Annotated in this window: 163 protein-coding genes, 1 tRNA gene and 2 pseudogenes (1 of these 166 running past the window's edge); 78 read left to right on the top strand and 88 right to left on the bottom strand. The window is 61.2% G+C overall.

The window, feature by feature from the left end:
* Positions 1 to 23 precede the first annotated feature (23 nt).
* From AC2LD7_RS02350 to AC2LD7_RS02325, 6 genes and pseudogenes are all read right to left on the bottom strand, one after another.
* Positions 24 to 1796, bottom strand: coding sequence for a tyrosine-type recombinase/integrase (locus tag AC2LD7_RS02350; protein ID WP_484596244.1), 1773 nt, complete (start codon positions 1794 to 1796; stop codon positions 24 to 26).
* Complete coding sequence (locus AC2LD7_RS02345) at positions 1793 to 4144, bottom strand: site-specific integrase (protein ID WP_484596243.1); 2352 nt, start codon at positions 4142 to 4144, stop codon at positions 1793 to 1795. The genes AC2LD7_RS02350 and AC2LD7_RS02345 overlap by 4 nt, the downstream gene beginning before the upstream one ends.
* Positions 4141 to 5199, bottom strand: a complete 1059-nt coding sequence (locus AC2LD7_RS02340; RefSeq protein WP_484596242.1) for a tyrosine-type recombinase/integrase — start codon at positions 5197 to 5199, stop codon at positions 4141 to 4143. The genes AC2LD7_RS02345 and AC2LD7_RS02340 overlap by 4 nt, the downstream gene beginning before the upstream one ends.
* Before the next feature lie 314 nt (positions 5200 to 5513).
* Positions 5514 to 6038, bottom strand: a pseudogene (locus AC2LD7_RS02335) (thymidylate synthase); the annotation flags it as partial.
* A 108-nt stretch (positions 6039 to 6146) separates the two neighbouring features.
* Positions 6147 to 6947 carry a prolipoprotein diacylglyceryl transferase gene (lgt, locus tag AC2LD7_RS02330; protein WP_484596241.1) on the bottom strand — a complete coding sequence of 267 codons (801 nt, stop codon included), beginning with the start codon at positions 6945 to 6947 and terminating at the stop codon, positions 6147 to 6149.
* Positions 6948 to 6957: 10 nt separating this feature from the next.
* Positions 6958 to 7740 (bottom strand): sulfite exporter TauE/SafE family protein, encoded by a 783-nt coding sequence (locus AC2LD7_RS02325; protein WP_484596240.1) that lies wholly within the window; start codon positions 7738 to 7740, stop codon positions 6958 to 6960.
* Positions 7741 to 7909: 169 nt separating this feature from the next.
* Here AC2LD7_RS02325 and AC2LD7_RS02320 point away from each other — a divergent pair, with 169 nt between their 5' ends.
* Positions 7910 to 8689, top strand: a complete 780-nt coding sequence (locus AC2LD7_RS02320) for an NRDE family protein (RefSeq protein WP_484596239.1) — start codon at positions 7910 to 7912, stop codon at positions 8687 to 8689.
* On the opposite strand, the gene ptsP is transcribed toward AC2LD7_RS02320, so the two are convergent.
* On the bottom strand, positions 8686 to 10959 hold the full coding sequence (ptsP, locus tag AC2LD7_RS02315) for a phosphoenolpyruvate--protein phosphotransferase (protein ID WP_484596238.1): 2274 nt from the start codon (positions 10957 to 10959) through the stop codon (positions 8686 to 8688). The genes AC2LD7_RS02320 and ptsP overlap by 4 nt on opposite strands.
* 19 nt (positions 10960 to 10978) lie before the next feature.
* Positions 10979 to 11458 (bottom strand): RNA pyrophosphohydrolase, encoded by a 480-nt coding sequence (locus AC2LD7_RS02310; protein ID WP_045432287.1) that lies wholly within the window; start codon positions 11456 to 11458, stop codon positions 10979 to 10981.
* Between the two features lie 178 nt (positions 11459 to 11636).
* On the opposite strand from AC2LD7_RS02310, the gene AC2LD7_RS02305 reads away from it, so the two are divergent.
* Positions 11637 to 12290 carry a histidinol-phosphatase gene (locus tag AC2LD7_RS02305; RefSeq protein ID WP_484596237.1) on the top strand — a complete coding sequence of 218 codons (654 nt, stop codon included), beginning with the start codon at positions 11637 to 11639 and terminating at the stop codon, positions 12288 to 12290.
* A gap of 19 nt (positions 12291 to 12309) precedes the next feature.
* Here AC2LD7_RS02305 and AC2LD7_RS02300 read toward each other — a convergent pair whose 3' ends face one another.
* Positions 12310 to 12750 carry a DUF2269 family protein gene (locus AC2LD7_RS02300; RefSeq protein ID WP_484596236.1) on the bottom strand — a complete coding sequence of 147 codons (441 nt, stop codon included), beginning with the start codon at positions 12748 to 12750 and terminating at the stop codon, positions 12310 to 12312.
* 20 nt (positions 12751 to 12770) lie between these two features.
* Positions 12771 to 14306 carry a threonine ammonia-lyase, biosynthetic gene (gene ilvA, locus AC2LD7_RS02295; protein ID WP_484596256.1) on the bottom strand — a complete coding sequence of 512 codons (1536 nt, stop codon included), beginning with the start codon at positions 14304 to 14306 and terminating at the stop codon, positions 12771 to 12773.
* 371 nt (positions 14307 to 14677) lie between these two features.
* Here ilvA and rpiA point away from each other — a divergent pair, with 371 nt between their 5' ends.
* On the top strand, positions 14678 to 15349 hold the full coding sequence (gene rpiA / locus AC2LD7_RS02290; protein WP_484596235.1) for a ribose-5-phosphate isomerase RpiA: 672 nt from the start codon (positions 14678 to 14680) through the stop codon (positions 15347 to 15349).
* 373 nt (positions 15350 to 15722) lie between these two features.
* Here rpiA and AC2LD7_RS02285 read toward each other — a convergent pair whose 3' ends face one another.
* From AC2LD7_RS02285 to AC2LD7_RS02275, 3 genes are all read right to left on the bottom strand, one after another.
* Complete coding sequence (locus tag AC2LD7_RS02285; protein ID WP_484596255.1) at positions 15723 to 16628, bottom strand: SdiA-regulated domain-containing protein; 906 nt, start codon at positions 16626 to 16628, stop codon at positions 15723 to 15725.
* Between the two features lie 103 nt (positions 16629 to 16731).
* Positions 16732 to 17397, bottom strand: coding sequence for a fumarylacetoacetate hydrolase family protein (locus tag AC2LD7_RS02280; RefSeq protein WP_484596234.1), 666 nt, complete (start codon positions 17395 to 17397; stop codon positions 16732 to 16734).
* 67 nt (positions 17398 to 17464) lie between these two features.
* Positions 17465 to 18871: an FAD-binding oxidoreductase gene (locus AC2LD7_RS02275; RefSeq protein ID WP_484596233.1), complete on the bottom strand. Its 1407-nt coding sequence runs from the start codon at positions 18869 to 18871 to the stop codon at positions 17465 to 17467.
* Between the two features lie 199 nt (positions 18872 to 19070).
* Here AC2LD7_RS02275 and serA point away from each other — a divergent pair, with 199 nt between their 5' ends.
* Positions 19071 to 20300, top strand: coding sequence for a phosphoglycerate dehydrogenase (serA, locus tag AC2LD7_RS02270; protein WP_484596232.1), 1230 nt, complete (start codon positions 19071 to 19073; stop codon positions 20298 to 20300).
* 69 nt (positions 20301 to 20369) lie between these two features.
* Here serA and AC2LD7_RS02265 read toward each other — a convergent pair whose 3' ends face one another.
* The 4 genes from AC2LD7_RS02265 to AC2LD7_RS02250 all read right to left on the bottom strand — a co-directional run bounded on the left by AC2LD7_RS02265 (position 20370) and on the right by AC2LD7_RS02250 (position 23339).
* Positions 20370 to 20663, bottom strand: coding sequence for a hypothetical protein (locus tag AC2LD7_RS02265; protein WP_484596231.1), 294 nt, complete (start codon positions 20661 to 20663; stop codon positions 20370 to 20372).
* Between the two features lie 234 nt (positions 20664 to 20897).
* Positions 20898 to 21242: a hypothetical protein gene (locus tag AC2LD7_RS02260; RefSeq protein WP_484596230.1), complete on the bottom strand. Its 345-nt coding sequence runs from the start codon at positions 21240 to 21242 to the stop codon at positions 20898 to 20900.
* 126 nt (positions 21243 to 21368) lie between these two features.
* Positions 21369 to 21572: a hypothetical protein gene (locus AC2LD7_RS02255; RefSeq protein WP_484596229.1), complete on the bottom strand. Its 204-nt coding sequence runs from the start codon at positions 21570 to 21572 to the stop codon at positions 21369 to 21371.
* Positions 21573 to 21638: 66 nt separating this feature from the next.
* Positions 21639 to 23339 carry an OPT family oligopeptide transporter gene (locus tag AC2LD7_RS02250; protein ID WP_484596228.1) on the bottom strand — a complete coding sequence of 567 codons (1701 nt, stop codon included), beginning with the start codon at positions 23337 to 23339 and terminating at the stop codon, positions 21639 to 21641.
* Positions 23340 to 23618: 279 nt separating this feature from the next.
* On the opposite strand from AC2LD7_RS02250, the gene AC2LD7_RS02245 reads away from it, so the two are divergent.
* The 5 genes from AC2LD7_RS02245 to csgH all read left to right on the top strand — a co-directional run bounded on the left by AC2LD7_RS02245 (position 23619) and on the right by csgH (position 26631).
* On the top strand, positions 23619 to 24203 hold the full coding sequence (locus AC2LD7_RS02245) for a helix-turn-helix transcriptional regulator (protein ID WP_484596254.1): 585 nt from the start codon (positions 23619 to 23621) through the stop codon (positions 24201 to 24203).
* Positions 24191 to 24592: a CsgE family curli-type amyloid fiber assembly protein gene (locus AC2LD7_RS02240; protein WP_484596227.1), complete on the top strand. Its 402-nt coding sequence runs from the start codon at positions 24191 to 24193 to the stop codon at positions 24590 to 24592. Before AC2LD7_RS02245 ends, AC2LD7_RS02240 begins: the two co-directional genes overlap by 13 nt.
* A gap of 117 nt (positions 24593 to 24709) precedes the next feature.
* The gene (locus AC2LD7_RS02235; protein ID WP_484596226.1) at positions 24710 to 25198 is read left to right on the top strand and encodes a curli production assembly protein CsgB; all 489 of its coding nucleotides are present in this window, start codon (positions 24710 to 24712) and stop codon (positions 25196 to 25198) included.
* Between the two features lie 22 nt (positions 25199 to 25220).
* The gene (locus tag AC2LD7_RS02230; protein ID WP_484596225.1) at positions 25221 to 26153 is read left to right on the top strand and encodes a hypothetical protein; all 933 of its coding nucleotides are present in this window, start codon (positions 25221 to 25223) and stop codon (positions 26151 to 26153) included.
* Between the two features lie 46 nt (positions 26154 to 26199).
* Positions 26200 to 26631: a curli-like amyloid fiber formation chaperone CsgH gene (csgH, locus tag AC2LD7_RS02225; RefSeq protein ID WP_484596224.1), complete on the top strand. Its 432-nt coding sequence runs from the start codon at positions 26200 to 26202 to the stop codon at positions 26629 to 26631.
* A gap of 13 nt (positions 26632 to 26644) precedes the next feature.
* Here csgH and AC2LD7_RS02220 read toward each other — a convergent pair whose 3' ends face one another.
* Positions 26645 to 27796: an acyltransferase family protein gene (locus AC2LD7_RS02220; protein ID WP_484596223.1), complete on the bottom strand. Its 1152-nt coding sequence runs from the start codon at positions 27794 to 27796 to the stop codon at positions 26645 to 26647.
* Between the two features lie 275 nt (positions 27797 to 28071).
* Here AC2LD7_RS02220 and AC2LD7_RS02215 point away from each other — a divergent pair, with 275 nt between their 5' ends.
* Positions 28072 to 29082: an SDR family oxidoreductase gene (locus AC2LD7_RS02215; RefSeq protein ID WP_484596222.1), complete on the top strand. Its 1011-nt coding sequence runs from the start codon at positions 28072 to 28074 to the stop codon at positions 29080 to 29082.
* 156 nt (positions 29083 to 29238) lie between these two features.
* The gene (locus AC2LD7_RS02210) at positions 29239 to 29682 is read left to right on the top strand and encodes an ester cyclase (RefSeq protein ID WP_484596221.1); all 444 of its coding nucleotides are present in this window, start codon (positions 29239 to 29241) and stop codon (positions 29680 to 29682) included.
* A gap of 104 nt (positions 29683 to 29786) precedes the next feature.
* Here the strand turns inward: AC2LD7_RS02210 and AC2LD7_RS02205 are convergent, their stop codons facing one another.
* The 10 genes from AC2LD7_RS02205 to AC2LD7_RS02160 form a co-directional block, all read right to left on the bottom strand.
* Entirely contained in the window at positions 29787 to 31442 is a 1656-nt protein-coding gene (locus AC2LD7_RS02205; RefSeq protein WP_484596220.1) for a proton-conducting transporter transmembrane domain-containing protein, read from the bottom strand.
* Positions 31439 to 32935: a complex I subunit 5 family protein gene (locus AC2LD7_RS02200; RefSeq protein WP_484596219.1), complete on the bottom strand. Its 1497-nt coding sequence runs from the start codon at positions 32933 to 32935 to the stop codon at positions 31439 to 31441. Before AC2LD7_RS02200 ends, AC2LD7_RS02205 begins: the two co-directional genes overlap by 4 nt.
* The gene (locus AC2LD7_RS02195) at positions 32932 to 34356 is read right to left on the bottom strand and encodes a complex I subunit 5 family protein (RefSeq protein WP_484596218.1); all 1425 of its coding nucleotides are present in this window, start codon (positions 34354 to 34356) and stop codon (positions 32932 to 32934) included. The genes AC2LD7_RS02200 and AC2LD7_RS02195 overlap by 4 nt, the downstream gene beginning before the upstream one ends.
* A complete protein-coding gene (locus tag AC2LD7_RS02190; protein ID WP_484596217.1) occupies positions 34353 to 34625 on the bottom strand; it encodes an NADH-quinone oxidoreductase subunit K in 273 nt (90 codons plus the stop codon). Before AC2LD7_RS02190 ends, AC2LD7_RS02195 begins: the two co-directional genes overlap by 4 nt.
* Positions 34622 to 35527 (bottom strand): hydrogenase subunit MbhD domain-containing protein, encoded by a 906-nt coding sequence (locus AC2LD7_RS02185; RefSeq protein ID WP_484596216.1) that lies wholly within the window; start codon positions 35525 to 35527, stop codon positions 34622 to 34624. Before AC2LD7_RS02185 ends, AC2LD7_RS02190 begins: the two co-directional genes overlap by 4 nt.
* Positions 35520 to 35816 carry a cation:proton antiporter gene (locus AC2LD7_RS02180; RefSeq protein ID WP_484596215.1) on the bottom strand — a complete coding sequence of 99 codons (297 nt, stop codon included), beginning with the start codon at positions 35814 to 35816 and terminating at the stop codon, positions 35520 to 35522. The genes AC2LD7_RS02185 and AC2LD7_RS02180 overlap by 8 nt, the downstream gene beginning before the upstream one ends.
* Complete coding sequence (locus AC2LD7_RS02175; RefSeq protein ID WP_484596214.1) at positions 35809 to 36060, bottom strand: MrpF/PhaF family protein; 252 nt, start codon at positions 36058 to 36060, stop codon at positions 35809 to 35811. Before AC2LD7_RS02175 ends, AC2LD7_RS02180 begins: the two co-directional genes overlap by 8 nt.
* The gene (locus AC2LD7_RS02170) at positions 36060 to 36551 is read right to left on the bottom strand and encodes a Na+/H+ antiporter subunit E (RefSeq protein ID WP_484596213.1); all 492 of its coding nucleotides are present in this window, start codon (positions 36549 to 36551) and stop codon (positions 36060 to 36062) included. The genes AC2LD7_RS02175 and AC2LD7_RS02170 overlap by 1 nt, the downstream gene beginning before the upstream one ends.
* 127 nt (positions 36552 to 36678) lie before the next feature.
* Positions 36679 to 39078, bottom strand: coding sequence for a glycoside hydrolase family 65 protein (locus AC2LD7_RS02165; protein WP_484596212.1), 2400 nt, complete (start codon positions 39076 to 39078; stop codon positions 36679 to 36681).
* Complete coding sequence (locus AC2LD7_RS02160) at positions 39071 to 40030, bottom strand: PfkB family carbohydrate kinase (protein WP_484596211.1); 960 nt, start codon at positions 40028 to 40030, stop codon at positions 39071 to 39073. The genes AC2LD7_RS02165 and AC2LD7_RS02160 overlap by 8 nt, the downstream gene beginning before the upstream one ends.
* Positions 40031 to 40504: 474 nt before the next feature.
* Here AC2LD7_RS02160 and AC2LD7_RS02155 point away from each other — a divergent pair, with 474 nt between their 5' ends.
* Together AC2LD7_RS02155 and AC2LD7_RS02150 are read left to right on the top strand one after the other, a co-directional pair.
* Positions 40505 to 41080 (top strand): antibiotic biosynthesis monooxygenase, encoded by a 576-nt coding sequence (locus tag AC2LD7_RS02155; RefSeq protein ID WP_484596210.1) that lies wholly within the window; start codon positions 40505 to 40507, stop codon positions 41078 to 41080.
* 347 nt (positions 41081 to 41427) lie between these two features.
* Positions 41428 to 43800 carry a putative bifunctional diguanylate cyclase/phosphodiesterase gene (locus AC2LD7_RS02150; RefSeq protein WP_484596209.1) on the top strand — a complete coding sequence of 791 codons (2373 nt, stop codon included), beginning with the start codon at positions 41428 to 41430 and terminating at the stop codon, positions 43798 to 43800.
* 18 nt (positions 43801 to 43818) lie between these two features.
* Here the strand turns inward: AC2LD7_RS02150 and AC2LD7_RS02145 are convergent, their stop codons facing one another.
* Entirely contained in the window at positions 43819 to 45225 is a 1407-nt protein-coding gene (locus AC2LD7_RS02145; RefSeq protein ID WP_484596208.1) for a sigma-54-dependent transcriptional regulator, read from the bottom strand.
* A complete protein-coding gene (locus AC2LD7_RS02140; protein WP_484596207.1) occupies positions 45212 to 46699 on the bottom strand; it encodes an ATP-binding protein in 1488 nt (495 codons plus the stop codon). Before AC2LD7_RS02140 ends, AC2LD7_RS02145 begins: the two co-directional genes overlap by 14 nt.
* A gap of 149 nt (positions 46700 to 46848) precedes the next feature.
* On the opposite strand from AC2LD7_RS02140, the gene AC2LD7_RS02135 reads away from it, so the two are divergent.
* Positions 46849 to 47241 (top strand): DUF4168 domain-containing protein, encoded by a 393-nt coding sequence (locus AC2LD7_RS02135; protein ID WP_484596206.1) that lies wholly within the window; start codon positions 46849 to 46851, stop codon positions 47239 to 47241.
* A 302-nt stretch (positions 47242 to 47543) separates the two neighbouring features.
* Here AC2LD7_RS02135 and AC2LD7_RS02130 read toward each other — a convergent pair whose 3' ends face one another.
* From AC2LD7_RS02130 to AC2LD7_RS02120, 3 genes are all read right to left on the bottom strand, one after another.
* Positions 47544 to 48002 carry a YehS family protein gene (locus tag AC2LD7_RS02130; protein ID WP_484596205.1) on the bottom strand — a complete coding sequence of 153 codons (459 nt, stop codon included), beginning with the start codon at positions 48000 to 48002 and terminating at the stop codon, positions 47544 to 47546.
* 197 nt (positions 48003 to 48199) lie between these two features.
* Complete coding sequence (locus AC2LD7_RS02125; protein WP_484596253.1) at positions 48200 to 48484, bottom strand: c-type cytochrome; 285 nt, start codon at positions 48482 to 48484, stop codon at positions 48200 to 48202.
* Between the two features lie 141 nt (positions 48485 to 48625).
* Entirely contained in the window at positions 48626 to 49894 is a 1269-nt protein-coding gene (locus tag AC2LD7_RS02120) for a PQQ-dependent sugar dehydrogenase (RefSeq protein WP_484596204.1), read from the bottom strand.
* 346 nt (positions 49895 to 50240) lie between these two features.
* Between AC2LD7_RS02120 and AC2LD7_RS02115 the strand changes: the two genes are divergently transcribed.
* Together AC2LD7_RS02115 and AC2LD7_RS02110 are read left to right on the top strand one after the other, a co-directional pair.
* On the top strand, positions 50241 to 50972 hold the full coding sequence (locus tag AC2LD7_RS02115; RefSeq protein WP_484596203.1) for a carbonic anhydrase: 732 nt from the start codon (positions 50241 to 50243) through the stop codon (positions 50970 to 50972).
* 208 nt (positions 50973 to 51180) lie between these two features.
* Positions 51181 to 52800, top strand: coding sequence for an NAD(P)/FAD-dependent oxidoreductase (locus AC2LD7_RS02110; protein WP_484596202.1), 1620 nt, complete (start codon positions 51181 to 51183; stop codon positions 52798 to 52800).
* 72 nt (positions 52801 to 52872) lie between these two features.
* Here the strand turns inward: AC2LD7_RS02110 and AC2LD7_RS02105 are convergent, their stop codons facing one another.
* A complete protein-coding gene (locus AC2LD7_RS02105) occupies positions 52873 to 53331 on the bottom strand; it encodes a DUF3859 domain-containing protein (protein WP_484596201.1) in 459 nt (152 codons plus the stop codon).
* A gap of 190 nt (positions 53332 to 53521) precedes the next feature.
* Here AC2LD7_RS02105 and AC2LD7_RS02100 point away from each other — a divergent pair, with 190 nt between their 5' ends.
* Together AC2LD7_RS02100 and AC2LD7_RS02095 are read left to right on the top strand one after the other, a co-directional pair.
* Positions 53522 to 53968 (top strand): DUF2147 domain-containing protein, encoded by a 447-nt coding sequence (locus tag AC2LD7_RS02100; protein ID WP_484596200.1) that lies wholly within the window; start codon positions 53522 to 53524, stop codon positions 53966 to 53968.
* A gap of 178 nt (positions 53969 to 54146) precedes the next feature.
* Positions 54147 to 55133, top strand: coding sequence for a serine hydrolase domain-containing protein (locus tag AC2LD7_RS02095; protein ID WP_484596252.1), 987 nt, complete (start codon positions 54147 to 54149; stop codon positions 55131 to 55133).
* 101 nt (positions 55134 to 55234) lie between these two features.
* On the opposite strand, the gene AC2LD7_RS02090 is transcribed toward AC2LD7_RS02095, so the two are convergent.
* The 5 genes from AC2LD7_RS02090 to thiI form a co-directional block, all read right to left on the bottom strand.
* A complete protein-coding gene (locus AC2LD7_RS02090) occupies positions 55235 to 55591 on the bottom strand; it encodes a hypothetical protein (protein WP_484596199.1) in 357 nt (118 codons plus the stop codon).
* Between the two features lie 89 nt (positions 55592 to 55680).
* Positions 55681 to 65763, bottom strand: coding sequence for a hemagglutinin repeat-containing protein (locus AC2LD7_RS02085; RefSeq protein WP_484596198.1), 10083 nt, complete (start codon positions 65761 to 65763; stop codon positions 55681 to 55683).
* 88 nt (positions 65764 to 65851) lie between these two features.
* Complete coding sequence (locus AC2LD7_RS02080) at positions 65852 to 67558, bottom strand: ShlB/FhaC/HecB family hemolysin secretion/activation protein (protein ID WP_484596197.1); 1707 nt, start codon at positions 67556 to 67558, stop codon at positions 65852 to 65854.
* A 226-nt stretch (positions 67559 to 67784) separates the two neighbouring features.
* Positions 67785 to 69605, bottom strand: coding sequence for a translational GTPase TypA (gene typA, locus AC2LD7_RS02075; protein ID WP_484596196.1), 1821 nt, complete (start codon positions 69603 to 69605; stop codon positions 67785 to 67787).
* Positions 69606 to 69763: 158 nt separating this feature from the next.
* The gene (gene thiI / locus AC2LD7_RS02070; RefSeq protein WP_484596195.1) at positions 69764 to 71218 is read right to left on the bottom strand and encodes a tRNA uracil 4-sulfurtransferase ThiI; all 1455 of its coding nucleotides are present in this window, start codon (positions 71216 to 71218) and stop codon (positions 69764 to 69766) included.
* A 340-nt stretch (positions 71219 to 71558) separates the two neighbouring features.
* On the opposite strand from thiI, the gene glnA reads away from it, so the two are divergent.
* The 5 genes from glnA to ntrC all read left to right on the top strand — a co-directional run bounded on the left by glnA (position 71559) and on the right by ntrC (position 77032).
* Positions 71559 to 72965, top strand: a complete 1407-nt coding sequence (gene glnA / locus AC2LD7_RS02065) for a glutamate--ammonia ligase (protein WP_484596194.1) — start codon at positions 71559 to 71561, stop codon at positions 72963 to 72965.
* Positions 72966 to 73192: 227 nt separating this feature from the next.
* Positions 73193 to 73720: a DUF4124 domain-containing protein gene (locus AC2LD7_RS02060; RefSeq protein ID WP_484596193.1), complete on the top strand. Its 528-nt coding sequence runs from the start codon at positions 73193 to 73195 to the stop codon at positions 73718 to 73720.
* On the top strand, positions 73720 to 74349 hold the full coding sequence (locus AC2LD7_RS02055; RefSeq protein WP_484596251.1) for a DUF4124 domain-containing protein: 630 nt from the start codon (positions 73720 to 73722) through the stop codon (positions 74347 to 74349). Before AC2LD7_RS02060 ends, AC2LD7_RS02055 begins: the two co-directional genes overlap by 1 nt.
* Before the next feature lie 167 nt (positions 74350 to 74516).
* Positions 74517 to 75599, top strand: a complete 1083-nt coding sequence (glnL, locus tag AC2LD7_RS02050; RefSeq protein WP_484596192.1) for a nitrogen regulation protein NR(II) — start codon at positions 74517 to 74519, stop codon at positions 75597 to 75599.
* The gene (gene ntrC / locus AC2LD7_RS02045; RefSeq protein WP_484596191.1) at positions 75596 to 77032 is read left to right on the top strand and encodes a nitrogen regulation protein NR(I); all 1437 of its coding nucleotides are present in this window, start codon (positions 75596 to 75598) and stop codon (positions 77030 to 77032) included. Before glnL ends, ntrC begins: the two co-directional genes overlap by 4 nt.
* Positions 77033 to 77142: 110 nt before the next feature.
* Here ntrC and AC2LD7_RS02040 read toward each other — a convergent pair whose 3' ends face one another.
* A complete protein-coding gene (locus AC2LD7_RS02040; RefSeq protein WP_484596190.1) occupies positions 77143 to 77586 on the bottom strand; it encodes a hypothetical protein in 444 nt (147 codons plus the stop codon).
* On the opposite strand from AC2LD7_RS02040, the gene trmL reads away from it, so the two are divergent.
* The 14 genes from trmL (at position 77585) to AC2LD7_RS01970 (ending at position 87332) form a co-directional block, all read left to right on the top strand.
* On the top strand, positions 77585 to 78046 hold the full coding sequence (gene trmL, locus AC2LD7_RS02035) for a tRNA (uridine(34)/cytosine(34)/5-carboxymethylaminomethyluridine(34)-2'-O)-methyltransferase TrmL (RefSeq protein WP_484596189.1): 462 nt from the start codon (positions 77585 to 77587) through the stop codon (positions 78044 to 78046). The two genes, AC2LD7_RS02040 and trmL, sit on opposite strands and share 2 nt — an antisense overlap.
* Before the next feature lie 147 nt (positions 78047 to 78193).
* A complete protein-coding gene (hslV, locus tag AC2LD7_RS02030) occupies positions 78194 to 78730 on the top strand; it encodes an ATP-dependent protease subunit HslV (protein ID WP_484596250.1) in 537 nt (178 codons plus the stop codon).
* Between the two features lie 28 nt (positions 78731 to 78758).
* Positions 78759 to 80102, top strand: a complete 1344-nt coding sequence (gene hslU / locus AC2LD7_RS02025; RefSeq protein WP_484596188.1) for an ATP-dependent protease ATPase subunit HslU — start codon at positions 78759 to 78761, stop codon at positions 80100 to 80102.
* Between the two features lie 88 nt (positions 80103 to 80190).
* On the top strand, positions 80191 to 80565 hold the full coding sequence (locus tag AC2LD7_RS02020; RefSeq protein ID WP_484596187.1) for a gamma-butyrobetaine hydroxylase family protein: 375 nt from the start codon (positions 80191 to 80193) through the stop codon (positions 80563 to 80565).
* A gap of 203 nt (positions 80566 to 80768) precedes the next feature.
* Positions 80769 to 81539, top strand: coding sequence for a bifunctional demethylmenaquinone methyltransferase/2-methoxy-6-polyprenyl-1,4-benzoquinol methylase UbiE (gene ubiE / locus AC2LD7_RS02015; protein ID WP_484596186.1), 771 nt, complete (start codon positions 80769 to 80771; stop codon positions 81537 to 81539).
* Positions 81539 to 82162, top strand: a complete 624-nt coding sequence (locus tag AC2LD7_RS02010; protein ID WP_484596185.1) for a ubiquinone biosynthesis accessory factor UbiJ — start codon at positions 81539 to 81541, stop codon at positions 82160 to 82162. Before ubiE ends, AC2LD7_RS02010 begins: the two co-directional genes overlap by 1 nt.
* Positions 82159 to 83769, top strand: a complete 1611-nt coding sequence (gene ubiB / locus AC2LD7_RS02005) for a ubiquinone biosynthesis regulatory protein kinase UbiB (RefSeq protein WP_484596184.1) — start codon at positions 82159 to 82161, stop codon at positions 83767 to 83769. Before AC2LD7_RS02010 ends, ubiB begins: the two co-directional genes overlap by 4 nt.
* 49 nt (positions 83770 to 83818) lie before the next feature.
* A complete protein-coding gene (hisI, locus tag AC2LD7_RS02000) occupies positions 83819 to 84214 on the top strand; it encodes a phosphoribosyl-AMP cyclohydrolase (protein WP_484596183.1) in 396 nt (131 codons plus the stop codon).
* Positions 84207 to 84539 carry a phosphoribosyl-ATP diphosphatase gene (locus tag AC2LD7_RS01995; RefSeq protein WP_255979669.1) on the top strand — a complete coding sequence of 111 codons (333 nt, stop codon included), beginning with the start codon at positions 84207 to 84209 and terminating at the stop codon, positions 84537 to 84539. Before hisI ends, AC2LD7_RS01995 begins: the two co-directional genes overlap by 8 nt.
* Before the next feature lie 24 nt (positions 84540 to 84563).
* Positions 84564 to 84794, top strand: a complete 231-nt coding sequence (gene tatA, locus AC2LD7_RS01990) for a twin-arginine translocase TatA/TatE family subunit (RefSeq protein ID WP_484596182.1) — start codon at positions 84564 to 84566, stop codon at positions 84792 to 84794.
* 6 nt (positions 84795 to 84800) lie between these two features.
* Positions 84801 to 85190, top strand: coding sequence for a Sec-independent protein translocase protein TatB (gene tatB, locus AC2LD7_RS01985; protein ID WP_484596181.1), 390 nt, complete (start codon positions 84801 to 84803; stop codon positions 85188 to 85190).
* The gene (tatC, locus tag AC2LD7_RS01980) at positions 85187 to 85990 is read left to right on the top strand and encodes a twin-arginine translocase subunit TatC (RefSeq protein ID WP_484596180.1); all 804 of its coding nucleotides are present in this window, start codon (positions 85187 to 85189) and stop codon (positions 85988 to 85990) included. Before tatB ends, tatC begins: the two co-directional genes overlap by 4 nt.
* Positions 85987 to 86694, top strand: a complete 708-nt coding sequence (locus AC2LD7_RS01975; RefSeq protein ID WP_484596179.1) for a 16S rRNA (uracil(1498)-N(3))-methyltransferase — start codon at positions 85987 to 85989, stop codon at positions 86692 to 86694. The genes tatC and AC2LD7_RS01975 overlap by 4 nt, the downstream gene beginning before the upstream one ends.
* Positions 86695 to 86912: 218 nt before the next feature.
* On the top strand, positions 86913 to 87332 hold the full coding sequence (locus AC2LD7_RS01970; protein ID WP_484596178.1) for a UPF0158 family protein: 420 nt from the start codon (positions 86913 to 86915) through the stop codon (positions 87330 to 87332).
* A 22-nt stretch (positions 87333 to 87354) separates the two neighbouring features.
* Here the strand turns inward: AC2LD7_RS01970 and dtd are convergent, their stop codons facing one another.
* Together dtd and pip are read right to left on the bottom strand one after the other, a co-directional pair.
* Positions 87355 to 87792, bottom strand: a complete 438-nt coding sequence (gene dtd, locus AC2LD7_RS01965) for a D-aminoacyl-tRNA deacylase (RefSeq protein WP_484596177.1) — start codon at positions 87790 to 87792, stop codon at positions 87355 to 87357.
* Positions 87792 to 88763 carry a prolyl aminopeptidase gene (gene pip, locus AC2LD7_RS01960; RefSeq protein ID WP_484596176.1) on the bottom strand — a complete coding sequence of 324 codons (972 nt, stop codon included), beginning with the start codon at positions 88761 to 88763 and terminating at the stop codon, positions 87792 to 87794. The genes dtd and pip overlap by 1 nt, the downstream gene beginning before the upstream one ends.
* 81 nt (positions 88764 to 88844) lie before the next feature.
* On the opposite strand from pip, the gene AC2LD7_RS01955 reads away from it, so the two are divergent.
* A complete protein-coding gene (locus tag AC2LD7_RS01955; protein ID WP_484596175.1) occupies positions 88845 to 89276 on the top strand; it encodes a hypothetical protein in 432 nt (143 codons plus the stop codon).
* 123 nt (positions 89277 to 89399) lie between these two features.
* Here AC2LD7_RS01955 and AC2LD7_RS01950 read toward each other — a convergent pair whose 3' ends face one another.
* From AC2LD7_RS01950 to AC2LD7_RS01930, 5 genes are all read right to left on the bottom strand, one after another.
* A complete protein-coding gene (locus tag AC2LD7_RS01950; RefSeq protein ID WP_484596174.1) occupies positions 89400 to 89942 on the bottom strand; it encodes a lipocalin family protein in 543 nt (180 codons plus the stop codon).
* Between the two features lie 9 nt (positions 89943 to 89951).
* Positions 89952 to 90206: a hypothetical protein gene (locus AC2LD7_RS01945; RefSeq protein WP_484596173.1), complete on the bottom strand. Its 255-nt coding sequence runs from the start codon at positions 90204 to 90206 to the stop codon at positions 89952 to 89954.
* Between the two features lie 98 nt (positions 90207 to 90304).
* Entirely contained in the window at positions 90305 to 90907 is a 603-nt protein-coding gene (locus AC2LD7_RS01940; protein WP_484596172.1) for a DUF924 family protein, read from the bottom strand.
* 3 nt (positions 90908 to 90910) lie between these two features.
* Complete coding sequence (locus AC2LD7_RS01935; RefSeq protein ID WP_484596171.1) at positions 90911 to 91921, bottom strand: class 1 fructose-bisphosphatase; 1011 nt, start codon at positions 91919 to 91921, stop codon at positions 90911 to 90913.
* 214 nt (positions 91922 to 92135) lie between these two features.
* Positions 92136 to 94595: a glycogen/starch/alpha-glucan phosphorylase gene (locus tag AC2LD7_RS01930; protein ID WP_484596170.1), complete on the bottom strand. Its 2460-nt coding sequence runs from the start codon at positions 94593 to 94595 to the stop codon at positions 92136 to 92138.
* Between the two features lie 202 nt (positions 94596 to 94797).
* Between AC2LD7_RS01930 and AC2LD7_RS01925 the strand changes: the two genes are divergently transcribed.
* The 3 genes from AC2LD7_RS01925 (at position 94798) to AC2LD7_RS01915 (ending at position 96829) form a co-directional block, all read left to right on the top strand.
* Complete coding sequence (locus tag AC2LD7_RS01925; protein ID WP_484596169.1) at positions 94798 to 95202, top strand: YkgJ family cysteine cluster protein; 405 nt, start codon at positions 94798 to 94800, stop codon at positions 95200 to 95202.
* Between the two features lie 131 nt (positions 95203 to 95333).
* On the top strand, positions 95334 to 95786 hold the full coding sequence (locus AC2LD7_RS01920; RefSeq protein WP_484596168.1) for a thioesterase domain-containing protein: 453 nt from the start codon (positions 95334 to 95336) through the stop codon (positions 95784 to 95786).
* Positions 95787 to 96040: 254 nt separating this feature from the next.
* The gene (locus AC2LD7_RS01915; protein WP_484596167.1) at positions 96041 to 96829 is read left to right on the top strand and encodes a substrate-binding periplasmic protein; all 789 of its coding nucleotides are present in this window, start codon (positions 96041 to 96043) and stop codon (positions 96827 to 96829) included.
* 22 nt (positions 96830 to 96851) lie between these two features.
* Here the strand turns inward: AC2LD7_RS01915 and AC2LD7_RS01910 are convergent, their stop codons facing one another.
* The 3 genes from AC2LD7_RS01910 to AC2LD7_RS01900 all read right to left on the bottom strand — a co-directional run bounded on the left by AC2LD7_RS01910 (position 96852) and on the right by AC2LD7_RS01900 (position 101098).
* A complete protein-coding gene (locus tag AC2LD7_RS01910) occupies positions 96852 to 97547 on the bottom strand; it encodes a carbonic anhydrase (protein WP_484596166.1) in 696 nt (231 codons plus the stop codon).
* Between the two features lie 235 nt (positions 97548 to 97782).
* On the bottom strand, positions 97783 to 99594 hold the full coding sequence (oadA, locus tag AC2LD7_RS01905) for a sodium-extruding oxaloacetate decarboxylase subunit alpha (protein ID WP_484596165.1): 1812 nt from the start codon (positions 99592 to 99594) through the stop codon (positions 97783 to 97785).
* 88 nt (positions 99595 to 99682) lie between these two features.
* Positions 99683 to 101098 carry an acetyl-CoA carboxylase biotin carboxylase subunit gene (locus AC2LD7_RS01900; protein ID WP_484596164.1) on the bottom strand — a complete coding sequence of 472 codons (1416 nt, stop codon included), beginning with the start codon at positions 101096 to 101098 and terminating at the stop codon, positions 99683 to 99685.
* A 175-nt stretch (positions 101099 to 101273) separates the two neighbouring features.
* On the opposite strand from AC2LD7_RS01900, the gene AC2LD7_RS01895 reads away from it, so the two are divergent.
* The gene (locus tag AC2LD7_RS01895; protein WP_484596163.1) at positions 101274 to 102221 is read left to right on the top strand and encodes a LysR family transcriptional regulator; all 948 of its coding nucleotides are present in this window, start codon (positions 101274 to 101276) and stop codon (positions 102219 to 102221) included.
* A gap of 147 nt (positions 102222 to 102368) precedes the next feature.
* Here AC2LD7_RS01895 and AC2LD7_RS01890 read toward each other — a convergent pair whose 3' ends face one another.
* Positions 102369 to 102563 carry a PA3496 family putative envelope integrity protein gene (locus tag AC2LD7_RS01890; RefSeq protein ID WP_484596162.1) on the bottom strand — a complete coding sequence of 65 codons (195 nt, stop codon included), beginning with the start codon at positions 102561 to 102563 and terminating at the stop codon, positions 102369 to 102371.
* A gap of 117 nt (positions 102564 to 102680) precedes the next feature.
* A complete protein-coding gene (gene hexR, locus AC2LD7_RS01885) occupies positions 102681 to 103547 on the bottom strand; it encodes a transcriptional regulator HexR (RefSeq protein WP_484596161.1) in 867 nt (288 codons plus the stop codon).
* Positions 103548 to 103708: 161 nt separating this feature from the next.
* Here hexR and zwf point away from each other — a divergent pair, with 161 nt between their 5' ends.
* From zwf to AC2LD7_RS01850, 7 genes are all read left to right on the top strand, one after another.
* Positions 103709 to 105151, top strand: coding sequence for a glucose-6-phosphate dehydrogenase (zwf, locus tag AC2LD7_RS01880; protein ID WP_484596160.1), 1443 nt, complete (start codon positions 103709 to 103711; stop codon positions 105149 to 105151).
* Positions 105152 to 105220: 69 nt separating this feature from the next.
* Positions 105221 to 105433: a hypothetical protein gene (locus tag AC2LD7_RS01875; RefSeq protein WP_484596159.1), complete on the top strand. Its 213-nt coding sequence runs from the start codon at positions 105221 to 105223 to the stop codon at positions 105431 to 105433.
* Positions 105434 to 105796: 363 nt separating this feature from the next.
* Positions 105797 to 106330, top strand: coding sequence for a diaminobutyrate acetyltransferase (ectA, locus tag AC2LD7_RS01870; RefSeq protein ID WP_484596158.1), 534 nt, complete (start codon positions 105797 to 105799; stop codon positions 106328 to 106330).
* On the top strand, positions 106327 to 107601 hold the full coding sequence (ectB, locus tag AC2LD7_RS01865; RefSeq protein WP_484596157.1) for a diaminobutyrate--2-oxoglutarate transaminase: 1275 nt from the start codon (positions 106327 to 106329) through the stop codon (positions 107599 to 107601). Before ectA ends, ectB begins: the two co-directional genes overlap by 4 nt.
* Positions 107602 to 107612: 11 nt before the next feature.
* Positions 107613 to 108011 carry an ectoine synthase gene (locus tag AC2LD7_RS01860; protein WP_484596156.1) on the top strand — a complete coding sequence of 133 codons (399 nt, stop codon included), beginning with the start codon at positions 107613 to 107615 and terminating at the stop codon, positions 108009 to 108011.
* Between the two features lie 255 nt (positions 108012 to 108266).
* Positions 108267 to 109175 carry an ectoine hydroxylase gene (gene thpD / locus AC2LD7_RS01855; protein ID WP_484596249.1) on the top strand — a complete coding sequence of 303 codons (909 nt, stop codon included), beginning with the start codon at positions 108267 to 108269 and terminating at the stop codon, positions 109173 to 109175.
* 250 nt (positions 109176 to 109425) lie between these two features.
* A complete protein-coding gene (locus tag AC2LD7_RS01850; RefSeq protein ID WP_484596155.1) occupies positions 109426 to 110856 on the top strand; it encodes an aspartate kinase in 1431 nt (476 codons plus the stop codon).
* Positions 110857 to 110973: 117 nt separating this feature from the next.
* Here the strand turns inward: AC2LD7_RS01850 and AC2LD7_RS01845 are convergent, their stop codons facing one another.
* Positions 110974 to 113814, bottom strand: coding sequence for a putative bifunctional diguanylate cyclase/phosphodiesterase (locus AC2LD7_RS01845; protein ID WP_484596154.1), 2841 nt, complete (start codon positions 113812 to 113814; stop codon positions 110974 to 110976).
* A gap of 279 nt (positions 113815 to 114093) precedes the next feature.
* Between AC2LD7_RS01845 and uvrD the strand changes: the two genes are divergently transcribed.
* The 7 genes from uvrD to AC2LD7_RS01810 all read left to right on the top strand — a co-directional run bounded on the left by uvrD (position 114094) and on the right by AC2LD7_RS01810 (position 122468).
* A complete protein-coding gene (gene uvrD / locus AC2LD7_RS01840; RefSeq protein ID WP_484596153.1) occupies positions 114094 to 116286 on the top strand; it encodes a DNA helicase II in 2193 nt (730 codons plus the stop codon).
* A gap of 56 nt (positions 116287 to 116342) precedes the next feature.
* Positions 116343 to 117452: a TRAP transporter substrate-binding protein gene (locus AC2LD7_RS01835; RefSeq protein ID WP_484596152.1), complete on the top strand. Its 1110-nt coding sequence runs from the start codon at positions 116343 to 116345 to the stop codon at positions 117450 to 117452.
* Between the two features lie 141 nt (positions 117453 to 117593).
* Entirely contained in the window at positions 117594 to 118430 is an 837-nt protein-coding gene (locus tag AC2LD7_RS01830) for a Tim44 domain-containing protein (RefSeq protein WP_484596151.1), read from the top strand.
* 259 nt (positions 118431 to 118689) lie between these two features.
* On the top strand, positions 118690 to 120096 hold the full coding sequence (gene selA / locus AC2LD7_RS01825) for an L-seryl-tRNA(Sec) selenium transferase (protein WP_484596150.1): 1407 nt from the start codon (positions 118690 to 118692) through the stop codon (positions 120094 to 120096).
* Positions 120093 to 122009, top strand: coding sequence for a selenocysteine-specific translation elongation factor (selB, locus tag AC2LD7_RS01820; protein ID WP_484596149.1), 1917 nt, complete (start codon positions 120093 to 120095; stop codon positions 122007 to 122009). The genes selA and selB overlap by 4 nt, the downstream gene beginning before the upstream one ends.
* 53 nt (positions 122010 to 122062) lie before the next feature.
* Positions 122063 to 122158, top strand: a tRNA-Sec gene (locus tag AC2LD7_RS01815).
* A gap of 175 nt (positions 122159 to 122333) precedes the next feature.
* Positions 122334 to 122468, top strand: a complete 135-nt coding sequence (locus tag AC2LD7_RS01810; protein ID WP_102851770.1) for a YHYH domain-containing protein — start codon at positions 122334 to 122336, stop codon at positions 122466 to 122468.
* A 31-nt stretch (positions 122469 to 122499) separates the two neighbouring features.
* Here AC2LD7_RS01810 and AC2LD7_RS01805 read toward each other — a convergent pair whose 3' ends face one another.
* From AC2LD7_RS01805 to AC2LD7_RS01790, 4 genes and pseudogenes are all read right to left on the bottom strand, one after another.
* Positions 122500 to 122703, bottom strand: coding sequence for a tyrosine-type recombinase/integrase (locus tag AC2LD7_RS01805; RefSeq protein WP_484596148.1), 204 nt, complete (start codon positions 122701 to 122703; stop codon positions 122500 to 122502).
* Positions 122670 to 122993, bottom strand: coding sequence for a hypothetical protein (locus AC2LD7_RS01800; protein WP_484596147.1), 324 nt, complete (start codon positions 122991 to 122993; stop codon positions 122670 to 122672). Before AC2LD7_RS01800 ends, AC2LD7_RS01805 begins: the two co-directional genes overlap by 34 nt.
* A 124-nt stretch (positions 122994 to 123117) precedes the next feature.
* A pseudogene (locus AC2LD7_RS01795) lies at positions 123118 to 123506 on the bottom strand (hypothetical protein).
* Entirely contained in the window at positions 123499 to 123687 is a 189-nt protein-coding gene (locus AC2LD7_RS01790; protein ID WP_484596146.1) for a hypothetical protein, read from the bottom strand. Before AC2LD7_RS01790 ends, AC2LD7_RS01795 begins: the two are co-directional and overlap by 8 nt.
* Here AC2LD7_RS01790 and AC2LD7_RS01785 point away from each other — a divergent pair.
* Positions 123680 to 123916: a DNA-binding protein gene (locus AC2LD7_RS01785; RefSeq protein ID WP_484596145.1), complete on the top strand. Its 237-nt coding sequence runs from the start codon at positions 123680 to 123682 to the stop codon at positions 123914 to 123916. The genes AC2LD7_RS01790 and AC2LD7_RS01785 overlap by 8 nt on opposite strands.
* A 132-nt stretch (positions 123917 to 124048) precedes the next feature.
* Here AC2LD7_RS01785 and AC2LD7_RS01780 read toward each other — a convergent pair whose 3' ends face one another.
* A complete protein-coding gene (locus AC2LD7_RS01780; protein WP_484596144.1) occupies positions 124049 to 124615 on the bottom strand; it encodes a DUF4145 domain-containing protein in 567 nt (188 codons plus the stop codon).
* Between the two features lie 488 nt (positions 124616 to 125103).
* Entirely contained in the window at positions 125104 to 125658 is a 555-nt protein-coding gene (locus AC2LD7_RS01775; RefSeq protein ID WP_484596143.1) for a Panacea domain-containing protein, read from the bottom strand.
* 533 nt (positions 125659 to 126191) lie between these two features.
* Here AC2LD7_RS01775 and cfaB point away from each other — a divergent pair.
* Positions 126192 to 127373, top strand: a complete 1182-nt coding sequence (gene cfaB / locus AC2LD7_RS01770; RefSeq protein ID WP_484596142.1) for a C17 cyclopropane fatty acid synthase CfaB — start codon at positions 126192 to 126194, stop codon at positions 127371 to 127373.
* Positions 127374 to 127422: 49 nt separating this feature from the next.
* On the opposite strand, the gene AC2LD7_RS01765 is transcribed toward cfaB, so the two are convergent.
* Both AC2LD7_RS01765 and AC2LD7_RS01760 read right to left on the bottom strand, forming a co-directional pair.
* Entirely contained in the window at positions 127423 to 128274 is an 852-nt protein-coding gene (locus AC2LD7_RS01765; RefSeq protein ID WP_484596141.1) for a universal stress protein, read from the bottom strand.
* Positions 128275 to 128288: 14 nt separating this feature from the next.
* On the bottom strand, positions 128289 to 129776 hold the full coding sequence (locus tag AC2LD7_RS01760; protein WP_484596140.1) for a SulP family inorganic anion transporter: 1488 nt from the start codon (positions 129774 to 129776) through the stop codon (positions 128289 to 128291).
* Between the two features lie 361 nt (positions 129777 to 130137).
* Between AC2LD7_RS01760 and AC2LD7_RS01755 the strand changes: the two genes are divergently transcribed.
* Both AC2LD7_RS01755 and AC2LD7_RS01750 read left to right on the top strand, forming a co-directional pair.
* Positions 130138 to 131886, top strand: a complete 1749-nt coding sequence (locus AC2LD7_RS01755) for a sensor histidine kinase (protein ID WP_484596139.1) — start codon at positions 130138 to 130140, stop codon at positions 131884 to 131886.
* Between the two features lie 27 nt (positions 131887 to 131913).
* The gene (locus tag AC2LD7_RS01750; RefSeq protein WP_484596138.1) at positions 131914 to 133272 is read left to right on the top strand and encodes a sigma-54-dependent transcriptional regulator; all 1359 of its coding nucleotides are present in this window, start codon (positions 131914 to 131916) and stop codon (positions 133270 to 133272) included.
* Positions 133273 to 133606: 334 nt separating this feature from the next.
* On the opposite strand, the gene AC2LD7_RS01745 is transcribed toward AC2LD7_RS01750, so the two are convergent.
* From AC2LD7_RS01745 to AC2LD7_RS01730, 4 genes are all read right to left on the bottom strand, one after another.
* Entirely contained in the window at positions 133607 to 134857 is a 1251-nt protein-coding gene (locus tag AC2LD7_RS01745; RefSeq protein ID WP_484596248.1) for an RNA polymerase sigma factor, read from the bottom strand.
* Between the two features lie 26 nt (positions 134858 to 134883).
* Positions 134884 to 135240 carry a YciI family protein gene (locus AC2LD7_RS01740; protein WP_484596137.1) on the bottom strand — a complete coding sequence of 119 codons (357 nt, stop codon included), beginning with the start codon at positions 135238 to 135240 and terminating at the stop codon, positions 134884 to 134886.
* Positions 135241 to 135346: 106 nt separating this feature from the next.
* A complete protein-coding gene (locus AC2LD7_RS01735; RefSeq protein ID WP_484596136.1) occupies positions 135347 to 135793 on the bottom strand; it encodes a YybH family protein in 447 nt (148 codons plus the stop codon).
* 61 nt (positions 135794 to 135854) lie between these two features.
* Positions 135855 to 136211 (bottom strand): YciI family protein, encoded by a 357-nt coding sequence (locus tag AC2LD7_RS01730; protein WP_484596135.1) that lies wholly within the window; start codon positions 136209 to 136211, stop codon positions 135855 to 135857.
* Positions 136212 to 136359: 148 nt separating this feature from the next.
* Between AC2LD7_RS01730 and AC2LD7_RS01725 the strand changes: the two genes are divergently transcribed.
* A complete protein-coding gene (locus tag AC2LD7_RS01725) occupies positions 136360 to 137565 on the top strand; it encodes a lactonase family protein (RefSeq protein ID WP_484596134.1) in 1206 nt (401 codons plus the stop codon).
* Positions 137566 to 137578: 13 nt separating this feature from the next.
* Here the strand turns inward: AC2LD7_RS01725 and AC2LD7_RS01720 are convergent, their stop codons facing one another.
* A complete protein-coding gene (locus AC2LD7_RS01720) occupies positions 137579 to 138274 on the bottom strand; it encodes a dienelactone hydrolase family protein (protein ID WP_484596133.1) in 696 nt (231 codons plus the stop codon).
* A 237-nt stretch (positions 138275 to 138511) separates the two neighbouring features.
* Positions 138512 to 138739 (bottom strand): hypothetical protein, encoded by a 228-nt coding sequence (locus AC2LD7_RS01715; protein WP_484596132.1) that lies wholly within the window; start codon positions 138737 to 138739, stop codon positions 138512 to 138514.
* Between the two features lie 190 nt (positions 138740 to 138929).
* On the opposite strand from AC2LD7_RS01715, the gene AC2LD7_RS01710 reads away from it, so the two are divergent.
* On the top strand, positions 138930 to 140378 hold the full coding sequence (locus AC2LD7_RS01710; protein ID WP_484596131.1) for an iron-containing redox enzyme family protein: 1449 nt from the start codon (positions 138930 to 138932) through the stop codon (positions 140376 to 140378).
* A 26-nt stretch (positions 140379 to 140404) separates the two neighbouring features.
* Positions 140405 to 141352: a methyltransferase gene (locus AC2LD7_RS01705; RefSeq protein ID WP_484596130.1), complete on the top strand. Its 948-nt coding sequence runs from the start codon at positions 140405 to 140407 to the stop codon at positions 141350 to 141352.
* Between the two features lie 56 nt (positions 141353 to 141408).
* On the opposite strand, the gene AC2LD7_RS01700 is transcribed toward AC2LD7_RS01705, so the two are convergent.
* From AC2LD7_RS01700 to AC2LD7_RS01685, 4 genes are all read right to left on the bottom strand, one after another.
* Positions 141409 to 142341, bottom strand: a complete 933-nt coding sequence (locus tag AC2LD7_RS01700; RefSeq protein ID WP_484596129.1) for an AEC family transporter — start codon at positions 142339 to 142341, stop codon at positions 141409 to 141411.
* A 1037-nt stretch (positions 142342 to 143378) separates the two neighbouring features.
* Positions 143379 to 143903, bottom strand: a complete 525-nt coding sequence (locus AC2LD7_RS01695) for a transcriptional regulator (protein WP_484596128.1) — start codon at positions 143901 to 143903, stop codon at positions 143379 to 143381.
* A gap of 68 nt (positions 143904 to 143971) precedes the next feature.
* The gene (locus AC2LD7_RS01690) at positions 143972 to 145144 is read right to left on the bottom strand and encodes a zinc-dependent alcohol dehydrogenase (RefSeq protein WP_484596127.1); all 1173 of its coding nucleotides are present in this window, start codon (positions 145142 to 145144) and stop codon (positions 143972 to 143974) included.
* Positions 145145 to 145612: 468 nt separating this feature from the next.
* Positions 145613 to 146473 carry a Rossmann-fold NAD(P)-binding domain-containing protein gene (locus AC2LD7_RS01685; protein ID WP_484596126.1) on the bottom strand — a complete coding sequence of 287 codons (861 nt, stop codon included), beginning with the start codon at positions 146471 to 146473 and terminating at the stop codon, positions 145613 to 145615.
* 167 nt (positions 146474 to 146640) lie between these two features.
* On the opposite strand from AC2LD7_RS01685, the gene AC2LD7_RS01680 reads away from it, so the two are divergent.
* From AC2LD7_RS01680 to AC2LD7_RS01670, 3 genes are all read left to right on the top strand, one after another.
* Complete coding sequence (locus AC2LD7_RS01680) at positions 146641 to 147552, top strand: LysR substrate-binding domain-containing protein (protein ID WP_484596125.1); 912 nt, start codon at positions 146641 to 146643, stop codon at positions 147550 to 147552.
* A 4-nt stretch (positions 147553 to 147556) separates the two neighbouring features.
* The gene (gene recG / locus AC2LD7_RS01675; protein ID WP_484596124.1) at positions 147557 to 149632 is read left to right on the top strand and encodes an ATP-dependent DNA helicase RecG; all 2076 of its coding nucleotides are present in this window, start codon (positions 147557 to 147559) and stop codon (positions 149630 to 149632) included.
* A gap of 74 nt (positions 149633 to 149706) precedes the next feature.
* Positions 149707 to 151110, top strand: coding sequence for an HDOD domain-containing protein (locus AC2LD7_RS01670; protein WP_484596123.1), 1404 nt, complete (start codon positions 149707 to 149709; stop codon positions 151108 to 151110).
* A gap of 77 nt (positions 151111 to 151187) precedes the next feature.
* Here the strand turns inward: AC2LD7_RS01670 and AC2LD7_RS01665 are convergent, their stop codons facing one another.
* From AC2LD7_RS01665 to gspE, 9 genes are all read right to left on the bottom strand, one after another.
* Positions 151188 to 151700 carry a type II secretion system protein M gene (locus AC2LD7_RS01665; RefSeq protein WP_484596122.1) on the bottom strand — a complete coding sequence of 171 codons (513 nt, stop codon included), beginning with the start codon at positions 151698 to 151700 and terminating at the stop codon, positions 151188 to 151190.
* Positions 151697 to 152839: a type II secretion system protein GspL gene (gspL, locus tag AC2LD7_RS01660; RefSeq protein WP_484596121.1), complete on the bottom strand. Its 1143-nt coding sequence runs from the start codon at positions 152837 to 152839 to the stop codon at positions 151697 to 151699. The genes AC2LD7_RS01665 and gspL overlap by 4 nt, the downstream gene beginning before the upstream one ends.
* Before the next feature lie 3 nt (positions 152840 to 152842).
* Positions 152843 to 153826 (bottom strand): type II secretion system minor pseudopilin GspK, encoded by a 984-nt coding sequence (gene gspK, locus AC2LD7_RS01655; protein WP_484596120.1) that lies wholly within the window; start codon positions 153824 to 153826, stop codon positions 152843 to 152845.
* Complete coding sequence (gene gspJ, locus AC2LD7_RS01650; RefSeq protein WP_484596247.1) at positions 153823 to 154527, bottom strand: type II secretion system minor pseudopilin GspJ; 705 nt, start codon at positions 154525 to 154527, stop codon at positions 153823 to 153825. Before gspJ ends, gspK begins: the two co-directional genes overlap by 4 nt.
* Complete coding sequence (gene gspI / locus AC2LD7_RS01645) at positions 154527 to 154928, bottom strand: type II secretion system minor pseudopilin GspI (protein WP_484596119.1); 402 nt, start codon at positions 154926 to 154928, stop codon at positions 154527 to 154529. The genes gspJ and gspI overlap by 1 nt, the downstream gene beginning before the upstream one ends.
* Positions 154925 to 155500: a type II secretion system minor pseudopilin GspH gene (gene gspH, locus AC2LD7_RS01640; RefSeq protein WP_484596118.1), complete on the bottom strand. Its 576-nt coding sequence runs from the start codon at positions 155498 to 155500 to the stop codon at positions 154925 to 154927. Before gspH ends, gspI begins: the two co-directional genes overlap by 4 nt.
* A gap of 3 nt (positions 155501 to 155503) precedes the next feature.
* Positions 155504 to 155938, bottom strand: a complete 435-nt coding sequence (gspG, locus tag AC2LD7_RS01635; RefSeq protein ID WP_484596117.1) for a type II secretion system major pseudopilin GspG — start codon at positions 155936 to 155938, stop codon at positions 155504 to 155506.
* Between the two features lie 5 nt (positions 155939 to 155943).
* Complete coding sequence (gene xcpS / locus AC2LD7_RS01630; protein ID WP_484596116.1) at positions 155944 to 157158, bottom strand: GspF family T2SS innner membrane protein variant XcpS; 1215 nt, start codon at positions 157156 to 157158, stop codon at positions 155944 to 155946.
* Between the two features lie 258 nt (positions 157159 to 157416).
* On the bottom strand, positions 157417 to 158931 hold the full coding sequence (gspE, locus tag AC2LD7_RS01625; protein ID WP_484596115.1) for a type II secretion system ATPase GspE: 1515 nt from the start codon (positions 158929 to 158931) through the stop codon (positions 157417 to 157419).
* A 532-nt stretch (positions 158932 to 159463) separates the two neighbouring features.
* Between gspE and AC2LD7_RS01620 the strand changes: the two genes are divergently transcribed.
* From AC2LD7_RS01620 to AC2LD7_RS01610, 3 genes are read left to right on the top strand one after another with little or no spacing between them, the layout of a single operon-like run.
* On the top strand, positions 159464 to 160585 hold the full coding sequence (locus AC2LD7_RS01620) for a Re/Si-specific NAD(P)(+) transhydrogenase subunit alpha (RefSeq protein ID WP_484596114.1): 1122 nt from the start codon (positions 159464 to 159466) through the stop codon (positions 160583 to 160585).
* Between the two features lie 14 nt (positions 160586 to 160599).
* Positions 160600 to 160932, top strand: a complete 333-nt coding sequence (locus AC2LD7_RS01615) for an NAD(P) transhydrogenase subunit alpha part 2 (RefSeq protein ID WP_025239882.1) — start codon at positions 160600 to 160602, stop codon at positions 160930 to 160932.
* Positions 160929 to 162380, top strand: a complete 1452-nt coding sequence (locus AC2LD7_RS01610; protein ID WP_484596113.1) for an NAD(P)(+) transhydrogenase (Re/Si-specific) subunit beta — start codon at positions 160929 to 160931, stop codon at positions 162378 to 162380. The genes AC2LD7_RS01615 and AC2LD7_RS01610 overlap by 4 nt, the downstream gene beginning before the upstream one ends.
* Before the next feature lie 74 nt (positions 162381 to 162454).
* Here AC2LD7_RS01610 and mdaB read toward each other — a convergent pair whose 3' ends face one another.
* Positions 162455 to 163039: an NADPH:quinone oxidoreductase MdaB gene (gene mdaB / locus AC2LD7_RS01605; protein ID WP_484596112.1), complete on the bottom strand. Its 585-nt coding sequence runs from the start codon at positions 163037 to 163039 to the stop codon at positions 162455 to 162457.
* A 163-nt stretch (positions 163040 to 163202) separates the two neighbouring features.
* Here mdaB and AC2LD7_RS01600 point away from each other — a divergent pair, with 163 nt between their 5' ends.
* The 6 genes from AC2LD7_RS01600 (at position 163203) to AC2LD7_RS01575 (ending at position 166999) form a co-directional block, all read left to right on the top strand.
* Complete coding sequence (locus AC2LD7_RS01600) at positions 163203 to 163517, top strand: putative quinol monooxygenase (RefSeq protein WP_484596111.1); 315 nt, start codon at positions 163203 to 163205, stop codon at positions 163515 to 163517.
* Positions 163518 to 163688: 171 nt separating this feature from the next.
* Positions 163689 to 163889, top strand: coding sequence for a DUF1127 domain-containing protein (locus tag AC2LD7_RS01595; protein WP_484596110.1), 201 nt, complete (start codon positions 163689 to 163691; stop codon positions 163887 to 163889).
* A gap of 106 nt (positions 163890 to 163995) precedes the next feature.
* On the top strand, positions 163996 to 164313 hold the full coding sequence (locus tag AC2LD7_RS01590; protein ID WP_484596109.1) for a DUF2388 domain-containing protein: 318 nt from the start codon (positions 163996 to 163998) through the stop codon (positions 164311 to 164313).
* 90 nt (positions 164314 to 164403) lie between these two features.
* The gene (locus AC2LD7_RS01585; RefSeq protein WP_484596108.1) at positions 164404 to 164697 is read left to right on the top strand and encodes a DUF2388 domain-containing protein; all 294 of its coding nucleotides are present in this window, start codon (positions 164404 to 164406) and stop codon (positions 164695 to 164697) included.
* A gap of 26 nt (positions 164698 to 164723) precedes the next feature.
* Entirely contained in the window at positions 164724 to 165044 is a 321-nt protein-coding gene (locus AC2LD7_RS01580; RefSeq protein ID WP_484596107.1) for a DUF2388 domain-containing protein, read from the top strand.
* Positions 165041 to 166999 carry a DUF7844 domain-containing protein gene (locus AC2LD7_RS01575; RefSeq protein WP_484596106.1) on the top strand — a complete coding sequence of 653 codons (1959 nt, stop codon included), beginning with the start codon at positions 165041 to 165043 and terminating at the stop codon, positions 166997 to 166999. The genes AC2LD7_RS01580 and AC2LD7_RS01575 overlap by 4 nt, the downstream gene beginning before the upstream one ends.
* A gap of 449 nt (positions 167000 to 167448) precedes the next feature.
* On the opposite strand, the gene polA is transcribed toward AC2LD7_RS01575, so the two are convergent.
* Positions 167449 to 170193, bottom strand: a complete 2745-nt coding sequence (gene polA, locus AC2LD7_RS01570) for a DNA polymerase I (protein WP_484596105.1) — start codon at positions 170191 to 170193, stop codon at positions 167449 to 167451.
* 76 nt (positions 170194 to 170269) lie between these two features.
* On the opposite strand from polA, the gene AC2LD7_RS01565 reads away from it, so the two are divergent.
* From AC2LD7_RS01565 to ppnN, 3 genes are all read left to right on the top strand, one after another.
* Positions 170270 to 170551 carry a DUF2782 domain-containing protein gene (locus AC2LD7_RS01565; RefSeq protein ID WP_484596104.1) on the top strand — a complete coding sequence of 94 codons (282 nt, stop codon included), beginning with the start codon at positions 170270 to 170272 and terminating at the stop codon, positions 170549 to 170551.
* A 30-nt stretch (positions 170552 to 170581) separates the two neighbouring features.
* Positions 170582 to 171532: a homoserine kinase gene (locus tag AC2LD7_RS01560; protein WP_484596103.1), complete on the top strand. Its 951-nt coding sequence runs from the start codon at positions 170582 to 170584 to the stop codon at positions 171530 to 171532.
* Between the two features lie 420 nt (positions 171533 to 171952).
* On the top strand, positions 171953 to 173326 hold the full coding sequence (ppnN, locus tag AC2LD7_RS01555; protein ID WP_484596102.1) for a nucleotide 5'-monophosphate nucleosidase PpnN: 1374 nt from the start codon (positions 171953 to 171955) through the stop codon (positions 173324 to 173326).
* Positions 173327 to 173740: 414 nt separating this feature from the next.
* Here the strand turns inward: ppnN and AC2LD7_RS01550 are convergent, their stop codons facing one another.
* From AC2LD7_RS01550 to AC2LD7_RS01525, 6 genes are all read right to left on the bottom strand, one after another.
* Positions 173741 to 174139, bottom strand: a complete 399-nt coding sequence (locus tag AC2LD7_RS01550; protein WP_484596101.1) for a hypothetical protein — start codon at positions 174137 to 174139, stop codon at positions 173741 to 173743.
* Positions 174136 to 175065 (bottom strand): zinc dependent phospholipase C family protein, encoded by a 930-nt coding sequence (locus tag AC2LD7_RS01545; protein ID WP_484596100.1) that lies wholly within the window; start codon positions 175063 to 175065, stop codon positions 174136 to 174138. The genes AC2LD7_RS01550 and AC2LD7_RS01545 overlap by 4 nt, the downstream gene beginning before the upstream one ends.
* A 258-nt stretch (positions 175066 to 175323) precedes the next feature.
* Positions 175324 to 176010 (bottom strand): TSCPD domain-containing protein, encoded by a 687-nt coding sequence (locus tag AC2LD7_RS01540; RefSeq protein WP_484596099.1) that lies wholly within the window; start codon positions 176008 to 176010, stop codon positions 175324 to 175326.
* 76 nt (positions 176011 to 176086) lie between these two features.
* The gene (locus AC2LD7_RS01535) at positions 176087 to 178237 is read right to left on the bottom strand and encodes an adenosylcobalamin-dependent ribonucleoside-diphosphate reductase (protein ID WP_484596098.1); all 2151 of its coding nucleotides are present in this window, start codon (positions 178235 to 178237) and stop codon (positions 176087 to 176089) included.
* Between the two features lie 117 nt (positions 178238 to 178354).
* Entirely contained in the window at positions 178355 to 181297 is a 2943-nt protein-coding gene (locus AC2LD7_RS01530) for a DEAD/DEAH box helicase (protein WP_484596097.1), read from the bottom strand.
* On the bottom strand, positions 181294 to 181543 hold the 3' portion of the coding sequence (locus AC2LD7_RS01525) for a site-specific DNA-methyltransferase (protein ID WP_484596096.1). Its footprint extends 1892 nt past the window's final position; only the last 250 of its 2142 coding nucleotides appear in the window; its start codon lies beyond the right edge, outside the window; it ends in the stop codon at positions 181294 to 181296. The genes AC2LD7_RS01530 and AC2LD7_RS01525 overlap by 4 nt, the downstream gene beginning before the upstream one ends.

The raw sequence follows: 181543 nt of genomic DNA, 5'->3' as shown, positions 1-181543 counted from the left end.
GTTTTCAGTCGGCAGAACAGCCTCTACTGGGTCAGTTTTCGGTCAGCGGCAACAATGTAGCCTTCAAACACCTTCTTGAGTCGGGCCTTGTGCTCCCTCGCACTAGGCCCTGCGTAGCTCCCGTCTGGGTCGCAAAAATTCTCAACGTACTCACGCTCTGCCAGTCCACGAGGGGACACCCCTCCTGATCGACCACCTTTGGAGAGAATGTCACAGATCGCACCGTACCCGAGGGTGGCCTCACTAAAGGCCTTGTTCTGGCCAAATCCGCCGACCAGATCCCCGAAATGCTTGAGCTGATGGGAGATGAACGGCAGGCCCACCTCGGCCCTCGCCATCTGGTATGCAAGCGTGTGACGAAGCGAGTATGCCGAGAAGTCCAAGGACTCGTACTCTTCGCTCGACAGAATCTCTTGGAAGAACGAGTCGAATTGCGCTGCAATTCTGGTCGAGGTCGAGGAGTCAGGCTTCGCTCCTGGCGCCACAGTGTGCGAGCTGCAAAATAGATAAGGGTTCTGTTTCACCTTGGCAATAAATTGAGCGACTCGAATAGCATCTCGCACAATCGGGATAGCGACCCATTTGTCGTCAAACAGCTTTGCGAGGTTTTGGCGATGCTTGGTGACATTGCTGACGATAAGCCAATACCCATTTTCTTCTTCAAGGCAAGTATCGACCAAGATTTCTGATAGCTCAGACGGACGCATCCCAGTATATTGAGCAACAAGATAACAAGCAGAATATGAAACGTAATTAACGTACTCGTGGAAGCTAGCGTCAATATCCGAAACACTAAGACCTATTAGATATTTCTCAGATTTGAAACGATCCTCAAACTTATCTGAGTAAAACTCAGGCCAGACATCATCAAGCTGTGTTTCTAACTGCTTAGTGTCATAACCTTTTCGGCGCAAACGCAAAGCCACGTACAGATTGTATTTGTATCGCGTGAGCCCGTTGACCGCACCCAAAGCGTATTCTCTTGTATTGCGACGAGCCAAGGCATCCAAATCTCGAACGGGCTCGCCTATAGAGTCCAGAAAGTCAACAACCGCAAACGATGCTTCTCGCGATGCCTTCTCGAAAACTTGGTTTGGCAAAATCCGATAGTTCTTTTCAGAGCCACTGTTATTCTTCGCCCTTTTTGCCCAGCTCAGGGAGTCTAGCTCTACATATGGCAGAGGCTCATCGAAAATCTGTTCCACTAGAAACGGCGATCTCAGGGCATTAAAAAACCTTTGCGTATCTGAAGTAAAAACATAGGGGTGCGCGGAAGCAGCCGCACGATAAATTTCAGCATCAAAATAAGTCAAGCCATGGTAGCCATTTTCGAAGAATTCGTCTGTTAATAGCTTACGCGCCTCAACTGACATAGTATTAATAAACCTTAAGCCGGACTTAAAGTAATCAATTACCGTGATAGGTTTAAGGAACTTCCCCTTAGACGAAAAAATTTTTAGGGCTGATGGAAACTTTAGGTAGCAATACATCGCCACTTTTACTTCGAGAATTGCCAGCTGATTGAGCTTGGGGAACTCCCCAAAATCAATGCGTAGCTTGGCCCCTCGAACGTTGCGAGATGCATTTGGCTCATCGGCATTAAAATCCCAGACTTGATCTCCAAGAGCTGACATCTTACTCACCGGCAAAGCCAGCAAACCGTTATACCAGGCAAGCATCTTAAGAGGGTCAGCGCCGTCTGGAATGACTCCCTCAGTAACTCCACCCAGATGGCGGTGAATAGCATAGCGCCATTGCTTGAACTCCTTGACCTGGAGAAAAATACTCTCAGTCATAGGACTACCCCCTCAACCAAAATGCTCGTATTAACGTTCTCTGATAGCCGCTCGGCTTGTGACAATTCTTCTGCCGAAAAATCGGAGGTTTCCTCATTCAGAATGGAGTTAAGGACATCCAAATTATCCAGAATCACTTCTCCGTATGGGGTGTCCAGCACCCGACTCACCTCAATCATGTGCTGATAATCCCTGCGCATTGCAAAAAGCTCAGGCAAATGAGAGACCGTTATGATGCTATTGCTGCATGACAAGCACTTATTCAAAAGCGTGCAGGGCTTACTAGGATCATAATTCTTCATGCCCTTGATAAAGTCGGGCGGATCAAATGCATTCACGCAAGTGACGAGACCAGTTCTAACTGGAATGGCGTCTCTCGGAGTCTCAATCGTTTTAGTCGGTATGATAACCGGCTGTTCATGCAAGGTTTCCTGATGCAGCTCATGCAGAAACTTGTTAAGCAATTTCCGGGCAGTAAAATTAAAATCCATGCGATCCAAATAGGCCAGCGTGGTCTGTAAGTATTTATGGCCCAGTAATACTTGAATCTCACGAATGGAAACACCCTTCTCAATGAGCTCACTGATAAAGCTTGGCCTGAACCGAGAGGATGACAAACTAATAGGCTTTCCGTCTTCGTCTACTAATTTATGGTCAGAAGCGAATTCGGCAAACATCTTATTTATCAAGCTTCGGCCCGACGCATCGACTGAGTCGACAACGCCAAACTTCCTGGGCGAGCTGGACTGATAGATAAATAACTTATTCCTTTCACTTTCTGGCGCTAAATCTCGAATGTTTCTTGTCAAAAATCTAACATCATCAAAGACTTTTTTGACTGCACGACCTTGTGAGCTTGTCAGCCAAGAAATCTCCGCATGAAACAGATCAAGATGGTACATCTTCCCGCCGGTCGACCTTTCCTTCCAATAAAGTAAGCAGGGCCTGCCGGTGAGATCGTGGCGTTCGACAAAGTCATCCAACTCAAGTGTGTTAAGCGAGTCGGCATTCAGACCTGTAACTTGGGCCAGTCGCGCCACATACGGTGCCAATACTCTCGCATCAATGCGGTAAAGGACGCCCCAGCTTTTATATACGTCTTCTAGTGGCTTACCAACCGCATAAATGATACGGAAAAACACTTTATGGTATTTATTATTTGTGCCGATCTCTTTAGTGTTAATTGGCACGCCACCCAGCTTATTCTCAAATATCCAACGAGCATGATCCAGGGTCGAACAACCACGGCGTGCATTTCCATATTCATCCAATGGATCCTCACCAACTCCACTACGCACATACATCCGCGCGCAGTTATTGGTTTCCTCGATCTCGCGCAAAACTACTTCCGAAATCTTGTTACGTACCGCAATGGGATACGGCCTGTAGAGATCGGTTTCGCGCTCAGTATCGAAGCCCTCAGCGGCCATGTAGTTTTCCAGACCGAAGCCATCAATCTGGAGCACCCGCTTCATCATTGAGCGAGTAACACTCATAAGCGTACTCGCGTGGCTGGTTGATACCGCTCGCTCAACAATCTGCTCTTGAAGAAAGCTCCTGAACCGAGGCAGCGTATATGTGGTAATAAATTCCCGGATGTCCTCGGTGCCCACGAACCCCGCCGACTGCAAGCAATTGCTCATATACCTGAATGCATCTGAGAAATTAGACTGTCCGGACTTACTACTACTTTTCATAGAAGACGCGCTGTAGACGTGCAGCAACGACCTGAACGGCTCATCCGCAGTGGCAACTGCAATGTCTTCAAGCTTATTGATGGGGATCTTCCTTAGCCCCCTGAACTTATCGAATAGCGACTCTGTTTTTTCTGCTGGAAACTTTAAGGCTGCGCGTTGCTTTGAGGTCTTGTACTCAAGATCAAGCACCCCACGCGCCCTTAAGTCGCCAAGGATCTGAACGAAGGTTTCACGGACGAGTTCGTATTGATTTCGAGCAGCATTTAACCCAGAAAGACCTTCAATATCGCTGAGGTAGTCACGAAACTTAATAGTGTTGGCACGAACAGGGATTTGCATTTTTTCCTGGTCGCTTAACCCTTCGTACCAAGCAAGTAGCCGACGCCTCCACTCGCAGGCAGCAGAGCAGTGTCCGGGAACAATAATTCCCTGCTCACGCATAGCATCCAAGACAGGGTCAAACTCGCGGATTCGCCAATTTATCGACGCGGCAGATAGGCTGAGCTCATCCATCAGAGGAGACCATGAGAGAGCGGCCTCGTTACCTTTCCCCAGTCGTACTTTCAGTAGAGATTCTCGATTGGCTGTTGCTCGCGCCACCCATGCTTCGATAGCAGAATCAATTTCTGTGGCCTTTTCCTTGCTAATCATTTCATTGCCCCCGCATCGATTTTCAGGCGGGTTTGGTTGACCAGCTCCTCCATCTCTCCCGCTTTGGTCTTTGTTTCCGAGCCAGGACTAAGCAGCCTCTGATAAAGGTCGTACGGGATTTGGGTGTAAATCTCAGATGTCGAAAGCTTCGAATGACCTAACGTTTTCTGAACAGCAACCAGGCGATCCAGATGGTCTTTGCCAATATCTGGACTACGAAGCAGGGAGTAGGCGTTTCCATGACGCAGTTTGTGCGGAGAGATTTTCTTGGCGATCCGCCGCTTTGCCAGAGCACGTGTGGAAACTCGATCCAGAAGCTTCGTGATGGAGTTAGGCGTGTACGAAGTACCTTCAGCATTCAGAAATGCAGGCGTCTCCAACGCCGTACCGAACTGGCTCTTGTACATCCGGTAGAGCGGAGAGGCGTGATACTTCTTCACTCGCTGCAAGGTGGCTCGGCTTACCAGCGTCATTCGGGGTTTGGCTTGGTCAGCGAGCCCCTTGCTCCCGCTGATCAAGAGAGGGCAGTAGTCCGCGTTCGTGGCCGCCTCTACATCCACTGAAATGAAGAGTGTGCTCTGGAATTTCATAGCGTCCTCAATGGCTGCCAGCGTCACACGCGGCAGCTCAGAACGCCTTACCCCTGTGTCGTAAATGAACTGGAGCACGCAGCGTTCGCGCTCGCTTTCGGTCGCCAGCAGCAGTTGCTTCAGGTCTGCCAGGGTGCACGACTGAACGAGCGCTCTGTTCGGGCTTCGCGAAAGCAGGCCAGTGGCATAGGGATTGGAGGCTTGGCGGGGAGCGGGGGCGTCATCAATCCCACGGCAGAGGTACTTATTGAAGAACGCCATCAGAGACGAATCCCGGTTGCGTACCGTCTTGGTGGATAGCTCCTCTTCTTCGCGCAGATGAGCAAAGTACTCCTCAATGACATGCGTACGAACTTCCAAATAGGCCGAGTCCCGCTCACAGTCGGCAAACTCCCGGCGCCCCATCTGGTATTGGTGGAAGTACCCTAGGTTCTTCCCATACGTCAGCGCGGACTGATAGGACATATGGCCGTTCGCGAGCCCGTGCGATAGGAAGCCAGACACCAGGGGGAGTAAACGCTCATCGTCGTCGAAGACAGCTGCCCCCGTTAGCACCTGACTCCTCGCATCCAAGGACTCACCAGCCCAACCCTCCTCAAGGGTCGGAGACTCATTGAGATCGATACGCTTCGACCGTACTGCTAGAACCTTCATGTTCACTTCCCCTAAGCTTGCGCGGCTGCACTATACAGAATGTGCATTTATTGAGTAGCACAATAACCAACCAGAGAAAGGAAATTTTTTTAAGCAACCATCACGTACTGTGCGTTTTTTCTGAGGGGGCGTAAAAGGAAAATATCGGCGGAGCGCTGGTACAGCTGGCAACTGAGCTTGCCGTCGGCGACGTAAAACTGGAACAGGGCATGACAGGGCGGCAGCGCCATCTGGTCGACCAGCGCCGGGTTCCAGGCCGATACGATCAGGCGGCGCGAATCCGGATTCTTCTTAATCATTTCCACCAGCTTGCTGATCTGGTCCACCGACTCGCCGTTGGGTGCCGGCCAGTTGCGCCACTGATAGCCGTAGACCGGCCCCAGCTCGCCATTTTCGTCGGCCCACTCGTCCCAAATACGTACGCCGTTTTCCTGCAGGTACTTGATATTGGTATCGCCCTGGAGGAACCACAGCAGCTCGTGAATGATGGATTTCAAGTGGCACTTCTTGGTCGTCACCAACGGGAACCCGTCAGCCAGGTCGAAGCGCATCTGATGGCCGAACACACTGTAGGTGCCGGTGCCGGTGCGATCGCTCTTGAAGGTGCCGTTCTCGCGCACGTGGCGCATCAGGTCGAGGTACTGTTTCATCGATGAACTCGAAGCGGGCGCGAAGGCGCAGTAAAAGGAAACTCTGGGAATAGTAAGAGTCACCGCCCGGAATGTCTCGCTGGAAGCGACAAGCCGGACGGTTTCAACTCAAGCCGAGGCCTTGGCCGGTTCGTGACGATAGCCCCAGGCGATCATGCCGAGGCCGATCAATACCATGGGTACGCAGAGCACCTGCCCCATGGTCAACCAGCCGAAGGCCAGGTAGCCGAGCTGGGCATCCGGCACCCGCACGAATTCGACAATGAAACGGAAGATGCCGTAGCACACGGCGAATAGGCCGGACACCGCCATGGTCGGCCTAGGCTTGCTGGAATAAACCCAGAGAATGATGAACAGCGCCACGCCCTCCAGAGCAAATTGATAGAGCTGCGAAGGATGCCGCGCCAACTGCTGCGGGTCGGTGGGGAACACCATCGCCCAAGGCACATCGCTCGCCTTGCCCCAGAGTTCGGCATTGATGAAATTGCCGATGCGGCCGGCGCCCAGGCCGATGGGTACGAAGGGTGCAATGAAGTCCATCAGCTCGAAAAATTTCTTGTCGTTGCGTCGAGCGAAAATCCAAGTACACAGCAGCACGCCGATCAGGCCGCCATGGAAGGACATACCGCCCTTCCATACCTGGAAAATCAGCGTCGGATCGTTGAGGTAGGACGCGAGATCGTAGAACAGCACGTAGCCCAGCCGTCCGCCGACGATCACGCCCATCGCTACCCAGAACACCAGATCGGAGAGCTTGTCCTTGTCCCAGCTCGGGTCGAAGCGGTGCAACCTGCGTGAGGCGAGCAGCCAGGCACCGCCGATCCCAATCAGATACATCAGGCCGTACCAGTGAATTTGCAGCGGGCCTAGCGAGACGGCCACAGGGTCTATCTGCGGGTAAGGCAGCATCCAGGTTTCCTCAGATCAAGAAGTTGATTCCAACGCCCAGCAGCAGCAACGCGAACAGGCGCCTGAGCAACAGCGCTGACAGGCGATGCGCCAGATTGGCACCGATACGGGCAAAGAACATGCTGGTAACGGCAATGCCGACCAGCGCCGGCAAATAAACGTAGCCCAGACTCCATTCCGGCAAATGCGCATCCTGCCAGCCGACCATGGCGAAACTCAGCGCGCCTACGATAGCGATAGGCAGACCACAGGCCGCGGACGTAGCGACCGCCTGCTGAATAGGCACGCTGCGCCAGCTGAGAAAGGGCACCGTCAGCGAGCCACCGCCGATGCCGAAGATCGCCGAAGCCCAGCCGACCACCACGCCCGCCAACGTGAGCCCAGGCTTGCCAGGTACGCCACCACTGGCCTTGGGCTGCAGCGAAAAAGCCATCTGAATCGACATAGCGATAGCGAACACCCCGATGATTTGCTGCAGCGCCGGCCCTTGGATCCTGGCCGCTGTGAGACTACCCAGCGCGGCACCAAGCAGGATGCCGACGGTCATCCACAGCACCACGGGCCATTGCACCGCACGTCTGCGATGGTGAGCCCGGATCGAATTGAGCGAGGTAAAGACGATAGTCGCCAGCGACGTGCCGACAGCCAGGTGGGTCAGCACAAGCGGGTCGAAACCCTGCGCAGTGAAGCTGAATACCAGTACCGGGACGATGATCATTCCACCGCCAACACCGAACAGTCCGGCCAGCACTCCAGCGAATCCGCCAAGAAGCAGATAAAGCGCGAACTCCATCGGACCATCCTGAAAAACAAAAGCGGCATGGTAGCTGAAAAACGGGCTTGAGGCTGGAGGCTGCAGGCTTTGCGAGAAAGCATTCCGAGCCCCTCCGCCATTTCTTGGGCTGGCATATCTGCTGCTTTTTCGTCTAGCCTCCAGCCTTCTGCGTCTTTTCTGGTTTCCTATGTGCCTGATCGTATTCGCCTGGCGCCCGACTCATGCGCTACCGCTCATAGTCGCCGCTAACCGCGACGAGTTCCATGCTCGCCCCAGCTTGCCATTGGGTCCTTGGAAGGATGCGCCACAGATCATTGCGGGACGAGACCTGCAAGCCGGCGGCACTTGGCTGGGAGTGGGGCCTGATGGTCGCTTCGCCGCGCTGACCAACATCCGTGACCCCGGCGCACCGACCGGAGCGCTCTCGCGCGGCGAATTGCCGGAGCGCTTCCTGCGTGGCCAGCTGCCTCCAGAGGCTTATCTGACCGAGCTGACGGGCCATCTTGAGCACTATTCGGGTTTCAATCTGCTGGTCGGCGATAAACGCGAGCTGTGGTACCTCAACTCGCACACCGGCATACCGGAACAGCTTTCGCCTGGCGTTTACGGGTTGTCCAACGCAGCGCTGAACACACCATGGCCAAAACTCCTGCGAGCGCGGGCAGCGTTGCATGAATGCCTCGACGCACCAGAAGCAGAAACCCTGCTGCAGCTGTTGAGCGACCCGCAACCGGCCGCCAATGCAGAGCTGCCCAGCACAGGCGTCTCGCATGAAGTGGAAAAGATGCTGTCGAGCGTGTTCATCGCCAGTCCCGATTACGGCACCCGAGCCAGCACCGTGCTGATCCGCCTTGCGGATGGCTCAACGAGCATCACCGAGCGCTGCTTCGGGCCGGACGGCCCGTTGGGCGAGAATTGCATCAGCAAGGCGCTGTTCATCCAGGCCAGCGAGTCGGGATCGGACTAGAGAGCCGCTGACGGATTGACCATCCGATCCAGGCCGAGATTGCGCAGGGTCAGCTGTACGGTGGCGTGAATCACCTGCGGGCTGTCCATGACCATTATCTTGGCCAACAACTCGCGCGCGGTGACCGAGCTGATCTGACGCAGCATCCATTTCACCTTCGGCAGGTTTGTGGCGTTCATCGACAGGCTGTCGAAACCCATCGCCAATAGCAGGATGGCAGCACCAGGGTCGCCGGCCATCTCGCCACAGATACTCACCGGTTTGCCTTCTTCATGGGCTTCACGCACGACTCGCTGCAATGCCTCGAGTACAGCCGGGTGCAGGTAGTCGTAAAGATCGGCGACACGCGGATTGTTGCGATCGACCGCCAGCAGATATTGGGTCAGATCGTTGGAACCCACCGAAATGAAATCCACCTGACGCGCCAGTTCACGGGTCAGATAGACCGCCGCTGGCACCTCGATCATCACGCCGACGGGCGGCATTTCCACATCGGTGCCCTCGTCGCGAACCTCACCCCAAGCGCGGTGAATGAGGTGGAGCGCTTCTTCTAGCTCGCGCGTGCCGGAGATCATTGGCAGCAGAATGCGCAGATTATTCAGGCCGGCGCTGGCCTTGAGCATGGCGCGTGCCTGCAGCAGAAAGATTTCCGGATGATCCAGCGTGACGCGGATACCACGCCAGCCGAGGAAGGGGTTCTCTTCCTTGATCGGAAAGTACGGCAGGCTCTTGTCGCCGCCGATGTCGAGGCTGCGCATGGTCACCGGCAACGGATGGAAGGCCTGGAGCTGCTCGCGATAGATCGCCATCTGCTCCTTTTCGCTGGGGAAGCGCTCCTTCATCATGAAGGGTACTTCGGTGCGATACAGGCCGACCCCTTCGGCGCCGCGCTCCTGCGCGCGCACCACATCGGCGAGCAGGCCGGTGTTTACCCACAGCGGAATACGCACGCCGTCGGTGGTCTCGCAGGGCAATTCGCGTAGAACATCCAGCCCCTCGGAAAGCTGCCGTTCCTGCTCGGCCAGGACCAGATATTGATCGCGCAGTACTTTCGCCGGGTTGGTGATGATCTCGCCACGCGTGCCGTCGATGATCATTTCGATGCCATCGACCTTGGAATACGGCAGATCGACCGCGCCCATCACCGTCGGGATACCCATGGCGCGGGCCAGGATCGCCACGTGCGAGTTGCTCGAACCGAGCACCGAGACCATGCCCACCAGTTTGCCTACGGGCACCTCGCCGAGCATCGCCGGAGATAATTCCTCGCTGACCAGAATGGTCTTGTCCGGGTAGGTGAGGGTTTGCTGCCGCGCCTGCTGCAAGTAACCGAGCAGGCGTCGGCCGATGTCTTTGACGTCCGAGGCGCGCTCACGCAGATAGGCATCGTCCATCATCTCGAAACGGGCTACATGATCGCTGACCACCTGGCGCAACGCGCCTTGTGCCCATTGTCCGGTGCGGATGACCTTGGACACTTCGCCGCCGAGTGCGGAGTCGTCGAGCATCATCAGGTAGACGTCGAACAGCGCGCGCTCTTCCTTGCGCATTTGCGTGGCGAGCTTCTCGGACAGCGCGCGCATATCGGCACGCACGGCCTCCAGAGCGGTCTCGAACAGCATCAGCTCGGCGGCAATGTCGCTGATCGTCTTATCCGGCACTACATCGAGATCGGCAGGCGGCAGTACCACCAAAGCCGTCCCGACCGCCGCACCGGGCGCACCGGGAATGCCGATGAAGCGCGTTTCCTGAATGCCCTTGCCCTGCCGACCGAGGCCGCGGATCGAACCGGTCGCCTCGGCATGGGCAATAACGCCGGCGAGCTGCGCGCTCATGGTGACGAGGAAGGCTTCTTCACCCTCGTCGAACAAGCGCTGCTCTTTCTGCTGGATGACCAGCACGCCCATCACCCGCCGGTGGTGGATGATCGGCGCGCCAAGGAAGGAGGCATAACGTTCTTCACCAGTTTCGGCGAAGTAGCGATAGCGCGGATGTTCGGAGGCGTGCTCGAGGTTGAGCGGTTCCTCGCGGGTACCGACCAGGCCGACCAGACCCTCATTGGGAGCCATGCTGACCTTGCCGATGGCTTTCTTATTCAAGCCCTCGGTAGCCATCAGGACGAAGCGACCGGATTCGGGATCGAGCAGGTAGACCGAACAGACCTGGCTGGCCATGGCCTCCCGGACTCTCAGCACGATAATGCCCAAGGCCGCCTTGAGGTCCTTGGCGGCATTCACTTCCTGGACGATCTTGCGCAGCGTGCCGAGCATGCTCAGGGGCTTTCTCCCGTCAATCCCGCGCCAGAAGGCGCGGGGCGAGTTCTTTTAAGGCGCGACGGTAAACCTCGCGCTTGAAGGTGACCACCTGGCCCAACGGGTACCAGTAGCTGACCCAGCGCCAGCCATCGAATTCGGGCTTGCCGGTAAGGTCCATGCGCACCCGATCCTCCGCGCCGGTTAGTCGCAAGAGAAACCACTTTTGTTTCTGACCAATACACAGCGGCTGGCTATGGGTACGCACCAACCGCTGAGGCAGGCGATAACGCAACCAGCCACGGGTACAGGCGAGAATTTTCACGTCCTGCTGTTCGAGACCGACCTCTTCGTTGAGCTCGCGATAAAGCGCCTCTTCCGGCGTCTCGCGCGGATTGATACCGCCTTGTGGGAATTGCCAGGCGTCCTGATTAATCCGTCGGGCCCACAGCACCTGCCCGACATCATTGGTCAGGATGATGCCGACATTAGGGCGAAAACCATCGGAGTCGATCACGGCTACAACCTCGCAAACGCATGTCGCGGCATTGTTCCACAAAAAGACGCGAAGCAGAAAGCACGCTGAGCGGCCAGTGATCGAGAGGCTCGCGGCCTTGGACCGACGCCTTTCGGCTGCCACCCGAAGGGCAATACCGCTATGCTTCGCCTCCACTCATCCATTGCGAGGAAGCAGCGTGCGCCTGGCTCTATTCGATCTCGACAATACCCTGTTGGCCGGTGACAGCGATCACGCCTGGGGCGAATTTCTCTGCCAGCGTGGACTGGTCGACGCCGCGGCATATCGAGCCCGCAACGACGCCTTTTACCAGGACTACCTGGCTGGCGAGTTGGACGTGCTGGAATATCAGAACTTCTGCCAGGAGCTGCTCGGCCGCAGCGAGATGGCGCAGCTACAGCAATGGCATGGCGAATTCATGCGTGAGCACATCGAACCCATCGTGCTGGCCAAGGGCGAGGCGCTGGTACGTCAGCATCATGAGGCAGGCGACCGAGTGGTGATCATCACGGCCACCAACCGCTTCATTACCGGCCCGATCGCCGCGCGGCTGGGCGTCGACACGCTGCTGGCCACCGAGTGCGAAATGCTCGACGGTCGCTATACCGGCCGCCTCACCGATGTTCCTTGCTTCCAAGAAGGCAAGGTCACGCGTATCGAGCGCTGGCTGAAAGAGACCGGGCAAAGCCTGGACGACAGCTATTTCTATAGCGACTCACGCAACGACTTGCCGTTGCTGGAGCGCGTCAGCCATCCGGTGGCGGTAGACCCCGATCCGACCCTGCGCGAAATCGCCCAACAACGCGGATGGGACATCATCAGCCTGCGCTGAGACCAAGGTGCCGTGGACGTCAGACCGGTTTGGCGCCCATCAGCCCCATGATGGCGATCAAAATCAGCAGGATCAGTCCCGCATAAACCAGCGCCAAACGCGGCAGACTCGCCGGCGCCGGTGTTTCGCCCAACCCCTGCCAGGCGCGCAGACGGCCGCCGAGCAACAGCCCAAGCGGTACCAGAATCAGGAACAGTATCGAACTCGCCAGAAGCCACAGCTGACCGAGCGGAAAGCCCGCCAGATGCGCCAGCCACCAGCCACTGAGCGGCAGCAGTAACGCCAGCACGGCGAGCAATGGCAGCGACATCAACCGAGTGCGGCGCAACTTCTGCTGCAATACAGCGGCATCGGCGCGGCGCCAGGCCTTCCACAGCATGACGATGTGGGCGATCAGCCCGAGCGTGAGCAGAATCGCCAGCGCGGCATGGACGATGTTCAGCAATTGATAATGTTCCATTGATCCTCGCGGTACGGCTGTCAGCCGAGAAACAGTTGATAGGCAGGGTTATCCGTTTCGTCCCAGTAGCGATAGCCAATCTTGTTCAGTGCCGCCGGTAGCAGATGGCGCTCCTCGGCTGGAACCTGCAAGCCGGCAACCACCCGGCCATCCGCCGCCCCATGGTTGCGGTAATGGAACATCGAGATATTCCAGCGCCCGCCTAGGTTGTTGAGGAAGTTGAACAGCGCACCGGGACGCTCCGGGAATTCGAAGCGGAACACCACCTCATCGCTCACGCCGGAAGCATGCCCGCCGACCATGTGACGGGTGTGCAGCTTGGCCAGCTCATTGTCAGTGAGATCGAGCACCGGAAAACCTTTGGCTTGCAGCCCTTCGACCAGCGCCGCGCGCGGATCGTTTTCGGGATGGGTCTGCACGCCGACAAAGATGTGTGCCTCGCGGTCCTGGTGATAGCGGTAGTTGAACTCGGTAATCTGGCGCTTGCCGATGGCCTCGCAGAACGCCTTGAAACTGCCCGGCTGCTCAGGGATGGTCACGGCGATGATCGCCTCGCGCTTCTCGCCCAGCTCGGCACGCTCGGCGACATGGCGCAGACGGTCGAAGTTGACATTGGCGCCCGAGTCGATGCCCACCAGCACTTGCCCGGACACGCCATCACGCTCGACATATTTCTTGATACCGGCCACTGCCAGCGCACCGGCTGGTTCGGTGATCGAGCGGGTGTCGTCGTAGATGTCCTTGATCGCCGCACAGATTTCGTCGGTGCTGACCGTGATTACTTCATCCACGTAATGCTTGCAGATATCGAAGGTGTGCTGGCCGATCTGCGCCACCGCCACGCCATCGGCGAACAGCCCCACCTGTGACAGCACCACGCGCTCGCCTGCGGCCATAGCCTGCTGCAGGCAGTTGGAATCATCCGGCTCGACACCAATGACTTTGGTTTCTGGCCGCAAGTACTTGATGTAGGCCGCCACGCCGGCGATCAGCCCACCGCCGCCCACCGGTACAAATACGGCATCCAGCGGACCTTGGTGCTGGCGCAGGATCTCCATCGCCACGGTGCCCTGCCCGGCGATCACATGCGGATCATCGTAAGGGTGGATATAGGCGTAGCCCTTTTCCTCAACCAACTTCAGCGAATAGGCCAGCGCCTCGGGAAAGGCATCGCCGTGCAGCACCACCTTGCCACCACGGGCACGCACGCCCTGCACCTTCAGCTCCGGCGTGGTACGCGGCATTACGATGGTCGCCTTGATCCCCAACTCACGCGCGGCCAGTGCCAAGCCCTGAGCATGGTTGCCGGCGGATGCAGTGACCACGCCACGCGCCAGCTCCTCGGCGGACAGCTGCGCCAACTTGTTATAGGCGCCGCGAATCTTGAAGGAAAACACCGGCTGCAGATCCTCGCGTTTGAGCAGAATCTGATTGCCGAGCCGCTCGGAGAGCTGACGTGCAGGCTGTAGTGGAGTTTCCACGGCGACGTCATAGACGCGCGAGGTGAGGATGTTTTTGACGTATTGTTCGAGCATCGTGGCTATCTTGGCGGGAATTGCGGGGTCAACGAGTCTACTCCGCGAAAAACCCCTCGACCACCGACAATCGGCGACCGAAAACGCCGGTTCAGTCCGGAGCAATCACGCTATGGCGCAACGGCCATTCGATAAAAGCGTTTGAGTCCCGAAGGCTGGCCGAAAAAATCCGGGAGACGTCGCGCAGCGACGGCCCGAAGGCCAGTCGCCAAGGATGGCAGATTACAAATGCCAGTTTCGCCCAGGCTCGGACCGCTTGTCGTCCAGCCTCCAGCCTTCCAGCGTCTTTTTCGGCTCTTTTAGCGCCTAGCGCGATTGCCCGGCAGACAAGACCCGCCGGAGACGGAGGGCTATAATCGGCAACTCGTCTTTCTCCCCGCCCGGACCCTTTCATGACCCAGGACCAACTCAAGCAGGCCGTCGCCCAGGCCGCCGTCGACCTTATCGTCCCGCAGCTCAACGATCGCAGCATCGTCGGTGTCGGCACCGGCTCCACTGCCAACTTTTTCATCGATCTGCTGGCCAAGCACAAGGGGGTCTTCGATGGCGCGGTGGCCAGCTCCGATGCCACGGCCGAGCGCCTGAAGGGCCACGGCATCCCGGTCTACGACCTGAATTCTGTATCCGAGCTGGAGTTCTACGTCGATGGTGCCGACGAAGCCAACAGCCACCTGGAACTGATCAAGGGCGGCGGCGCAGCCCTGACCCGCGAAAAAATCGTCGCCTCGGTGGCGAAGACTTTCATCTGCATCGCCGACGGCAGCAAGCTGGTCGAGCGACTCGGTGCCTTCCCGCTACCGGTCGAAGTCATACCCATGGCCCGCAGCCATGTTGCGCGGGAGCTGGTCAAGCTGGGCAGCGATCCGGTCTATCGTGACGGCGTGGTGACCGACAACGGCAACGTCATTCTCGACGTACACAACCTAATGATCGGCTTCGCGCCGGATGTCGAAGCGCAGATCAATAACATCGTCGGTGTCGTCACCAACGGCCTGTTCGCGGCTCGCCCGGCCGATGTTTTGCTACTGGGCACCAAAGACGGAGTGCAGACGCTCAAGCGCTGAAGCAAGCCGCAGCCACAAGCAGATGATGGCCTCTACGCTCCAAAGGATGCTCCGCGTCCGTGCGACGCAGCTTCGTACAGCAAAAAGCGCGACGCGTTCCACCAAGGTCGTGGCAAAGCGGTGGTGTAGAAGCGACACCCATCTACGACGCCGCACAGACAATAGGATGGGTTAGCAGCGCAAACAATTGTGGCAACGAACCATACAACCAGCCGCTGCGTAACCCATCATCGGAGTGAGCCGATACATCGCTTGGTGGTTTACGCGACGCACCGGCTTCGTGAGGTAATTTGCTTCGAGGCGCATGCGTCGCTAACCCACCCTACGCCTACTCGCTCGTCCAGCCTTCCAGCCTCCAGCGCCTTATCGGCTTCTACCGCCTTTTCCGCTTGAACACATAAAATCGATTCGGCTCGCCAACCACGTAGATATTGCCCTGACCATCCATTGCCACGCCTTCGGCCTGATCGATTCCCTGCACCAAACCGTTGAGCCCGCCAAACAGGCTGATGAAGCTGCATGGGCGGCCCTGCAAATCGAGTTCCACCAGCAATCTCGACTCATCGGAAAGCATCAGGGTATGGCCGGTTCTCGGATCGATGGCCACCGAGGAAATGTCGCGCACCAGCAGCGGCTGACTGGGCAATGCTTCCAGCAACCCGGCGCTGCCGTCCTCGCCGGGAAATGGCAACTCGAACAACCCCTGCGGGTCGCGCTCCTTGGCCAGCAGCATCCGCTGTGTGCGCGGATTCCAGGCTAGCCCCTCGAAACCCTTGTTGCCCGCTTCGGCGAATCCCAGGTCGTAACGGGCCATCTCATCGAGATCGAGGCTTTGCACAGTGGGTTCCAAGCGAAAAACCGCGACCAGCCGGCGGCGCTCATCGACGATGGCCAGTCGCCCGTCACTCAGCGCCTCGACCGCTTCGGGATCGGAAAAGCCGGTCAGCCTGATGCGTCGCAACACCAATCCACCGGGCGTGAATTCGATGAGCTGTGGATTTTGCCCGGTCACGGTGAACAGTGTGCCGGTGAGTGGATTCCAGGTCAGACCGGAGGTTTCGTCATCCTCCAGCCCAACCAGCGTCGTCTGCAATGACAGTTGGTAATCGGGCAGCCAGATGCTATCGATGCGCTGCTGAGCGTCGACGGATTGCTCCTGCCAATACAGCTTGAGTTGGTCGTCCCAATGCAGCAACGCGCCGGCAATGATCGCCGCGGAAACGGCAAACACCAGCAGGGCGTAGAAAAAAAGACGCAGGCGGGAAGTACGAGTAACGATGGCTGGCATGGCGGACGGACCCAGGGCGGGGCCCGGATTACAGCATGATCAGCGGCGACGAGAAACAGCGGCCGGATGCGCACCAGCATCCGGCCATATCCAATCAGAGCACGCGGCTCTCGAAGCGGGACAACCCGACCAGCTCCAGCACCATCTGATCGCCCTGATTCAGCGGGCCGACGCCGGCCGGCGTACCGGTCAGCACCACGTCGCCTGGTTGCAGGTTGAAATGACCGGCAATGTGTTGCAGCAGCGGCAGGATGGCGTTGAGCATCTGGCTGCTATTGCCGTCCTGGCGAACTTCGCCGTTGATGGTCAGGCGAATGCCGATATCGGTAAGGTCCTGCACTGCGTCACCCGGCACGAAGGGCGCCAGCACGCAGGCACCATCGAAGCTCTTGGCGGTTTCCCAAGGATGGCCCTTTTCCTTCAGCCTAGCCTGCACGTCGCGCAAGGTCAGGTCGAGCGCTGGGGCAAAGCCGGAAATGGCGTCGCGAACCTCTTCTTCGTTCGGCTTTCGCGACAGCGGCTTGCCGATCAACACGGCGATCTCCGCTTCGTAATGCACCGCGCCACGGTCGGTCGGAATATTGAAGCCACCGTCCAGCGGTACCGTGCAGCTGCCCGCCTTGATGAACAGCAGCGGTTCGGTCGGCACCGGATTGTTCAGTTCCTTGGCATGCTCGGCATAGTTGCGGCCGATGCACACGACCTTGCCCAGCGGGTAATGAATCGGCGTGCCATCGGTGTATTGGTGCTTGTAGTTCATTGCAAAATCCTCAGAGAGAGCAGCAAGCTGGAAGCAAAGGCTATGCGCAGGCTTCAGGCTTCAGGCTTCAGGCTTCAGGCTTCAGGCTGAAAATTTTGCCCGGATTCATGATGCCATTGGGGTCGAACGCAGCCTTGATCGCCTTCATATAGGCGATCTCCGCCTCCGAGCGGCTGTAGGTCAGGTAGTCGCACTTGGTCATGCCGACGCCGTGCTCGGCGGAGATCGAACCGTTGTATTTCTCGACCGTCTCGAACACCCACTTGTTGACCGCGGCGCACTTGTCGAAGAATTCGTCCTTGGACAATGCCTCCGGCTTGAGAATGTTCAGGTGCAGGTTGCCGTCGCCGATGTGGCCGTACCAGAGCACTTCGAAGTCCGGGTAGTTCTGGCTGACGATGGCGTCGATGTCGGCCAGGAAAGCCGGCACTTTGGAAACGGTGACCGAGATGTCGTTCTTGTATGGTGTCCAGTGCGAGATGGTTTCGGAAATGTACTCGCGCAGCTTCCACAAGTTTTGCAGCTGCTGATCACTCTGACTCATGACGCCATCGATCACCCAGCCCTCGTTCACGCAATGTTCGAAGGTGGCCAGCGCCTGTTCGGCACGCTCTTCGGTCGTTGCCTCGAACTCGAGCAGCGCATAGAAAGGCGCACGGGTTTCGAAGGGGGCCGGAATGTCGCCGCGACCGAGGAGCTTGTCCAGGCACTTGTCGGAGAAGAACTCGAAGGCGGTCAGGTCCAGCTTGTCCTGGAAGGCATGCAGCACCGGCATGATCGAGTCGAAGTCCGGCGTACCCAACACCATCGCGGTAAGGTTAGTCGGCTGACGCTCCAGGCGCATCGTGGCCTCGACGACGAAGCCCAGGGTGCCCTCGGCACCGATGAACAGCTGGCGCAGATCGTAGCCGGTGGCGTTCTTGATCAGGTCCTTGTTCAGTTCGAGCAGATCGCCCTTGCCGGTCACGACCTTCAGACCCGCCACCCAGTTTCGGGTCATGCCGTAGCGGATCACCTTGATGCCGCCAGCGTTGGTGCCGATGTTGCCGCCGATCTGGCTGGAACCGGCAGAGGCGAAGTCCACCGGGTAATACAGGTTCTTGTCCTCGGCGAACTGCTGCAGCTGCGCGGTGACCACACCGGGCTGGCAAACCACGGTGCGGTCCATCTCGTTGAAATCGAGGATCTGATTCATGTAGTCGAAGGAAACGACGACCTCGCCATTTGCCGCCACCGCGGCGGCAGACAAGCCGGTGCGACCACCGGAAGGCACCAGCGCAACCTTGCGCTCATTGGCCCAACGAACAATGGCTTGTACTTGCTCGATGTTCTTGGGAAATACGATGGCCGAGGGTGCCGGGGCAAAATGCTTGGTCCAATCCTTGCCATAGGTTTCCAGGGAACTGGCGTCGGTGAGCACTTTGCCGGGCTCGACCAGGGTCTTCAGCTCATCGATCAAGGCGGAGTCGGTCATGGCGGGAACTCTCATACGATTCATAGTCACCCTGAGTACGCTTCAGCTCAGGGATGGGTGCTTCGAGGGGCTCGTATGCTAGCATACGAGCCCCTTTGAAACGTGCCTCGGCAGACTTCCCGACACCGCTTTTACCCGGTTCGGCCAGCCCTCGCTGGACACTTCAGCCCTACCCTTCGGCCTTAAGGTTTAAACGCAGATGAGCCAGACCTCTCTCGACAAGAGCAAGATCAAGTTCCTTCTTCTCGAAGGCGTGCATCAGAACGCCGTCGACACTCTCAAGGCGGCCGGCTACTCCAACATCGAGTACCTCAAAACCGCGCTGACCGAGGACGATTTGAAGGAAAAGATCGCCGACGCCCATTTCATCGGCATCCGCTCACGCACCCAGCTCACCGAAGAGGTTTTCGACTGCGCCAAGAAGCTGATCGCGGTCGGCTGCTTCTGCATCGGCACCAATCAGGTCAACCTCAATGCCGCCCGCGAGCGCGGCATCGCGGTGTTCAACGCGCCCTACTCGAACACCCGCTCGGTGGCTGAGCTGGTGCTGGCCGAAGCCATCCTGCTACTGCGCGGCATTCCCGAAAAGAACGCCTCCTGCCAACGCGGTGGCTGGATCAAGTCGGCGGCCAACTCCTTCGAGATACGCGGCAAGAAGCTCGGCATCATTGGTTACGGCTCCATCGGCACCCAACTGTCGGTTCTGGCCGAAGCGCTGGGCATGCAGGTGTTCTTCTATGACGTGGTGACCAAGCTGCCGCTGGGCAACGCCACTCAGATCGGCTCGCTGTATGAACTGCTGGGCATGTGCGACATCGTCTCGCTGCATGTGCCGGAGCTGCCATCCACACAGTGGATGATCGGCGAGAAGGAAATACGGGCGATGAAGAAGGGCAGCATTCTGATCAACGCCGCGCGCGGCACTGTGGTCGAGCTGGATCACTTGGCCGCGGCCATCAAGGACGAGCACCTGATCGGTGCCGCCATCGACGTTTTCCCGGTCGAGCCCAAGTCCAACGACGAAGAGTTCGAGAGCCCGCTACGGGGCCTGGATCGCGTGATCCTCACGCCCCATATCGGTGGCTCGACTGCCGAAGCCCAGGCCAATATCGGCCTGGAAGTGGCCGAGAAGCTGGTCAAATACAGCGACAACGGCACTTCGGTTTCCTCGGTCAACTTCCCTGAAGTGGCGTTGCCATCGCATCCAGGCAAGCACCGCCTGCTGCACATCCACCAGAACATCCCTGGCGTGATGAGCGAGATCAACCGTGTGTTCGCCGAGAACGGCATCAATATTGCCGGTCAGTTCCTGCAAACCAACGAGAAGGTCGGTTATGTGGTGATCGACGTCGACGCGGAATACTCCGATTTGGCCCTGGAGAAGCTCCAGCACGTCAACGGCACCATCCGCAGCCGCGTCTTGTTCTAAAGCAGAACGCAAGTGTACGAAAGGGAGGCCTCGGCCTCCCTTTTTCGTTACTGCCGGTTAACCGAGCGTTCAACTGGCCGGAGCGCGATTACCGCTGGCGTCGGTACCGCGACGCTCGGGTAACTCCGGCTGCGAAGGACGCTCACTCGGTTCGACCGGCGGCACCTCGGGCGGCGCCTCCAGCGTGGGTGGTCGGGGCTGGCGCTGGGTATCGTTCTGCTGGTCGATGACATCCTGTCGAGGTTCGCGGTTATCCAGCGGATGCTCGCGGCTTTTCTCCGGCAACGTCGGGCCAGTACCCGTCGCCAGCGCAGCGGAGGCGGCTGCGCACGTTGCAGCGAAGATCAGGAGGCGCAGATTCATGGCTCACTCCAGGAAGTGGTAACAGCTCGGCAACTTCAAGCAAAAACCGTTTAGCAGACGTTCCCGCTGCTTGAAACCCAACCAGCCAGGCCGTGCAAAAACGCAACACCAGCAGAATCTGCAAGGCGAAACAGGCAGAAAGTGAACTAACACTTGAGTCTGTTTAAACGCCGCATAAGCGCAGGTTTTCACACAGCCTGCTGTACCTCCGGGCCTCGCTACCGGCTGACCGGATCAGTTACCTGCACCGCCGGAGCCGCCTGCACCAGCGCCGCTTCCAGCTCCGCCACTGTCTCCACCGCCCGCACCAGGTGCGCTATTACCGCTGCCAGTGGTATTGCCGACACCAGTTCCAGTGCCCGTGGTGGTACCAACTCCCGAGCCTGTTTCAGTTCCCATGTCTGTGCCCATGCCCGAGCTACGATCGGTAGACATGCCCGAACGGTCAGTGTCATCGGTGGTTTTGCCATCCATCGAATCGTGCATGGTGTCGCTGTCCATGTCAGTCGTACCTGCGGCGAAGACCCCCGCGGACATCAGACCGGCCAGCGCCAAGGCAGCTAATTTTTTGGTTTGCATGTGGGCTCTCCTGTTTTTCAAGGGTTACCTTTATTCCGGCAGCAGGCAGGCGCAGGGGTTGCATCAGGCGCATTACAAATTCTTTCCCGGTCGCCGCGAGGTGCCAAGACAGCACCGGCGAGGGGTCTACCGTTCGTCGTCATATGCCAGTCGTGACCGTTCGTCCTCAATCAGCACGCCGAAAAGAATCGCTGCGAATAGCAGCAGGAGGAAATCGAACGCCAGCCAGCCGATCAGCCCCAGCAACACCACTGCCGCGAGCACGCTGACCCTGACCATGGTGCGGCGCGCCACGCCTTTGCTAGCGCCTGCTTCAGCGTCGTCTGTCATTCGTTCCTCGTGGTCAACGCATTCAAGCTTACGACCGGAGGGGTATGAGAAATTCATGGCGGCGACTCAGCGCAGCAGCTGCCAGAGGGAAATGCCGATCCCGGCCATGCTCTCACCGGCCACCAGCCCGGCAGCGGCGACAATGACGAAGCGCTCAGCGAGGCTGCCCCAACGCGCGGAGAACAGCCAGGCCAGCAGCGCGCCGAAAGTCATCATCAGCGAGATCGAGGCCGGGATGATGAAAGCCAGACCGAGCGCCGCGGAACTCGGCAGCCAGCGCAGACGATGTGCCGGCAGCAGCCCCTCGAGCGTACCCAGCAGCACGCCGCTCAGCGCCCCGGCGAGCATGGCCCAGCGGATATCGCTACCGATCGAACCCAGGCCTGCCGTCAATGCCTCGGCTACCGCCTTCCAGGTAGCCACTGCCGGTGCCGGCCATTCGGCGGTAATCAGCATCGTCTGCGGATCGGGAATCAGCAGTTGATAGACCAGCACCCCGACCATGCTGCCTACCAGAATACCCAGGCACTGCGCGACCACCTGCCGGGACGGCGCAGCACCGATGGCATGCCCCACCTTGAAGTCATTGAGCAGATCCGTGCATTGCCCCGCCGCACCACCGGCAGTGTTGGCGCTCATCAGGTTGATCGCCACCTGGCCGGGTGCGACGACGCCGAAGCTCAGTTGCGACAGCTGCCCGATGGCGCCGATCGGCGGGATGCCGGTGGCACCGACAACCCGCGCCGCCACCATTGCCAGCAGCAACGCCAGGGGAATCGACAGCGCTGCCATCAGCGGATGGATACCGAACAGCACAATCTGCAGGATGATCACCAGCACCGCCGCCAGTGCCAGCCCGAGCGCCGGTAGCACAGCCGGTCGCCGCAGTTGCAGGCGGCGCTTCGAGTCGTCCCGGCGCGCACGCAGAACGCGCAAGCCCAGCGAGGTGAGGGTGGCGCAGACCATCAGGCTTACGCCCGGCCACAGCAGCCACTCGATCAGCAGCGCGAATTGCGGTCCGCTGGCGTCTGCCGGCAGCCTCACCAGCCCCTCGGTAACCAACCAGGGCGCCAACAGCCCCCAGGCGAGGACCGCGCCGAGCAACAGCGACAGACCGACACGCAGGCCGATGATCCCGCCGAACCCGACCAGCAGCAACGAAGGCTCGAGGCTGAACGTGAGCCGCTCCAGCTGAGCACTCGGCGCCCAGCGCGGCAACGCCCAGAGCAGGCTGTCGATCAGCTTGCTCGCCGCGGCCAACAACGCCGCCGACCCCAGCACCAGCAGTCGCCGGGTCGCCTCCGCGCCATGGCTGTAAATCTGCTGCATGGTTGCCAACGTGGCCATGCCCTCGGGAAAGCGCAGCTGCGCCTCGACGATCAGCGACGGGCGTAAATACCAGGCCACCCAGATACCGAGAAAGCTCACCGAGAACACCCAGGCCATCAGCGGCAGGGTGTCCAGCTGCTGTCCGGTGATCAGCGTATAGGCAGGGATTGGCGCCACCAGGCCGCTGGAAATGATCGAGGCGGCGGACGAGGCAGCGGTCTGGTTGATATTGCTTTCGTGCAGCGACCAGGCCGGTCGATGAAAAACCCGAGCCAAGCTCTGCCAGAAGGCGAAGCCGACCAGCAGCGCGATGATCGACATATTGAAGGACCAGCCGATCTTCAAACCGGAATAGATATTCGAAGGTGTCAGCACGGCGCCCAGCAGCAAGCCAGTGATCAATGCGCGCAGCGTGAGTTCGCGTGAGGGTCCGCTCATGCCGGCTCCATCCTATGGGTGATTGACTCACCTTAGCCCAATAAGGCCACCCGGCCGTTTCCTCAACCGTCCGTCGGTTTGTCACCACCCGGGCGCAGATGCCGTCTCAATCGCTACCTGAACGCTGAACTTAGTCATTTAGCGCCGGTCGTTTAGTAACTTTTCTACGCGACATAACGGTACCCAAACCAAGGATCGAACATGGACGAAGCGGATCTTACCCACCGGGAACGTAACCACCCTACCGTGACGCTGCTCACCGGCAATGAACTCCTGGGATTGTTCTTCAGACATTTTCTCGGTGAACAGGCCCAACTGGACGTATGTCTGACCCGGCTCGACGAGGTCTCCAGAGACGCCGCCGATCTCTATCTGGTCGACGCCGGCAACAGCCAGACCGAACAGCTTTCCACACTGCTCGATCGCCTCGACGAGCAAACGCCCGTGGCGCTGGTCAATATCGCGCCAGAGCAAGCTGAACGGTTGGTGGACAAGCACCCCGGCATTCGCGGCGTGTTCTACAGCCACGCGACCCGCGAGCATCTGCTCGAAGGCATCCAGGTATTGCTCGATGGCGGCGACTGGCTGCCGCGAGTACTGACCGAGCGGCTGCTCAGCCAATGGCGCCGCATGCGCCAGCTCGCCGGCAGCAAGCCGTCGCTGACCCTGCGCGAACGCGAGATTCTCAGCCTGGCCGGCAAGGGGCTGTCCAACGCCGAGATCGCCGAGCAGCTGTGCCTGAGCCCGCATACGATCAAGAGCCACATCCATAATCTGTTGCGCAAAATCGGCGCCTCCAACCGTGCCGAGGCGGCGTTCCTGCTGCGCGGCCGGCTGGACTGGTCCGAGCCGTGTCACGCCTGACGCTCGGTCTGCTCCTGCTGCTTCTGTTCAGCCCGCTACAGGCGCAGGAGCAGGCGCAGAGCGAAGCGGAACTGAGCGGGCTGATCATCGACAACACCATCACCCGCTTCGGCCACGATTTTCACCGCTATCTGAGCTTCAACCTGCAGGACGCCAGCGACCTCGAAGGCGATCTGGTGGTCCGGGAACGTCCTTCGGCGCGCTGGGGCAGTCTGGTCTGGGTGGAATATGGTCAGCGCACTGTGTACCGCCGGTTCCTGCAACCCAACGTGGCGGAGATCGAGGCAATCGCTGACGAAGCCGCACGGCTGATTCTCGATGAAATCAGCCGCAGCAAGCTGCAGAACCTGCTCCAGGACACCTTCGACATGGATCGCGGTGAGCTCTAACAAGCCGCCAGGATTAAGCCGTTCCATTTGTCGGTAAACGTGTGTTTTGCACCGTTCGATGGATGTTCATCGCAGCGTTGCCAATCAAGAATCCGAGCACTATTTCGAGGTGCCTGCATGGATCGTCTAGCGCTGTTTCGCCGCGGCTTGTTCGCCGCCCTTCTACTGCTCGCCAACGTTCCGCTCCAAGCCGCTGACTTGCTGGACAACGCCGACCTCGTCGGCAGCTCGTTCAGCCTCGGTGACACGGCAGCGCTCGCCACTCAGATACCCGACGGCCAAACGGCGCAGGTGCTGCAACAAGGCAGCGACAACCTGTCCGACCTCAGCCAGATCGGCGAGAACCAGCTGGCCAGCATCATTCAGCAGGGCAGCGATCAGCAGGCCTTCATCCTCCAGCAGGGCGAAAATCAGCTCGCCAGCATTCTTCAAATCGGTCAGGGCAACCTGGCGGATATCACTCAGATGGGCAGCGACAACCAAGCGGCTATCGCCCAGATCGGCGCCAATAACAACGCCAGCATTGAACAGCTCGGCAGCGGCATGAGCAGCAGCGTCATCCAATACGGAAGCGGCCAGCGCATTCAGATCGTCCAACATCAATAGAACTATAAAAAAGGAATTTGCCATGCGCAGCTGCCTACCACTCGCCGCCTTCGCCGTTCTGCTGGCCGCCGCCAGCGATCTCCATGCCGACAACAGCTCACTTATCAATCAGGCCGGTGACGACAACAATGCCACCGTCGACCAGACCGGCCTGCTCAACGAGGCTGTGATCAGGCAGAACGGCACCGGCAACGAGGGCTCGATCTTTCAGGGCGCAATTGCCGAGTCGAATGCGGCCAATATCGTTCAAGTCGGCAGCGACAACGATGCTTCCGTCTATCAGGGGCCTGAAAGCTACTTTTCCACCGCGAGCGTCTACCAGCAAGGCACCGGTAACCGCGCCGAGGTCGAGCAGAGCTGGTATGCCAATGAGCTGCAGATCAGCAGCATCGGTGACGGCAACCTCATTTCCGCCACGCAGCAGGGTTTAGCCCAAGCCGAGGCGTATCAGATCGGTAACGACAATTCGGTGACCCTCACCCAGGACGGCATCTACCACGGTACGCGGATGGCCGTTTACCAGGTCGGTGACGAGAACCTGGCCACCATCGATCAGGGCGACGCCGGTCAGATAACGCTCGCGCAGAACGGCAACCTGAACAGCGCGCAGATTATGCAGAACACGCTGTTCGGTGAGGTCACGTTCAATCAGGTTGGCGATAGCAACCTGCTCACGGTCGAGCAGAGCGGGCGGAGCAACGTTTTCAGCGGCTCATCGGCTGGGAATGACAACAGCGTCGAACTGGTGCAATGGTTCGATGGCAACCAGGCCAGCGTCGTTCAGAATGGCGACGGCAACCTGGCCGACATTCGCCAACTGGCTGAATACAACGAAGCCCGCGTCAGCCAGATGGGTTCGGCCAACCAGGCCTTCATCCTGCAGAGCGCCGCTGGGATGAACGCGGTAATCCAACAATCCGGCACGGGCAACACGGCGACGGTCAACCAGCAGTAAATCAAGGAAGATCGGCCTCGCAACACAACCTACATAGGCATTCGAGATGCTTACGGTCACGCTGGCGTCATGGCTTTTGGCAGCCGCACCGACTCCGGTCGAGGCGCAGCTCGAACTCAGCCCCGAGAGTGATGGTCGGCTGGCGTTGCGGCTCTGTTTCAGCAGCCAACAGCCGCACCAGTTGACGTATCGGCTGGAAGTGAAATCCACCGGTGCCGCCGGCACCAACCGTACGCGCCAGTCCGGCGAACTGGTCAGCAGCAGCGCTAGCCAATGTCCGATCAATAACCGCCTCGGGCTGTCGGCCGACGGTCGCGTCGAGGCGACACTGGACTGGTCGATCGATGGCCAGACGCAGCCAACCCTAAATCAAAGCTATCCAGCCACGCAGCCGGCCAGCCCGGCGCCGCAACCACCGCCGTCCCCCGGCGAGCAGCTACATGAAGGCGAAGGGCTGGTCGCGCAAGTGCGTCAATAGCCGTTCGAGCAACTCAGATCTGCGATAGCCGCAGCGGCTCGCTTCGCGTCAGTCGGCGCCCCAGCTCGATACCCTTCAGCTCGACGTAGTGATACGTCAGGCTGGACACCGCCAGCACCATGCCCAACTCCAGCAGGGTCAGCAGGTCATCCACCAGCACGCTGCCGGTGCTGATGTAGCGCATGATCTGCACGCTGCCAGGGTGCTGAAGAATCATCGTGTATTCGCTGCCCGTGAGCTTGGATACCACCACCGCGGCGCTGGTGAAGGCGAAGATCACCGCCGCGTGGGTCAGGTAGATCGAGAACGATAATTCACCCAGGCGGGCGAAGCCCCGTCGCTGCAGCAACTGCGACACGGCACCGCGTTCGCTCGCGAATACCAGCACCACGACGCAGAACAGCAGGCTGGCGATGATGCCCTGGTGCGGCGTCTCGTGCGTCAACGTCCGGTACACCAGCAACAGACACAGCAGCTCGAGCGCGCTGAAAAACAGCCGGTCGTCCATACGTTTGATCGCGGGCTCAAGCGATTGGTAAAGCCGATAGGTCAACGCTCCGGCGAAAAAGCATGAGGCACCGCGCCAGATAAACGGTTTGATCACATCCAGATCGACATACAGGGCGACGAAGGAAATCAGCGTCATCAGCGCCAGGATGCGCCCGCAGTAACCTGGGGCGACCAGCAACACCAACCCCAGCAGCATGTACAGGTAGTACTCGATGCTGATGCTCCAAGCCGGCGTGTTGAACGACAGGCTGTTGAAATCGCCGATCCAGCTCTGCAGTAGCAACGCATTGGGCAGTATCTCGCTAGGCGCCGTCTTGCCGGTAAATGCCGGATCGTTGAATGAGAACCCGTGATGTTCGGCCCACAACTTGCCGAACTCCAGGCCAATGAACACCAGCAGCATCACCAGATGCAGCGGGTATAGGCGAAAGGTTCGGCTGATGATGAAGCGCTTCAGGACCTGCAGGCCAAACTGGCGCGTACCGTAGGCGTGAAACATGACGAAGCCACTGAGCACGAAAAAGAATTCGACGAAGAGGTCGGCATGCCGAAAGAAGCTGAGTTCGGAAAAGCTCAGCAGAATCTGGGTATGAAACAACACCACCGCAACCGCACAAATACCGCGAAAACTATCCAGCACGACAAAGCGTTTCATTCATGCACCTTGCTCGACATCCAAGTACGCCCGCCGCATCGATTGATCGAGCAGCGCTCCTAGCCAAAGGGTGATCCGCGGGACAACCTCTCGGGCGATATTGAGAGCAATCTGCCATCAAAGAGTTCCGGTATTTATTTCAAACTATTTCAGAGCGGTCAGACGCAAATAGCGACCGACAGCCATCCATCGCCTCTCCGGAACCGCAAGCGGGCCTGTGGCTTCTACCGAGCCAATCCACCATGCCGGCGCGGCCGGTGGCAACAGGAGGTCCGATGCGAATTTCCCTTAAACCCCTGCATGAACAGGTCATCGTCATCACCGGCGCTTCGAGCGGCATCGGCCTGGCCACCGCTCGCCTAGCCGTCGAACGAGGCGCCCGCGTGGTACTGGTTGCACGCAATGACTTGGCCTTGGCCGATATCGAACGCGACCTGAACGCTGGCGAACGGGTCCTGCATGTGATGGCCGACGTCGGTGAGCGCGAGCAGCTCGAACGCGTCGCCAGCCAGACCATCGAGCGCTTCGGCGGCTTCGATACCTGGATCAACAATGCAGGTAACTCGGTCTGGGGCCGCTTCGACGAGGTCAGCGACGAAGATCACTACCAGGTCATGCAGACCAACTTCTGGGGCACCCACTACGGCTCCTCGATCGCGGTGAAGCATCTGCGCGATAAGGGCGGTGCGCTGATCAACATCGGCAGCGTGGAGTCGACCAACGCTCTGCCCTTTCATGCCAGCTACAGCGCCAGCAAGCATGCGATCAAAGCGATGACCGACGTGCTGCGGGTCGAGCTGCAGAAATCCGGCACACCGATATCGGTAACGCTGGTGCGACCGTCCTCTACCGATACCCTGTTCATGGACCATTCGAAGAATTACCTGCCCAGCGCGCCGGTGTTTCCGCCGCCGGTCTACGCACCGGAAGTCGTCGCACAGGCGATTCTCCATGCCGCTGAACATCCACAGCGCGACGTCTATATCGGCAATGCCAAGCTGCTGTCGCGGCTGGCCCAGAACGCCCCGCGGCTGGCCGACTGGGTCAACCGCACCTTCGTTTACGATGCCATCCAGAGCGGCCGCCAGGACCGCCACCGCGACGGCGCGTTGTATAGCCGGGACGTTGGCCAAGCCGGTGATGGCGAGGCCTCCGGCAATTATCCCGGCATGGTGCTGACGCGCAGTCTCTATACGCGTGCATCGCAGCATCCGGTAGCGGCCACGGCAGCCGTGGCAATGGGTGCGGTGGCTGTTTTTGCACTGCTCGGGCGGCGTCGCCGCTGAAGTCCGCTCGACACACAGCGGCAGCGACGAAGCAGCCCTGCGGCTGGTGTCGATGCATTCCAAACGCGCCGACGAACAGGCAGCTCGGAAGCTGCGCTCGAAACTGTCTGCTGCTACAGTTCTGCATCGCGCCATCCCACAACCGGAAGATCACTCATGTCATCGGACGACGGCAAGAAACTGGTCCGCAAACACATCGACCTGACCTGGAACCGCGGCCACATGGCGCTGGCCGATCAGCTGCACAGCAAGGACTTCCTTTATAAAAGCTCCTTCGTCGGTCACCCGCTTGGCAGCGCCGAGTTTCTGGCAATGGTCGGTCAGATCCGCACCGCCATGCCGGATCTGGAAGTGGTGATCGAGGAATGCATTGCCGAAGGCGACAAGGTCGTCACTTGGAGCACGCTCATCGGCACCATCGAGAACGCTGCACTCGGTTATCCGCCCAGCGACAAGGTGCTGAGCATTTCGGCGATGGCCTTCTGGACGATTACCCCGAGCGGGCACGTCCGCGAAATCTGCACCATGTTCGACATGGAAAGTTTTCGCGCCCAACTGGGCCTGCAAATCCGTACCTACGCGGAAAAAGCGCTGCCCTGATCCATCGGCCCGCATGCTCGGACCACCTGGTTGCTGGAGGTACAGCGGCATCGCTTATAACCAGCATCGATTCGTTAGTTGTTAACGTCGCACCAGCAGCTAAATCACCATAACCAACCCAGCCACAACATAGCCGCCAGCAGCCAAGCACTCATTGCAAGCGCGCCGGTATTCCAGAAGCGGTTCCAGCGTCGCTCTCGCTGTCGCCAGCGCGGCTGGTCCGGTTCGGCGTTCGGCACGGCCAGCGGCGGTCGCTGCACCAGACGCTTGAGCCGCAGCGATAGCCAAAGCGCCGGGTTAGGCAACGCAGCCAGCCGTGCCGGCACTTTCCAACGAGATTTCAGCGCCACCCCGGCCAGGGCAAGTGCCAGCAGCGGTGGCCACAGCGCGGCCCAAATGCCGCCCGGGTACAGGCCATGCAGCATGGGCGTGCGCAAGGCGGGCCAGAGCCAGGGCAACAGTAGCGCCAGGCTGCTGAGCAACGCCCAGGGCAAAAGCTGAAGAAACGGAGGCCGTGTTGCCGGCGCATCCCTGGCATCGCGAAGCAGCAGCCACAGTGCACGGATCAGCAGCAAAGTGGTGGTCAGGCTGCTGAGGCTCAGCCAAACCAGCCAGGCCTCGAATTCCCCGCTGTGCCAGACGTCCTTCAACGCTGTCTTGACCGCTCCTCCACTGCTGAGCGGCAGTCCCATGATCGCCAGCGCCGGCATGGACAACAGCAGCCAACCGATGCGCGGCAGACGACCGGCATGGATCAGCCCCGCGGCGAGAAACAACGCACCCTTGGCCAGCCCGTGATGAACACCGTAGAGCATCAGCACGACGGTCATCGCTTGATATTGCTGCGGATGGCGCCAGACCAGCGCCAACAGCATCACCAGATAACCCATCTGGCTGACCGAAGAATAGGCCAATGCCGCCTTGGCCTTGTCGCTGCACAGCCCCAGCAAAGCCGGGTAGATGGCACCGAAGATGCCAATGACGAGCAGCACATCGGCCCAGCTCGACAGCAGCGGATCGCTCTCCGGCAGGCAACGCCAGATACCCAGGAGACCCGCCTTGAGCATCGCTCCGGACAGCACCGCACTGGCCGGCGCCGGAGCTGCCGGGTGCGCCAGCGGCAACCAGACGTGCAGCGGCCAGAAGCCGGCCTTCAGCCCCAGGCCGATCAGCAGCAACAGCAGGGTCAGGCCATCCATCGGCACGGTCTGCCAGGCTGCGAACGTAAAATCGCCGCCGGCGGCATGGCTGCGCAGCATCAGCGCGGCCAGCAGAGACATCTCGCCGAGGATCGCCAGCTGCAGATAGAGCCGCCCGGCACGCCGCGGGCCGGGACCGCTCTGATGCACGATCAGCCCATAGGCGGCCAGGCTCATCACACTGAAGCCGAAATAGAAGCTCAGCGCCTCAGTGGCGATGATCAACAGCAGGTTGCCGGCCAACGCCAGCAGCCAGAATGTCCAGAAACGCATCCGTCGGGAGTCGTCAGCCTGGCTGCTGCTGGCGGATATTCCGGCACAGCCCCAGAGCAAGGCGGTAAAGCCCAGCCATGCGCGGCTCAGATCATCATTCGCGCCCCAGCGGATGCCATCCCAGAGCATTGGCAGATCCAGCGCCGGCATCGGCCAGATAACCAACCCCAGTGCCGGTACGCAGGCCAGCCACAGCCAGCCGATTGCCCTTTCGCGCCAGACCGCCAGCGATGCGCCGGCCAGCAACGGCGCAAGGGGCACCAGCAACCAGAACCAGGCGCCGCTCATATTTCGAATTCCCGGTCGACGATCAGCTGGGCCCAGCCCAGCGGACTCAGCGCGGTGCCGGCGAACAACCCGACCAGCACTGCCAGCGCCGCGGTGAACAGCGCCGGGAGCAGCAGCATCCAGTGGGTTTCCCAGCGTTCCTCGCGCCAGTTGTCTTCAGGCCAGTCGGCCGGTTGCGCAAACCAGCCGCGCCAGAGCAATGGCAGGAAGTAGCCGGCGTTGAGCACGGCCGAGGCCATCAGCACCAGCAGCACCCAATCCTGGCCGACCTCCAGCGCGCCCATGCCCAGCGCCCATTTGCTGACGAAACCAGCAATCGGGGGAATGCCGATCATGCCCAGCGCGCCGATGCTGAACGCGGTCATGGTCAGCGGCATGCGCCGGCCCACGCCGTCCATTTCGCGGATGCGATGGATGCCCAGGGTTTCGGCGAAGTTGCCGGCGCAATAGAACAGCGTCACCTTCATCAGCCCTTGGTGCACCAGATGCACCAGGCCGCCGACCGCCGCGATCGGCCCAAGCATCACCACCCCGAGCGTCACGTAGGAAACCTGGCTGATGGTCGAATAGGCCAGACGCTTCTTCAGTTCCTGCTGCTGCAGCGCTCGCAGCGAGCCATAGAGAATGGTCGCCGCGGCCAGCCAGAGCAGTGGCGTGGCCATGTCCAGCCGATTCAGCGCCTCGGCCCCGAACACGTCGTAGACCACGCGGATGATGCCGAACGCGCCGGCCTTGACCACCGCCACCGCATGCAGCAACGCGCTGACCGGCGCTGGCGCCACCATCGCCTGTGGCAGCCAGCCATGCAGCGGAATCAGCGCCGCCTTGACGCCAAGCCCGGCCACCAGCAGGACGAACGCTACCCGCAACGCCAGGTCGTGCTCGCCCACCGCTTGCAATAAGTAGCCACCGGGCTGGAAATCCTGCCCGCCGGCCAGGCCGTGCAGCAGCGCCACGCCCATCAATACCAGCGCACCGCCGCTTACCGTATAGGCCAGATAGACCCGCCCGGCACGCAGCGCTTCGGGCGTGCCGCGATGCACCACCAGCGGAAAGGTCGCCAGCGTCAGCATCTCGTAGAACAGCAGAAAGCTGACCAGATTCCCCGCCAACGCCAAGCCTACGGTAGCGCTGACGCAGAGGCTGAAATAACCGAAGAAGCGCGAACGCAGCGGCGAGTGTTCCAGATAGCCAATGGCGTAGACGGTGGTGGCCATCCACAGCACCGAGGACAGCGCGACGAACAGCAGCGACAAGGCATCGGCCTGCAGCACCAGCGGTGCGCCGGGCAGGAACGGCAAACTGAAACGAAACTCCAGGCCGCGGCTGACGCCGTAGATCATCGCCGCCACCAGTAGCAGCTTGATCGTCACGCCACAGAGATTGAGCGCGACCCGCAGCCGTTGCTGATCCTCGCGCAGGGTGAAGATGATCAGCCCCGGCAGCAGCGAGCTGAGCACGATCGCCAGGGGCAGCCAACTGGTCCAACTCATCGTGCCACCCCACCAATCCAAAGCAGCAGGGGCTCGCTGATCAGCGCCAGGCTCAACACCAGCAGTGCTGGCAGCATCGCCAGCCATTGTGCGAGGCGGTCCGGCACCACGCTGGGCGGGTTGGGACTGGCTCGGTCGAAGCCCAGCGCCACGACGCGGAAGACATAAGCAGCGGACATCAGCGTGCCGAGCAGCACGCCGAATGCCCAAGGCCAGTGCTGTGGTTGCTCGAACAACGGCTGCAGCAGCAACCACTTGGCAAGAAAGCCGCCGCTGGGTGGCAACCCAATCAGACTGGCGCCAGCCACAGCGAAGGTCGCCATCGCCACCGGCATGGTCTGGCTGGCACCCTTCAGCGCACGCACTCGACGCGTGCCGAGCACTCGTTGCAGCTCACCGGCGGCGAGAAACATCGACACTTTCGCCAGGCCGTGGGCAAGGATAAACAGCCACAGCGCCGCCTCCATCCGCGGTTTCTGCCAATGCAGCAACAACCCCAGCGCCAATAGCGCATAGCCCAGCTGAGCAACCGTCGAGTAGGCCACCAGCATCTTCAGCCGCGGCGCGCGCAACGCCGACCAGCCGCCAGACAGCAACGCGAGGATGCCAGCGGCAGCAAACAACACGCCGGCCTGACGCCCCAGTTCGGGCGGGGCGATCTGGCTCCAGATCAGCCAGAGAATGTAGATCGGGCCTTTCACAACCAACGCCGAAAGCAGCGCGCTGACCGCCGTGGGCGCGCCGGAATGTGCCGGCGGCAACCACAGGTGCAGCGGCCACAGTGCCGCCTTGAGCATCAAGCCAACGGTCATCAGCAGCAGCGCCAGCCGCGTGCTGGCATCCGCCTCGGCCAGTTCCGCCAGCAGCAATACGTCGAGCACGCCGTAGCGGCCATAGAACAGCGCGACGCCGAACAGGTAAGCGAGCGAACCGGCCAGCGATAACATCAGATAGTTGAAGGCGGGCCGGTAGGCCTTGCGCCCGGCCAACGCGACCAGCGCCACAGCACACAGGCTCAGCAGTTCGAGTGTGACGTAAAGGTTGAACAGATCCGCCGACAGCCAAAGCGCCACCAGCGCCGCATGCAGCAGGCAGGACAGCGGCCAGTAGTCCTCGCTGCCGGTGGCATGCGGACTGCGCGCGGCATACAAGGCGACCAGCAGATGCAGCCCGGCGGTGAACACCAGCAACAGTGCCGTCAGCGGGGTCAGCTGGAAGCGGATCGCTAGCGGCGTCTCCCAGCCGCCAATGTTCAGCCATTGGGGGCCCAGCTGAATCGTCTGCTGCAAAGCCACAGAGGCGCTCAGCAAGCTGCCGATACTGATGGCGATCACCCACAGCCCGCTGCGGCGTGGCTGCAGTAGCACCAGCAGCAAACCGCCAACGAGCGGCAGGCACAGGCTCAGCAGCGCCGCGTTCATCGGCGCGGTTCCTGCGCGGCCCCGGCAAGCCGCAGCGCCAGCGCCGTGGCACTGACTGCCACCACCAGCCCGGTGACCACCAACGCGACCAGCAGCGGATCGCTCGGTTGGCTGCGCGTGGCCAGGGCGATCATCACCAGAAACACACCGCTGCCCATCAGATTGAAGGCGATGATCCGCCGTAACGCCTGACGCAACGTCAGCAGACCGTGCAATCCGAGCAACCAGAGCGCGGCACCGACGCCCATCCAAAACAGGCTGCCGGTCATGTGGATTCGCCTTCGCCGACGACCAGCAGGCTCAGGCTGGCAGCGATCGACAAAGTCGCCACGGCTTCGATCAGCACGATAAGCAACTTGGCCGCCTCATTCGGGTAAGTCAGCCAGCCGTCTCCCAGCCAGGCGGTGGTAATCGCGACGCCGACAAAAACCAGCAAACCGCCCAATACCAGCAGCCGCAACGGCGCAAACGACCAGCGCAACACCGGCAGCAGGCCGGACAGGCGCAGCAGCACGACGCCGGCCGCCAGCAGCGAACCCGCCTGAAAGGCCCCACCCGGTGCACTGGCGCCGCGCCAGAGAACGTAGCCAGCGGCCAACACCAGCAGCGGCGTCAGCACCCGCGCCCAGGCCCGCAGCAGCGGCCAGGGTTCGGCCAGATCCAGTCGTCGCGGCCCGAGTTGCCGTGCGCCGAGCAGGGCCAGCAGCAGCACGGCCAGTTCCAGCAGCGTGTCCCAGGCGCGGAAGTTCAGCAGCACGGCGGTCACCGGATGGCTAACGCCGGTTTCCGACAGGTTCCGGGCTATCGTGGCGGGCAGCTGCGACTGGCCCTCGCTCAGCGGCGCCAGCCCTTGCAACAGCAGAATCAGCAACGGCAAAACCACCGCGGCCGCCGCCAGGCGCTGGCGGAACCCGGATATTTCGGGCAGGTCGGCGCGGTCCGGCTGGCGGGCCAGTGCGGCAAACAGCAACACCCCGGTCAGACCGGCACCGATGGCCGCTTCGGCCAATGCCAGGTCCGCTGCGCCCAGACGTGCCCAGATCAGTGCCAATGCCAGCCCGAAGGCGATGAACAGCAACACGCTGGCATAGAGGTTGCGACCGTGCAGCGCGCCGAAGGCCAGCCCCAGCAACAGCAGGCCGAGCACGCCGTCGAACAACCACTCAGTCATCTCCAGGCTCCTCGCCAGCCTGCCGCGCCAGTAACTGACAGGCCGTGGCGCTGGAGGCCAGCAGCAACAGCCAGATCAGCAGCATCTGGCCGACCTCCCACAAACTGCCGGCGCGAATCGACAAACCGGCCACGACCAGCCCGAGGCCCAGGGTGTCGGCCTTGGTCAGGGCATGCAAACGGCTGACGGTGTCGGGAAAACGCAGCAGCCCGATGCTGCCGGCAGCGAAGAACAGCAACCCACCGATCAGCAGCAACCAGCTCAGGCCGGTCAGCAGCAATTCAGTCATGCCGCCCCCGCCGCAACAGCTGTACCAGGGCGGCACTGACAACCGCTGCCAACAATCCCAGCACCAGCGCTACATCGCGCAGCGCCGGTTGCGCCTGCCATTGCGCCATGACTAGCAGCAGCGCGGTGCCGGTCGTGCCGAACAGCTGGATTGCCAACAGCCGATCCACCCGCCCCGGACCGAGAACCACACGCCCGAGGCCGACGACGATGGTCAGCAGTAAAAGCACCACGTACAGCGCCATTAGCGCGCAATCTCAGTGTCGAGCAGTTTGGCCAGTCGCTGCTCCAATTCGACCACGGTAGGCTCCCAGGCTTGGCGTTCGTCGAGCACATGCACCCGCATCCGGTCGCCCTCGACCCGTGACGACAGCGAGCCCGGCAGCAGTCCCACCAGTGCCGAGAGCAACAGCCGCACCCGTGGCGACTCGCTGCGCAGCGGATAATCGAGCCAGGCCGGCTGCAGCGGCAACCGCGGATGCAGCGCACGCACCGCCACGTCCCAGCCACCGGCAATCATCCGTCCGAGAAAGAACCCGATAAATCCAGGTAGCGCCCGCAGAGACGGCTGCCAAGGCCGGACGCCCAGCCACACTGACAGCACGACCGCCAGCAGGATGCTCGGCACGCCCAGCGACCAACCGCCACCCTCGGCGAACAACGCCCAGAGCGCGCTGTAAAGCAGCATCCAGCCCAGCCCGTCGGCCCAGCGGCAACGCACACCGGTCTCTTCCATCACGGGTTCTCCTTGCTGGCAAGTCAAGGTATTGGACTGGACTCAGCCACGGCGTTCCGCCGCATGCGGCGATGGGCTTGTATCGGCGCATTGCGAGCGCGGCCGCGAACGGTCTGGATTCGGTAAGTCACTCAGGCGCCCGGCAAGGCACGTTCAGCGACTGGCCCGGTTCGAGCAGCATTTGACCGCCAGCGTAATGCACCGGAACTGATCGATCGTTGCCGTTGCTGGCCGTCACCTGTAACCAATCCTGCTGCAATCGCAATTGAAGACGCGCCTGGCGATAAACCAGCGACAGCGACACAGCTGGCAGCTGCGCCGGTGGAGCGGGGAAGATGTGTAGACCGTCGAGCTCGGGCCGCACGCCGAGGTAGTGGCGCTGCAGAACGTCGAGCGAACCGGACATGGCGCCCAGGTGTACGCCTTCCTGCGTGCCGTCGTTGCTCGGGTCATGCAAATCGGTATCCAGCACTTGCCCGAAGTAAACCCAGGAAGCCTCGCGATCCACTTCGGCCAGTGCGCCAGCGCAGACCACTTTCGACAGGCTCGACTCATGGGTGATGCGCGCCAGATGGTAGGCCAGGGTTCGGCGGAGGCTTTTCTCGTCGTGCTGATAGCCGAGCCGCTGAAGCAGCTGCTGCAAGCTCTGCCGCGACAGCAGATGGTGCGCCATCAGCACATCGGCCTGCTTGCTCAGCTGATAGCGATCACAGCTGTCGTGCCGCGCTTCGAGCATCCAGTCCAGCCGCGGCCGGTCGCCGTGCAGCCATTCCTGCGGCGGCGGATCGAGTTGGTCGAAACCGTCGAACTGGCTGAGCACATCGTCGTCGGTGAACGGCAAATACATGCGCCGGCTGATGTGGTCCCAGTTTTCCGCTTCGCCCGGCTCGAGCTGCAATCTGTCACGCAGCTCGGTCGCCTTGCCCTCGGGCAGCAACTCGAAGACCTGCAACGCACGACACAAGGTCCAAACCGCCATGAGGTTGGTATAGGCGTTGTTGTTCAAGCCGGGTTCCGGCGCGCCGGGGTAGCCATTGTGATACTCGTCCGGGCCGATCACGCCGCAGATGAGATAGCGCTGCCGGGACTCGTCGAAGCGTGCGAGGCTGGCCCAGAAGCGTGCTACTTCGATGATCAGCTCGCCGACCGGCCCGGCTAGCAGCGCCTCGTCCGCCGTCGCCAGATAAAGTTGCCAGGCATCGAATGCCACAGCCGAGCCGATATGGCGCTGCAGGCGGGTGTGGTCGGGTATCCAGCGACCCGACATCGGGTTGTATTGCCACGGTGGGGTTTCCTCCTCGCCGCTGCCGGCGCTGCGCCAGGGGAACATGGCGCCCCGCAGGCCGGCTCGGCGTGCACGTTCACGCGCCTTGTCCAGACGCCGATACCGGTAGTCGACCAGGCTTCGTGCCAGTTCGGGGAAGTGCGTGGCGAGGAACGGGAAGGCGAACACCTCGTCCCAGAACACTTGCCCGTAATAGCCCTCCATCCAGCCGCGCGGCGGGAAGCCAATATCCTGGCCAACGCTGTGCGCAGACACCGTCTGCAATAGATGAAACGCATGGAAGCGCAGGGCCAGATGCAGCTGCGGATCATCCGACTCGATCGGCGTGCGCCGCCAGAGCTGAGCCCAGCCATGCCTGTGGGCCTGCTGCAAGCGGGCGAAGTCCTCGGTCGGCAATTGCTTGAGCAACTGGTCCAGAGCCTCGCCATCCTCGGCCGGCCGCTCGTCGTCGACCTGTACCAACACCCGCTTTTCGATGATCAACCGACCGCCTGCCGGAACGGCGCATTCAGTCTGCTGAATCAGCCTTTGCTCGACTTGCTGGCCGTGCCATTGCAGGCGCAGCCCAGGCGTACGGACCTGCACCGCCATAGCCAACCGGCGGCGATCGTCATCCAAGACCGCGCTGACCGCAGCCCTGCCCACGTCATCATGTTGGAAAGCCACCGCGTCGAGACGCCGCCCTTCGTACGCACCATTGCGCCGAATCGCGGCATTGGTCACGCCGCCATCGAGGGTCGCGCGTAAGTGAAGCCGAGCGACTTGTGGCGGTACTTGCAGCTCCCAGCGCAGCACCGCGAGATGCGGCGTGGCCATGCTGACGAAGCGGGTTTCGCGCAGCTGCAGCGCATGACCAGCCATGAAGAAGTCCAGCTGACGCTCGAGAAGCCCGCTATCGAGCGTCAGACACTGGCGGTAGCGGCCCAGCTCGACGCCATCGAGGCCGTACCAGTCGCCGTCATCCAGAGCGAAGCTCAGGCCGAAGGGATCGGGCAAGTTGACCAGCGCGGCCATCCGCACCGAGCTGCCATTCACCTCGCGGGGTGCGTCGTCGTACCAGCCGGCACGGTAGAAACCAGCGTAGTGGTTGCCGCCATCAGCGGCATGCAGCGCAGCCGCCTCCGGTGCGCAGGCACGGCAGGACAGCACGCCGTTGCCCATCGCCAGAAGCGCTTCGCGCCGGCGCTCGTCGGCCGGATCGTAATGTTCGAAAACCAGTCTGCATGGGGCCTGATCAGCCATTGACGGGCCTCGCCTTGGCCAGCAGATCACCCGCCATCTGCGTCACTTGTTCACGCGTCGGGTAGCTCGGCTGCGAGCCATAACCCGTTACCGCCAGGTTGGCCGCAGCCACGCCCCAGGCCGCGGCCTCGCGGGGCGCGCGTCCTTCCAGCAGTGCGATGGCGAAGACGCCGGTGAAGGCATCGCCAGCGCCCGTGGTATCGACCGGCTCCACCTCGCCCGGCGGAATGTGCAGGGTTTCCTCAGCGCTGGCCAGGACACAGCCACCATCACTCAGCTTGATGCAGATAATCGGTGTACCGGCCCGCTGCAGCTGATGCGCAGCACGCCCGGCCGCTGCGATGGAATCGACCGGATGACCAACCAACGCCTCGGCCTCGGACGCGTTTGGCGTGATCGCCTGCAACAGAGGCAGCAGATCCCGCTCCAGACGATCAGGAAACGAAGGGTCGAGCACGATGCTAAATCGCTTGCGTGCGGCGGTTTCTATTGCAAGGCGCACCACCCTGGCGGGAATTTCGTAATCGAGCACCAGGCAGGCGGGCGTTTCACACGCCTCGATGGCCACGACCAAGGCGTGCTCGGCCACCTCGTCCCAACAGTCGTTGGCGTTGGTCGCCAGTACGATGTGCTTCTTCGCATCCGGCGGCACCATGATCATCGAAACGCCGGTGGACTGGCCCGCGGCACGCCCGACCCCATCGACCTCCACCCCCGCCTGACGCAACGGGGCGAGCGCCTGCTCGGCCAACTCATCGTCCCCCACGCGCCCGAGCAGGCGACTGCAATGGCCGAAGCGCGCGGCGAGGTAAGCGGTATTGCTCGCCTTGCCGCCGGACAGGCGGCTCAAATCATGGGCCAGCAGCGTTTCGCGATTGCCGAGCGGGTCATCGACCCGCACCTGAAAATCGGCATTGATGCTGCCCAGCGACAACAGGGTGAGGCGCTGCATGCAGATGCTCCGGTGGTTCAGACTCGTTCTTCAACGGACCTGAACTGCCGGCGAGGGTTCGCGTTTCGCTGTTGGGGTCGGTGCCCTTCGCAGAAATCGAGGCGATTGGGCCATCCAGTAGCCGCTTGCAACTCGGCCTTATCCAGGCCCGACGGGTGGTAGCCCGAACCCATCCAAGTGCGAACCACGACACTAGCACCGTGCCATCCTTGTTTATAGACTCCGCGCCGTCTCGGCTGCGGCAAACGCGCCGCAGCCGTCTGCACCCTATTCAGGTGCCGACGCCCCTTCCAAGTGCGACGAATCTCCGTATAGTGCGCCGTCGTCCTGCGCCTGTATCGACCTCACCCGGTCTGACGCGGCCTGACGACCAGGGCATGATCCTTGCCTGACCTCTTTCGCAGCCCACCATCCCGGCGCTGCGTTTTGCCGAATGCCCTATCCGGGTGGCCGGCGTGAAGCTGGAGATACACGATGTCTACCGAACCCGTCACTTTGATGGTGGCCCGCCGCGTGCGCGATGGCCGCTACCACGAGCTTCTCGCCTGGCTGCACGAGGGCGAACAACTGGCTGCGGACTTTCCCGGCTATCTCGGTTCAGGCGTCCTGGCGCCTCCGCCCGGTGACGACGAATTTCAGATCATCTTCCGCTTCGCCGATGAGCAGACCCTCGACACCTGGGAGCATTCGGCATCGCGTCGTGCCTGGTTGCAACGCGGCGGCGAACTGTTCGGCCAGCCCTATGAGCATCGCGCGCGCGGCATCGATACCTGGTTCGGCAGCAACGAAAACGCTCCACCGCCGCGCTGGAAGCAGAGCGTGGCGATCTGGTTGGCGTTCTTTCCCGTGTCGCTACTGTTTAACGTCCTGTTCGGCGGTGCCCTCAGCGAATTGAGCCTGGTCGCGCGTATCTTGCTCAGCACCCTGGCGCTAACGCCGCTGATGACCTATTTGTTCATTCCGCTCTCTACGCGCCTGCTGGCGCCCTGGCTGCATATCCCGCCTCGCCCTGGCGCCCGTCACGGCAAACAACCGGCGCCTGCCCGCTGACCGGAACGGGCGCGGTCGGATAAAAACATTGCCGCCATTCGTCCGGCGCCATTAAAGTGCCACCCCTGCGTGCCGATAGCCTCAATTCCATTGAACGCGCCTCGGCGCGCGTAGCCGACCTGATCGCCTCAAGGCAACGCAGCCAAACATCGATATCGAGGCGACTCCAGTACCGCGTGAAGTGCGCAGCCGGTCGCTGCGATGACCGAACCGATGAATGTAGCAGCGGATGAATACCCGATGACCAGCAAGAAAACACCTGCATCGTCCCGACGTAGCTACAACGTCCTGTTGGCGGCGGTCAGCCTGCTGTTTCCGTCGGCGACCCGCGGCCGAAGCCGATGCCCATGACGCTCGGTAAACGCACGCTGCTGGTGATCTTCCCGGTCATCCTGATCATCCAGCTGCTTGCCGCCACGACCGCCTACCTGACCCAGCGAAATTCGCTGGTGGGCCTCGAACAGGCGCGCCTGGCGCAGCAGTTATCCGCACTAAAGTCCGCCTTCATGGACTACGAGGCATTCAATCGCAGCGTGTTCTACTCGATCGTCGATAGCGAGGCGCTGCGGCTGTTCCTACACGAGTCGGATACCGCCTATCGCAACGAGACGCTGGGGCGGCGCGTTCAGCAGAGCATTCGTTCGCTATCCACCACCTCGCTATCGTTCGCCTCCTTCGCCATCGTCGAGCCCAACGGTAAGGTCGCCTACTATTTCGAGAGCAGCCCGTCGCCTGTCGCCAGCATGAACGCCACCCAGCAGCGGATCGTCCACGAGGCCAGGCAGGCGTCAGAAACCGGCGAAATGACCTATGTGGAAAACGCCGAAGGCGGACCGCTGCTGCTGGACACCGATTTCATTTTGCAGGCTTCGACCAGCCGGCCATTGCCGACTCAGCGGCCGGAGGCGTTCGCCTTGCAACTGGCCGTGCGACCGGAGCGATTCATCGCACTGAAAAACAGCCTGGAGCGGGAATACGGCGCCGCAGTACAGATCGCCCCGGTGCTGCCGCCAGCCGCGCAGGGCCTGTCGGCCGACATTCAGCTGTCGCGCTCGCTGCATGCGCGATTGGCGCCTGCACCCGACTACATCACCGAGCGCCTGCAGAGGCTGAGATTGGCCTTTCTCATCGGCGGTTCGCTGATCTGCCTGATTTCCATTGGCCTGTTGTTGCTGCTAATCCGCCGCTATGTCACTGATCCCATCAGCCAGCTCGACAGCCAGCTCACCGACCTGTTGCTGTGCAAGCGCGCCGCCCTCGATGAGCCCAGCGATGGCGGCGAGATCGGCCGCCTGACCCTCAACATGAAGACGCTGCACGAGCGCAACACCGCCGCCCTGCAACGCATTCAGGAGATATCCTGGACCGACAGCCTGACCCACATCAGCAACCGCGCCCATTTCAGCGTGCTGGCCAGCGCCATGTATGACCAGTGCGCACAGAGCGGCAGACAGTTGGCGCTGTTGTTTCTCGATCTGGACAACTTCAAGCTGGTCAACGATCAGCATGGCCACAATGCCGGCGATGCGCTGCTGCGGATCTTCGCCCAGCGCGTGCAGGGTGCGCTCGAGCGGCACCAGCGGGAGCATCCGCACACCGAAACGGCGTTTGCGCGACTGTCCGGCGACGAGTTCGCGATTTTGCTGATGGCAGATGCCGACAACGACACCCTGGCGGCGCTCACCGAAGCCTTGCTCGGCCTGTGCCGAAGCGGCTTCCGTCTGGAGCATCGCATCAACCCGGTCAGCGTCAGCATCGGCACCGCCCGCTATCCCGCCGACGCGGACTCCGTCACCCAACTGCTGATCCGCGCCGATACCGCCATGTATCAGGCCAAGGCCGAGGGCAAGAACGCCGCGGTGGCCTTCTCGGCGCAGCTCGAGCAGCGCAACCAGCACATCCGCGTAATCGAGGAAGAGTTACGCGCCCTCAATGGCGACGACCAGTTTCGCCTGGTCTATATGCCGGCAGTGGATCGCGAGGGTGCGGTGGTCAGCTGCGAGGTACTGCTGCGCTGGCATTCGCCGGTACTGGGCACGGTCTCGCCAGGCGAGTTCATCCCTATTGCCGAGCGCGCCGGCCTGTTTCCGAAGATCGATAGCTGGGTCATCGACCACGCATTGGCCGGCTATCAGGAGCTGGTCAGGCTGTTCGGCGAGGGCGTGATACTCGCGATCAACGTGTCGTCGGCGCAGCTGGCCGATGACCGCATTTGCAGCTGCCTGATCGAGCGCGCCGCGCACTACGGCATCGCGCCGAGCAGCATCGAAATCGAGCTCACCGAGACCTTCGCTGCCGAACTGAGCAGTAACACCATGGAAGTGGTGCGCGCGATTCGCCAGGCCGGTTTCCGCGTCGCCATCGATGATTTCGGTGTCGGTTACACCTCGATTCAGCAGTTGCTAGAATATCCGGCCGATACCATCAAGCTGGACATGGCCATCATTCAGCGCCTGACCCAGCCGGAAATGCAGCAGAGCCTGACGGCGCTCATTGCCTTCTGCCAAGCGCAGGGCAAGCGGGTCAATGCCGAAGGCGTCGACACCCTGGAAAAGCAGTCGGCATTGCTCGAAGCCGGCTGCGATCTGTTTCAGGGCTACTTGATTTCACCGCCGCGTTCGGTGGCGGCGTTGGGTGATTGGGTGGAGGTACGCAACCGCAACCAGGCCAATCCGGGCCTGGAACATCTACCAGGCCGGGTCGTTCCACTGGAGGGTTGAGGCGCGCCGCAACGTGGTTCAGACCTCATCCGGTTCTTGCTCCTTCTCGCCCAATCGTCGATACAGGGTGCGCCGGCCAATGTCGAGCAGTGCCGCGGCGCGACGCTTGTTGCCGTCGACCCGTTCCAGCACGTGGCGGATATAGCGCGTTTCCAGCTCGTCCAGGGTCGGTAGCAGCGGGCCGTCGATCATCAGCCCGAGCAATTCATCCGCGCCGCCGTCGGGCGTGCTGTCCTGATAGCTGGCGATCCGCGCCGGCAGGTGCTCCAGCTCGATGTTGCGGCCATGGCAGAAGGTCACGGCACGCTCCATGGCGTTCTGCAGTTCACGCACGTTGCCGGGGAAGGGATAGCGCCGCAATTGCTCCAGCGCCGCGCGCGACAGCCCGCGCACCGGTCGTCCGTCACGCGCGGCGAAATGCGCGACGAAGCCGGCGGCGAGCAGCTCCCGGTCTTCCTCACGGTCGCGCAACGGCGGCACCTGCAGAATGAAAGTCTCCAGGCGGAAGAACAGGTCCTCGCGAAAGGATTCGCGCCCAGCCGCCGTTTCCAGCGGGCGGTTGCTGGCGGCGATAATGCGCACATCAACGTTCAATTCGCGCTCACCGCCCACCGGGCGGATAGTGCCCTCCTGCAGCACGCGCAGCAGTTTGGCTTGCAGCGGCATGGGCATTTCGCCGATTTCGTCGAGAAACAGAGTGCCGCCATCGGCTTGCTGGAACAGGCCCTTATGAGCGCGATGGGCGCCGGTGAAGGCGCCCGCGGCATGGCCGAAAAATTCGCTTTCCAACAGTTCGGCCGGCAACCCGGCGCAGTTGATCGCCAGGAACGGCCGCTGCGCACGTTCGCTCTCGGCGTGCACCGCGCGGGCGACCAGCTCTTTGCCGGTGCCGCTTTCGCCGATCACCAGCACCGGGCCGGCCGCGCGGGCCAATTGCCGGATCTGGTCGAACAATCCGCGCATCACGCGGCTGCGCCCAAGCATGCCGTGGAAGCGGTCATCGCTCAGCAGTTGCTGGAAGCGCCGCACCTCGTCGCGCAAATGGCGGGTTTCCAATGCCCGTGAAACGGCGAGGCCGAGATGATCGAGGTCCAGCGGTTTGGTGAGAAATTCGTCGGCGCCCTCTTTCAGCGCGGCCACCGCCTGCTGAATGCTGCCGAACGCCGTAATGACCAAGAAAGCCGGTGCCGCCTGCATTGCCTTGACCCGGCGCAGCAGCGCCATGCCGTCGGCACCCGGCAGGCGCAGGTCGCTGACGACCAGGTCCGGCTCCCAGCTTTCCAGCAAGGGCACCGCGTCCTCGGCGCTGGCTTCGGCACGCACGTGCAGCGCGCGGTCTTCCAGTTCCTCGACCAGCAATTGCCGCAGACTGTCGTCGTCCTCCACCACCAGCACTCGCTGTGGGGCGGTGTCATCCTTTTGCATCAAAGTTGTCCTCGTCGGCCAATGCCAGGGAAATACGAAACGCCGCGCCACCCAGCGGGCTTTCCACCAGATCGATACGGCCGCCGCATTCGGCCACTACGCCATGCGCCACGGCGAGCCCGAGCCCGCTGCCCTTGCCCACCGGTTTGGTGGTGAAGAAGGGCTCGAACAGCGCCGCCCGATGTTGCTCGGCCACGCCGGGCCCATCGTCCTCGACCTGGAACAGCAGGCAATCCGCCTCTTGCCACCAGCGCAGCACCACGCGCCCGCCGAGGCTGGCCTGGGCAGCATTGCGCAACAGATTGGTCAGCGCCTGTTCGAAACGTGGCGGGTCGACCTCGCAGTGCAGCGTGGCGGGCGGCGCTTCAAGTTGCAGATGGACGTTCAACGTGGCCAGTTCGTCAGCCACCGCGGCCGCGGCCGAGTGCGCCAGCACATCGGCCGGCATGCGTCGCGCCGGGCGTCCGGCGGCGCGACCGAACTCCAGCAGCTGACGGACGATTTCGCTCAGGCGCTGCACCTGGCTGCGGATCTGCAGCAAGCCCTTGCGCTGCGTGTCCTCCAAGCTGTCGCTGCGCAAAACACGCTGGGCCTTGCCATCGATGACGCTGAGCGGGCTGCCCAGTTCATGGGCGACCCCGGCTGCCAAACGTCCGACCGCAGCCAGTTGCTGTGTGCGGCGCAGGCGGGCTTCCAGTTCCGCTTCACGGGTTTTCTGTTCGGCCATCTGTTGTTCGGCATCGGCGATGCTGTCGAGCATCTGGTTCAGCGCTCGACCGAGCACAGCGATCTCCTGCGGGCCGCTGCGCGGCGCACGATGCTGACGGTCGCCCGCAGCCACACGCGCCATGCTCTGGGTCAGTTGCTGCAAATGTTTGCCGATCGCCGACCAGTGGCCGAGCAGGACGATGCATACCGCGGCCAATGCCAGCAGACCGGCAGAAACGCCGGCAATCAGCCGCAACCGTCGGGTGTCACGTTCGAAATCGTTCCAGCGCCGGGTAACCTGCAGCAACCCGTTGATGCGCCCGCCGCTCTGTTCCAGCGGCAGAAAATACGAATACACCTCGCGACCGCGAATCCGTTGGTAGCCACCTCGACGTTTGCCGTCGGCGGTAAGCTCCTGAATCGAGGTCTGGTCCTGGTCCGGCTCGATGGCGCCGGCGAAAGCCACTAGCTCGCCTTGGTCGTCATAGAGGTAAGCGCCATAGACCCGGCCGACGCCAAGCACGGACTCCAGCACCTGTTGCATGGTGCGATCGTGCTTGCGTTCGAGGCTATCGCTGAGCGGCAGCCGGACCGCCCGCGCGACCAGTTCGACCTCCTCCTGTAAACGTCGCTCGCTGTTGCGCTCGACCGTCCACAGCAGCAAGTAACTGAAGCCGAGCATGATCGCCACCAGCGGAATCACCACCTTCAAAACCAGCGCGCCGCGCAGGCTCGATATACGTTGCCAAACTGCTACATGTGCCATTTTGGCACGATACAGTTCAGCGTTGTCGGCGTCGAGGCAAGTGGGACCGACGGTAAAACCTCTTTAAAATCAGCGTATTGATATTAACGCCTGGTTTGGCATGGCTGATGCAAAGTCACTGACGTATTCCAAAGCACAGGATCTTAAGCATGACCAAGCTAACCACTCGCCTCGCTTCCGCCAGCCTCGTCGCCTTGTTCATGGCGGCCGGCGCCTCGCAAGTTTCTGCCCAACAGGCCACTCAGGCACCGGCCACCCAGCCAGCTCCGGCGATGCAAGCAGCGGACATCAGCGACCAGAAGTTGGAAAAGTTTGCCGACTCGCTGGGCGAGATCATGGAGATCCGTGAAGACTTCACCGCCAAGCTGGAGAAAACCGGCGATCCGGCCGAGGCCCAGCAGCTGCAGCAGCAGGCCAACGAGAAAATGATGAATACCGTTGCCGAAAATGACCTCAGCATTGCTGAGTACAACGCCATTAACCAGGCGGTGCAGAACGACCCGAAACTGCGTGATCGCGTCGTCGCGATGGTGCAGAACTAAGACTAGCGATTCAACGAGCCCCGCCCTGGCGGGGCTTTTTCATGCCAGCTACGTGCCGATGCCGACCGATTCAGTGACGTAGGGTGGGCCGGGTGGCGTCCCGCTTTAGCCCACCAGAAACACCGTCACTCCATTGTGGTGGGCTAAAGCCCACCCTACCAGGCCGCAAAGAGTGCTCCGGGAGTTCGCGTGCCACGCAGCACCAGGGGGGCCGGCGGCGCTCCGCTTCAGCGTAGGGTGGGCTTCAGCCCACCGTTACCCAGACTGACGGGCTGAAGCGGAACAACGAGCACCTCGCTTGGTCACCGGCCGCGTAGCGCCAGGCCCTTCAGAAAATTGCGTAGTAGCTGATCACCACAGGCGCGGTAGTTGCTGTGCCCGGCTTTGCGGAACAGCGCGCTGAGTTCCGGCTTGGATACCGGGAAATCCGCCGCTTTGAGGATTGCGTGTATGTCGTCTTCCTTCAGCTCGAACGCCACGCGCAGCTTTTTCAGCACCATGTTGTTGGTAATCGGCAGTTCGATGGGCGGCGTCGGGCGGCTTTCGTCCTTGCCACGCTTGTAGATCACCAGGCCATCGAGGAAATGCGCCATGATCCGGTCGCCGCAAGGTTTGAAGCCGGCCTCGTCATCCTTCTTCAGATAGGCCTCGGCCTCCGCATCGGGGATGTCGCAGCCCGTGAGCCGGGTGATCTCAGCGATTTTCGCGTCGCTTACGTTGAGGATGTAACGCAGGCTGCGCAACACATCGTTATTGACCATGGGCAATCCTTACTTCGTTTGTATGAGCGAGCGCGGCGATACGTGATTGCGCTGAATCCGGTGATCCAGGCAATGACAGTGGTGGCTCGGATGGGCGCGGAGTATAGGGGATAGCGCAAATTTTCAGGAAAGCACCGCTCGAACGGCACTTGGCAGGGCGACAAGCCGACAGCTGCATCGCCCGTCCGTTGTCACCGCTATTGCGGTAACTCCACGCTGACCTTGATCGCCGAATACCAGGCCGTCAGATCGGCAATATCGGCGTCGCTCAAACTTGCGGCAATCACGCTCATCTGCGGATGTTTGCGCGCACCACTGCGGAACGCTTTCAGCTGGCCAGCCAGATAGAGTTCACCATTGCCGGCCAGATTGGGCGCGTCCGCCGCTTTGCTCAGCCCATCGAGGCCGTGGCAGGCCGCGCACATCTTTGCCTTGGCTTTGCCGGCTGCAATATCGCCTGCTGCTTCCACCGTAATCGTCATCGCGCACAGCGCCGCGAGAAGGACGAGCCGGTGAATCAGCCATCCGTTGCAATTACCTGATGCCATGGGTTTTCCTTGATGCATGTGGCTGACCGCGCCGCCAAACAGCGCGACGCGGTCAGCCCTGATGGCCTGGGTAGATCAGTTCTTGCCGCCGTCGTAAGAGATGCGGTAGATGGCGCCGGCGGTGTCATCGCTGACCAGCAGGGAGCCATCCTTCAACTGGGCCACGTCGACGATACGGCCGAAGTATTCGCCGGTTTCCTCGTTCAGCCAGCCTTCGGCGAAAGGCACCGTATCGCCGGACGGCGCGCTGCCGTCAGCGGCGAAAGGCGTGAACATCACCCGCGCGCCGGCCGGCACGGTGCGGTTCCAGCTGCCGCGCTGCGCACTGAACAGGCCACCGCGATACTTCTCGGGAAACATCTTGCCGGTATAGAACGTCAGCCCCATATCCGCGGCATGGGCCACGGTTTCCACGACTGGAAAGGTCAGGCCCTCCGGTGGCGTCTCCTCGGCGTACTCGTTGGTGCGCACCTGACCGCCGCCATACCAGGGCATGCCGAACCGCATGCCGGCTTTCGGCGCGTGGTTGATTTCGCCGGGCGGGGTGTCGTCGCCCATGCCATCTACCTGATTGTCGGTAAACCACAGCTCCTGGGTGGTCGGGTTGTAGGTGATACCGACCGAGTTGCGCACGCCAGTGGCATAAACCTCGCGTTTGCTGCCATCGCGCTCCATGCGCACGATGCCGCCAATACCATGCTTGGTGTACAGGTCGAGCTTGTCCTTGGGCGGCACGTTGTGGGGCTGGCCGAGGGAAACGGTCAGCTTGTTGTCAGGCCCCACAGCGCAGACCCTGGCGCCGTGGTTGTAACTCTCCTCATCGGCCGGAATCAGCTCGCCCGTCGGCACGACGATGTCTGCCGCCACATCCGGACCTTCGTAGAAAAACTCGGCGGCGGGAAACACCAGCACGCGGTTGTGCTCGGCGACGAACAAAAAGCCATCGGGACTGAAGCACGGGCCCGGCTGGGTAAAGGAGATGGCCGGCGCGAAGCGTTTGACTTCATCGGCGGTGCGATTCTTGGTCCGGTCGGTAACCGCCCATAGATCGGTCTTGCGGGTGCCGACGAACACCACGCCGCTGGACGGCCCAACCGCCATGTGCCGCGCATCCGGTACCACCGCGTAGAGGTCGATCTTGAAGCCGTCCGGCAGTTTGATGCGTTTGAGGTTGTCCCGAATCGCATCGGCGATCTCGCCGTCCTGCGGCACGGTTTTCATATCGAGGGACTGGCCGGTGGTCTTCATCGAACGCATGCGTTCCAGCGCCTCGTCACTGGTCGGTGCGGCCAGCACCAGCCCGGACATGCAAATCAGCAAGGCACTCAGGGGAGCGTATTTCATAGGGCACCAACCTCATCGAAGGGTCGTCTCGCTGGACGATCATTGTTGTTGTGCGCAGCGCCTCCCCATGCCGCAGCAGTGACCATGTGCAACCACTTCAGAGATATGAAATCGGGAGCTCTGTCACAGAGTAGCGCCAAACGAAACGTTTGCCAGACAGCCGGCTACAAGCGATCTCAGCTCAGGCGGTACCTTTTTGCGCCAGTTCCGATGGCCAGCCTCGCCCCATCATCGGCTTGACCGCCAATCTAGAGCGCCCGAGCAACCTGTTGATTCGCTTGTCAGAGTCAGGGCGTGGCGGAACGGATCGCTCCGGGCCCGCTTAACAATCAAATTGGAGATCCGCATGAAAAGAGCTGCATTAAGCCTTGGTGTATGGCTGGCTTGCGCTAATGCGTGGGCCGTTACGCCAGGGACACACTGGGATTATTTCGGCGACGCGGGGCCGGAAAATTGGGCAAAGCTAACGCCGGAATTCGGCGCATGCGCGGGCAAGAACCAGGCGCCGGTCGACCTCAACGGATTCGTCGAGGCCGACCTGGCACCGCTACAAATCAGCTACACGGCAGGCGCCAGCAAGGCCGTCAACAACGGCCACACGGTACAGGCCATCTACGAGCCCGGCAGCCACCTCACGCTCGACGGCAAGCAGTACGACTTGCTGCAGTTCCACTTTCATATGCCCAGCGAGAACCAGATAAAAGGCCAGTCCTACCCGCTCGAAGGGCACCTAGTGCATGCGGACAAGAATGGCAATCTTGCGGTCATCGCACTGATGTTCAAGGACGGTGAGGAGAACGCCGCACTGGCGCGTTTGTGGAGCGCGCCGCCGACAGAAGGTCAAACTCAGCAGATCACGCCCGTGGCGAATGTCACCGAACTGCTGCCCGCCAACCTCGATTACTACCGCTTCAACGGCTCGCTCACTACGCCACCCTGCACCGAAGGCGTGCGCTGGTTGGTGCTGAAGCAGCCGGTCGTCGCCTCGCACGAGCAGATCGAAGCGCTGAAAAAGGCCGTGGGGCATACCAATAACCGGCCGCTGCAACCGCTCAATGCCAGGATCGTCCTTCAGTAGAGACGTGGCGACATGGACGTTCCCACGAGGCGGGATCATCGCAATGATGTTCCGCCTCAGATGCCCGCACTCCGGCCCGCATGACAGCCTCAACCCGCGAAGCTACACTGCGCGCCTTCTCGTCTATCCTTCGATTCGCCTGCCCGCCATGGCCCGCGAATTGATTTGCTGTCTCCACCTCTGCCGGGGCCACCGGCCAGGACTCCTCATGATTCGCATCAACGAACTGCAACTGCCGCTCGATCATCCCGCCGACGCTCTGCGCCAGGCTATCGTCGCGCGCCTGAAGATCGCCGATACCGAGCTGCTCGACTTCAATGTCTTCAAGCGCAGCTACGACGCGCGCAAGAAGAACAGCGAAATCACCTTCGTCTACATCATCGATGCCGACGTGGCGAACGAGGACCAGGTGCTGCAGCGTCTGGCTGACGACCGCAATATCCGCCCGGCCCCGGACACCGGCTATTACCCGGTCGGCCAGGCGCCCGAGGGGCTGAGCGAGCGTCCGCTGGTAATCGGTTTCGGCCCGTGCGGCCTGTTCGCCGCGCTGACGCTGGCGCAGATGGGCTTCCGACCGATCGTGCTGGAACGTGGGCGCGATGTGCGCAGCCGCACCAAAGACACCTGGGCGCTGTGGCGCAAAAAGGTGCTGAGCCCGGAATCCAATGTGCAGTTCGGCGAGGGCGGCGCGGGGCTGTTCTCCGACGGCAAGCTTTACAGCCAGATCAAGGACCCGAAATTCTACGGCCGCAAGGTGATGCACGAGTTCGTTCGCGCCGGCGCGCCGGACGAGATCATGTTCGTCAGCAAGCCGCACATCGGCACCTTCCGCCTGACCGGTGTGGTCTCGACCATGCGTGAAGAGATCAAGGCGCTGGGCGGTGAGGTGCGTTTCGATAGCCGTGTGGTCGATTTCATCATCGAGGACGGCCGCATCCAGGGCGTGCGCCTGGCCGATGGCGAGGAACTGCGCAGCCGCTACGTGGTGCTCGCCCTGGGCCACAGTTCGCGCGACACCTTCCGCATGCTGCACGAGCGCGGCGTGTATATCGAGGCCAAACCCTTCGCCGTGGGCTTTCGCATCGAGCATCCGCAATCGCTGATCGACAACGCGCGCCTGGGCAAGTACGCCGGCCATCCCGAGCTGGGCGCGGCCGACTACAAGCTGGTCTATCACGCCAAGAATGGCCGGGCGGTCTACAGCTTCTGCATGTGCCCGGGCGGCACCGTGGTGGCGGCGACCTCCGAGCCCAACCGCGTGGTCACCAACGGCATGAGCCAGTATTCGCGCAACGAGCGCAACGCCAATGCCGGCATCGTCGTTGGGATAAACCCGGACGAGGATTTCCCCGGCGGCCCACTGGCCGGCGTCGAGCTGCAGGAACAGCTGGAATCGCGCGCCTTCGAACTGGGCGGCAGCGATTACTGCGCACCGGGGCAGCTGGTCGGCGACTTCGTCCGTGGCAAAGCCTCGAGCGCGTTCGGCGAAGTCGAGCCTTCCTACAAGCCGGGCGTGCGTCTGGGCGATCTGGCGCCATCGCTGCCGGATTATGTGATCGAGGCGATCCGCGAAGCGCTGCCCGCGTTCGGCAAGCAGATCCGTGGCTTCGACCGCACCGACGCCATCCTCACCGGCATCGAGACGCGCACTTCGTCACCGGTGCGGATCAAGCGCGACAATGATTCTCTTCAAAGCATCAACACACGCGGGCTGTATCCAGCCGGTGAAGGCGCCGGTTACGCCGGCGGCATCCTTTCCGCAGGAGTCGACGGTATTAAGGTTGCAGAGGCGGTAGCGACGGCGATGTTGGCTGACCTGCAGAGCTGATCGGTTCGGCTGAGCCGCGCCGTTGCCGGTGTGGCGCGCTCGGCTTCACAGCACGCCTCTCGACAGTGAAACTCAACGCACTTCGAAGTGCTGTTCAGCCAACTTGCGGTCGCCCTGGAACACCAGGAAATGCCACTCACCTGGCACCAACTCATGTGTTTCGGTGAACTCGAAAGCCATCACGTCCAGCGGCGCATCGGGCACAAGCTTCTGTATGACCTCGTAGCGATCGTGTCGCTGTCCGCTCGGGTCGATTACACCGGGCGTCAGGTACAGCAAGGTAAGAGGCGTATCGTCGGCCCGTTTGCCTTCCAGCCGGTAACGCAGGCCGAACTTGGTGCCGATCTTCAATGGCACGTGATCGGCCTCCAGGATGCGCTGATCGCTACGGACCAGAACGCGCTCGCCGGGCTGTTGGTCCTGGTAGCGGTTTTCAAACACACCGGCCTCGATCGGCCCGGCAACGCGCACATCAGCGCAAGCAAAACCGGGCAACAACAAGGTGAATAGCAGCGGACGAAGGCTAGGCATAGTGGGCTCCCTGGCAGAAAAGCAGCGAGCCTATGACATTGGCGTGACAACCTCGTGACGCTGCGCCTTGCATACCCTGACGGGCCGTTGGCCGCTCAGTTCGACCTGCGCCACAGCAAATTTCAAAAAAAGCTACAGGCCGAGGACAGTGATAGAGTCGCAGCTGTCATTTACCGCCGCAGGAGAGACCATGCGCTCACCGTTCACCGCCCTATTGCTGGCATTGCCCCTTATTACCACTTCGCTGGCCTTCGCCGCGGAATCACCTGCGGGCCGCTGGCAAACCATCGACGATGAAACCGGCAAGCCCACGTCCATCATTGAAATACAGGAAGCCGCTGACGGCACGCTGAGTGGCAAGGTGGCAGAAATCCTGCGATCGAACCATGGCCCAAACCCGGTGTGCAGCGCTTGCGAGGGCGAGCGCAAAAACCAGCCGATCACCGGTATGACCATCCTCTGGGGCCTCAAGCCCGACGGCGAACGCGTCTGGAATGGCGGCAACATCCTCGACCCCGGCAAGGGCAAGACCTACCGCGCCAAGGTGACCATACTCGAAGGCGGCGAAAAACTGGAAATGCGTGGCTATATCGGCGTCGAAGCGCTCGGCCGCACCCAGACCTGGGTTCGCCAATAATCCGGGCGGCACCCTCGAGACCAAGCCGGGTCACACCCGGCCTCGATGCGCCCGTCCCCAGGCTCGCCAAGTGACCGCACGGCGCGAGGGACGCAGGGTCAAACCTTATATGCGTTCAGTCCTTTACGGCGCTCATGCGCAAACCAGGCTGTTGTCATACCGCGGATTCTGCGCGGTGATGCTGCTCGTCGTGGCCCCGCTGGCATCAGCCAACACCGAGCTGAACGCGGTCATTGACGAGGCTGAGCGGCTCGATCAGCTGGAAACCCTCATGGTCGCGCAAGATGGCGAGGTAATTGCCGAGCGCGGCTACCATGGCCATCGCACGAGCGCGCCGACCAATATCAAATCCGCATCCAAGACGGTGATCTCTGCGCTGGTCGGCATCGCCATCGACAGGGGCGTTCTTGAAGGTCCCGACCAGCGCATCGCCAATCTGCTCGAAGCTGATCTTCCCGCTAGCCCTGACCCTAGATTGCGTCAGGTGACGGTGGGTCACCTGCTCACGATGCAAGCCGGGCTCGGCTCGACTTCGGGACGCAACTACGGCGCCTGGGTGGCGAGCCGCAATTGGGTCCGAACCGCGCTGGCACGACCGTTCGAGACTGAACCGGGCGGGCCGATGATTTACTCCACCGGGTCGAGTCACCTGCTCTCGGCGATCCTCACCCGTCGCGCCGGCAAATCCACCCTGCAGCTGGCACGCCAATGGCTCGCACCGCTAGATGGCTTCGCCATCACCGCCTGGACGCGCGACCCGCAAGGCATCTACCTGGGCGGCAACGAAATGGCGATGACGCCCCGCTCGCTGTTGGCGTTCGGCGAGCTCTACCGGCGAGGCGGGGTCACGGAGTCCGGAAAACGATTGCTACCCGAGGATTGGATCGAGGCGTCCTGGACGCCGCGGACCCGCTCGCGCTACACCGGTCATGGCTACGGCTACGGTTGGTTCATCACCCAGCTTGGCGGCGAAGCCGTGCGGTATGGCTGGGGTTACGGCGGCCAGATGGTCTACGTGGTGCCTGGGCTCGACATGACGGTGGTGATGACTTCAAACACGCAGCAGCCGTCCGGCGGCGCCCTGGGCCACCGCGATGCGCTGCATCGATTGCTCGGTCAAATCATCGACGCGGTTCGCGAGACGGTGCCGCCTTCGGCGGGGTGACGGGAGTTGCCGCGGCGATCGGCCGGAGCTAGGTGCAGATCACGATTTTCCACTGAAAATCGATCAGGAGGTGTAAACCTTATTCAGGACTAGACAACCATCTAAATCTCTAGCCTAGATAAAGCTACGTCATCTGAAGTTCTAACCACGCCATCAATAATGGACAGATTATCCTCAGACTCCAAAACGCTAAAGCCACAATCCCCAAAATCAAAATACACGCCAACACAACCATCTTCCACATCCGAAATAACATACTGGTAAACAGCAAGCAGGTCCTGGCCAAGATATCTATTCAACTCATCGGAGCTCTGGATCGGGTACGCGAAATCATCGGACATCTCATCCAGCCCCAACAGCTCTGGCTCAGAGCCAACGGACAAAATTCTTAACACACCCTCCCCGATATCTAACGAAATCCACCCCGACCTAGAAAACTTAAAAAACAGAACCAGCATTTTACAAACCAAAGACCCCGACATAAAAAAAGACCGGAATCTAAAGTCACAAAGTCTCTCACCGATGATCATAGAGCTATGTCTCATGATTAAAATTTTGAAGATTTCTCTGGAATCAAAGTATCAAATTCATACTTACCACCGGGCAACACTCTCAGGCTCACAGTGCTATTGGTCTTGGAGCTGTAGACATGAATAAGATCATGGCTTCCTCGGACAGCAGACTTAGGGATTAAGCCACTGATAGCTGTAGCGTTTTCCAAAGTTTCTTTAACTGCCAGTTTGGCCTGTTCAACACCAGCGCGACTAGCCTCGTAAGGCAACCTACCTTCTCCAATTTTTGCACCCAATTTTTTGTTTAGGTTTGCTGCTTGAGAACCAAGAAACGCATCAACTTCACCTAGCTCAGGAAGTTTTTGAATTCCTTTTAGACCCTCGCCCACCTTAACCGGATGCTCATATGGTAGCCCAGCCTCCGCATCTGTTTGCCCACTATGCGGATTATGGTTCGTTGCCGGCGAATTGTTCTCCTTAACCTTGATGACTTTGCTACCCGCACCACCAACCGCCGAGCCTACCAGCAAGGTAGCAATTAGTGCGCCACCACCAAGAAGGTAAGCATCATTGTCATATTCGACGTCCAGTTCCTCGCGTTCGACGCCTTCCGCAATGGCTTTACCCAGCACCCCCTCTAAATGAGCTTGATATAGAGCGACTTTCTCACCGAACGAGGTCTCTGAAAGCGCTTTTTCTGCCGCCCACATCATCAAGCCTTTCGGCCCTTGGGCAGCTGCCAGCACAAAGCCAACAGCTTCACCTTGATCCGGGTGAGCCTCTATATAAGCGTTTATCTCAGAGACTCTTCCCAGAATCACTTGCTCTGGGCGGAGACGTCCCGGAGTAACCGTCTCCGCTGGTAAGACCGCAACATCAGCCAATGACAGAATGTTGGCCTTAGCTAACCCTTGCTTCACCTGCTTAATGAGCTCCGGCTGCGTAGAGAATACCTCGGTGATTCCTCGAAGCTCGACCAGCACTTGGTTTTGGAACGCCCGATCAGCCAACAGTGCCTTGGCCTGTGTCAGGCTCATGCCCGACATAACCAGACCGTATAGCGCCTGCTCAGCGATTTCGGCACCACCCGCTTTTACCGCGCCTTCCTCCAGTGTCCTGCCCGTCAGTTTCTCCAATTCGTTCAGGCTGGCATTGGCTAGGACGCCAAGCTGTTCGAGGTTGGATTTTGCTTGCTCATCGTAGTTGACCAGCGCCTCGCCCCAGGCTTGGAGCGTCTCGAGCGGATTCGCCACTGCCTCCACCGATGACTTACTCACATAAAGATCAGTCCGCTCCTCCTCGTCCTTCGTGACCTCGTATGCCTTGCTGACATCACGATTCAGCCCAGCAGTCGAATCCTTACCGGACTCCGTATCGCTCCTGACAACAATCTCGCCCGCACCCACAGTCGCACTGACGATCTGCTCGCGTTCTTTGTCGTACTCGTAACCCTCGACACTCCAACCGTTTTCACCCTCTTTGCCCTTGCCTACCTGGCTCGCGTCCTGCTGAGTGCTGCCTCCCGTGCTGTAGCTGCCACCCGCATTGAGGTAATAACTGTGCTCCTTGTCCTCTCCTTGGATGTCGCGGAAGGCAAGGGTATCGGTGTCAAGCTTGAGACTGCCGGTGTCAGAGGCGATGAGAGCCCCGTCGATCTGGGTGTGACCTTCGGTGCGAAGGTCAAGCCGGTCACGGGCGACGACTGACGTCTGGTTGCCGACCCAGTTCGTCTCACCCGTGGTCTGTCCATAACCAACCGAGCCACTGACGCTAACGCCATATCCCACTGTAACGGTCGCGCTGGCATCGAACTCCTTGCCGCTCACCTTCCCAGTGTCAGGCACCGAGCTCACGGTCAGGTTACGTCCCACGTCGCCGGTGACGTTTTCACCTTCAATCTGCGCACCCGTGATGGCGGTATCGCGGCCGCTCTTCATGTCAACGTTGCGCCCTGCGTACAGGTAGGCCTCCTGCTGTTGCCCACCGTCGCGATCAAGCTCACCGCGACCAATATTCACGCTGGCGTAGACGCCGATGCCGCTTTGGCCGAAGGTCAGGCCCACTTCGCCGCCACCGCTGCGGCGTCGTTCTTCGGCGCTTTGCGCGTTTTCGGCTGCGGTGATCAGGAGGTCATTACCGGCATTGAGCTTGATGTCGCGCTCAGCTAACGCCTGGGTGCCGATAAGGCTCAGGTCATTTCGGGCATCCAGCACGATATCGCGCCCGGCCTGCAGCCCGGTGCCGCTGGCCGTGCCCTGGCTGCCCTCCTGCGTGGCGGTGCCTTGGCTTCCACCTATACCTACTTTGAAGCCACCGGTAGTTCCGCCGACGAAGCCACCTTTCGCCTGGGTTTGCTCCTGCTCATAGCGCTGCTCGCCACGCGCAACGTCGAAAACAATGTCCTGTGCAGCGACGTTGATATCCCGACCCGACTGCAGTTGCCCGCCTTTGACCACGACGCTGTCACCAGCCGTCAGGGTGACGTCGTTACCGGCATCCAGTGTTGAGACTCGGCTGGCCGTACCGCTTTGGCTGACGGTCTGGCTTTGACTGGTGCTGCCGATATGAGCGTCATAGGTTGGGCCAGACATGAACTGGCTAACGCCATCAATCGCTTTCAGCACGCCGGACGCCTGGCTGACCGTGTTCTCACCTTCGCCCGCGCCGTTGATGCCATCGACCATGTTGCCGAAGTTGTGGTTGACGGTCGTGGTGGTGCCAGTGCGCGTCTGGCTGGTTTCCCGCTCAAACACCAACTGCTCGGTAGCCGCGTCGACGAGGATGTTGCGACCTGCCTGAACACTCAGGTCGTAGGCGGCAGACATGTCCGAGCCCTGCTGCACCACATCGCGCCCTGCCCTGACGTCCAGGTCCAGCCCTGACTGTATCTGGCTGGCTGCCGCGGTTTGCTGGGCGCCGAGCTGCTTGTCCTTGAGGGCCTCCTTCCCTATGAAGGTGGTATAGCCGTTGCGATCGAAGTCCTGCTGCATGCCGAACGTCTTGGTGTTTTCCCACGACATGGTTTGCGACCGCTCTGTACCAGCGACCACATTCACATCACGGCCGGCATCGAGCAGCACGTTTCGGCCAGCACTCACACCGCTGCCAACGATATTGATGTCTCGCTCGGCTGCCAGGGTGGCGTCCCGATCGGCGATCACTTGGCTGCCGACGTTGGTCGAGCTGATGGCTTCCTTACCGGCTTTCTTGGCAGAGGCCAGGGTAATGTCACCGCCAAAGCCAGGCGTGCCGACGGCAAGGCCCACTGCGTCGGAGAACGACAGGCCTACCTTTTTCTTGTATTCCTCGCTCCGGCTGTAGGACTCGTCGTTGGCGGCCACCAGATTGATGTCTCCGGTGTCGGTCACCAGACCCGCCCTGAGCTCGACGTCATTGCCGGCACTGGTCTTGCTGGCACGCAAGCGAACATCGTTACCAGCGGCAATCACGACGTCATTGCCCGCCTCCAGTTCGCTCGCCACCTGGCTGGCTGTGGTCTTGAGTTGGCTCTTACCGCTCTTGGACAGGCCGAGGAAACCGGACTTGGTCTTCTTGCTATAGGAACCGTGCTCCTCAACGCCGGAAAGTACCGCGACATCTCCAGTACCGCCGACCAACAGATCATCGCCTGCAGACAGCTGGCTGCCGATCACGGTTACGTCGCGGCCGCCGTTCAGGCTAAGGCTGCCGTCGACCGCCTTTTTCGTATTGATCGTCAGGTCATTGCCGGCCTCAATGACCGAGGCAACATTAGTGCTGTCATAGTTCTCCTTCTGCGTGCTCTTGCTTCGCCCGAAGGAGCCCTTGCTCTTCTTGTAATAGAAGGAAGCGCTTTCATCCTTGCCGGAGAGGATGTTCACGTCCTGACCGGCTTCAAGCGCGACGTCTTTGGCCGCCTGGATGTTGCTGGCGACCATCGCAACGTCCTGGCCCGCGAGTATGGCGACATCGCCACCGCTTTCCAGGCTGCTCGACTGCTGACGCACGCTGTCCGTGCTACGGGTGACGCGCTTGGTCTTGGATAAGAAGTGATCTTCGTTGGCAGCAGAAAGGAGATTTACGTTTTCGCCTGCCCGAAGATCAATGTCACCCGATGCCTTAACCTGACTACCAATGGCACTGATATCAGAACCAGCTTCAATCTTTATCGCACCACCAGCGATCGTTTCGCTAGCGTGCTGGCGAGTGTGCTCGTTCAGATAACGTTTCCCACCCGCGCGGGATTCGAGTGACGTTTCCTCGACTGTGCTAAGCGTAACGTCGCCGCCCGCCAGTAGCGCCATTGCGCCTCCGCTGCGTAACACGCCTCCAGTGTTGGCAATGTCACGTTCTGCCTGTAGGCGCATATTTCCTGTCGATTCGATACTTGCTGCCTGGTCAACGTAGTCGGTGATGCTTCTACGACCGCCGTAGCTCACATCGTTCCGGGTCGCTGTACGCTCGTTAACGATGTCAGTACCTGCTATCGCACTCACATCCCGCCCGGCGATCAAGCCTCCCTGCGCGTTGCGAATACTTCCCGTAGCCAGCAGTTGCAGGCGCTCGTCCGCCTCCATCGCACCGCCAAGGTTGAGGATGTTGCTAGCAGTGACGCCGAGGTTTTGGCTAGCGCGCAACGTGCCGCGGTTGGTCAGGTCGCTGCCGGAAATGAGCGCCACGTCCTGGCCTTGGATCAGTGCGCCATTGGGCGCCAGGCGGCCTTCGGCCTGGGCCAGGTAAAGCACTGGGACGAGGACCTTCTCGCCCATCACTTCCTGCTCTTCCATCCAGACGATGTCGTGAGTCAGCGCGGCGACCTGTTCGGCGGTGAGCGACACGCCAAGGCTGAGGTTGAGCGCTTCCTTGCTGGCGATGGCGTTGTCCATCAGGTAGCGGTACATGGCTTCGTCGCTGGTCAGTCCGGCCAGGTAACGCTGACCGGTGCGGGCGACGATGGCTTCACGGATCAGGCGCTGTTCGTAGAGCCCGTCGCCGAGACGCTTCTGCGCGTCGTCCGGCTCGTAGCCGAGGTTGCCAAGCAGGTAATCCGAACCCATGAATTGCTTGAGGTCGGTGAGTGCAGGGTTAGTTTCGATTAGGTTGCGGTGCCTCTCGGCCGGGCGAGACAGACCGGTGTTAGTGGCATTCTGCGGCATGGGCTGATCGATCAGCGGAGCGGTGCCCGCGTCGGTCGTTGCAACGCTTGAAGCCGCCTCGCCATTGAGGCGGAACAAGCCGTTCTCGCCTTGCGGCAGGGCGAAGCCCGGCAACGTGAGCGGATTGACCTGTTGCTGCGCTAGGTCTGGCGGGAGGTGGCTGATCAGCTCGACAACCAGTGGCTGGTCGGTGCCGGAGGCGGATGTATTTCCGACTTGGCTGGCGCCGCGCTGAATAGTGGAGCCGAGGCTGATGACGCTATTGGTCAGTGTTTGGGTGGCCTGGATGGTGACGTTGCCACCGGCCTGGACTACGGCATTCTGGACATTGGAGCCGCCGCTGCGGACGACTTCAACGTCATTGTTGGCCTTACTATCAGCGAGATCAGCCGGAAGCTGTGCCTGCTTCGCTGCCTCGACGTTATAGCGGGAAGAAGGAAGCCCGTCATAGTAATCGTAGGTAACCGGTACGTGCACACTCTGATGAGTGATGGAGTCCCTCCAATAGGTCACCGACTCGTTGCTGCAACCGTCACCCTCGCAAACCGTGCCGAGTGTCGGAAGCGCTAGGCGTATTTCTCCAGAATCTGTCCGGTAGTAGTAGCCAGGGTACTGGGGATTATAGGTGCGGTTATAGGGCTCGACGTGGCCGGAAATAAAACGCTTAACTGTGCCGTCTGTTACCGCTCTACGGTAAGTTCTTATCCGCTCAATCGTCCCACCCGACGCACCCTGGTTGGCGAAGCTGGCGCCCGTGATGTCGATATTTCGTACTGCCGAGAGGGTGCTGCCTTCATTGCTGATCGCCCCGCCGACTATCCGCAGGTCTTGCCCAGCTGAGATGTAGGCAGCAGGCGTCGTATCGGTGATCTTTCCCTCGTAGATGTCGCGAACGATGTAATCGACGGTGTAATTATCGCCACTGCAGTCGTAGCAATAGACGCCAATAGCGCTCTCTACAAGTGTGCGTTCGAGCGAGAAGATCTCGCGGCGATTCTTGAGCGTTTGTGCCTGCAGAAAGACGTCTCCGGCCGCTTCTAAGCTGCCGGAAACGTTGTCGATAAGTACTGCACGCGCGCTCGACAGTCCGCCGATGGTCAGTGCGCCGAGGCTATAGAAATCGCCGTACGCGTTGGTAAATGCATCCGCTGCGACCGTCATATCGGCGCCGCTAAAGATCAGGCCTCGGTCGTTTTCCAGCGTGGCTGCGGCCAGCGACACCGTTTCCGCGGCACCCAGTGTGCCCAAGTTACGGAGGTCACCGGCGGTCAACGTCAGGTCGGTGCCAGCGGTGAGGCGCCCGCCGTTTGCCAGCGCGCCCGCGATGTCGAGCTTGAGGTAGTCCCCTGAGGTCAAACGTGCCGAGGAGCCAAGCGTCATTGTGCCTACCCGCACATCGATACCTCCAAGGCTGGTCAGCCGGCCGTTGCCGCCGTAGCCCCCGGTCAATTGAAGGTCGAGTGCACCATCGCTTGCGATCAAGCCGTCGTTGATCCAGTTGCCGCCCGTTCCCTTGAGCGTCTCAGACGCGAGCAGCCGGCCGTTTGCCGTCTGAGTGAAGGCGCCCACATCGATCGTCAGGTTGCGTGCTTGCAGGGTCCCGCCATGCGTCCAGCTTGCAGCGGACAGGCTAAAATCACCGGTCGTCGTGAGTGTGCCGCCTGCCTCGATAGCATTGTCGCTCGCCAATGTCATGCTTCCTGCCCCGACGTGGCGCAGGGTGCCATTGGTGTTGAGCAGCCCACCGAGCACGAATTGTGCGTCGGTGTTGGCGGTTTCGAGCAGACCAGCACGGTTATCGAACGCATCGGTGATTTTTACCCGTGTCACGCCCGTCCCGCCGAGGGCCCGGATGGCTCCGTCGATGTTGGACAGACGCGCCGCGGCAAGAGCCAGGGCACTGCCGCTTTCGATCAGGCCCGCGTCGTTGTTGAGCGTACCGGTCAGGTTAAAGTCGATGGTTTTAGCGCCGATCTTGCCGGCGTGGTTGTCGAGGCTTGCCCCTGTCATGGTCAGGGTGTCGCGCGCGTAGAGGCCACCCGTCCCGTTGTTCACCGCGCCGGCAGCAATGGTCGTATCGCCCGCAATGGCCGACACATGGCCTCCACGGTTGTCGAGCGTTCCGGTGTTGATCGACAGGTTGTCAGCCTGGATCGTGCCGCCCTGGTTATCGAGCGCACCGTCAACCGTTGCCTTGACCCAGCCGGCCAGGCTGGTCAACAAACCACCCGCCCCGTTGCTCACCGAGCCCGCCGCAACGACGACATCGCCCTGTTCGCTCAGCAAACGACCGCTGCGGTTGTCGATCCAGCCGCCCACATCGAGCTCAAGCGCGGCCTTGCCCTGGATGGTGCCAGCCTGATTGTTAAGCGCTGCGACCTGCGCCGTGACCGCATCCGCCTGGCTGTAAATCAGTCCGTCCTGGCTGTTGTCAAGCTCACCACTGATGTCGAGGCGTAGCGCACCGGTGGCCGCCAGGGTGCCGGCGGCCGAGTTGTTCAGGCGAGTGGCGAACAGTTCGAGCAAGCCCTGGCTCGCCAGTTGCCCGCCGCGGTTGTCGATCTCTCGCGCCATCAGGCGAAGAGGGCCAGTGCTGACGAGCTGCCCACCCATTGTGTTGAGCAGGCGATTCGTAAGGGTTAGCGAGAGCGCCTGGCCGGCGGACAACCGACCATCGTTATTGTCGAGACCGGCGGCAACGAGCAGCAGGTCGGCACCGCTGCGGGCCTCGCCGGCCTGGTTGTTAACATCTGAAGCCTTGATTGACAGTGCCCCGCCTGCACTCACGAGGCCGCCGGCGTTGATGAGTCCGCCTGTCGTTTGGAGCGATACCGCTGCTTCGCTGGAAAGGATGCCCGCAGCGCCGTTGTCGATTTCGACGGCCTCGATGCTCAGCGTTTGCTTGCTCACCAGTGCGCCTTCGTCGCGGTTGTTCAGCGCACCGGTCAGCTGTGCCGACACGCCACCCTCCCGACTGGAGACAGTGCCCTTTGCGCTGTTATCAAGCGTATCGGTTCGAAGCGTTACTGCCTTCCAGCCGGAAAGCAGGCCGCCGTTATGGTTGTCCAGCACATCGCTTTGCACGTCGAGTTCGCCGCCAGCGATAATCCGGCCGGCATCAGCGTTGACCAGGCGCTTGGCAGCGATCTGCAGGTCGCCACCTGTCGACAGTTCGCCGTCCTGGTTTTCCAGTTCACCAGCGTTGGCAATGGCCAGTCCAGCTTGCCCCTTGATAAGCCCCTGGCGGTTGTCCAGCGTGCCGTCCTGCAGATCGAGCTCTATCCGCCCATCGGCGATCAGGCGACCCTGCTGTTGGGTGAGCGCACCAACCGTCGCTCGGATGTCACCCGCAGCGGAAACTTCACCACCATTACTGGAATCGAGCCGGTTCGCCTCGAGCATCAGCGAGGCGTTGCTGCCGATCAATCCGCCGTCGCGGTTGTCCACCTCACCGCCCCTGAGCGTCAGCGGACCCGTAGCGCTGACTATGCCGCTGCGGTTGTCCAATGTCGCGATCTCGAGCTGAGCAGCACCGTCGGCCAGTACACGGCCTTGCTCGGTGTTATCGAGCGCCTGGATGGTCGCATTCAGGTTGCGCAAGGCGACCAGGTCGCCAGCCCTGTTGATCATGGTGTCCGCGGTCAGCTGAGCGTCACCGCCCGACTGCAGCACGCCAGCCTGGTTATTAAGCGCACCGGTCGTGATGTCGAGTTGCTCGTCGCCAAGCACGCGGCCATGCTCGTTGCTGAGCGAACCGGAGCGGATAAGGGTCGTTTCGCCAGCAATGGTCCCGTTACGGTTATCGGCAAGCTCCTCGGTTTCGATGGTGAGTTTGCCACCCGAGAGGAGCGTGCCTGCGTTGGTCAGGTTGCGGCTACGCACCTCGAGTGCGTCTGAGGGATTAAGGCTGCCGTCGGCTTTAATGCCTGCTTCGACTGTTCCGTCGTTGGTGATCTGATCTGCCGACAACATGACGGACTGGCCGGCAGCCAGGCTCTCGGCAATGGTCAGCGAGTTTTGAGCGTCGAGGCGGGCCGTGCCCGCCGCATAGGTGTCTGCCTCCAGTCGTACCGAGTCGGCCCGAGCGGTCAGGTTTCCGCTGGCGGCCGTACGCGCCATGCTCAGCTGCCCATTCGCATCAATCTGAATATCCCCCGCACTAGCCGCCATATCACCGGCCAGCTTCACGCCGACACCCGCTTCGGTGCCGACCAAGCGAATGGCGCCGGCGTACATGCCGCCGAGCGCGGAGCTGTCGATGGCCAGCAGCGGTTGGTCGGTGATGTCCGGCGCCTTGGCGGTGGCGCTTAGATCGTCGGCATCGACCTCGTTGCGGCCGGCGATGATGTTCAGTTTGTTGGCATGCAGCTCGGCGTTGATCTTCGCGCTGCGGGTGATGAGGTCGAACTGGTCGACGTTGCTGGCGTTGAGCCCTTGCCCTTCGATGGCGATGCTGCCGCCGTTGACGTCGAAACGATCCAGTCGACCGTTTTCGATTATGGGCGTGCCGGTGCTAAGGGTGACGCGCGGCGTGTTGATGAAGCCGCAGCCGTCGCAGCTGATGCCGTGGGGGTTGGCGACGATGACATGGGCCGACTTGCCGGCGACTTCCGTATAACCCTGCAAACGGCTGGCGTTGCTGCCGGTGACTTCGTTGAGAATCAGCCCGGCCGCTTTTCCATTGAGGTTCGAATTGCCGAGAATGATGCCGCCCAGTTGGGTGCTCTGGGTGCGCTCGGTGGCGTTGTTGAGGATCAGGCCCTGTTGGCCGACGTTGTAGTCGTTGAACGTGTTGTGCGACAGCCCGTTACTGTTAGGCGCAGCAATGTTGACGATCGGCACGCCATTGCCGGCCTGCCCCAGCGTCGCGCCGCTGCCGGCGGCGACGGTCAGATCGGCCGCCGCACCGACGATGGGGTTGAGAAACATGACACCCACCAGCACGGTGGCGACGTTCTGGAAAAAGGGGTTGCGCACGTCCATGTAAAAACTCCGGCTTTGCTCAAATCAAATGTGGAATGCAGGAAGAGGCCTGCTCTTCCCAGCCCGCCGCAAACGGCAGGCGAGGCAATCAGAAAAACAGGTCGACGCGGAAGTACACCGGATGCTCACGCTCGGTGATGGCATCCGGCCGTTCCAGCGAGCGGGCGAACGTGACGGAAGCCGCCACATGCGTGCCCCGCGCGCTCAGTTCCAGGCCATGGCCGGACAGCCGGCCGTGAAAATCGGGGTTGTAGCGGCCGCCGTGGATGACGCCAACGTCATAGGCGTAGGCCAGGCCATATTCCTGCAGGAAGGGACGCAGCGGCTCCCAGCCGATCGGCCGGCGCCAGCGCAGCTGGTTGCGCCAGTAGCCGCCGGTGTCGCCGGACAGCGATTGCTCCTTGAAGCCGCGGACGGAGGCCAGCCCGCCGATGCTGATGCGTTGCGGGCTGTAGAGGACGTCTTCGCTTTTCTGAGCGTTGAGCAGCGAGTCGAAGCTGAACGACTCGCCCCACAATTGAAACGGCTGCAATGCGCTCAGTGTCAGCGTGTATTTGTGATAACGGGCGTCCGGCTCACCGTATTGCGGATTGCCGCGGCGCTGCGCGTCGAAGCTGCCGGTCCCGTGTTGCCAACCAAGGTCGGCGTTGACGAAGGCCGTGCCAATGCGACGTCCGTGGTTCAGGCCAAGCTGCGTTTCGGACAGTCGCTGACTGGAAACGTCGAGCAGGCTGTTCTCGATGTAGTTGCGGGTGCGCAGATGAGCGATGCCGAAGCTGATAGCGGTCTTGCTGACCGCATCGCGATGCAGCACCCGCTCAGCATTTGCCTGGTGGCTCTTGCTTTCGCCGTCCATGTCGAAGAGAAAGCCAGACGTTTCACCCTGGGTCCGGTAGTAGCTCTGGTTGTAGCTGTAGCTGAGCGTCCACCAGCCGTACGGCACGCTGTAGAACAATCCCTGATTGGCCGAATGGCGCTGCTTGTCACTCACCGCATCCATACCACCGTACACCCTGAGTTGATCGGCCAGCCCCAGTGGGCTGTCCCAATCGAGGCCGGCGCCCCACTGTTGTTCACCGGTGCTGGATTCGCCTCCATTGTGTCGGTTCAGGCTAACGCGCCAAGGTTTGAGCGGATCGCCTTTCAGGCTTACTCGGCTCCCACCGACCTGCTCGCCTGGCAAGAGCTCCAACTGCGCGGGACGTGACGGCAAGCGGTTCAATTGGTCGACCAGTTGCTCCAGCTCGCGCAGGTCAACCACCTCGCCCGCCTGGCCTGGGAACGCCATCGCCAGTTCGCGATCGCTGGCTACAGCCGATTGGTCGATCCCCTCGAGACGACCCTCCACGACCAGAACCTCCAGTTCGCCATCTGCCATGTCCTGCTGCGGCAGATAGGCGCGCGAGGTGACGTAGCCACGGTCGATATAGAACTGGGTGATTGCTTTGAGCAGCGCGTTGAGCTGGTTGGCGCCCAGGCACTTGCCTTCGTACGGCTGTACCAGCTCAGCTTGCTGCGCAGCCGAAACAAGAGTGGCGCCTTTTAGGCTGATGGTGCGGATGTCGAAACAGCGGGTATCGTCGGGTACCGGCTCTGGCGCGGACGCATCGCGTCCAGGCAGTTGCTGCAAGTCTTCCAGGCGTTGGCGTTGTTGTTCCAACAACCGTTCTTGGCGATCGCGGATAAGGTCGCGTTCACCGGGAAGCGGCGTACTGGAAGGCGGAACCTGGGCGGACGCCGAGCCAACGACGAGCAAAAAGGTTGTGATAAAAGTGGCGAACAACAGCGAGGGCATCGCGACCATCCTTGGTTCGATAAAGCGGAGGGCCGCGATGTTGAGGCGAAGTGCCACTACACACAACTACCGCTAGTCACGGACGGGCCGCAAAAGCAAAACGGCTTCACATTTTGGGCAATAAAGCCTTTAGGGGAACGGAACTAACGCGAAGCAGCTGAGATAGAGCATTTTGCGCGCAGCAAAAAGGCGCCCTAAGGCGCCTTTCGTTGCAGCTAAGCGGGAATCAAGCCTTGGCTTTCTTCGCAGCGCGGTTACGCTCGCCTTCGTCGAGAATCTTCTTACGAAGACGGATCGACTTCGGGGTTACTTCGCACAGCTCGTCGTCCTGGATGAACTCCAGCGCCTGCTCGAGGGTGAAGCGGACCGGCGGGACCAGGGCGATGGTTTCGTCCTTGCCCGAAGCGCGCATGTTGTCGAGCTTCTTGCCCTTGGTGGGGTTAACGCCCATGTCATTGTCACGGCTGTTCAAACCGACGATCTGGCCGTTGTAGATTTCCTGGCCGTGCTCGACGAACAGCTTGCCGCGCGCCTGCAGGGTTTCCAGGGAGTAGGTCAGGGCCTTGCCGGTATCGATCGACACCAGTACGCCGTTCTGACGACCGGACATGTGGCCGGACTTCATGGTGTCGTAACGGTCGAAGATCGAGGTCAGGATGCCTGCGCCGTTGGTCAGGGTCAGGAACTGGTTACGGAAACCGATCAGACCACGAGCCGGAATGTTGTACTCCAGGCGAACACGGCCCTTGCCATCCGGCACCATGTTGCTCAGGTCGCCTTTACGCAGGCCCATTTCTTCCATGACCTTGCCCTGGGACTCTTCCGGGATGTCGATGGTGACGTTCTCGAACGGCTCCTGCTTGACGCCGTCGACCTCGCGGATGATCACTTCCGGACGGCCGACGCCCATTTCGAAGCCTTCGCGACGCATGGTTTCGATCAGTACCGAGAGGTGCAGTTCGCCACGGCCGGAAACCTTGAACTTGTCGGCGCTGTCGCCTTCTTCGACGCGCAGGGCCACGTTATAGAGCAGCTCCTTGTCCAGGCGCTCCTTGATGTTACGGCTGGTGACGAACTTGCCTTCCTTGCCGCAGAACGGCGAATCGTTGACCTGGAAGGTCATGGAAACGGTCGGCTCGTCGACGGTCAGCGGCTTCATCGCTTCGACGTTGTTCTGGTCGCACAAGGTATCGGAGATGAACAGTTCGTCCATACCGCTGATGCAGACGATATCGCCAGCAGTGGCTTCGTCGACGTCGACGCGGTGCAGGCCGTGGTGGCCCATCAGCTTGAGAATACGGCCGTTACGCTTCTTGCCGTGCATGTCGATGGCAGTGACCGGGGTGTTCGGCTTGACGCGACCGCGGGCGATGCGGCCCACACCGATGATGCCGAGGAAGCTGTTGTAGTCCAGAGCGGAGATCTGCATCTGGAACGGGCCGTCGACATCGACCTGCGGGGCCGGCACGTGGTCGACGATGGCCTGGTACAGCGGGGTCATGTCTTCGGCCATGTCGGTGTGGTCCAGGCCGGCGATGCCGTTCAGGGCCGAGGCGTAGACGACCTGGAAGTCCAGCTGCTCTTCGGTGGCGCCGAGGTTGTCGAACAGGTCGAAGATCTGATCCAGAACCCAGTCAGGACGCGCGCCCGGACGGTCGACCTTGTTGATCACCACGATCGGACGCAGGCCGGCTTCAAAGGCCTTCTTGGTCACGAAGCGGGTTTGCGGCATCGGGCCGTCCTGGGCGTCGACCAGCAGCAGCACGGAGTCGACCATCGACATCACGCGCTCCACTTCACCGCCGAAATCGGCGTGGCCGGGGGTGTCGACGATGTTGATGCGGTAGTCGTTCCAGCGGATGGCGGTGTTCTTGGCCAGGATGGTGATGCCGCGTTCTTTTTCCTGGTCGTTGGAGTCCATCACGCGCTCGTCGTTGAGCTCGCCGCGCTCCAGAGTGCCTGATTGGCGCAGGAGCTTGTCTACCAGGGTGGTCTTGCCATGGTCGACGTGGGCGATGATGGCGATGTTGCGTAGATTCTCAATCACAGGTCTGTTTCTCTGTAAAAGCTTCAAGCTGAAGGCCGGAAGCTGGAGTTCGATCGATTCGCCAGTGGCGAAATCCGGTTGGTCGGGGCAACACCCCGTATGGCCGCTACAGGTCGGGAGGGCGGTGGCGGATACTGCCGCCCAGCAGGCCGGGCTGTTTAGCTCGGACGATAAACGCGCACATTGGCATGCCCCTCGCTCAATAAATGATGAGCATGCAGGCGGCTCATGACACCTTTATCGCAATACAGCAGGTACTGGCGGTTCACATCCAGTTCCTTGAATCGGTTGTTGAGCGCATAAAACGGCAGCGTTTGCACTTCGATGCCCTGCAGTTCCAGAGGTTCGTCTTCGGCAAGATCGGGGTGACGGATGTCGATAATCACCTGACCAGCGCTCGCCTCGACGACTTCTTCTATCTGCAGATCCTGACCCAGTTCGTCGATCACACGATCGATGGGAACCTGCCGCGCGTTGGTCAGGGCACGCTCGAGGATCGCCATGTCGAACTGCTTCTCTTCGTGCTCGATACGGTAGCGCTTGGCCTTGGTGGTCGGGTTCACCGAGATCACGCCGCAGTATTCGGGCATGTTCTTGGCGAACTCGGCGGTACCGATCTCGAACGCGGTATCGATGATGTCTTGCTTGTGACTGGCGACCAGCGGCCGCAGCACCAGCATGTCGGTGGCCGAATCGATGACTGACAGGTTCGGCAGCGTCTGGCTGGAAACCTGGGATATCGCCTCGCCGGTGACCAGTGCATCGATGTGCAGGCGCTCGGCGATCTGCGTCGAGGCGCGTAGCATCATGCGCTTGAGCACTACGCCCATCTGGCTGTTGTCGACTTTCTCGAGAATCTCGCCAACCACTTCCTCGAACGGCACGCTGATAAACAGCACGCGGTGCGAGCTGCCGTACTTCTTCCATAAATAGTGGGCGACTTCCATCACCCCCAGCTCGTGGGCACGACCGCCGAGATTGAAGAAGCAAAAATGGGTCATCAGCCCGCGGCGCATCATCTGGTAGGCCGCCACGGTGGAATCGAAGCCGCCGGACATCAGCACCAGCGTCTGCTCCAACGCACCCAGCGGATAGCCACCAATGCCATCGTGCTGGGCGTGGATGATGAACAAACGCTGGTCGCGGATTTCCATCCGCACCTCGATTTCCGGCGCTTTCAGCGAAATCCCGGCGGCACCGCATTGCTGGCGCAGCTGGCTGCCGACATGACGCTCGACATCCATGGAGCTGAACGGGTGCTTGCCGGCGCGCTTGCAGCGCACGGCGAAAATCTTTCCGGCCAGCCGGTCGGTGAAATGTGCCTTGCACTTCGCGACAATATCGTCGAGATCGCCCAGCGGGTACTCATGTACTTCCAGGCAATGGGCGATGCCCGGCGTGCAGCGCAGGCGCTCGATCATCTCGCGCAGCAGCTTCGGCTCGCTGTGTGCGGTTTCCACCTCGACGTTGTCCCACACTCCTTCCACCCGCAGATCGGGATCGAGGTCGCGCAACACGGTACGGATGTTCTTCGCCAACTGGCGAATGAAGCCCTTGCGTACCGGTGGGCTCTTGATGGTGATTTCGGGGAAAACCTTGACGATCAGCTTCATGAAAACGCGCGCGCCGACATGGCGTAAAAAGAGGGGGGCGGAGTATAGCGGAAATTGATCAACATTTAGGCGCTTTTATCTGAGCGCACCATTGCGCACCAAATTGGGTCGCAGCAACAAAGCAACGCACTAACTTGATGCGTTCAGTTAGGTCGATAGACGCCTTCCATCCTTTTAGCGCCTGTAAACCCGCACACCGGCGCGCCCAGACCCAACAAGGAGCACTGGCATGCAATTTGCTCCCTTGTGAGGCAGGTCGCCATCGCGGAATATCCGCCGCTGGACTTCACCCCCGATTTCGGAAGCAACCTGTCAACGCTTCCACCACTTGGAGAGCACCATGTCGAAGTCGCTTCAACTGATCAAAGATTACGATGTGAAGTGGATTGATCTGCGCTTCACCGACACCAAGGGCAAGCAGCATCACGTGACCATTCCGGCCCGTGACGCCCATGACGAAGATTTCTTCGAGCACGGCAAAATGTTCGACGGCTCTTCCATTCATGGCTGGAAAGGCATCGAAGCCTCCGACATGATTCTGATGCCGGTCGATGATACAGCCGTGCTGGATCCCTTCACTGAAGAGCCGACCCTGATTCTGGTCTGCGATATCGTCGAGCCGAGCACCATGCAGGGCTACGATCGCGACCCGCGCTCGATCGCCAAGCGCGCCGAGGAGTTCCTCAAGTCCACCGGCATCGGCGACACCGTATTCGTCGGTCCGGAGCCTGAATTCTTCATCTTCGACGAAGTGAAGTTCAAGTCGGATATCTCCGGCTCGATGTTCAAGATCTACTCCGAGCAAGGTTCCTGGATGACCGACCAGGACGTCGAAGGCGGCAACAAGGGCCATCGTCCTGCCGTCAAAGGCGGTTACTTCCCGGTTCCGCCGTGCGATCACGACCACGAAATCCGTACTGCCATGTGTAACGCCATGGAAGAGATGGGCTTGGTCATCGAAGTTCACCACCACGAAGTGGCGACTGCCGGCCAGAACGAAATCGGCGTCAAGTTCAACACGCTGGTTGCCAAGGCTGACGAAGTTCAAACCCTGAAGTACTGCGTGCACAACGTGGCTGATGCCTACGGCAAGACCGCGACCTTTATGCCGAAGCCGCTGTATGGCGACAACGGCTCGGGCATGCACGTGCACATGTCGATCTCCAAAGACGGCAAGAACACCTTCTCCGGCGAAGGCTATGCCGGCCTGTCCGATACCGCGCTGTACTTCATCGGCGGCATCATCAAGCACGGCAAAGCGTTGAACGGCTTCACCAACCCGTCGACCAACTCTTACAAGCGTCTGGTCCCGGGCTTCGAAGCACCGGTCATGCTGGCCTACTCGGCCCGCAACCGTTCCGCCTCGATCCGTATTCCGTACGTGTCCAGTCCGAAAGCCCGTCGTATCGAAGCGCGTTTCCCGGACCCAGCTGCCAACCCTTACCTGTGCTTCGCCGCACTGCTGATGGCTGGCCTGGACGGCATCCAGAACAAGATTCACCCTGGCGATGCGGCTGACAAGAACCTCTACGATCTGCCGCCGGAAGAAGGCAAGCTGATCCCGCAGGTTTGCGGCAGCCTGAAGGAAGCATTGGAAGAACTCGACAAGGGTCGCGCATTCCTGACCAAGGGCGGCGTGTTCAGCGATGACTTCATCGATGCCTACCTCGAGCTGAAGAGCGAGGAAGAAATCAAGGTCCGCACCTTCGTACACCCGCTGGAATACGACCTGTACTACAGCGTCTAATCCGGTCCGCGTGACCACAAGGCCTGCCCTCAGGAAGGTCTTGTAGCCAATGAACCCCGCCTTCTGGCGGGGTTTGTTTTTGTGGCCCCGAATAAAAGCAGCAACCAGCGGCCTGTGAGCTCAAGTCCATGCCCCTCATTTGCTGCCGCTCCCAATTCACACCGAACAAACTTGCTTGCAAGCCCGAGCGGTGCAACGCTCCCGGCATCCTATCCGCGGAGCTTCCCATGCGCATTGCATTGTTCAGCCTGCTTTTGATCGCTACGGCCCCGGCCCTGGCACAGATTTACAAGTACACCGACGATAACGGCAACACGGTGTTCACCAACCAGCCGCCAGACGGTGTCGCGGCGGACAGGGTCGAGTTGCCGCCCGCCAACACGGTCGATATCCGCACACCGGAACCACCACCACCGATGGAGAACGAAGAGGACAGCCGTCAACAACGGCAGCCATACCGCAGCCTGTCCATCGGTGGGATTCCCGATGAACAGGCGCTACGTGCCAATAACGGTACCTTCGTGGTCAACGCCCAGCTCGACCCGCCACTGCAGCAAGGCCACCAGATTCGCTTTCTGCTCGACGGTAATCCACTAGCGGAACCGAGCAGGGCCGCCACCTTGCAACTGAACAACGTCGATCGCGGAACCCACCTGCTGGAAATCGAAGTGCTCAGTAATGGTCAGGTACTGCAGCGCACCGGCGAACAATTCACTGTGCAGCGGATCCATACCTCCAGCCCGGCCCGACCATGATGGCGGCGCCCAGGCTCAGCCTGTTTGGCCTGCTATTGGCGCTCGCACTGCCGGCCAGCGCCGGGATTTATACCTATATAGACGCTGAAGGCAATCGCGTTTTCACTGACCGCCCCGGCGGGCAGGCGGTCGAAACCGTCGACCCCAGGTCCATCAACAGCATGCCCGCTCAGCCGGTGGCGCAACCTGCCGCAGCACGGGAGGTTTTGCGCGAGCCAGCGCCCGCCTATCAGCTGCTCGATATCGTCCAGCCCGAACCCGACGCCACCGTTCGCAACAACGCCGGCGAGCTGATCGTCAGCGTGACGAGCGATCCCGCCTTGCTGTTCGGCCATCAGTATCGATTATTGCTCGACGGTGGCCCGATCACCCCGAATAGCAGTGACTCGACATTCGCACTAAACAACATCGATCGCGGCAGCCACCAACTGATCGTGGAAGTTATCGATGCGGACGGGAAAGTATTGCAAGGCAGCGCACCGAGCACTTTCCATATGATGCGCACCTCGCTTGCGCAGCGGCGAATGGTCAACCCATGCAAGAAGAACGATTACGGCGTTCGCCCTGAATGCCCCCTGAAAGACAAGCCTAAGGAAAAGAAAGATATTCCTTTCGTGCCCTTTCTGTGACCATCCTATGCACCTGAATGGTGCACAAGCCGGACCAACCTGATCCGCTTCACTCGTTTTCCGCTACGCCCCGCTCTGGAGCGCCAGAGCGCACGGCGCCGCGCCGAAAAGGAGCGCCTTGGTTTGCTTCTTGCATTTCCCGTCTTACATACCGGATGCAGACAGCCATGATCAACGAAGCCCTACAGCGCCTGCTGATCGAGAACCTGACCACCGCAACCTTGCTGCTCAATTCCCGCTTGCGCCTGGAATACATGAATCCAGCTGCTGAAATGTTGCTCGCCGTGAGCGGCCAGCGCAGCCATGGTCAATTCATTAGCGAGCTTTTCACCGAATCGCCCGAAGCGCTGGCTGCTCTGCGCCAGGCCGTCGAACAGGCACATCCCTTCACCAAGCGCGAAGCAACGCTGACCCCTGCCAGCGGCCAGGCGCTAACGGTCGACTACGCGGTAACGCCCGTTCTAACTCGCCAGGAAACCATGCTGCTGCTGGAGGTTTTACCGCGGGATAGATTGTTGCGCATCACCAAGGAAGAGGCGCAACTGTCCACACACGAAACCACCAAGATGTTGGTGCGCGGTCTCGCTCACGAGATCAAGAACCCGCTCGGCGGCATTCGCGGCGCTGCGCAGCTGTTGTCCCGCGAGCTGCCCGAAGAGCACCTCAAGGATTACACCGAGGTGATCATCGAGGAGGCCGACCGTCTGCGGAATCTGGTCGACCGAATGCTCGGCTCGAACAAACTGCCGTCCCTGTCGATGACCAATATCCACGAGGTGCTTGAACACGTTGCCAGCCTGATCGAGGCCGAATGTCAGGGCAGCCTCATTTTGGTGCGCGATTATGATCCAAGCATTCCCGAAGTCCTGATGGACCGTGAACAGATGATTCAGGCGGTGCTCAATATCATGCGCAACGCCATGCAGGCGCTCGCCGGCCAGAGCGAACTGGGCCTTAGTCGCCTGACTCTGCGTACCCGCACCCTGCGCCAGTTCACCATCGGCCATATCCGCCATCGCCTGGTCACCCGGATCGAAATCATCGACAACGGACCGGGCATACCCAGCGAACTGCAGAACACGCTTTTTTACCCGATGGTCAGCGGCCGCCCGGACGGAACGGGTCTCGGCTTGGCTATCACCCAGAACATCATCAGCCAGCACCAGGGCTTGATCGAGTGCGAGAGCCACCCCGGCCACACCGCGTTCTCCATCTTCCTGCCGCTGGAACAAGGAGCCCCATCAGCATGAGCCGAAGCGAAAACGTCTGGATCGTCGATGACGACCGCTCCATCCGCTGGGTATTGGAAAAGGCTCTGCAACAGGAGGGCATGGCCACGCAGAGTTTCGACAGTGCCGATGGCGTGCTTGCCCGGCTTTCACGTCAGCAGCCGGATGTGATCATTTCCGACATCCGCATGCCCGGCACCAGCGGCCTGGATTTGCTGGCGCAGATTCGCGGGCTGTACCCGCGCTTGCCGGTGATCATCATGACCGCCCATTCGGACCTCGATAGCGCGGTGGCCTCTTACCAGGGCGGTGCATTCGAGTATCTACCCAAGCCGTTCGATGTCGACGACGCCGTGTCCTTGGTCAAACGCGCCAACCAACATGCCCAGGAACAGCAGAACCTGCAGGCGCCGGCCAACCAACACCACACGCCTGAAATAATCGGCGAGGCACCTGCAATGCAGGAGGTGTTCCGCGCCATCGGCCGCCTCAGCCATTCCAACATTACCGTGCTGATCAATGGGGAATCCGGCACCGGTAAGGAACTGGTGGCGCATGCCCTGCACCGTCACAGCCCGCGGGTGGCTTCGCCGTTCATCGCGTTGAACATGGCAGCGATCCCCAAGGACCTGATGGAATCCGAGCTGTTCGGCCATGAGAAAGGCGCCTTTACCGGTGCCGCGAACCAGCGCCGCGGCCGTTTCGAGCAGGCCGACGGCGGCACGCTATTCCTCGATGAGATCGGCGACATGCCCGCCGACACCCAGACCCGTCTGCTGCGCGTGCTGGCCGACGGTGAGTTCTACCGGGTCGGCGGCCACACGCCAGTGAAGGTCGATGTGCGCATCATCGCCGCGACGCACCAGGACTTGGAAACCCTGGTGCAGGCCGGCAAGTTTCGCGAAGACCTGTTCCACCGCCTGAACGTCATCCGCATTCACATACCGCGTCTGTCGGATCGACGCGAAGACATCCCTGCACTGGCCGGGCACTTTCTCGCCAGCGCTGCGCAGGAGCTTTCGGTCGAAACCAAGCTGCTCAAGAGCGAAACCGAGGAATATCTGAAAAACCTGCCCTGGCCGGGCAACGTGCGTCAGCTGGAAAACACCTGCCGCTGGATCACCGTCATGGCCTCAGGCCGCGAAGTGCATGTCAGCGATCTGCCACCGGAACTGCTTAACCAGCCCGCCGACGCCATGCCGGCCAATAACTGGGAACAGGCACTGCGCCATTGGGCCGATATCGCGCTGGCACGCGGTCAATCGAACCTGCTCGACGAGGCGGTACCGGCGTTCGAGCGAATCATGATCGAGACTGCCCTCAAGCACACCGCCGGACGTCGCCGCGATGCCGCGCTGCTGCTCGGCTGGGGACGCAACACGCTGACGCGCAAGATCAAGGAACTTGGAATGGGCGTTGACGGCGGTGATGATGAGGACGGTGAGGAAAGCTAAAACCTAGAAGGCCCGAGGAAAGAACGGAGGCTGGGCGAGCCACGTAGGGCGGTGCAACCCGCCGGCTTTTTCTCGCGGGCTGAGCGGATTCCGAGCCAGGATTGCCGCGATCAATCGCGCGGCCTAACTCTTATGTTCAGTCGCCAGCTCCCTTCGAACTTTTCACCGTCCCACTCGGCCACCAACGGCCGAGTGGCGACGAAGTGCAACAGCAAGCCCTTCTCGGTCGTCTGCACGCGCCAGCTGCTGCGCACTCCCGAAACGGTGATCTGCCCCTTCTGCGCGTTACCCTGCGCCTGAAACAGCATGCCCACCGCTCCATTCACGTCCTGGCTGTAGAGTTCCGGCTCGCGATCGAACCAGAGCTGCAAGCCATCAACAGTCGGTTCGACACGCAGCAACTGCACTGGCCCCGGCGTGGTAACACGGCCGATCATCACGCCGACCAACAGCCCGATCAATACCAGCGAGCCGAAAAAGCGCCGACGTAGGCGAGGTAGCGGATCGTCCATCGCAGTAGAATGCCGGTCGTTTTCAGAGTCGGTGACGCGCATGTTCCATGTGATCCTTTTCCAACCGGAAATTCCGCCGAATACCGGCAACATTATCAGGCTCTGCGCCAATGCCGGTTGCAGCCTGCATTTGATCGAGCCACTGGGCTTCGAGCTGGATGACAAGCGCCTACGCCGCGCCGGCCTGGATTATCACGAATATGCGCCGCTCAAGCGCCACGCCGATCTCGACAGCTGCTTGCAGAGCATTGGCCAGCCACGTGTCTTCGCTTTCACCACCAAAGGTTCGCAGCCCTTCCATCAGGTGCAATTCCAGCGCGGCGATGCCTTTCTCTTCGGCCCGGAAAGCCGCGGCCTGCCGCCGGAGATTCGCGACGCGCTGCCCAATGAGCAACGTCTGCGCCTGCCGATGCGCCCCGACAGTCGCAGCCTGAACCTATCAAACACCGTCGCGATCGCCGTTTACGAGGCTTGGCGACAGCTGGATTTCGCTCTGCAGTAAGCGTCTCCCGCTCAACGAGTCGGCACCGACTGGTGCCATACGCGACGCCATGGCAGCGAATCCAGAACGCCGGTTGAAATGCGTGGTAGCGTCCCCCATATCAAGCGCATTCGGGCATTCATCGCCCCGCTGCGTGGAGATTTTCCTTTGACCACCATCGTTTCAGTGCGCCGCAACGGCAAAGTCGTCATGGGTGGCGACGGCCAGGTTTCCCTCGGCAATACCGTCATGAAAGGCAACGCCAAGAAGGTCCGGCGGCTCTATCACGGTCAGGTACTGGCCGGCTTTGCCGGTGCCACAGCCGATGCCTTCACTCTTTTCGAGCGCTTCGAGGGCCAGCTGGAAAAACACCAGGGCCATCTTGTCCGGGCCGCCGTCGAGTTGGCCAAGGATTGGCGTACCGACCGTTCGCTCAGCCGTCTGGAAGCCATGCTCGCCGTGGCCAACAAGGACGCCTCGCTGATCATCACCGGCAACGGCGACGTGGTTCAGCCGGAAAACGACCTGATCGCCATGGGCTCCGGCGGCGGTTTCGCCCAGGCCGCCGCCATGGCATTGATGCAGAAAGGTGACGACAGCATGTCCGCTCAGGATATCGCCGAAACGGCTCTGAACATCGCCGGCAGCATCTGTGTCTTCACCAACCAGAATCTCACCATTGAGGAGCTGGAGAGCGCGATCTGATCGCCCTCGAGCCCCGGAGTACCGCACCATGTCCATGACGCCCCGCGAGATCGTCCACGAACTCAACCGCCATATCATCGGCCAGGACGACGCCAAGCGTGCCGTCGCCATCGCTCTGCGCAACCGCTGGCGGCGCATGCAGCTCTCCGCCGAGCTGCGCCCGGAAGTGACCCCGAAAAACATTCTGATGATCGGCCCGACCGGGGTCGGTAAAACCGAAATCGCTCGTCGCCTGGCCAAGCTGGCCAACGCACCCTTTATCAAGGTGGAGGCGACGAAATTTACGGAAGTCGGTTATGTGGGTCGCGATGTTGAATCGATTATTCGCGATTTGGCTGACGCGGCGCTGAAAATGCTGCGCGAGCAGGAAGTCGGCAAGATGCGCCACCGCGCCGAAGATGCCGCCGAAGAACGCATCCTCGATGCGCTACTGCCTCAGGCCCGCCCGGTCGGTTTCAGTGAAGAGCCGATACAAAGCACCGATTCCAACACTCGCCAACTGTTCCGCAAACGCCTGCGTGAAGGTCAGCTGGACGACAAGGAGATCGATATCGAAGTGGCGGAAAACCCAGGCGGTGTGGAAATCATGGCCCCGCCCGGCATGGAGGAGATGACCAATCAGCTGCAGAACCTCTTCTCCAACATGGGCAAGGGCAAGAAGAAGAGCCGCAAGCTGAAAATCAAAGACGCGCTCAAGCTGGTCCGCGATGAGGAAGCCGCCCGTCTGGTCAATGAAGAGGAACTCAAGGGCCGCGCGCTGGAGGCCGTCGAGCAGAACGGCATCGTCTTCATCGACGAGATCGACAAGGTCGCCAAGCGCGGCAATACCAGCGGCGCCGATGTCTCCCGTGAAGGCGTGCAGCGTGACCTGCTGCCGCTGATCGAAGGCAGCACGGTGAATACCAAGCTGGGCATGGTCAAAACCGACCACATTCTGTTCATCGCCAGCGGTGCCTTCCATCTGTCCAAGCCCAGCGATCTGGTGCCGGAATTGCAGGGCCGCCTGCCGATCCGCGTCGAGCTCAAGGCGCTGTCACCGGAGGACTTCGAGCGCATCCTCACCGAGCCGCACGCCTCGCTCACCGAGCAATATCGCGAGCTGCTGAAGACCGAAGGTCTGGCCATAGAATTCACTTCCGAGGGCATCAAGCGTCTCGCTCAGATCGCCTGGCAGGTTAACGAGAAGACCGAGAACATCGGTGCGCGACGCTTGCACACGCTGCTGGAGCGTCTGCTGGAGGAAGTCTCGTTCAGCGCCGGCGACCTGGCTGGCCAGCAGAACGGCGAGCCGATCCGCATTGACACAGACTACGTCAACAGCCACCTCGGCGAGCTCGCCGAAGACGAAGATCTGTCGCGGTATATTCTTTAAACCGGCTGAGGCTAGAGGCTGAAGGTTGGACGATAAAGCGTCCCCTCGTTCAGCCTCCGGCCTCCCGCCTCTTCTTCGGTTCTTTCCTATGCGCATCCCCACCGCGATCAAACTGCACAAAGCTTCGAAAACCCTGGAGCTGGAATATGGCGCTGAGCAGCGCTACGTTCTGTCCGCCGAATTTCTGCGCGTGCATTCGCCGTCGGCCGAAGTGCAGGGCCACGGCAATCCGATCCTGCAGACCGGCAAGATCAACGTCGCGCTGGAAGGCGTGGAACCGGCCGGGCAATACGCGCTCAAGCTGATCTTCAGCGATGGCCACGACAGCGGCCTGTATACCTGGGACTACCTCTACCAGCTGTCGAGCAACCAACAACAGCTGTGGGATGAGTACCTCGCCGAGTTGGCGAAAGCCGGCAAGTCCCGCGACCCGGATATCTCGCCGGTCAAGTTGATGCTTTAACGCTGCAAACTTCTCGGCTCGTAAGGTGGATCAAGCTTCACCGGGTGGCGCTCCACCGAGCGGAGACAAGGCGGATGTAAAAAGCGACATCCCTACTTGCTGCCGCTGCCGCCGCTTTTAAGCTTTACCTGTCGCCTGCAGCTTGAAGCCTGCCGCTGCTTTTTAGGTTTAGAATGCCGGCACATTCTTCCGGTGACAGTGACATGACCGATCCCCGCAAAGAGCGTGACGCAGAGCCCACTACCCACTTCGGCTACAAAGACGTGCCGGAGAGCGAGAAAGCGCAAAAGGTGGCCGAGGTATTCCATTCTGTAGCCGCTAAGTACGACCTGATGAACGACCTGATGTCCGGCGGCGTGCATCGCCTCTGGAAGCGCTTCACCATCGAGCTGTCCGGCGTGCGCCACGGCAATCGGGTACTGGACATCGCGGGTGGCACGGGTGATCTAGCCCGTCAGTTCTCACGCATCGTCGGCCCGACCGGCGAGGTGGTCCTGGCCGACATCAACGCCTCGATGCTCAAGGTCGGTCGTGACCGCCTGCTCGACAAGGGCGTGGCTGGCAACGTGAAGTTTGTCCAGGCCGACGCGGAGAAGCTGCCCTTCCCCGACAATCATTTCGACGTAGTGACCATCGCCTTCGGCCTGCGCAACGTGACGCACAAAGAAGACGCCATCGCCTCCATGCTGCGGGTGCTCAAGCCCGGCGGCCGGCTGCTGGTGTTGGAATTCTCCAAGCCCACCAATCAGCTGTTCTCCAAAGCCTACGATGCGTATTCGTTCAGCCTGTTGCCGATGATGGGCAAGCTGATCACCAACGATTCGGAGAGCTACCGCTATCTGGCCGAGTCGATCCGCATGCACCCGGATCAGGAAACCCTCAAGGGCATGATGGCCGATGCCGGTTTCGAGCGCGTTACCTATCACAACATGACCGGCGGCATCGTCGCCCTGCACCGCGGCATCAAACCCTGATGCTGCGCGCTGCCCTGCTGGCCGGCGCCGAGCGCGGCCTCAATCGCGTGCTGCGCCTGGACCCGACCGCCCTTCCGCGCCTGGCCCGGTTGAGCGGCCGAATCATCGAGATCGACTGCACGGTGCCAGCCTGGCGTCTGTTCGTTCTCGCCGATGGCGAGGGGTTGCGGCTAGCCGAGAACTGGGGCAGCGAGCCGGATTGCCGCTTGCGCACCTCCGCAGCGAGCCTGTTGCGGCTGGTCACCAGCCGCAACAAGACCGCGATCCTGCACGGGCCGGATGTCGAGATCGAGGGCGACAGCGCTCTGCTGATGAGCTTCGCCGAGGTACTGCAGGATCTCGAACTGGACTGGGAATACGAAGTCTCGCGCTGGCTGGGTCCGGTCGGTACACAGTTGCTCAGCACCGGTTTGCGCGAGCAGACCGTCTGGGCGCGGCAAGGCGCCGAAAGTCTGCGCCAGGACTTCGCCGACTACCTCAGCGAAGAATCCCGAACATTTGTCGGCATGGCCGAGGCGGAAGCCCGTTTTGCCGAGCTCGATCGCCTCAAGCTCGCCCTCGACCGACTCGAAGCTCGAGTCGAGCAGCTCCCCCACCCTCTGAAACCAGACCGATCCGAATGAAGCTGTTCGCCGCCGCCCGCCGCCTGTTCCGCATCCTGCTGGTGGTGATCCGCTACCGCCTTGACGACATCATCCTCGACCTGCCGATGCCCTGGTGGTTGCGCGCGACCAGCTATCTGCTGCCCTGGCGCTGGTTACCGCGCCGCCGCAGCGTGTTGTCCCGCGGTGCGCGTCTGCGGCTGGCTCTGGAGGGCCTGGGGCCGATCTTCATCAAGTTTGGCCAGATTCTCTCGACTCGCCGCGACCTGCTGCCGCTGGATATCGCCGAAGAGCTGGCGATGTTGCAGGATCGCGTACCGCCGTTCGACTCGGCCGTTGCCACCGCCTTGATCGAGCGGCAGCTGGGCGCACCGGTTGGCGAGGTCTTCGCGCGCTTCGACAGCAAGCCGCTGGCTTCAGCCTCGGTCGCCCAGGTGCATGCCGCGAAGCTGCGCAGCGGCGAAGAAGTGGTGGTCAAGGTGGTACGACCGAATCTCCGACCGGTGATCAGCCAGGACATCGCCTGGCTGTTCCTGCTGGCCAAGACGGCGGAGCGCGCCTCCACCGAGGCTCGGCGCCTGCATTTGGTGGAAGTGGTCGATGACTACGCCAAGACCATCTACGACGAACTCGACCTCTTGCGCGAAGCCGCTAACGCCAGCCAGCTCAAGCGCAACTTCCAGGGCTCGCCGCTGCTTTACGTACCACAGGTCTATTGGGATCTATGCCGCCCGCAGGTGCTGGTGATGGAGCGTATCTACGGCGTGCCGGTGACCGACATGGCCCGCCTGGCCGAGCAGCGCACCGATATGAAGCAGCTGGCCGAGCGCGGCGTCGAAATCTTCTTTACCCAGGTCTTTCGTGACAGCTTCTTCCATGCCGATATGCACCCCGGCAACATTTTCGTCAGCACCCACCAGCCGTGGAATCCACAGTACATCGCGGTGGATTTCGGCATCGTCGGCAGTCTGACACCGGAAGATCAGGATTATCTGGCGCGTAACCTGATGGCCTTCTTCAGACGCGATTACCGAAAGGTCGCGCAGCTGCATATCGATTCGGGCTGGGTGCCGGCGGAAACCAAAGTCAATGAATTCGAGGCGGCGATTCGTACGGTCTGCGAGCCAATCTTCGAGAAGCCGCTGAAAGATATCTCCTTCGGCCAGTTGCTGGTGCGCCTGTTTCAGGTCGCCCGGCGCTTCAATATGGAAGTCCAGCCGCAGCTGGTGCTGCTGCAGAAAACCTTGCTCAATATCGAAGGCCTGGGCCGCGAGCTGTACCCCGAATTGGACCTCTGGACCACCGGCCAGCCATATCTGGAACGCTGGATGCGTGAGCGCATGAGTCCTAAGCAATTGCTGAAGAACGCTCAGGCGCAGATCGAGCAACTGCCGCACCTTGCCGGCATGACCCGCGAGCTGCTCGAGCGCATGTCCAACCCCCACGCGAACAACCCGCCGCCCCCATGGCACGAGCATCATCGGCACTGGCCATTGCGTCTCGTCGGTGCCGTGCTGTTGGCCGGTGGCGCGACGCTGGCCGCCGCTGCCGACAGTTTTACCGCCATAAGCACTTGGCCAGCCTGGGTGATGCTGGCCGCCGGCATCTACATCGTGGTGCGCCGATAGCCAGCGGTCGGTGAGGCTGGCACACTTGGCGACTTGAGCGGAGAATTCGATGAACTGGCTGGACCAAATCAACTGGAACGAAGACGGCCTGGTGCCGGCCATCGCCCAGGATCATCAGACCGGGCGCATCCTGATGATGGCTTGGATGAATCGCGAAGCGCTGGCATTGACCGCGGCGGAAAACCGCGCCATTTACTGGTCACGTTCACGTGGCAAGCTGTGGCGCAAGGGCGAGGAGTCCGGGCATGTACAGAAGCTCCATGAGCTGCGTCTGGACTGCGATGCCGATGTGATCGTGCTGATGGTCGAGCAGATCGGTGGCATCGCCTGCCACACCGGGCGCGAAAGCTGCTTCTACCGGGTCTTCGCGAACGGTGACTGGAAAACTGTCGAGCCGGTCCTCAAAGACCCGCACGCCATCTATGCGGAGCATAAACATGAGTGACACCTTCGCCCGCCTGGCCGAGGTGCTGGAAGCCCGCAAGGGCGCCGCTGCGGACAGTTCTTACGTGGCCAGCCTGTATCACAAGGGGCTGAACAAGATTCTCGAAAAGGTTGGTGAGGAGTCGGTGGAAACCATCCTTGCCGCCAAGGACGCCGCCGTCAGCGGCGATCCCAGCGACCTGATTTATGAAACTGCCGACCTGTGGTTCCACAGCCTGGTGATGTTGGCTGCGCTGGACCAGCATCCACAGGCGGTACTGGACGAACTGGACCGTCGTTTCGGTCTCTCCGGACATGCGGAAAAAGCCGCGCGTCCACAATCCTGATAGTTAACTTCGGAGTACTGCAGCATGGGTTTTGGTGGAATCAGCATCTGGCAACTCCTGATCATTCTGCTCATCGTGGTCATGTTGTTCGGAACCAAGCGCCTCAAGGGCCTGGGCTCGGACCTGGGTGACGCGATCAAGGGCTTCCGCAAGTCCATGGGAACCGACGAGGAAAAGCCCAGCGTCGAAGAGAAGCAGAGTCATACCATCGATGCCGAGGCCCGCAAGGTCGAAGATCCGACGAAGAAGCACTGAGGCGCCATGTTCGATATCGGCTTCACTGAACTGCTACTGATCGGCCTGGTATCGCTGTTCGTACTGGGCCCGGAGCGCCTGCCCGGCGCGGTGCGCACCGCCGGTCTGTGGATCGGCCGAGCGAAGCGCAGCTTTGCCAACATCAAGGCCGAGGTCGAGCGGGAAATTGGCGCCGACGAGATTCGCCGTCAGTTGCACAACGAGCGCATCCTCGATCTTGAGCGGGAAATGAAGCAGAGCATCATGCCGAATTTCCCAACCACCGGTAGCAGCGCCACTCCGCAATCCGTCACGCCGCCGCCAGATGTCAGCAACCTCGACGCACCGACGCCCGCCGAAGCCAAACCCGCCGAAACGGCTCCCGTACCACGCCCGGACAAATCGCCTGAGCCATGAGCAAAACCTCCTTTGAAGATCAGGAAATGCCGCTGGTCGCCCATCTGACGGAGCTGCGCAAACGCCTGCTGCACTGTGTCGTGGCGATCCTGCTGCTGTTCGGCGGACTGTTCTACTTCTCTCAGCAGATCTATGCCCTCGTGGCAGCGCCGTTGCGGGCATATCTGCCGGAAGGCGCGACGATGATTGCCACCGGCGTCGCCTCGCCGTTCCTGACGCCGTTCAAGCTGACCATGATGGTGGCGCTATTCCTGTCGATGCCGGTGATCCTGCATCAGATCTGGAGCTTCATCGCGCCGGGCTTGTACAAGCACGAGAAGCGCATTGCGGTACCGCTGCTGATTTCCAGCATTTTCCTGTTCTACGGCGGTATGGCCTTCGCCTACTTCGTAGTGTTCCCGATTATGTTCGGCTTCTTCGCCAGCGTGACACCGGAGGGCGTGGCGATGATGACCGACATCGGCCAGTACCTGGATTTCGTGCTGACGCTGTTTTTTGCCTTCGGTGTGGCGTTCGAGATTCCGGTCGCAACCTTTCTGCTGATCTGGGTCGGTATCGTCGATGTCGCCACCCTGCGCAAGAGTCGCCCTTATGTAGTGATCGGCTGCTTCGTGGTCGGCATGGTGTTGACGCCACCGGACGTATTCTCTCAGGCGTTGCTCGCCATACCCATGTGGCTACTGTTCGAAGCCGGCCTGATCTGCGGCAGCATAGTGAAGAAGCGCGAGGAAGAATCCCGCGGCGACGCCGATGACGACCAGCCGCACACCGGCGACCAGCCACCTGCACCCCACCCGTGAATCTGTTGTTGCTAGAGGCGGCCGATTTCGTTGCCGTTGACCGGGTGATCTTGCGCGATCGCCGGCTCAAGCATATCCAGGACGTACACCGTGCCGAGGCAGGCGAAAGCCTGCGGGTCGGTCTGCTTGGCGGCGACATGGGACAGGGTCGGCTATTGCGCTTGGACGCCAACGAGGCGGAGCTCGAAGTCGCGCTGAATCAGCCACCGCCGGCAAAGCTGCCGATCACCCTATTGCTGGCACTGCCGCGCCCGAAGATGCTCCGCCGCGTGCTGCAGACGGTCGCCGCCATGGGCGTGCCACGGCTGGTGCTGCTCAACAGCTACCGGGTGGAAAAGAGCTTCTGGCAAACCCCATTTCTCGAACCGGCGGCGATCCGCGAGCAGCTGTTGCTCGGCCTGGAGCAGGCACGGGACACCGTGCTGCCCGAGGTAAGTATCGAGAAACGCTTTAAACCCTTCGTCGAGGATCGCCTGCCGCAACTGGCCGACGGCACCCGCGGGCTGGTCGGGCATCCGGGCGACTACCCCGCCTGCCCCCGCGCCCTCGATGAACCGGTGACGCTGGCGATCGGACCGGAAGGTGGTTGGATACTCTACGAAGTCGACAAGCTCGCGGCGGCGGGCCTGCAGCCGGTACAACTGGGTGCGCGCATCCTGCGTGTGGAAACCGCCGTCAGTGCCCTGTTGGCGCGGCTCTTCTAGGTGGCGGCTTTGTCGCGGATTACGCCTGCGGCTAAGCCATCCTTGTATGTTGAATCCATCCGTAGGATCGGATCGCCGTAGGCGCTTGCGTCGTTTACCGCGAACCTGCTGCATACCGATCATCTCGTCAGAATGCGAAACAGTACCGATGAACGTAATGCACGCATCTGGAGCGCGCGGGTCAGAGTTCCTGAATCCCAAAAATAGCAGTAACTCCCATGCGACCTTTGACCATAGATCTTCACCGTCTGGAATACGCGCTAGACAACCGCGACGCCAGCGAGCACTACCTCGATCTCGAGTCCGGCCAAATCCGCGCGGTATTTCCCGGCGAAACCGCGCCGGGCGTCAATGAGAAATATGACGTGCAGGAAGATCGCTTTCTGCACATCGAGCCGCTCGGGCTGACGCAATCGATCGCCATGCGCGAGGCGTTCCTGTTCACCCAGCACGACCCCAACGCTCATGCAGTGCTGAGCAATGCACTGCAGGGCCGCAGGTCGCTGCGAACCTTCGACTTCAAGCTGGAGGACTTTCCGGAAGTTCGCCAGGCTTGGCTGGACTATCAGGCCGTGCAGTTGCGTGAGTATGCGATTACCTGGCTGCACGAGAACGGCCTGGAACCCTCCAAACGCTGATTTCACCTGGCTGAAAATAGACTCAGCTTTCCAGCAGAAAGGTCACCGGCCCATCGTTCTGCAGATGCACTTGCATGTGGGCACCAAAGCAGCCGCAGGCGACTTGCGGATGCTGCAGCCGTGCCTGTCCGAGCAGGTACTCGTAGAGCTCCTCGCCCAGCTGGGGCGCTGCAGCGCTGGAAAAGCTCGGGCGCAGGCCGCTACCCGTGTCCGCGGCCAGGGTGAACTGGGAAACCAGCAACAGCCCGCCGCCGACGTCAATGAGCGAGCGGTTCATCTTGCCTTGCTCGTCGCTGAATATCCGATAGCGCAGCAGTTTATGTAGCAGCTTGTCGGCTCGCGCGCGGTCGTCCTCTCGCTCGACGCCGACCAGTACCAGCAGCCCCTGATCGATGGCACCGACCACTTCACCCGCTACCTCGACCCGCGCATGCTGCACGCGCTGGATCAACGCCTTCATCAGGCTTCTTCTGGCGGCAATTGGAGCAGGCGGTGGGCGACGTCGGCAGCGGCGCGCACCAGGGCGTCGCAGGTGCCGGGCTCCGACGCGGAGTGACCGGCTTCGCGGATGATCTGCAGCTCGCTGTTCGGCCAGGCCTCGTGCAACGCCCAGGCGTTATCCAGCGGGCAAATGACGTCGTAGCGGCCATGCACGATGATGCCCGGTAGATGGGCAATCTTGTGCATGTCGCGCAGCAGTTGGTCCGAGTCGAGAAACGCTTGATTGACGAAGTAATGGCACTCGATGCGCGCCATTGCCAATGCCCGGTGGGTGTCGGAGAAGCGATCGACGACCTGAGTGTTGGGCCGCAACGTGGCGGTGCGGCCTTCCCAGCAGGACCAGGCCTTGGCTGCGTGCATCTGGGCGATCTGGTCGGTGCCGGTCAGGCGCTTGTAGAACGCCTGCATCAAGTCGCCACGCTCGTCAGGCGGAATCGGCGCGATGAAGTCCTGCCAGTAATCAGGGAACAGGCGGCTGGCACCCTCCTGGTAGAACCAGGATAACTCCTGGGGTCGGCAAAGAAAGATGCCGCGCAGGATCAGTGCATGCACGTTTTCGGGAAAAGCCTGGGCGTAGGCCAGTGACAATGTTGAACCCCAGGAGCCACCGAACAGCACCCACTTGTCGATGCCGAGAAACTCGCGGATACGCTGCATATCGGCGATTAAGTGTGCGGTGGTGTTGTTTTCCAGGCTGGCGTGCGGTGTAGAGCGACCGCAGCCGCGCTGGTCGAAGGTGATGATACGGTACAGGTTGGGATCGAAGAAACGTCGGCTCAGGGCATCGCAGCCGCCGCCCGGACCGCCATGCACGAACACCACGGGCAGGCCCTCCGGTGATCCACTCTCGTCGACGTAGAGCACATGCGGTTCTTCAACCGCCAGCTCGTGCCGGGCGTAGGGTTTGATCTCCGGATACAAGGTCTGCATGGCACACTCCATGGTCGGTGCGGCGGGTTCGACGATCCGCCTGACGTTTCCGGCATCATAACGAGGTTCGAGAGGTTCGGCATGCCCGTATGGAAATTAGCCGCGGCCATCCTGGCGGTGGCCCTGCTACTGGTCGGCTGCGGCCGCGATGATCCGCAGGCGGCGCTGGACATGGCTGTGCAATCGCTGCAGGACAGTATTGAAAACAAGGACAGCGGTGAGCTGATGGCACGGATTCATCCTGAATTTAGCGCCAACCAACGCCTCGATCGAGACTGGGTGCGGCGTACGTCAGCCTTGATGTTCCTGCGTCACAACAACGTGCGGGTGATCGCTCCCAGCCGCCAGAGCTGGATCGATCCGACCTATCCAGACAAGGGCTACAGCGAGGCTCAAGTGGCGCTGACCGGCGCCGAGGGGTGGCTGCCTCAACGCGCCGGCTATTACGGCGTCAGGCTCGAATGGTGGCTGGAAGACGGCGAATGGCTGCTGGCGCGGCTGAGCTGGGAATAACCGCGTCGAATGTGTTGGCGGACCATAGGGCTCGTCGAAGTCCGCCAGACATTGCCCGTCGATGAGCGCCTGGAGAATAGCCCTCACGCCAACAACAGCAGCGAGCAAATAGCGGGTGGTCGGTCAGGACGACTCTCCACGCCAGATCAGCTCGCTGGTGTCATAGCCCCGCTGGCGTGCTTCTTCGAGCAGCGTGTCGCGCGTCGCCGCATCTATTGTTTTCTCTCGCGACAACAGCCAGAGGTAGTCGCGATCCGGACTGCCGACCAGCGCGACGTTGTAGCCGTCGTCGAGGTAGAGAATCCAGTAGTGACCCTTGGTCAGGCCCGGAAAAAGATTGCTGAACCAGTTGTCGAAGCGAACCCAGAGTTTGTCGGTCTGTCCAGGCTGCTGCGGCACTGCCTCGCCCTTGACCTGTTGCCACTCGCCTTCGTTGGTTTCGCAGCGATTGATCACCGCCACGCTGCCATCATCCTGCAGCGCATAATGGGCCTCCGAGCGCACGCAGCTACGCTGGAAAAACATCGGCAGACGCGCTAATTCGTACCAAGTGCCCTGATAACGTTGTAGGTCAACCTGACCCACCGTCTTTGGTGCGTCGTCGGGGCTCGAGCCGGCGCATCCGATCAGCAGCAATGCTCCACATAACGCGATGGCAAGGCGCATGGTTTGTCCTTATTTGAGACCCTGACCGGAAAACATCATCACCTTGTCCCCGGCGAACTGGATGCTGATGAAGCGGTTTTTCTGTCCCCAGGTGCAGCTGGACATGCCAAGCGCACCCGCGCATTCGCCTGGCTTGCCGAGCAGCTTCTCAACGTCCACGCGGGGCATACCCGCCTGCAGCTTGGCGAAATTTTCCTGCGTAACCGGGCTGCAGGCAGCCAGCAGAAATACAGCAGTAATCAGCGACAAATGGCGCAACGACATGGCGGGTTCCTTCAAGTAGTCGGCAGCTGGCCTTGCTTGGCCTTGCCTTTGCGTTATGAGTTTAGGAAGCGAGCGGGTCGGGAGGTTCCTCACAACGGCTAGAAGCGTGACCCTGGCTCGGCAAGAAAAGCCCGCTCCGCCTCGCAGGATGTTCGGCCAAGCACTTCGTTGCGATGGGGAAAGCGCCCGAATCTGGCGATTACTTGGCGATGGCGCTCAGCAAAATCGAGGAAACCGGCAAACAGTTTCTGATCTTTCGGCTCGGCAATTCCGCGCAAGGTCTCGAACTGCATGACGGCCAGATCTTGCATACCGAGATTTTCGACATGCTCGAGTACCAAATAAATGAAAACCCGCTGAATCGGGGCGAGCAGTACATCGCCGCCGTGAGCCATGCCTTCGCGAACCAGTTGCAGGGCGCGCTCATCGCCGGCAAATGCCTTCGGCGTGCCGCGGTAGATCATGCGGGGGAGCTGGTCGAGCAACAGCACCAGCGCCAGCCAACCATGCGGCGATTCAACCCAGTCGCTCAGGTCGCCGGACAGCGCCTGGTCGACCAGATCGCCGAAGCGGGCGCGGGCCTCGGCATCCTGTTCTGGCTTATAGCCGAACCACAGCCCGTGCTTTTCGTCGGCGATCTCACTGACGGTGACGCCCTCGCCGAACCACCAGCTCAGCAACTCCAGCCAAGGCGTCTGCATCGTTCAGCCCTGGTGATAGCCAGTGGCGCGCTCGACTTCTTCCTTGGAGCCCAGGAACACCGGTACGCGCTGGTGCAGGGATTCGGGCTGGATATCGAGGATGCGCTGGGTGCCGTTGGTAGCAGCACCGCCGGCCTGTTCGATGATGAAGGACATTGGGTTGGCTTCGTACATCAGGCGCAGCTTGCCGGGCTTTTCCGGCTCGCGGGAGTCACGCGGATACATGAAAACGCCGCCGCGCGTAAGGATGCGATGCACGTCGGCCACCATCGAGGCGATCCAGCGCATGTTGTAGTTCTTGCCCAGCGGGCCTTCCTTACCGGCCAGCAGTTCGCTGACGTAACGCTGCACCGGCGCCTCCCAATGGCGCTGGTTAGACATGTTGATAGCGAACTCGGCGGTGCTTTCCGGAACGCGGATGTCGTCGTGAGTGAGCACGAAGCTGCCGAGTTCGCGGTCCAGAGTGAAACCCATCACGCCGTTGCCCAGGGTCAGCATCAGCATGGTCTGCGGGCCGTAGATGGCGTAGCCAGCGGCGACCTGCTTGGTGCCGGGCTGGAGGAAGGCTTCTTCGCCCAGCGCGTCGTTCTGGCTGAAACATTTGTCCGGGCAGCGCAGCACCGAGAAGATGGTACCGACCGAGACGTTGACGTCGATGTTGCTCGAGCCGTCCAGCGGGTCGAAGACCAGCAAGTAAGCGCCCTTCGGGTACTTACCGGGAATCTGATAGGCGTTGTCCATTTCTTCCGACGCCATGCCGGCCAGGTGGCCGCCCCACTCGTTGGCTTCGAGCAGGATTTCGTTGGACAGCACGTCGAGTTTCTTCTGCACTTCGCCCTGGATGTTCTCGGTTTCGGTGGCACCGAGAACGCCGCCCAGCGCGCCTTTGGAAACGGCGTGGCTGATTTCCTTGCACGCTCGGGCCACTACCTCGATGAGGAAGCGCAGATCCGCGGGGGTGTTGTTGCTGCGGGTCTGCTCGATCAGGTAGCGACTCAGGGTTACGCGTGACATGGAATGACTCCGGAGGATGGAAAAACCCGCACAGTTTAGCAGGCCATGGGGAAACTAACCCTCCCTCAGACCCGCCTACAGGCAGCAGAGTTCAGCGAAGCGGCAAAGTGCCTCCAGCGTTGTCATTCCATCGCTTTTGGCATGGCGTTCCGTTGAGCATTTTTTTGAGCCGATCGCCCTGCAGGAGCCTGCAGAGCTGATCATGTACGTGCGCTCAGAGCACTTTCCAGATTTCCTCAGCGTACTCGCGGATGGTCCGGTCCGAGGAGAACCAGCCTGTGCGGGCCGTATTCAGCACGGCGGAGCGCCACCAGCTGTCGGCGTCGCGCCAGCGTGCCTCGACCTCCAACTGCGCCTGCCAATAGGCCTCGAAGTCGGCGCAGACCATGAAGGTATCGTGCCATTTGAGCCCATCGATCAGCGCTGTGTAGCGGCCCGGATCATCCGCAGAGAAAGCGCCGTTGCGGATCGCCATCAGCACTTCGTTGAGCCGCGGCGAGCCGATAATGGTGGCTTCGGCGTTGTACTCGTTCGCCTGCTTGCGCGCCTCGACCTCTTGGGCGGTCATGCCGAAGATGAACATGTGCTCCGCGCCGATCTGCTCGCACATCTCGACGTTGGCGCCGTCGAGAGTGCCGATGGTCAACGCACCGTTCAGGGCGAATTTCATGTTGCTGGTGCCGGAGGCCTCCAGCCCGGCGGTGGAGATCTGCTCGGAAAGGTCGGCTGCCGGAATGATGCGCTCGGCCAGGCTGACGTTGTAGTTGGGCAAAAAGACAATTTTGAGCAGGCCACGCACCGTCGGATCGTCATTGATTGTCCGCGCGATGTCGTTGGTCAGTTTGATGATCAGCTTGGCCGTGTGATAACTGGCCGCCGCCTTGCCGGCGAAGATCTTCACGCGGGGGACCCAGTTGCCGCCCGGATCAGAACGAATCGCCTGATACAGCGCCACGGTATGCAGCAGGTTGAGCAGCTGACGCTTGTACTCGTGGATCCGTTTGACGTGCACATCGAATAGCGCATTCGGGTCGACACTGATGCCCAGGCGTTCCTGAATCATCTGTGCCAATAGCTGTTTGTTGGCCAGCCGCTGAGCGGCGAAGCGAGCACGAAAGTTCGGCTGATCCGCAAAGGGCTCCAGCTGACGCAGGACGGTTTCCGGCGCGTCGAGCAATTCGTCTCCGATGTGCTCGACCAGTAATCGGGTCAATTGCGGGTTGGATTGGTACAACCAGCGCCGGAAAGTGATGCCGTTGGTCTTGTTGCTGATGCGTTTCGGATACAACGAATGCAAGTCGGTGAAGACCGTCTCGCGCATCAATCCGGTATGCAGTGCCGATACGCCGTTGATCGAATGCGAACCGAGGAAAGCCAGGTTACCCATGCGTACACGCCGGCCATGGCCCTCCTCGATCAGCGAGACCGAGCGCAACAGGTCCAGATCGTGAATGCCCCGCTCGCGTAATGCATCGAGGTGCTGGGCATTGATCAGATAGATGATTTGCATGTGCCGCGGCAGCAGGCGCTCCATCAGCCCGACCGGCCAGGTTTCCAGCGCCTCTGGTAGCAGAGTGTGGTTGGTATACGACAGGGTGCCGACCGTCAGTTCCCAGGCTTTGCGCCAGGGTATGTCGTGCACATCGGTCAGCAGCCGCATCAATTCCGCCACGGCGATTGCCGGGTGGGTGTCGTTGAGCTGGATGGCCGCGAATTCCGGCAGGTCCGTCAGCGTGCCACGCTGTTCCAGGTGCCGCCGCAACAGGTCCTGCAACGAGGCGGCGACGAAGAAATATTCCTGGCGCAGGCGCAGCTCCTGGCCGGCTTCGGTGCTGTCGGCCGGATAAAGCACCCGCGAAATGCTCTCGGCGCGGGCCTCCTCGGCGACGGCACCGATATGGTCACCGGCATTGAAGCGCTCCAGGTGGAAATCCGCCTCGGCGCGGGCACGCCACAGCCGCAGCGTATTGACGCTCGCCCCGCGCCAGCCCACCACCGGCGTATCGTAGGCGATGGCACGCACGCCTTCGGCCCAATGCCAAAAGTGCTTGGGTTGTTCCTGCCCGCCCGCATCGTGCGGCATCGCGGTGACGCTGCCGCCAAAGCCGATCAGGTAGCTGACCTCGGGCCGCTCGAATTCCCAGGGGTTGCCGAAATTCAGCCAGGTCTCGGTCTGCTCATGCTGCCAACCATCGACGATGGCCTGGCGGAACAGCCCGTGGTCATAGCGAATCCCGTAACCATGGGCGGCGATGCCCAGCGTCGCCATGCTTTCCATGAAGCAAGCGGCCAGCCGGCCCAGGCCGCCGTTGCCCAGCGCCGCATCCGGTTCGGTAAGGCGAATACGTTCGAAGTCCACATCGACATCCGCCAACGCTTGGCGGGCCACATCGAGCAGTCCCAGGTTGCTCAGGCTATCGGTTAGCAATCGGCCGATGAGAAACTCCAGCGAGAGGTAATAGACGCGCTTCTTGCCCTCGCGGTAGCTCTGGCGCGTACGGTCCATCCATTGATCGATCATGCGGTCGCGAGTGGCCAGCGCCACCGCCTCGAACCAGTCATGATCGGACGCATGCTCGGGATCCTTGCCGATCGCGTAGGTCAGCTTGCTGATGATCGTGTTGCGAAAGGCCGCGACTTCATCGGCGTTAGGAGCAGTCGATTCTTGCGTCATGGACAGACCTCGTGGAGCAGAAATAGGGATGAGGGGTTCATGGCGGCGCTTGGCCACCTCGACAAAAAGGGCAATACCGACAGGTTTGCAGGTTTCAATTGAATCTGCGCGACCGTCTGTCCGGCGTTCGACTCGTCGGATTCGCTGGAAATTCCGCACCGAGTCGTTATGATCGCGCGCCGCCATTACCGATACCGCCGCTGTGAAGACTCGACTGATCGCCTCCGCAGACCCCGACCGCCTGGAGACCTGGGCTCGCTACAGCAATGGCTTGTGCGCCGATTGCCAGGCGACCTGCTGCACCCTGCCGGTGGAAGTGCGTATTGATGACCTCATTCGCCTGGAGGTGGTCGATGCGTTCGAACGTGAAGAGCCGGCCAAGAACGTCGCCAAGCGTTTGAGCAAGGCGGGCATCATCGAGCACTTCAATCAGAAGCACGGCATTTTCACGCTGACCCGCATGGCCAACGGCGACTGCTTGTATCTCGATCGACAGACGCGTTTGTGCACGGTCTACGCCAAGCGTCCGGATACCTGCCGCAATCACCCCAGGATCGGCCCGCGGCCCGGTTACTGCGCCTACCAGCAGAAAACCGGCGTTCGCTGAAGCACAGTTCACGACTGTCGGATTGGCGTTCGGGAAGCGGCGAAAAGCGTTTCGGAAACTGGCAATATCGTGACTCAGCAGTCATGCTTGACGTCTGCCTGTATCCGCAAACGTTTAGGAATCCGCCCGGCATGAGCCGCGATAGCCGTTACTTGGAAGCCATCCTGCACCATGACATCCCTCTGACCCGGGCGATGGGCCTGCGAGTCGAGCAGTGGGAAAACCACGAGTTGCGCTTGAAGGTCCCGCTGCAAGCGAACATCAATCACAAAAGCAGCATGTTCGGCGGCAGCCTCTATTGCGCATCGGTGCTGGCTGGCTGGGGTTGGCTGCACCTGCGCTTACGCGAAGCGGAGATCGAGGATGGTCATATCGTGATTCACGAAGGCCAGATCGATTACCCGTTGCCGGTGATGGACGACGCCACGGCCATTTGCTCAGCGCCGACCGACGAAGCCTGGGATCGCTTCGAAGCCATCTACCGCCGTCGTGGCCGTTCGCGCCTCATGCTGCACAGCCGCATTCTTGCCGCCGATGGCCGCGACGCCGTGCGTTTCACCGGCCAGTTCGTCCTGCACAAGTAGCCGCCCACGCGCCGATCCGCCAGCACACATTGGGTGCGCTACATACCGGCACACAGCGGTCCGCTTGTCGTGCATGTCGTCGACCCAAGCCCCTGACCGAGCCGGCACCCGTCTTTTCCGATCCAAGCCGAACACTGCTGTTCGGCGTAAACGTGTATCGGCGCACGTCACGCTGTTCGACTGCTAGCAACACAAGCCCCACAGGACTACGCTCCATCGGCCAACAATAAAAATAGCGTCAAGGAGCCGATTCCATGGGCCTGCCCCGTAAAGTCTTCCTATTGCTCAGTGTTCTGCTTACCAGCGTCGGCGTTGCCCATGCCGAGCTGCCGAACAACTACAAAATCATCCTGCAAACCGATAACTTCCCTCCGTTCAACATGGGGCCGAACCACAAGAATTTCGCCCGCGGCGACGAAGTTCAGGGCATCGGCACCGACACCGTACGAGAAATTTTCAAACGTGCCGGAATCGATTACAGCCTGACGCTGCGCTCGCCCTGGGACCGCATTTACAGCCAGACGCTCGATAGCTCGGGCCACGGGCTATTCTCAGTCGCGCGCACGCCGCAAAACCAGGCGCAGTTCAAATGGGTGGGACCACTCGCTCGTTATGAAAGCGTTCTGCTGGCCGCACCAGGCAAAAACATCTCGCTGGCCGATTTGAAACAAGCCAAGGGCTACGAGATCGGTGCACAGAAGAGCAGCGGAGTGAGCCAGTACCTGATAAGCCAGGGGCTGCAGCCGGTCGATAGCCTGAGCGAGGAAGAGAATCTGCGCAAATTGCTCGCTGGCCGCATCGATCTGTGGGCGACAGCCGATCCGACTTGGCGTTATCACGCCGAACAGCAAGGCGCCGAGGGATTAAAGCCGGTGCTGAGCTACCACCCGGCCGATCTTTATCTGGCGCTGAACAAGGACACACCCGACGAAGCGGTGACGCGCCTGCAAAGTGCGCTGAATGAAGTGATTGGCGAGGGCTACGCCGGGTGCAGCAAAACCCCCGACCTGTGCTATCTGATTCGCGATCGCAAGGTGCCGTAACGACACCCGATCGTGATCAGCGTCAAACGTAGCGCGACTTCGGCGTGGCCATCGGCAACGGGCCATCGCCTATCAGACGGAACTCGCCACATGCCGCATCGTAGGCGCGAATCTCGCTGGTGCCGATGTTGTACACCCAGCCATGGATAAACAGCTGACCGCTGGCCAGCCGCGCCGCCACTGATGGATGGGTGCGCAGGTGATCGAGCTGAGCCAGTACGTTTTCCTCGGTGAGGACGCCAAGGGTGTTGTGATCGACGCAGCCACAATTTTGCTCCACGACCGTGCGCGCCACCTCGGCATGGCGCAGCCAGCCCTTGACCGTCGGCATCCCTTCGAGGCTGGCCGGGTTCAGCACCGCTTTCATCGCGCCGCAATCGGAATGGCCGCAGACGATGATGTGATGGACCCCGAGCGCCATCACGGCGAACTCGATTGCCGTCGATACGCCGCCATTCATCACGCCGTAGGGCGGAACAATGTTGCCGACGTTGCGCGTGACGAACAGATCGCCCGGCGAGCTCTGAGTGATGAGCTCCGGCAGGATTCGCGAGTCCGCACAGGTAATGAACATCGCCCGCGGCTTCTGCTCGTGAGCAAGCTTGCTGAACAGCTCGCGCTGCTCTGGATAAACGTCCTCGCGGAACCGCATGACGCCCGCGACCAGATGATCGAGCGCCTCCTGCGCCGTTTCGTTCGTATTGTCTTCGAGACTCATGTTCGACATCTCTCTGTGGTGGGATGATTCGACGTTGCACAGCACCGTTTCGGTACTGGACTGGCATCAGTCGCTTCGGCGCAGCGTGCGCGTCGCGCCTGTTATCTGCAGCGTCAGCCGTTTTGCAGAGTACAGACCTGACCACCTCTTTTATCCAAGCAGAGCCGGGTCTGGCATTCCCGGCATAAAGGCCGAACACAAAAAGGGAGCCTTGCGACTCCCGAGGGGGTATCGATCAGGCTTCGATCTCGATCAGCAGGTCGCCTGGGGTCACCCGATCGCCTTTGGCGACGTGCACCGCTTTTACCGTGCCGGCGATCGGCGCCTGGATTTCGGTTTCCATTTTCATTGCCTCGCTGATCAGCACCGGCTGTCCGGCCTTGACCACGTCGCCCGCCTTGACCAGCACATCGACCACGTTGCCTGGCATGCTGGTGCTGACATCGCCCGGTGCGCTGGCCTGTTTGCGCTTGCCGCCGCCCTCGCCGACGAAGCTGTTCAGCGGCTCGAACACCACCTCTTCCGGCATGCCATCAATGGAAAGGAAGAAGTGCCGTTTGCCCTCGCCCTTGACGCCGACGCCTGTAATGTCGACGCGGTAGGTCTCGCCGTGTACATCGATCACGAATTCGGTCGGCACGCCCTGACCATCGGAGACGGTAGCCGTGCTGCCGTCCGGAATCGGCAACAATACCTCGGGTACCAGCGAACCGGCGTCACGCTCCTCCAGGAATTTACGGCCGATATCGGGAAACATGGCGTAGGTCAGCACATCCTCTTCGGATTTCGCCAGCGCACCAATTTCCGCACGCAGTTTTTCCAATTCCGGCTTGATCAGGTCGGCCGGGCGGACGTCGATGATTTCTTCACCGCCGATGGCCTGACGCTGCAGCTTGGCGTCGATGGTGCCCGGCGCCTTGCCATAGCGGCCTTGGAGGTAAAGCTTCACTTCATTAGTGATGGTTTTGTAACGCTCGCCAGCCAGCACGTTGAAAAACGCCTGAGTGCCGACGATTTGCGAAGTCGGAGTTACCAGTGGCGGATAGCCCAGATCCTTGCGCACGCGTGGAATCTCAGCCAGCACTTCATCCATGCGGTTGAGCGCGCCTTGCTCCTTGAGCTGGTTGGCCAGGTTGGAAATCATCCCGCCGGGCACTTGATTGACCTGAACGCGGGTATCGACGCCGGTGAACTCGCTTTCGAACTGGTGGTACTTCTTGCGCACCGCGTAGAAGTACAGGCCGATTTCCTGAATCAGTTCCAGGTCGAGGCCGGTGTCGTAAGGCGTGCCACGCAGGGCAGCGACCATCGACTCGGTGCCCGGATGACTGGTGCCCCACGCCATGGAGGAAATCGCCGTGTCGATGTGATCGGCACCGCTCTCGATGGCCTTGAGCTGGCACATGCTGGCCACACCAGCGGTGTCGTGGGAATGGATAAATACCGGCAGGTCGATCTCGGCCTTCAGCGCACGAACCAGGTCGCCAGTGGCGAAAGGCGTCAGCAGGCCAGCCATGTCTTTGATCGCGATCGAATCGACGCCCATGTCGCGCATCACCCGGCCCTGCTCAACGAACAGCTCGACTGTATGCACCGGACTGGTGGTGTACGCGATGGTGCCCTGGGCGTGCTTGCCGGTTTTCTTCACCGCGCGGATGGCGGTTTCCAGATTCCGTACATCGTTCATCGCATCGAAGATGCGGAACACGTCGATGCCGTTGTCCGCCGCCTTGGCACAGAACGCCTCGACCACGTCGTCGGCGTAGTGGCGGTAACCCAGCAGGTTCTGTCCGCGCAGCAGCATTTGCAGGCGGGTGTTGGGCAGCGCCGCCTTGAGCTGGCGCAGACGCTCCCAGGGATCTTCCTTGAGGAAGCGCACGCAGGCGTCGAAAGTCGCCCCGCCCCAGACTTCCAGCGACCAGTAGCCGACGCGGTCGAGCTTGCCGCAGATCGGCAGCATGTCCTCAGTGCGCATGCGGGTGGCAATCAAAGACTGGTGGGCATCACGCAGGATGGTGTCCGTTACGGTAATTTTCTTCTGATTCATGTTCTTTCTCCTCAGAGCTGCATGCTGCAAGCTGCAGGCTGCAGGCGAGCTCGGTCAGCCTGCCGCCTGTGGCCTGAAGCCTGCCGCCTCATAAACCTGCGTGAGCCGCGATGGCGGCGGCGATGGCCAGAGCCAGTTCGCTCGGCTTGCGCTTGATCGAGTAGGTCATCAATTCCGGATGATTGTCGACGAAGCTGGTGTTGAATTGCCCGCTGCGAAAATCTGGATCTTCGAGAATCTTCTGATAGTAAAAGGCGGTGGTTTTCACGCCCTGAACGCGCATATCGTCCAGTGCGCGGGAACCTCGGGCCAACGCCTCTTCCCATGTCAACGCCCAGACGATCAGCTTCAGGCACATCGAGTCGTAATACGGCGGAATGGTGTAACCGGTATAGATCGCCGTGTCGGTGCGCACACCCGGGCCGCCGGGGGCGTAGTAGCGGGTGATCTTGCCGAAACAGGGCAGGAAATTATTGCGCGGATCTTCGGCGTTGATGCGGAACTGCAGGGCGAAGCCGCGGTACTGGATATCTTCCTGCTTGAACGAGAGTGGCAGCCCAGAGGCGATGCGGATCTGCTCGCGGACAATATCGATGCCCGTGATTTCCTCGGTGATGGTGTGCTCCACCTGCACCCGGGTATTCATTTCCATGAAGTACACCTCACCATCGGCGAGCAGGAACTCCACGGTACCGGCATTCTCGTAACCCACCGCCTTGGCCGCGCGCACCGCCAGATCGCCGATATAGGCGCGCTGTTCGGGGGTCAGCTGCGGACTGGGGGCGATCTCGATGAGCTTCTGGTTACGGCGCTGGATCGAGCAGTCGCGCTCGAATAGATGCACGGTATTGCCGAAGGAATCGGCCAATATCTGCGCCTCGATATGCTTAGGCTCGACGATGCATTTTTCGAGGAAGACATCGGCCGAACCGAACGCCTTGGTCGCCTCGGAAATAACTCGCGGATAAGCCTGGGCCAGCTCCTCGCGCGAGTTGCAGCGACGAATGCCGCGGCCGCCGCCACCGGAAGTCGCCTTGAGCATGACTGGGTAGCCGATGCGCTCGGCCTCGGTCAACGCCTCTTCGGCGTCGGCGACGTTACCTTCGGTGCCGGGCGTGACCGGCACACCTGCTTTGATCATGCTGCGCCGTGCTTCGGTCTTGTCGCCCATGCGGCGAATGACTTCGGCACTGGGACCGACAAAGCGGATACCACGCTCGGCGCAGATTTCCGCCAGCTCGGCGTTTTCGGAAAGAAAGCCATAACCGGGATGCAGCGCATCGCAACCGGTTTCGACTGCCAAGTTCACCAGCTTGCGTGGGTTCAGGTAGCCGGCCAGCGGGTCTTCGCCGATGAAATAGGCCTCGTCGGCACGCTTGACGTGAAGCGCGTGGCGGTCGGGCTCGGCGAATACCGCCACCGAGCGAACGCCCATCTCGGCGCAGGCCCGCACGATACGGACGGCGATTTCACCGCGGTTGGCGATCAGCAGCTTCTTGATCACGCTGTCATCCCTCGGATCAGTGAGCAGAGCGGTCCAGCTCGGACCATGTGATACCGCCTCTTCAGGCGATGCGTTTTACCCTACCCCTTGAACAGCAATTACTGAAAATGAATAATAGTTTGGTTAGACATAAAGTATTACTTATAGCAGCGCCGACGCCCCGGCCGGAGTCATCATGAGAAAGTCCTTGATGCGCATGACCTTGCGCCAGCTCCGTGTATTTCGGGCGGTTTGCGATAACCATTCATACAGCCGTGCCGCCGAAGAAATGGCACTGACCCAGCCAGCGGTCAGCCTGCAGATTCGTCAGTTGGAAGAGCTGCTTGGCCAGCCGTTGTTCGAATACACCGGCAAAAAACTCTACCTCACCGAAGCGGCCGAAGCGCTCAAGCGCACCAGCGAAGACATTTTCGGCCGACTGGAAAGCCTGGATATGCAGCTGTCCACCTTGCAGGGCTCGCTGCAAGGTCAATTGAAGCTGGCGGTCGAATCAAGCGCGAAGTATTTCGTTCCGCACCTGTTTGCCTCGTTTCGGGAGCAGCATCCGGAAGTGAGCCTGGAACTGGTCGTGGTCAATCATGCCCAGGCCATACAGCGGCTGAATGCCAACCGCGATGACCTGCTGATTGTTTCTCAGGTGCCGCCGGAGCTGGACTTGGAGTTCCTGCCGTTTCTCGACAACCCCATCGTAGCCGTCGCATTGCCGGAGCATCCGCTCTGCCAGAGGAAGCAGATCAGCTTGCAGGACCTGACCGCCTGGCCGCTGTTAATACGGGAACCCGGCTCCGGTACCCGGCGCGCCACGGAACAGCACTGCGATCAGAAACGGGCGCATTTCCCGCAGACCATGGAGCTGGGCTCGCTGGAAGCACAGCGTGAAGGCGTCCTTGCCGGCTTGGGGCTCGCCCTGCTGCCACGCCATGCCGTGCTTCGCGAGTTGGAAAGCGGTGCGCTGTGCGAGTTACCGGTCGAAGAACTGCCATTGATGCGTAGCTGGTGCCTGGTGCATCCACGCGGTAAATACCTTTCGCCGGTGGCCCAGACATTCTTCGCGTTTGCCCGTACCCAGCGCCAGCGTATCAACGCGCTGGAGCGGCAATTCAGCGGGGCCGGCCAGCGCTAACCAAACGCTGTCCGGCCCGACGGCATTGATCGGTTGACGAGTGCCTTGTCACGCTGAAAGGCCAGCAAGGCGATACTCAAGACAGTGCCGAGGTGGTCAACCATGCTCAGTCTATCGCCGCCCGCTCAGCCGACACCGTCGTGGCAGCTAGCGATACTCAGCCGAGATCGGCAGCTGAGGGCTGGCCACCATCAGATCAGGAAATTCCATCAGTTGCGCGTGCAATTGACGCTGCTCGTCGTAACTCTCGATGGCGCGGCGAAAGTACATACGGCGCTCGTCCTGCTGCTTGCGGCGCGCACGGGCATCGAGGTTGACGTAGGCTTCACGGCGCTGAGACATGCTGTTCTCCCGAGAGAAGTACTGGGAGGGTCAGCATCGAAGATATGGGTGACGCTATGACGTCAGGCTGATGACGCTGCGATGACGATCAATGTGGCGTCATCGCGGCGAAGGCGCTCACTCTTCGTGAGGCTTCACCGACTTGGGCGACAGGCGCAAGCTGCGCAGGCTGCGCTTGACGCTCTTGAGGTGGTTTACCAGGCTCGGCCCGCGCGCCATGGCGACGCCCATCGCCAGCACGTCGATCACCACCAGATGGGCGATACGCGAAGTCAGTGGCGTATAGATTTCGGTGTCTTCCTGGACATCGATGGCCAGGTTGATGGTCGCCAACTCCGCCAGCGGTGTCTGGCTCGGGCACAGCGTGATCAGCGTAGCGCCGGATTCGCGCACCACATTGGCGGTGATCAGCAGGTCTTTCGAGCGGCCCGACTGGGAAATGCAGATCGCCACATCGGTAGGTTTCAGCGTGACCGCCGACATCGCCTGCATATGTGGATCGGAATAGGCCGCCGCGCTGAGCAGCAGGCGGAAGAATTTGTGCTGGGCATCGGTCGCCACCGCACCGGATGCACCGAAGCCGTAGAACTCTACCCGCTCGGCCTTGGCCATGGCGGCGACGGCGCGCTCCAGAGCATCGGAGTCCAGCCGCTCGCGCACTTCCATCAAGGTATGCAGGGTAGTGTCGAAGATTTTCAGCGCGAAATCGGTGATCGAATCATTTTCGCTGATGGCGAACTGGCCGAAGCTGGCCCCAGCGGCGAGACTCTGCGCCAGTTTCAGTTTGAGGTCCTGAAACCCCAGGCAGCCGATGGCTCGGCAGAAACGCACGATGGTCGGCTCGCTGACGCCAACCGCGTGAGCCAGGTCCGCCATGGAGCTGTGCATCACGGCGGCTGGATCGAGGAGCACATGGTCGGCCACCTTCAGCTCCGACTTGCGTAGCGAACTTCTCGATTGAGCGATGTGTTGCAGCAGGTTCACGTTCCGGACTCGCTATGATCAGTACCCGGCAACCATCGGTCGAGCGCAGCGCTGCGCTCGTATCAGTCCTGCCGGGCTGGGGGTAGTGGGCTTGTAGTTATACTACAAGCCTCGCAGTATCGCTCACCTATCCGGTCTGTTCACCTTCTAGGAGTGACGCTGTGTCCATTTCCTGCGACATGCTGGTATTTGGCGGTACCGGCGATCTGGCGCTACATAAACTCATCCCTGCGCTATATCACCTGCATCGCGAAGGCCGACTGCACGATGATGTACGCATCCTCGCGCTCGCCCGCCGGGGCATCGATCGCAACGCGTATCTGGCGTTGGCCGAGCGCCACTGCCGTGCCGAAGTCGCGCGCACCGACTTCGAGGCTACCGTCTGGCAGGCGTTCAGCCAGCGTCTCGATTATTTCGCCATGGATGCCTCCCAGCGCGGAGAATTCGTCCGGCTCGCGCATCACCTCGGCCAGGCTGAGGGACGAGTGCGAGTGCATTATCTGGCGACCGCTCCCGATCTCTTCGAACCTATCGCCTCCAACCTCGAAAGTGCTGGGCTTGCCGGGGAGAACGCACGCATCGTGCTGGAGAAGCCCATCGGTCACTCGCTCGATTCGGCACTGGCGATCAACGCCGCGATCGGCCAGATGTTTCCTGAGTCGCGGATCTACCGGATCGATCATTATCTGGGCAAGGAAACCGTGCAGAACCTCATGGCCCTGCGCTTCGCCAATGCGCTGTTCGAGCCGATCTGGCGCAGTGGCCACATCGATCATGTGCAAATCACCGTGGCCGAAACCCTCGGCGTGGAAAACCGCGGCAGCTACTACGACCACGCCGGCGCCATGCGCGACATGCTGCAGAATCACCTGCTGCAATTGCTCTGTCTGGTGGCGATGGAGGCACCGGTGCGCTTTGATGCCAAATCGGTGCGCGGCGAGAAGGTCAAGGTGCTCGAGGCGCTCAAGCCAATCACCGGCAACGATGTGCAGGAAAAGACCGTGCGCGGCCAATACGGTGCCGGGCAAATTGGTGGCCATGACGTGCAGGCCTATTACTTCGAGAACAGCGTCGACAACGACAGCGACACCGAAACCTTCGTGGCGGTGAAGGCGGAAATCGACAATTGGCGCTGGGCCGGCGTGCCCTTCTATCTGCGCACCGGCAAGCGCATGGCGAAGAAACGCTCGGAAATCATCATCACCTTCAAGCCAGTACCGCACATGCTGTTCACCAAGGGCGAGGTCAACCGCCTGGTGATCAGCTTGCAGCCGGAAGAGAGCATCAGCCTGCAATTGATGGCCAAGGCACCCGGCAAGGGCATGCAACTGGAGCCGGTGGAGCTGGACCTGAACCTGGCCCACGCGTTCAGCCGCACACGTCGCTGGGAGGCTTACGAACGTCTGCTGTTGGACGTGATCGAAGGCGATTCGACGCTGTTCATGCGCCGCGACGAAGTGGAAGCCGCCTGGAACTGGGTCGATCCGATCCTGCGCGGCTGGCATAACCATTACCGCAAGCCACGCCCGTACCCTGCCGGCACAGACGGCCCCGATCAGGCGCACCAACTGATCGAGCGCCAGGCCCGCCAGTGGTGGCGCTGAGCTTGCCGAACAGCGCTTCTGCACAATTGCCGAGGCACTTCGATAATGCGGGACAGAACGACTCGCTGCATGCCAATGAAACTAATGCAGCAGTCGCCAGGCAACTACCAGCAAAACTTCTCTGGAACGCCAAATACAACTCGCCACAAAAAATTCACCAAGTGCGATGAAGTCGCCAATCTGTACGAACCCTATCACCCAAAACAAATCCTAGATATTGCCGTGAAATCGGCCTACTGCAGCGGCGCCATTCGCCGTCAATGTACGGCCATGTATCGTTAGTTCATCACCACGCTGACGCCCTGCCTTTTTACACTGCCGCCGGCATCTCTGAATCGCGCCACAGCCCTTGATTCTGCTGGGCTTATGCCGGATCAGATACAAACGCTAACGACACGCCGATATGGCGAACCGCGCCGCCTGAATATCACACTATTTACCAGCCGAGCTCATCGCCAATATATGGCCAGATATCCAGGCGATATCGGCGAGCCAACGGGCAGTTCAACTTGCTGGATAAACGGCCAACTTCGGCGATATCAGCGGCGAATCCACCACCTTAATCCGGGAATGCGGGTTGAGAATTAACTTTCGATGTGTTTATTCTAGAAAAGGATTTCAATCAACAACCCCAAAGGATTTGTTTTGAGTGTTCCTACCGTAACGCTCCGTCGCCCAACCGACGGCGACGGTTCTTCCCTCCATGAACTGGTAGCGCGCTGCCAGCCACTGGATACCAATTCGGTGTACTGCAACCTTCTGCAGTGTTCCGACTTCGCCGATACCTCCATCGCTGCCGTCAACGCAGACGGCCAACTGGTAGGTTTCATTTCCGGTTACCGCCCGCCTTCACGTCCAGACGCCTTGTTCGTTTGGCAGGTCGCGGTAGACGCTTCGATGCGCGGCCAGGGTTTGGCCCTGCGCATGCTGATGGCTCTGATCACCCGGGTCGCCAGAGAACAAGGCGTCTGTTTCCTCGAAACGACCATCTCGCCCGATAACGGCGCATCGCAGGCGTTGTTCAAGAAGGCCTTTGCCCAGCTCAAGGTCGACTACAGCACCCGCACGCTCTTCTCCCGCGCCGAACATTTCGCCGGCAAGCATGAAGACGAAGTGCTCTACCGAGCCGGCCCGTTCGACGCTCCGAATCCAGAAGAAGAACTTGAGGAAAACGCATGAAAACTTTTGAACTGCACGAATCTGGCGTTCGCAGCTACTGCCGCTCCTTCCCCGTTGTATTCAAACAAGCCCGCGGTGCCGAGCTGATCACCCGCGAAGGCAAGCATTACATCGACTTCCTCGCCGGTGCCGGCACGCTCAACTACGGCCACAACCACCCGGTGCTCAAGCAGGCGCTGCTCGATTACATCGGTGACGACGGCATCACCCATGGCCTGGACATGTATTCCGATGCCAAGGAGAACTTCCTGTCGACCTTCGCCCGGCTGATTCTCAAGCCGCGCAACATGGACTACGTCATGCAGTTCACCGGTCCGACCGGCACCAACGCGGTGGAAGCCGCGCTGAAGCTGGCGCGCAAGGTGACGGGCCGCAACAACATCATCAGCTTCACCAATGGCTTCCACGGCTGCAGCATCGGCGCCCTGGCGGCGACTGGTAACAAGCATCACCGCGGTGCCGCCGGCGTCCCGCTGACCGACGTCAGCCGCATGCCCTACGCCAACTACTTCGGCGACAAGGTCAACACCATCGGCATGATGGACAAGCTGCTGACCGACCCGTCCAGCGGCATCGACAAGCCCGCCGCTGTCATCGTCGAAGTGGTCCAGGGCGAAGGCGGCCTGAACGCCGCGTCCGCCGAGTGGGTTCGCAAGCTGGAAAAACTCTGCCGCAAGCATGAGATGCTGCTGATCGTCGACGATATCCAGGCCGGTTGTGGCCGCACCGGCAGCTTCTTCAGCTTCGAAGAAATGGGCATCAAGCCGGACATGATCACGCTGTCCAAATCGCTGTCGGGCTTCGGTCTGCCATTCGCCATGGTGCTGCTGCGCAAGGAGCTGGACCAATGGCAACCCGGCGAGCACAACGGCACCTTCCGCGGCAACAACCACGCCTTCGTCACCGCTGCCGCCGCCATCGAGCACTTCTGGAGCAACGACGAGTTCGCCAACAGCGTAAGAGCCAAAGGCAAGCGCATCGCCGATGGCATGAACAAGATCGTTCGCCGCTACGGCCCGGATTCGCTGTTCGTAAAAGGGCGCGGAATGATGATCGGCATCAGCTGCCCGGATGGCGACACCGCCGCCGCGGTCTGCCGCCATGCCTTCGAAAACGGCCTGGTGATCGAAACCAGCGGTGCCCACAGCGAAGTGGTCAAGTGCCTCTGCCCGCTGATCATCAGCGACGAGCAGATCGACAAGGCCATGGGCATTCTGGACAAAGCCTTTGCCGCCGTGATGTCCGAACAGGCCGCCAACCAAGCTTCTTGAGGAATTGAAAAATGATCGTACGTACCCTGGCTGACTGCGAGCAGTCCAACCGCAAGATCACCACCGAGACCTGGGACAGCACCCGCCTGCTGCTCAAGGACGACAAGATGGGCTTCTCGTTCCACATCACCACCATCTTTGCCAACACCGAAACGCACATTCACTACCAGAACCATCTGGAGTCGGTGTATTGCATCAGCGGCAACGGCGAGGTCGAGACTGTTGCCGACGGCAAGATCTACAAGATCGAGCCCGGCACGCTGTACATCCTCGACAAGCACGACGAGCACCTGCTGCGCGGCGGCAGCGAGGACATGAAGATGGCCTGTGTCTTCAATCCACCGCTCAACGGCAAAGAAGTACATGACGAAAGCGGTGTGTATCCGCTTGAGGCCGAAACGGTCGCTTGAATCCGAGTGAGGGCCCCCTCCACAAACGCAGCAGATGTACACCGATCTGTGGGAGGCGCGCCCCCGCGGCGAATGCAGGCGATAGCCTGCCAACAGAGCCAAAGCTTCGCGCCGAGGTCGGCCCTCCCACAAGTCAAAAGCCCGCACCGCACCGCTTTGGTGGGGGCGCCCTTGCGGCGAATCGTCGTCACGGGTTAGCCAGAAGCGCAGAGAACATTGTCAGAACAACCAAAAGGAGAATGCGAAGTGAACCCCGTGCAAGCCGACCTGTACCCTTCGCGCCAGCACGACGAACCCAGCTGGCAGGAGCGTCTGGATCCGGTTGTCTACAACAGTGACCTGACCAACGCCCCGATCGCACCGGAACTGATCGAACGGTTCGAGCGCGACGGTTATCTGGTCATCCCCAATCTCTTCAGCGCCGAGGAAGTTGCGAAATTTCGCGAAGAACTCGACCGCATGCGCCAGGATCCGGCCGTCGCCGAGTCCGGCAAGACCATCAAAGAACCCGATAGCGGCGCGATCCGCTCGGTGTTCGCCATCCACAAGGACAACGAGCTCTTCGCCCGCATCGCTGCGGACGAAAGGACCGCAGGCATCGCCCGCTTCATTCTTGGCGGCGACATCTATGTGCATCAGTCGCGGATGAACTTCAAGCCCGGCTTTACCGGCAAAGAGTTCTACTGGCACTCGGATTTCGAGACCTGGCACGTCGAAGACGGCCTGCCGCGCATGCGCACCCTGAGCTGCTCGATCCTGCTCACCGACAACGAGCCGCACAACGGTCCACTGATGCTGGTCCCCGGCTCGCACCAGCACTACATCCGCTGCTTGGGTGCGACGCCAGAGAATCACTACGAAAAATCCCTGCGCAAGCAGGTGTTGGGTGTTCCGGATCACAACAGCCTCACCGAGCTGGCCAACCGTTACGGAATCGACACGGCCACCGGCCCAGCCGGCAGTGTGGTGTTCTTCGACTGCAACACCATTCACGGTTCAAACAGCAACATCACACCCAGCGCGCGCAGCAATCTGTTCTATGTCTACAACCATGTAGATAATGCCGCGCAGGCGCCGTTCTGTGGGCTTTCGCCCCGCCCGGCGTTTGTCGCCGAACGCGAGCGCTTCGAGCCGTTGCACATCCAGAAACAGAAGTATCTCTGACATTCAGGCGGTTAAAAACGTCAGCGAGGCAGCCAAGACAAGGCAGGAATCGCTGAGAAAGCGGAGTTTACGAGCTGTAAATGAGCATTTCGAAGCGATTCCTAACGCAGTATTGGCGCGGCCGGCTAGGCAACGCAGGTAGTTTTTAACGGCTGGATCTCATCAGGCCCGACATTGGGCCTGATCTTTGTTGGCGGCCAGATGGCGGCCCAGGGATGAAAATTCACCCCCAAGACGGGAAGTTGAATCGATGCATACCGTAGAAAAGATCGGCGGCACATCCATGAGCCGCTTCGAAGAATTGCTGAACAACATTTTCCTTGGCCAACGCGAAGGCGACGCGCTTTATCAGCGTGTCTTCGTGGTCTCGGCCTACAGCGGCATGACCAATCTGCTGCTGGAGCACAAAAAGACCGGCGAACCGGGCGTCTATCAGCGCTTCGCCGACGCCCGCAACGAGGGTGCCTGGCTGGAAGCGCTGGAAACCGTCCGCGAGCGCATGGTCAGCAGGAATGCCGAGCTGTTCGCCAGCGACTTCGAGCTGCGCGCCGCCAACCAGTTCATCAATTCGCGCATCGACGATGCCCGCGAATGCATGAGCAGCCTGCAGCGCCTCTGTGCCTATGGCCACTTCCAGCTCGACGAGCATCTGATGAAGGTTCGCGAAATGCTCGCCTCTCTGGGCGAAGCGCACAGCGCCTTCAATTCGGTGTTGGCGCTCAAGCACCGCGGCGTCAACGCCAAGATGGTCGACCTCACCGGCTGGCACCGCGATGCACCGCTGCCCTTCGAGGAAATGGTCCGCCACAGCTTCGCCGAGGTGGACCTGAGCCGCGAGCTGGTCGTCGCCACCGGCTATACGCACTGCAGCGAAGGCCTGATGAATACCTTCGACCGGGGCTACAGCGAAATCACCTTTGCCCAGATCGCCGCCGCCACCGGCGCCCGCGAGGCAATCATCCACAAGGAATTCCACCTCTCCAGCGCCGACCCGAACCTGGTCGGTGCGGACAAGGTGGTGACCATCGGCCGCACCAACTATGACGTCGCCGACCAGCTGTCGAATCTGGGCATGGAAGCGATCCACCCGCGTGCGGCCAAGACGCTGCGTCGCGCCGGGATCGAGCTGCGCATCAAGAATGCCTTCGAGCCCAACCACGCCGGCACGCTCATCAGCCAGGACTACAAGAGCGAGCGGCCCTGTGTCGAGATCATCGCCGGGCGTAAGGACGTCTTCGGCATCGAGGTGTTCGACCAGGACATGCTCGGCGACGTCGGCTACGACATCGAGATCAGCAAGCTGCTCAAGCAGCTACGCCTCTATGTCGTCAACAAGGACTCCGACGCCAATAGCATCACCTACTACGCCTCGGGCTCGCGCAAGCTGATCAACCGTGCCGCGCGGCTGATCGAGGAAAAGTATCCGGCGGCGGAAGTCACGGTGCACAACGTCGCCATCGTCTCGGCGATCGGTTCCGATCTCAAGGTCAAGGGCATCCTCGCCAAGACCGTCGCGGCACTGGCCGGCGCCGGCATCAGCATCCAGGCCGTGCATCAGTCGATCCGTCAGGTGGAGATGCAGTGCGTGGTCAACGAGGAAGACTACGATGCGGCAGTGGCTGCCCTGCATCGCGCACTGATCGAGCCGGAAAACCATGGCGATGTAATCGCCGCGGCATAATCCTCTACGCGCCACCGCAGCACCCGAACCGCCGGAACCGGCTTGTGCTAGGTCCGGCGTTTTGCCATCTGCCCGGCGTGAGCTGGACGGCACCCTCGGTTGACGGCGCACCCTTCCCTAGCGCAGCAGCTCGACAAACCGTTCGGCCGGCACCGGCTGGCTGATCAGGTAGCCCTGGATCTCATCGCACAGATGTGCCTTGAGGAAATCCATCTGCGCCTGGGTCTCGACGCCTTCGGCCACCACCTTCAGCTCCAGGCTATGGACCATGGCGATGATGGCCCGGACGATGGCCGAGTCTTCACCGACCTGATCCAACTCGGAAATGAACGAGCGGTCGATTTTGACGAAATCCACCGGGAAACGCTTTAGATAGCTGAGCGATGAATAACCGGTACCGAAGTCATCGATCGCCAATTTCACGCCCAGCGCGCGCAACTGCTGGCTGATGCTGATTGCATTGTCGATATCGTCGAGCAGCTGGCTCTCGGTCAATTCCAGCTCGAGCATGTCCGCCGGCAATCCGGTCTCTTCCAGCACCTGACGCACCAGGCTGACGAAGTTACCCTGGCGCAACTGCTTCGCTGACAGATTCACCGATACCCGGATCGCCGCCAGCCCGTCCAATTGCCACTGACGCGCCTGCCAGCAAGCCTGACGCAGAACGAATTCACCTAGCGGGATGATCAGCCCAGTCTCTTCGGCCAGCGGAATGAAGTGACCCGGCGCCAGCAAACCCTGCTGCGGGTGGCGCCAGCGCACCAATGCCTCAGCGGCATCCAGGCGATTTTCCGCCATGTTCAACCGAGGCTGGTAGAACACCTCCAGCTGCCCCTCCTCGAGCGCCCGGCGCAGCTGATTTTCCAACTTGAGGTCTTCCAGGCTGGAGGCCTGCAAGCGCTCGGTGAAGAACTGTAAGGTATTGCCGCCCAGGTGCTTGGCGTGCTGCATCGCCATGTTCGCCTGTAGCAGGAGCGACGTGGCTTCGCGGGCATTGTCGGGCATCAGGCTCACACCGATGGAAGCACTGACCACCAATTCCTGATCACCGATCTGCACCGGTTTGCTGATCCGCGACAGCAGACGGCTGCCGCTATGTGCCAGCGTAGACAAGCTGCCGTAGCCTTCGAGCACCACCACGAACTCATCGCCGGACAGCCGCGCGATAGTATCGGCGTCGGAAAACGTATGCGACAGACGCCGGGAAATCTCGCGCAGCAACTGGTCGGCCGCCTCGTGCCCCAAGCTCTGGTTCAACACCTTGAAGCGGTCGAGGTCGATGTAGAGGACCGCCAGTCCGCGACTGCTGTTGCGCGCCCGTTCGCAGGCGCTATGCAGGCGCGTCTTGAGCAGGCTGCGATTGGCCAGACCGGTGAGCTCGTCGAAATGCGTCAGGTAGCGCAGGCGCTCCTCCACCTGACGCCGAACGCTGAGGTCGGAGACGAACGCCACGACGTGGCTGACGTTGCCCTGGGTATCACGGACTACACGCAGCTGCGCCCATTGCGGATAGACCTCGCCGTTCTTGCGGGTTTCGACCAGCTCGCCCTGCCAGCTCCCGTCGCGGAGCAAACCGTCGCGAATCGACGCGTACAGCTGGCGGCTGTCCTCGGAACTGGCCAACCGCGCCACGCTGTGCCCGATGAGCTCCTCTCGGGTGTAACCGGACAAGGCACAACAGGCGTCGTTGACCGCCAGCAGGTGAAAGTCGGCGTCCAGGATCGCCATACCCTCGCCCGCCGCATCGAATACCGTAGCCGCAAGGCGCTGCTGCTCGGCCTGTCTATGAGTCTCACTGACATCGCGGCGAGTGCCGATCATCCGCAGCGCGCGGCCATTAGCGCCGCGCTGGATGACACGCCCGCGATCCTCGATCCAGACGCAGCGGCCGTCGGTCTGTATCGCTCGATAACGAACCGTATAAAGGTCAGTCTCGCCCTTGAGGTGAGCAATGACGTCTTTGCGAACCCGCCGCAGGTCGTCCGGATGGACTTCGGACCGCTGCTGTTCGATCGGGCGCAGCCGGTCCTTGCGACCGATACCGAAAACCACCTCCATGCGTGAGTGGTGAACCTCGTCATGCTCGAGGTCCCAGTCCCATAGGCCCAGCTCGCTGGCTTCGAGCGCCAGCATCAGCCGCGTCTCGCTTTCGCGCAGCTCCGCGGTGCGCTCGGCCACTCGCTTTTCGAGCCCGTCGAAAGCTTCGCGCAGCTGGGCTTCGGCAAACCGTCGCTGCTCGACTTCACGCGCAAGCTCGCCGTTCAGCTCGGCCGCCTCGCTGCGCATGTTTTTCAGGCGATCAATGAGTTGCAGGTTGTGAAAGCCCTGCTGCAGGCTGGCGGTCAGCAGGCGGTTGGTCTGCCAGGCGATCATGCTTAGCGTCAGCAGGACGATCACCGTCAGCACGCCCCAGCCCTGTTGCTGCGCCTGATCACTGCCCAATTGCACAAACGCGGCCGGTAGCAGGCTGGGTAAGGCAAACGCGAAGAAGGCGCGAAACGAGACACCGCTGGTCACGCTGCCAGCGACGATCACTGAGCCGGTTGCGCCGAAAAGCAGGGTTTGTTGGACGAAATCATCGCTGGGCACCAGCGCGACGATCGCATAGCCGAGTGTGATCGCCGTGATGGCATTGCCCAGCAGAAACGCGCGGAGCCAATGCGGACGCTGTTGATCTTCCGCACCGGCCTTGTCGAATGCACTCGACTGCTGCAGCCGCAACAGCGCCAACAGCAGCGTCCAACCCGACCACAGCACCAATTCCAGCAACGGCGCCTTGTTCCACAGGAGCACCACGAACACCAGGCTGGCGAGAATCATCAACAACAGCGAGACGCGCGAGCCCTGATAGAGCAGCCGTGTGCGTTCGGTCCGTTGATCGATCTCAGCGAGGTCGTAAGCGGCTTGGTCCTCCTTGGCCAATGGCGCCGATTGAGTTGCTTGGGCGAAATTGATCATTAATGAGTTCTTGTTAGAGGGGTGTCTGGAAGGGCTTTTCTGGCGCTGCAGCCACTGAGCAATGATGGCACGGTGCCGGCGACTGGTAACAGCCCGTTCCGACCAACGAACGAGAACGGCCGCGCAACCGCGTTACAAAGCACCACGCCATATCCGTCGGCCCGCTGCGCATCCGTCCAATATGCACAAATCCACCGGCAACCCGTTTGTAACGACGTCACATCAGCGCCTGTCCGTTGTGCAAGCGAGTCACTCGGGTTTGCGGATAGAATAGCGCCCATGCATGACGATCTCTCCCTCCTCCTAAATTCCCTCAACGATGCCCAGCGCCAGGCCGTGGCCGCGCCGCTGGGTCGCCAACTTGTGCTCGCCGGTGCCGGCTCGGGCAAGACCCGCGTGCTGGTGCATCGCATCGCCTGGCTGCACCAGGTCGAGCACGCCTCGCTGCATTCGATTCTGTCGGTGACTTTCACCAACAAAGCCGCCGCCGAGATGCGCCAGCGCATCGAGCAGCTGATGCAGGTCAACCCGCAGGGCATGTGGGTCGGGACCTTCCACGGCCTGGCACATCGCCTGCTTCGTGCACATTGGCAGGAAGCCAAGCTGGCGCAGAACTTCCAGATTCTCGATTCCGACGACCAGCAAAGGCTGGTCAAGCGGGTGATCCGCGAACTGGGTCTCGACGAGCAGCGCTGGCCGGCGCGGCAGGCTCAGTGGTGGATCAACGGGCAGAAGGACGAGGGCCTACGTCCACGGCATATCCAGGCCAGCGGCGACCTGTTCCTGGCCACCATGCTGAGCATCTATGAAGCCTATGAGGCTGCTTGCGCGCGTGCCGGCGTGATCGACTTCTCCGAGCTGCTGCTGCGCGCGCTGGATTTGTGGCGTGACAATCCGGGCCTGCTCGATCACTACCAACGGCGCTTCCGCCACATTCTGGTGGACGAGTTCCAAGACACCAACGCCGTGCAGTACGCCTGGCTGCGATTCCTCGCCAAGGGCGGCGAAAGTCTGATGGTAGTAGGCGACGACGATCAGTCTATCTACGGCTGGCGCGGGGCGCGTGTCGAAAACCTGCACCAGTTCGGCGAAGACTTCCGCGATGCCGAAACCATCCGCCTGGAGCAGAATTACCGCTCCACCGCTTGCATCCTCAAAGCCGCCAACGCCTTGATCGCCAACAACCAAGGTCGCCTCGGCAAGGAGCTCTGGACCGAGGGCTGCGAAGGCGAACCCATCAGCCTCTATGCCGCCTTCAACGAACACGACGAAGCACGCTACGTGGTCGAGAGCATCGAGAGCGCGATTAAGAAGGAAGGCCTGGCGCGCAGCGAGATCGCCATTCTCTACCGCTCCAACGCCCAGTCGCGAGTGCTGGAAGAAGCGCTGCTGCGCGAGCGGATTCCCTATCGCATCTACGGCGGCCAGCGCTTCTTCGAGCGCGCCGAGATCAAGAACGCCATGGCCTACCTGCGCCTGATCCAGACCCGCGACAACGATGCGGCACTGGAGCGGGTGATCAACGTGCCTGCGCGCGGCATCGGCGAGAAAACCGTGGAATGCCTGCGCCAGCTGGCCCGCCAGCAAGAAACATCGATGTGGGCAGCACTGCATCAGGCAGTGGGCACCAAAGTCGTCTCGGGCCGTGCCGCCAGTGCGCTGAATGCCTTCGTCGAGCTGATCGACACCCTGGCGCTGAAAGTCGAGGGTATGCAATTGCACAACATGGCGCAGCTGGTCATCGAGCAATCCGGTCTGCTCGCCTACCACCGCGACGAAAAGGGCGAGAAAGCCCAGGCACGGGTGGAAAACCTCGAGGAACTGGTCTCGGCCGCACGCGCCTTCGACAACTACAGCGAAGATCCGGAAGACGAGCAGACGCCGTTGGCTGCTTTCCTCGATCACGCCTCGCTGGAAGCCGGTGAGCAGCAGGCGGGCGATCACGAAGACAGCGTGCAGTTGATGACGCTGCACAGTGCCAAGGGTCTGGAGTTCCCGCTGGTGTTCCTGGTCGGCATGGAAGAGGGGCTATTTCCCCACAAGATGAGCCTGGAAGAGCCGGGCCGCCTCGAGGAGGAGCGCCGCCTCGCCTACGTCGGCATCACCCGCGCCATGCAGCAACTGACTATCACCTACGCCGAAACCCGTCGGCTCTATGGCAGCGAGACCTACAACAAGATTTCGCGCTTCGTCCGCGAACTGCCGCCAGCGCTGGTCAGCGAGGTGCGTCTGAGCAATACCGTCAGCCGCAGCTTCAATAGCCGCGGCATGAGCGGTGGCTCCCTGTTCGATGGTGCCAGCGTGCCGGAAACTCCGTTCCACCTCGGCCAGCGCGTCCGCCATTCACTGTTCGGTGAAGGCACCATCCTGAATTTCGAGGGCTCGGGTGCTCAGGCGCGCGTGCAGGTGAACTTCGAAGACGAAGGAAGCAAATGGTTGATGCTCAGTTATGCCAAACTCGAAGCGCTATGACGCTCACGTCAACCTGTATCGATTCTAATAAAATTCGCCAAAGGAAATAGCCACTCATGAAACGCCGTCACTTGTTTGGTGCCGCCGCTGCCCTGCTTGCAACACTCGGCCTAGCAGGCTGTAACGATGAGAAGAAAGTCGAATCCGCCGCGGAGCCGCAAGCGGCCGCCAGCGAAGCACCCAAGACTTACAACTGGAAGATGGTCACCGCCTGGCCAAAGAACTACCCGGGCCTGGGCACTGCCGCCGAGCGTCTGGCTGAGCGCGTCAGCACCATGAGCGACGGCCGGCTGACCATCAAGGTCTATGCCGCTGGCGAACTGGTTCCCGCTCTCGAAGTGTTCGACGCAGTCTCGCGCGGCACCGCCGAACTTGGCCACGGTGCCGCCTATTACTGGAAGGGCAAGGTGCCCACCGCGCAGTTCTTCACCTCGGTTCCCTTCGGTCTGTCGACCAGCGAGATGAACGCCTGGCTGACCCGCGGCGGCGGCCAGGAATTCTGGGACGAGGCCTACGCACCCTATGGCGTCAAACCGATGGTGGTGGGCAACACCGGCATGCAGATGGGCGGCTGGTACAACAAGGAAATCAACTCGCTGGCCGATCTCCAGGGTCTGAAAATCCGCATGCCAGGTTTAGGCGGCGAAGTGCTGAGCCGCCTCGGCGCGACCACGATCAACTTGCCCGGCGGCGAAGTTTTCACCGCTCTGCAGACCGGCGCCATCGATGCGTCCGACTGGGTCAGCCCCTACAACGACCTCGCCTTCGGCCTGCACAAGGCGGCGAAGTATTACTACTACCCCGGCTGGCAGGAACCTCAGGCCGTGCTGGAACTGCTGGTCAACCAGAAGGCCCTGGACAGCCTGCCGGACGACCTGCGCGCCATCCTCACCGAGGCCGCCCGCGCCGCCAGTCGCGACATGCTCGACGACTACGTCTACAACAACGCCATGGCCCTTGAGCAGCTCAAGCAGCAGGGCGCCGAGCTCAAGCGCTTCCCAGATGAAGTACTGGCGGCGATGCGCGAGCAGTCCGACGTGGTACTCGGCGAACTGGCCGCACAGAGCGAGCTGAATGGCCGCATCTGGGCCTCGATGAAAGCGTTCCAGGCCCAGGTCAAACCGATGCATGAGATCTCAGAGAAAGAGTTGTACAACTGGCGCTAGACCAGGAAACACGCCCGAAGCTTGCCGGCCGTTTGCCGGCAAGCGCAACGAAGCAAAAGCCGGAAACACTCTGCAGCTGGCGCGCGCGGGTCGGGCCGTGCAACATCACACCGTATTTTTCATCCAAACCGGGACTACCAAATGCAACGTGTGCTTAGCATCTTCATGGCGCTGTGTATCGGCCTGACTCTCAGTCTCGACGCCAACGCCAAGCGCTTCGGCGGCGGCAAGAGCTTCGGCTCGGCGCCCAGTCACCAAACCCGTCAGGCGCCACAACAGACCCAGGCTGCGCCGAATCAGGCTGGCCGTCAGACTCCGGCCGCCGCCAGCGGCGCCTCGCGCTGGCTCGGCCCGCTGGCCGGTCTCGCCGCCGGTGGTTTGCTCGCCTCCATGTTCATGGGCGGCGGCTTCGAAGGTATCCAATTCATGGATATCCTGATTTTCGGTCTGATCGCCTTCCTGCTGTTCCGCTTCCTCGCCGCACGGCGTCGCCAGCAGCAGCCGGCCGTCGCAGGACATGCACCGATGCAGCGCGAAATGCCGAAGCAACAGTCGATCTTCGGTGGCAGTGCCGCGCCGGCGGCCGCCGCGCCAGTTATCAACGCGCCGGCCTGGTTCAATGAGCAGAACTTCGTAGCCGCCGCCCGCGAGCATTTCATGTCGCTGCAGCAGCACTGGGATGCCAACGAGATGGACAAGATCGGCGAGTTCGTCACCCCGCAGCTGCATGAATTCCTCAAGCGGGAACGTGCCGAAATCGGCGACGCCTACCAGTCGACCTATATCGACGACCTGCAGATCCAGCTCGAAGGTGTGGATGACCAGGCCGAGAAGACCATCGCCACCCTGACCTTCGTCGGCGTATCGAAGGAGTCGCGCTTCGATCAGGGCGAACCCTTCAGCGAAAGCTGGCGCATGGAGCGCGCCCAGGGCGAAAACCAGCCATGGCTGGTCGCTGGTATCCGCCAGAACGCATAACCCCAGCGCTAAACCGAAACCCGGGCTTGCCCGGGTTTTTTATTGCCCGCGCCAGCCCCAACTGGCAGCGAAACCACTCCGGCGCAAGTGAAACCAAGCTGAACCCTACCCGGAATCAAGCGTCTATGCTTTTCGCGCAACCGCGCTGAATCGGGGAGTCCTGCGTGTCAGGCAGCATCGTCATAGGGTTAAGTGTCGCCGCTGCGATAGCGTGCAGCAGAACCGTCTCGGCAGCGTCTCACTGCCCGGCGGGTCCACCATGAACAGTGCCCGTCTGCCGTCTGTAGACCGCCTGCTACGCGCGCCAGCCTGCGCCCCGCTGCAGCAGCGCTATGGCCGTGAGGCGCTGCTCGGCACCCTGCGCGATCTGCTCGATGAATTGCGCGAACCCGCTCGGCATGGCCAGCTTGCTGCTCTGGAGCTGTCCGAAGCGGTGCTTGCCCGTCGCGCTGGCGAACGCCTGGCAAATCAGCATCGCAGCCGCGTGCAACGGCTGTTCAATCTCACCGGCACCGTGTTGCATACAAATCTCGGTCGCGCGTTGCTGCCAGACGAGGCCATCGAGGCGATCACCCGGGCGGCGCGCTACCCGATCAATCTCGAGTTCGATCTGGCCAGCGGCAAGCGGGGCGATCGCGACGACCTGATAGAAGGCCTGCTCCGCGAGCTGACTGGTGCTGAAGCGGTCACCGTGGTCAACAACAACGCGGCGGCCGTGCTGCTGGCATTGAACAGCCTGGGCGCACGCAAGGAAGGCATCATCTCCCGCGGTGAATTGATTGAAATCGGCGGTGCCTTTCGCATCCCCGACATCATGAGCCGTGCTGGCGTAAAGCTGCGCGAGGTGGGCACGACCAATCGGACCCACGCCCAGGATTACGAGAACGCCATCAACTCGCGCAGCGGTCTGCTGATGCGCGTGCACACCAGCAACTACAGCGTTCAGGGCTTCACCGCCAGCGTCACGACCGCTGAGCTGGCAGCCATCGCCCATGGCCATGATCTGCCGCTGCTCGAAGATTTGGGCAGCGGCAGCCTGGTGGACCTTTCGCGTTGGGGCCTGCCGCCGGAACCGACGGTGCAGCAGGCACTGCGCGACGGCGCCGATATTGTCACCTTCAGTGGCGACAAGCTGCTCGGCGGACCGCAGGCAGGGCTGATCGTCGGCCATCGCGAGCTGATTCAGAAGATCAAGAAGAATCCGCTCAAACGCGCGCTGCGTGTGGACAAACTGACCCTGGCGGCACTGGAAGCAGTGCTCAACCTCTACCGTGACCCGGATCGTCTGGCCGAGCGGCTGACCAGCCTGCGCCTGCTCAGCCGCCCGCAGCACGATATCCGTCAGCAGGCCAAGCGGATCGCGCCAGCACTCGCTGCTGTGCTTGGTGAAACTTGGCAGGTCGCTGTTACGGACGCGCTGGGCATGATTGGCAGCGGCGCGCAGCCGGTGGCCCGGCTACCTAGCGCCGCGTTGTGTATTCACCCGCGACAACCCAAGCGTCTGCGCAGCCGCAGTTTGCGCAACCTCGAAGAAGCACTGCGCTATCTGCCGATTCCGATACTTGGGCGTGTGTCCGAAGATGCGCTCTGGCTCGACTTGCGCCAGCTCGACGACGAGGCGGCTTTTCTCGAACAGTTGCCACATCTTCAGGAGCTCGGCATTTGATCATCGGCACCGCAGGTCACATCGACCACGGCAAGACCGCGCTGCTCAAGGCGCTTACCGGGCAGGAAGGCGACCGCCGCCGAGAGGAACGCCTGCGCGGCATCACCATTGACCTCGGTTATATCTATGCGCCACTCGGCGAGGCCGAACTGACCGGCTTCGTCGACGTGCCCGGCCATGAGCGTTTCGTGCACAACATGCTAGCCGGCGCTTGCGGCATCGACTGCATGTTGCTGGTGGTCGCTGCCGATGACGGCGTAATGCCGCAGACCCGTGAGCATCTTGCCATCGTCGAGCTGCTCGGGATTCGCCACGCGCTGGTGGCTCTGACCAAGATCGACAGGGCCGAACTCTCACGCGTGGACGAGGTGCGCCAACAAATCGAAACGCTGCTGGTCCCCGGAGCGCTGGCCGGCGCGCCGATATTCCCGGTCTCCAGCATCACTGGCGAAGGTATCGATACTCTGCGCGCTGCGCTGGTCGAGCAGGCTTCACTCATTCATGCGCGCAGCCGTGAGGGCTACTTCCGCCTGGCCATCGACCGTGCATTCAGCGTCACTGGCGCAGGCGTCGTAGTCACCGGCACCGCCTTTGCCGGCCATGCCCAGGTAGGCGATGAGCTGGTGCTCAGCCCCGGCGGCCGGACCGTCCGGGTACGCGGGCTGCATGCACAGAATCGCGAAGCCGGCGAGGCGCACGCGGGCCAACGGGTCGCGCTGAATCTTGCTGGGGATCGCCTGGCAGTGGAACATGTCCACCGCGGCGACTGGCTGGCGGAGCCGGCGCTGCAGGCATCCACCCGCCGCATCGACATTGAATTCACACTGCTGGCCAGCGAGGCTCGCGACCTCAAGCATTGGACTCCAGTCCACGTGCACTTGGGCGCTCAGGACGTCACCGGGCGCATTGCTCTGCTCGAAGGCGAACGCCTGGCGCCCGGTGGTCGCGTGCATGCGCAGTTACTGCTCAATGCGCCAACCCATGCGGTGCATGGCGATCGTGTGGTGCTGCGCGATCAGTCCGCCCAGCGCACCCTCGGCGGCGGTCGTGTACTCGACCCCTTCGCCCCGCCACGCAATCGGCACCGTCAGGCGCGTCTGGCCCAGCTCCGTGCACTGGGCGGTGAAACGCTTGAAGACATCCTGCCTGCGCTACTTCCCAGCGCCATCAATGGCCTGGAGCCGGCGCATCTGGAGCGTCAATTCAATCGCCCGCGACAGACCTGGCAGCTACCGGACGACGCAGTGGAGGTCGCGACGAGATTGGGCTTGCGGCTGTTCGACCGGGGCGTCTGGGATTACCTCGAACAAAGCCTGATGGCGGCACTGCAACGCTTTCATGAAGAGCAACCGGACGAAATCGGCCCGGACCGTGATCGCCTGCGCCGCTACGCCCTGCCCCAGCTGGAGCGCCCGGTCTTCATCGCGCTATTGGAGCAAACCTTGGCGGCCGGCACGCTGGAAGCCAGCGGCCCCTGGCTGCATCTTCCTGAGCACCGAGTACGATTGAGCGATGAAGAGGAAGCCTTGAAAACTCGGCTGTGGCCGCTGCTCGACTCGGCCCGTTTCAATCCGCCCTGGGTGCGCGATCTCGCCCGCGAAATTGACGTCGCAGAGGATCAGGTTCGCCATTTACTGCGCAAACTGGCGCGCATCGGAGCGCTGCAGCAGGTCGTCAAAGACCTGTTCTACCCCGACTCGACCATCCGCCAACTGGCCAATCAGATATTGCTGATGGAGCAGCAATCCGGGGTGATCCGCGCCGCCGCCTTCCGCGACCGGATTCAGCTCGGGCGTAAACGCAGCATTCAATTGCTGGAACACTTCGACCGCATCGGCCTTACCCGGCGCTTCGGCAACGAGCGCAAGGTCCGGCAGGACAGCGCCTTGGCCGCGGAGGTCGAACTCCGGTAGGCTGCTAACGTTATTTTTCTTACCCGTTGCTCAGCCCGTTCGGGGTGACTTCTGGAAGGCAATCGCACCCGGTGGTGCGGCCGGGCTTCAAACCCGGTTGGGGGCGGCAGCCGTCCCCGGGTGGGTTCGACTCCCACTGCCTTCCGCCATTTCCCGCTCTGAAAGCCCCGAACTACGTGGCCTTCAGCTACTCGACCGGAGCGACTTCGGCTTGGGTGTCGAAGAAGTGTCGAAAACTGGCGACTTCCTGTATTGGCAAGCGCATCATGCGGCTAGATATCACTTTGATATCACTCCGGGTATGCCAGCAAGAAGGAGCACCCAATGAAGAAGATTTCTGCCGTGATCATCGCTGCTTTGATTGCAGTAACGTCCGCATCTGCCTTTGCCCACAGTGGCGGTACAGATTCCAAAGGTTGCCATCGTAATCACAAGACCGGCGACTACCACTGCCACTAAGCATCGATGCCTGTGCCCCGTCTCGGCGGGGTTAGGCTTTGTCGCACGTATGCACAACGTAGAAGTGGCGAAAGCCGCGAAGCAGCCCGAGCTTGATGACGCCCTTCAGATAATCCGACGCCAGATGTGCGTAGCGCATGGTCATGTTCAGCGAGGCATGGCTGAGGACCTTTTGCAGGGTCAGGATGTTGCTGCCGTTCATCAAGAAATGGGACGCGAAGGTGTGCCGCAGCACATGCGTTTCTGCCCAGCCGGTAATGTGAGCCCTGACATGCTGACGGCGTAGTCGAAGCTGTCGCGGCAGTTGGTGAACAGTCCGTGCTCCTCGAAGTGCTGGTGGGTACGGTCATGCGCTTTCGCTCCGGGCACCGGGTCGGTGAATAACACGGTCGGATCTTCAAGACAGGTTTGGTCCTGGATCAAGGTCATCAGGGCACGGTCAGTCGGTGGCGTGCTGACCCAGGCGAGGTAGAGCGCGAGGCTGGCCAGCGCGAGCAGGTGGGAAGTTTGAGATCGGCGCGGCACGCGAGGACGATAACATCAAGGGCGCTGCCCTTGTCATCCCGCTCTTGCCGCTGAGGGCTCGGGAGTGTGGGGTGGAGAAGCTACTCCACACTCCCAGCGATAGGCTTTTCATAATCGTGCAGGATCAAGGGTGCGCTGCGCCCGTGCTTCCGTTCGACGGAACGGTGGAGCTGTTCCGACGAGCCGGGAGCGCGGCCCTTGCCTTGCGTGCTTAGGGAGGGCGATACGGCCCAGTCCGTTGCCGGAACCATGCCGGTCGCGGTGCCGCATCACCCTGATGGTGCAGATATCGGAGAAGTAGACTTCGTTCGGGTAGTCGAGCTGGCTGGAGACGTTCAGCCCCATGAAATAGGCCAGATCACAGAAGCCCTCCATCGGCAGCACAACGCCCAGGACATGCATGCACTGCCAGAAGGAATCGGGTTCATCGTCCCAGCGCAATTCCACCAGAACGGTTTGACCTACATAGGCCAGCGCGCTTTGCGCATCGAGCTCGATGCGTTGGCTAGACATGGCTGTAATCCCCTGGTTGAAACTCCGTCTTGCCCTTGAGCAAGTCATCACGCAGGCGGGCCAGATTGACCATGCGAAAGTCCGCCAGCTTCATGCTTGGGATGGCGCCGGAGCCTGCCCAGTTAATGGCCTCCTCAACCGATACGCCGCTCATCTCGGCAAGAGCACGCGCGTTGCTCAAGCTGATCGGCCCCAAGCGGGCGAGCGAACAAGGTGGTGATTACGAGCGCTGGCGGAACGTCAGCAAAGGCGCGGTGCGCGTAAGCGCAGACGAGATAGACGTACTGGTGAAAATCTATCCCCAATACGCCCTATGGCTAGCCAGCGGACAGATTGCCTCAGAGATCGGCCAGACCAGCCCGGCCTACGACGAGGCCAACCGAAACTTGAGCCGACCCAGCGCGGGATAGCAATCACACGGAAAGTAGCTAGGCGATGGTATGCCCGAGCGCAAGGGGCTAGGTGAAAGTAGCGGCTTTAGCCGTTTGAATTAAACCGTGCAGCGGACCGGCACGGCTTGAGTTTGATATAAGCGAGCAAATTTATGATGCGGGGATCCGACTTGGGAACTCATAAATAAACTTCAGCAGCATTTCCGAGAACGAAAGCAATTCTTCCGCATCGACACGCGTCATAAGCGCGATCTCATGATTCGCTTCGTTACCCTTTTTCCGGATGTGATCTACCCAACCTCTTCCATTTGGCGGGACGAATCCAGCTGACGCTAGGTGCTCAACATATACAACGAAGGATGCACCCTCCTTTGCCCCGTTGTTTACCGCAATGTTCATAAGTAGCTTTCGGCTCGCAAGAACCGCAGACGTAAAACAAGACGCAGCAACGCATTGCCGAGCCTCATCGTAGAGAGCTTCGATGTCTGGAGGAACGTTTGAGACTTGGGAGCCAGGAGCAACCCCGGGGTGCTGTTTATCATCACAGAAGTAGGTTGGCGAGCTGCAATGAGGGCATATATAGATCTTGCTGGAAATGACGGCCACACGGTTTTTAAGCCTAAGCTGTTTAAAACCGGTTGATCCAGCAACAGTGCTGGAACACCAGCCACACACGAACCGTTTTGACCCTATATCCGTCGCACTCTGCCAACTCATGCATACTCCTAACCTATGTCTAGACACTAACGATGCAAAAGACCGAACGGCAAGAACAAAGCTCTAGACTACCATCTACATAGACAGAATCTATATGCCGTGCAACCTCATATATCGAGTTATCTTAGGCTTAACGTGCGGAGAAATTTCAAAGCCATTTCTTATAGCTTCAAAAGTTTCCAGACTAACTGGGTCCCGATGCTGAATATCACCGATGGCAATATTATGCTCAATCCTTGGGACCTTGAGCACAACTGAGTGGCTATACATCACCCAGCTATCCATCCGCACGAAAGGGTGACACCCAGGCAAAAGGATGCACGATGGATCATGATACGAGCCAGGCTTAACTGAGGAGAGATTTACAACTAGAACGGAGTGGTCACCGACCTCATTGCAGTGAACGGGATCATTCATGACTACATGAAGGTGAGGATGAGGCCCAGTGTGAATTAAAAGCGTTCCTCGCCGAAAAACAATCCCTGGCATTAATACATCTCAGACAGCTTCAACCCTAATTGCTTGCGCAACTGCATTTGTCTCGTTTTTTCCTGAGCATCCTCATCCGAACAACCAAACGCTCTAAACGTTACTGTCTGGTCAATTGGAGTGCTTGAATTTCCAGGATTTACCCACTCAGGCAGATCGTGCGTGTAATCCACCAAATCCCACCGTCTTTTCCTACCATGCTCTTGGAAAACATGCTCGAGTATCGACAAATCAGAAAGGGAAAGTTCGTCTAACTCCTCCAGATTCTCAATAGGTTTCATCAGCCAGACTTCATTGTTGGAAATCGGGCTAATGAGTTCACTCCAAGCTCTGTGCTCGATGAAACCGTTCATCAAATTGAGCGTGGAAGAAAGAACCGGACCATTTCTCATATTGCATTGAAAATCGTCCGACATAGGCACGTCGAAACGGGCCATGCTTTCGCGGTCGGCCAGGTACATGAGCTTCATGAGCTTCATGTGAGACATCGGGCCTTGACGGCGAGCCAAAAAGAAAGCCGCAATTTGGGCAACTTTTTGTTCACTGAAAATCACAGTAGGTACCTCTCACTGCCCATTCCGTAGGCAAGGATGTGTAGCAAAAAAAGCCAGCGGATTATGGGCTTGACAAATCATTAGTCAAGCGAAATCGCCGAACGGTTCAATACGCACTGTACATCTATACAGATATCGCGCGCTACCACCTCTACCTTCTCTTGTAGCACGTGGACAGCCAAATGACAGCCGCCAGAGATGAAATGTCGAAAAAGTGTCGAATACAATGCGGGCCAGAGCAGGAATATGCAGCCGCGCCGGGTCGGCAGGCCTAGCAAAGCCGAAGACTGCTGGTCACTGCAGCCCCAAAAAATGAGTTCGACTCCCACTGCCTTCCGCCATTCTTAGCCTGGTGAAGCCATCGCCGCCAGCTATTCGGCCTGTCAGATTGCAATCACACTCGTTGCGACCGGCAAGTATTCGTCAACACCTCCGCTGCTTTATTAGCGCAATGCAGAAAATCTATCAGCGCCTTTAGGGCAGCCTCGTCATTCTGAACTAGCCTTTCTCCGATGGTAGAAAGGAGAACGAGCATGTTGGCAACATTGCTTCCGGCCCTGCGAAACTTGGCGCTGCCGCTGCGGCTGCAGCTCTGGGATGGCAAACAGTTCGATATCGGCCCGTCACCCAAGGTGACGCTGGCGATCAACGACCCAGACCTCATCACGCAACTGTCGCACCCCAGTCTGGACCTGCTTGGCAGCGCCTATGTCGAGGGGAAGGTCGATCTGCATGGGCCGCTTGAAGAAATCATCCGCATCGGCGATGAAATGAGTCGGGCGCTGGGCAATGACAATGCCGCGCCGCCGACTCGCAAGGCGCATGACAAGGCCACCGACGCCGAGGCCATTTCCTACCACTACGATCTGTCCAACGATTTTTACCAACTCTGGCTCGACCGCGACATGGTCTACTCCTGCGGCTACTTCGAGACCGGCACGGAGGACCTCGACCAAGCCCAGCAGGCCAAGCTGCGTCACTTGTGCCGCAAGTTACGTCTGAAACCCGGCGACCGTATGCTGGATGTCGGCTGCGGCTGGGGCGGACTAACGCGGTTTGCCGCCCGCGAATTCGGTGCCGAGGTGCTAGGCATTACACTCAGTCGCGAGCAGTTGAAGCTGGGCCGCGAACGCGTCGCTGCCGAAGGCCTGGAGGGTCAGGTTCAGCTGGAACTGATGGATTACCGCGATCTACCCAAGGACAGCCAGTTCGACAAGGTGGTCAGCGTCGGTATGTTCGAGCACGTCGGCCATGCCAACCTGCCGCTGTACTGCAAGCAGCTATCAAACGTGGTGCGCCCGGGCGGGCTGGTGCTCAACCACGGCATTACCGCGCGGCATGTCGACAGCCGGCCAGTGGGCCATGGCGCCGGTGAGTTCATCGACCGTTACGTATTCCCCCACGGCGAGCTGCCGCATCTGGTGAAAATCAGTTCGTGCATCAGCGAGTCGGGGCTGGAAATCGTCGATGTGGAAAGTTTGCGTCTGCACTATGCGCGCACGCTGCAGTTCTGGAGCGAACGGCTGGAGGCGAACCTGGCCGAGGCCCAGCGAATGGTTCCGGAGCGCGCGTTGCGCATCTGGCGGCTTTATCTCGCGGGCTGCGCCTATGGCTTTCGCCGCAACTGGATCAACCTGCACCAGATCCTGGCGAGCAAGCCGCTGGCCGATGGTTCCCATGAGCTGCCCTGGAGCCGCGCCGACCTGTACCGATAGCAACGCTCTTCCCGGCCGCCAAGGTCGCCCTGGCGGCCCGAATCGCCAATCAACGCAACAGCAGCAGCGGGGTCGTAGTCGTGCGAATCATATTGGTCGTGGTGCTGCCGACCAGGAACTGGCGGATCCGCGAATGGCCATACGCCCCCATTACCAACAGACCAAAGCCGTGCTCGGCTTGGTAGGCATGCAGGGCGCGTTCGACTTCACCGGCGCGAATGGCGATGTGGACCTCGAAACCGGCCGCAGCCAGCGCATCGCGGGCAGATTCCAGCGGCGCGCGACTATCGGCGGTGTCCACGCCCACCATTACCAGATGAACTGGGATGCCCTTGAACAGCGGACTGGCCGCAAGCATTTCCACGCCCTTGATGGTCGTCGCGCTGCCGTCGAATGCCAGCATCACGCTGGTCGGCACACTGAAGCTGGCCGGGGTTACCAGAATCGGCCGATGCAGAGTACGGACAACGCTTTCCAGCTGGCTGCCAATCATTTGGATGTCCGCACCGCTATCCTCGCCCTGCTTGCCGATGACCAGCAGCCGCGTATCAGCTTCCAGGTCACGCAGGCTTTCCACTAGATCGCCGTGGCGCTGACGGATTTCCGGTTGTCCTACACCCGCAGTGATCACGCGCTGCTTGGCGGAATCGAGCATCATCCGTCCCTCTTCCAGGGCCAGTTTGCTGCGTTTCTCGTCCAGAGCAGCGAGCTCTTCCAGAAGATACTCGCGGCTGCCCAGGCCGATGATGCCGCTGAGATTGCCTGCTACCGGATACTGTTGCTGATCGAGCACGTGCAACAGCGTCAAGGGAGCATCCATTTGCAGGCTGGCCCAGGCCGCGCAATCGCAAACTGCCGCAGCCGAGGGTGAACCGTCGATACAAGCCATTACTTGGTTCATTGTCGTTCTCCTGGTCAATGGCTCATGAGCGTGTCGATGGCCTCGGGTTTGTCATGCACACCGAAGCGGTCAACGATGGTTGCACTGGCTTCGTTCAGACCCAGCACTTCGACGTCAGTGCCTTCACGCCGGAACTTGATCACCACTTTGTCCAGCGCCGCTACCGCCGTGATATCCCAGAAATGCGCATGGCTGAGATCGATGGTCACCCGGGCGAGGGCTTCCTTGAAGTCGAACGCCGCGGTGAATTTGTCCGACGAGCTGAAGAACACCTGGCCGACCACCTTATAGGTGCGCTGGCTGCCTTCGGCGTCCAGCTCCGAGCCGATATGCAGGTAGTGGCCGATCTTGTTGGCGAAGAACATCGCCGCCAGCAGCACCCCAGCGAGTACGCCGTAGGCCAGATTGTGGGTGAACACGACCACCACCACGGTCACCACCATGACGATGTTGGTCGACAGCGGATAGTGCCGGAGATTGCGTACCGAATCCCAGCTGAAGGTGCCGATCGATACCATGATCATCACCGCGACCAAGGCCGCCATGGGAATCTGCCTGACCCAATCGCTGAGGAATACCACCAGCAACAACAACACCGAGCCGGCAATCAGGGTCGATAGACGCGTACGCCCACCGGACTTCACGTTGATCACCGACTGGCCGATCATGGCGCAACCGGCCATGCCGCCGAACAGGCTGGAGACGATATTGGCCACGCCCTGGCCCTTGCACTCACGGTTCTTGTCGCTGCTGGTGTCGGTCAGATCATCGACGATGGTCGCCGTCATCAGCGATTCCAGTAGCCCGACCACGGCCAATGCAGCCGAATACGGAAAGATGATCGCCAGGGTTTCGAAGGTCAGCGGCACCTCGGGCCAGAGAAAGATCGGCAGCGTATCGGGCAAGTCGCCCATGTCGCCGACGGTGCGGATATCCAGGCCGAGATACATCGCCACCGCGGTCAGGCTGAGGATGCACACCAGCGGCGAAGGGATGACCTTGCCGAACTTCGGTACGTAGGGAAACAGATAGATGATCCCAAGCCCCGCCGCGGTCATGGCGTAGACGTGCCAAGTGACGTTGGTCAGCTCGGGCAATTGCGCCATGAAGATCAGGATCGCCAGCGCATTGACGAAGCCGGTGACCACCGAGCGCGAGACGAAGCGCATCAGCGAGCCCAGGCGCAGGTAACCGGCACCGATCTGCAACACGCCGCAGAGCAGCGAAGCCGCCAGCAGGTATTGCAGGCCGTGATCGCGCACCAGGGTCACCATCAGCAGCGCCATGGCGCCAGTAGCGGCGGAAATCATGCCGGGGCGACCACCCACGAAAGCGATCACCACGGCGATACAGAAGGACGCGTAAAGACCAACCCGCGGATCGACCCCGGCGATGATGGAGAAGGCGATCGCCTCTGGAATCAGCGCCAGGGCAACGACGAGCCCGGCGAGCACGTCGCCACGAATGTTGCAGAACCAGTTTTGTTTAATCGAACGGAGCATCGGGAATATCCAAAGCAAAAGCACCATCGGCAAACCGGACACGGTACGCAGGCTGATACAGACTAGTGTTTTAAATTCGAGTATTGCTGCAATCCACGCGAATGAAAGCGCGGTGCACGAGAACGCCCATGACAGGCGGTCGTGATCAAGCGAGGGGGCGTTGCGCTATGGCGGACTAGGCAGCCAGATCATGGTGTTCAGCCACTCTGCATGGGTTTCGCAAGCTCGACGGCTCTGCGGGGCCGCGCAGGATAGCGCAACAGCACCGCTGGCGCGACCTGCAGGCAGAGTCGCGCTGCGCCGAAATCTGGAAAACCGGACGCTTTGCCTTACTATGCGCCATCGCTATTTCGAGCCCGCCATGCCTGCCTTCTACAACCGCCACCGCGTCGTCCTGATCGTCCTGCTGATCCTTGCCGGCCTGCTGCTGAGCATGTACTGGGCCGGGCGCATCGCCGAACAGCGCGCCTGGGATGAACGTAGCCAGGAGGCGCGCGGTCAGCTGGAACTGTACGCTCAGGCCATCCATACGCAGGTCGAGCGTTTCCGTTCGGTGCCGGCCTTACTGGCACTGGACAGCGATATCCAGCGCCTGCTGACCAATCCCGGCGACCAACCCCTGCGTGAGCAACTCAATCTACGCCTGGAACAGCAGAATCAGGCGGCTGGCTCTTCCGTCCTTTACCTGCTCGATCGCAACGGCGAGACCCTTGCCGCCAGCAACTGGCGTGAATGGACCAGTTTCGTTGGCAATAATTACGCCTTCCGACCGTATTTCCTTGATGCAGTGGCAAACGATTCAGGCCGCTATTTCGCCGTCGGCGTGACCACTGGCATCCCCGGCTATTTTCTTTCCAGTTCTGTGAAGGATGCCGCTGGCCGGGTAATCGGCGTACTGGTGGTCAAGCTCGAACTGGAAGATATGCAGCGCGAATGGGTTGGGCAGACGGGGATCCTGCTGATTTCCGATTCGCTGGATATCGTCATCCTTACCAACCGCCCCGCTTGGCGCTTCCGCTATCTGCGCCCGCTCAGCGATGAGGTGCGCAGCCGGCTGGTCGCCGCGCGCCGCTATGCCGAGCAAACCCTGCAGCCGCTGCCAAGCAGGAGCCTGCAGCGCATCGCCGAGGACAGCGAACGGCGCCAGGTGGACGGCCCGGACGGCCGCCACAACTACCTCTGGCAGCGCCTGGAACTGCCGGAAGAAAAGTGGACGCTGCACCTGTTACAGGAGCCGCAATTGATTGCCGCCAACGTGCGCAGCTATCGCCTGGCCGCCGCCGGCGTCTGGATGACCCTCGCCTTCCTGCTGCTCTATCTGGCCCAACGCCGCATGACTCGCCGGGTCGAGCAACGTAGTCGCAGCGAGCTGGAGCGTCTGGTGGAAGTGCGCACCCGCGAGCTGAGTACCGCTCAGGACGAATTGGTGCATGCCGCGCGCATGGCGGCGCTGGGGCAGATGTCCGCCGCCCTCGCCCACGAGATCAACCAGCCGCTGACTGCCCTGCGCATGCAGCTGGCCAGCCAGCGCCTGCTGCTCGATAACGGCCGCACCGACGCCGTGCGCGAAGGCCTCGGCCAGGTCGAGGGCCTGCTTGAACGCATGGCGGCGCTGACCAGCCATCTGAAAACTTTCGCCCGTAAGAGCCCCGCCGGGTTGCGCCAGCGCCTGAGCTTGGCCGATGTTCTGGAGCAGGCGCTGCAGTTACTTGGCCCGCGCATTCGCAGCGACGGCGTCGAGGTGCTGCGCCAGGTTCCGGCCGATGCAGGGGTCAGCGGCGATGCGATCCGCCTGGAACAGGTATTGATCAATCTGCTGACCAACGCGCTCGATGCCATGTCAGATACCGAACGACGACAGCTCCGCATCGACTGTCATCGTGATCGCAATGACTGGGTGCTGAGCGTCGCCGACAGCGGCGGCGGCATCGCCAGCGAACATCTTGATCAGGTCTTCGAGCCCTTTTTCACCACCAAACCGGTCGGCCAGGGCCTGGGGCTCGGATTGGCGGTTTCCTACGGTATCGTGCGCGATCTCGGCGGCAATCTGGAGGCGCACAACGATGCGCTCGGCGCGGTGTTCGAACTGAAACTACCGGCAGCCGAGTAGACTGGGCATCTGTAGGAAGGAGCGAATATGAGCGGCCAGGTGATTTTCATCGATGATGAGGCGGCGATCCGCCAGGCGGTGCAGCAATGGCTGGAGCTGTCCGGCTTTGCCGTGCGTACCTGCGCCAGTGCGCATGAGGCGCTGCGGTTGGTCGATCGGGATTTCTCCGGTGTGCTGATCAGCGACGTGCGCATGCCCGACCTCGACGGCCTTGGCTTGCTGGAACGGCTGGTGGCACTGGACCCGGAGCTGCCGGTGATCATGGTTACCGGCCACGGCGACGTACCGATGGCTGTGCAGGCGCTGCACCAGGGCGCCTATGACTTCATCGAGAAACCCTTTACCCCGGAACGCCTGCTAGACAGCGTGCGCCGCGCCCAGGACAAGCGCCGGCTGGTCTGTGAAAACCGTCAGCTGCGCGAGCAATTCACCCGCAAGGGGCGCATCGAGTCGATGCTGCTGGGCGTCTCGCGTGTGATGGAAAATCTCAGGCGCCAAGTGCTGGAACTGGCCGGCACCGACGTCAACGTGCTGATCCGCGGCGATACCGGCAGCGGCAAGGAGCAAGTGGCGCGCTGTCTTCATGATTTCAGCCCGCGCGCGAGCCATTCATTCGTTGCGCTGAACTGCGCCGCCATTCCTGAAACCATCTTCGAGAGCGAGCTGTTCGGCCACGAAAGCGGCGCCTTTACCGGCGCTCAGGGCAAACGCATCGGTCGCATCGAGCATGCCGCCGGTGGCACGCTGTTTCTCGACGAGATTGAAAGCATGCCCTTGGCGCAGCAGGTCAAACTGTTGCGCGTGTTGCAGGAAAAGTCCCTCGAGCGGCTCGGCTCCAATCGCAGCATCGAGGTGGATTTACGCGTGATCAGCGCGGCCAAGCCCGACCTGCTGGAAGAAGTACGTGGCGGACGCTTCCGCGAGGATTTGCTGTATCGCCTGAACGTCGCCGAACTGCGCATTCCGCCACTGCGCGAGCGCCGCGAAGACATCCCGCTGCTATTCGAACACTTCTCCACCCAGGCGGCGCGACGTCATGGGCGCGAGGCGCCGCCGGCCAGCCCAGGCGAACTGGCGCAGCTACTGAGCCACGATTGGCCGGGCAACGTACGCGAACTGATCAACGCCGCCGAGCGCCATGCGCTGGGCCTGACGCCACCGCCTTCCACGAGCGCTACCGCCACTGCCATGTCCGGCACTTCGCTGGCCGAGCAGATGGAAGCCTTCGAAGCGCAATGCCTGCACAGCGCGTTGCTGCAGACCAAAGGCAACATTGCCGAGGTCATGGCGCAATTGCAGCTGCCGCGCCGCACGCTCAACGAGAAGATGCAGCGCCACGGATTGAGTCGCAGCGATTACCTACCGGCGGGCAGCAGCGACGGTTAAAGACGCCGTGGCATGCATGTTTCGCTGTACGAGCGAGCTTGCTCGCGAACGCGTCTCTCCCGCCTCAGGTAACGACACGGTGGGCTGAAGCCCACCCTACAGGACTGGCCGGGTGGCGCTCCGATTCAGCCCGCCAGAGCTCGGCGCCATTTTGTAGGGTGGGCCGGGCGGCGCTCCGCTTCAGCCCACCAGAGTGCGGTGACGCGGCATGGACGAAATGCCAGTAAAAAGCGGTGCCAGGGCAGTTGGTGGGCGGACGCTCACCGTCGGGACTTTTGGTGTTCCTATGCGAGAACGAGGGAACCATCAGCAGAGCGATACCGATATCCGCCCCTCAATCAGCCTCGCCCAACTCGCTCAGCCGTTGCTGCAGAAAGCGTTTCTCCGGCTCCAGCCGCGTCAGTTGCAGGGCGGTTCGGTAGGCACTACGGGCATCGTCGATACGACCCAGGCGGCGGCAGAAGTCGGCGCGGGCCGAGTGTAGCAAGTGGTAATCCTGCAACTCGCCGCGCGTCAGCAAGCCTTCGATCAGCAGCAATCCGGCATCAGGACCGTCGCGCATAGCCATGGCCACGGCGCGGTTCAGCTCGATCACGGGCGATGGGCTGACCCGCAGCAACACGTCATAGAGCCCGACGATCTGTGCCCAGTCGGTCTGCGCGGCACTGGGCGCCTCGGCATGCACGGCAACGATGGCCGCTTGCAGGGTGTAGGGGCCGAAACGTCGTGATGCCAGCGCACGCTGCACCAGCGTCGAGCCTTCGGCAATCTGGGTCTGATCCCATAAATCGCGGTCCTGCTCGTCGAGGCGAACCAGTTCGCCCGTGCCATCGGTGCGTGCCGCGCGGCGTGAGTCATGCAGCAGCATCAGCGCCAGCAGGCCCATCAGCTCCGGGTCCGGCAGCAGTTCGAGCAACAGCCGTCCCAGCCGGATCGCTTCGGCGCTGAGATCGGCACGGATCAGTTCGGTGCCACTGGACGCCGAGTAGCCCTCGTTGAACACCAGGTAGATCACTCGCAAGACGTTATCCAGCCGCGCTGGTAGTTCATCACGGGCGGGCACGCGATACGGAATCGCCGCATCGCGAATCTTCTGTTTGGCACGGACGATGCGCTGGGCAATGGTGCTCGGCGAGGCGAGAAAAGCGCGGGCGATTTCCTCGGTCTTCAGGTCGCAGACCTCGCGCAAGGTCAGCGCCACCTGCGCATCGGCCGGTAATGCCGGGTGACAGCAGGTGAAGATCAACCGCAGCCTGTCGTCCTCCAGGTCCTCACGCTCCCAGTCCGGTTCATCGCCGTCATCCAGCTGATCGGCCAACAGGTTCAGCGAGGCATTGAAGCGGGCCCGTCGGCGCAGGCCATCGATGGCCTTGAAACGTCCAGCCGACACCAACCAGGCCCGCGGACTGGCTGGCAAGCCGTCGCGCGGCCACTGCTGCACCGCAGCGATAAAGGCATCCTGCAGCGCCTCTTCGGCCAGATCGAAGTCACCCAGCAGACGGATCAGGGTCGCCAGCACCCGCCGCGATTCGTTGCGGTAGATGGCCTCGATATCCGTCTTGGTCGGTTTCCCGCTGCCGGGTATGACGATCAATGGCCGGTCTCGGCGGATCAACGATCAGGCAGCTGGCGCAATGGGCGGACCTCGATGCTGCCCAGATAGGCCGGCGGGATTTTCGACGCCAGCCGCACCGCCTCGTCGAAATCCTGCGCCTCCAGCAGATAGAAGCCTGCCAGCTGCTCGCGGGTTTCGGCGAAAGGTCCGTCGATGACCGAAACCGAGCCCTCGCGCACTCGCACAGTCTTGGCCGTGCGCACCGACTGCAGCGGCTCGCCAGCGATGAAGTGGCCGCTTTCACGCAGCCGTTCGCCGTTGGCAATGCACTTATCCACCAATGCGGCCCATTCATCATCGGTCATCGCATCCACTCGCTGCTCGTCGTAGTAGACGAGGCAAAGGTATTTCATCGGTCTTCTCCAATCACATCAGCGCCGACAACAACGTTAGCAGTTGGCGGCGAAAGCGAGCGTCTTTGCGACGCGCCAGCGGCGTAGCATCTGTGCTCTTTAGCGGTCAGGGTTCGAGCCCGAAGGATACCTCGCCGCTGGCCATATCGAACGGCATCGAGAAGTGCTCATGGACGACCTTCCAATCGCCGTCCTGCCGACGCCAGCAACGCGTGCCGCGCATCCAGGCCGACTGCATTTCACCTTTCTCGTTGGTTCCGCCGCAGTGGCTCAGTAGATGGCTATAAGCCAGATCGCCGCTGGTTCTGACGGCCAGCTCGTTCACCTTGAAGTGCCCCTCGCCCTGGCAGAATTCGAAACACTTCTGCCAATGCTGGCGGTAGGCTTCGACGCCCTTGAATTGCAAGGGACCCACCGCGTCGAAGGCCAGTACGTCGGCGGCGTACTGGGACATGATGCGGTCGAGATCCTTGACCCCGATCGCGCGTTCCCATTCCTCGGTGAGCTGGCGGATGCGGGTTTCGTCGTTCTGGTTTTCAGTTGCGTTGTTCATGCTAGTACCTGTTGGTTGATGGGCTCTTGGCTGGTTTGGCTGGTTTCGCGGCACCGCCAGGTCAGGGTGGTGCGCGCGGGTGCAGGGCGCGCACTTCAACGCAACCCAGCCGTCCCGGCGGAATGTGCGAAGCCAGCCGGATCGCATCGTTGAGGTCGAGCGCCTCGAGCAGATAGAACGCGGCGGGTTGCTCACAACTGTCGAGCACCGGCCCGTCGCGCAAAGAAAGGCTGCTGCCCTGCAACCGCAGCGTGGTGGTACTCAGAACCGGTTGCAGCGCTTCGCCAATGATCAGCTGGCCGCTGCGCTGTAGGCGCTCGCGATATTCGCGGCATTCGGCGTCCAACGCGTCCAACGCCGCAGGCGGCAGGCCCGCCAGGGCATTCTCATCCAGGTAGACCAGGCACAGATAACGCATCGCTGCGTCCTCGACGGCGGTTGCTGTTACCTAATGGTCGAAGCGAAAAAGGAAAAATCGACAACGCCGGCAAATCTTTTTCGGATGCAGTGCTCAAACGCCAGTCCAGGGACTTAAACCACTTCACTCAGCGAGACAGGAGCGAGCCATGGCCGGTCCACGGCGCGATCTGCTATTTCATCTGTTACATAACGGCCGCCTCGGCCTTGCCGCGGCCTTCTTGGCATTCAGCACAGCGGGAGCGGCGGCGCCCATGTACCAAGTTCTCATCGGCAGCTATACCAGCGCAGCCAACAACGAAGGCATCTACCGCCTGCAGTTCGATGCCGAGCGCGGCTACATCGACCCCCAACCGTTGCAGGTTGTGCGCACCCACAACCCGTCCTGGCTGGCACTGGACCTGAACCGCAACCGGCTTTACGCGGCGAACGAAAACGGGCCGGGGCAACCCGATCCGGTGGGGCGTGTCAGCGCTTTCATCATGGCGCCGGCAAGCGGGCAACTGTCGCCGCTGGCCCAGCAGATCACCCTCGGCGACGAGCCCACGCACCTGAGCCAGAGCCGCGACGGCCGCTACCTGTTCGTCTCCAACTACGGCTCCAACGCCAATCCTGGCGGCAGCCTGGCCGTGATTCCCTTGGCGGAGGACGGCACGCTCTCACCGGTCACTCAGATCGCCACGCACAAGGCGAGCGAAGCGCATCCCGAGCGCCAGCAATCGGCGCATGTGCACTCGGCGGTACTGTCGCCGAACGGAAAGAGGCTTTTCGTCAGCGATCTGGGTGCGGACAAGATCTTCGTCTATCGCTACGACCCGGCCAACGCCGAGCGACCCCTGTCACCGGCTGAGCCAGCCTTCATCAGCCTGCCGGCCGGCAGCGGACCGCGACATTTGACGTTCAGCCCAGACGGCAGCCAGGCCTACGCGACCCTGGAGCTCAGCGCTCAGGTCGCACGGTTCGATCACGTCGACGGCAGCCTGGTCCAGCGTCAGTTGGTCGATCTGGCCGAGGGCGGCGACACCACTGCGCACTCGCCGGGTGCCATTCACCTCTCGCACGATGGGCGTTTCCTCTACGTCAGCGATCGCGCCGAGACGAACCGCATCGTGGTGTTTGCCATCGAGAACAACGACAACCTTCGCGAAATCCAACAGCGCGACAGCGAAGGCCGCGAGCCACGGGAATTCACCATCGACCCGAGCGGCCGTTTCATGATCATCGCCAATCAGAAGAGTGACGCGCTGGTGGTGCTGCAGCGCGACCCGAACAGCGGGTTGCTCGGCGACACGCTGCAAACACTACCGATCAGGCGGCCTTCGGACGTCAAGTTCATCGATCGCTCCGGCCGTTGACCGCCGCGCCCGCTCAGAGAGCGTCGGCCAGAAACACCAGCGAGCGACCATGCGCCAGCGCTGCGGCGGGCTGGTTGTACATGGGCCGCTCCCAGCAATTGAAGCCGTGGTCGACGCCGGGGTAGGTCTCGATTTGCGCTTGGCCGACCTGAGCCATCTTTTGCTCGACGGCAGCCACCGCGTCGGAAGAGATGTAATGGTCTTCTTCGGCGAAGTGGAACAAGGTCGGACATGTGATCCGCTCGGCCTGGTCTAGCCGCGTCTCGATGCTGCCAGGGTAGTAACAAATTGCGGCATCCACGCCGGCGTTAGCCGCGGCCAGAAACGACAGCAGGCCACCCATGCAATAGCCCAGCGAGGCCACGCGCCCGTTGCATTCGTCACGCCTGCGCAGGGTATCGGCGGTCCGGCGTAGATCATCGATGGCCATGTCGAAATCGAGCGTCTTCATCAGCTCGAACGCGCGCTCCCAATCGGCTTCGCCGTAACCGAGCTGCACCCCCGGCTCGCTGCGCCAGAACAGATCCGGCGCCAGCACCACGTAGCCATCCAGTGCGTACTGGTCGGCCACGGCCTGGATGTGATCGTTGACGCCGAAGATTTCCTGAATCAGGACGATGCCGGGGCCGTGTCCGGCCGGTGGCAGGGCTAGGTAGCCCTTGAACGTATTACCGTCCTGCGCAGGTATGTCGATCCACTGTGAAGTCATGCTCGTCTCCCTTGGTTGCGGTGTTTGCAATTCACGGGACGCCGACGCCACAAGACGCCGACGCAAGGAGTTGCGACAGAAGCGAGCAGCCGGAGTTCATGCCGGTAAAGCTTCAAGCATTCGACCAGAGGGTTCATTCCGACTGGTCGATGCGTTCATCGATTATTGAAAGATCGCTAGCAACCTGAACCCAGCCGCTAGGACGAGCAACAGTTGCGCACGGTTCGCGTGCTGCTTCTAGCGTTCGGGCTTTCGTTGCCGGCGCTGCTTCAGCGCATCTTCTTCGCTGACCTCGTCAGCCATGCCCGGCGGTACGTTGTAGGCGCCGCCCGGCACGTCGTTGCGATCACCGCCGGCGGCTTCGCCATTGCTGGTGCCTCTGGCGCGGTCGGCGCGGTCGGCGCGCTCGTCGTTACGGTCGTTGATGTTTTCCTGGTTCTCGCTGCCTCGCTCACGCTGGTTCATGTGGCCTCCACTTGTTCGCCAACGGACACCAACGGCGCCCTTCTAGCTAGGAAGACCACCAGCCGTAGAAGTTGCACCCAAGATCGCCTCATGGATGACCGGCCATTCGGCAGAAACGCTGAACTTATCCCCGCCAGACACGGCCAAAAAACTATCTGGGGAACTCCCCAACTGCCGCCGTGTGTGATTTATGCAATTGACTCGAAGCCTGCCCGTAGACGCCATGCCCGTTGCACCCGAGACAACGGCACCCTCCAAGGAACTCTATTTCGCCCTCCTCGATACGCCGATCAGCGAAACCGTCCGAGCCAGCGCGGCCGACTATCTCAATAGCCAGCTGGAAGGAGCGGCGGCGCTGTCTTGCGATCTGCCGCAGGACCCAGCCGGGCTCGGCGAATGGCTCGACGGGCATACCGCCAAAATCGGCGGCCAGTACCAAACCTATCTCAACGAGCGCCGCGCCGGTGCGCCGCGTCGGTATTTTTCCAGCAAGGCCCATGCGCTGCATTTTTTGCAGGGCGTAGCGCCGACCAAGCTGGTCGACGGCGCCTGGCTCTATGGCCTGTTGCAGCGCTGGGATGACGCGCGCTTTACCGCGCTGATCCAAACCTACCTGGAAGAGCTTGGCGAAGGTCAGCCGGAAAAAAATCATGTCGTGCTCTACCGCAAGCTGCTCGCCAGCCAGGGCTGCGACGATTGGCAGAACCTCGATGACGAAAACTTCGTCCAAGGCGCGATACAGCTGGCGTTGGCCGAGCATGCCGAGCAATTCCTGCCCGAGGTGATCGGCTTCAATCTGGGTTACGAACAATTGCCGCTGCACCTGCTGATCAGTGCTTACGAGCTGACCGAGCTGGGCATCGACCCCTACTACTTCACCCTGCACGTCACGGTCGACAATGCCGACAACGGCCATGCGAAAAAGGCCGTTCAGGGCTTGCTGGCCGCCTGGCCGCAGGTCGGCGACAGCCAGGAATTCTATCGACGGGTCATCAACGGTTATCGCCTGAACGATCTGGGCGCCAGCACCCTTTCGGTGATCGCCAGCTTCGATCCCGAACAAGAGATATTGAGGGTGCTGGAAAAGAAGGCCGCGGTCGGCCAGTTCGTGCATTCGGACTATTGCCGCTTCGACGGCCGCACCGTGAACCAATGGCTGGCAGAACCGGAACTGATTCCTCAGTTTCTCGACACCCTGCAGCGACGCAACTGGATCAAGCGTCACCAGGATCCACAGGAAAGCCGCTTCTGGCAGTTGATCACGGGCGAACAGGCGCCGATGTTCGGTGTATTCAGCGCTCACGAGCAACAGCTGATACACGACTGGATCGCCGGCGACTGGCTGGCCGAGCAAGCGCCGACACGCGGCAAGCCACATCCGTCGCTGGCACAGCGCCAAGTACCATTCAACGGCCGTCGCCGAGCATTCGCGCAGCCGGCCAAGCCTGCGTTGGTGCAGTCGCAGGGCCAGCCAGTCAGCGATTTCGATCAGGAAGCCCAGTTGCTCGAACAGCAACTGGCGCAGCTGCCGACCCGCGAGGCGCGCATGCACCATTTGCTGCCGCTCCTGGCACCGACCCGTCATCACAGCGCCGCTGGACTGCTGGCGACGCGCATCTTCACTGGACTGTTCAACTGAAGGCGAAACCTCGCCAGGGAAAAATCATGATCACCGAAACCGCTCAGGACCGTGCGCTATTGCACTTGGCTCAAGCTTTGCGCGAGCGCGGCTATCACTTCATCACCCCCACGCCGCTTACCCACGAGCGGGTCAACCAGCGGATCGAAAACGAACTCGCCACCGACATGGCTGGGGTTTTCGGCTGGAGCCGGCCTTTTCAGCACGAGCTGCTGCCGCCGGCGCTTTTTAGCTTGATGGACCAGGCCGGCGTTCTCGCACCCTGTGATGCGCGCTGGCGCAGCCGGGTGCGGCTGTCGAGCCTCGACGGCCAGCTGTTCCTGCATTCGGCGTATCCCACCGATTCGCCGGATTCGGTTTTTTTCGGGCCGGATACCTACCGCTTCGCCAATGCCATCCAAGCGCACCTGAACAATCACCCGGGGAATATTCGTCGCGCCGTAGACATCGGCTGCGGCTCGGGCGCTGGTGCGATTCTTACCGCTCTGGCGCGACCTCAGGCCGAAGTGCTGGCGGTGGATATCAACCCTTCGGCCCTGCGCCTGACGCGCATCAACGCCGCGCTGGCCGGTGCCCACAATGTGCGTGCCAAGCACAGCGATCTGCTCAACGATGTCGAAGGCGAGTTCGACCTGATCCTGGCTAACCCGCCTTATCTGATCGATCCCGACGAGCGCGCCTATCGCCACGGCGGCGGTCCGCTGGGCGCGGGGCTGTCGCTGGCAATATTCGACAGCGCGCTGAAGCGCCTGGCGCCGTGCGGCACGCTACTGCTTTATACCGGCGTTGCGATGGTGGGCAATCAGGATCCATTCTTCCGAGAAGTCGGTCAGCGCCTCGAAGGCCGCGGACTGGAATGGACATACCGGGAAGTCGACCCGGACGTGTTCGGCGAGGAACTGCTCGACGGCGTTTACACCGAGTGCGATCGCATCGCCGCTGTCGTGCTCGAAGTGACCCGACCGGCGGATTGAGTGGCGTGCGGCGCGTTACCCGACACCGCGTGGAAAACGCTTCGCGGTTTTCCACCCTACACCGGCAGCAACACCAGACACACCGACAAAGTGATCAGCGAACCGAGCGTCGAATACAGCACCACTCGCGACACACGCGAGGCCTCGCGGCCATAGAACTCGGCAAGCATGTACGGCCCGGTGCCGGTGGGCAGCGCGCTCAGCAGCAGCGCCGAATAGGCCCAGAGCGTTGGCAATTCGAAGACCTGAAATGCCAAGTACCAGGTGATCAGCGGTTGCACTACCAACTTCAGCGTTACCAGCGGCCAGACTCCGGTGACCTTGCCCGCGGGTTGCGGCTGGGCGAGAAACAATCCTAGCGAGACCAACGCACAAGGCGCCGCCGCCGCGCCCAACAGTTGCAGCAACGTCGCCAGCGGCACCGGCAGTGCCACCCCACTCGTCGCCCACAACCCGCCGAGCATCGGCGCCACCACCAGCGGGTTGCGCAGTAGCGCGCCGCAGACCTTGCCCAGCGTCCGGACGAAACCCTGCCCTGCATGCAAGCCGGTTTCAACGCAGGCCAGGGCGATGGCGAACAGCACGCAGACCACGATGATCGACGCCACCATCGCTGGCTGCAGCGCCTCATCGCCGAGCACCAGCATGCACAGCGGAATGCCGATATAGCCGGTGTTGGCGTAGGACGCGCCGAGCGCATCGAGGCTGGCATCGACCAAGGGCTGCTTCTGCAGCAGGCGGTAACCGAGCGTAAAGCCGAACACACCGAGGCAGCCTACGGCGAAAGCGGTGATGAAACCCGGTTGCCAGAGCTGCGCCCAAGTCGAGGTGGCGACGACGTTGAACAACAAGGCCGGCAGTCCCAGCCAGACAACGAAACGATTCAGCTCCGACGCACCGGTCGGCCCCATGCGGCCGGTGCGGCGGCACAGATATCCCAGGAAAATGAGCGCGAAAACCGGCAGGACGACATTGACTACGGCGGACATGGTTTCTCAACGGCAGGCTCACCGACAGCAGGCTGGCGGCGCGGGACGGTGGAGGCCGGAACGAGCCGGCGGCAAACCTTAGCAAAAATAAAGGTCTTCGCGGGGTGTCGTGAGCGGTGGGGACGACGGACTGGTACGTTCGAGGGTACGGCTGATTCGAAGCTTTGGTTTTCAAGCCGGTTATCGAGTTTTTTGGTAGTGCGGTTTCGCCCTGCTGGGCGAGTCACTTTTTCCAAACGCGGAAAAAGTAACCAAAAACGCTGTGCCCCTGCATACGGCCCCGGCTGCGCCGGGGTTCGTTTACTCCATCGCCGCTCCGAGGGTCGCCGTACAAGGGCCATCCATGGCCCATTACGGCTCTCGCCGCATCCATGCGGCTCGCCCCTCTCCGCAACGATTCCGCTCACCCTCCTGATGGGGCGTTTTGCGTCGTCTGATAGTCCATGCGAAAAGAGCAAAAGAGAGGGTCCAGGCGACTCGGACATCTGTCCCATTCAGAAAGCTGGCGTAGACGCTGCGCAGGGGGACGCGAGGCATGAATGCCGAGCGAGTCACGAAAGGAAGGGGGACTCACGCAGGGATGCCCTATCGTTAAGGCTGCCTAATTCGGATCCCGGAGCAACGTCCAAAGCGCCTTGCTCGTTTGCTAACAGCCGAACCATCAGACGGCACCGAACGCCCCATCAGAAGGCCGAATGGAATCGCTGTGTAGAGGGTTGAGCGGCATGGATGCCGCGAGAGCCGTGAAGGGCCATGGATGGCCCTTGCGCGGCGACCCTCGGAGCAGCGATGGAATGAGGGAAGTCGAGCGCAGCGAGACCCGGATGCAGGGGCAAGCGTTTTTGCTTACTTTTTTCGCGTTTGAAAAAAGTGAGTCGCCCAGCAGGGCGAAACCGTGCCATCAAGCGACTCGCTAATCGGCATGAAACCAAAACTCCCGAACCAGCAGTACCCAACTTGCCAGTCCGGTATCTAGACAGGGCGAAACCCAAGTCCGATTGACCCCAGCGCCGAACGTCTCAGCCGCTCACTAAACCTCAGTGCAGCAAGGTCGACGGACTGTACCCATTAGGCTCAGCACGCATGGCGGCAAACTCCGCCTCGACCCGCCCACGCATGGCATCCGGCGCCTGTGGGAAACCGCTGCGGTCGCTGTAATCCCATTCGGTGACTTCATGGCTTTCATCGGCAAGCCCCCTGGCGCAGGCCAGATCCAGCGCGGTAACGCCGACAACGGCACCGGCGGCCAACGCTGCGTTGATCTGCTCAGTGCCGTTTTCGATGCTCAAGCCCAGCCCGGCCAAATCCAGCGCATCGCCGCCAATGCGGCCGTATATCCAGGGCTTGGGATTGTCCGTCAGTAATAACCCGACGCCAGTCGCGATCTCGCGTGCGCCGCAGGCTCGAATCAGCCCCTCGTGTTCCGGCACGCCAAGAAAACGGGCCAGCTTGCCGGGCATCAGCACCTCGGCCAGACCGAGGCCAATGCTGAACCAGCCAAGCCCGCGGGCCAGGCTGCGGGCGGAATGATTGGTATGGGTCACGCGGTGTGGAACGCTCATATTCAGTCCCTCCTTCGGGGCTAGAAATGCCGGCGCGCGGTTCGCTAACCCGAACCGCCGCCAAACCCTCAGGGTTTGAGTACGACCTTGATGCAACCGTCTTGCTTGTCGCGGAAGGTCTTGTACATCTCCGGACCTTGCTCGAGGCTGACGCTGTGGGTGATGACGAAGCTTGGGTCGATCTGCCCTTCCTGGATGCGCTTGAGCAGGTCGTCGGTCCAGCGGTTGACGTGGGTCTGGCCCATGCGGAAGGTCAGGCCCTTGTTCATCGCCGCGCCGAACGGGATCTTGTCGATCAGCCCGCCGTAGACGCCGGGAATGGAGATGATGCCGGCCGGGCGACACACGTAGATCATCTCGCGCAGTACGTGCGGGCGGTCGGTTTCCAGCATCAGCGCCTGCTTGGCGCGGTCGTACATGGAATCGATGGAGCGCGCCGCGTGCGCTTCCATGCCGACCGAATCGATGCACTTCTCCGGGCCCTTGCCACGGGTCAGTTCCTTGAGCCGCTCGAGCACACTCTCTTCATCGAAATTGATGGTGATGGCGCCACCGGCACGCGCCATGGACAGTCGTTCGGGCACGTTGTCGATGCAGATCACTTGTTCGGCGCCCATCATCACCGCGCTGCGGATGGCGAACTGGCCGACCGGCCCGGCACCCCAAATGGCCACAGTGTCAGTGGACTGGATGTCGCACTGCGCCGCAGCCTGCCAGCCGGTGGGGAGGATATCGCCAAGGAACAGTACCTGCTCATCGGTGAGATCATCTGGAATGACGACCGGGCCGACATCGGCATAGGGCACACGCACGTACTCAGCCTGGCCACCGGCATAGCCGCCGGTGAGATGGGTGTAGCCGTAGAGCCCGGCGGTGGTGTGGCCAAAGACCTTGTCGGCAATGTCCTTGTTGCGGTTGGTGCGCTCGCACACTGAAAAATTGCCGCGCCGGCACTGATCGCATTCGCCGCAGACGATGGTGAAGGGCACCACCACGCGGTCGCCGACCTTTAGCTTCTTGTTGGCCGAGCCGACTTCCATCACCTCGCCCATAAATTCATGCCCGACAATGTCGCCGTGCTTCATGCCGGGCATGAAGCCATCGTAAAGGTGTAGGTCAGAGCCACAAATGGCGCAGGAACTGACCTTGATGATGGCGTCGCGCGGATCCTCGATGGAAGGGTCCGGGACGTGGTTGTCGCAGCGGATATCGTGCTTGCCATGCCAGCGAAGGGCTCTCATGAAAAATCTCCTGATTCGGTGTTCGAAAACGCCGCCGTGGGGTTCTTCCTGATTGATCGCCGCTGGGGCGGCAGCTGCTCCTGACCCGACTGCTGCCATGTGGCAGGGCTTACGGCGTACGTGCTATCCAATTTTTTAGTAAGCGCCGCGTCGGCAGAGTTGCGATAAATCACGCCGCAAGGCCGGAGTCACCGACGGGCTGTCATGCTTTCGTCAGACAAGGACGACGGTGTGGCAGTCTTGGCGGGGCTGGATTGTTGATATCCAGGGGCGGACACCCGTTGCTGCGCCCTCGCGGGCAAGCTCGCTCCGCTCCTACAAAAGCACGTGCAACGCACGGACAGGAGGCGAACTCGATGTGTAGGAGCGACGCCGAGCCCTTGTTCGCGAAGCGGGGCTGCATCCGCTCTCCTAGTCCGTACACGAGCTCAGTATCTCGCAACGCGTCACGGACGACGGCGTGGCGGCTCAGCCCTTGCCGGGGCGGATAGCGGCGTAACCGTTGCGATAACTCGGGTATTGCGGCGTCCAGCCAAGCGCTCGGGCACGTGCGTTGCTGCAGCGCTTGCTGCCGGCGCGGCGCGTCATCGCCTGCTCGGCCCAATGGGTCACGCCGAGGCGCTCGCGTAGCCAGTCGACCACTTCGTGCAGGGGCGCCGGATCGTCGTCGACCCCCAGATAGCAATCTTCCAGATCGCCTCCGCGAAGATCGGTCTGTAGCAGACAGGCCAGAAGCGCTGCGGCGTCGTCGCGGTGAACGCGATTGCTGTACTGCGGCGGTTCGCGATCGACACGAAGGCCAGCGCGAACCTGATTCTGCATCCAGGGGCGAGCGGGATCATAAAGCCCGGCCATACGCACCAGCGTCGTCGGAATGCCGCTGCCAAGCGCCAACCGCTCGGCCTCGAGCATCACCTGGCCGGTGTAGCCAGTGGGCTCGGTAGGAGACGTCTCGTCGATCCATTCCCCCTGGCTCTGCGCGTAGACGCCAGTGCTGGAAAGGAAGATCAACCGCTTGGGCCGCTGACCGCGTTGCTGCAACCAGCCAAGCGCATTTCGCAGCCCTTCGACATAGGCCTGGCGGTAACCGGCTTCGTCAGGCTGACTGGCCGAAGCCGCATACACCAAGTAATCCAGCCGACCATTGGGCCAGCCGCGCGGAACGCCGCCAGCGAACAGGTCTCCCTTGACCGGCAGAATCGGCACCGGTAGGCCCGCTGCCTGGCGGCGCAGGCCGTAGACCGTCCAGCCCGCTCGGCTCAGCTGCAGACCAAGACGAATGCCGACATCGCCGCAGCCGGCGATCATTACAGAAGGACGATTTGCCATGGTCGGTTGCTCCGTAACCGTTGCGGACCACCTAATCGGCCCGCGTAATCGCAGTGTACCGCCGTCCGTGGCTTTGCCGCTGATCAGCTTGCATGGAACGGCTACTGGCCAGTTGGTTCGAACACGAGCAAAGGCTATGCTAGCCAGCACCCTGATGGAAACTCACTATGACACTGACCGAACTGCGCTACATCGTCACGCTCGCACAGGAATCACACTTCGGCCGCGCCGCCGAGCGCTGCCATGTCAGCCAGCCCACGTTATCGGTGGGGGTGAAAAAGCTCGAGGACGAGCTGGGCGTGTTGATCTTCGAGCGAACCAAGAGCGCAGTGCGGCTGACACCGGTCGGCGAGGGCATCGTCACCCAGGCGCAGAAGGTCCTCGAGCAGGCGCAGAGCATTCGCGAGCTGGCCCAGGCGGGCAAAAATCAGCTGGCGACGCCGCTCAAAGTTGGCGCCATCTACACCGTCGGTCCTTACATGTTTCCGCACCTGATCCCGCAGTTGCATCGCGTGGCGCCGGACATGCCGCTGTATATCGAGGAAAACTTCACCCACATCTTGCGCGACAAGCTGCGCACCGGCGAGCTGGACGCGATCATCATCGCGTTGCCGTTCCAGGAAGCCGACGTGTTGACGCTGCCGCTGTACGACGAGCCGTTCTACGTGCTGATGCCGGCCAACCATCCATGGTCCAAAAAAGAAACCATCGACGCCGACATGCTCAACGACAAGAGCCTGCTGCTGCTCGGCGAAGGTCACTGCTTCCGCGATCAGGTGCTCGAAGCCTGCCCGACCACCCGCAAGGGCGAAGCGCCGAGCCACACGACGGTGGAGTCCTCATCGCTGGAAACCATCCGTCACATGGTCGCCTCGGGCCTTGGCGTGTCGATCCTGCCGTTGTCGGCGGTCGACAGCCACCATTACTCCGCTGGCGTGCTGGATATCCGTCCGCTGACGCCGCCGGTGCCGTTCCGCACCGTGGCGATCGCCTGGCGCGCCAGCTTCCCGCGCCCCAAGGCAATCGAAGTGCTGGCCGATTCCATCCGTCTGTGCTCAGTCGCCAAGCCGAACGCCTGAGCCCATGAGCGAGCTGGCGGCGGTCCCGGTCACCGCACTAAAAGGCGTGGGCGCGGCGCTGGCCGAAAAGCTCGCCAAAGTCAGCTTGGAAACGCTGCAGGACCTGCTGTTTCATTTGCCGCTGCGTTATCAGGACCGCACCCGTATCGTGCCGATCGGTGCGCTGCGGCCGGGCCAGGATGCAGTGATCGAAGGTACGGTTACCGGTGCCGACGTGGTCATGGGCCGGCGCCGTAGCCTGCTGGTGCGCCTGCACGATGGCAGCGGCAGCCTCAGCCTGCGCTTCTATCATTTCAGCCAGGCGCAGAAAGAAGGGCTCAAGCGCGGCACTCAGCTGCGCTGCTACGGCGAGGCCCGGCCTGGCGCGTCGGGTCTGGAAATCTATCATCCGGAATACCGCGCGCTCAGCGACACCGAGACGGTTGCGGTAGAACAGACCCTTACGCCCATTTACCCGACCACCGAAGGCCTGACTCAGCAGCGCCTGCGCCAACTCACTCAGCAAGCGCTGGCTCGGCTCGGGCCGCATAGCCTGCCCGACTGGCTACCTGAAGAACTGTCGCGCGATTACCGATTGGCCCCGCTCGACGAGGCCATCCGCTACCTGCATCGACCGCCGCCAGATGCCGACCTCGAAGAGCTCGCCGAGGGCCGTCACTGGGCGCAGCATCGCCTGGCGTTCGAGGAGCTGCTGACCCATCAGCTGTCATTGCAACGACTGCGCGAGAGCGTGCGCGCCCAGCATGCGCCACCTTTGCCGGCCGCGCGTCAGCTGCCGCAACGTTATCTGCACAACCTTGGTTTCCAGCCCACCGGCGCGCAGCAGCGCGTTGGTGCGGAAATCGCCTATGACCTGGCCCAGGACGAGCCGATGCTGCGCCTGGTGCAAGGCGATGTGGGTGCCGGCAAAACCGTGGTCGCCGCACTGGCGGCGCTGCAAGCATTGGAGGCCGGCTATCAGGTGGCGCTGATGGCGCCGACCGAGATTCTCGCCGAACAACACTTCATCACCTTCTGCAAATGGCTGGAGCCGCTGGGTATCGAAGTCGCCTGGCTGGCCGGCAAGCTCAAGGGCAAGGCGCGTGCGGCGTCGCTGGAGCGCATCGCCGCAGGCGCGCCGATGGTGGTCGGCACCCATGCGCTGTTTCAGGACGAAGTGCAGTTCAAGCGGCTGGCCCTGGTGATCATCGACGAGCAGCACCGGTTTGGCGTTCAGCAGCGGCTGGCGCTAAGGCGCAAGGGCGTCGACGGTCGGCTGTGCCCGCACCAGTTGATCATGACCGCGACACCGATTCCGCGCACCCTGGCCATGAGCGCCTATGCCGATCTGGATACATCGATCCTCGACGAACTGCCGCCTGGGCGCACCCCGGTCAATACGGTGCTGGTGGTCGACAGCCGCCGCCTGGAAGTCATCGAGCGAGTCCGTTCGGCCTGCAACGAGGGGCGCCAGGCGTATTGGGTCTGCACCTTGATCGAGGAGTCCGAAGAGCTGACCTGCCAGGCAGCGGAAACGACGTTCGAGGACCTTTCGGCTGCGCTCGGTGGGCTCAACGTCGGCTTGATCCACGGCCGCATGAAGCCGGCGGAAAAAGCCGCGGTGATGGCCAAGTTCAAGGAAGGCCGGCTGCAATTGCTGGTGGCGACCACCGTGATCGAGGTGGGCGTCGACGTACCCAACGCCAGTCTGATGATCATCGAAAACCCCGAACGCCTCGGCCTCGCTCAGCTGCATCAGCTGCGTGGGCGAGTCGGCCGCGGCAGCGCCGCCAGTCACTGCGTGCTGCTCTATCATCCGCCACTGTCGCAGATCGGTCGCGAACGCCTGGCGATCATGCGCGAAACCTGCGATGGCTTCATCATCGCGGAGAAGGATCTGGAACTGCGTGGCCCCGGCGAAATGCTCGGCACGCGGCAGACCGGACTATTGCAGTTCAAGGTCGCCGATCTGATGCGCGATGCCGACCTGCTACCGTCCGTGCGCGACGCCGCGCAGGCGCTGCTGGCGCGCTGGCCGCAACACGTCAGTCCGCTCCTGGAGCGCTGGCTGCGCCACGGCCAGCAATACGGGCAGGTCTAACGCTCGTCGGTAAACTCAAACCGCACTAAACCTAAGGCTATACTGCGCCGAACGAGAATAAGACGGATCTGCTCATGAACTCGGCTGTCGACACAACAAAAGAAATTTCGCTTCCGCCAATGATCGTCCAGCTGCTGGACAAACTGGCGCTTCCTTATCGCACCTGTGAAGAGCGGTTGGGACTGGACCCGGCCAGGCGCGTGCAGGCGGTATTGGTCGATGACGCAATTGGCGCGCTGCTGGTGCTTTATCCTCGCGATCATTTGCTCGACCTGCCACGCCTGGTGGAGCTGACCGGACGCCAGTTGGTGGCCGTCAAGCCCGAGCGGTTGACGCGCATGCTGGCCAAGCACGACCTGCAAGTGCTGCCCGGTCTGCCGCCGCTGACCAGCTCGCCCTGCCTGTATGAGGAGCGGCTGCTGCAGCAGCCGGAGCTATTGATCGAGTCCGGCCAGCCGGGTTTACTGCTCGCGCTTTCCAGCAGCGATTTCAAGACGCTATTAAGCAAGGCCAGCGCCGGTCAGTTCGCCGTGCCGCTGAGCGGCATCCGGCCCAACCTCGATCGTCCCGACGACGATAGCGCCGAAATCACCCAGGCGATGCAAAGCTTCACCGCGCGGCGCATCCAGAAGCGCCTGGAAGAAACCATCGAAATTCCGCCGTTGGCACAGACCGCGCAGAAAATCATCAAGCTGCGTGTCAACCCCGACGCTACGATTGACGACATCACCGGCGTGGTCGAGACCGACCCGGCGTTGGCCGCGCAGGTGGTCAGCTGGGCCGCTTCGCCGTATTACGCCGCGCCGGGCAAGATCCGCTCGGTGGAAGACGCCATCGTGCGCGTCCTCGGTTTCGATCTGGTGATCAACCTGGCGCTGGGCCTGGCATTGGGTAAATCCCTGAGCCTGCCCAAGGACCAGCCGCAGCAGGCCACGCCGTACTGGCAACAGGCAATCTATACCGCAGCGGTGATCGAGGGCCTGAACCGCGCCATTCCACGCGTTCAGCGCCCTGAGGCGGGCATCAGCTACCTCGCAGGGCTGCTGCATAACTTCGGCTATCTCGTACTCGCGCACGTATTTCCACCGCACTTTTCATTGATCTGCCGGCACCTGGAGGTCAACCCGCAACTGCACCACAGCGTCGTCGAGCAGCATCTGCTGGGCATTACGCGCGAGCAGATCGGCGCCTGGCTGATGCGTTACTGGGGCATGCCGGACGAGCTGTCGACCGCGTTGCGCTTCCAGCACGACCCGGACTACCAAGGCGAGCACGCCAGCCATGCCAACCTGGTCTGCCTGGCGACACGCCTGCTACGCAACCGTGGCATCGGTTCCGGGCCCTACAGCGAGATCCCGCAAGGACTGTTCGATCGCCTCAGCCTGAGCCGCGAGAAGGCCAACGACGTGGTGAACAAAGTGCTCGACGCCGAAGCCGCGCTGCGCGCGTTGGCGATGCAGATCCATCCGCCGCAATGACCTGACATAAGCCCTGCGGCGGCGCCAATCGCGGCGCTGCTGCGTGAGGACTGGGTATTCTCTAAGCGCCGCGACGCCTAGCCACCGGCGCGAAAACTCACCCGCGCGTCCACCAGACCATCGCCAACCTGGCTGATGCTGACCTCGGCGAGGCTCGCGCCTGCCGCCTGTAGCTCGTCGAACCAGCGCAGCAGTATCGCGTAGGAAACGCCGGGCAAGGTCACTTGCAGGCTACCGTCATTGCCGTTGTCGAAGCTTTCGACGGTCAGCCCGCTCTGCTGCGCACTTTGAGTCACCAGCCCTTGCAGTTGCTCGGGCGCCAGAGAGATCGGATTGCTTCGCGACATCTGCCGGGCCAATTCGGTGTTCTGCTCCAGATAGGCGTACAGCTCACGTTGCTGTTGAAAATACGTTTGCGCGTCGCGCACCCGCTGCTGCGCCGGCTGCCAGAGCAACACATAAAACAGGACCACCAGCAGGAAGGCGCCAAGCAGAGTCAGCGACAGACGCTCGCGAGGCTGCAGGCGCTGCCAGCGCAGCCACAGGGGAGATTCGGCGAGACGCACTTGCAGCTGTTGTCTCAGGTTCATCCTCTGCCTCCAATCACTACGCGAGCACTGACGGCATCTCCGTCACGGCTGGCCGAGCCCAGCTGGACGCTCTCGCCGGTTTCGCCCAGGCGTTGACGCAGCTGTTCCAGCGCCGCGAAATCACTGGCGCGGACCTGCAAGGCGAGGTCGCCTCGGGCCTCGTTGTAGTCAAGCTGACTGATCGATACTGGAATGCCTTCGGCCATGGCCAGCGCCACTTCATTGAGCAGGCGCATGAATTCGGCCGAGGTGCCGGTGCTTTGGCCGATGTGTTCGTCGAACTGCGCACGCAGGTTGACGATGCGCCGATCCTCGGGAAACAGCTCGGTATAGAGCGCATGGCTGGCTTCGGCGTAGCGCTCGGCCTGGCTGTCCAGCGACCAGGCCTGGACCAGGTTGAACACCAGCTGCACCGCCAGCACCAGCGCCAGCACGATCAGCACCGGCTTCCACTGGCCCAGCCCGCTGCCCGCGGCCTGTACGGCGAAGTCGCCCTGGGCCAGATTCAACGCACCCGCGCGTCCCGATGCGAGAAAGCGGTAAGGGTCGTCCAGTTGCTGATAATCGTCGAGTGGCTCGGGCGCTTCGGCGTGGGTGCCATGACCGTGACGAGGCGCGGGACATTGCGCGGCCAGATGCGGCCATTGGCTGCTGTCGAACGCCAGCCTGGCTTCGGGGCTGCCACCCAGCAGGGCGCGCCCATCGATAAACAACAACTGGGTGCCGTCGCGTGGCAGCAGATCGGCATCGACATGAATGGCGACGATCGTCAGCCCCAGCGCTTGCAGGTCTTCCAGCCAATCCGCAAGCAGCTGGCGGCGGATCGCAATGACTCGGCGACGGCCGTCTTCCAACGCATCGCCGTGCGTCAGGTGCAGGTCGTCGACGCTCTCGGCAAGCAGTTCCTCCACCGCGTAGGCCAGCGCCTGGCTGATCCAGCGTGCCTTGCGCGTCGGCAGATTCACTGCAAAGTAGCTGCAGACTTCCGCAGGCAAGATCAGCGTCACCGCCGCGAGTGCCTGCTCGGCGCAGGTTGCCAACGAAACCCAACCACCCTCGCCCTCTCCCCGCAGCCAGTAAACCTGGGTGTCAGAGCCGAGCCGGGCGCCGCTATCGGCAGGCAGAAACAGGCAATCCATCGGCTATCGATCTCCGTCATTGGTTGGACGAGGCAGCCGCGGCGGCTGTCCCAGGTTTCGCTGAAGCACGCGTATTTCCCCGTTTTCTTCGCGCCGCAGCCGGCTCACAAGAGCCAACCGGCGATCAGCCAGACGCACCTCGCTGATGGCCTGAAAGAATTGACTGGTCACCGCGATATTGGTGCCTTGCAGTTGGACACCGCCAAGCGCCGGTTGCGCCATGAAGGTCGCCACATCGCGAAAACCACCGGCCTGCCGCGCCTGTATCAAACCTTCGGCGGCGCTCGGACTGAGGTTGTCGGCAAGGCTCGACAGCACCATCGCGCTGGCAGTGTTGACGTTCAATGGCGTGTCCGCCGGCAGCGCGCTGACATAGGGCGCCAACCGCTGGAAATCCTCGTCGCGCATGTCCAGCAACAGGCGCAGCTCCGACAGATCCTCGAGACGATTCCCGGCAGTGCGGTAGGGCGGATCGAGCAACAGGTAGGCATTGTCCTCGGCGCCCAGTTCGCCAGTGGGCTGCTGATCGCCGTCCAGCCAGTCCAGTAATCGATCGGCGTAAGGCTCGGTGATCTGCAGGCGCAGCAGTAGCCGGCGGAACTGCGCCAACGCGGCCGCATTCGGCTGTTGCTCCTGCACCAGGCTATTGAGGTTGAAGCGACCGGCCAAGTCTTCGATACGGATCTGCACCTGACCTTGGCCGTCGTCGAGATCGTAGGTCGGCTGCGGCAGGGCCCAGGGCTCGAGCAGATGATCGACGGCAGGCACGCCGGTGCCGTTGCCGGTCGCCTGCAGATCACGACGCAGGATCGATTGCGCCAGGGCTTCGCCGCCCAGAGCATAGTGCCAGGCCTGACGTGCCTGCGACTGGTTGGCGGTGCCGCGGATAGAAAGCTGCTGACGGGCAATCATGCCGGCGCAGACCACGGTGACGATCGCCACCACCAGCAATACGGTGATCAGCGCGACGCCGCGCTGGGCCTTCATTGCAGTTCGTCCTCGGGTACCGGTTCGGGCACGCCCTGGGAATCCGGCTGGATGAAATCGGGCGCCGATGTCGGGCCGTTCGGCAGACGCAGCAGACGGGTGATGGTGCCGTAGCGCTGGTGATCGAACGAGAACTCCACGGCAGCCGGAAGGCGCCGGGCCTGCTCTTCCGGGTTGCCGCGACCGAACTCGAATGGCGGCCACTCCTCGTGCCAGCTATTTTCCGCGTCCAGATAGCGCAAACGCAGCTCGATCACATTGTCGAGAACCTGCTGCACTCGCGGCTGGCTGTCGATATCACGATCGAGCACGACCCAGTAGAGCCGCTCGAGATTGTCTCCGGAGAGGCGCCAGCGCACCCGTTGAAGGTTGGCGCGACGCATCCCGGTGGGATTGCGCCAGCCGCTGCGGGTCAGCTCAAGGGCGACGCCGTCCTCGACACCCGCCAACTGGCCAATGAAGGCATTCTGCTCGTCGCCATAACCGTCGCGAACCGGCCGCGGCACGGCCTGGATCAGGTCCTGTTCCAGACGCCAAACGGCGCGACCGAGCTGCCGCAACTGGGCTTCCTGGGCACGCACCACCGTATCGCTGCGCAACACGGCTTCGAGCATGCGATAGGTTGCCAGGCCCAGCAGCGCGAACAGGGCGATGGCGATCAGCAGTTCCAGCAGGGTAAAGCCCGCCACGGTGCGACGCATCACGGGTCGACCCCGACGAAGCCGGTAAGGCTGGTCACGGCGCGCTCGGCTATCGAATCGTTGCCACCTCGCGACTCGGCCGCCGCCACCCAGACGCGAATGCGCAGCAGGCCGGGCGTTCCGCTGGTCTCCACTTCGCTAAGCGTCTGCCACTGGCGGCCAGCGAAGTCCAGCTCCAGATCTTCGCGACCGATACTCGGGGCCGGTTGTTGCAGTTGCAGTTCGGTGAGGCGGTTGTCAGCGATCCAGCCCGCCAGGGTCAGCGCCTCCAACCGCCCAGCGTTGTTCACGCTGCGCCCGGCGGCGGTCAGCACTACCGCCGCAACAATCGCGAAAATTGCCAACGCCACCAGAACTTCCAGCAAGGTGAAGCCACGCAAGCGCGACAGACCGTTGCTCATCGGCGCTCTTCCAGAGGTTCGGCGCGGGGCATGCGAAAACCATCGCTGGAAACGACCCAGCTGGTGCCTCCCGGTCGTTGGTCGGACAGTGTCAGGGTGAATGGCGATAGCTCGCCGCTCGACAAGATCAACAACTGAGGCTGCACGCGCGGCGCACGGCGGCGCTCGCGATCCTCGTCATCGGACAGACCGATAGGGTCGTCCTCGCGCTTGACCGGAGCCACCAGCTTCAGCGGGGTGCCATCGAGTTCCAGTTCCAGACGTATCCACTCCGGTGGCCGGTGCGCCTCGCTGTCGCCGGCGTCGCGCCAGCGCGTCTCGGCTTCGTCGTAATGCATCACCCGATAGCCATCGCGATTGATCAACAGGCCGTACTCACGGCTGTCGAGTACGGCTTCGTCAGCCATCAGGCTGATCAGTGTCGCCAGTCGCTGTGCTTCATCGCGGATCTCGCGAGATGAACTGGAACTGCCCGTCGACAGCACCGCCAAGCCCACCAGACAGCCGAGAATGACGATTACCACCAGCAGCTCGATCAGCGTGAAGCCACCGTCCCGGCGCGCCCGAGGCATCGATCAGAGGTCCCAGCTACCGATATCTGCGTTCAGATCGGAGCCGCCCTGCTTGCCATCGGCACCGTAGGAGTACAGGTCGAACTGGCCCTGCGTGCCCGGCGACAGGTATTGGTATTCATTACCCCAGGGGTCCTTGGGCACGCGCTTGAGGTAGCCGTCGCGGTTCCAATTCTTCGGCTGCGGATTACCGCCGGGCTTCTCCACCAGCGCATCGAGACCTTGCTGGGTGCTGGGGTAGGCGTAGTTGTCCAGCTTGTACATGTCCAGCGCAGCACCGATGGCCTTGATGTCGCCCTTGGCCACGGTCACCTTGGCCTGGTCCGGGCGATTCATTACCTGTGGCACCACGAGCGCGGCGAGGATCCCGAGAATCACCACCACGACCATGATTTCGATGAGGGTGAAGCCCCTCTGTTTGCGTTCGTTCAACGTCATGCTCGTTAGCCCACCAGTTGATTGAGAGAAAGAATCGGCAGCAGGATCGCCAGGACGATCACCAATACCACAGCCCCCATGAATACCAGCATGAAGGGTTCGAAAAGACCCACCAGCAGGGATATCTGCGCCGCCAGGTCGTTTTCCTGATTGCGCGCGGTACGCGCCAGCATCTGGTCCAGTTCCCCAGATTTCTCGCCGCTGGCGATCATGTGCAGCATCATCGGCGGAAATTCGTTGGTGGCGTCCAGCGCACGGGTCAGACTGCCACCTTCGCGCACACGCTGCGCCGCCTCGATGACCTTGTCGCGAATACGCAGATTGGCGATCACCGCGGCGGCGATGCCCAGCGCGTCCACCAGCGGTACACCGCTGCGGGTGAGGATCGCCAAGGTCGAGGCGAAACGTGCAGTATTGGTCGCCCGCGCCAGCCGTCCCACCAGCGGAATGCGCAGGATGAAGGCGTGCCAGCGGCGCTTGATCTTTTCGTCGCGCAGCGCCTGACGCATGGCCACACCAGCCGCGACGATGACGATAAGCATCAGCCAGCCCCAGCGCTGCACCGCCTCACTGACGGCGATCAGCCCGGTGGTCAACGTCGGCAGCGCCTGGCCGGTGTTGACGAATACTTTGACCACATCCGGCACCACGTACCCCAGCAGCAGCACTACGATGGCCAGCGAGGCCACCAGCAGGATCACCGGATATAACAGTGCCAGCTGGATCTTCTGCCGTGATTGCTGGCGCTGATCGGTGTAGTCGGCCAGCTGATCGAGCACCAGCCCGAGATGCCCGGCGTGCTCGCCCGCCGCGACGGTGGCGCGGTACAGCTCGGGAAAGGCCGACGGATACTCGCGCAGCGCCCCCGCCAGGCTATGGCCTTCCATCACTCGCGCCCGGACCGCCAGCAGCATCGATTTGATCTTCTGCGACGTCGATTGCGCGGCCGCGGCACGCAGGGCTTCCTCGATGGGCAGCGCGGCCTGGACAAGGGTGGAGAGCTGGCGGGTCACCAGCGCCAAGTCGCGTGCCGACAACCCACGGCCGAAGGCGAAGCCACCGCCGCCGGTGTCTTCCTTGGCCTTGGCCTGCTTGACTTCCAGCGGTGACCACTGCTTCTCGCGCAGCAACTGGCGGGCCTGACGCGGGCTGTCCGCTTCGATTAGGCCCTTCTGCTCACGACCGCGCGGGTCGAGCGCAAGATATTCGAAGGCAGCCATCAGGCACGCGCCTCGCAGGTTCGGTCAGCGCTATAGGGCGGGTGCAACCCGCCGATCGCGCAAGACGCTTGCACCGTACCGGCGGGCTGCACCCGTCCTGTGCGTGCAGCCTGTTGGCGTTGCGCATAATCAATAGGGCGGGTCGCAACCTGGCCTGTCTCGCCTAGGTCTTTCGACGGCTTGCCAGGGTACTCGGCGACAAATCCTAATTGGCGGGTTTCACCTGCCCTACCCGCGTGCCGAACATTGGCGTTCATCTCACTCCTCTCGCGTCACGCGCAACACTTCCTCAATGGTAGTCACCCCTTCGCGCACCTTGCGCAGGCCGTCGTCGCGGATGCTCGGGCCGAGTTTTCGCGCATGGCGGAGCATGTCCTGCTCCGGTGCGCGGGTGTGAATCATGCTGCGCAGGGCATCGTCGAACATCACCAATTCGTAGATACCGGTCCGCCCGCGATAACCCAGCTGGCGGCAGACGTCGCAACCCTCGGCGTGATACAGCGTCGGCGCTTCGCTCGGATCGAGGCCGAACAGCGCACATTCGGCTTCGTCGGCGACATAGGCGCGTTTGCAGTCATTACACAGCACCCGCACGAGGCGCTGGGCCAGCACGCCGAGCAGCGACGAGGAAATAAGGAACGGCTCGACGCCCATGTCCACCAGCCGCGTCACCGCGCCGATGGCGCTGTTGGTGTGCAGCGTCGAGAGCACCAGATGGCCAGTCAGCGAGGCCTGTACCGCCATGTCGGCGGTCTCCTGGTCGCGGATCTCGCCGACCATCACCACGTCCGGGTCCTGACGCAGAATAGCCCGCAAGCCGCGGGCGAAGGTCATATCGACCTTGGTGTTGACCTGGGTCTGGCCGATGCCTTCGAGGTTGTATTCGATCGGGTCCTCGACGGTGAGGATGTTGCGCGTGCGGTCGTTGAGCGTGACCAGGCTGGCATACAGCGTGGTGGTCTTGCCCGAGCCGGTCGGACCGGTGACGAGGATGATGCCGTGGGGCTTCTGCACCGCCTGCTCCATCACCTTGCGATCACGGTCGCTCATGCCCAGATGACGCAGGGTCAGGCGCCCAGCCTGCTTATCGAGCAGACGCAGCACCACTCGCTCGCCATTGGCCGATGGCAGGGTCGAGACCCGGATATCCACTTCACGTCCGCCGACCCGAAGGGAAATCCGACCGTCTTGGGGGATCCGCTTCTCGGCGATGTCGAGCCGCGCCATGACCTTGATCCGCGACACCAACAATGCCGCCAGCTCGCGCTTGGGCTGCACCACTTCGCGCAGGATGCCGTCGATACGGAAACGAATGATCAGGCGTTTCTCGAAGGTTTCGACGTGAATATCCGAAGCATTCTCTTTGATCGCCTCGCCGAGGATGGCGTTGATCAGGCGGATGATCGGCGCATCGTCTTCCTGTTCGAGCAGGTCTTCGGTTTCCTGGATTTGATCGGCCAGGCTGTGCAGGTCCATCTCATCGCCCAGCCCTTCGACCATCAGCATCGCCGCCGATGAGTCGTGCTGGTAGGCCGCGCTCAGCGCCTGCTCGAATTCCTCCTGCGCCAGCCATTGCATCGCCAAAGGACCGCCTGCAACGCGCTGCGCCTCCTGCAGCGCAGTCAGCGGTGCGCCCTCGCGCGCGCATAGGCGCAGGCCTTCGGGGCGATCCAGCAGAATCACGCCATGGCGCCGAGCAAAGGCAAACGGCAGCCGCCGCTGGACCGGCTCCTCCAGCAAGGTGGTCATCTCGTTCACGTCCAATTGGGCCATGCTGAATTTCTCACGAGTAATGCAATCGAAGATCGTCGGCAGTCCGAAGCCAGCGCAACCAACGGCTTTGGACTACAAGGAATGCATGACATTACAAACCTTCGACAGTTTTTATCAGGCTGTCGAACCCGGTCAGCCGCAAAACGGCACCTAGGTCGAATATAGACAACGCCTCGGACGAATACCCCGTCTATGGCCCGTCATTCATGATTGCCCGCGCAAAACTTGGTAAGGGAGCCTTAGACGAAGGTCTAACCCAATACTAGCAAGGCCTGCAGCGTTACAAAGCAACCTAACGGTCATGTTTTGAACGGAGCGGCACGATAGCGTTCTGATTAAAACGGTTGTTTGATTCGCCCAGCCCTTGCAGAATGCCGCGCCGCGGCGGCTTTACCAGCCGAACAGGGGCCTCGTCAGCCGATTTACACCCGACCGCCATCCGCAGTGGCCGGGCGAAAAGTAATGCCAGCGGTGCAATAGCCGGGTTACCGCGCAGCGCCGCTGGTTACGATCAAGCAGGAGAACAAGAACAATGCACATTGGTGTTCCTCTCGAAACCAGGCCCGGTGAAACGCGCGTTGCCGCGACACCGGAAACCGTCAAGAAGCTGATCGGCCAAGGGCATCAGGTAACTGTGCAGAGCGGTGCAGGCGTACAAGCCAGCGTCCCGGACAGTGCCTTCGAAGCGGCAGGCGCAACCATCGCCGATGCCGCTGCGGCGTTCGCAGCAGAGATCCTGCTGAAGGTGAACGCACCGAACGAATCTGAACTGGCGCAAATGCAGCCGGGTACGGTTCTGGTCGGCATGCTCAATCCCTTCGACAACGAAAACATCGCACGCATGGCCGAACGCGGCATTACCGCCTTCGCCCTCGAAGCGGCGCCACGCACCTCGCGCGCGCAGAGCCTCGACGTGCTGTCCTCGCAGGCCAACATTGCCGGCTACAAGGCGGTGATGGTCGCCGCCAACCAGTACCCACGCTTCATGCCGATGCTGATGACGGCTGCCGGTACGGTGAAAGCCGCTCGCGTGCTGATCCTCGGTGCGGGCGTTGCCGGTCTGCAGGCCATCGCCACAGCCAAGCGTCTGGGCGCGGTCATCGAAGCCTCGGACGTCCGTCCGGCGGTGAAGGAGCAGATCGAGTCCCTGGGCGCCAAGTTCGTCGACGTACCGTGCGAGACCGATGAAGAGCGTGAATGCGCCGAAGGCGTCGGCGGTTACGCCCGACCGATGCCCGCTTCTTGGATGGCGCGCCAAGCCCAGGCCGTGCACGAGCGTGCCAAGCAAGCCGACATCATCATCACCACCGCGCTGATTCCGGGCCGCAAGGCGCCGACGCTGCTGCAGGAAGAAACGGTGCAGCAGATGAAGCCCGGCTCGGTGGTGATCGATCTGGCCGCCTCTCAGGGCGGCAACTGTCCATTGACCGAAGCCGATCAGGTGGTGGTCAAGCACGGCGTGACCCTGGTTGGCTACACCAACCTGGCGACCCTCGTGCCGGCGGATGCTTCGGCGCTATACGCACGCAACCTGCTGGACTTCCTCAAGCTGGTGATCGATGGCGAAGCCAGGTTCCAGCTCAATCTCGAAGACGACATCGTCGCCGCGTGCCTGATGTGCCGTGACGGCCAGGTCGTGCGCACCAACGGTTAAGGGAGCCCGAGAAAATGGACCTGATATCTGATGGCATCTACAACCTGATCATCTTTGTGCTGGCGATCTACGTCGGCTACCACGTGGTCTGGAACGTCACCCCCGCGCTGCATACCCCGCTGATGGCGGTCACCAATGCCATTTCAGCAATCGTCATCGTCGGCGCCATGCTCGCCGCCGCCCTGACCGTCACCCCGATGGGCAAGCTGATGGGCACCCTGGCCGTGACACTGGCGGCAGTGAACGTCTTTGGCGGTTTCCTGGTCACCCGCCGCATGCTGGAAATGTTCAAGAAGAAGGAGCGCGCGTCCGTTGCAGGCAGCGCCAAGGCGGAGTCCAAGCCATGAGCATGAACCTCATCACCCTGCTCTACCTCATCGCTTCGGTGAGCTTCATTCAGGCCTTGAAAGGTCTTTCGCACCCCACCACCTCACGCCGCGGCAACCTGTTCGGCATGATCGGCATGGGCATCGCCGTGGTGACCACGGTGTTCCTGGTGTTCAAGCTCGGCGCGCAGTTGGCCGAGGGCGGCAGCGCCTGGGCCGGCCTGGGCTTCATCATTCTCGGTCTGCTCGTCGGCGGTAGCATCGGCACGCTGATGGCCAAGCGCGTCGAGATGACCAAGATGCCCGAACTGGTTGCCTTCATGCACAGCATGATTGGCCTGGCTGCAGTGTTCATCGCCATCGCCGCGGTGCTCGAGCCGCAGTCGCTGGGCATCGTTCAGGCGCTTGGCTATCCGATCCCGGCCGGCAACCGTTTGGAGCTGTTCCTCGGTGCAGCCATCGGCGCCATCACCTTCTCCGGTTCGGTGATCGCCTTCGGCAAGCTGTCGGGCAAATACAAGTTCCGCCTGTTCCAGGGCGCGCCGGTGGTGTTCGCCAATCAGCACAAGATCAACCTCGCCGTCGGCGTGGCGATTCTGGTGCTGGGCCTGATCTACACCTTCAGCGGCAACTTCACCGCGTTCATGATTCTGGTGGCGCTGGCCTTCGTCATCGGCGTGCTGATCATCATCCCCATCGGCGGCGCCGACATGCCGGTGGTGGTGTCGATGCTCAACAGCTACTCGGGCTGGGCGGCGGCCGGTATCGGCTTCTCGCTGAACAACTCGATGCTGATCATCGCCGGTTCGCTGGTGGGTTCGAGCGGCGCGATCCTCTCGTACATCATGTGCAAGGCGATGAACCGTTCGTTCTTCAACGTGATTCTCGGTGGCTTCGGCGGCGCGGCGGATGCCGGCCCGGCTGCGGGCAGCACGGAACAGCGTCCGGTCAAATCAGGCTCGTCCGATGACGCCGCCTTCCTGCTGTCGAACGCCGACACCGTGATCATCGTCCCCGGCTACGGCCTGGCGGTGGCTCGCGCGCAGCATGCGCTGAACGAGCTGGCCGAAAAGCTGACGCACATGGGCGTGACCGTGAAATACGCGATCCACCCGGTGGCGGGTCGCATGCCCGGCCACATGAACGTGCTGCTGGCCGAGGCCGAAGTGCCGTATGAGCAGGTGTTCGAGATGGACGACATCAACTCCGAGTTCGGCCAGGCGGATGTGGTGCTGGTCCTCGGCGCCAACGATGTGGTCAACCCGGCGGCGAAGAACGATCCGAAATCGCCGATCGCCGGCATGCCGATCCTCGAGGCTTACAAAGCCAAGACGGTCATCGTCAACAAGCGCTCCATGGCCAGCGGTTATGCCGGTCTGGACAACGAGCTGTTCTACATGGACAAGACCATGATGGTCTTCGGCGACGCCAAAAAGGTCGTCGAGGATATGGTTAAAGCTGTGGAATAAGCGCACCACGTGACATCAAAAACCCCTCCCGGCTTGGCCGCGAGGGGTTTTGTTTTTTCTGCTTCTGCAGCGGATCAGCGACCGAACACCTTGGCCAGATGCGCTTCGTAGCGCTGAATGTCCGCTTCGATGGCAGGCCGCTTCATCACATCGACGCAAAGGAAGGTGGGCAAGCCTGTCATGCCAAGGAACTCGTTGGCCTTGTGGAAAGGAAAATAGACGGCATCGACGCCCTTGCCCTCGAAGAAATCGCTCGGATCGTCGAAGGCCTGCTGTGGCGCGTTCCAGGTCGCCGAAATCATGTACTGCTTGCCTTGTAGCAGCCCGCCGCTGCCGTACTTCTGCGAGGCGTCTGAGCGCGTGCGCCCGTCGTTGGCATAGAGGCTGCCGTGACCTTCGGTGAACACCTCGTCGAGGTACTTCTTCACCGTCCAGGGCGCGCCCATCCACCATCCGGGCATCTGGTAGATGACCACGTCGGCCCAAAGGTACTTGGCGACTTCCTCAGCCACGTCATAGCCGGCGTCGATCTGCGTTTCCTTGACGTCGAAGCCTGCGCGGTCGAGAAAGCTCAACGCAGTCTCGTGAAGGGTGGCGTTGTAACGGCCATCGGAGTGGGCGAACTGCTTTCCGCCGTTGAGCAGCAACACGTTTTTCATGGATCGGATACCTGGCAAGTTGCGAATGGCGAGCAGCCTAACGATTCCGAACCCGGCGAAACAGAGCCCCTACGGCAAAAGCCAATTGACTGAAAGTCACGAATGCGCGGCCGGTCCATGCGGTAGCGTTTGCAGCTCACAACTGCCCGTACGGAGCCAACTCATGAGCGACACCTGCGCCTTCATCCTTCACGCCTACACGCGACCGGAAAAAGCAGACGAATTCGAAGCGCTGTTCAGCGCCTACGTCGATTCAAGCCGGGCCGAAGACGGCTGTATCGAATATCACATGCTGCGCGACGCGCAGGAGCCGACCCTGTTTATCTTCTATGAAGTCTGGCAATCCCGCGCGCATCTGGAGGCGCACAGCGCTCTTCCCCATATGCGCTGCTTCCACGAGCAGCGCATGGATTACCTGACGCGCGATTTCGAGATCCGCCCGATCGCGATGATCAGTCCATCATCCGCATCGCGCTAGGCAGCTCCCTTGCGGCGAAACAGTTCCTCGTTGTTACCTGCCGTACAGTTCGTCCTCGCTCGCAACTGAACCGGTACAACCCACAACGCCTGTAACTGTTACGCAACAGCGCGACACGCGACTCTATCTGCCCATAACCCATCCCCGCGAAACGGCGGGAAGGAGAGGCACATGGAGCGCGTACTGCCCCGCACGCTCACCCTCGGTTCCGGCTCGGCATTGCTGCGCCGTTTGCTGCAGTTGCTGCGCCTCTGGCAACAACGCGCGCGCACCCGACGCCAGCTAGCGGCTCTGGACGACCGCCAACTGGCCGATATCGGCGTCAGCCGCAGCGAGCGAATGGATGAGTTGGGCAAGCCCTTCTGGCGTTGACGTCGCGCTTCCCAGGCGAGGCCCTGCGGCCTAAGCTGAACGGCACCCTGATGCGACGGTCGAAAAGAACGTCGGCGGGAAGCCGCGTTTAGCTCTGGAGAAGTCTATGAACAAGTATCTATTGTCAGTTGCCGCTGCTGCCTGCCTGATGGCGGGGACCGCATCGGCCGGCAGCATCACCGGCACCATCGACGCCATCGGCGCCTCGCTGGTCAACACCGTCGAAGGCACCTCCGACATCAGTTCTGACTTGGGCGATGACAAGCTGGTGCTTGATGCGCGTGACGATGCAGCCCGCTTCGTTGGCAGCAACGGCGAAACGCGTGGCGCTCAGCTGGAGGCAGCGCTCGGTCATATCCGCAGCCAGGCGCCGAGCCTGGAGGCGAGCGACCTGGAACTGGCCAGCGCGATCCTGGCGCTTTAAGCGGACACACCGAATCCTGGGCCGCGGCGCTGGCCGTCTGGCTGGCGTTTCGCTAGCCTTGGCAGCTGATTTTTCGGCACCGGGATTTACATGCGTTCGCTCTACCTTGTACTGGCCGGCTGCTGCCTCTGTGGCAGCGCGCAGGCATTCGACAGCATCTTCGCTGGCACCGTCGCCTCCACCTATGTCGCCAGCCAGGTCACCACGGCCCCCTTCGACAACAAGCTGATTCTCGATTCGCGTGACGAAGCAGCCCGTTTCGTCGCCAGCCAAGGCGAAATCCGCGGCGCGCGGCTGGAATCGGCGTTGCGCTGGCTGCGCGAACAGCAGCCACGACTTGCCGCAAGCGACCTTGAACTGGCCGAGGCAATCCTCGTCCAATGACCCACTCGATTTCACGAGATTCCATCATGAACCTGAAGCTGATTGCCGCGCCTTTTGCGCTGGCCATGCTGACCACCGGCGCTCAGGCGCAAACCCTGGTCGCCACGAGCAATATCGTCGTCAACGCGCTGGACCGCAGCATCAATTTCACCTCGGATATCACCAGCCGGATCAGCGATATGAAGATCGTCAGCGAAGCCCGTGACGAGGCCGCCGGCTTCGTCGCCAGCGGTGGCGAAATTCGCGGCGCGCGGCTTGAGGCTGCGCTCGGCAGCTTGCGCAGTGCCTTTCCAGAAGCGCAGCAAGCCAGTGATCTGGCCCTGGCCGAAGCCATCCTCGCGCAGTGAAATCACCTCGCGCCTGGTGGCTGGCCGTTGCGCTCACGACGCTCGCCAGCATTTGTCAGGCGGATCTGCGACTGACTCTGGATGACGCAAAGTTGCAACCGGCCGAGCGTGCGGCCAGTCAGCAATTGCTGGACGAAGCCATGGCTGCCTTGCCGCCGCGGATGCTCGAGCGGCTCGACCGAGACGTCCGCGTTCGTTGGCATGATGGCTTGACCCATGACGTCTATGGCAGCGCGGGCGGCGATCTGCTGTTACTCAATCGCCGCCTGCTGCCCGGGCTGACCGATGGCAGCGCCGCCAAACAGCGCACCGAGCGCCCACACGGTACGGTGCGGCGAGAATTGCTGGCGACATTGGTGCACGAGATCGCTCATCTGTATGACCGCGCCCGGCTCTGGTCGCCGGAAGGCCATCGGCAACTGGCGTTCTGCGGCCAGCGCGCCGCCAGCCTCGGCTTGGTCGGGCTGCCGGACAGCTGCCGCGGCCAGACTGAACGTCGCTTCACGCTCAGCGACGACCCGCGCCTGCTCGATCTGGCCGGCTGGCCCCAGCGTGTCGGCCAGCGTGGCGAAAGAGAAGCCGAGAACGCCCAGGTTGCTCGCAGCCCCGACGCCTACGAGCTGACCAATCCGTTGGAATTCGTCGCGGTGAACCTGGAATATTTCCTCCTCGACCCCAGCTATGCTTGCCGCCGCCCCTCGCTGCATCGCTATTTTCGAGAGCATTTCGGCTGGCAGCCCGTCGACGTGGCGGATTGCGAACCGGGTCTGCCGATTCTCAACGCCGGTCATGATTTCTCCCGCACGCCGCTGATCAAGCTTGATCCGGAGCGCGTCTACGAAGTGGATTATCTGTTCGCCGAGGCCAACGATGCCTGGGTCAGCCGCTGGGGCCATAGCATGCTGCGCCTGGTGATCTGCGCACCGGGCCGTCCGCGCGGACCGGCTTGCCGACTGGACCTCGACCATCATCTGGTGCTGTCCTTTCGTGCCTTCGTCGGCGACGTGCAATTGTCCAGCTGGGACGGCCTGACTGGCGTCTACCCGTCGCGTCTGTTCGTCCTGCCGCTGGGCCAGGTGATCGACGAATACACCAAGGTCGAGCTGCGCAGCCTGGCCTCGATCCCGCTCAAGCTGCAGCGCAGCGAAATCGACAGGCTGGTCGAGCACAGCGCGGAGATGCACTGGAGCTACGACGGCGACTATTACTTTCTGTCCAACAACTGCGCGGTGGAAACCCTCAAGTTGCTGCGCAGCGGCACCGGCCGGCCGGAACTCGATGCCCTGGACAGCATATTGCCGAGCGGCCTGCTGGAAATCCTGATCAACCGCGGCCTGGCCGACGCCAGCGTGCTCGACGATCCGCGTGAGGCGCTGCGCCTGGGATATCGCTTCGATTCTTACCGCGACCGCTACCAGGCCATGTTCGCGGTGCTCCGCGAGCGGCTGGGGCTGCCGCAGGATGATGTCGAGCAATGGCTGGAACTCAGCGCCGAGCAGCGCCGTCCCTGGATCGACAAGGCCGATCTGCGCGCCAGCGCGGCGCTGCTGCTGGTGGAACAGGCAGCGCTGCGCCGTCACTTATTGCTGGCGCAGGAGGAGTTGAAGAATCGCTACCTGAGCGGTCGCGAGCGCCATGACGATAGTCTGGCCAAGGCCGACGACGCGTTGCAGGGCATCCTGGCCAATAGCGGTTACCTCAGCCGCCCGGCCGAGCTGCTCGACGGCAGCGGCTACGGCTTGCCGCAGACCAGTGAATGGCAACGACTGGAGCAGGAAAGCAGCCGGCGTCAGGCACGGCTCAGTCAACTTACCGAGGCGTTGAACAAGGAGGTGCGACTGTTGCTGGGCGAAGAGCGGCGGCTGGAGCTGGAAAGCGTCGAGGCCAACCTGGCGCAGATCAGCGAGCATTTGCGCCGCCTGCATAAAGCGGGTGGCGGTTTGCAGCTGCCTTAGTGACAGCCTGGAGGCTGAGGGCTGAAAAACAAGCAGTACACAGGTGGGGCGGCCCGCGTCGCAACAAGACATGCGAATCGTCCAGCTTTCCAGCCTCAAGCGCTCTTGATCGGCTTTTCAGTTTTTTTCGGGCAAAAAAAACCTCGAACTTCGTTGGGGGAGGGGGAAGTTCGAGGTCCAAATCCGGACCGCTAGGGCGAAGTCCAGATGATCTGCCAACACTTAACACAACAAGGAGCATCGAAGGGCTTCTACACCCTTCGTAGCCTAGGACCGGGGCTTCGGTCCATCAGTTCAATGCGAAGCGAGAAATATTTTCGCCGAGGCTTCAGGCCGCTCTAGCGCGGCCTGCTTTTATGACCGAGGCGCTGCTGCCAGCGCGCCTCGTAGAAGGATGCGAGCCATTTAATGTGCCCGGCATCCTGAACCGCATCTGCACATCGCTGACCTCAGTGCGCCTCGTCCCAGTTGTTGCCGACACCGGCCTCGACCAGCAGCGGCACGTCCAGCTGGGCGGCCTGACTCATCAACGGACAAATACGTTCACGGACCTGCTCGACCAGATCTTCACGCACTTCCAGCACCAATTCGTCGTGTACTTGCAGAATCACTCGCACATCCAGCCCGCTCTCCTGCAGCCAGTTGTCCACGCTGATCATGGCGCGCTTGATGATGTCCGCCGCGGTGCCCTGCATCGGCGCGTTGATCGCCGTACGTTCGGCCCCCTTTCGCATCGCGCCGTTCTTCGAATTGATCTCCGGCAGGTACAGCCGGCGCCCGAACAGGGTTTCGACATAGCCTTGCTCCGCCGCCTGGGTGCGGGTGCGCTCCATGTAGGCGAGCACGCCGGGATAGCGGGCAAAGTAACGGTCGATATAGGCCTGCGCCTCGCCGCGCGAAACATCGATCTGCTTGGCCAGGCCAAAGGCGCTCATGCCGTAGATCAAGCCGAAGTTGATCGCCTTGGCGCTGCGTCGCTGGTCATTGCTGACCTGGTCCAGCTCCACGCCGAACACCTCGGCGGCGGTGGCGCGGTGCACATCCAGATTGTTCTGGAAGGCGTAGAGCAACCCTTCGTCCTGCGCCAGGTGCGCCATGATGCGCAACTCGATCTGCGAATAGTCGGCCGCCAGTAACTTATAGCCCGGTGCCGCGACGAAGGCCTGGCGGATACGCCGGCCCTCGGCGGTACGGATCGGAATGTTCTGCAGGTTCGGGTCGCTGGAAGACAGCCGCCCTGTCGCCGTCACGGCTTGGTGATAGCTGGTGTGAATGCGGCCGGTGCGCGGGTTGATCTGTTGCGGCAACTTGTCGGTGTAGGTGCCCTTGAGCTTGCTCAAGGAGCGATGCTGTGTGATCACCTTGGGCAGCGGGTAGTCACGCTCGGCCAATTCGGCGAGCACGCTTTCGGCGGTGGACGGCTGCCCGCCCGCGGTCTTGGAAAGCACCGGGCAGCCGAGCTTTTCATAGAGAATCGCGCAGAGCTGCTTGGGCGAACCGAGATTGAATTCTTCACCGGCGATATCGTAGGCCTCACGCTCCAGTTCGATCAGCCGTTCGCCCAACTCGACACTTTGCAGCCCGAGCAGATTGGCATCCACCAACGCGCCGTTGCGCTCGATACGCGCCAACACCGGCACCAGCGGCATCTCGATCTCGTTCAGTACCTTGAGCAGAGAGGGCGTGGCTTCGAGCTTTTTCAGCAACGTCTGGTGCAGACGCAAGGTAACGTCGGCGTCTTCGGCAGCATAAGGCCCGGCCTGCTCGATGGCGATCTGGTCGAAGGTCAACTGCTTGGCGCCCTTGCCGGCGATGTCCTCGAAACGGATGGTGCCGCGGCCCAGATATTTCAGCGCCAGACTGTCCATGTCATGGCGCGTGGCGGTGGCGTCGAGCACGTAGGATTCGAGCATGGTGTCGAAGGTCATGCCGCGAATTTCAATGCCGTAGTGCATCAGCACGTTCATGTCATATTTGCCGTGCTGGCAGATCTTGCGCTTGGTCGAATCTTCCAGCAGCGGCTTCAGGGCAGCGAGCACCGCATCACGGTCGAGCTGCTGCGGCACGCCCATGTAGCTGTGGCACAGCGGTACGTACGCGGCTTTCCCCGTCTCGATCGCGAAGGAAACGCCCACCAGTTGCGCCTTCTGCGCATCGAGACTGGTGGTCTCGGTGTCGAAGGCAAAACAGTCGGCATTCTTCAGTTTGGCCAGCCAGGCGTCGAAGTCGCCCTGATCGAGAACGGTGTCGTATTCGGCTTCGGCCTGGATCGAACAGCCCTCCGGCTGTACCTCGCAATTCTCGCCGGCAGCCTTTGCTTCGCGCAGCAGTTCGTCGAGCCAGGCCTTGAACTCCAGCTCGCGGTACAACGCGATCAGCGCCTCGCGATGCGGTTCACCCGGCATCAGATCGCCGACCTCTACATCCAGCGGCACGTCGATCTTGATCGTCGCCAGCTCATAAGACATGAATGCCGCATCGCGATGCTCATCCAGCTTGGCACCCAGCGACTTCGCACCACGGATCGGCAGCGCCGCGACCTGATCCAGATTTTCGTAAAGTCCCTTGAGGCCTCCGGGGATGCCATTGAGCAGGCCACAGGCAGTCTTCTCGCCGACACCCGGCACGCCCGGGATGTTGTCGACCTTGTCGCCCATCAGCGCGAGGAAATCGATGATCAGCTCCGGGCCAACACCAAACTTGGTCCTGACGCCCTCAATGTCATAGACGCTGCCGGTCATGGTGTTGACCAGCGTCACGTGCGGGCAGACCAGCTGCGCCATATCCTTGTCACCGGTGGAGATGATCACGTCGCGCCCGAGCGCCGCGCATTGGCGCGCCAGGGTGCCGATCACGTCGTCGGCCTCCACGCCATCGACGCACAACAGCGGCATGCCGAGCGCTCGGACGCTGGCGTGCAGCGGCTCGACCTGGCCGCGCAAATCATCCGGCATCGGCGGGCGGTGGGATTTGTATTCGGCGAACAGTGTGTCGCGGAACGTGGGCCCTTTCGCATCGAAAACCACTGCAAACGGGCTGTCCGGATATTGCTTGCGCAGCGATAGCAACATGTTCAGCACACCCTTGACCGCGCCGGTGGGTTTACCGGTGGAGGTGGTCAGCGGCGGCAGGGCGTGGAAGGCGCGATAGAGGTAGGACGAACCGTCCACCAGAACGAGGGGCGCTTGGCTCATGAGCAGGATCAACCTTTTCGGCGGGCCCGCGGCTAGAATGCATCGGACCATCTGACGACAAAGGGGCAAGGTTATCATGCGAGCAGTCAAACCTCTGATGCTGGCCGGCCTGCTGGCGCTGGTGCCGCTGACCGGTTTCGCCCAAGAGTCGGTCGAGGGCGAACCCGACGTGACCATCCGCCAGGAAGGCGAGCGGACCGTCGAGGAATACCGAGTCAACGGCTTCCTCTATGCTGTGAAGATCATCCCCAAGACCGGCAAGCCATACTTTCTGGTACGCGCCGATGGCGACAGCAATTTCATCCGCGCCGATCGCCCGGACATGCTGATTCCGGCCTGGGAAATCTTCAGCTGGTAACGCAGCGCTAAACGTAACGGAAGGCACGTCATGTCTGTATTCACGCCTCTGCAACGCGAAGAGCTGGACGCCTTTCTCGCGCCCTATCAACTGGGGCGCTTACGCGACTTCGAAGGCATCGCCGCGGGCAGCGAGAACAGCAACTTCTTCGTCAGCCTGGAACAGGGCGAATATGTCCTGACGCTGGTCGAACGCGGCCCGACCCAGGATCTGCCGTTCTTCATCGAATTGCTCGATGTGCTGCACCGGGCCGGTCTGCCGGTGCCCTATGCATTGCGCACCGAGCGCGGCGAAGCCCTGCGCACCCTGGCGGAAAAACCCGCGCTGCTGCAGCCGCGGCTGCCGGGCAAACACGTCACTTCTCCTAACACCCACCACTGTGCCGAAGTGGGACGGCTGCTAGCGCGGCTGCATCTGGCGACCCGCGAGCACATCCTCGAACGCCGCAGCGATCGCGGCTTGGATTGGATGCAGGAAGAAGGCCCCAGCCTCGCCATGTCGCTGAGCGAAGACCAGCTGCCGCTGTTGCGCGATGGCCTCGCTGAAATCGCTGAGCTGAAACCAAAGATTCTGGCCTTGCCGCGGGCCAACCTGCACGCCGATCTGTTCCGCGACAACGTCCTGTTCGAGGGCAGCCACCTCACCGGCGTGATCGATTTCTACAATGCCTGCTCGGGGCCGATGCTCTACGACATCGCCATCACGGTTAACGACTGGTGCTCACACCCCAATGGCGAAATTGATGAAGATCGCAGTGAGGCGTTGCTGGCCGCTTATTCCGCCCTGCGCCGCTTCACCCCGGCCGAAGCCGAGCTGTGGAAGCCAATGCTGCGCGTCGCTTGTGTGCGTTTCTGGCTGTCGCGCCTTATCGCCGCACAGAATTTTGCCGGCCAGCGCGTATTGATCAAGGACCCGGAAGAATTTCGCCACCTGCTCAGCGCCCGCCAGCAGTTCCATAGCGGCTTGCCGTTCGCGTTTTAGGCGGGCCTGTCCGCACGCTGAACCCGACCAATGCCAGCACAACCATCACCTCGGTGGTGCTGGCCCTTTCCGTAGCGACCGTTTGCAGAATCTCTCTTGCGACGCGAAATCGATCGGCTCCGCTTGCTGTCGAAACCAATAGCAACGGCTGCGGCCACGAGGGCGGAGCGAGGAACCTTTTCCATGTCGTCAGCGTCAAGTAATCCCGCCGATGCTCGTCACCGCGGCTGGTAAGATGCCGGCCTCAGCCATCGGTTTTCTGTTGCGGATCGATTCCGTCTACAAGCATCGCCGTCCAAGGAGCTGGCACGACGCTTCCACACATGACCGTACAAACGCGCGCTGCCACCGACGCTGCGCTCACCATCCTGATGCACCTGACCTGCCTGGCCCGGTGGCATTGTTTTCAGGGAAACAAGAATGACCTCACGCTACGTAATCAATGCCTCCGTTAGTCCCAAGGGCAGCCTGGAAACGCTGTCTCAACGGGAAGTTCAGCAACTGAGCGAAGCCAGCTCGGGTAGCACCTATACGCTGTTCCGCCAGTGCGCCCTGGCGATCCTCAATACCGGCGCGCGCATCGACAACGCGAAGACCATTCTCGAGGCGTATGACGATTTCGAGGTTCGCATTCATCAGCAGGACCGTGGCGTGCGACTGGAGCTGCTCAACGCACCGGCCGACGCCTTCGTCGATGGCGAGATGATTGCCAGTACGCGGGAAATGCTCTTCAGCGCGTTGCGCGACATCGTCTACACCGAGAGCGAACTGGGCAGCCCGCGCATCGACCTGAGCAGTTCCCAGGGAATCACCGATTACGTCTTCCACCTGTTGCGCAACGCCCGCACGCTGCGGCCCGGCGCGGAACCGAACATGGTGGTCTGCTGGGGAGGGCATTCGATCAGCAGCGAGGAATACAAGTATGCCAAGCGGGTCGGCCACGAGCTGGGCCTGCGCAAACTGAACATCTGCACCGGCTGCGGCCCGGGTGTGATGAAAGGTCCGATGAAGGGCGCAACCATCGCCCATGCCAAGCAGCGCATCGTAGCCGGCCGCTACTTGGGTTTGACCGAGCCAGGCATCATTGCTGCCGAGGCACCGAACCCGATCGTCAACGAACTGGTGATCCTGCCGGATATCGAAAAGCGCCTGGAAGCCTTCGTGCGCGTCGGTCACGGCATCATCATCTTCCCCGGCGGCGTCGGCACGGCCGAGGAATTTCTCTACCTGCTGGGCATTCTGCTGCATCCGGACAATCGCGACGTGCCCTTCCCGGTCATCCTCACCGGCCCAGAAAGCGCCGCGCCTTATCTGCAGCAGCTGCGCGACTTCGTCGGTGCCACTCTCGGCGAAGAGGCCCAGCAGCACTACCAGATCGTCATCGACGATCCGGCCGAAGTGGCCCGCCAAATGGTCGAGGGGCTAAAAGCCGTCAAACAGTTCCGCCGCGAGCGCAACGATGCGTTCCATTTCAACTGGCTTCTCAAGATCGAAGAAGGCTTCCAACATCCCTTCGATCCGACCCACGAGAACATGGCGAACCTGCAACTGACCCGGGACGTGCCGCCGCATGAGCTCGCGGCGAATCTACGCCGCGCCTTTTCCGGCATCGTCGCGGGCAACGTGAAGGACAAGGGTATCCGGCGCATCGAGCAATACGGCCGCTACGAGATACATGGTGACGCGGCGATCATGAAGCCACTGGACAACTTACTGCAGGCCTTCGTCGAGCAGCACCGCATGAAGCTGCCAGGCGACAGACCATACGTGCCCTGCTATCGGGTGGTGACCTAAGAAACGGGGCGTGACTGTTCCGGCACTCGCCAAGACATCGGAACAATACGTAACCTAAGGCTTTGCGGTTCTGAGCGATGCGAAGCTTAGGCGGCAGATTTGTCGGGGGCGACAGCCACGGCTGCGCTCCCACAATGATGACGGCCTGACCGGCTACGTCATCTTGCCCGCTGGGAGGTCCGCTTCGAAATGTAATCGCAACATGTCAGCGACACAGAGCGAGTCCGAAGCGGCTCGTGGTGGAAAGGTCAGGGCGGTATGTATCGGAAGGTCTACCTATTGTTCGCTACCTGATCTAACGAAGCCAGCCGAGTCAAGAAGCAGAATATTGCTCTCTTTCTCTGCTAGTTAATGAACGGCGTCCAGCATCCCTTATTGCGAAGCATTGCACCAATCCAAGCTCGACTTTGAGAGCTACTGACATATCGGCGATATATCGAGGCTAAAGTGGCAGGAATTAGCTTTAGGTGTATTCCATAGCATTTTGTCGACCTTCGCGCTGCAGCCTGCATCTTCTATAAGAGAAATATTTCCATCACACATTAAAGCCACAGCATTTCCGTCTTTAATTTTAAATTGCAGTTGGTAGCCTGAAAAATACTCCAGAGCTCTAGGTTCATTGGCTGTCGCACGAACAATAATGTCATTCAGCGAAAGCCCTTCCACATCACCGAATTTCACTTCTCCATCTATAGCCTGCGCGATATCCTTTAGCTTAGAGGCATAATCAAACATTGATTCATCATTATAGGAAGCGCAATTAGCACAGCCTGCGACCAGAAACGAAAATAATATACCTGTAAGCAATTTCATGACGCGTCCCATGCTGTAAGACATCCATCAGGGGTCTCCCCTGTATCAAGGTTCCAGTTCAAAAAAGCGTCAACAGGTCCACCTTCAAATACCGCTTGAGCGGCAATCTCCCAGTAAGATCGGATGTTCGCTACCGCGCGATCGAAAACCTCCTCATAATTCATGAGCCCCCTAGGTGTATCAAGGTTATATATATAAGAGTGCTCGACCTCTTCAAGAGTCGGATAAGTCAAGCCTTGGTCAACCGCAACATGCCGGGCTAAGGCAAAGAGACGGTGTCCCTCATCGGCACTATCTACAACGGCTTGGAATGCGTTATGCCAGTCTGAGGTTTTAGGTACACTTTGAGAGACGCATTCGGGATACGTCTGAAGTAAGCTCTCTGTCCAAACTTGCCCAACTACTGAATTGAGTTTCGAGTCGTCATCAGGATCGCCACAAGTCCCTATATTCTCACGCACCCGATCCGCATATCCGACGCCGCCGAGTTTTAGCTTTGTTTCCCATATGAAGGCATCCTGGTTCATCTCGCATACTCGATGCGCCCTCTTGTTCTGCTCATACGGACCAACTCGACGCTCCACAACAGGATGGATGGTTATATCAGCGATCACGTGTCCGATATAGCCGCAAAGCCAGGCAAATGCTTTTTGTTTTTCAGCGCCTGAAGGCCGCTCTTTGACCTTAGTTATTAAAGCCTTGAGCATCTCTCCGGTTCGCTCGTAATGCATACAATCAGCCCATTGAGCTTGGCTAGGCGAAGTCACGGCAAGATAAGGATAGTCTGGACTAACACAACCAAGCTCGATGAACTTAATATTCTGGCTAATTATCCGCTTCGCTTCGCTTGGCATAGTCAAACGTGCCAAGGCTGTATTTTCGCTGGCACACTGAGCTGCCGTAATATGTGCAAATGCACCGGGCATATAATCATCCTTAACTACATAAGATTGGGTCAGAATATCCCACTCTACATTGAGGTAAAGCTTCAGTAAAAGCTTTTCGCGTTAAACCGTACGATTTGGTAGAAGTGGCGGAACACACTGAAACGGGGACAGGCTGGCAAAAAATAACTGCAGTTACTTAGCCGGCTGAACTAGACATTTAATAAGCGTCAAGCAGACTCTGTACAGATACCTGTTTGGTCGGAAGCGGTCAATATCCCAAGCAACCGCCGCCAACCCTCACCCGCACTTCGAATTCCCACAGTTCAAACATGTAGCGCAGCCGTCCATTTGCACCACAGCCTGGGTGCTGCATTTACTGCATAGCTGAGCGCCGGCGGGGAAGCCATCACCTGGTTCCAGCGCCGCAGCGCCTTGGCTGGCTTCATAGGCGGCGCGTTTTTCGGCCAGGTATTTACGTTGGGTTTCGTCCAGCGACTGGCCTTCCAGCATGCCGATGGCGATGAGGTGGCGTTCCAGTACGGCGCCGATTTCCGCGACGATGGAAGGCATGTAGATGCCGCCTTTCTTCAGATAACCACCGCGCGGGTCGAACACTGCTTTGAGTTCCTCGACCAGGAAGGTGCAGTCGCCCCCTTTGCGGAACACCGCAGACATGATCCGCGTGAGCGCGACGATCCATTGGAAGTCGTCCATGTTCTTCGAGTTGATGAAGATCTCGAACGGCCGACGCTGCTCATGGGGCGTGCCGGCATTGAGGACGACATCGTTCACGGTGACGAAGAGCGCGTGCTCGAACAGCGGCGACTTGATCCTGTAGGTCATGCCGACGAGGATTTCCGGGCGCTGAAGGCTTTCGTCCATCTGCATGACCGAGCCGGTTTTTTCCTCGACGACGGCGTGGCGTTCGAGTGCCTCGTCCACGACTTTGAACCCCTTGATGCGCTGCTCGATTTTGATTGCCATGCCCCTCTCCTGTTTCAACGGAGGGCCAGAAGACCCGTCGCTCAGCCTCCAGCGCTCTTATCGGCGTTTCAGTTCTTCAGTATTTGCCGTAATAGCCTTCCTTCAGCGCGTCGAACAGGTTGGCGGCGGTATTTACCTCGCCATCGTATTCGACCTCTTCATTGCCCTTGAGCTCGACCACGCTGCCGTCCTCGAGCGTGAAACGGTAAAGCGTGTTTGCCAGGTCCGCTTCTTTCACCAGCACGCCCTGGAACGCGGCGGGATTGAAGCGGAAGGTGGTGCAGCCCTTCAAGCCCTGACGCCAGGCGTAGCGGTAGATGTCCTTGAAGGCTTCGAAGGGATAGTCAGTGGGCACATTGGCCGTCTTGGATATGGATGAGTCGATCCATTTCTGTGCGGCGGCCTGAATGTCTACGTGCTGGGTCGGGCTGACGTCATCGGCGGTGATGAAATAGTCCGGCAGCTTGCGCCCCGGATCGTCGGCGCCCGGCTGCGCCCTGGCGTTGATCAGGCTGCGATAAGCCAAGAGCTCGTAGCTGAACACCTCGACCTTCTCTTTGGCCTTGCGCCCTGGGCGAATCAGATTGCGTGAGTAGTGATGGGCGAAGCTCGGCTCGATGCCGTTTGAGGCATTGTTGGCCAGGCTCAGGCTGATGGTGCCGGTGGGCGCGATGGAGCTGTGGTGGGTGAAGCGCGCACCCAGCTCGGCCAACTGTTCGGTCAGTTCGGGCGCGTACTCGGCGATCTTCTGCATGTAGCGTGAATACTTGGCGTGCAACACGCGCCCTGCGACCCGGTCGCCGATCTGGTAACCGTCTTCCCTCATTTCCGGTCGCTTGCGCAGCATCTCGGCGGTGACTTCGAAGGTTCCGGTCAACAGCGGCGCCGGCCCCTTTTCCATCGACAGCTCCAGCGCCTGTTCCCAGCCGACCAGCGCCATCTCCCGCGCGACTTCTTCGGTGAATACGCAGGCCTCGGCGCTGCCATAGCGCAGTTTGAGCAGCGTCAGGGCCGAACCCAGTCCAAGGAAGCCCATGCCGTGGCGCCGCTTGCTCTCGATCTCGTGGCGCTGCTGCGCCAGTGGCAGGCCGTTGATCTCCACCACGTTGTCCAGCATGCGAGTAAAGACGCGCACCACTTCACGATATTTATCCCAGTCGAAGCGGGCATCGGCGCCGAACGGATCGATAACGAAATGCGTGAGGTTGATCGAGCCCAGCAGGCAGGAGCCGTAGGGCGGCAGTGGTTGCTCGCCGCAGGGATTGGTCGCGCGGATCGCTTCGCACCACCAGTTGTTGCTCAGCTGATTGACCCGGTCGATGAGGATGAAGCCCGGCTCGGCGTAATCGTAAGTGGACACCATGATCATGTCCCACAGGTGCCGCGCCTTGACCCGTCCGTAGACCCGGCAAGCGACCAGACCATCTTCCCGGAAGATGTAACTCTCGTGCACGGGCCATTCGCGCCAGATCACCTGCTGCGGATCGTCCAGGTCCAGTTCGGTCTTTTCCTTCAGGTGCAGCGGGAAGATCAGCGGCCAGTCTTGGTCGGCTTCGACCGCTTGCATGAACTCATCGGTGATCAGCAGGCTCAGGTTGAATTGCCGCAGCCGGCCGTCTTCGCGTTTGGCGCGGATGAACTCGCGCACGTCCGGATGGCCGACGTCGAAGGTGCCCATCTGCGCGCCGCGACGGCCACCGGCAGAGCTGACGGTGAAGCACATCTTGTCGTAGATATCCATGAACGACAGCGGCCCGCTGGTATGCGCGCCGGCACCGGAAACGAAGGAGCCGCGCGGGCGCAGGGTGCTGAATTCGTAACCAATGCCGCAGCCGGCCTTGAGCGTCAGCCCGGCTTCGTGGACCTTGCCGAGGATGTCGTCCATCGAATCGCTGATGGTCCCGGAGACCGTGCAATTGATGGTGGATGTGGCGGGCTTGTAATCCTGCGCGCCGGCATTGGAAATGATCCGTCCGGCAGGAATGGCACCGTTGCGCAGCGCCCAGAGAAAGCGCTGATACCAGTGCTCGCGAGTCTCGCTGCTTTCGACGTCTGCGAGGGCGCGGGCGACCCGCCGCCAGGTGGCGTCGACGCTGTCGTCGACGGCGCTGCCGTCCTTGCGCGTCAGCCGGTATTTCTGCGCCCAGATGTCTTCGGATGCCGCCTGCAGGGCAATGTCTGAGATGGTTTCGTTAACTGCTGCGATGGGTCCGCCTGTCTTCGCCATGCGCTGCCAGTCCTAAGATCCATGGGTTTAACAACCATAGAACGTTTGGACTCGCAGACACAGGGTCGATATCAACCCGAGAGGCGTAAGAAGCGTGAACCTGGACAGACGGTCGCGTTATAGCAATTGTTCCTGTCGTACTACCGTTGCCGCCGGGCGCACCCGTGCGAAACCGAGTAGTTCGGCCAGCTTCGCGCTCTTTTCTTGCCATTCGTAAAACAAGCTTTCACCAAGCAGCACGTAATGCCAGGGCAGCTCCTGGCGGTGCTCGAATGGGAGTCCGTTGATCCGCTCGCACCAGGTGTGCGCGGCCTTCAGCTTGCGTTGCACATCGGGGTGATTGACATCCTTCTGGGCCTTGGTTTCCACCAGATAGATGGCTTTGGCCGTGCGCACCAGAAAGTCTGGGCAGTAGAACGCGGGTAAGCCATCCTGTCTGACATAACGCAGGCGGGCGAAGGTATGGCGGGTTTCGCTGATCTTGCAGAACGCCGCGATGCTCGCATCGCGACTGGCCCAGTGAATGAAGCTCTGCTCCAGGCCGCCATGGCGGGCTGACCAGCCCTGGCGCTCATAAATGCATTTGTTGACTGCCTGGGAATGTTTCTCCTGCATCGAGAGCTTCGCCACTTCGGACAAGTATCGATGCTTCACTTCCAGCTCGCCTTGCGGCTTGATCGTCTCCGCCTCGATCAAAGCCAAAGCAAATATGCGGGTGATGTGATCAAGTACGGGTTGCAATAGCAACAAGCGCCAATTCTCGTCTATCAGAGGCTCGAACGGTTCGCTAAATAACCTCTCCTCAATGTAGCTTTCGATCCAGCCAGCCAGTTCCGCGGTATTGAGCTGCAAATAAGGCTTGGCCATATGTTCGGCAATCTTGTTGCCTTTCGGCAACGGTTGGCTCAACGCTTGAGCGATGCGCCGAGTCAGTCGGGCAAGGAGGTCGTTGTAGCCTCCAACGTTCATTACCGCGCCATCCACCCGATAGTCGCCGAACAGCGTCTGCGTCTGCAGGTCGTGTGAGGTGAACATATCGTTCTTGCCAAGCATCTCTTTGAGCTGCCGCTGGCTCAGCTGGGTGAAGGGTTGCAAGGTGGCGATAGCTGGTGCCTGATGCTCTAGCCATTCCTCGGTGTCACGCAGAATGAACGGAATGCCGAAGTCATAGCGGCCATGGTCCTCACGCAGACCGACCGGCAACATGTCGCCAGTGCTGCTGGTGTTGTCGCTGCCTTCGCCGGTGCTTCCGGCCAGCCCCTCCAGCATCAGTTCGTTGTAGAACGCCTGGAAAGCAGGATGCTCGATGATGGTAAGGACATCGATCAGGCTGTCGGGCTCCTGCCCCGCCTTGAGTCGCGCGCGGTTCTCCGCCTTGATATCGGCGTATTCCGGATCGCGCCACATCAGCCGCAGGCCCCGCCCGATGGTTTGCTCCAAGAGAATCTGCGCTTGGCTCGAACGCAGCGGCACGATCACACAGATATTGTTGACGTCGAAGCCTTCACGCAGCATCAGCACGCTGACGATCACCCGCGGATTGGCATGAGCGTCGACGTTGAACAGCCGCTCGCGTACCGGCGCCCACTGCTTTTCGCCCAACTCGGCCTTCTTGCCCGAGTCGATGGTCATGACCTCGTCTTCGCCCAGCCCTTCGTCCAACAGGAACTGCGCCACCAGCGGCGAAACCTTAGTGTCCTCGCAAACGACCAGCATCTTCGGGTGGCGCTCGGGAGCGATGGTCGCAAAATCGGTTTCCAGCTTGCGCAGCTTTTGCAGGCCCGCGCGCAGCATCACCCGTTGGCCTTCGCCGAGAACTGGGTTGCCATCGGCGTCACGCTCGGCCTTGAACTCCAGCGGCAGTGCGCCGATTTCCTTTCGCCGGTCAAGTACTAACGACTTCACCAGTCCGGCGGACATAGCGGTTTTCAGATCGAAATCAGTGATGATGTGGGGGAAATACAGCTTGCGCTTGTTCTTGCCGCTGCCAACATCGTTGTAAGGGGTGGCGGAAAAATCTACCTGCACGAAGCGCCGCCCCTTGCTCTCGGCGATCAGGCTCAAGCTTTTCTGCCATTCCACTTCGGTGACTTCACCTTCGCGCTTGAACTCGTGTATATGGTGCGCTTCATCGTTGAATACCAGCAGATCGGGCAAGCCAGCCAGATATTCGAGCACGTCGCCGCGGCCATAGCGTCGATCGAGCATATCCAGGCTGTTGCCAGCAGATCTGCCCGGCTGCAATGGCAGCAATCCAGCGATGACATCCTGTGGATCGGCGAGCGTGCCCGGCGCGCTCATTTCGTAGTCATCGTCGTCTTCAGAGACATCGCTTAACAAATGCCAGTTGGTAATCGCAATTAGGCCATTGCCAGTGGCCTTCAAGCCGATCTCATTCTTCGTGCAGCTGTTGTTGCGTACAAAGCCGAATACCTGCTCACGCCGGGCTTCTGGAATGAACAGCTCGGCATAGCGCGCCACATCGGAACTGGCGAAAACGCGCTGGCCGCGTACTTCCTTGCCAAGGAAGGCTTCCAGCAGACGCTCATAAACGATCAGTCCCGGCGCCACGATCAGGAAATGACGGGTAAAACGTGGGTCATCAACATCCGCCTCCAGCGCCGCCGTCTTGTTCAGCAGTTGCCAGACCAGAAGCGCCTGCAATACCCAGGTCTTACCGGTGCCGGTGGCCATTTTCAGGCAGTACTTGGGGTGGGCATGTTTGGCCTGGCTGACCTCGTTCAGCCGCTTGCTTGTCAGCAACGCATCCGGGGCCACTTGCCGATACAGATCCATCAGCGTGGCGCAACCGAGCACTTCGTGGGCAACGATGGCGTTGAGAATCGCCTGGCGCTGGCCTGGATGAAAATTCACACCATTACGCGAGGCGACCATTTCCGAGCCGAACCACCAAGTCAGCAGTTCGGCAGTGGTCGGTGTAACCAGTTCGAAGATATCCGCCGTACCCTCTTCCAGCCCAATACACAGGGCATTGGTACGGGCGGTCAGGGCATCGGAGAGTTGCAGCTGTTCGCGCTCGTTGCTGGCGAGTTCGCTCATTGCACGCCCTCCACGCCGACATTGACCGCTACTTCAGCCTCGAAGCCGAACACATCCACCGCCCGGACGCAGACCCGGCGCGGACCCGTCTTGGCCGGAACGTTCAGCACGGCCTGGGCCACCACCCGTAAAGGATCGCCGTCGTTATCCGCATTGCCGCGATAATCCTGCCATACCGAACGGAACACCTGGCCATCGTAGTCCGGGTCCACCGCCCAGTACTCGATCAATGCCAGCGGTTCCTTG

It is taken from the genome of Stutzerimonas sp. (assembly GCF_982611455.1).
Note: the sequence above shows the minus strand (reverse complement) of the source record. Positions and strands in the feature narration are given on the sequence as shown.

What these genes read in the sequence shown, in the direction of transcription:
- AC2LD7_RS02145 (WP_484596208.1), bottom strand. Translation starts at nt 45,225, where the DNA reads ATGCAAAAGGATGACACCGCCCCACAGCGAGTGCTGGTGGTGGAGGAC.
- AC2LD7_RS01765 (WP_484596141.1), bottom strand. Translation starts at nt 128,274, where the DNA reads ATGAACCAAGTAATGGCTTGTATCGACGGTTCACCCTCGGCTGCGGCA.
- glnA (WP_484596194.1), top strand. Translation starts at nt 71,559, where the DNA reads ATGTCGAAGTCGCTTCAACTGATCAAAGATTACGATGTGAAGTGGATT.
- csgH (WP_484596224.1), top strand. Translation starts at nt 26,200, where the DNA reads ATGCTTACGGTCACGCTGGCGTCATGGCTTTTGGCAGCCGCACCGACT.
- AC2LD7_RS02200 (WP_484596219.1), bottom strand. Translation starts at nt 32,935, where the DNA reads ATGAGTTGGACCAGTTGGCTGCCCCTGGCGATCGTGCTCAGCTCGCTG.
- polA (WP_484596105.1), bottom strand. Translation starts at nt 170,193, where the DNA reads ATGAGCCAAGCGCCCCTCGTTCTGGTGGACGGTTCGTCCTACCTCTAT.
- AC2LD7_RS01550 (WP_484596101.1), bottom strand. Translation starts at nt 174,139, where the DNA reads ATGAAATTGCTTACAGGTATATTATTTTCGTTTCTGGTCGCAGGCTGT.
- AC2LD7_RS01890 (WP_484596162.1), bottom strand. Translation starts at nt 102,563, where the DNA reads ATGTCTCAGCGCCGTGAAGCCTACGTCAACCTCGATGCCCGTGCGCGC.
- gspE (WP_484596115.1), bottom strand. Translation starts at nt 158,931, where the DNA reads ATGGCCCAATTGGACGTGAACGAGATGACCACCTTGCTGGAGGAGCCG.
- hisI (WP_484596183.1), top strand. Translation starts at nt 83,819, where the DNA reads ATGAACTGGCTGGACCAAATCAACTGGAACGAAGACGGCCTGGTGCCG.
- AC2LD7_RS01690 (WP_484596127.1), bottom strand. Translation starts at nt 145,144, where the DNA reads ATGAGAGCCCTTCGCTGGCATGGCAAGCACGATATCCGCTGCGACAAC.
- AC2LD7_RS02235 (WP_484596226.1), top strand. Translation starts at nt 24,710, where the DNA reads ATGGATCGTCTAGCGCTGTTTCGCCGCGGCTTGTTCGCCGCCCTTCTA.
- AC2LD7_RS02135 (WP_484596206.1), top strand. Translation starts at nt 46,849, where the DNA reads ATGACCAAGCTAACCACTCGCCTCGCTTCCGCCAGCCTCGTCGCCTTG.
- AC2LD7_RS01935 (WP_484596171.1), bottom strand. Translation starts at nt 91,921, where the DNA reads ATGTCACGCGTAACCCTGAGTCGCTACCTGATCGAGCAGACCCGCAGC.
- AC2LD7_RS01850 (WP_484596155.1), top strand. Translation starts at nt 109,426, where the DNA reads ATGCATACCGTAGAAAAGATCGGCGGCACATCCATGAGCCGCTTCGAA.
- AC2LD7_RS01665 (WP_484596122.1), bottom strand. Translation starts at nt 151,700, where the DNA reads ATGAACCTGAGACAACAGCTGCAAGTGCGTCTCGCCGAATCTCCCCTG.
- AC2LD7_RS01710 (WP_484596131.1), top strand. Translation starts at nt 138,930, where the DNA reads ATGCAATTGACTCGAAGCCTGCCCGTAGACGCCATGCCCGTTGCACCC.
- lgt (WP_484596241.1), bottom strand. Translation starts at nt 6,947, where the DNA reads ATGCTGCCTTACCCGCAGATAGACCCTGTGGCCGTCTCGCTAGGCCCG.
- AC2LD7_RS01940 (WP_484596172.1), bottom strand. Translation starts at nt 90,907, where the DNA reads ATGCAGACGCCTTGGCTGGAGTTGCTGAGCTGGTGGTTCGGCGAGGGC.
- AC2LD7_RS02250 (WP_484596228.1), bottom strand. Translation starts at nt 23,339, where the DNA reads ATGAGCGGACCCTCACGCGAACTCACGCTGCGCGCATTGATCACTGGC.
- AC2LD7_RS02085 (WP_484596198.1), bottom strand. Translation starts at nt 65,763, where the DNA reads ATGGACGTGCGCAACCCCTTTTTCCAGAACGTCGCCACCGTGCTGGTG.
- AC2LD7_RS01950 (WP_484596174.1), bottom strand. Translation starts at nt 89,942, where the DNA reads ATGCGCCTTGCCATCGCGTTATGTGGAGCATTGCTGCTGATCGGATGC.
- tatB (WP_484596181.1), top strand. Translation starts at nt 84,801, where the DNA reads ATGTTCGATATCGGCTTCACTGAACTGCTACTGATCGGCCTGGTATCG.
- AC2LD7_RS01725 (WP_484596134.1), top strand. Translation starts at nt 136,360, where the DNA reads ATGGCCGGTCCACGGCGCGATCTGCTATTTCATCTGTTACATAACGGC.
- thiI (WP_484596195.1), bottom strand. Translation starts at nt 71,218, where the DNA reads ATGAAGCTGATCGTCAAGGTTTTCCCCGAAATCACCATCAAGAGCCCA.
- AC2LD7_RS02265 (WP_484596231.1), bottom strand. Translation starts at nt 20,663, where the DNA reads ATGAATCTGCGCCTCCTGATCTTCGCTGCAACGTGCGCAGCCGCCTCC.
- AC2LD7_RS02125 (WP_484596253.1), bottom strand. Translation starts at nt 48,484, where the DNA reads ATGACGATTACGGTGGAAGCAGCAGGCGATATTGCAGCCGGCAAAGCC.
- AC2LD7_RS01930 (WP_484596170.1), bottom strand. Translation starts at nt 94,595, where the DNA reads ATGACGCAAGAATCGACTGCTCCTAACGCCGATGAAGTCGCGGCCTTT.
- ectB (WP_484596157.1), top strand. Translation starts at nt 106,327, where the DNA reads ATGAAAACTTTTGAACTGCACGAATCTGGCGTTCGCAGCTACTGCCGC.
- AC2LD7_RS01755 (WP_484596139.1), top strand. Translation starts at nt 130,138, where the DNA reads ATGCCTGCCTTCTACAACCGCCACCGCGTCGTCCTGATCGTCCTGCTG.
- AC2LD7_RS01670 (WP_484596123.1), top strand. Translation starts at nt 149,707, where the DNA reads ATGAACTCGGCTGTCGACACAACAAAAGAAATTTCGCTTCCGCCAATG.
- AC2LD7_RS02170 (WP_484596213.1), bottom strand. Translation starts at nt 36,551, where the DNA reads ATGGAAGAGACCGGTGTGCGTTGCCGCTGGGCCGACGGGCTGGGCTGG.
- AC2LD7_RS01610 (WP_484596113.1), top strand. Translation starts at nt 160,929, where the DNA reads ATGAGCATGAACCTCATCACCCTGCTCTACCTCATCGCTTCGGTGAGC.
- rpiA (WP_484596235.1), top strand. Translation starts at nt 14,678, where the DNA reads ATGACCCAGGACCAACTCAAGCAGGCCGTCGCCCAGGCCGCCGTCGAC.
- AC2LD7_RS01530 (WP_484596097.1), bottom strand. Translation starts at nt 181,297, where the DNA reads ATGAGCGAACTCGCCAGCAACGAGCGCGAACAGCTGCAACTCTCCGAT.
- AC2LD7_RS02155 (WP_484596210.1), top strand. Translation starts at nt 40,505, where the DNA reads ATGTCTACCGAACCCGTCACTTTGATGGTGGCCCGCCGCGTGCGCGAT.
- AC2LD7_RS02345 (WP_484596243.1), bottom strand. Translation starts at nt 4,144, where the DNA reads ATGATTAGCAAGGAAAAGGCCACAGAAATTGATTCTGCTATCGAAGCA.
- AC2LD7_RS02060 (WP_484596193.1), top strand. Translation starts at nt 73,193, where the DNA reads ATGCGCATTGCATTGTTCAGCCTGCTTTTGATCGCTACGGCCCCGGCC.
- serA (WP_484596232.1), top strand. Translation starts at nt 19,071, where the DNA reads ATGAGCCAGACCTCTCTCGACAAGAGCAAGATCAAGTTCCTTCTTCTC.
- glnL (WP_484596192.1), top strand. Translation starts at nt 74,517, where the DNA reads ATGATCAACGAAGCCCTACAGCGCCTGCTGATCGAGAACCTGACCACC.
- AC2LD7_RS02055 (WP_484596251.1), top strand. Translation starts at nt 73,720, where the DNA reads ATGGCGGCGCCCAGGCTCAGCCTGTTTGGCCTGCTATTGGCGCTCGCA.
- AC2LD7_RS01750 (WP_484596138.1), top strand. Translation starts at nt 131,914, where the DNA reads ATGAGCGGCCAGGTGATTTTCATCGATGATGAGGCGGCGATCCGCCAG.
- mdaB (WP_484596112.1), bottom strand. Translation starts at nt 163,039, where the DNA reads ATGAAAAACGTGTTGCTGCTCAACGGCGGAAAGCAGTTCGCCCACTCC.
- AC2LD7_RS02140 (WP_484596207.1), bottom strand. Translation starts at nt 46,699, where the DNA reads ATGGCACATGTAGCAGTTTGGCAACGTATATCGAGCCTGCGCGGCGCG.
- AC2LD7_RS02100 (WP_484596200.1), top strand. Translation starts at nt 53,522, where the DNA reads ATGCGCTCACCGTTCACCGCCCTATTGCTGGCATTGCCCCTTATTACC.
- AC2LD7_RS01600 (WP_484596111.1), top strand. Translation starts at nt 163,203, where the DNA reads ATGAGCGACACCTGCGCCTTCATCCTTCACGCCTACACGCGACCGGAA.
- AC2LD7_RS02105 (WP_484596201.1), bottom strand. Translation starts at nt 53,331, where the DNA reads ATGCCTAGCCTTCGTCCGCTGCTATTCACCTTGTTGTTGCCCGGTTTT.
- AC2LD7_RS01810 (WP_102851770.1), top strand. Translation starts at nt 122,334, where the DNA reads ATGAAGAAGATTTCTGCCGTGATCATCGCTGCTTTGATTGCAGTAACG.
- AC2LD7_RS01585 (WP_484596108.1), top strand. Translation starts at nt 164,404, where the DNA reads ATGCGTTCGCTCTACCTTGTACTGGCCGGCTGCTGCCTCTGTGGCAGC.
- AC2LD7_RS02230 (WP_484596225.1), top strand. Translation starts at nt 25,221, where the DNA reads ATGCGCAGCTGCCTACCACTCGCCGCCTTCGCCGTTCTGCTGGCCGCC.
- AC2LD7_RS02195 (WP_484596218.1), bottom strand. Translation starts at nt 34,356, where the DNA reads ATGAACGCGGCGCTGCTGAGCCTGTGCCTGCCGCTCGTTGGCGGTTTG.
- AC2LD7_RS02220 (WP_484596223.1), bottom strand. Translation starts at nt 27,796, where the DNA reads ATGAAACGCTTTGTCGTGCTGGATAGTTTTCGCGGTATTTGTGCGGTT.
- gspH (WP_484596118.1), bottom strand. Translation starts at nt 155,500, where the DNA reads ATGCCTCGGGCGCGCCGGGACGGTGGCTTCACGCTGATCGAGCTGCTG.
- AC2LD7_RS01740 (WP_484596137.1), bottom strand. Translation starts at nt 135,240, where the DNA reads ATGAAATACCTTTGCCTCGTCTACTACGACGAGCAGCGAGTGGATGCG.
- AC2LD7_RS01620 (WP_484596114.1), top strand. Translation starts at nt 159,464, where the DNA reads ATGCACATTGGTGTTCCTCTCGAAACCAGGCCCGGTGAAACGCGCGTT.
- selA (WP_484596150.1), top strand. Translation starts at nt 118,690, where the DNA reads ATGAACAGTGCCCGTCTGCCGTCTGTAGACCGCCTGCTACGCGCGCCA.
- AC2LD7_RS02325 (WP_484596240.1), bottom strand. Translation starts at nt 7,740, where the DNA reads ATGGAGTTCGCGCTTTATCTGCTTCTTGGCGGATTCGCTGGAGTGCTG.
- AC2LD7_RS02130 (WP_484596205.1), bottom strand. Translation starts at nt 48,002, where the DNA reads ATGGTCAATAACGATGTGTTGCGCAGCCTGCGTTACATCCTCAACGTA.
- AC2LD7_RS02160 (WP_484596211.1), bottom strand. Translation starts at nt 40,030, where the DNA reads ATGCAGCGCCTCACCCTGTTGTCGCTGGGCAGCATCAATGCCGATTTT.
- AC2LD7_RS01695 (WP_484596128.1), bottom strand. Translation starts at nt 143,903, where the DNA reads ATGAGCGTTCCACACCGCGTGACCCATACCAATCATTCCGCCCGCAGC.
- uvrD (WP_484596153.1), top strand. Translation starts at nt 114,094, where the DNA reads ATGCATGACGATCTCTCCCTCCTCCTAAATTCCCTCAACGATGCCCAG.
- tatC (WP_484596180.1), top strand. Translation starts at nt 85,187, where the DNA reads ATGAGCAAAACCTCCTTTGAAGATCAGGAAATGCCGCTGGTCGCCCAT.
- trmL (WP_484596189.1), top strand. Translation starts at nt 77,585, where the DNA reads ATGTTCCATGTGATCCTTTTCCAACCGGAAATTCCGCCGAATACCGGC.
- ubiE (WP_484596186.1), top strand. Translation starts at nt 80,769, where the DNA reads ATGACCGATCCCCGCAAAGAGCGTGACGCAGAGCCCACTACCCACTTC.
- AC2LD7_RS02040 (WP_484596190.1), bottom strand. Translation starts at nt 77,586, where the DNA reads ATGCGCGTCACCGACTCTGAAAACGACCGGCATTCTACTGCGATGGAC.
- AC2LD7_RS02205 (WP_484596220.1), bottom strand. Translation starts at nt 31,442, where the DNA reads ATGAGCGGCGCCTGGTTCTGGTTGCTGGTGCCCCTTGCGCCGTTGCTG.
- AC2LD7_RS01580 (WP_484596107.1), top strand. Translation starts at nt 164,724, where the DNA reads ATGAACCTGAAGCTGATTGCCGCGCCTTTTGCGCTGGCCATGCTGACC.
- AC2LD7_RS02080 (WP_484596197.1), bottom strand. Translation starts at nt 67,558, where the DNA reads ATGCCCTCGCTGTTGTTCGCCACTTTTATCACAACCTTTTTGCTCGTC.
- AC2LD7_RS01720 (WP_484596133.1), bottom strand. Translation starts at nt 138,274, where the DNA reads ATGACTTCACAGTGGATCGACATACCTGCGCAGGACGGTAATACGTTC.
- AC2LD7_RS02010 (WP_484596185.1), top strand. Translation starts at nt 81,539, where the DNA reads ATGCTGCGCGCTGCCCTGCTGGCCGGCGCCGAGCGCGGCCTCAATCGC.
- AC2LD7_RS02175 (WP_484596214.1), bottom strand. Translation starts at nt 36,060, where the DNA reads ATGGCGCTGTACGTGGTGCTTTTACTGCTGACCATCGTCGTCGGCCTC.
- pip (WP_484596176.1), bottom strand. Translation starts at nt 88,763, where the DNA reads ATGCAGACCTTGTATCCGGAGATCAAACCCTACGCCCGGCACGAGCTG.
- oadA (WP_484596165.1), bottom strand. Translation starts at nt 99,594, where the DNA reads ATGAATCAGAAGAAAATTACCGTAACGGACACCATCCTGCGTGATGCC.
- AC2LD7_RS02165 (WP_484596212.1), bottom strand. Translation starts at nt 39,078, where the DNA reads ATGGCTGATCAGGCCCCATGCAGACTGGTTTTCGAACATTACGATCCG.
- AC2LD7_RS01615 (WP_025239882.1), top strand. Translation starts at nt 160,600, where the DNA reads ATGGACCTGATATCTGATGGCATCTACAACCTGATCATCTTTGTGCTG.
- AC2LD7_RS02350 (WP_484596244.1), bottom strand. Translation starts at nt 1,796, where the DNA reads ATGACTGAGAGTATTTTTCTCCAGGTCAAGGAGTTCAAGCAATGGCGC.
- AC2LD7_RS01915 (WP_484596167.1), top strand. Translation starts at nt 96,041, where the DNA reads ATGGGCCTGCCCCGTAAAGTCTTCCTATTGCTCAGTGTTCTGCTTACC.
- AC2LD7_RS01535 (WP_484596098.1), bottom strand. Translation starts at nt 178,237, where the DNA reads ATGGCGAAGACAGGCGGACCCATCGCAGCAGTTAACGAAACCATCTCA.
- AC2LD7_RS02210 (WP_484596221.1), top strand. Translation starts at nt 29,239, where the DNA reads ATGTCATCGGACGACGGCAAGAAACTGGTCCGCAAACACATCGACCTG.
- hslU (WP_484596188.1), top strand. Translation starts at nt 78,759, where the DNA reads ATGTCCATGACGCCCCGCGAGATCGTCCACGAACTCAACCGCCATATC.
- AC2LD7_RS01920 (WP_484596168.1), top strand. Translation starts at nt 95,334, where the DNA reads ATGAGCCGCGATAGCCGTTACTTGGAAGCCATCCTGCACCATGACATC.
- AC2LD7_RS01955 (WP_484596175.1), top strand. Translation starts at nt 88,845, where the DNA reads ATGCCCGTATGGAAATTAGCCGCGGCCATCCTGGCGGTGGCCCTGCTA.
- AC2LD7_RS02115 (WP_484596203.1), top strand. Translation starts at nt 50,241, where the DNA reads ATGAAAAGAGCTGCATTAAGCCTTGGTGTATGGCTGGCTTGCGCTAAT.
- AC2LD7_RS02260 (WP_484596230.1), bottom strand. Translation starts at nt 21,242, where the DNA reads ATGCAAACCAAAAAATTAGCTGCCTTGGCGCTGGCCGGTCTGATGTCC.
- AC2LD7_RS01970 (WP_484596178.1), top strand. Translation starts at nt 86,913, where the DNA reads ATGCGACCTTTGACCATAGATCTTCACCGTCTGGAATACGCGCTAGAC.
- AC2LD7_RS01830 (WP_484596151.1), top strand. Translation starts at nt 117,594, where the DNA reads ATGCAACGTGTGCTTAGCATCTTCATGGCGCTGTGTATCGGCCTGACT.
- AC2LD7_RS02280 (WP_484596234.1), bottom strand. Translation starts at nt 17,397, where the DNA reads ATGAACTACAAGCACCAATACACCGATGGCACGCCGATTCATTACCCG.
- AC2LD7_RS02180 (WP_484596215.1), bottom strand. Translation starts at nt 35,816, where the DNA reads ATGACTGAATTGCTGCTGACCGGCCTGAGCTGGTTGCTGCTGATCGGT.
- AC2LD7_RS01560 (WP_484596103.1), top strand. Translation starts at nt 170,582, where the DNA reads ATGTCTGTATTCACGCCTCTGCAACGCGAAGAGCTGGACGCCTTTCTC.
- AC2LD7_RS02340 (WP_484596242.1), bottom strand. Translation starts at nt 5,199, where the DNA reads ATGTCCTATCAGTCCGCGCTGACGTATGGGAAGAACCTAGGGTACTTC.
- xcpS (WP_484596116.1), bottom strand. Translation starts at nt 157,158, where the DNA reads ATGGCTGCCTTCGAATATCTTGCGCTCGACCCGCGCGGTCGTGAGCAG.
- AC2LD7_RS01590 (WP_484596109.1), top strand. Translation starts at nt 163,996, where the DNA reads ATGAACAAGTATCTATTGTCAGTTGCCGCTGCTGCCTGCCTGATGGCG.
- AC2LD7_RS02110 (WP_484596202.1), top strand. Translation starts at nt 51,181, where the DNA reads ATGATTCGCATCAACGAACTGCAACTGCCGCTCGATCATCCCGCCGAC.
- gspJ (WP_484596247.1), bottom strand. Translation starts at nt 154,527, where the DNA reads ATGCGTCGCACCGTGGCGGGCTTTACCCTGCTGGAACTGCTGATCGCC.
- AC2LD7_RS01685 (WP_484596126.1), bottom strand. Translation starts at nt 146,473, where the DNA reads ATGGCAAATCGTCCTTCTGTAATGATCGCCGGCTGCGGCGATGTCGGC.
- AC2LD7_RS02255 (WP_484596229.1), bottom strand. Translation starts at nt 21,572, where the DNA reads ATGACAGACGACGCTGAAGCAGGCGCTAGCAAAGGCGTGGCGCGCCGC.
- AC2LD7_RS01680 (WP_484596125.1), top strand. Translation starts at nt 146,641, where the DNA reads ATGACACTGACCGAACTGCGCTACATCGTCACGCTCGCACAGGAATCA.
- AC2LD7_RS02020 (WP_484596187.1), top strand. Translation starts at nt 80,191, where the DNA reads ATGCGCATCCCCACCGCGATCAAACTGCACAAAGCTTCGAAAACCCTG.
- gspI (WP_484596119.1), bottom strand. Translation starts at nt 154,928, where the DNA reads ATGAGCAACGGTCTGTCGCGCTTGCGTGGCTTCACCTTGCTGGAAGTT.
- AC2LD7_RS02215 (WP_484596222.1), top strand. Translation starts at nt 28,072, where the DNA reads ATGCGAATTTCCCTTAAACCCCTGCATGAACAGGTCATCGTCATCACC.
- AC2LD7_RS01700 (WP_484596129.1), bottom strand. Translation starts at nt 142,341, where the DNA reads ATGTCCGCCGTAGTCAATGTCGTCCTGCCGGTTTTCGCGCTCATTTTC.
- AC2LD7_RS02090 (WP_484596199.1), bottom strand. Translation starts at nt 55,591, where the DNA reads ATGCTGGTTCTGTTTTTTAAGTTTTCTAGGTCGGGGTGGATTTCGTTA.
- AC2LD7_RS01735 (WP_484596136.1), bottom strand. Translation starts at nt 135,793, where the DNA reads ATGAACAACGCAACTGAAAACCAGAACGACGAAACCCGCATCCGCCAG.
- AC2LD7_RS02275 (WP_484596233.1), bottom strand. Translation starts at nt 18,871, where the DNA reads ATGACCGACTCCGCCTTGATCGATGAGCTGAAGACCCTGGTCGAGCCC.
- AC2LD7_RS01835 (WP_484596152.1), top strand. Translation starts at nt 116,343, where the DNA reads ATGAAACGCCGTCACTTGTTTGGTGCCGCCGCTGCCCTGCTTGCAACA.
- AC2LD7_RS01910 (WP_484596166.1), bottom strand. Translation starts at nt 97,547, where the DNA reads ATGAGTCTCGAAGACAATACGAACGAAACGGCGCAGGAGGCGCTCGAT.
- AC2LD7_RS01540 (WP_484596099.1), bottom strand. Translation starts at nt 176,010, where the DNA reads ATGGCAATCAAAATCGAGCAGCGCATCAAGGGGTTCAAAGTCGTGGAC.
- AC2LD7_RS01545 (WP_484596100.1), bottom strand. Translation starts at nt 175,065, where the DNA reads ATGCCCGGTGCATTTGCACATATTACGGCAGCTCAGTGTGCCAGCGAA.
- AC2LD7_RS01860 (WP_484596156.1), top strand. Translation starts at nt 107,613, where the DNA reads ATGATCGTACGTACCCTGGCTGACTGCGAGCAGTCCAACCGCAAGATC.
- AC2LD7_RS01730 (WP_484596135.1), bottom strand. Translation starts at nt 136,211, where the DNA reads ATGCGTTATCTGTGCCTGGTCTACCTGGATGAGAATGCCCTGGCGGGC.
- recG (WP_484596124.1), top strand. Translation starts at nt 147,557, where the DNA reads ATGAGCGAGCTGGCGGCGGTCCCGGTCACCGCACTAAAAGGCGTGGGC.
- dtd (WP_484596177.1), bottom strand. Translation starts at nt 87,792, where the DNA reads ATGAAGGCGTTGATCCAGCGCGTGCAGCATGCGCGGGTCGAGGTAGCG.
- gspK (WP_484596120.1), bottom strand. Translation starts at nt 153,826, where the DNA reads ATGAAGGCCCAGCGCGGCGTCGCGCTGATCACCGTATTGCTGGTGGTG.
- AC2LD7_RS01760 (WP_484596140.1), bottom strand. Translation starts at nt 129,776, where the DNA reads ATGCTCCGTTCGATTAAACAAAACTGGTTCTGCAACATTCGTGGCGAC.
- AC2LD7_RS01845 (WP_484596154.1), bottom strand. Translation starts at nt 113,814, where the DNA reads ATGATCAATTTCGCCCAAGCAACTCAATCGGCGCCATTGGCCAAGGAG.
- AC2LD7_RS01895 (WP_484596163.1), top strand. Translation starts at nt 101,274, where the DNA reads ATGAGAAAGTCCTTGATGCGCATGACCTTGCGCCAGCTCCGTGTATTT.
- gspL (WP_484596121.1), bottom strand. Translation starts at nt 152,839, where the DNA reads ATGGATTGCCTGTTTCTGCCTGCCGATAGCGGCGCCCGGCTCGGCTCT.
- AC2LD7_RS02120 (WP_484596204.1), bottom strand. Translation starts at nt 49,894, where the DNA reads ATGAAATACGCTCCCCTGAGTGCCTTGCTGATTTGCATGTCCGGGCTG.
- ppnN (WP_484596102.1), top strand. Translation starts at nt 171,953, where the DNA reads ATGACCTCACGCTACGTAATCAATGCCTCCGTTAGTCCCAAGGGCAGC.
- AC2LD7_RS02300 (WP_484596236.1), bottom strand. Translation starts at nt 12,750, where the DNA reads ATGGAACATTATCAATTGCTGAACATCGTCCATGCCGCGCTGGCGATT.
- AC2LD7_RS02150 (WP_484596209.1), top strand. Translation starts at nt 41,428, where the DNA reads ATGACGCTCGGTAAACGCACGCTGCTGGTGATCTTCCCGGTCATCCTG.
- cfaB (WP_484596142.1), top strand. Translation starts at nt 126,192, where the DNA reads ATGTTGGCAACATTGCTTCCGGCCCTGCGAAACTTGGCGCTGCCGCTG.
- AC2LD7_RS01780 (WP_484596144.1), bottom strand. Translation starts at nt 124,615, where the DNA reads ATGAGTTGGCAGAGTGCGACGGATATAGGGTCAAAACGGTTCGTGTGT.
- AC2LD7_RS01715 (WP_484596132.1), bottom strand. Translation starts at nt 138,739, where the DNA reads ATGAACCAGCGTGAGCGAGGCAGCGAGAACCAGGAAAACATCAACGAC.
- AC2LD7_RS01565 (WP_484596104.1), top strand. Translation starts at nt 170,270, where the DNA reads ATGCGAGCAGTCAAACCTCTGATGCTGGCCGGCCTGCTGGCGCTGGTG.
- AC2LD7_RS01995 (WP_255979669.1), top strand. Translation starts at nt 84,207, where the DNA reads ATGAGTGACACCTTCGCCCGCCTGGCCGAGGTGCTGGAAGCCCGCAAG.
- AC2LD7_RS02320 (WP_484596239.1), top strand. Translation starts at nt 7,910, where the DNA reads ATGTGCCTGATCGTATTCGCCTGGCGCCCGACTCATGCGCTACCGCTC.
- AC2LD7_RS01875 (WP_484596159.1), top strand. Translation starts at nt 105,221, where the DNA reads ATGCCAATGAAACTAATGCAGCAGTCGCCAGGCAACTACCAGCAAAAC.
- ubiB (WP_484596184.1), top strand. Translation starts at nt 82,159, where the DNA reads ATGAAGCTGTTCGCCGCCGCCCGCCGCCTGTTCCGCATCCTGCTGGTG.
- AC2LD7_RS01945 (WP_484596173.1), bottom strand. Translation starts at nt 90,206, where the DNA reads ATGTCGTTGCGCCATTTGTCGCTGATTACTGCTGTATTTCTGCTGGCT.
- ntrC (WP_484596191.1), top strand. Translation starts at nt 75,596, where the DNA reads ATGAGCCGAAGCGAAAACGTCTGGATCGTCGATGACGACCGCTCCATC.
- gspG (WP_484596117.1), bottom strand. Translation starts at nt 155,938, where the DNA reads ATGACGTTGAACGAACGCAAACAGAGGGGCTTCACCCTCATCGAAATC.
- AC2LD7_RS02095 (WP_484596252.1), top strand. Translation starts at nt 54,147, where the DNA reads ATGCTGCTCGTCGTGGCCCCGCTGGCATCAGCCAACACCGAGCTGAAC.
- AC2LD7_RS01705 (WP_484596130.1), top strand. Translation starts at nt 140,405, where the DNA reads ATGATCACCGAAACCGCTCAGGACCGTGCGCTATTGCACTTGGCTCAA.
- AC2LD7_RS02185 (WP_484596216.1), bottom strand. Translation starts at nt 35,527, where the DNA reads ATGACTGAGTGGTTGTTCGACGGCGTGCTCGGCCTGCTGTTGCTGGGG.
- ptsP (WP_484596238.1), bottom strand. Translation starts at nt 10,959, where the DNA reads ATGCTCGGCACGCTGCGCAAGATCGTCCAGGAAGTGAATGCCGCCAAG.
- AC2LD7_RS02190 (WP_484596217.1), bottom strand. Translation starts at nt 34,625, where the DNA reads ATGACCGGCAGCCTGTTTTGGATGGGCGTCGGTGCCGCGCTCTGGTTG.
- AC2LD7_RS01595 (WP_484596110.1), top strand. Translation starts at nt 163,689, where the DNA reads ATGGAGCGCGTACTGCCCCGCACGCTCACCCTCGGTTCCGGCTCGGCA.
- tatA (WP_484596182.1), top strand. Translation starts at nt 84,564, where the DNA reads ATGGGTTTTGGTGGAATCAGCATCTGGCAACTCCTGATCATTCTGCTC.